Origin of the sequence: Streptococcus sp. OMI870, from assembly GCF_047460295.1 — a bacterium.
Lineage (GTDB): Bacteria > Bacillota > Bacilli > Lactobacillales > Streptococcaceae > Streptococcus.
Map to the genome: position 1 here is coordinate 57,672 of NZ_JASHGM010000002.1, position 230,686 is coordinate 288,357.

The 230,686-nt window shown below is 43.1% G+C and carries 201 protein-coding genes, 6 pseudogenes and 2 riboswitches (1 of these 209 running past the window's edge); of the genes and pseudogenes, 44 read left to right on the forward strand and 163 right to left on the reverse strand.

Going from position 1 to position 230,686, the window contains the following annotated elements:
- The 11 genes from QM968_RS04385 to QM968_RS04435 form a co-directional block, all read right to left on the reverse strand.
- Positions 1-130: the start of an ABC transporter ATP-binding protein gene (locus QM968_RS04385; protein ID WP_414382537.1), read on the reverse strand. The gene continues 635 nt to the left of window position 1, outside the view; 130 of the gene's 765 nt are visible here — the first part of the coding sequence; the start codon lies at positions 128-130; its stop codon lies off the left edge, out of view.
- The gene (locus QM968_RS04390; RefSeq protein WP_342983528.1) at positions 130-1,077 is read right to left on the reverse strand and encodes a branched-chain amino acid ABC transporter permease; all 948 of its coding nucleotides are present in this window, start codon (positions 1,075-1,077) and stop codon (positions 130-132) included. Before QM968_RS04390 ends, QM968_RS04385 begins: the two co-directional genes overlap by 1 nt.
- Positions 1,078-1,080: 3 nt before the next feature.
- Complete coding sequence (locus QM968_RS04395; protein ID WP_009731472.1) at positions 1,081-1,950, reverse strand: branched-chain amino acid ABC transporter permease; 870 nt, start codon at positions 1,948-1,950, stop codon at positions 1,081-1,083.
- Positions 1,951-2,031: 81 nt separating this feature from the next.
- Complete coding sequence (locus tag QM968_RS04400) at positions 2,032-3,189, reverse strand: ABC transporter substrate-binding protein (protein ID WP_009731473.1); 1,158 nt, start codon at positions 3,187-3,189, stop codon at positions 2,032-2,034.
- A gap of 110 nt (positions 3,190-3,299) precedes the next feature.
- A complete protein-coding gene (locus QM968_RS04405) occupies positions 3,300-3,578 on the reverse strand; it encodes a DUF2129 domain-containing protein (RefSeq protein WP_414382540.1) in 279 nt (92 codons plus the stop codon).
- 275 nt (positions 3,579-3,853) lie between these two features.
- Positions 3,854-4,444, reverse strand: a complete 591-nt coding sequence (gene clpP / locus QM968_RS04410; protein WP_414325919.1) for an ATP-dependent Clp protease proteolytic subunit ClpP — start codon at positions 4,442-4,444, stop codon at positions 3,854-3,856.
- Between the two features lie 127 nt (positions 4,445-4,571).
- Entirely contained in the window at positions 4,572-5,201 is a 630-nt protein-coding gene (upp, locus tag QM968_RS04415) for a uracil phosphoribosyltransferase (protein ID WP_009731476.1), read from the reverse strand.
- Positions 5,202-5,422: 221 nt separating this feature from the next.
- Positions 5,423-8,083, reverse strand: a complete 2,661-nt coding sequence (gene mgtA / locus QM968_RS04420) for a magnesium-translocating P-type ATPase (protein WP_414382542.1) — start codon at positions 8,081-8,083, stop codon at positions 5,423-5,425.
- Positions 8,084-8,289: 206 nt separating this feature from the next.
- A riboswitch (M-box (ykoK) riboswitch) is annotated at positions 8,290-8,447 on the reverse strand.
- A 35-nt stretch (positions 8,448-8,482) separates the two neighbouring features.
- Positions 8,483-9,646: a MalY/PatB family protein gene (locus tag QM968_RS04425; protein ID WP_414382544.1), complete on the reverse strand. Its 1,164-nt coding sequence runs from the start codon at positions 9,644-9,646 to the stop codon at positions 8,483-8,485.
- Between the two features lies 1 nt (position 9,647).
- Positions 9,648-10,745 (reverse strand): cystathionine gamma-synthase, encoded by a 1,098-nt coding sequence (locus tag QM968_RS04430; protein ID WP_414382547.1) that lies wholly within the window; start codon positions 10,743-10,745, stop codon positions 9,648-9,650.
- Positions 10,746-10,884: 139 nt separating this feature from the next.
- Positions 10,885-12,513 (reverse strand): putative polysaccharide biosynthesis protein, encoded by a 1,629-nt coding sequence (locus QM968_RS04435; RefSeq protein WP_414382550.1) that lies wholly within the window; start codon positions 12,511-12,513, stop codon positions 10,885-10,887.
- A gap of 87 nt (positions 12,514-12,600) precedes the next feature.
- Between QM968_RS04435 and QM968_RS04440 the strand changes: the two genes are divergently transcribed.
- Positions 12,601-14,046, forward strand: coding sequence for a UDP-N-acetylmuramoyl-L-alanyl-D-glutamate--L-lysine ligase (locus QM968_RS04440; protein ID WP_414382553.1), 1,446 nt, complete (start codon positions 12,601-12,603; stop codon positions 14,044-14,046).
- Positions 14,047-14,082: 36 nt separating this feature from the next.
- Here the strand turns inward: QM968_RS04440 and QM968_RS04445 are convergent, their stop codons facing one another.
- The 4 genes from QM968_RS04445 to pflA form a co-directional block, all read right to left on the reverse strand.
- Entirely contained in the window at positions 14,083-14,733 is a 651-nt protein-coding gene (locus QM968_RS04445; RefSeq protein ID WP_414382555.1) for a DUF1803 domain-containing protein, read from the reverse strand.
- Positions 14,717-15,229: a YiiX/YebB-like N1pC/P60 family cysteine hydrolase gene (locus QM968_RS04450; protein ID WP_414382558.1), complete on the reverse strand. Its 513-nt coding sequence runs from the start codon at positions 15,227-15,229 to the stop codon at positions 14,717-14,719. The genes QM968_RS04445 and QM968_RS04450 overlap by 17 nt, the downstream gene beginning before the upstream one ends.
- Positions 15,230-15,292: 63 nt before the next feature.
- Positions 15,293-16,228, reverse strand: a complete 936-nt coding sequence (locus QM968_RS04455; RefSeq protein ID WP_048689738.1) for a manganese-dependent inorganic pyrophosphatase — start codon at positions 16,226-16,228, stop codon at positions 15,293-15,295.
- Between the two features lie 127 nt (positions 16,229-16,355).
- Positions 16,356-17,150, reverse strand: a complete 795-nt coding sequence (gene pflA, locus QM968_RS04460) for a pyruvate formate-lyase-activating protein (RefSeq protein WP_414382560.1) — start codon at positions 17,148-17,150, stop codon at positions 16,356-16,358.
- 212 nt (positions 17,151-17,362) lie between these two features.
- Here pflA and QM968_RS04465 point away from each other — a divergent pair.
- Positions 17,363-17,545 (forward strand): annotated as a pseudogene (locus tag QM968_RS04465) (UTRA domain-containing protein); the annotation flags it as partial.
- A 182-nt stretch (positions 17,546-17,727) separates the two neighbouring features.
- On the opposite strand, the gene QM968_RS04470 reads toward QM968_RS04465, so the two are convergent.
- The 6 genes from QM968_RS04470 to QM968_RS04495 all read right to left on the reverse strand — a co-directional run bounded on the left by QM968_RS04470 (position 17,728) and on the right by QM968_RS04495 (position 25,041).
- A complete protein-coding gene (locus tag QM968_RS04470) occupies positions 17,728-18,531 on the reverse strand; it encodes an ABC transporter ATP-binding protein (protein ID WP_414382563.1) in 804 nt (267 codons plus the stop codon).
- A gap of 12 nt (positions 18,532-18,543) precedes the next feature.
- Positions 18,544-19,434 carry an ABC transporter permease gene (locus QM968_RS04475; protein ID WP_414382565.1) on the reverse strand — a complete coding sequence of 297 codons (891 nt, stop codon included), beginning with the start codon at positions 19,432-19,434 and terminating at the stop codon, positions 18,544-18,546.
- 10 nt (positions 19,435-19,444) lie between these two features.
- A complete protein-coding gene (locus QM968_RS04480) occupies positions 19,445-20,422 on the reverse strand; it encodes an ABC transporter substrate-binding protein (RefSeq protein WP_414382568.1) in 978 nt (325 codons plus the stop codon).
- A gap of 406 nt (positions 20,423-20,828) precedes the next feature.
- Positions 20,829-22,178 carry a hemolysin family protein gene (locus QM968_RS04485; RefSeq protein WP_414382570.1) on the reverse strand — a complete coding sequence of 450 codons (1,350 nt, stop codon included), beginning with the start codon at positions 22,176-22,178 and terminating at the stop codon, positions 20,829-20,831.
- A 115-nt stretch (positions 22,179-22,293) separates the two neighbouring features.
- The gene (locus QM968_RS04490; protein WP_414325930.1) at positions 22,294-23,775 is read right to left on the reverse strand and encodes a M protein trans-acting positive regulator PRD domain-containing protein; all 1,482 of its coding nucleotides are present in this window, start codon (positions 23,773-23,775) and stop codon (positions 22,294-22,296) included.
- 138 nt (positions 23,776-23,913) lie between these two features.
- A complete protein-coding gene (locus QM968_RS04495) occupies positions 23,914-25,041 on the reverse strand; it encodes an AI-2E family transporter (RefSeq protein WP_414382573.1) in 1,128 nt (375 codons plus the stop codon).
- 74 nt (positions 25,042-25,115) lie between these two features.
- Between QM968_RS04495 and QM968_RS04500 the strand changes: the two genes are divergently transcribed.
- Positions 25,116-25,907, forward strand: a complete 792-nt coding sequence (locus tag QM968_RS04500; RefSeq protein ID WP_414382576.1) for an ABC transporter ATP-binding protein — start codon at positions 25,116-25,118, stop codon at positions 25,905-25,907.
- 340 nt (positions 25,908-26,247) lie between these two features.
- On the opposite strand, the gene QM968_RS04505 is transcribed toward QM968_RS04500, so the two are convergent.
- The 7 genes from QM968_RS04505 to QM968_RS04535 all read right to left on the reverse strand — a co-directional run bounded on the left by QM968_RS04505 (position 26,248) and on the right by QM968_RS04535 (position 32,309).
- The gene (locus tag QM968_RS04505; RefSeq protein ID WP_414382579.1) at positions 26,248-28,302 is read right to left on the reverse strand and encodes a cation:proton antiporter; all 2,055 of its coding nucleotides are present in this window, start codon (positions 28,300-28,302) and stop codon (positions 26,248-26,250) included.
- An 11-nt stretch (positions 28,303-28,313) separates the two neighbouring features.
- Positions 28,314-28,568 (reverse strand): hypothetical protein, encoded by a 255-nt coding sequence (locus tag QM968_RS04510; protein WP_003008329.1) that lies wholly within the window; start codon positions 28,566-28,568, stop codon positions 28,314-28,316.
- Positions 28,561-29,118, reverse strand: coding sequence for a class I SAM-dependent methyltransferase (locus QM968_RS04515; RefSeq protein WP_414382581.1), 558 nt, complete (start codon positions 29,116-29,118; stop codon positions 28,561-28,563). Before QM968_RS04515 ends, QM968_RS04510 begins: the two co-directional genes overlap by 8 nt.
- Complete coding sequence (locus tag QM968_RS04520) at positions 29,102-30,061, reverse strand: TIGR01212 family radical SAM protein (protein WP_414382584.1); 960 nt, start codon at positions 30,059-30,061, stop codon at positions 29,102-29,104. The genes QM968_RS04515 and QM968_RS04520 overlap by 17 nt, the downstream gene beginning before the upstream one ends.
- A 57-nt stretch (positions 30,062-30,118) precedes the next feature.
- Positions 30,119-30,769 (reverse strand): phosphatase PAP2 family protein, encoded by a 651-nt coding sequence (locus QM968_RS04525; RefSeq protein ID WP_414382586.1) that lies wholly within the window; start codon positions 30,767-30,769, stop codon positions 30,119-30,121.
- Positions 30,759-31,316, reverse strand: coding sequence for an ECF transporter S component (locus QM968_RS04530; protein ID WP_414382587.1), 558 nt, complete (start codon positions 31,314-31,316; stop codon positions 30,759-30,761). The genes QM968_RS04525 and QM968_RS04530 overlap by 11 nt, the downstream gene beginning before the upstream one ends.
- A gap of 219 nt (positions 31,317-31,535) precedes the next feature.
- Positions 31,536-31,685: riboswitch (FMN riboswitch) on the reverse strand.
- Between the two features lie 81 nt (positions 31,686-31,766).
- Positions 31,767-32,309: a tRNA (cytidine(34)-2'-O)-methyltransferase gene (locus tag QM968_RS04535; RefSeq protein ID WP_009731498.1), complete on the reverse strand. Its 543-nt coding sequence runs from the start codon at positions 32,307-32,309 to the stop codon at positions 31,767-31,769.
- A 332-nt stretch (positions 32,310-32,641) separates the two neighbouring features.
- Between QM968_RS04535 and trkA the strand changes: the two genes are divergently transcribed.
- Complete coding sequence (gene trkA, locus QM968_RS04540) at positions 32,642-34,006, forward strand: Trk system potassium transporter TrkA (RefSeq protein ID WP_414382590.1); 1,365 nt, start codon at positions 32,642-32,644, stop codon at positions 34,004-34,006.
- Complete coding sequence (locus tag QM968_RS04545; RefSeq protein ID WP_414382592.1) at positions 34,003-35,442, forward strand: TrkH family potassium uptake protein; 1,440 nt, start codon at positions 34,003-34,005, stop codon at positions 35,440-35,442. Before trkA ends, QM968_RS04545 begins: the two co-directional genes overlap by 4 nt.
- 74 nt (positions 35,443-35,516) lie before the next feature.
- On the opposite strand, the gene yidD is transcribed toward QM968_RS04545, so the two are convergent.
- The 14 genes from yidD to QM968_RS04615 all read right to left on the reverse strand — a co-directional run bounded on the left by yidD (position 35,517) and on the right by QM968_RS04615 (position 44,960).
- A complete protein-coding gene (yidD, locus tag QM968_RS04550; RefSeq protein WP_414382594.1) occupies positions 35,517-35,759 on the reverse strand; it encodes a membrane protein insertion efficiency factor YidD in 243 nt (80 codons plus the stop codon).
- Positions 35,756-36,487: a pseudouridine synthase gene (locus tag QM968_RS04555; protein WP_009731503.1), complete on the reverse strand. Its 732-nt coding sequence runs from the start codon at positions 36,485-36,487 to the stop codon at positions 35,756-35,758. Before QM968_RS04555 ends, yidD begins: the two co-directional genes overlap by 4 nt.
- A complete protein-coding gene (gene scpB / locus QM968_RS04560; RefSeq protein WP_414382597.1) occupies positions 36,477-37,046 on the reverse strand; it encodes an SMC-Scp complex subunit ScpB in 570 nt (189 codons plus the stop codon). The genes QM968_RS04555 and scpB overlap by 11 nt, the downstream gene beginning before the upstream one ends.
- Entirely contained in the window at positions 37,030-37,749 is a 720-nt protein-coding gene (locus QM968_RS04565) for a segregation/condensation protein A (RefSeq protein WP_414382600.1), read from the reverse strand. Before QM968_RS04565 ends, scpB begins: the two co-directional genes overlap by 17 nt.
- A complete protein-coding gene (xerD, locus tag QM968_RS04570; protein WP_414382603.1) occupies positions 37,749-38,480 on the reverse strand; it encodes a site-specific tyrosine recombinase XerD in 732 nt (243 codons plus the stop codon). Before xerD ends, QM968_RS04565 begins: the two co-directional genes overlap by 1 nt.
- Positions 38,477-38,938 (reverse strand): cyclic-di-AMP-binding protein CbpB, encoded by a 462-nt coding sequence (gene cbpB / locus QM968_RS04575; protein WP_414325944.1) that lies wholly within the window; start codon positions 38,936-38,938, stop codon positions 38,477-38,479. The genes xerD and cbpB overlap by 4 nt, the downstream gene beginning before the upstream one ends.
- A complete protein-coding gene (locus QM968_RS04580; protein ID WP_414382605.1) occupies positions 38,935-39,456 on the reverse strand; it encodes a metallophosphoesterase in 522 nt (173 codons plus the stop codon). The genes cbpB and QM968_RS04580 overlap by 4 nt, the downstream gene beginning before the upstream one ends.
- Entirely contained in the window at positions 39,432-40,409 is a 978-nt protein-coding gene (locus QM968_RS04585) for a nucleoside-triphosphate diphosphatase (protein WP_414382607.1), read from the reverse strand. Before QM968_RS04585 ends, QM968_RS04580 begins: the two co-directional genes overlap by 25 nt.
- Positions 40,406-41,200 carry a glutamate racemase gene (gene racE / locus QM968_RS04590; protein ID WP_414382610.1) on the reverse strand — a complete coding sequence of 265 codons (795 nt, stop codon included), beginning with the start codon at positions 41,198-41,200 and terminating at the stop codon, positions 40,406-40,408. Before racE ends, QM968_RS04585 begins: the two co-directional genes overlap by 4 nt.
- Positions 41,201-41,277: 77 nt before the next feature.
- Positions 41,278-41,523: a YneF family protein gene (locus QM968_RS04595; protein ID WP_003005109.1), complete on the reverse strand. Its 246-nt coding sequence runs from the start codon at positions 41,521-41,523 to the stop codon at positions 41,278-41,280.
- A gap of 55 nt (positions 41,524-41,578) precedes the next feature.
- Positions 41,579-42,829: a diaminopimelate decarboxylase gene (locus tag QM968_RS04600; protein ID WP_414382612.1), complete on the reverse strand. Its 1,251-nt coding sequence runs from the start codon at positions 42,827-42,829 to the stop codon at positions 41,579-41,581.
- Positions 42,830-42,924: 95 nt separating this feature from the next.
- Positions 42,925-43,611, reverse strand: coding sequence for a Bax inhibitor-1/YccA family protein (locus QM968_RS04605; protein WP_414382615.1), 687 nt, complete (start codon positions 43,609-43,611; stop codon positions 42,925-42,927).
- Between the two features lie 28 nt (positions 43,612-43,639).
- The gene (locus QM968_RS04610; RefSeq protein WP_414382617.1) at positions 43,640-44,131 is read right to left on the reverse strand and encodes an HDIG domain-containing metalloprotein; all 492 of its coding nucleotides are present in this window, start codon (positions 44,129-44,131) and stop codon (positions 43,640-43,642) included.
- A gap of 82 nt (positions 44,132-44,213) precedes the next feature.
- Positions 44,214-44,960, reverse strand: coding sequence for a TrmH family RNA methyltransferase (locus QM968_RS04615; RefSeq protein ID WP_414382619.1), 747 nt, complete (start codon positions 44,958-44,960; stop codon positions 44,214-44,216).
- Positions 44,961-45,033: 73 nt separating this feature from the next.
- Between QM968_RS04615 and QM968_RS04620 the strand changes: the two genes are divergently transcribed.
- Complete coding sequence (locus tag QM968_RS04620) at positions 45,034-45,312, forward strand: acylphosphatase (protein WP_041826422.1); 279 nt, start codon at positions 45,034-45,036, stop codon at positions 45,310-45,312.
- A 77-nt stretch (positions 45,313-45,389) separates the two neighbouring features.
- Positions 45,390-46,307, forward strand: coding sequence for a membrane protein insertase YidC (yidC, locus tag QM968_RS04625; protein WP_013904026.1), 918 nt, complete (start codon positions 45,390-45,392; stop codon positions 46,305-46,307).
- A 584-nt stretch (positions 46,308-46,891) separates the two neighbouring features.
- Here the strand turns inward: yidC and greA are convergent.
- From greA to QM968_RS04720, 19 genes are all read right to left on the reverse strand, one after another.
- Complete coding sequence (gene greA / locus QM968_RS04630; protein WP_009731515.1) at positions 46,892-47,374, reverse strand: transcription elongation factor GreA; 483 nt, start codon at positions 47,372-47,374, stop codon at positions 46,892-46,894.
- 63 nt (positions 47,375-47,437) lie between these two features.
- Entirely contained in the window at positions 47,438-48,955 is a 1,518-nt protein-coding gene (mltG, locus tag QM968_RS04635; protein ID WP_414382621.1) for an endolytic transglycosylase MltG, read from the reverse strand.
- Between the two features lie 71 nt (positions 48,956-49,026).
- The gene (locus QM968_RS04640) at positions 49,027-49,536 is read right to left on the reverse strand and encodes a GNAT family N-acetyltransferase (RefSeq protein ID WP_414382624.1); all 510 of its coding nucleotides are present in this window, start codon (positions 49,534-49,536) and stop codon (positions 49,027-49,029) included.
- A gap of 15 nt (positions 49,537-49,551) precedes the next feature.
- Positions 49,552-49,965, reverse strand: coding sequence for a GNAT family N-acetyltransferase (locus tag QM968_RS04645; RefSeq protein WP_414382627.1), 414 nt, complete (start codon positions 49,963-49,965; stop codon positions 49,552-49,554).
- Positions 49,966-50,042: 77 nt separating this feature from the next.
- Positions 50,043-51,377 carry a UDP-N-acetylmuramate--L-alanine ligase gene (gene murC / locus QM968_RS04650; protein WP_414382629.1) on the reverse strand — a complete coding sequence of 445 codons (1,335 nt, stop codon included), beginning with the start codon at positions 51,375-51,377 and terminating at the stop codon, positions 50,043-50,045.
- Positions 51,378-51,386: 9 nt separating this feature from the next.
- A complete protein-coding gene (locus QM968_RS04655) occupies positions 51,387-52,034 on the reverse strand; it encodes a hypothetical protein (protein WP_009731520.1) in 648 nt (215 codons plus the stop codon).
- 55 nt (positions 52,035-52,089) lie between these two features.
- A complete protein-coding gene (locus QM968_RS04660; protein ID WP_414382631.1) occupies positions 52,090-55,188 on the reverse strand; it encodes an SNF2-related protein in 3,099 nt (1,032 codons plus the stop codon).
- A gap of 343 nt (positions 55,189-55,531) precedes the next feature.
- Entirely contained in the window at positions 55,532-55,873 is a 342-nt protein-coding gene (locus tag QM968_RS04665) for a hypothetical protein (RefSeq protein WP_009731522.1), read from the reverse strand.
- A gap of 273 nt (positions 55,874-56,146) precedes the next feature.
- Entirely contained in the window at positions 56,147-57,457 is a 1,311-nt protein-coding gene (gene der, locus QM968_RS04670; RefSeq protein WP_003005632.1) for a ribosome biogenesis GTPase Der, read from the reverse strand.
- A gap of 57 nt (positions 57,458-57,514) precedes the next feature.
- A complete protein-coding gene (locus tag QM968_RS04675; RefSeq protein WP_414382634.1) occupies positions 57,515-58,228 on the reverse strand; it encodes a nitroreductase family protein in 714 nt (237 codons plus the stop codon).
- Complete coding sequence (gene dnaI / locus QM968_RS04680) at positions 58,225-59,124, reverse strand: primosomal protein DnaI (protein WP_414382637.1); 900 nt, start codon at positions 59,122-59,124, stop codon at positions 58,225-58,227. The genes QM968_RS04675 and dnaI overlap by 4 nt, the downstream gene beginning before the upstream one ends.
- Positions 59,125-60,303, reverse strand: a complete 1,179-nt coding sequence (locus QM968_RS04685; protein WP_414382640.1) for a DNA helicase — start codon at positions 60,301-60,303, stop codon at positions 59,125-59,127.
- The gene (gene nrdR, locus QM968_RS04690; RefSeq protein ID WP_003005476.1) at positions 60,304-60,777 is read right to left on the reverse strand and encodes a transcriptional regulator NrdR; all 474 of its coding nucleotides are present in this window, start codon (positions 60,775-60,777) and stop codon (positions 60,304-60,306) included.
- 166 nt (positions 60,778-60,943) lie between these two features.
- Positions 60,944-61,756: an endonuclease/exonuclease/phosphatase family protein gene (locus QM968_RS04695; protein ID WP_414325957.1), complete on the reverse strand. Its 813-nt coding sequence runs from the start codon at positions 61,754-61,756 to the stop codon at positions 60,944-60,946.
- Between the two features lie 84 nt (positions 61,757-61,840).
- Positions 61,841-64,036, reverse strand: coding sequence for a PTS transporter subunit IIBC (locus QM968_RS04700; protein ID WP_414382643.1), 2,196 nt, complete (start codon positions 64,034-64,036; stop codon positions 61,841-61,843).
- Between the two features lie 241 nt (positions 64,037-64,277).
- Positions 64,278-64,976 carry a response regulator transcription factor gene (locus QM968_RS04705; protein ID WP_414382646.1) on the reverse strand — a complete coding sequence of 233 codons (699 nt, stop codon included), beginning with the start codon at positions 64,974-64,976 and terminating at the stop codon, positions 64,278-64,280.
- A 9-nt stretch (positions 64,977-64,985) separates the two neighbouring features.
- Complete coding sequence (gene gndA / locus QM968_RS04710) at positions 64,986-66,410, reverse strand: NADP-dependent phosphogluconate dehydrogenase (protein ID WP_006151777.1); 1,425 nt, start codon at positions 66,408-66,410, stop codon at positions 64,986-64,988.
- Between the two features lie 169 nt (positions 66,411-66,579).
- Positions 66,580-68,058, reverse strand: a complete 1,479-nt coding sequence (locus tag QM968_RS04715) for an SPFH domain-containing protein (RefSeq protein ID WP_414382648.1) — start codon at positions 68,056-68,058, stop codon at positions 66,580-66,582.
- A 123-nt stretch (positions 68,059-68,181) separates the two neighbouring features.
- Positions 68,182-68,721: a YceD family protein gene (locus QM968_RS04720; protein WP_414382651.1), complete on the reverse strand. Its 540-nt coding sequence runs from the start codon at positions 68,719-68,721 to the stop codon at positions 68,182-68,184.
- Between the two features lie 110 nt (positions 68,722-68,831).
- Between QM968_RS04720 and QM968_RS04725 the strand changes: the two genes are divergently transcribed.
- The 4 genes from QM968_RS04725 (at position 68,832) to QM968_RS04740 (ending at position 71,706) form a co-directional block, all read left to right on the forward strand.
- Complete coding sequence (locus tag QM968_RS04725) at positions 68,832-69,203, forward strand: DUF2200 family protein (protein ID WP_414382970.1); 372 nt, start codon at positions 68,832-68,834, stop codon at positions 69,201-69,203.
- Positions 69,200-70,060, forward strand: coding sequence for a transcriptional regulator (locus QM968_RS04730; RefSeq protein WP_414382653.1), 861 nt, complete (start codon positions 69,200-69,202; stop codon positions 70,058-70,060). Before QM968_RS04725 ends, QM968_RS04730 begins: the two co-directional genes overlap by 4 nt.
- A gap of 252 nt (positions 70,061-70,312) precedes the next feature.
- Complete coding sequence (locus QM968_RS04735) at positions 70,313-70,489, forward strand: hypothetical protein (protein ID WP_414382656.1); 177 nt, start codon at positions 70,313-70,315, stop codon at positions 70,487-70,489.
- A complete protein-coding gene (locus QM968_RS04740; RefSeq protein ID WP_414382658.1) occupies positions 70,486-71,706 on the forward strand; it encodes a transporter in 1,221 nt (406 codons plus the stop codon). Before QM968_RS04735 ends, QM968_RS04740 begins: the two co-directional genes overlap by 4 nt.
- A 181-nt stretch (positions 71,707-71,887) precedes the next feature.
- Here QM968_RS04740 and htpX read toward each other — a convergent pair whose 3' ends face one another.
- Positions 71,888-72,784 (reverse strand): zinc metalloprotease HtpX, encoded by an 897-nt coding sequence (gene htpX / locus QM968_RS04745; protein ID WP_414382661.1) that lies wholly within the window; start codon positions 72,782-72,784, stop codon positions 71,888-71,890.
- Between the two features lies 1 nt (position 72,785).
- On the reverse strand, positions 72,786-73,346 hold the full coding sequence (locus tag QM968_RS04750; protein ID WP_009731537.1) for a LemA family protein: 561 nt from the start codon (positions 73,344-73,346) through the stop codon (positions 72,786-72,788).
- 70 nt (positions 73,347-73,416) lie between these two features.
- On the opposite strand from QM968_RS04750, the gene rsmG reads away from it, so the two are divergent.
- Positions 73,417-74,130, forward strand: a complete 714-nt coding sequence (rsmG, locus tag QM968_RS04755) for a 16S rRNA (guanine(527)-N(7))-methyltransferase RsmG (RefSeq protein ID WP_414382663.1) — start codon at positions 73,417-73,419, stop codon at positions 74,128-74,130.
- Between the two features lie 68 nt (positions 74,131-74,198).
- Here the strand turns inward: rsmG and QM968_RS04760 are convergent, their stop codons facing one another.
- The 6 genes and pseudogenes from QM968_RS04760 to QM968_RS04785 form a co-directional block, all read right to left on the reverse strand.
- The gene (locus tag QM968_RS04760) at positions 74,199-75,101 is read right to left on the reverse strand and encodes a carbohydrate kinase family protein (protein WP_414382666.1); all 903 of its coding nucleotides are present in this window, start codon (positions 75,099-75,101) and stop codon (positions 74,199-74,201) included.
- Positions 75,102-75,193: 92 nt separating this feature from the next.
- Positions 75,194-75,946 carry an SDR family oxidoreductase gene (locus QM968_RS04765; protein WP_414325967.1) on the reverse strand — a complete coding sequence of 251 codons (753 nt, stop codon included), beginning with the start codon at positions 75,944-75,946 and terminating at the stop codon, positions 75,194-75,196.
- A 4-nt stretch (positions 75,947-75,950) separates the two neighbouring features.
- Positions 75,951-76,781 (reverse strand): energy-coupling factor transporter transmembrane component T family protein, encoded by an 831-nt coding sequence (locus QM968_RS04770; RefSeq protein WP_414382669.1) that lies wholly within the window; start codon positions 76,779-76,781, stop codon positions 75,951-75,953.
- Positions 76,753-77,577, reverse strand: a pseudogene (locus QM968_RS04775) (energy-coupling factor ABC transporter ATP-binding protein); the annotation flags it as partial. The pseudogene QM968_RS04775 and the gene QM968_RS04770, both read right to left, overlap by 29 nt.
- Before the next feature lie 27 nt (positions 77,578-77,604).
- A pseudogene (locus tag QM968_RS04780) lies at positions 77,605-78,456 on the reverse strand (DUF3744 domain-containing protein); the annotation flags it as partial.
- Entirely contained in the window at positions 78,457-79,230 is a 774-nt protein-coding gene (locus QM968_RS04785; protein ID WP_414382672.1) for a nucleoside phosphorylase, read from the reverse strand. It lies immediately after the preceding pseudogene.
- Between the two features lie 651 nt (positions 79,231-79,881).
- Between QM968_RS04785 and QM968_RS04790 the strand changes: the two genes are divergently transcribed.
- Positions 79,882-81,162 carry a uracil-xanthine permease family protein gene (locus QM968_RS04790; RefSeq protein WP_009731544.1) on the forward strand — a complete coding sequence of 427 codons (1,281 nt, stop codon included), beginning with the start codon at positions 79,882-79,884 and terminating at the stop codon, positions 81,160-81,162.
- Positions 81,163-81,196: 34 nt separating this feature from the next.
- On the opposite strand, the gene QM968_RS04795 is transcribed toward QM968_RS04790, so the two are convergent.
- The 29 genes and pseudogenes from QM968_RS04795 to QM968_RS04935 form a co-directional block, all read right to left on the reverse strand.
- Positions 81,197-82,093: a DUF4299 family protein gene (locus QM968_RS04795; RefSeq protein ID WP_414382675.1), complete on the reverse strand. Its 897-nt coding sequence runs from the start codon at positions 82,091-82,093 to the stop codon at positions 81,197-81,199.
- A gap of 99 nt (positions 82,094-82,192) precedes the next feature.
- Entirely contained in the window at positions 82,193-83,176 is a 984-nt protein-coding gene (locus QM968_RS04800) for a rhodanese-related sulfurtransferase (RefSeq protein WP_414382678.1), read from the reverse strand.
- A 150-nt stretch (positions 83,177-83,326) separates the two neighbouring features.
- Positions 83,327-83,818 (reverse strand): annotated as a pseudogene (locus tag QM968_RS04805) (DUF6773 family protein).
- The gene (locus tag QM968_RS04810) at positions 83,819-84,298 is read right to left on the reverse strand and encodes a DUF6773 family protein (protein WP_414382681.1); all 480 of its coding nucleotides are present in this window, start codon (positions 84,296-84,298) and stop codon (positions 83,819-83,821) included.
- Positions 84,299-84,325: 27 nt separating this feature from the next.
- Positions 84,326-84,520 (reverse strand): helix-turn-helix transcriptional regulator, encoded by a 195-nt coding sequence (locus QM968_RS04815; RefSeq protein WP_126404724.1) that lies wholly within the window; start codon positions 84,518-84,520, stop codon positions 84,326-84,328.
- 138 nt (positions 84,521-84,658) lie between these two features.
- Complete coding sequence (locus QM968_RS04820; RefSeq protein WP_414325973.1) at positions 84,659-85,210, reverse strand: ECF-type riboflavin transporter substrate-binding protein; 552 nt, start codon at positions 85,208-85,210, stop codon at positions 84,659-84,661.
- Positions 85,211-85,223: 13 nt separating this feature from the next.
- On the reverse strand, positions 85,224-86,072 hold the full coding sequence (locus tag QM968_RS04825; protein ID WP_414382684.1) for an S-adenosyl-l-methionine hydroxide adenosyltransferase family protein: 849 nt from the start codon (positions 86,070-86,072) through the stop codon (positions 85,224-85,226).
- A gap of 17 nt (positions 86,073-86,089) precedes the next feature.
- Complete coding sequence (locus tag QM968_RS04830; RefSeq protein ID WP_195487497.1) at positions 86,090-86,662, reverse strand: MptD family putative ECF transporter S component; 573 nt, start codon at positions 86,660-86,662, stop codon at positions 86,090-86,092.
- A gap of 14 nt (positions 86,663-86,676) precedes the next feature.
- Complete coding sequence (locus QM968_RS04835; protein WP_009731552.1) at positions 86,677-87,369, reverse strand: methionine ABC transporter permease; 693 nt, start codon at positions 87,367-87,369, stop codon at positions 86,677-86,679.
- Positions 87,366-88,433: a methionine ABC transporter ATP-binding protein gene (locus tag QM968_RS04840; protein WP_195326720.1), complete on the reverse strand. Its 1,068-nt coding sequence runs from the start codon at positions 88,431-88,433 to the stop codon at positions 87,366-87,368. The genes QM968_RS04835 and QM968_RS04840 overlap by 4 nt, the downstream gene beginning before the upstream one ends.
- On the reverse strand, positions 88,426-89,799 hold the full coding sequence (locus QM968_RS04845; RefSeq protein WP_414382688.1) for a M20/M25/M40 family metallo-hydrolase: 1,374 nt from the start codon (positions 89,797-89,799) through the stop codon (positions 88,426-88,428). Before QM968_RS04845 ends, QM968_RS04840 begins: the two co-directional genes overlap by 8 nt.
- Positions 89,800-89,871: 72 nt before the next feature.
- Positions 89,872-90,735, reverse strand: coding sequence for a MetQ/NlpA family ABC transporter substrate-binding protein (locus QM968_RS04850; RefSeq protein ID WP_414382691.1), 864 nt, complete (start codon positions 90,733-90,735; stop codon positions 89,872-89,874).
- 24 nt (positions 90,736-90,759) lie between these two features.
- Entirely contained in the window at positions 90,760-91,587 is an 828-nt protein-coding gene (locus QM968_RS04855) for an amino acid ABC transporter substrate-binding protein (protein ID WP_414325978.1), read from the reverse strand.
- A gap of 120 nt (positions 91,588-91,707) precedes the next feature.
- A complete protein-coding gene (locus QM968_RS04860) occupies positions 91,708-92,853 on the reverse strand; it encodes an amidohydrolase (RefSeq protein WP_414382694.1) in 1,146 nt (381 codons plus the stop codon).
- Positions 92,854-92,999: 146 nt separating this feature from the next.
- A complete protein-coding gene (locus QM968_RS04865) occupies positions 93,000-94,088 on the reverse strand; it encodes a DUF4352 domain-containing protein (protein ID WP_414382697.1) in 1,089 nt (362 codons plus the stop codon).
- 162 nt (positions 94,089-94,250) lie between these two features.
- Positions 94,251-95,162 (reverse strand): DMT family transporter, encoded by a 912-nt coding sequence (locus QM968_RS04870; protein WP_414382699.1) that lies wholly within the window; start codon positions 95,160-95,162, stop codon positions 94,251-94,253.
- Between the two features lie 111 nt (positions 95,163-95,273).
- The gene (locus tag QM968_RS04875) at positions 95,274-98,972 is read right to left on the reverse strand and encodes a pullulanase (protein ID WP_414382702.1); all 3,699 of its coding nucleotides are present in this window, start codon (positions 98,970-98,972) and stop codon (positions 95,274-95,276) included.
- A gap of 172 nt (positions 98,973-99,144) precedes the next feature.
- Complete coding sequence (locus QM968_RS04880) at positions 99,145-100,185, reverse strand: 2,3-butanediol dehydrogenase (RefSeq protein WP_414382705.1); 1,041 nt, start codon at positions 100,183-100,185, stop codon at positions 99,145-99,147.
- Between the two features lie 108 nt (positions 100,186-100,293).
- Positions 100,294-100,674: a hypothetical protein gene (locus QM968_RS04885; RefSeq protein ID WP_009731562.1), complete on the reverse strand. Its 381-nt coding sequence runs from the start codon at positions 100,672-100,674 to the stop codon at positions 100,294-100,296.
- Positions 100,675-100,772: 98 nt separating this feature from the next.
- A complete protein-coding gene (gene gatB, locus QM968_RS04890; RefSeq protein WP_049474046.1) occupies positions 100,773-102,215 on the reverse strand; it encodes an Asp-tRNA(Asn)/Glu-tRNA(Gln) amidotransferase subunit GatB in 1,443 nt (480 codons plus the stop codon).
- A complete protein-coding gene (gene gatA / locus QM968_RS04895; protein WP_009731564.1) occupies positions 102,215-103,681 on the reverse strand; it encodes an Asp-tRNA(Asn)/Glu-tRNA(Gln) amidotransferase subunit GatA in 1,467 nt (488 codons plus the stop codon). Before gatA ends, gatB begins: the two co-directional genes overlap by 1 nt.
- Positions 103,681-103,983 carry an Asp-tRNA(Asn)/Glu-tRNA(Gln) amidotransferase subunit GatC gene (gene gatC / locus QM968_RS04900; protein ID WP_002884769.1) on the reverse strand — a complete coding sequence of 101 codons (303 nt, stop codon included), beginning with the start codon at positions 103,981-103,983 and terminating at the stop codon, positions 103,681-103,683. Before gatC ends, gatA begins: the two co-directional genes overlap by 1 nt.
- A 119-nt stretch (positions 103,984-104,102) precedes the next feature.
- The gene (locus QM968_RS04905) at positions 104,103-105,596 is read right to left on the reverse strand and encodes a glycosyltransferase (protein WP_414382707.1); all 1,494 of its coding nucleotides are present in this window, start codon (positions 105,594-105,596) and stop codon (positions 104,103-104,105) included.
- On the reverse strand, positions 105,593-106,876 hold the full coding sequence (locus QM968_RS04910) for an accessory Sec system glycosyltransferase GtfB (protein ID WP_414382709.1): 1,284 nt from the start codon (positions 106,874-106,876) through the stop codon (positions 105,593-105,595). Before QM968_RS04910 ends, QM968_RS04905 begins: the two co-directional genes overlap by 4 nt.
- Positions 106,877-106,902: 26 nt before the next feature.
- Entirely contained in the window at positions 106,903-107,790 is an 888-nt protein-coding gene (locus QM968_RS04915) for a glycosyltransferase family 2 protein (RefSeq protein WP_414382712.1), read from the reverse strand.
- Positions 107,777-109,000, reverse strand: a complete 1,224-nt coding sequence (locus QM968_RS04920) for a glycosyltransferase (RefSeq protein WP_414382715.1) — start codon at positions 108,998-109,000, stop codon at positions 107,777-107,779. The genes QM968_RS04915 and QM968_RS04920 overlap by 14 nt, the downstream gene beginning before the upstream one ends.
- 112 nt (positions 109,001-109,112) lie before the next feature.
- Positions 109,113-109,691 (reverse strand): cysteine hydrolase family protein, encoded by a 579-nt coding sequence (locus tag QM968_RS04925; RefSeq protein ID WP_009731569.1) that lies wholly within the window; start codon positions 109,689-109,691, stop codon positions 109,113-109,115.
- A complete protein-coding gene (gene codY, locus QM968_RS04930) occupies positions 109,691-110,479 on the reverse strand; it encodes a GTP-sensing pleiotropic transcriptional regulator CodY (protein ID WP_009731570.1) in 789 nt (262 codons plus the stop codon). Before codY ends, QM968_RS04925 begins: the two co-directional genes overlap by 1 nt.
- A 187-nt stretch (positions 110,480-110,666) precedes the next feature.
- Positions 110,667-111,881, reverse strand: a complete 1,215-nt coding sequence (locus QM968_RS04935) for a pyridoxal phosphate-dependent aminotransferase (RefSeq protein ID WP_009731571.1) — start codon at positions 111,879-111,881, stop codon at positions 110,667-110,669.
- A 209-nt stretch (positions 111,882-112,090) separates the two neighbouring features.
- Here QM968_RS04935 and QM968_RS04940 point away from each other — a divergent pair, with 209 nt between their 5' ends.
- Positions 112,091-112,543: a universal stress protein gene (locus QM968_RS04940; RefSeq protein ID WP_009731572.1), complete on the forward strand. Its 453-nt coding sequence runs from the start codon at positions 112,091-112,093 to the stop codon at positions 112,541-112,543.
- 187 nt (positions 112,544-112,730) lie between these two features.
- On the opposite strand, the gene QM968_RS04945 is transcribed toward QM968_RS04940, so the two are convergent.
- Positions 112,731-114,131: a Cof-type HAD-IIB family hydrolase gene (locus tag QM968_RS04945; protein WP_414325987.1), complete on the reverse strand. Its 1,401-nt coding sequence runs from the start codon at positions 114,129-114,131 to the stop codon at positions 112,731-112,733.
- Between the two features lie 62 nt (positions 114,132-114,193).
- Between QM968_RS04945 and QM968_RS04950 the strand changes: the two genes are divergently transcribed.
- Positions 114,194-115,156 (forward strand): asparaginase, encoded by a 963-nt coding sequence (locus QM968_RS04950; RefSeq protein WP_414325988.1) that lies wholly within the window; start codon positions 114,194-114,196, stop codon positions 115,154-115,156.
- 759 nt (positions 115,157-115,915) lie between these two features.
- Here QM968_RS04950 and recG read toward each other — a convergent pair.
- The 8 genes from recG to manA form a co-directional block, all read right to left on the reverse strand.
- Positions 115,916-117,931: an ATP-dependent DNA helicase RecG gene (gene recG, locus QM968_RS04955; protein ID WP_414382718.1), complete on the reverse strand. Its 2,016-nt coding sequence runs from the start codon at positions 117,929-117,931 to the stop codon at positions 115,916-115,918.
- Positions 117,932-117,991: 60 nt separating this feature from the next.
- Positions 117,992-119,104, reverse strand: coding sequence for an alanine racemase (gene alr / locus QM968_RS04960; RefSeq protein WP_414382720.1), 1,113 nt, complete (start codon positions 119,102-119,104; stop codon positions 117,992-117,994).
- The gene (gene acpS / locus QM968_RS04965; RefSeq protein WP_414325991.1) at positions 119,091-119,456 is read right to left on the reverse strand and encodes a holo-ACP synthase; all 366 of its coding nucleotides are present in this window, start codon (positions 119,454-119,456) and stop codon (positions 119,091-119,093) included. The genes alr and acpS overlap by 14 nt, the downstream gene beginning before the upstream one ends.
- Positions 119,457-119,542: 86 nt before the next feature.
- Positions 119,543-120,571, reverse strand: coding sequence for a 3-deoxy-7-phosphoheptulonate synthase (locus QM968_RS04970; RefSeq protein ID WP_414382723.1), 1,029 nt, complete (start codon positions 120,569-120,571; stop codon positions 119,543-119,545).
- A 52-nt stretch (positions 120,572-120,623) separates the two neighbouring features.
- The gene (gene secA, locus QM968_RS04975) at positions 120,624-123,143 is read right to left on the reverse strand and encodes a preprotein translocase subunit SecA (protein WP_414382725.1); all 2,520 of its coding nucleotides are present in this window, start codon (positions 123,141-123,143) and stop codon (positions 120,624-120,626) included.
- Between the two features lie 174 nt (positions 123,144-123,317).
- Complete coding sequence (locus QM968_RS04980; RefSeq protein WP_414382728.1) at positions 123,318-125,162, reverse strand: APC family permease; 1,845 nt, start codon at positions 125,160-125,162, stop codon at positions 123,318-123,320.
- A 371-nt stretch (positions 125,163-125,533) separates the two neighbouring features.
- The gene (locus QM968_RS04985) at positions 125,534-126,274 is read right to left on the reverse strand and encodes a MerR family transcriptional regulator (RefSeq protein WP_414325995.1); all 741 of its coding nucleotides are present in this window, start codon (positions 126,272-126,274) and stop codon (positions 125,534-125,536) included.
- A 235-nt stretch (positions 126,275-126,509) separates the two neighbouring features.
- Positions 126,510-127,454 (reverse strand): mannose-6-phosphate isomerase, class I, encoded by a 945-nt coding sequence (gene manA / locus QM968_RS04990; protein WP_414382730.1) that lies wholly within the window; start codon positions 127,452-127,454, stop codon positions 126,510-126,512.
- A gap of 115 nt (positions 127,455-127,569) precedes the next feature.
- Here manA and queG point away from each other — a divergent pair, with 115 nt between their 5' ends.
- The gene (gene queG / locus QM968_RS04995; RefSeq protein ID WP_414382732.1) at positions 127,570-128,697 is read left to right on the forward strand and encodes a tRNA epoxyqueuosine(34) reductase QueG; all 1,128 of its coding nucleotides are present in this window, start codon (positions 127,570-127,572) and stop codon (positions 128,695-128,697) included.
- Between the two features lie 33 nt (positions 128,698-128,730).
- Here the strand turns inward: queG and QM968_RS05000 are convergent, their stop codons facing one another.
- From QM968_RS05000 to QM968_RS05020, 5 genes are all read right to left on the reverse strand, one after another.
- Positions 128,731-129,357: a GNAT family N-acetyltransferase gene (locus QM968_RS05000; protein ID WP_414325998.1), complete on the reverse strand. Its 627-nt coding sequence runs from the start codon at positions 129,355-129,357 to the stop codon at positions 128,731-128,733.
- 83 nt (positions 129,358-129,440) lie between these two features.
- Positions 129,441-129,956, reverse strand: a complete 516-nt coding sequence (locus tag QM968_RS05005; RefSeq protein WP_414382735.1) for a phosphatase PAP2 family protein — start codon at positions 129,954-129,956, stop codon at positions 129,441-129,443.
- Between the two features lie 218 nt (positions 129,957-130,174).
- Positions 130,175-130,585, reverse strand: a complete 411-nt coding sequence (locus QM968_RS05010; RefSeq protein WP_414326000.1) for a peptide deformylase — start codon at positions 130,583-130,585, stop codon at positions 130,175-130,177.
- Between the two features lie 92 nt (positions 130,586-130,677).
- Entirely contained in the window at positions 130,678-131,577 is a 900-nt protein-coding gene (gene scrK / locus QM968_RS05015) for a fructokinase ScrK (protein WP_414326001.1), read from the reverse strand.
- 157 nt (positions 131,578-131,734) lie between these two features.
- A complete protein-coding gene (locus QM968_RS05020) occupies positions 131,735-133,747 on the reverse strand; it encodes a glucose PTS transporter subunit IIA (protein ID WP_414382738.1) in 2,013 nt (670 codons plus the stop codon).
- 376 nt (positions 133,748-134,123) lie between these two features.
- Here QM968_RS05020 and QM968_RS05025 point away from each other — a divergent pair, with 376 nt between their 5' ends.
- On the forward strand, positions 134,124-135,578 hold the full coding sequence (locus tag QM968_RS05025; protein WP_414382741.1) for a sucrose-6-phosphate hydrolase: 1,455 nt from the start codon (positions 134,124-134,126) through the stop codon (positions 135,576-135,578).
- A complete protein-coding gene (locus QM968_RS05030) occupies positions 135,559-136,524 on the forward strand; it encodes a LacI family DNA-binding transcriptional regulator (protein WP_414382744.1) in 966 nt (321 codons plus the stop codon). The genes QM968_RS05025 and QM968_RS05030 overlap by 20 nt, the downstream gene beginning before the upstream one ends.
- Before the next feature lie 218 nt (positions 136,525-136,742).
- Here the strand turns inward: QM968_RS05030 and nusB are convergent, their stop codons facing one another.
- The 7 genes from nusB to uvrA all read right to left on the reverse strand — a co-directional run bounded on the left by nusB (position 136,743) and on the right by uvrA (position 144,291).
- Entirely contained in the window at positions 136,743-137,174 is a 432-nt protein-coding gene (gene nusB, locus QM968_RS05035; RefSeq protein ID WP_009731589.1) for a transcription antitermination factor NusB, read from the reverse strand.
- Positions 137,167-137,556: an Asp23/Gls24 family envelope stress response protein gene (locus QM968_RS05040; RefSeq protein WP_003005404.1), complete on the reverse strand. Its 390-nt coding sequence runs from the start codon at positions 137,554-137,556 to the stop codon at positions 137,167-137,169. The genes nusB and QM968_RS05040 overlap by 8 nt, the downstream gene beginning before the upstream one ends.
- Before the next feature lie 36 nt (positions 137,557-137,592).
- On the reverse strand, positions 137,593-138,153 hold the full coding sequence (efp, locus tag QM968_RS05045; protein WP_003005479.1) for an elongation factor P: 561 nt from the start codon (positions 138,151-138,153) through the stop codon (positions 137,593-137,595).
- A 149-nt stretch (positions 138,154-138,302) separates the two neighbouring features.
- On the reverse strand, positions 138,303-139,406 hold the full coding sequence (locus tag QM968_RS05050; RefSeq protein WP_414382747.1) for an SPFH domain-containing protein: 1,104 nt from the start codon (positions 139,404-139,406) through the stop codon (positions 138,303-138,305).
- A gap of 8 nt (positions 139,407-139,414) precedes the next feature.
- Positions 139,415-140,344 (reverse strand): TIM44-like domain-containing protein, encoded by a 930-nt coding sequence (locus QM968_RS05055; protein WP_414382750.1) that lies wholly within the window; start codon positions 140,342-140,344, stop codon positions 139,415-139,417.
- A 57-nt stretch (positions 140,345-140,401) separates the two neighbouring features.
- The gene (locus tag QM968_RS05060) at positions 140,402-141,469 is read right to left on the reverse strand and encodes a M24 family metallopeptidase (protein ID WP_414382753.1); all 1,068 of its coding nucleotides are present in this window, start codon (positions 141,467-141,469) and stop codon (positions 140,402-140,404) included.
- Positions 141,466-144,291 (reverse strand): excinuclease ABC subunit UvrA, encoded by a 2,826-nt coding sequence (gene uvrA, locus QM968_RS05065; RefSeq protein WP_414382756.1) that lies wholly within the window; start codon positions 144,289-144,291, stop codon positions 141,466-141,468. The genes QM968_RS05060 and uvrA overlap by 4 nt, the downstream gene beginning before the upstream one ends.
- Positions 144,292-144,413: 122 nt before the next feature.
- Here uvrA and QM968_RS05070 point away from each other — a divergent pair, with 122 nt between their 5' ends.
- Positions 144,414-145,358 carry a magnesium transporter CorA family protein gene (locus QM968_RS05070; protein ID WP_414326005.1) on the forward strand — a complete coding sequence of 315 codons (945 nt, stop codon included), beginning with the start codon at positions 144,414-144,416 and terminating at the stop codon, positions 145,356-145,358.
- A 27-nt stretch (positions 145,359-145,385) separates the two neighbouring features.
- Positions 145,386-146,063, forward strand: coding sequence for a DUF1129 domain-containing protein (locus QM968_RS05075; protein ID WP_414326006.1), 678 nt, complete (start codon positions 145,386-145,388; stop codon positions 146,061-146,063).
- A gap of 32 nt (positions 146,064-146,095) precedes the next feature.
- On the opposite strand, the gene QM968_RS05080 is transcribed toward QM968_RS05075, so the two are convergent.
- From QM968_RS05080 to rpsF, 4 genes are all read right to left on the reverse strand, one after another.
- Positions 146,096-146,617: a GNAT family N-acetyltransferase gene (locus QM968_RS05080; RefSeq protein WP_414326007.1), complete on the reverse strand. Its 522-nt coding sequence runs from the start codon at positions 146,615-146,617 to the stop codon at positions 146,096-146,098.
- 108 nt (positions 146,618-146,725) lie between these two features.
- Positions 146,726-146,965: a 30S ribosomal protein S18 gene (rpsR, locus tag QM968_RS05085; RefSeq protein ID WP_000068664.1), complete on the reverse strand. Its 240-nt coding sequence runs from the start codon at positions 146,963-146,965 to the stop codon at positions 146,726-146,728.
- Between the two features lie 41 nt (positions 146,966-147,006).
- Positions 147,007-147,504 (reverse strand): single-stranded DNA-binding protein, encoded by a 498-nt coding sequence (locus QM968_RS05090; RefSeq protein ID WP_414326008.1) that lies wholly within the window; start codon positions 147,502-147,504, stop codon positions 147,007-147,009.
- A gap of 20 nt (positions 147,505-147,524) precedes the next feature.
- Complete coding sequence (gene rpsF, locus QM968_RS05095) at positions 147,525-147,815, reverse strand: 30S ribosomal protein S6 (protein WP_006595679.1); 291 nt, start codon at positions 147,813-147,815, stop codon at positions 147,525-147,527.
- A 303-nt stretch (positions 147,816-148,118) separates the two neighbouring features.
- Here rpsF and QM968_RS05100 point away from each other — a divergent pair, with 303 nt between their 5' ends.
- From QM968_RS05100 to QM968_RS05110, 3 genes are read left to right on the forward strand one after another with little or no spacing between them, the layout of a single operon-like run.
- Positions 148,119-149,171 (forward strand): GtrA family protein, encoded by a 1,053-nt coding sequence (locus tag QM968_RS05100; protein ID WP_414326009.1) that lies wholly within the window; start codon positions 148,119-148,121, stop codon positions 149,169-149,171.
- Positions 149,158-150,060: a phosphodiester glycosidase family protein gene (locus tag QM968_RS05105; RefSeq protein ID WP_414326010.1), complete on the forward strand. Its 903-nt coding sequence runs from the start codon at positions 149,158-149,160 to the stop codon at positions 150,058-150,060. Before QM968_RS05100 ends, QM968_RS05105 begins: the two co-directional genes overlap by 14 nt.
- Entirely contained in the window at positions 150,041-150,448 is a 408-nt protein-coding gene (locus QM968_RS05110) for a hypothetical protein (RefSeq protein WP_414326075.1), read from the forward strand. The genes QM968_RS05105 and QM968_RS05110 overlap by 20 nt, the downstream gene beginning before the upstream one ends.
- 66 nt (positions 150,449-150,514) lie before the next feature.
- Here the strand turns inward: QM968_RS05110 and QM968_RS05115 are convergent, their stop codons facing one another.
- Positions 150,515-152,593 carry a surface-anchored 5'-nucleotidase gene (locus QM968_RS05115; protein ID WP_414326011.1) on the reverse strand — a complete coding sequence of 693 codons (2,079 nt, stop codon included), beginning with the start codon at positions 152,591-152,593 and terminating at the stop codon, positions 150,515-150,517.
- A gap of 425 nt (positions 152,594-153,018) precedes the next feature.
- Between QM968_RS05115 and QM968_RS05120 the strand changes: the two genes are divergently transcribed.
- The gene (locus tag QM968_RS05120) at positions 153,019-153,357 is read left to right on the forward strand and encodes a CHY zinc finger protein (protein ID WP_414326077.1); all 339 of its coding nucleotides are present in this window, start codon (positions 153,019-153,021) and stop codon (positions 153,355-153,357) included.
- Between the two features lie 46 nt (positions 153,358-153,403).
- Here QM968_RS05120 and QM968_RS05125 read toward each other — a convergent pair whose 3' ends face one another.
- The 3 genes from QM968_RS05125 to hutI form a co-directional block, all read right to left on the reverse strand.
- A complete protein-coding gene (locus QM968_RS05125) occupies positions 153,404-153,943 on the reverse strand; it encodes a biotin transporter BioY (protein WP_009731602.1) in 540 nt (179 codons plus the stop codon).
- A gap of 391 nt (positions 153,944-154,334) precedes the next feature.
- Positions 154,335-156,719 (reverse strand): phosphoketolase, encoded by a 2,385-nt coding sequence (locus tag QM968_RS05130; RefSeq protein WP_414326012.1) that lies wholly within the window; start codon positions 156,717-156,719, stop codon positions 154,335-154,337.
- Positions 156,720-157,013: 294 nt separating this feature from the next.
- The gene (hutI, locus tag QM968_RS05135; protein WP_414326013.1) at positions 157,014-158,261 is read right to left on the reverse strand and encodes an imidazolonepropionase; all 1,248 of its coding nucleotides are present in this window, start codon (positions 158,259-158,261) and stop codon (positions 157,014-157,016) included.
- Positions 158,262-158,461: 200 nt separating this feature from the next.
- Here hutI and QM968_RS05140 point away from each other — a divergent pair, with 200 nt between their 5' ends.
- From QM968_RS05140 to hutG, 8 genes are all read left to right on the forward strand, one after another.
- On the forward strand, positions 158,462-160,492 hold the full coding sequence (locus QM968_RS05140) for a urocanate hydratase (protein WP_009731605.1): 2,031 nt from the start codon (positions 158,462-158,464) through the stop codon (positions 160,490-160,492).
- Between the two features lie 81 nt (positions 160,493-160,573).
- Positions 160,574-161,473, forward strand: a complete 900-nt coding sequence (gene ftcD / locus QM968_RS05145; protein ID WP_006595667.1) for a glutamate formimidoyltransferase — start codon at positions 160,574-160,576, stop codon at positions 161,471-161,473.
- Positions 161,474-161,485: 12 nt separating this feature from the next.
- Positions 161,486-162,115 carry a cyclodeaminase/cyclohydrolase family protein gene (locus QM968_RS05150; RefSeq protein WP_414326014.1) on the forward strand — a complete coding sequence of 210 codons (630 nt, stop codon included), beginning with the start codon at positions 161,486-161,488 and terminating at the stop codon, positions 162,113-162,115.
- Between the two features lie 52 nt (positions 162,116-162,167).
- Positions 162,168-163,841, forward strand: coding sequence for a formate--tetrahydrofolate ligase (locus tag QM968_RS05155; protein WP_414326015.1), 1,674 nt, complete (start codon positions 162,168-162,170; stop codon positions 163,839-163,841).
- Positions 163,842-163,856: 15 nt separating this feature from the next.
- Complete coding sequence (locus tag QM968_RS05160) at positions 163,857-164,435, forward strand: HutD family protein (RefSeq protein ID WP_414326016.1); 579 nt, start codon at positions 163,857-163,859, stop codon at positions 164,433-164,435.
- A gap of 21 nt (positions 164,436-164,456) precedes the next feature.
- Positions 164,457-165,785, forward strand: coding sequence for an APC family permease (locus tag QM968_RS05165; protein WP_414326017.1), 1,329 nt, complete (start codon positions 164,457-164,459; stop codon positions 165,783-165,785).
- A 232-nt stretch (positions 165,786-166,017) separates the two neighbouring features.
- Positions 166,018-167,559 carry a histidine ammonia-lyase gene (gene hutH, locus QM968_RS05170; protein WP_414326018.1) on the forward strand — a complete coding sequence of 514 codons (1,542 nt, stop codon included), beginning with the start codon at positions 166,018-166,020 and terminating at the stop codon, positions 167,557-167,559.
- Positions 167,560-167,643: 84 nt separating this feature from the next.
- Positions 167,644-168,636: a formimidoylglutamase gene (hutG, locus tag QM968_RS05175; RefSeq protein WP_414326019.1), complete on the forward strand. Its 993-nt coding sequence runs from the start codon at positions 167,644-167,646 to the stop codon at positions 168,634-168,636.
- A 143-nt stretch (positions 168,637-168,779) separates the two neighbouring features.
- On the opposite strand, the gene QM968_RS05180 is transcribed toward hutG, so the two are convergent.
- The 10 genes and pseudogenes from QM968_RS05180 to QM968_RS05225 all read right to left on the reverse strand — a co-directional run bounded on the left by QM968_RS05180 (position 168,780) and on the right by QM968_RS05225 (position 183,281).
- Positions 168,780-171,716 (reverse strand): AAA family ATPase, encoded by a 2,937-nt coding sequence (locus QM968_RS05180; RefSeq protein ID WP_414382759.1) that lies wholly within the window; start codon positions 171,714-171,716, stop codon positions 168,780-168,782.
- Positions 171,717-171,847: 131 nt separating this feature from the next.
- On the reverse strand, positions 171,848-172,723 hold the full coding sequence (gene metF / locus QM968_RS05185; RefSeq protein ID WP_009731614.1) for a methylenetetrahydrofolate reductase [NAD(P)H]: 876 nt from the start codon (positions 172,721-172,723) through the stop codon (positions 171,848-171,850).
- 71 nt (positions 172,724-172,794) lie between these two features.
- A complete protein-coding gene (metE, locus tag QM968_RS05190; RefSeq protein WP_414382762.1) occupies positions 172,795-175,044 on the reverse strand; it encodes a 5-methyltetrahydropteroyltriglutamate--homocysteine S-methyltransferase in 2,250 nt (749 codons plus the stop codon).
- A 311-nt stretch (positions 175,045-175,355) separates the two neighbouring features.
- Complete coding sequence (locus tag QM968_RS05195) at positions 175,356-176,963, reverse strand: alpha-glucosidase (protein WP_009731616.1); 1,608 nt, start codon at positions 176,961-176,963, stop codon at positions 175,356-175,358.
- A 69-nt stretch (positions 176,964-177,032) separates the two neighbouring features.
- Positions 177,033-179,264, reverse strand: a complete 2,232-nt coding sequence (locus QM968_RS05200; protein WP_009731617.1) for a glycoside hydrolase family 31 protein — start codon at positions 179,262-179,264, stop codon at positions 177,033-177,035.
- Positions 179,265-179,410: 146 nt separating this feature from the next.
- A pseudogene (locus QM968_RS05205) lies at positions 179,411-179,506 on the reverse strand (CPBP family intramembrane glutamate endopeptidase); the annotation flags it as partial.
- 345 nt (positions 179,507-179,851) lie between these two features.
- Positions 179,852-180,526: a potassium channel family protein gene (locus tag QM968_RS05210; protein ID WP_009731618.1), complete on the reverse strand. Its 675-nt coding sequence runs from the start codon at positions 180,524-180,526 to the stop codon at positions 179,852-179,854.
- Positions 180,527-180,535: 9 nt separating this feature from the next.
- Complete coding sequence (locus tag QM968_RS05215) at positions 180,536-181,918, reverse strand: TrkH family potassium uptake protein (protein ID WP_009731619.1); 1,383 nt, start codon at positions 181,916-181,918, stop codon at positions 180,536-180,538.
- A 32-nt stretch (positions 181,919-181,950) separates the two neighbouring features.
- On the reverse strand, positions 181,951-182,715 hold the full coding sequence (locus QM968_RS05220; protein ID WP_414382765.1) for a nucleoside phosphorylase: 765 nt from the start codon (positions 182,713-182,715) through the stop codon (positions 181,951-181,953).
- A complete protein-coding gene (locus QM968_RS05225) occupies positions 182,712-183,281 on the reverse strand; it encodes a sugar O-acetyltransferase (protein WP_414382768.1) in 570 nt (189 codons plus the stop codon). Before QM968_RS05225 ends, QM968_RS05220 begins: the two co-directional genes overlap by 4 nt.
- 177 nt (positions 183,282-183,458) lie before the next feature.
- On the opposite strand from QM968_RS05225, the gene QM968_RS05230 reads away from it, so the two are divergent.
- The 4 genes from QM968_RS05230 to QM968_RS05245 all read left to right on the forward strand — a co-directional run bounded on the left by QM968_RS05230 (position 183,459) and on the right by QM968_RS05245 (position 189,579).
- Positions 183,459-184,202 (forward strand): DeoR/GlpR family DNA-binding transcription regulator, encoded by a 744-nt coding sequence (locus QM968_RS05230; RefSeq protein ID WP_414382771.1) that lies wholly within the window; start codon positions 183,459-183,461, stop codon positions 184,200-184,202.
- A gap of 11 nt (positions 184,203-184,213) precedes the next feature.
- Positions 184,214-185,023, forward strand: a complete 810-nt coding sequence (locus tag QM968_RS05235) for a Cof-type HAD-IIB family hydrolase (protein WP_414382774.1) — start codon at positions 184,214-184,216, stop codon at positions 185,021-185,023.
- 271 nt (positions 185,024-185,294) lie between these two features.
- A complete protein-coding gene (locus tag QM968_RS05240) occupies positions 185,295-186,713 on the forward strand; it encodes a VWA domain-containing protein (protein WP_414382777.1) in 1,419 nt (472 codons plus the stop codon).
- A 151-nt stretch (positions 186,714-186,864) separates the two neighbouring features.
- Complete coding sequence (locus tag QM968_RS05245; protein WP_414382780.1) at positions 186,865-189,579, forward strand: DEAD/DEAH box helicase family protein; 2,715 nt, start codon at positions 186,865-186,867, stop codon at positions 189,577-189,579.
- 56 nt (positions 189,580-189,635) lie between these two features.
- Here QM968_RS05245 and QM968_RS05250 read toward each other — a convergent pair whose 3' ends face one another.
- The 4 genes from QM968_RS05250 to QM968_RS05265 form a co-directional block, all read right to left on the reverse strand.
- Positions 189,636-190,673: a zinc-binding dehydrogenase gene (locus tag QM968_RS05250; RefSeq protein WP_414382782.1), complete on the reverse strand. Its 1,038-nt coding sequence runs from the start codon at positions 190,671-190,673 to the stop codon at positions 189,636-189,638.
- A gap of 89 nt (positions 190,674-190,762) precedes the next feature.
- On the reverse strand, positions 190,763-191,857 hold the full coding sequence (gene hemH / locus QM968_RS05255) for a ferrochelatase (RefSeq protein WP_414382785.1): 1,095 nt from the start codon (positions 191,855-191,857) through the stop codon (positions 190,763-190,765).
- Between the two features lie 321 nt (positions 191,858-192,178).
- Positions 192,179-194,704 carry an ATP-binding cassette domain-containing protein gene (locus QM968_RS05260; protein ID WP_414382788.1) on the reverse strand — a complete coding sequence of 842 codons (2,526 nt, stop codon included), beginning with the start codon at positions 194,702-194,704 and terminating at the stop codon, positions 192,179-192,181.
- Between the two features lie 111 nt (positions 194,705-194,815).
- Positions 194,816-195,730 carry a cation diffusion facilitator family transporter gene (locus QM968_RS05265; RefSeq protein ID WP_414382790.1) on the reverse strand — a complete coding sequence of 305 codons (915 nt, stop codon included), beginning with the start codon at positions 195,728-195,730 and terminating at the stop codon, positions 194,816-194,818.
- 132 nt (positions 195,731-195,862) lie between these two features.
- Here QM968_RS05265 and QM968_RS05270 point away from each other — a divergent pair, with 132 nt between their 5' ends.
- Both QM968_RS05270 and QM968_RS05275 read left to right on the forward strand, forming a co-directional pair.
- Positions 195,863-196,402: a TetR/AcrR family transcriptional regulator gene (locus QM968_RS05270; protein ID WP_232198426.1), complete on the forward strand. Its 540-nt coding sequence runs from the start codon at positions 195,863-195,865 to the stop codon at positions 196,400-196,402.
- Positions 196,403-196,440: 38 nt separating this feature from the next.
- Positions 196,441-196,773: a hypothetical protein gene (locus tag QM968_RS05275; RefSeq protein WP_009731631.1), complete on the forward strand. Its 333-nt coding sequence runs from the start codon at positions 196,441-196,443 to the stop codon at positions 196,771-196,773.
- Positions 196,774-196,836: 63 nt separating this feature from the next.
- Here QM968_RS05275 and QM968_RS05280 read toward each other — a convergent pair whose 3' ends face one another.
- From QM968_RS05280 to QM968_RS05315, 8 genes and pseudogenes are all read right to left on the reverse strand, one after another.
- Positions 196,837-197,709: an SDR family NAD(P)-dependent oxidoreductase gene (locus tag QM968_RS05280; RefSeq protein WP_414326039.1), complete on the reverse strand. Its 873-nt coding sequence runs from the start codon at positions 197,707-197,709 to the stop codon at positions 196,837-196,839.
- 1 nt (position 197,710) lies between these two features.
- Positions 197,711-198,547: an alpha/beta fold hydrolase gene (locus QM968_RS05285; protein WP_414382792.1), complete on the reverse strand. Its 837-nt coding sequence runs from the start codon at positions 198,545-198,547 to the stop codon at positions 197,711-197,713.
- 13 nt (positions 198,548-198,560) lie between these two features.
- A complete protein-coding gene (locus QM968_RS05290) occupies positions 198,561-199,565 on the reverse strand; it encodes an NADP-dependent oxidoreductase (RefSeq protein WP_009731634.1) in 1,005 nt (334 codons plus the stop codon).
- 77 nt (positions 199,566-199,642) lie between these two features.
- The gene (locus QM968_RS05295; RefSeq protein WP_009731635.1) at positions 199,643-200,074 is read right to left on the reverse strand and encodes an Rrf2 family transcriptional regulator; all 432 of its coding nucleotides are present in this window, start codon (positions 200,072-200,074) and stop codon (positions 199,643-199,645) included.
- 95 nt (positions 200,075-200,169) lie between these two features.
- Positions 200,170-201,108 (reverse strand): AEC family transporter, encoded by a 939-nt coding sequence (locus QM968_RS05300; protein WP_414382796.1) that lies wholly within the window; start codon positions 201,106-201,108, stop codon positions 200,170-200,172.
- 129 nt (positions 201,109-201,237) lie between these two features.
- A pseudogene (gene pnuC, locus QM968_RS05305) lies at positions 201,238-201,651 on the reverse strand (nicotinamide riboside transporter PnuC); the annotation flags it as partial.
- A 79-nt stretch (positions 201,652-201,730) separates the two neighbouring features.
- Entirely contained in the window at positions 201,731-206,563 is a 4,833-nt protein-coding gene (locus tag QM968_RS05310; protein WP_414382799.1) for a Cna B-type domain-containing protein, read from the reverse strand.
- 304 nt (positions 206,564-206,867) lie between these two features.
- Positions 206,868-207,923 (reverse strand): acyltransferase family protein, encoded by a 1,056-nt coding sequence (locus QM968_RS05315; RefSeq protein WP_414382802.1) that lies wholly within the window; start codon positions 207,921-207,923, stop codon positions 206,868-206,870.
- A 118-nt stretch (positions 207,924-208,041) separates the two neighbouring features.
- Here QM968_RS05315 and pabB point away from each other — a divergent pair, with 118 nt between their 5' ends.
- The 5 genes from pabB (at position 208,042) to QM968_RS05340 (ending at position 212,571) form a co-directional block, all read left to right on the forward strand.
- A complete protein-coding gene (pabB, locus tag QM968_RS05320; protein WP_414382805.1) occupies positions 208,042-209,769 on the forward strand; it encodes an aminodeoxychorismate synthase component I in 1,728 nt (575 codons plus the stop codon).
- A complete protein-coding gene (locus QM968_RS05325) occupies positions 209,769-210,386 on the forward strand; it encodes an alpha/beta fold hydrolase (RefSeq protein WP_414382807.1) in 618 nt (205 codons plus the stop codon). The genes pabB and QM968_RS05325 overlap by 1 nt, the downstream gene beginning before the upstream one ends.
- 271 nt (positions 210,387-210,657) lie before the next feature.
- On the forward strand, positions 210,658-210,843 hold the full coding sequence (locus tag QM968_RS05330; protein ID WP_414382809.1) for a hypothetical protein: 186 nt from the start codon (positions 210,658-210,660) through the stop codon (positions 210,841-210,843).
- A gap of 12 nt (positions 210,844-210,855) precedes the next feature.
- Positions 210,856-211,764 (forward strand): ABC transporter ATP-binding protein, encoded by a 909-nt coding sequence (locus tag QM968_RS05335; protein WP_414382811.1) that lies wholly within the window; start codon positions 210,856-210,858, stop codon positions 211,762-211,764.
- Positions 211,765-211,818: 54 nt separating this feature from the next.
- Positions 211,819-212,571 carry an ABC transporter permease gene (locus tag QM968_RS05340; RefSeq protein WP_414382813.1) on the forward strand — a complete coding sequence of 251 codons (753 nt, stop codon included), beginning with the start codon at positions 211,819-211,821 and terminating at the stop codon, positions 212,569-212,571.
- A 20-nt stretch (positions 212,572-212,591) separates the two neighbouring features.
- Here the strand turns inward: QM968_RS05340 and QM968_RS05345 are convergent, their stop codons facing one another.
- Positions 212,592-213,479 (reverse strand): HAMP domain-containing sensor histidine kinase, encoded by an 888-nt coding sequence (locus QM968_RS05345; RefSeq protein WP_350018803.1) that lies wholly within the window; start codon positions 213,477-213,479, stop codon positions 212,592-212,594.
- The gene (locus QM968_RS05350; protein ID WP_350018802.1) at positions 213,479-214,168 is read right to left on the reverse strand and encodes a response regulator transcription factor; all 690 of its coding nucleotides are present in this window, start codon (positions 214,166-214,168) and stop codon (positions 213,479-213,481) included. The genes QM968_RS05345 and QM968_RS05350 overlap by 1 nt, the downstream gene beginning before the upstream one ends.
- Before the next feature lie 202 nt (positions 214,169-214,370).
- Here QM968_RS05350 and QM968_RS05355 point away from each other — a divergent pair, with 202 nt between their 5' ends.
- Positions 214,371-214,904 carry a hypothetical protein gene (locus QM968_RS05355; protein ID WP_350018801.1) on the forward strand — a complete coding sequence of 178 codons (534 nt, stop codon included), beginning with the start codon at positions 214,371-214,373 and terminating at the stop codon, positions 214,902-214,904.
- A 125-nt stretch (positions 214,905-215,029) separates the two neighbouring features.
- Here the strand turns inward: QM968_RS05355 and QM968_RS05360 are convergent, their stop codons facing one another.
- The 12 genes from QM968_RS05360 to msrB form a co-directional block, all read right to left on the reverse strand.
- Positions 215,030-216,469 carry a 6-phospho-beta-glucosidase gene (locus tag QM968_RS05360; RefSeq protein ID WP_009731648.1) on the reverse strand — a complete coding sequence of 480 codons (1,440 nt, stop codon included), beginning with the start codon at positions 216,467-216,469 and terminating at the stop codon, positions 215,030-215,032.
- Positions 216,470-216,977: 508 nt separating this feature from the next.
- Positions 216,978-217,325: a VOC family protein gene (locus QM968_RS05365; RefSeq protein WP_414382816.1), complete on the reverse strand. Its 348-nt coding sequence runs from the start codon at positions 217,323-217,325 to the stop codon at positions 216,978-216,980.
- Positions 217,326-217,383: 58 nt separating this feature from the next.
- The gene (spxB, locus tag QM968_RS05370) at positions 217,384-219,159 is read right to left on the reverse strand and encodes a pyruvate oxidase (protein ID WP_414382818.1); all 1,776 of its coding nucleotides are present in this window, start codon (positions 219,157-219,159) and stop codon (positions 217,384-217,386) included.
- A gap of 639 nt (positions 219,160-219,798) precedes the next feature.
- A complete protein-coding gene (locus tag QM968_RS05375) occupies positions 219,799-222,021 on the reverse strand; it encodes a heavy metal translocating P-type ATPase (RefSeq protein ID WP_414382820.1) in 2,223 nt (740 codons plus the stop codon).
- A gap of 10 nt (positions 222,022-222,031) precedes the next feature.
- Positions 222,032-222,403, reverse strand: a complete 372-nt coding sequence (locus tag QM968_RS05380; protein ID WP_009731652.1) for a cupredoxin domain-containing protein — start codon at positions 222,401-222,403, stop codon at positions 222,032-222,034.
- Positions 222,404-222,421: 18 nt separating this feature from the next.
- Positions 222,422-222,817: a CopY/TcrY family copper transport repressor gene (locus QM968_RS05385; RefSeq protein WP_045498041.1), complete on the reverse strand. Its 396-nt coding sequence runs from the start codon at positions 222,815-222,817 to the stop codon at positions 222,422-222,424.
- A gap of 142 nt (positions 222,818-222,959) precedes the next feature.
- A complete protein-coding gene (locus QM968_RS05390) occupies positions 222,960-223,592 on the reverse strand; it encodes an SGNH/GDSL hydrolase family protein (protein ID WP_414382823.1) in 633 nt (210 codons plus the stop codon).
- Entirely contained in the window at positions 223,593-224,441 is an 849-nt protein-coding gene (locus tag QM968_RS05395) for a Cof-type HAD-IIB family hydrolase (RefSeq protein ID WP_414382825.1), read from the reverse strand.
- 443 nt (positions 224,442-224,884) lie between these two features.
- Entirely contained in the window at positions 224,885-225,601 is a 717-nt protein-coding gene (locus QM968_RS05400) for a DUF554 domain-containing protein (protein WP_414382827.1), read from the reverse strand.
- A gap of 16 nt (positions 225,602-225,617) precedes the next feature.
- Complete coding sequence (locus tag QM968_RS05405; RefSeq protein WP_414382829.1) at positions 225,618-227,288, reverse strand: MutS-related protein; 1,671 nt, start codon at positions 227,286-227,288, stop codon at positions 225,618-225,620.
- Between the two features lie 3 nt (positions 227,289-227,291).
- Entirely contained in the window at positions 227,292-228,635 is a 1,344-nt protein-coding gene (locus QM968_RS05410; RefSeq protein ID WP_414382831.1) for a CapA family protein, read from the reverse strand.
- A gap of 684 nt (positions 228,636-229,319) precedes the next feature.
- A complete protein-coding gene (gene msrB / locus QM968_RS05415) occupies positions 229,320-230,255 on the reverse strand; it encodes a peptide-methionine (R)-S-oxide reductase MsrB (protein ID WP_414382833.1) in 936 nt (311 codons plus the stop codon).
- Between the last annotated feature and the right edge of the window lie 431 nt (positions 230,256-230,686).

The window sequence follows — 230,686 nt, forward strand, 5'->3', positions numbered from 1 at the left end:
TTGTTTTTCCGGCACCGTTGGGCCCGATCAAACCAACCAATTCCCCTTCATTGAGTTCCATGGTCACATCCCCAACGGCTGTCAAACCACCAAAGTTTTTTGTTAAATTTTTTACTTCAAGAAGTGCCATTAGTTAGCCTCCTTTTTTGAGAGTAGTTTTTTCAAGCTGAATTCCCATGTTCCAAGAAGACCACCTGGACGGAAGATCATCACGAGAATCAAAGCCAATGAGTAAATGATCATACGGACACTTGAGAAGTCTTGAAGCACCATGTTCAAGATCCCCAAGACGATAGCTGCCACAACTGTTCCTGACATTGATCCCAAACCACCAAACACGACAATGATCAAGACATTAATAGTATTGGTGAAAGAATAATCTTTAGGAACAACGGAGCCAATAAAGCCAGCTTGGAGAGATCCAGCAATCGCCGCTGTGATCGCACCAAATACAAAGGCGATGACTTTGACTTTGGTCGTATTGATCCCAACAGATTCTGCTGCGATTTCATCTTCACGAACAGAAAGGGTAGAGCGTCCAATTGGACTGCGTAAGAAGTTAATCGTAAAGATCGTTGTAATCACGACAAAGAGGTAAACCAATTGCCATGTTGTAAAGGCTGGCAAACCAAGGATACCAGCGGCACCATTTGTTAGAGTACCACCATTGACGATCAAGATCCGGATGATTTCAGAAACCCCAAGTGTCGCAATCGCGAGGTAGTCTCCTTTCAAACGAAGGGTTGGAACCCCAACGATCAAGGCAACGACACCAGCAATCAAGGCCCCTAAAACCATCGCGCCAAAGAAAGCACCGTAGGTTGGTGATTTGGAACCGAGAATGGCTGCAGAGTAGGCACCAATTGCCATAAATCCGGCATGTCCGAGTGAGAATTGACCTGAGAAACCAACGATGAGGTTCAAGCCAACTGCAAGGATAATGTTAATCCCGATTTGTTCCAAAATTTGGATATAGAAGAGGTTAAGCACACCCGTTGCAACCAAGACTTGGATCAAGGCAAAACCTGCGACCAAAAGACCAAGCCAGACTAAATTCACTTTTAAATTTTGTTTCATGGCTTACACCTTCTCTTTCACATTTTTACCGAGGATACCTGCTGGACGGATGAGCAAGATCACAATCAAGATGGCATACACAATGGCATCACGGAAGTCTGAAAGACCGATCGCTGTAGCGAAGGTTTCCAACAAACCGATGACAAATCCACCTAGGGCAGCACCTGGAATGATTCCGATTCCTCCAAGAACGGCTGCGACAAAGGCTTTGATCCCTGGTGTCATCCCCATCAAAGGCTCAATCGAGTTGTAATACAAACCGATCAAGACACCACCAGCACCTGCCAAGGCTGATCCCAAAGCAAAGGTAAAGCTGATGGTCCGGTTTACATTAATCCCCATCAATTGAGCAGCATCACTATCGACAGAAACAGCACGCATAGCTTTCCCCATCTTTGTCTTTTGGATAATAAATTGAAGAGCGACCATCAAGAAAATAGACACTCCTAAGATCATCAACTGAATGTTGGAGATTGAAATAGGACCAAAGTTGTAACGAACAGTTTCAATGACTTGCGGGAAGGAACGGGTATTGGCTCCTACAAAGAAGACCATCCCATATTCAAGCAAGAAGGAAACCCCGATGGCTGTGATCAAGGCTGCAATCCGAGTCGAATGACGAAGCGGACGATAAGCCAAGTATTCAATCACAACCCCTAAAATAGCTGTTCCAACCATAGCTAGAAGCAAAGCTACAAAGAAGTTCACTTTCAATGAGTTTAATAAGAAATATCCCATAAAGGCACCTACCATGTAGATATCCCCATGGGCAAAGTTGATCAATTTGATAATTCCATACACCATAGTATAACCAAGGGCCAAGAGTGCATAGACACTTCCCAAGATTAGACCGTTCACTAATTGCTGGAGCATTTGAACCATCCTTTCTAACAATAAAGAGCGAGGCCAGGAATTTTTATTCTCCCAGCCTCTTGTACAAACAACAAATGATAATTATGGTTTAACAGACTCAACAGATTTGACTTTACCATCTTTCAAGCCAATCATCAGAGCTGATTTAACCGGGTTGTGGTTCTTGTCGATTGACATTGTACCAGTCACACCTTCCAAGTCTTTCAACTTCGCAAGGTTGTCTTTCAATTCAACAGAGTTCTTAGCACCTTTAGATGCTTCTGCAACCATGTAAACTGAATCATACGCCAAAGCTGCAAACATTGAAGGTTCTTCGTTGTATTTTGCTTTATAAGCTTCTACGAATTTCTTGGCTTTATCAGTCATTTCACCTTCAGTAGAGAATCCAGCTACATAGTAGATGTCTGTAGCTGCAGCAGGTGTTGCTTGTTCAACGAATTTCGCATCGCTAAATCCATCACCACCAATGATTGGTTGTTTGATTCCCATACCACGTGCTTGGTTTACAATCTTACCAGTTTCAGTGTAGTACCCTGGAAGGACAATCGCATCGAAGTCTTTGTCTTTGATTTTTGTAAGAGCAGCTTGGAAATCTGTATCCTTAGATTGGAAAGTTTCTGTTGCTACGATTTCACCTTTATAAGATTTCTTGAAGGCTTCAGCAATTCCTTTAGCATAGTCAGATGAGTTATCGTAGTAAAGAACGACTTTCTTGGCTTTCAAGTTATCCATTGTATATTTTGAAATGATTTGTCCTTGGAAGCTATCGATGAAGGTTGCACGGAAAAGGTAATCTTGACCTTTTGTCAAATCATCTTGAGTTGCAGATGGTGTAACCAGTGGAACACCAGCTTTACCAGCATTGGCAACCGCTGCTGCAGTAGCACCTGAAGTGGCAGGTCCTACAAGAGCATTTACTTTTGATTGAGTAACAAGGTTTGTTGTAACGGTAGCTGCTTCAGCTGTTTCAGACTTGTTATCTTTGTCTGTGACAACGATCTTCTTACCGTCAGCTCCACCCTTAGCGTTGATTTCATCAACGGCTAATTGAGCACCTTTTTGTTCAGCACTACCGTAGGCTGCAACTTCACCAGTTTTTTCAAAGTTAAAACCGACTTTTAGTTCTTTGCCGATTTCGTTACCAGTTGTGTTTGAACCTGAAGTAGAAACTTCACCACAAGCAGCAAGAAGAGCGACACTTGCAATGGTTAAAAATGAAAGAGCAAATTTTTTCTTCATTTGTAATGATCTCCTTAAATAAATCTTAAAATAAATACATATTAAGAATATACCGAATTATCTGACAATTGTCAATAAAAAAAGCGCAATCCAGAAAATGATTGCGTTTTCTATCCTTTTAGGGCCACAGATGAGGTCTCTAATCGCTGCAAACTACCGACAAAATCTGTATCTAACTCTTTGAGATAGCAAGGCAAGACCTTTTTGACATAACGTTCTTTCTTTAAGTCTTCCATGATTTGATCAGCTTTGTCACTATCCACATACAATTGGACATAGCGACATTTCTTGGAATGATACAAGACATCTCCAACTGATTGTAATTTTTTTCCATCCCGATTGTAATACAATTTAACAATCAAGCCTGTTCTTTCTTGTTTCTCAAACATGGTTAATCCCTTTCTCGTTCTGTTACTAGTATATCAAATTTCAAGAAAAAGAACTACTCTTTTATGAGAGCAAAAAAGGCTGGGACAAAAGTCCTAGCCTCTCAATTATCTTTGGATTGTCGAGCAAGACGCAGTGGTTGAGTGGGCTCTACTACGCTGATTTCATCAGCTTTTACAGCCCTACTCAACTGTGCGGAGGTGGGACGACGAAATCGAATTCTAACGAATTACCGATTTCTGTCCCACTCTCTCCATGGTCTTCCCTTTAGAAAGGGTTAGCCCAGATTATTATTGGCCATGATTTCATCAATAAAGCCATATTCAAGAGTTTCTTGCGCACTCATCCAATTATCACGTTCTGCATCTGCATGCACTTTTTCGATCGGCTGACCTGAATTTTCCGCAAGGATTTTTTCCAAGTTATTCCGTGTTTTGAGCAAATGTTCTGCTGCGATCGCCATATCGGTTTGTTGGGTACCGCCACCAGTGCCCCCCATTGGTTGGTGGATCATGTACTCAGCATTTGGCAACATGAAACGTTTGCCTTTCGCACCACTTGACGCAATCACAGTCCCCATTGAAGCTGCCATCCCCATAACAATGGTTTGGACATCTGACTTGATAAAGTTCATGGTATCGACGATAGCCAGACCTGCTGAAACAGAACCTCCTGGGGTATTGATATACATATAGATATCTTTGGTGTTATCTTGAGCATCCAAGAAGAGCAATTGGGCAATAATCGAATTGGCCATTTGATCCTCAACTGGACCTGTCACCATGATAATCCGATCTTTCAACAGACGGGAATAAATATCGTAAGAACGTTCTCCACGGCTGGTTTGTTCAATAACTACTGGAATCATTTATTCTTCTCCTTTAGTATCCATTCATTCTCACAATTCGTGAGGTTCAAGGTATATCTGCTATTATAAACCAATGGTCAAAAAAGGTCAATTTTTTAGCACCTATCCCTTACTATGAATGGGCTTTTTATTTAGTACCGAACAAACGGTCACCCGCATCTCCAAGACCTGGAACAATGTAGCCATGATCATTCAAGTGGTCGTCGAGAGCTGCTGTAAAGATATCAACATCTGGATGCGCTTCTTGAAGAGCTTTCACCCCTTCTGGTGCCGCCACCAAGCAGACAAACTTGATATGGCTAGCGCCACGTTTTTTCAAGGAATCAATCGCTAGAATAGCGGATCCGCCCGTAGCAAGCATCGGGTCTACTACAAAGATGCGACGTTGATCAATATCTTCTGGCAATTTCACCAAGTATTCAACTGGTTTCAAGGTTTCTTCATCACGGTACATCCCGATATGTCCAACTTTTGCTGCTGGTACCAAACTCAAGAGCCCATCGACCATCCCAATTCCTGCACGAAGGATTGGAACAATGGCCAATTTCTTCCCTGCAATTTGTTTTTGAACGGTTTTGGTAATCGGTGTTTCAATTTCTACATCTTCAAGAGGTAATTCGCGCAAGACTTCGTAACCCATCAACATAGCAATCTCATCTACCAATTCACGAAAGGCCTTCGTAGAGGTATCTGTACGACGAAGAATAGATAATTTGTGTTGAATCAGTGGATGTGTAATAACTTCTAGTTTTCCCATTTTTGAGATCCTTCTTTCTAAGCTGCGATCCTTTAAAAAGGAGCTTGGATTGAGAAAGAGTCAAGCTCTCCCTCTTTCTGTTACTCCTTTTTTGATACGCGCAACACGTGGAAATCATCTTTTCCAACTTCATATTCGTCTTATTATACCAAATTTTACCAAAAAAAGAGAGCCCTTACACTTAATTTTTTAAGTTCGGACTCACTCTTTCTATAAATCAATTACAACCATTCTTTGTATTTCTTAATATAGATACGTTTGACAACCGTCACACTCAGCATATAGAGGACGATAATAGCAAACAATAGAACAAAGTACAATCCATTTAGCTGGCTCAACTTCAAGATAGAAGCCAAAGGACTATATGGAAGGGAGGTTACAAAGAAGGCTGCTGCTAGGGTCGTCACCACGACTGAGAAGGCTGGACGACTTTGGATAAATGGCAGTTTTGGTGAACGCAACATATGAATAACCATGGTTTGAGACCACATGGATTCGATAAACCATCCGGTTTGGAAAACCATGATAAAGGCTGCTGCATCTACTGCTCCATGGTTGTAGCCATGACCCAAAATCATTGGAACAATAAGGAAGTAGAGAAGCATGTAGGTGATGATATCAAATACAGATGAAATTGGACCAATCCAGGCCATAAAGCGCATGATAGAGTTTGCTTCCCAGATACGAGGTTTCTTGAGGAATTCCTTGTCGACATTGTCAAAAGGTAGGGCGATACAAGAAAGATCATAGATAAGATTGAGCACAATCAAATGAACGGGAGCCATTGGAAGGAAGGGCAAAAAGATGCTGGCAAAGAGAAGAGAAAAGATATTCCCGAAGTTAGAAGAGACCGTCATCTTGATGTACTTGGTCATATTGGCATAGACCTTGCGGCCTTCGACCAAGCCTTTTTCAAGAACCATCAAGTCCTTATCCAGAAGGATGACATCTGCCGTTTCTTTGGCAATATCAACAGCGGTATCCACGGAGATCCCAACGTCTGAGACCTTCATAGATGGAGCATCGTTAATACCATCTCCCATGTAACCAACCTTGTGGCCATTGTTCTTTAGGCACAAGATGATCCGGGCTTTTTGATCTGGTGATAGTTTGGCAAAGACCGTTGTTGTTTCCACAACTTGTGCTAACTCTTGGTCAGTCATCGTATCAATTTCGCTTCCCAAAAGAATCCGCTCTACATCTAGTCCTACTTTTTCACAGACAGCTTGGGTTACCTTTTCATTGTCCCCAGTTAAGATCTTGGTGGTTACCCCATATTCTGCAAGAGCTTTAATCGCTGGAGCTGCAGAAGGTTTTGGTGGATCAAGAAAGGCAAGGTAACCGGTTAGGATCATGTCTCCTTCATCTTCAACACTAAAGATTTCATTTTCGTCCAAGTCGGTTTTGTAGCTGACACCCAAAACACGAAGACCTTGTTCATTTAACTGAGCAACTTCAGCGAGGACCTCTTGACGGACTTCATCTGTCAAGCGTTTAATCTCTCCCTTGTACTCAACATAAGTCGATACAGAAAGCATTTCTTCCAAGGCACCCTTGGTCACCATGCTGACCACACCGTCTTCATCTTTGACAATGACACTCATGCGACGACGTTCAAAATCAAAGGGCAATTCATCAATCTTATGGAAGTTTTGATCCAGATCGCGGACGATTTCATGTTTCTTGGCTTCTTTATGGGTCCGATTGATAATCGCCCGGTCCATCAAATTTTTTAGCCCGGTTTGGAAATAGGAATTCAAGTAAGCCCGGCGAAGGACTGATAGATCCAAATCGCCATGGATATCAAGCGGATACTCCAAAACGATTTCATCTTGGGTCAAGGTTCCTGTCTTATCTGTACACAAAATATCGATGGCACCGAGGTCTTGAATGGCATTGAGTTTTTTGATAACGACTTTTTCCTTGGCCATGATGATAGAGCCCTTAGCAAGACTCGCTGTAATAATCATCGGTAGCATTTCAGGAGTCAAACCAACCCCAACGCTGAGGGCAAAGACACCCGCTTCTAACCAGTCACCATCTGTTAGGCCATTGATCACAAAGACAACGGGCACCATCACTAACATGAGCCGAATCAAGAGCCAAGAGATGGTATTCATTTCTCTCTCAAATGAGGTTGGTTCGTCATAGGTGTTGATGGTTTGCTCAATCGCGCCCATCATGGTTTCATCCCCCACGACCAAGACCAAGGCTGTCGCCCGCCCTGAGATGACATTGGTCCCCATAAAGGCCAAGCTTTCACTCTCCAAAAGACTATCTAGATTTTGACTGTCAGCTTTTCTGAGACAAACCTTTTCAACAGCATCACTTTCCCCTGTGAGACCAGATTGTTGGACAAAGAAGTCACGGGAATCAATCAAGACCACATCAGCTGGGATCATATCACCGGCACTCAGTTTGATCACATCTCCTACGACGATTTCATCAATAGGAATTTCTTGTTCTGATCCATCACGCAGAACGGTTGCTGTATTGACAATCATACGTGATAAGTTGCTAGCTGCTTTGTCGCTCCGCAATTCTTGAATGAAGCGGATCCCACCAGAGATCAAGACCAAGGTCACAATGATGATAGAGGTCGTTGGGTCCTGCTCACCTGGTTTTGCTAGCCAGACATTAGTGATGAAGGAAACCAGCGCAATGACCAACAAAATCACTGTAAAAGGATTGATGATCGATTCGTAGATCTTTTTGATCATGGAATCTTCTTGACCTTTTGTGATGACATTTTCGCCATAAGTATCTCGGTTTTCTTCTACTTGATCGTCAACCAAACCAAGGGCACTGGTTTTGTAGGTGGCAAAGGTGCTTTCAAGCGGTTCTTGAAGAGCAGCAATGAGTCTTTCTTTATTTGTTTGCATTGGTATCTCCTTTTTCAATCAGGAGCCAATCACTTTTGGAGTCCCTACGACACAAATCAGCGATTGGCTGGTTCGGTACGGTTCGGGATGATCGTCGATTTGTATCATAGCTCTCTCCTTTCTCTTTTCTAGGTAAGGCATAAAAAGAGTCCTACCCTTGATCGGTAGGACTCATGAAACTCGTCATTTATTTTTCAATCAAAACTCTTAAAAAACTGACCGTCCAAGCTTTAGCTCCGCAAGGCGATGAAATGAGCTTAGTCTTGACCTTTGCGATCAGGACTGTTGACCAACGAGTAGTGTCTCCACTGCTTTGCGGTAGTCATCCGTATCCTTGTGGTAGCCTCACCTACCGTATTTCGAGTTTATTGTACTCCTTCACTTACAGAAAGTCAACACTTATTTGTGAAAAGTTTCCACCAAGCGTTTGGTGATTTCTTCAATGAGGGTGAAGGGAGCTGCCACATTAAGGCGGGCATGCAAGGTTCCTTCTTTTCCGAAATCTGATCCACGGTTCAAAATCAATTTAGCTTGGTCATGGATTTTAGCATGTAGCTCATCATCCGTATAAGGATAGGCTGAAAAGTCCAACCAAAGAAGATAGGTTCCTTGGGGCTTCATGACACGGATTTGGGTCTTTTCATGCAATGCATCTACCACATAGTCAATGTGTTTTTCAAAGACTTGCTTGAGCTCCGTCAACCATGGCTTACCATGACGATAGGCAGCTTCCGTTGCAATATAACCTAAGCCTGAAATTTCATGTTGATTATTGGCCAATTGCCGTTGTTTAAAGGCTGTCCGAAGTTTTGGATTTTCAATGACCACATAGGAATTTTTTGTTCCTGCAATATTGAAGGTCTTGGTCGCACTAGTTAAGATCAAGCTAAAATCTTTAAAGCTTGGATCAACCGTGTTAAAGCTGGTATGACGGTGCCCAAACAAGGCTAAGTCTTGGTGAATTTCATCTGAAACGAGAAGGACTCCATGTTTTTGACAGAGATGGCCAATTTTTTCCAAGACCTCACGATCCCATACACGACCACCAGGATTGTGCGGATTACACAAGACATAGAGTTTGACATCCTGCTCCACAATATCTTTTTCCAACTGATCAAAATCAATTTGAAAGAGTCCGTTTTTTTCAATCAGCGAATTTTCAATCAATTTTCGTCGATTGCACTTGACACTTCGTGCAAATGGAGGATAGACCGGTGTATTGATTAAGACCGCATCCCCTTCCTTGGTGAAGGCTTGAATAGCTGTTGAAATAGCTGGAACAACACCTTCGATAAAGACGATCGCTTCCTTGTCAAAGGAATAACCGTGTTCTTCTTTTTCCCACTCAAGGATCGACTGATAGAGGCTGTCTGCAGCATAGGTGTAGCCGTAGACCATTTGGTCAGCATAGCCAATCACCGCTTCTCGTACTTCTGGAATGACGTTAAAATCCATGTCCGCGATCCAAGCCGGAATGATCTCTGGATCCGTCTCTGTCTCTTTCCATTTGTAGGTATGGTGGGTCAACCGATTCGGTAAGGTCGTAAAATCATATTTGCTCATCTTAAGCCTCCAATGCTTGCTTCAAATCGTCAATCAAATCATCCGTATCTTCGATTCCGATAGACAAACGAAGCAGGTCATCTGTCAAACCGTATGAATGACGAACTTCAGCTGGAATATCAGCGTGGGTCTGGGTTGTAGGATAGGTAATAAGACTCTCAACTCCCCCCAGACTTTCTGCAAAGGTAAAGACTTGAAGAGAATTTAAAAAGTTAGGAATTTTTGTCTCATCCTGAATTTTAAAGGAGACCATTCCCCCTTTTCCAGTGTAGAGGACTTCTTTAACTTGAGGTGCTGTTTTCAAGAATTCAACCACCTTGCGAGCATTCTCTGTCGAGCGCTCCATCCGGATCGAAAGTGTCTTGATCCCACGAATCAACAGATAACTGTCAAATGGGGAAAGAACAGCTCCCGTCGTATTTAAATTATAAAAGAGTTGGTCATACAGGTCTACGTCATTGGTCACCACCACACCTGCTAGGACATCGTTGTGTCCAGCTAAGTACTTGGTTGCTGAATGAAGAACAATATCTGCCCCCTCTTCAATCGGACGTTGGTAGATAGGGCTGTAGAAGGTATTGTCCACCACAACTTTGGCACCTTTTTCATGGGCTAATTTCGCTAAATGAGTAATATCAAATTCCAGCATCAATGGATTGGTTGGTGTTTCAATATAGAGGACATCCACCTGATCTTTTTCCAAGTGTTGGAGCAGTTCTTCCTCCGTGTTGGCATAAGTAAAAAAGAAACGACCTTCTTGTTCTTGTTGGTTAAACCAGCGGAAAGAACCCCCGTAAAGGTCACGAACTGCAAGCACTTTTGAACCAACAGGAAAAATACTGAAAGCAAGAACAATCGCTGACATACCAGAGCTTGTCGCTAAAGCATAATCTGCACTTTCAATAGCAGCTAAAGTCTTTTCAGCTGTTGCACGGGTAGGATTTTTCGTACGGGTATAGTCAAAACCTGTAGACTGTCCAAATTCTGGATGTTGGTAAGTGGTTGAGAAATGCAAAGGAGTCGTCAAAGATCCAGTTGCTTTATCCGACTTGATTCCTGCCTGTGCCAAAATAGTATTGATATTGCGTTTTTTACTCATATTGCCCTCCGATAACAATTCAATCTAACTGCTTACTATTTTATCACTATTATAGGAAGAGCGGTTTTCCCATTTTCAAGACCCAGCTATAGTTTCAAACTATAAGAAAAGGCTGGGCACCTTTTGCCCAACCTCTGATTTATTTGATTCGGAATTTCTGTCTGAGTCGTACTGCTTGCCCACCGATAAAGCGGTCAAAATACCGAAGCCATAGTCCTAAGGATCCATAAATGGCAACGCCTAATCCACCGATGACGAAGAGATAAATCATACTCGATACACGGCCATTTGGTGGGAAAATCAAGCCCATAATCAAGCCTGCAATCAAAACTCCAAGGAGCATCACCACTGTTAGGATAGCACCAAGCAAGGTCCGCTTGAAGACGATGGTCCGATTAAACTGAGTAATGCTTTGGATCTCCCGATACATGAGTACGATTGGTACCAATAAGGCGATGGTCGTTGACAAGAGCGGACCATAGGAACGAAAGACTAGGATAAATGGAATTTGTAAAACCAATTTCACTACCACTCCATAAAGGAAGTAGCGAATGGCCTTGCGATTTTGGAAAAGGGCTTGAATCATAGGGGACAAGACTGTGTAAAGACCCAAAATCACCGTCTGCAACATTGCTACAATGAAGAGGCCAAAAGCTAAGTTATCTGGTTGCCCGTAGAAAACGGTATAGAGGGGTCTTGCAACAGCTACGGCCCCAATAGTGGCTGGAAGCAAGAAAGCTAATAGCATGGTCAAGTTATCCTGTACGAGCTTACCAGCCGCTTTTAGGTCACCCTTGACATAATTCTCAGTCAAGAGAGGAATTCCAACTCCCCCAATCGAAGTCGCTACTGCGATCAAGATCATGGTGATTTTGTTTGGATTTGCTGAGAAGTAGCTGAATTGAACCAAGAGCTCAGAGCGAGTATAGTTTGTAAACCAAGACATGACATTGCTATAGGTCATCTGGTCGATAATCTGGAAGAGCTGAATGGCGGAACCAGTGATGATGAAAGGAATGGCTTCACGGATGGTATCTATCAGAAGGGCCCGAGTGTCGATCCCTTCACTTCCCTCTTGCTTTCTAAAAATAGAAGCGAGCAAACCTGTCTTTGCAAGGTAATATAAGAGAACCAGAAGGCTCGCTAGCATACCGATAAAGGCAGCAAAGGTCGACTGCGTAACAGCCTGCACATAATCTCCTGAGCCAATCTTCATAATGAAGAAGGTCGTAAGCAACATCCAGATGACCCGGATGACTTGCTCTGCGATCTGGCTAATGGCGTAAGGTTTCATGTTGTTAAAACCTTGGAAAAATCCGCGAATAACACTCATGGAAGGAAAGATCAAGACAGCCCAAGAAAGGCTCTGCATGATCGGAACGAGCTCTTTTCCACCACCTGAAAGGCTAGCAAAGACAGGAGATAAAAGATACATGAGAATGGCAAATCCAAGGCCTAGAATTCCCATGAATTTCAAGAATCCTCGAATTAAAGCAAAGCTATGATCGGCTTGGTCCCTGGTATTGTACTTTGCTACTTGCTTGGCAACAGCTACAGGTACCCCAGCTGTCGAAATCAAGAGAAACCAAGCGTAGATATTGTATCCCATTGTAAAAAGACCATTGGCTTGTGGCCCATGTTTTCCCATCCAAATATACCAAGGAATAATATAAGCGGCTCCTAGCAAACGGCTGATAAAATTACTGGCTGTCATCCAAGCAGTTCCGCGAAGCATCTGGGCTTGCTGGTCATTTTGTTCGTGACTCATAAACATCCTCTTTCGTTTCTTCTTCTCTTCATTATAAACTTTTCCTTTACACTTGTAAAATAAGGTCTTTCAGTTTAAAATAGGATTATGATGAAGATAGAAACTGTATTAAACATTTTAAAAGAGGATCACAACTTTCGTGAGATCTTACAAGACGGAGAATACCAATATTCTGCAAGTGGTGTTTCTTTTAATAAAATTAGCTACGATAGTCGAAAGGTCAATGCTGAGACCCTCTTTTTTGTCAAGGGGGCAAATTTCAAGAAGGAATTTTTGGAACAAGCGATCGAGCAAGGTCTCCAGTGGTATGTCGCTGAGCAAGACTTTGAGGTCAGCATCCCAGCCATTATCGTTACGGATATCAAACAGGCTATGAGCTTGATTGCCATGGAATTCTATGGCCACCCTGAGCGCCAGCTAAAACTCTTAGCTTTTACAGGGACCAAGGGCAAAACGACTTCTGCTTACTATGCCTACAAGATTCTTGAACAAGGCCACCGTCCAGCTATGCTATCCACTATGAACACAACCTTGGATGGCAAGACCTTCTTCAAATCAACCTTGACGACTCCAGAAAGCATTGATTTGTTTGAAATGATGGCCCAGGCAGTTGCCAATGATCGAACCCACCTGATTATGGAGGTCTCTAGTCAGGCCTATTTAGTCAAACGGGTTTACGGTCTGACCTTTGATGTTGGTGTCTTCCTCAACATCAGCCCTGACCATATTGGACCGATTGAACATCCGACCTTCGAAGACTATTTCTACCACAAACGTCTCTTGATGGAAAATAGCCGTGCTGTTGTCGTCAATAGCGATATGAATCATTTTGAGATTCTTGCGGAGCAGGTGGCTGAGCAAGACCACGACTTTTACGGTAGTCAATCAGGCAACCAAGTCCAGCACTCAAAAGCCTTTAGCTTTTCTGTCACTGGCAAGTTAGACGGCGACTACGAGACCCAACTGATTGGTCGCTTCAACCAAGAAAATGCTGTGGCTGCAGGTCTTGCCTGCCTTCGTCTAGGGGCGAGTCTCGAAGACATCCAAAAAGGAATTTCCAAGACGCGCGTTCCTGGCCGAATGGAAGTCTTGACTCAAAAGAATGGGGCCAAGGTCTTCATCGACTATGCCCATAATGGAGATAGCTTGAAAAAACTGCTCTCAGTTGTCGAAACCCATCAAACCGGAACCATTTCGCTGGTCCTTGGATCAACCGGTAATAAAGGAGAGAGCCGCCGCAAGGACTTTGGCTTGCTCTTAGAAGACCATCCTGAGATCCAAGTCTTCCTCACAGCGGATGACCCTAACTATGAAGATCCTTTGGCCATCGCAGAAGAGATTAGCAGTTTCATCACGCGCCCTGTCGAAAAAATCGCAGACCGCGAACAAGCCATTCAACAGGCTATGGCAACTACCAGCAAGCCTGATGATGCTGTCATTATCGCTGGAAAAGGAGCTGACTGCTACCAAATCGTCAATGGGGTAAAAGAAGAATATCCAGGTGACGCCGCCATCGCTGAACGTTACTTATAATCAAACAATAGAAAGGCTAGGAAATTTTCCTAGCCTTTATTTTTTTATAAAAATAAATCTTTCTTTATCAAATTCAACAGCTAACTCATACTTTCCATCTTCATTTTGAATAATGTAGCCCAATAAAACTAAACTATCGACAAAGATATCTCTGCGCTTTTGCTGGACTACTTCTTTTTTGAGGAACTTGAGCAAAAAGCTGGTCATATACTTGAGAGCATACTCGGGATTGACATCGCCCAAAATAGCATAGAGCTTTTCTTGCTCCTCTGTCAATGGATATTGCTGAGCCACCTTGTAGAAGTAATTGGAAAGAGTCTGTGCATTTCGCGCAAAGTCCGTCTCCTCTATCAAAATCGCTTCATTGGTCATATTGCGGAGTTCTGTTTGGAAGACTTTGGCTTTCAATTCCTGAAAAAGTTCACTATCCTCTCGGACAAAGACTTCTTGATCCAGGTCAACAAGATCAGCTGACTCTAAGAAAGGCAGGTTGAGGGTGTAGCGTTTATTTTCTCGAAGGATCAAGCCCGCTTTGATATACTCCTCCATCAGTTTATCCACTGGTTGATCTGGAAATTGGGCCTTGATTTGCCGCAAAATCACATCATCCTGCTGATCCAAATAGTTGATCAAGTCCTTGAAAAATGGCTGACGTGTCAAACGTGTGGGATTAATGATGGTAATCATCCAAATACCTTTCTTTAAACTGTAGTTGCGAAGACTGGGCTAACTGACTCGGGTTGGTCCCGGGCTGATCTAGAGGAACGGCTAGGCCGAGTTCTCTGTAGTAGGCTTTCCAAAAGGAACTAATTTCTTCTTCTCCCTCTCCAAACTTCATGGGAATGGTCTCAAAAATAGGAAGAATTTCTGCTACAAACTGGGAACAATAGAAACCATCTCCATCTGGATAAAAGGACGCATTGTAAGGAGAACCTAAAAGACTCTCTGCACGCTTTTTGACCTCTGTACAATCAATCTGCTCATAGTGATAAAGGTCATAGACTTTTCCAGCTTCAAAGAAGTCCTCAGGAGCCTGGGCAAGGACGCCACCTTCCACCGTAGCATGATAGACCTGTCCGTCCAAAAAGATAGCCACGTGACTGTAGTGACCTGTAGAAGCCTGGATAGCCTGCCCCATTTCTGTATCTTCTCTCACAAAAATCAAATCGCCATTTTCTAACATCTTTCTCTCCTAGAAAAAAAGGAGTCGAAACTCCTTTTTAACAATGGGCTTCCCCATCTATCATTATGCATTAAAGCTTTCAGTCAATTGTGGTACCACTTGTTTCTTACGTGAAACAGCACCTGGAAGGAAAGCGTGGTTGTTTTCAAGTTTGAAGTTGAAAGCTGCTTCTACCTTGTCCATATTAGCACCAAGAGCCAAAATTTCTGAGTTTGAGTTGACGATGTCTGTAATCATCAAGACAAAGTCAGAGTAGCCGTTAGCCGCATTTGCGGCTTGGATAGCTGCTTCGATTTCAGCTTGGCGTTCCAAGACTTCAGCAATATCAACTGTGTTCACTTGAGCCACACGAACATTGTTTCCATTGAGTTCAAAGGTCTTGGCATCTATATCAATCAATTCTTCAGCAGATTTGCTTGCCAAGTTTGTACCAGCCTTGAGCATGGCAAGACCGTATTCTTCCAAGTTCACACCAGCCAATTCAGCCAATTCAGGAGCAATGACTTTATCTGATGGATGAGTGGTTGGAGATTTCAAAAGAAGAGTATCTGAAATCAAACCTGATAGCATCAAACCTGCGATTTCTTTTGGAACAGCTACGCCATGCTCTTTGAACATGCGGTAAACGATAGATGATGCGGATCCAACTGGTTCCAAACGCATGTAAAGTGGGCTTGCAGTTTCAAAGTTAGCCACACGGTGGTGGTCCACCACACCGTAAACTTCTACTTCAGCGATATCTGAAACAGATTGTTGGAATTCATTGTGGTCTGTTAAGATGACTTGCTCTGCACCTTCTGCTTTAGCAGATGTGATAACACGTGGCGCTTCCACACCAAAATAATCCAATACAAAGGCTGTTTCTTCATTTGGAGTTCCAAGGGCCACTGCCTCTGTATCCAAACCGTAAGCTTCTTTTGCAAGGTAAGCAAAAGCTACAGATGAACCAATGGCATCTGAGTCAGGGTTTTGGTGACCAAAAACAAGAATTTTTGACATGTTTCTACCTCTTCATTTTCATTTCTATAGTCACTCTATTTTAGCACGTTTTTCCGTTTAAAGAAAGGGAATAGTTGTGCATTTCATTAGAAAAAGACAGCTGGAAGGACCAACTGTCTTAACTTCTTTATCCTTTAACTCGTTTCAAGTAATCTTGATAACTTTCGGTTTCCATCAAGTCCTTCGCATTTTGAACCCGTTCTTTTGTTGGAGGTTTCACTCCTTCTAAAGAATAAGGAATCCCTAATTCTCGCCACTTGAACTCACCCATGGTATGATAGGGCAGAATTTCAAACTTATCAACATTTTTAAGAGTTTTGACAAATTTTCCAAGTTCGATCAAATCATCATCTCGGTCTGTCAGACCTGGCACCAAGACATGGCGAATCCAAACGGGCTTGCCAATATCAGACAAATACTTGGCACAGGCCAAAATATTCTTATTGGTTTGACTAGTTACAAATCTGTGCCGTTCATCGTTAATTTCCTTGATATCAAGAAGCACCAAATCGGTCACTGCCATCAGTTTATCAAATTTTTCCAGGTAACGCGGGGTATTGCGGAAAGGTAGAGCACAAGTATCGAGAGTACAGTGGATGCCTAGTTCTTGAGCTTTGGTAAAGAGGGCAATCAAGAAGTCAATTTGAAGCAGAGCTTCTCCTCCACTGACTGTAATTCCTCCTTTATTTCCCCAGAAGCCTTTAAACCGCAAGGCTTCTTCTAGAACATCATCCACCGTCCGTTCACGGGACTTATTGGTTTCCATAGCCCAAGTATCTGGATTATGGCAATACTGGCACCGCATTTGACAGCCTTGAAGAAAGACAATAAAACGGATCCCTGGTCCATCCACTGCACCAAAGCTTTCCGTAGAGTGTACCATTCCTGTTACTTTTCCATAGTCAACTGTTTCATTTTCCATGCCTTGTCCTTCTCTCCTGAAAACGTTTTATGATTTTATTATATCACGATTCCTTGTGAATAAAAGGATTTTAATGATTTTTTAGAAAATAAACTGTTTTCCAATTTCATCCCATTGTATTAGTACAGGCCATTCCAGTAGCTGTTACTCTTACCTATTCTCTATGGTAAAAAAAGAAAACGAAGAGCCGTTTTCTTTTTTTAATATCTTAAGAAATCTTGATTTCACCAATCGATAATCGCGATAAAATCTTACTAGATCTTGGAAAAGACCAACACGTTGTAACGGTCCGCTCCCAGGTCTTCCTTGCAGATGGGTGGCAATTCCAGTTCACCGAAAGCCGTCATAAATTAGACAAGTTTCATTTTGTCGACTATGCAGAGCGGAGGAAATAAAAGAGGCTGGGACAAAAGTTCTAGCCTCTCAATTATCTTTGGATTGTCGAGCAAGACGCAGTGGTTGAGTGGGCTCTACTACGCTGATTTCATCAGCTTTTACAGCCCTACTCAACTGTACGGAGGTGGGACGACGAAATCGAATTCTAACGAATTACCGATTTCTGTCCCACTCTCTTTTTCTATCCCAAGACCAATTCATCACTAACCAAAGTTTCGCCACTGTTCTTTTGGAAGAGGTGCATCAAATCTTCAACCGTTAGGTTTTTCTTTTCTTCTCCTTTGACATCGACAACGATCTTACCTTGATAGAGCATGATCAAGCGGTTGCCATATTCGATAGCATGGTTCATATCATGTGTAATCATCAAGGTTGTTAAATCATGGCTTTCCACGATCTTTTGGGTCAATTCCATGACCATTTCACTGGTTTTAGGATCCAGCGCTGCGGTATGTTCATCCAGAAGCAAGAGTTTCGGTTTGACCAAGGCTGCCATGACCAGGGTCAAAGCTTGACGTTGTCCACCAGACAAATATTGGGTATCCACCTTGAGACGGTTCTCTAAACCAATGTTCAATTCCTTCAAGGCTTCACGGAATAAGTCACGGTCTTTCTCCCGAACCCCCCAGCCCAAACCACGAGATTGACCACGACGTTGGGCAATGGCCATATTTTCTTCAATGGTCAAACGAGAAGCCGTCCCCATCTTAGGATCTTGGAAGACACGCGCAATATCCTTGGCACGCTTACGAACACTCGTATTTTTGATAGAGTTGCCGTCTAGCAAGATATCCCCTTCATCTACGACTAGATTTCCCGCCAAGATGTTCATCAGTGTTGATTTCCCAGCACCATTCCCACCGATAACCGAAATGAAATCCCCCTCCTCTACTTGGAGGTCCAAGCCTTTGAGGACATGGTTTTCATTGACCGTTCCTGCTTCAAATGTCTTATGAATGCCTTCAATTGATAATAATGTTGCCATACTTTTCTCCTACTAATTTCCTAACTTCAATCCGCGAACGCGAAGACGTTTTTGCGCCTCAGGAGCGAACAAGACAATTGCGAGCAAGATCGCATTGAAGAGACGAACCATATTTTGATCGAGATTTGGAATCTCGTAAATATTTAAGATAATCAAACGGTACACAATAGCCCCGACCCCGATTGAAAGTAAACGCCAACCAATGGTTAATTCATGAATCAGGACTTCTGCTATAATGACAGCACTTAAACCAACTACGATCGTCCCTGTCCCAGAAGTGACATCTGAGAAACCATCATTTTGAGCAAACATAGCCCCACAAAGCGCGATCAAGCCGTTCGAAATCATGTAGCCCAACATCTTCATGTTATCCACATTGACCCCATTAGCCTCACTCATCGGAATATTATCACCAGTGGATCGCAAGACCAGGCCAAGTTGCGTCTTCATCAAGAGGGTCAACAAGAGACAAACGATGATCAAGCAGGAAATACTAATCAAGAAAACAGCTTCTTCATTAGACAGACCTAATTTCATGACACTCTTAAAAATCGTACTGGCATCGCCAATAGAAAGGTTAGGAACCCCTCCCATGATTTTGATATTAATAGAGTAGAGACCGGTCAAAGTGACAATCCCTGTCAAGAGGGCTGGAATTTTCATCTTTGTATGAAGAATCCCAGAGATCAAGCCTGCGATCATCCCTGCTAGAAAAGCCAATAAGGTCGCCAGCCAGGGATTTCTTCCCGCTTGAATCTGTGAAGCCACAACCGCTGCTCCAAGTGGAAAGGCTCCTTCTGCCGTCATATCGGCAATATCTAAAATTCGAAAAGTTAAGTAAACACCGATCGCCATGATCGACCACAATAAACCTTCTGATAAACTTGATAAAACGAAATTCATCCCAAACCTCCTATTTCTCTACCTTCAATGAACTGATATCAATTCCTAGCTCTTTGGCCATCTCTTTATTGGTGTGCAATTCTAATTTTTCAGGCGCTTCAACTGCGATCTTTTCAGGTTTCTTCCCCTTCATGATGCGAATGGCCATCCGTGCAGCTTGTTTACCCAATTCTTCATAATCCGTACCAAAGTTGTACAAGCCTCCAGTAGCCACCATCTCAGTAGAACCCCCAAAGACTGGAATCTTGTGGCTGAGGGAAACCTGTTTAATGGTTTCCATTGTTGAAGAGATGATGTTATCCGTTGGTACAAAGACAATATCTGCTTCTGACATGATACTGTCTGCTGCTGCTTTCACATTGTTACTATCAAGAATTGTTTTTTCAACCACTTGATAACCTTTGGCTTCTAGGATCTTCTTCGCATTGTCTTTTTGGACAACTGAATTGGGCTCGCTTTGTGTATAAAGAATTCCGACTGTTTTCGCTGTTGGAAGCACTTGTTTGATCAAGTCCACCTGTGTAGCGATCGCATCTTCTGACTGGTCACTTGTCCCAGTGATATTGCCCCCTGGTTCCTTCAAGTTCTTCACCAACTTGGCTGCTAATGGATCGGTCACAGCTGAGAAGACAACCGGCGTTGTGTTCGTAGTATTGGCCAAACTTTGAGCAGATGGTGTTGCAATCGCAAAGACGAGATCACTTTCTTCCGCCAATTGTTTGGAAATATTTTTCAGATTTCGCTGCTCCCCTTGAGCATTTTGAAAATCAATCTGAATATTTTTTCCATCCACATAACCTTCTTTCTTCAACTCCTCGATAAAGCCTTTTCGAGTTGCATCGAGGGATTTGTGAGTGATGTACTGGGAAATCCCAATCCGATACACATTCTCTTTTTTAGCATCCTTTAGATGGTGCAAGGTCACCAATGATGTTAACAGAAGTCCTACAACTAGGACAGGTGCTAGTAATTTTTTGACTACTTTCATTTCAAACTCCTTCACTGCAAAAATAAATAAAAAATCCGCTTAGATCATTCTCTAAACGGATGCTTGAAATTCTCCAACAAGATACAAAAACCTTGGTCCATTTAGATACTAGCTCTATGGACCATCATCAAAAATCTTAGCCACATAGATACAAACAAATTGCTTGGGTTGTTTGCATCCATGAGATCATGTCTACAAACACTATCTAAAGTAGCTAAAGTAAAATTTTTGAGTTGAATTGGTTAGTTGCTTCATGTTTATATTTCTGCTTTCTTTATTTATGGGTATTATCTTACCGTAATTTTTTTTGGCTGTCAAGGCTATTTCAGAAATTTTTAAAATTTTTTGAAAATTTTTACTTGTTTCCATGAAAAAAGAGGCTGGCACTCAGCCAAACCTCTATTTTCTAGTCTTCTTTTGATTTTGTTTCTTCGTCTTCCTCGACAAGGTCACTGACTTCGACTTTTACCTTCGTTACGCGACCACTCTTAACCTTATCATTGGTCAAGATCAAGTGTTTTTTCTGACTAACGACTTCGCAGCTGAGACGTTCTTTTAAGGATGGAATCCGCCCAACTTCAGTCAAATAATACCCTGCAATGGTATCCACATCATCACTTTCCAACTCAACACCAAAGTATTCATTAAAAGCATTTAGTGTCATGGCGCCTTGTACGACATAGGTATTGTCTCCAATTTCAAAGACATCAATTTCTGCTTTGTCAGTCTCATCGTCAATTTCCCCAACGATCTCTTCCAAGAGGTCTTCAAGGGTCACCAATCCAGCCATTCCACCGTATTCATCCAGCAGAATAGCCATTTGATTTTGGGTATTGCGCAATTCCTTCAAAAGATCATCCACAAAAATGGTCTCTGGAACAAACAAAGGTTCTTGTAAAATCTTTCTTAAGACAATATTATCAAAGCCATTGATAAATCCTTCGTTCAAGAGACGTTTGGTGTGAATAAGCCCAATGACATTGTCCTTGTCATCATCATAGACAGGAATCCGTGAAAAGTTTTGCTTAAGGATACTTTCAATGATTTCTTTGGTATCATCATTGATATCAACCATGAAGGCATCTGTTCGTGGGACCATGAGTTCACGCGCCATCAGTTCATCCAGCGAAAAGATCCCTTGGAGCATCTCAATCTCATCTGCATCCAGTGTAGCCTCACTATTGGTCAGCATATACTCGATTTCATCCCGCGTCATCTTTTCATCCGGATCATCGAATTCCATTGGCGTGATGCGGCTCAAGAGGTTGGTCGATGCTGAAAGCAACCAAACAAAGGGACTGACAATTTTTCCTAATAAAATGACAATCGGAGCTGTTCGAACTGCCAACTCATCTTTCAAGTTCATAGCGATTCGTTTTGGGTATAATTCCCCAAAGACGATTGAAATATAGGTCAAAAATGCAAGAGATAAAAAGCTTCCAGCTGCAAGTGCTGTTTTTGTATTGCCCATCCAACCAGCAATCACATGACCAAGACTATCTGCAAGACTCGCCCCAGATAAGATCGTGATCAAGGTGATCCCTACCTGAATCGTAGACAAGAAATGGTTGGGTTGTTCCAATACACTGAGAAGGCGAATGTATTTTTTATCTCCTTCTGCAGCCTTTTGTACCACTCGAGTACGATTCAACGATACCATTGACATTTCGGTCGCCGAGAAAAAGGCGTTCAATAATGTCAAAACAATCAATAAAATAAATTCCAGTAAAATTTCCTGACTACCAGGGTCTTCCATGGATACAATCCTCCAGTATATAATATTGTTTATTATACCACAAAATATGAGAGCCTGCATTCATCTATCTGATTTTCTTTTTTTCCTATCAAAAAATCAGGAACGAGTCCTGATTTTAGTGTTCTGCACTGGTAAAATCATAAAAGAAAGCGTTGAGTTTTTCTACTAACTCAAGGGACGAGAGGCTACTTGTACAGATAAATGGTTTTCTCTTTAATTCTGGCATCATAAAGTTGGCTACCACAACATCAGCATCCGAAGCTTCGATATCGTCCACTGTTAGATTGTACTTGATCATCTGTGTGAATTCAAAGTTATCCGTACAATAGAAATCAAGGAAGTCAATCATGGATTTAGCATGGTGGTCATCAAAACGACTGATAATCAAGACCTTAATCGATTTCCGACGGCGCAATAATTGCGGTAAGAGACGCTCCCAGTGTGTGTAAACTGTATAGATCATGTGCTTGATAATTTCTTCATTCAGATCTTGCTTCATCGTCTTCATATAGGTGATCAAATGATCTCTCAAATCATCATAGAAGGCAGGGAAGATGCTCATAAAATCTTCATTGGTATTGGTCTTCGTATCAAATAAGAGAAACTCCGAGAACAATTCCTTACGACCTAGATGCGAAGTATTATGCACGTGCATCAACATCTCATCTAGATTTTCAATCTCTAAATCATAAGTATAGCATAGATCTTTGAACATATCTTTGATGAGAGCTGTCGACTCTTTTGCATAAGGATCTGTTTCTGCTGCTTCGATCAAGCTTTCTGGACTAAAATAGAAATTCTCCTGAATAAAGATAATGAAGAACTGCTCCAGCACTCTTTCATTCAACTCTACACCTAGTTGCAAGCTAAAGTAGCGCAACATTTCTTCGACATTGGTCACCCCTTGATACTGTTCCTTGTAGGCATCAAAGTTCGTCGGCATGTCGATAAAATAGCCTTGCTTGATGCGGGAGAGATAAACCGTCAAGAGAACTTTATAAGACTTGATAACAGAGAAGGTCAAGGGATAGCCATAGAGCTTGAAGAAGAAGGTGATCAAATCGGTCACAGCATTTTCCTTGAATTCAGGGAAAGGCCACTCCATGTAGTAATAACGCTCCGCAAAATACTGGGCATAAAAGAAACGAACATCAATCTCATCTCCAACTAGATTGAGAGGTTTCAAATCGATCTTTACATTGTATTTTGTTTGCAGTTTTTGATTAATGGTCCGAATTAAGCGATAAAAAGATTGATAACTCAGATCAAACTTTCTACAAATATACTCATTGGATACATCCTTGTTGAAAAAGAGGTATTCAATCAAAGCGAAGGCTTGTGATTCTTTAAAAAAGTGATGGTAAATTACCTCGAGCCCAACCGAATCCTCATAACTAATTTTGATCCCATTGGTCGACGATTCAATTAAAAATTCATCAAACGTACTACGAAGATTAGACAAATCCTCTTTTAACGAGCGTTCAGTACAATCTAATTGCTTGGCCAGTTCTTTTAAGTGGAACCATCTTTTTTCCTTGATCAAGATTTCCAACAATTGCAATTGGCGTCTCTGTTTTTTGGATAAAAGGAGTCTCATCTTTCCCCACCTTTTTCATATTTTTCTTTCAAAATTACTATTATTCTAACACATTTCATAGCGCTTGTTGACTATTTATCGGCATTTTCCCAAAAAAATGTACAAAAAAGACTCCAAGGCCCATATAGGCGTTAGAGTCTACGTTTTATTGATGATCCCAAATTCTTCTTTTTTCTTTTGTTCCTTGGCAGCCCGGTGATTATCATATAGATTGGCCAAGAATTTCACGATTTCTTTTCCTATTGAATAGACTGGAATGGCGACGACCATACCGATAATCCCATAGATATTGCTAGAGAGCAACAAAAGAACCATAATGGTAATCGGATGAACCTTCATGACGCCTCCAACAATACGTGGATAAAGAATATTTCCATCGATCTGCTGGATAATCAACATGTAAATGACTGCTTTGATCATCATATCCATATCTGTGAAGGCATAGGTGATAATCATTGGAATCAAGCCGATGGTTGGTCCTACATAAGGAATCAAGTTGGCCAGCCCAGAAAAGATGGCAAAGACCAAAGCGTACTTCAATCCAATAAAACTATAGCCAATGTAGGCTAGTGTCCCAATGATCAAGGCATCGATTGAAATACCACTTATATAGCGAGAGACCGTTTCATTCAAACTAACCAAGAGGGTTGAGATGTTGAGTTTGTCATTACGTAAAATGGTTCGCTCTAGCATGGGCAATAACTTCTTCCCATCGATCAAGAAATAAACCAAGAAGACGGGGGTCATGATCAAAATAAAGACCGTATTGACAATGGTGTTAACCACACTTCCTAAACTGTTGGTCACACTATTCAAGAGATTTTGTAGGATATCCACATAAGAGAGATTCAACTGCTGAATCGTCGATTGGATATTCACATTCTGGAACAAAGGGTTGGTCGAGAGTTTTCGAACTAAACTTTGGACTTCCCAATACAGGCCTTGGGTCGAGTTGATCAGGCTGGTTAACTGATTGATTAAGATGGGGAGGAGATAAACAATCCCCAAGCCCACGATGCCAAATAAGAACACCAAGGTAATCAAAATCCCAAATAAACGCTTGATTTTAAGGTGTTTCTCCAACAATTCCACAACTGGATTGGTAATGTAGTATAAAAAACCTGCAATTAAAAATGGTAAGAGGATAGTATTCAGAACAGATACAAATGGAGAAATTAAGGTGCCCATCGATTTCCAAATATAGAAAATCACCGTCAATAATAAAATCTCACATGTCCAGAATAACAATTTACTATTTCGAAACATTCCTTACCTCCTGCTTTCTATTCTACCATATTTTATGATAGAATAGAGGGGATTTTAATCAAAAGGATAAAGTTATGAATAATTTGATTGAACTACAAGACGTCAATTTGATCCGAAATGGAAAAGCTCTTTTAAAAGAGCTCAACTGGCAAGTAAAAGAAAATGAATGCTGGGCCATTTTAGGCCTAAATGGGGCAGGAAAATCAACCCTCCTCAAACTGTTGATGTCAGAATACTGGGCTAGCTCCGGTCAGATAACCGTCCTTGGGACTCGTTTTGGAAAAGAGGGAATTCCTGAATTACGTAAGCGTATTGGAATCGTTAGCTCCTTTATTTCAGAAAGATTGCCAGAGCATCTCCTAACGGAGCAAATTGTCCTCACTGGTCAATACAAGAGTAGTATTTTATATGCTACTTATGGGGAGGAAGAACTGAACTGGGCACGAGAAATGTTGGCGTCGATTGGGGCTAGCTCTTTGATCGGCCGCAAATACCGTGACCTTTCCCAGGGCGAAAAACAAACGGTCCTCATTGCACGAAGCCTCATGGATCAGCCAGATCTGATCATCTTTGATGAAGCCTCGAGTGGACTGGACCTCTTTGCCAGAGAAAAACTACTCCGTCACATTCATCAGATCAAACAACTGGATCATGCTCCAACCATGATCTACGTCACCCACCATGCCGAAGAAATCACCAAAGATATGACTCATGTCCTCCTACTCAAAGATGGACAAGTTGTGGATCAAGGACCAAAAGATCAAATTCTAACACCAGATGTTCTCAGCCAGTTTTACCAGGCTCCAGTTTCTCTTATCGATCTAGGAGACGGACGGCTCTTTGTCAAACCAGAAATCGCACGCTGAACAGAAAGTGAATAAAGCAAAAAGTGCTAAGATTCTCATCTTGGTACTTCGAGAGTATAGACAAACAGTTCTTCTGTTCAAATCTAATAAATTCTATAAAAATAAAATAATTTAATCGTTAGAATTATTCAATCATCTACTGAAACTTTCCGCCGTGAGAAAAGTGCTAGAAACACGGTTGTTTCTAGCACTCGGAATTATTGAGACCTTAGGCTCAATAATTAGTCATGGAACTTCGTAGAAGTTCGCTGACGTCCGTACTCACCTAAGGAAAGTTTTTAAGATGACTTTGACTTCAATCTGAAAAGTGCTAAGATTCTCATCTTAGCACTTTTACTTTTTATCGATTCCGTGCATACTCGACCATATCATATGGGAGAGTATTGGCACTTTCTCTTAGGGAATAGCTTTCTAATTCATTGACATTTTGTCGCATACGGCGCGCTTGCTTGGCGGTAATCAGGTGTTGCGCTTCATATTCAAAAATAATCTTACGCTCCAAATAATAGCCTCGTAACATTTCATCGATATTATTTGGTTTCACGCGATTAATAACCCGCTCCACAAAGGCCCCACTGGTAATAATAGCTGTCTCTCTCAGACGAGATTCTTGTAGGAAAGAGATCAAACTACTCCGATAAACACCCTTGAGGTCTTCCAAACTTTCGATGATGATTTCTGTATTGGCCAGATAAAGGGCAGCAATCTGGTCATAATCAATGGCCTCTAACTTGCTGTCTTCTCGGGTCCACCAGTTTCGCAAGCCAGACCCAAAAGTTAAGATCTCATGAACTAATAAACGCAAGAGACGGAAAGACACCAAGAGGTAATAGGTTAGACGAGACGAAAGATTGCGATTGACACGTTGTTCCATATTGTGAAGATAGCGTTGGTAGACGCGGTAGCCACGCTCTCGAATCATCCCTTCTTCATAAGCCTGTTCCAAGCCATCACTTTCAATACTCAAAATCAAGAGCTTCAACTGCTCCCAGTCCTTTTGGATGAGCTTGTTTTCCTGACTTAAAATCAAATTTTCAATCCGACCATGGTAGTTATCAATCGCTGCATACAAGGGGCCCTTATGCTTACTATTCTTTAGCTCTGCTTCTAATTCCATGACAACATCATTCAAAATCGCGATCTGCATTAGGTAATCATTGGTTTCTTCCTTGTCTTCTGACAATTTTGGGAGCACCATCAATCCTGTAATAAAGCTAACAAGGGTAACTCCTGCCACTAAAAAGAGCAGGATAGGATATTCTTTTTCGATCTTAGTTGGGATCAAAAGAATCGTCGCAATTGAAACCGTTCCCTTCACACCGGAGAAGGCCAGCAGTAAGGCATCTTTTAGATAATTTCGAACCGACTTTTTGAGACGAAGGGTTCGAAACCAGTAAAAGAGATAAACCATGACAAAGCGAATCAAAAATAGCAAAGCTGTCAACACAAAGACCGAAAGAAGCAAGAGAAGATTATTATAAATCGAGCTGCTTAGGATCGGCTTAGCAATCATTTCCAATTCCATTCCCAAGATCACAAAGACTGATCCATTTAAGATAAAGTTGACCGTATTCCAAACAGTATGACTGACGGTATCTACCCGTGCTTCCAAAAGGGTAATATGCTTAAACCGACTGGCTTTGAGGATCCCAGAGACAACCACGGCGATAATCCCAGATACATGAAGTTCCTCCGCTAAGAAAAAAGTCAACAGAGGAAGACTGAGTTCTAATATCAATTCACTGGCAATATCACTGGCACGAACACTCAAAAGTAACTTTTGCAACCATCGATTCACAAAGGCCGTCAAGATTCCTACCGCAAATCCTCCAATAATGGAGATCCCTAAGGAAACGCCTGCCTCTCCAAGGGAGAAACTTCCGGTCGCAAGGGCTGCCAAGGCTACTCGAAAGGCAACTAGACCTGAGGCATCATTTAGTAAGCCTTCTCCTTTTAAGATATTCGAAACCCGCTTTGGAAAGGTAAAACGCTCAGACAGAGAAGCAAAGGCTACTAAATCTGTAGGTCCGAGGGCCGCACCCACTGCCATACAGGCTGCTAAAGGAAGACTTACCCACAAGGAATGGGCAGCCCAACCCAAACTAATGGTTGAGATAAAAATCACTGGGAAGATCAAATAGAGAATGATACGCCAGTGCTTTAAGACGGAAGTGATATCTGCTTCTTCTGCCTCCCGAAATAAAAGAGGACCAATGACCAAAGCCAGAAAGAGCTCAGTATCCAGATGAAAATTTTCTTCTGGGATAAAGAGGGCCCAACCAATCCCCAGTAATATTTGGAGCAAGGGCAGAGGAAGACTCGGCACAAGCTTGTTGGTAGCATTTGAAGCGATCAAAATCATCGAAAAGATCACTGCATAAAGGAGTAATTCCATAGCACTACTCCCTAACGTTCTTGGCAACAGGTCTCAAATTGCTGTTTCAACTCCGCAATCTTTTGGTCAGTCTTAGTTACATCCTTGTGCTCAATCTTCTTTTGACAGCGTTCCATCTCAAGCGAAACCAATTTCTTTTTTATTTTTAGCATCTTTTTGGTCATATGGGCTTCGTCAAAAAAACCTGTTTCTCGCTCGTGGATGGTTGATTCGACAAAATGATGTCTCATCCCTTCAATTTTGTTCTTTAAATATTCTTTATCCATGACGGTAGCTTTCTAATTTTTCGATCATCACCAAAAACGGTGGCTGATTCACTTGATTCAGTGTCCGGTAGATGGTCGCTGTATATTCTTTTTGTGGAAGCTGGCCGACAAAGTCCAGCACCGCATCGCGCTCGATGTCTCCCCCTTCATGACCATAATAGATCATCATAGCCATTCGCCCCCCTTTTTGTAGGCGATCACAGATTTTCTCCATCGCTTCAATAGTGGTAGCTGGAAGGGTGATGACTGATTTATCCGCAGATGGCAGATACCCCAGATTGAAAATAGCTGCTTTGAGAGTCTCTACATATTGGTCCACATGCTGGTGGCCATCCAAGATCAACTGGATATGTTGAAGCCCCAACTTCTCCAATTTTTCTTGAGTGTTTGCAAGTGCCTGCTCTTGAATATCAAAGGCATAGACCTGACCTGCTAATTTGGCTAAAAAAACCGTATCATGCCCATTTCCCATAGTCGCATCCACCACCACATCTTCTTTGGTGATCACTTCTGCTAAAAATTGATGGGCCATTTCAAGCGGTCGTAACATCAGCACTCTCCTTTTCTTCCAGCTTACATCCTTGGGTACTTCCACGGCGACGCATTTCGGTTTCAATAGCATTTAAAACTTCCCATTTGTTGAGGCTCCACATGGGACCAATTAGCATATCACGTGGCGCATCCCCTGTAATCCGATGAATCACAATCTGTCTCGGGATGATCTCTAGTTGGTCACAGATAACCTTGACATATTCCTCTTGGCTCATGAGTTGGAGGCGCCCTTCATGGTAGTCCCGTTGCATGCGTGTATTGGTCATCAAATGCAAGAGGTGCAACTTGATCCCATCAATCTCATTGTCAGTCACACAACGGCGAACATTTTCCACCATCATCTCATGCGTCTCCCCAGGAAGGCCATTGATCAAATGGGAGACGATCTCAGCCTTAGGCACTTGTTTGCGAATACGCTTGACTGTTTCAACATAGAGGTCATAACTATGAGCCCGATTGATTAATTCTGAAGTCGCTTCATAGGTGGTCTGAAGACCTAACTCAATCGTCACATGCATGCGCTCGGTCAACTCTGCTAAGTAGGCTAAGGTATCATCAGGCAAACAATCCGGACGCGTACCAATGTTGATTCCTACAACCCCTGGCTCATTGATAGCCTGCTCATACCGCTCTCGAATGACCTCGACCTTATCGTGCGTATTGGTGAAATTTTGAAAATAAACTAAATATTTCTTCACATCTGGCCATTTCCGATGCATAAAATCAATTTCTTTGTAAAATTGTTCCCGAATTGGAGCTTCTGGGGCCACAATAGCATCTCCGGAACCCGAGACCGTACAAAAAGTACAGCCACCATGGGCGACTGTTCCATCTCGATTGGGACAATCAAAGCCAGCATCAATAGGGACTTTAAAGGTCTTTTCTCCAAATAAATTTCGATAATAATCATTCAAGGTATTATAGGATTTCATACTCTTCATTATAGCAAAAAAAGAGTCGAACTCAAAACACGAGTCCAACTCCAATTCGTTAAGATTTTACTTTTGTTTTCCAGTAAATCGCCATTGAAAGCGCAAGCGATCATACAAAGGATATTCAAACTGCAAGACAGCAAAACCAAGGATCATACTACCAAGAACATCTGATGGGTAGTGAACACCTACATAAATCCGGGAGACCACAATGGTCACAATTCCCAGAACCAGCAAGCCTTGAAGACAATAGCGAGCTGTTTTGTTTTTTACATGCTGGCCAACAATGATGATTAAGCTTCCCAAAACAAGAGTCGATGCCAGTGAGTGGCCGCTCGGGAAAGAAAAGCCTTTCTCCTCTACTAGATGAAGAAGGGCTGGTCTCGGTCTCTGGTAGATATTCTTTAGAAGCAAAACCAAAAGGCCTGTCAAAACCAGATTGCTCCCAAGAAAGAGGGACTCACTGTACCATCTCTTATAAGCAAAAACAGCTAGAAGCAGACCGACCCAGATCACAATAACCTTTGTGTCCATGACATGGGTCACCTTGGTAAAGAAGGCTGTCAGTGTTGCAGGCAGGTCTCCCCGAATAGCAGATTGAATGCTGCTATCAAAGCCAGTTAATTGTTGCGGGTAGAAACGAATCACATACCCTAGAATGACAAAAATGAGAAGGGCGAAGCTTGCCTTCGCCCAATGTTGTTGTTTATTTTTCATATCTTTTCAAAATCGGTTGCAAAAGAGTGTAGATCAACCAAAATGCTATGGCCCAAATCACTCCTTCGATCAGGTTAAACGGTGCAACCATTGCAGCTAAATAGTGAACAAGCCCTAGTGTTTTCGAAATATCATAGTTCATAAAACGAGCATACAAAGGGATTGCATAGACATAGTTCACCAATACCATCGTGATACTCAAGCTGATCGTACCGACAATCGTTGCCAGGACAAATCGACCATTGGTCCGTTTTTTGTTCCAAATCCATGCAAAAGCAAGGACAAAAACTAGGACTGCAATGATATTGATAGGTAACCCGATCAAGGTTTCAAGTCCCTTATTATTAAGAGCTAATTTAAGAACAGATCGGATCAAGGTCACCCAAATGGCACTTTTGAAATCCAACAAGACCAAAGCCAATAAGATGGCGATGATACTTAAATCAATTTTGAAGAAATCTATCACGAAAGAAAATTGATAGAACATCAAAATAAAAGATAAAGCGGATAAAACAGCCACAAGGGTCAGTTTACGTGTATTTGTCATAACAGGTTCCTCCAATTTTTAAAAAATCAGAGAAGCTGGAAAGACGTCTACCCCATCATTCTATTCTAAACTATTTAAACAAAGCTTAAACTAGAAAACAATCTAGTCACTTTAGCTGCTCTCCATTGACAAATCCCTCAAGTAAGTCCCTAGACCCAAAGGTTCCTGTCTCATTGCGTCAGCTCTAAACAGATCAGAATAGCTTTTAGTCTATTCGTCTCTCGTCTTCTCCCATCCAGACTATACTGTCGGTTGTGGAGTCTCACCACATCAGCTTATGCTCGCGGACTTCTTTAAGTGTGAGGAAAAAACACTTTCCAAGTTAAAGTCACCGCCGGTCGGGAATTACACCCTGCCCTGAAGACCCTTTTATGATAACAAAAAAAACTTGCCAAGGCAAGTTTTTGTAATGTCATAGATTACACCATTCGGATTTTTTATTTTCTTTGGTTATTTGAGCTTATCTTGCTCATACTGGTGAGTTAACTCAAGTCCTTTGAATCCTTGCTGACGAAGTGCTTCGTAGATGATCATACAAACGGTATTAGAAACATTTAAACTTCGCACATGCTTGTCATTCATCGGAATGCGAATAACCTTTTCTTCGTGCTGACGCATAAAGTCTTCTGGCAAACCTTTATCTTCACGGCCAAATAAAAAATAGTGGGACTTTCCATCCTGATAGGAAACATCTGAATAGGTCTGATTGGCAAACTTGGACACCAAGTGCACCTGCCCATCACTTGCCGCCTCCATAAACTCTTCTAGGCTATCGTAAAATCGGACATCCAGCTTGTCCCAGTAATCGAGTCCAGCCCGCTTCATCTTGCGATCGTCAATCGGAAAAGCCATGGGGCGAATGATATGCAAGGGAGAATTGGTCGCCGCACAAGTTCGTGCAATATTTCCCGTATTTTGTGGAATCTGAGGTTGGAACAAGACAATGTGATTTTGAGCAGCTTCCTCTTGATAGTCCAGTTCTTCAATATTCATACTCGATCCCTTTCTGATAAAAAAATAGCCACACTGCCCGGAGTCAAGCTCAGCAAACAGCGTGGTTACAGCTTCATTAACTTAACTCACAACAGGTTTGAGGTAAATCAACGAAGGTACTTTCTTAGTATAACACTTTTGAAGCTCCTGTCAATAGTTTTTTTAGATTTTTTTAAGAAACTTTTTCAGAGCCTTCAATCCGTTTTCACTCTCCTCTTTTTAAAATCTTCCTACTTTTTCTCTGCCTTGTAAAATTCCCATAGAAAGTCCTTAAAAAAGATGAATTTTTCTTGAAAATAGAGTATGATAGAAACATACTCTGGAGGTAATCTATGAAAATTATTGTTGTTGGTGGAGGAAAAGTTGGAACAGCCCTTTGTCGTTCTCTCGTTGCTGAAAACCACGATGTTATTTTAATTGAGAAAGACGAATCCGTTCTAAACCATATCACCAAACGGTTTGACATCATTGGGATTCTAGGAAATGGAGCCAACTTTAAGATTTTGGAGCAAGCAGATGTTGAAAACTGCGATATCTTCATTTCCATGACCGAATACGATGAAGTTAATATGGTTTCTGCTGTTTTAGCCAAAAAAATGGGAGCCAAAGAAACCATTGTCCGGGTACGCAATCCTGAATATTCTAATTCCTACTTTAAGGAAAAAAATATCCTAGGCTTCTCTCTGGTTGTCAATCCAGAATTGCTGACTGCTCGTTACATTGCCAACATTATTGATTTCCCAAATGCGCTTTCTGTGGAGCATTTTGCAAATGGTCGTGTAGCCTTGATGGAATTTAAGATCAGACCAGATAGTAATCTCTGTGATATGAGCCTGTCTCAATTCCGCAAGAAATATGGAAATGTCATTGTCTGTGCTATCGAACGGGGGAATGAGCTCACGATTCCAAATGGAGACTTTGTTTTGCAGCCCCAAGACAAGATTTTCGTGACAGGAAATCGGATCGATATCGTTCTCTTCCACAACAATGTCCGACCTCAAGTCATTAAGAGCATGATGATGATTGGTGCCGGAAAAATTGCCTACTATTTGCTCAATATTCTCCAAGATGTCCGTCGCAAGATCGATCTTAAGGTCATCGAGGTCAATCGCAAACGAGCTGAATTCTTTAGCCAAGAATTCCCTGACCTCTATGTGGTTCATGGAGACGGAACTGCTAAGGATATCCTCTTAGAAGAAAGTGCCAACAACTACGATGCTGTAGCCACTTTGACAGGAGTTGATGAGGAAAATATCATCACCTCCATGTTCCTGGATTCTATCGGCGTCAAAAAGAACATCACCAAGGTTAACCGAACCAGCCTGTTAGAGATTATTGGGGATCAGGATATGACCAGTATCGTCACTCCTAAACGCATTGCTGTGGATACCATCATGCACTTTATTCGTGGACGCTACAATGCACAGTTCTCAAACTTAGAGGCTCTACACCATGTTGCAAATGGCCGGATCGAAACCTTACAATTCCAAATCAAGGAAGATAATAAACTAACCCAAGGGCCACTATCCGAATTGAAATTGAAAAAAGGGGTTCTAATCGCTGCGATTATTCGAAATGGCAAGGCTATTTTCCCTAATGGAGACGATCATTTAATGGTGGGAGACCGAATCATCGTAACCACCTTGATCCAAAATGTTACCAAGATTTACGATCTACTTGAGAGGTCAGCCAAATGAATAGAAGTATGATTCGTTACCTCTTGTCCAAACTCCTCTTAATCGAAGCTGCCCTTCTCCTTGTTCCTTTGACGGTAGCTACGATCTATCAGGAACCTGCTAAGGTCTTTATCTCTATTGGGGCAACCATGGCCATCTTACTTGGACTTGGACTTCTTGGGAGTTTTCAAAAACCCAAAGACTTTCATATCTATGCCAAGGAAGGAGTCCTAATTGTGGCCCTCTGTTGGATCTTATGGTCCTTCTTTGGTGCCCTTCCCTTTGTTTTTTCCGGACAAATCCCAAACATCATCGATGCCTTCTTTGAAATTAGCTCGGGCTTTACAACAACAGGGGCAACGATTTTAGATGATGTCAGTGTCCTTAGTCACTCCCTTCTCTTTTGGCGCAGTTTTACCCACTTAATCGGAGGTATGGGAGTATTGGTTTTTGCTCTGGCTATTATGGACAACAACAAGAACAGCCACCTGGAAGTCATGAAGGCAGAAGTTCCTGGTCCAGTTTTTGGAAAAGTGGTTTCCAAATTAAAAAGCACGGCTCAAATCCTGTATTTCTTGTACTTGGGTTTGTTCTTCCTCTTTGTCGTCCTTTATTTCCTTGCCGGTATGCCCCTTTATGATAGTTTTGTCATCGCCATGGGGACAGCTGGTACTGGGGGCTTTACCGTCTTTAATGATGGGATCGCTCACTACAACAGTAGTCTAATTACCTATTTGGTCAGTATCGGGGTCTTGGTCTTTGGGGTTAACTTTAATCTCTACTACTTCCTTATGATCCGAAAATTCAAGGCCTTCTTTAAAGATGAGGAATTGCGGACCTACATCACTATTGTAATCCTATCTAGCGTATTGATTGCCTACAATTGCCTTCACCTTTATGCTAATGTTGCGAAGAGCTTTGAGATTTCCTTCTTCCAAGTTTCTAATATCATCACCACAACCGGTTTTGGTTATGGGACAACGGAAAAATGGCCTCTTTTCTCACAGTTTATCCTCTTGATGCTGATGGTGGTCGGTGGTTCTGCTGGCTCGACTGCTGGTGGGCTAAAAGTCATTCGCTTCTTGACCTTATGGAGAATTGCTAAAAATCAAGTGCTTTCAACCTTGTCTCCCAATCGGGTTCTGACCCTACATGTCAATGATACCGTACTCGATAAGGACACCCAACATCGGATCCTTAAATACTTTACAATATATAGTTTTATCATGATCGGCTTACTCTTTGTAGTGAGTCTAGACAATAATAACTTTATGACGGTTGTCAGTGCGGTCTTTAGTTGTTTCAACAATATTGGACCTATGATTGGTACGGGTCAAACCTTCTCCATCTTTAGTCCGATTTCAAAACTCTTACTTTCCTTAGCCATGATTGCCGGACGACTTGAAATCTATCCAATGATTCTTCTCTTCCTCCCTAAAACATGGTCAAAACGCTGATAGATAGCTCTTGTACAAAGAAACACCCTTAGAAAAATAATTTCTAAGGGTGTTTCTGTATATTTACGATCGTCCTATTTTGATTCTTCATTTCGTCTCAGACTAAAGTGGTCTGGTAAGGGATCTGGTCCCGCTTGGCTTCCAGGATGGCATCGAAAGATCCTCGCAATCCCCATCAAGATACCTTTTGCTCCAAAGCGCTCAATCGCTTGGATCATATAATTGGAACAGGTCGGTTGAAAGCGACAAGAAGGCGGAAAAATCGGAGAGATCCATTTTTGATAGCCTCTAACCATAGCAATCAGGATTTTTTTCATGCTTTTTTCGATTTAGTCACAGCTAGATTGTGCAACTGGCTAATTTCTTTTTTGTTCAAGCGACGGTATTCACCTGGACGAAGGCCTGTAACATCCAGGTTCCCAAACCTAGTCCGAGATAGTTTGTCCACCAAAAGTCCTACAGCTTCAAACATTTTCTTGACCTGATGGTTGCGCCCTTCGTGAATGGTTAATTGAACCACTGAACGGTTTTTTTCAACATCTACTTTCAAGATCTCGTAAGTCGCTGGCTTGGTTTTCTTCCCATCAATGGTCACGCCCCGCGTCAAGGGACGCAAGTTTTCCTTGTTGGCAATGCCTTTGACACGCGCCACATAGACCTTATCAATTTCATTGCGGGGGTGGATCATCTCATCTGTAAAATCGCCATCATTGGTCAAAATCAAGACACCAGATGTATCCCAGTCTAAACGTCCTACTGGATAGATCCGTTCAGGGACTTGAGACAAGAGGTCAACAACCGTTGTCCGCCCCTTGTCATCAGATACACTAGAGATGACGCCGCGTGGCTTGTTTAAAAGATAGTAGACCTTTTCCTCATTATAGATTGGAGTGCCCTCAACCTCAACCTGATCACCGGTCTTAATAATAGTCGCTAATTCACGCACAACTTGGCCATTAACCGTTACCAAGCCTTGCTTGATCAATTCTTCAGCCTTTCGACGGCTAGCTACACCTGCATGGGCAATATATTTGTTAATTCTCATCTAGTTCCTCTGTTCTCTCTGAAAATAATTGACCTTCCTCTGGATCAATATCCACTTCCTCAACCTTCGGCAATTCATCCAAATGATTGATCCCCATATAATCCAAAAAATACTCCGTCGTGACATATAAATTGGGGCGCCCTAAGACTTCTTTTTTCCCATCCTCGCGAATCAGATCAAATGACAGTAGTTTGGCAATGGCACCACTGGAATTGACTCCCCGAATATCATCGACCTCTACACGGGTGATTGGCTGTTTATAAGCAATGATCGACAAGGTTTCAAGGGCTGCTCGGGACAAACTTTGGTTCATGGGAGTTCTAGAATAGTCTCGTAAAACTGATGCATAGTCTGCCTTTGTCACCAGTTTATAACGGGAAGCTGTCTCCATCAAACACAGACTCGTATCCGTGTCCTCTTGGTATTTTTGGGCCAATTTTTCTAAACTTTGCACCACACCTGTGGGAGGTAAAGAGAGAATCTCTGCGATTTGTCTGGCAGTAATCCCTTCTTCACCAGCTACAAACAAGAGTGCTTCAATTTCAGCTAATTTGCTCATGTTCAATCCTATTTAAGTAAATTTCTCCAAAAGCACTATCCTGGACCACCGTTACTTCTTGGATCTTGATCAATTCAAGGGTTGCAAGAAATAGAGTAATGACCTCTTGGAGATCCGCTGCTTCTATAAATAAGTCCTGTAAGAGAACTTGTGAGCGATCTTGGAATCGGTGACGCAGCTGGTCCATCAAATCCTCAATCTTGTATTCATCTTTTACAATAGTCGTATGGTTCTGACGGAATTCTTCTTTTTTCTTGGTCAATAGTTTTGAGAAAGCCAAGTAAAGATCCACTGTTGTACGATCGTGAAGCAATTCCGTATCGTCGTAGACCAATTCCATCTTGGGTTTTGAATAATAAAGGGCGCGCTCCTCATGCTGAGAGGCCATCAACTCCCCTAATTGTTTATAGGTTCTGTATTCTTCTAATTGAGAGAGGAGATCCTGTTCCAGATCCTCCGCGTCATCCATCTCCTCTGCTAGTTTAGGAAGGAGTCGTCGGCTCTTGATCAAAGTCAGTTGACTAGCCATCAGCATGTACTCACCTGCCACTTCTAGCTTCATAGCCTGGAGAGTCGCCAAATAGGCCAGATACTGTTCAATCACTTCAATTAAAGGAACCTCATAGATATCCATTTGGTACTTAGAAACCAAGTGGAGCAAGAGGTCCAAGGGCCCTTCAAAATCTTTAATTTTAATATCCATTATTTATATTTTTCTAATGTCACCATCGTTTTTAGACCCAATTCACGCGCGATACTAAAGAGATCCACACCGAGTTCTCGTTGTTTCAAAATATATTGTTCGCGAATCGATTGCGCCGAAAGATCTTGGTTGCCTTTTTCAATCAAGAAGGCTTCTAATTGCCGGAATCCCCACTGACGAGAGTAGGATTTCCCTTTATTATCAAAGAGATAGACACCATCTAGGAAGAGTTGCAACTCATCCAGTAAAGGTTCCGGAACTTTTAAGACCCGTTTTTGGCCATCCTTGCCCACTCGAATCACGTGAAAGTCTAGCTGAATGTCTTCAACCTTGACTTGAAGGATCTCACTTGGCAATAAGCCCATCTCCAGAATCAATAAGGCCATCAAACGTCCCTGTGGGTTGGTTGATGCGTCCCAAAAATGGTCCAAATCCAACAATTCACGATCATGGGTCTTGACCGGTTGAATTTTAGGCAAGACCAAACGATGGTATTCAGGAATAAATTGTTCTTGATACAAATAATATAAAAACTGGTTAACAGCGGATAATTTTCGTTTTTGAACCGCCGGCTTAAAATCTTTAATAGAAGCTTGATAAATTCTCAAATTCGTCGGCGTCACTTTTCCATGAATCGACTCAATAAACTGGTCCAAATCATAGAAATAGGCGGACTGAGAATTTTCACTTAATTCTTTTTGATCAATAAAACTTGCAATAAATTCTTTCATTTTGGAATCATCTCGTATTCATTTGAAAAATCATGCATGAGCGAATTGATGGCTTTCAGAATCGATTTCCGTGTAATAATCCCTTGGAAATAGCCTTCTTCATCCACCACCGATAGGAAGGAGTCGTCCACCAACTTATGAAGGACTTCCGTCAAATTGAAGTCCAAGCCAATAACACCGACTTCCTTCTTTGCGACATTTACGATATCCATTGAAGCATACGTCTCCTCAGGAATCTCGTGTTGCAATTGATAGGATAGAATATCTGTCAGTGAGATCGTCCCTACGAACTTGCGTTCAGCCGTTACCACTGGAATGCGACTATAACTGATCTGGCTCAGGAGCAAGATTGCATGGTCCACATTATGGGTATCGATCAAGACCGCTAAATTTTTGGCAGGAGTCAAGAACGTCTCTTCCTGCGCCAGCAAGAAACGTTCGAATTCCTTTGCTATCATCTGTTAAACTCCTTTGTCAATTCAGGGTACAATTCATGATCTCGTGTATAATACTCTACCCTAAAGTTCGAATCCGTAATCTCTATCTTGGCATACAAACACTCTCGAATCAGACCACGAGGTTGGCTAACAGATCCAGGATTCACAAAGAGGGTTCTTCCTTCCTTCCATGCATCCGGGATATGAAGGTGACCGTAAAGACAGATATCCGCTTCCTCCTCTTGGGCCCACAAATCCAATTTTTGAAAACTAAAATTGATCTGGAAGAGATGCCCATGGGTCTGGATGATCCGTGTTGGCCCTAGTTGAGTCACCAAGCGTTCCGGATAGCCGTCATAAAAATCCATATTTCCTTGGACAACGTGGATCCCTTCCCAGACAGGATCGTCACTTTTTAGCTCAGAATCCCCATTGTGAAAGATCCCATCGACCTGGCCTAGGTATTTTTCTTTAATAGCTTCTACGATGGAACGGTCTCCATGCGAGTCACTCATCACGATGATTGTTTGCTTTGCCATGATGGAAATACCTCCAATAACTTTTTAACAGCTAAAGCACGATGCGATTGTGTATTTTTTTCTTCTAGCGTTAATTCTGCAGCAGCACGACCCGTTTCCCCAACTAAGAAGAGAGGATCATAGCCAAAGCCGTGTTCTCCTTTGGGCTCAAAATTAATATAGCCAGGCCAATCAGCCTCAACGACTAAGCTTTCCTTATCCGGTCTTGCAACCACCAAGGTCGTATGGAACTGAGCTGAACGATCTTTCAAGTCAAAAACCATGGCCAATTCGTGCAACAATTTCGCATTGTTTTCCGCATCTGTCGCACCAACTCCCGCAAAGCGAGCGGACCAAACTCCTGGTAAGCCTCCCAAGATATCCACCTTCAGGCCGGAATCATCCGCTAAGACTGTTTTCCCAGTTAGCTCTGCAATCGTTTCAGCTTTTAGGCGGGCATTCTCTTCAAAGGTCATCCCTGTTTCTTCGACTTCTGGAAGCTCTGGGTATTGATTGAGATTTTCCACTTCAAAGCCCAGCTTTTCAAACATATTACGGAATTCTTTGGTTTTTCCCTCATTTCGAGTCGCAATGAGAATCGTATCTTTGACCTTGTCTTGCCCTAAAAAAGCTTCCAAATCCACCCCATCGCTTGGCAAATGCAAATAGAGCAATTTCCCCTTTTCAACCAAGAGCAAGGCTCCTTGACGTTGGGCAATTTCAAAAGATCTTCCCTTGACCTCGTTTAAGATTTCCGTCAAAAAGGTTAGGAAACGAAAGGCTGATCCATAGCGCATCACCGATAGATTGAGAGGAAATCCTTCAGGATCCTTGGCAAAGAGAAGTTCCAGCTGGTCTAACAGAGTGGAAGCTTCAGTCGGAACGTGACTAAATTGGTTGTAGTCTGCATCTTCTCCCCATTGGGCAATATACCAATCTTGGGAATCTTTGTATTCAAATAGTTTGTCACTCATAAATTCACGTGCTCCACATTCACTGAACGTTCTAGCCATTTTTCGGCAATTACTGCAAAACTATTAGCATTTGCAGTTGTATAAAAGCGATGGGTTTGCTCTAAGAGTTCACGACTCTTATTGAGCTCAAAATAGTTTAGTAAGACCGAAATATCTCGAACACACTCTGCCCCACTGTCAATCAATTTAACATCCGGTCCCATGACATTTTGAATAATGGGTTTCAACAGAGGATAATGGGTGCATCCCAAGACCAAGGTATCAATCTTCCCAACTAGTGGTTTTAAGGTCTCATAAACTACCTTTTTGGTCACACTGGATGCCAATTCGTTTGATTCCACCAAGGGAACAAACTTGGGACAAGCCAAACTCGTTACTTCCATGTCTGGTGCTAGACTTTGAATCTTCTCTTTATAAATTCCTGAAGAAACTGTCATTGGTGTCCCAATCACCCCGATATTTTGATGGGTCGTTGATTTAATAGCTGCAGAAGCCCCGGGCAAAATCACTCCCAGAACGGGAATATCCAGTTTAGCCTTGACTTCTTCCCAAACCACTGCAGTTGCGGTATTACAAGCTAAAACAATCATCTTGACATTTTTGGTCAGAAGGAAGTTCACCATCTGCCAAGTATACTCGCGAATTTGGTCTGCTGGTCTAGGACCATAAGGTGCACGCGCTGAATCTCCAATATAGACGACATCTTCGTGAGGAAGCTGACGGAGCAATTCGCGGACAACAGTCAAGCCCCCTACTCCAGAATCTAAAAAACCAATCGGTCGGTTATCCATATCTCTTCCTTCCAAAAGGAGGGACTAAGAAATTCCTCCAAGCCCCTCTCATTTATTATCGTGAGATTGCCCCACTCTTATTTTTTCTTGTTTTTCGCCATTGCTGATTTTTGTTGGTTCACAATTTGGCGATAGACCTGTTGAACTTTTGCTTCGCTTGGACGTTGGCCACTCGCACCTAAAAGTGTGCGGACTGCTTCAACATTCAAACGTGGGTTTGATGCAAATTCTTTTTCAAATTGACGACGAAGCAAGAACATTCCTGCAACCATCCCACCAAAGAAAGCCAAAATAATCAACAAAATTCCTAAAAAGAGATTCATACAATTTTCTCCGATCCATTATTTTTACATAACTATCATTATATCAGACAATCGCTTATTTTTCAATGTCAAAGCCGTAGAGTGTCGCAAGATAATCTTCTGGTTTTTCTGCTCGACGAATCAAACGGGCCTGCCCATCTTCTTGAAGCAAAACTTCTGCAGAACGCAATTTGGCATTGTACTGATACCCCATTGAAAATCCATGGGCTCCGGTATCATGGATCACGAGCAAATCTCCAATCTCCGTCACTGGTAATTCACGTTGTTTAGCAAATTTATCGTTATTTTCACAGAGACTTCCCACGACATCGACCACTTCAGTCGGTCCATCTGGACGATCCATATTGGTAATATGGTGATAAGCACCGTACATAGCCGGTCTAAGAAGGTTCACAGCTGAAGCATCGACACCCACATAGGTCCGGTATGTTTTCTTTTTATGCGTCACTCTGGTTACCAAAAGACCGTGTGAAGCTAGCATAAAGCGACCAAGTTCGGTATAGATTTTCACATGACCAAGTCCTGCCGGTTTGAGAATCTCATCAAAAACGCGGTGCACGCCTTCCCCAATAATGGCAATATCATTTGGTTCTTGCTCTGGCTTGTAATTGACCCCAACTCCACCAGAGAGGTTGATAAAGCCCAAATGGACACCTGTTTTCTCGACGACTTCCACTGCCAATTCAAAAAGTTGACGCGCTAGCTCTGGATAGTAATCGTTGGATACCGTATTAGAAGCTAACAAGGCGTGAATGCCAAACTCTTCCACACCCAGTTCTTTCAGCTCGATAAAGGCTTGGATCAATTGCTCCTTGGTCATTCCAAACTTGGCTTCTTCCGGATTGTCCATAATATCAGTTCCCAGTTCAAAGACTCCACCAGGATTATAGCGACATGAAATGACCTTGGGAATGCTGGTCACAGACTTCAAGAAAGCAATGTCTTCATAGGCGTCCAGATTGATGGTCGCCCCTAATTCACGAGCATAGATGAACTCTTCAGCTGGCGTGTTGTTAGAAGAAAACATGATCTCTTTTCCAGCAAAGCCAAGTTTATCTGCCATCAACAATTCGACGTAGCTGGCAGTGTCAACTCCACAGCCTTCTTCTTGCAAAATTTTTAGGATGGATGGGTTCGGAGTCGCCTTGATGGCAAAGTATTCTTTAAATCCTTCATTCCAAGCAAAAGCTCGATGGAGAGCACGAGCCGTTTCACGAATTCCTGCTTCATCATAGAGATGAAAAGGGGTTGGAAATTCTTGGGTCAGACTTTCCAATTGTTCACGGGTTACAAAGGGTGTTTTCATAAGTACTCATTTCTATTCTGTAGTCACTATAAGTATAGCACAAGTCGGAAGACAAAAAAAGCCGAGGCTATTGCCCCAGCTCAATCTCTCTTTGATTAGTCGTTTCTTCCGAAGATACGAAGAAGGCTGATAAAGAGGTTGATAAAGTCAAGATACAGTTCCAAAGCCATGGCCACTGCCCAGCCTGTCGAAGGTTGACCATTGGTTTGATCATAGACATAGCGGATTTTTTGGTTATCCCAAGCTGTCAAACCTGCAAAGAGGAAGACAGAGATAATACTCAAGATGTAATCCATGCCAGAACTTCTCAAGAACATGTTCACAACAGAAGCGATGATCACACCGATCAAGACTCCCATCAAAGCACGTCCCATACCTGAAAGGTCTTTTTTCACAACGCGTCCGATAGCTCCCATGACAATAAACATCAAGGCACTGACCAAGAAAGCCTTATAGACCGTCGCTTGCATGTAGCGCGCAATGATAAAGCTCAACGTAAAGCCGTTCAAAGCTGAGTAGATCAAGAAGATTGGAAGAGCAGACGGACTATTTTTAACAGCCTTCCCACTAGCAACAAAGACCAAGATCAATTCCACAGCCACTGCTGCGTAATAAACCATTGGTGCTGTTGTCAAGATTTGAACAAAAAAGTCTTGAAAGACCGTCATCATCAAGCCAGATACAAGGGCTGAAATCCCTACACCGATCCCTACTAGTGAATAGATTTTGTTATAAAAAGCATTCAATCCACTTTGTTCTTGGATTACTGAATCGTTATACATATAAACAAGTTCCTTTCAAATTTGTTTATTACGATTTTAACATTTTTCGATGAAAAAATCTTCTTTTTGCCATCTTTTTACGCCAAGGTTCTGAAGCTTCCTTAACAGCCCAGTATTTGTCCACCACGGTCACTACAAAGGATTCTTTGTATCGAGGCGGAGCAAGGGTAGCTCCCCACATGTGTTTAACGATGATGTCTTCTTCCTTGGCATTGAGGTCTGTAATCTTTCGCGCATTTCTCACAGCAATGCGTGGATGGATCCAAGCATGACTCTTGGTAAACTTGGTATCACGCCAATCATAGTAAAAGAGGTCATGCAAAAGGCCACCCCGAGCAGTGCTTTTGGCATCCCAACCAAATTTTTTAGCTAGTTTATAACTGGTATAGCTAACATGAATGGAATGTTCCAAGCGATTGGAATGAATATGATGGGGGATGTCAGCTAATTTTTGAACCTTAGGGTGCTGGATCAACTGTCCCACATAGGTCATGTATTCTTTGTCACGATGATATTGCATCAGATCACCACCTTTCCTTGATAGGCTCTCTCAATAAGATTTCCACCAATTTCTTTTTTCAATTTAAGTATACTGCTTTTTCTCAAAAATTCCTTAAATGAAACATCAAAATTCCAGCTGCTACTGCAACATTCAAACTCTCAGCTCGACCCGGCATGGTAATATGAACCAGCTGGTCGGCTCGTGTAGCCATTTCTGGACTGATGCCCTTGCCTTCATTGCCCATTACCAAAATCAATTGATCAATCTGAGGGAGCTGACGGTAATCCATGGAAGCTTCTGATAGCGTCGTTGCGAGGACCGCTAGATTGGATTGACTAGCTCGTTCCAATAGTTCTTCTCGGTCCATTTTCCAGATAGGAAGATGGAAATGACTTCCCTGCATGGATCGAAGAGTCTTGAGACTAAAGAGATCTGCGGATGCTTTCGAAATCATGACACCATCAAAGCCGGCTGCATCTGCTGTTCGAATCATGGTTCCCACATTACCTGGATCTTGGACATCCTCTAAATAGAGGTAACGACCATGTAACTGATCTGGAAGTTCTGGCTTCTCCAGAGCGATCTCTGCGACAATTCCTTGAGGGGTCTTCGAATCAGCCAAGAGACTCAAGATCTCCGAAGTCACGACAGTGACGTTTTGGATATTCTCTACCCGGTCTAAATAAGCTTCTAAAACAAAGACCTGACGAATGATCGCCTGATTTTCTAGTGCCTCTTCAAAGAGATGCCAACCTTCAATGAGATAGGAATCTGTCCGATATTTTTTTTGATGTAATTTTTTAGCATTTTTGATTACATTATTGGATTTAGACGTTATAATATTCATAGACCTATTATAACACAAAGAAAAAGAAGAAATCATGCCTCAGATAGATTTCTTCGAGTCAAGGAGGATGCACATGCAAAAGGTAAAAATGATTGCCCAAGGACGGGTTCAAGGAGTTGGTTTTCGCTGGGGAGTCTACAGTCTTGCTTTAGAGATCGGTGGGATCACTGGCCGTGTCTGGAACAATGACGACGGGACGGTTGGTATTCTAGCTCAGGCAGAGTCTAGCAGTCAAATGGCCAAATTCATCCAAGAAATACGCAAAGGTCCTACGCCGTTTGCGCATGTGACTTATTTGGATGTTACGCTCGCAAACTTTGAAAACTATAAGGACTTCAAAATTGCAAATTAAGACTAGAGAACTATTGTGTATTTTCAAAAAAAACAGTAGAATAGAAAGGTAACATTTTAAAAAAGAAGGAACGATTTGTGAAAAAAAATAAACTTGCATTATTGGCATCGATGGGACTAGCTTCGCTCGTCTTCTTATCAGGATGCGTGAGTGTCGATCGGAAAACTGGAAATCCAACTGGATTGATTTGGAATCTTCTTGGCCGTCCAATGGGCGAAGCCATCAAATTCTTTGCTAATAACCTTGGCTTGGGCTTTGGGATCGGGATTATTATCGTCACCTTGATCGTGCGTTTAATCATCTTGCCACTTGGTTTGTACCAATCATGGAAGGCAACCTACCAATCTGAAAAGATGAACTATTTAAAACCCATCCTTGGCCCAATCCAAGAGCGCATGAAAAACGCTAGCACACAAGAAGAAAAGCTATTGGCACAACAAGAATTAATGGCTGCTCAACGTGAAAATGGGGTTAGCATGTTTGGTGGAGTTGGATGTTTACCACTCTTGATCCAAATGCCATTCTTCTCTGCCCTTTTCTTTGCAGCTCAGCACACCAAAGGGGTAGCAGAAAGTAGTTTCCTTGGTATTGCTCTTGGAAAACCAAGCTTGCTCTTGACGGCTATCGTAGCGGTTCTCTACTATATCCAAAGTATGCTCTCTCTTCATGGGATTGAAGATGAGACCCAAAAGGAAAGTATGCGTAAAGCATCACTGATGAGCCCGATTATGATTGGTGTCTTCTCATTGATCTCTTCAGCCGGAGTGACTCTTTACTGGGTAGTCGGTGGGGTGATCCAAATTATCCAACAATTTGTCATCAACTACTTGATTCGTCCAAATCTTCGTAAGCGGGTCGCTGAGGAATACAAAAACAATCCTCCAAAAGCGACTAGTCACCGTGTGAAAAAAGACGTTACACCAACTGCAACGACACAAATTCAACACAAACCAAAAAACAACCGCAATGCAGGAAAACAACGCAATAGAAAGTAGTACGAACTACTAATTCTAGCGGAATTACTTAAGCACCTGAGCCCTCTAGTTCAGGTGCTTTTTTAATCCCTTTCAATCAATCAACGAAAAATTTACACCCTCACAAGGGGTTTAAGAGCACAAAAAACAAGCCCTCTTGGAGTGCTTGCTTTAAGACCGTTTTTACCTAAGTAATGTTAAAAAATAAAATGATATAAACTGTTAGGTTCATAGAGCAGATACCGAAACTTTCCGCCGTGAGAAAAGTGCCTGAAATAATTATGTTTCAGGCACTAGGGGAGTTTTGAAAGTAAAACAGTTCGGGGAACTTTTTTAGCGTGAGCCTAAAAATTAAAAAGCGAAAGGGTTCAAAACGAATTGAACACGGGCTGCGGATTGTATCAAAAAGATAAGTTATCCTAGAATCAAAAGATTCTGCGTCAAACTTCCTATTTTGACTTTATCCGCGAACGCCCTTTGTATCTTGATTAAGTCATGGAACTTCGTAGAAGTTCGCTGACGTCCGTACTCACTTAAGGAAAGTTTCTAAAAGGACTTTATCTTTAATCTGAAACAAGCCCTCTAGGAGAGCCTGCTCTTTATATTTACGCTGTTTTTTCTACGTTCAAAATTTTCACTTGGTAACTTCCAGCTGGTGTTTCAACAGTGACCACATCACCTGTTTTCTTACCAATCAAAGCATGACCGATTGGGCTTTCGTTCGAGATCTTTCCTGCAAAGGCATCTGCTCCTGCTGATCCTACGATGCTGTATACTTCTTCATCTGTTTCACCCACTTCTTGAACTGTAACGGTTTTTCCGATCGCTACTTCGTCTACAGCAACTGCATCGCTATCGACGATTTCAGCATAGCGGATTTTAGTTTCCAAGCTCGAGATTTGACCTTCAACAAAAGCTTGTTCATCTTTTGCTGCTTCGTACTCAGAGTTTTCTGAGAGGTCACCGTATGAACGAGCGATCTTGATTCGTTCTACCACTTCCGGTCGACGAACCAATTTCAATTCTTCTAATTCTTGTTCCAATTTTTCTTTTTCCGCTAGGGTCATTGGGTATGTTCTTTCTGCCATTATTCTTCTCTTTCTCTTTCTATTATTTGAATGAAAAAGCTGTGGACGCGCCACATGCTTTTCCTAGTTTGAACTTGCTTGTGTCAATTTACTATTGACGTGTTCTTCTACATTTTTATTGTGTTCTTCAAATGTCTTAGCGAAGAAGACTTCACCATTTTCGACATTTGCTACAAAGTACAAATAATCGGTTTTACTTGGATTTACTGCTGCTTCAATCGCTGAGACTCCAGGATTGTCCACTGGGCCAGGCATCAAGCCAGTATTCTTATAAATGTTGTATGGGGAATCTATTTCTGTATCGATCGTTGCGTCTTCTTTTAAGGTTGTCTTTTGCCCAAGTTTGCCTTCTGCATAAAGGATAGCAATGTTACTTTGCAACGGCATATCTTGGTTCAAACGATTATAGAAGACACTAGCGATATCTTTACGGTCCTGGTCTGTCGCCCCTTCTTTTTCAACCAAGGAAGCAAGGGTCAATACTTCATTCACATTGATGTTCTTGCTTTCAAGTGTTTCGTAGTATGGGCTTAAGTTTTGATCCATGGCCGCAAGCATCTGATCAATCATTTCATTTACTGTGGTATCTTTCCCATAGTTATAAGTCGCTGGGAAGAGGTAACCTTCCAAACGGTAACGAACACCAGAGTCCTTACTTGGCAGGTTAGCCAAGAGTTTTGGATATTTGGCCACCATCTTCTCAATAAAGGCATCATCTTGGACAGCCTTCAAGAAATCTTCTTTCTTAAATGGAGTCTCGCCTGCCTTCTTCGTAGAGACATCAGATGTGATCGCTGTTGCAATCTGATCAATGGTATAGCCTTCAGGAATCGTCACCTTACCAAGAACTGGAGCTTGAGGAGTTTTGGTTCCCTCTTCCTGCAGTTTTTGGATGATGGTTTCTAAATCCATGCTCTTTTGTAAATTAAAATAGCCTGACTGGAAATTGCTATAGTTCTTAAACTTGGTATAGTAGTTAAAGAACTGGCCATTTTTAACGAGTCCTTTTTTCTCAAGGATCGCTCCAATTTCACGATTACTTGAACCTGCGGGAATTTCAACCGTTACAAATTCTGTAGCATTTTTATCCATTGGCTTTACTGCTGAATGAATATAGGTCACGGCAAAGATCCCGGTAGCCACGATCACGATCAACAAGAGGCTGACCACTGTCCGCACGATACGTTTGGCGATTTTATTTTGTTTCTTTTGTTTCTGTTGACGTTTGTTGCGAGAAGAACGTGTTAAGTTTTCCTCCACCGGTTTCTGACTTGGTTCTTTAAGAGCCGGCTTTGTAGTCTCGCTCTTTTCTTCCACAGTAGGACGGACCGCTTCTTGCTCCACTAGATCTGCTTGGGAAGCTGAAGTCGATTCTTCTACTTTCAGAGGTGGTGTTGTTTCTTCCTCCTCTTTTCCTGAAGTAGGAGTTTCAACCTCTAGATCCGGTAGATCATACTCTTTTTCAATCTTTAAAAGTTGCTCATTGGCCTCTTCTAAATCTCTGAGGATCTGTTCTTTGAAGCTTAATAACTTCTCACTTTCTTGTGATTTATCAGTCAAATAATTGACCTCCCTCATCATAATCCTTAATATTATATCTTAAAAGATTTAGAAAAGCAATACAAATCGCCTTTCTTCTTTAAAACACCTATTTAATCAAGGTTTTTGTTTTCCCAAACCAGATTATACCAAACTTCACCCGCATATTGGGAAGCAGAGAGACCCTCATTGGTAAACCCTTGTTTTTCATAATAAGGAATCAAATAATCATGACAGGTTAGATTGATCCCCTCACGGCCATCCTCCATCGCAATCTCTTTCATCGCTTCAAGTAAGAAGGTTCCGACTCCTAGCCCTTGGGCTTCTTTGGCAATGGATAGACATGTAATAGAAATAAAGCCTCTCTCTATCTGACTGAGATCTTCGACCTCTGTAAAGGAGGCATCGATCAAATAACGCTCTGGTCTAACAGGTCCTTCTAGATACCCTAAAATCTGACCCTCGCACTCGGCTACTAGAAAAGTCGTTTGGATCTTTTCAATATGATCTTTTAAAATCTCACGCTCAATCGCTTCTTCTGCTGAAAAATTTTCGAGTTCAATGCGCTCAATCGCATCCAAATCGTCTATCCTTGCTTGTCTCACTTGAATCTTTTTTTTCATCATCTACTCCTTCTATCAATCCCAAACCATATGGACACCTCGATCAGACTCCCCTTCATCCCGGAATCCTTGCTGGGCAAAATAAGAAAGTAAGTCTTCTGAACAATCGATCCAAATGGCTTTCTTTTCTTTTTGAACAGCTAAGTCTTTTAAAGCAGCTATTAAAATGGAACCATATCCTTGACCTTGAAAGGCTGGTCTAACTGCTAATCGAAATACGATGAGGTCTCCTTTTAATTGCTGGTCTTCTGTCGCTAACAAGAAAGCTACAATATCCCCAGCCTGCTCTGCAAGCAAAGAAATAGCCACCTTCGAATTCAGCGCTTGCTCAAGAGTGGCTTTTGGCTCCTTCCACGCATTGTCATGAAGTTCTTCTTCAATCAAAAGCAAACGCTCTTGATCAGCTAAAGTAATGGGACGAATGATCATCCTACACTCCTCTCATCGATTTTCATAGGACAGATAAATTTGAGTCTGGAACCAAGCGATTCCAGACTCATCATCTCTTATTGTACATTATGTGTCAAACTTGATAATAACCGCTCAAATGAGTATTCATAGGTTTGAATATCTCCAGCTCCCATAAAGACATAGACTGCATTGTCATGGTCAAGAAGAGGAGAAACATTTTCAGCTGTAATAATAGCTGAACGTTTAACAATTTTTGCTTCCAAATCTTCAACCTTCACATCGCCATGGTCAACTTCACGCGCAGAACCATAGATTTGAGCCAAGTAAACGGCATCTGCTTGATTCAAAGCTTCCGCAAATTCATCCAATAGAGCGATCGTCCGTGTAAAGGTGTGGGGTTGGAAAATTGCCACAATCTCTTTACTTGGATATTTTTGACGGGCCGCATCCAAAGTTGCAATAATTTCCGTTGGATGATGGGCAAAGTCATCGATGATCACCGTACCATTGACCACTTTTTCAGTGAAGCGACGTTTGACTCCAGCAAACGTCTTCAAATGCTCGCGGACTAAATCTAAGTCAAATCCTGCAATATAAAGCAAGCCAATGACAGCTGTGGCATTCATGATATTGTGGCGACCAAAAGTTGGGATATGGAATTGTCCCAAGTCTTCTCCACGGAAATGAACGTTGAAGGTTGAACCAGTCGTTGAACGAAGCAAGTTACTTGCCACAAAATCGTTAGTCTCCTTATCAAAACCATAGTAATAAATTGGAGCTGATGAGGTGATGCGACGCAATTCCTTGTCTTCCCCATAGATGAAGAGACCCTTACTGATTTGTTTGGCATAGTCGTCAAAGGCATTGAAGACATCCTCTAAACTCGTGAAGTAGTCTGGATGGTCAAAGTCGATATTGGTGATGATGCTATATTCAGGATGGTAAGGCATAAAGTGACGCTCATACTCATCCGATTCAAAAACAAAGTATTTGGCAGCAGCAGAGCCACGACCTGTCCCGTCTCCAATCAAATAACTCGTGTCTGTAATATTTGATAAAACGTGAGAAAGCATCCCTGTCGTTGAGGTTTTCCCATGTGCTCCAGCAACCCCTATGCTGACAAAGTCACGCATAAACTCACCAAGGAATTCATGGTAGCGTTTATAGGTTAAGCCATGCTCATCTGCATAAGCAATTTCCACATTATTCTCTGGACGGAAAGCATTCCCCGCAATGAGGATCTTATCACCTTCCAAATTTTTCACATCAAATGGATAAATTTGAACTCCTGCTTGTTCCAAGCCACGTTGCGTAAAGTAATACTTCTCAACATCTGAACCTTGAACAGTGTGTCCCATTTGGTGAAGCATGAGAGCCAAAGCACTCATTCCTGCTCCCTTAATTCCAATAAAATGGTATGTGTTAGACATGTTATCTCCTTATTCTTGATCTAGATGGGTTAAATCCAATTCTTGTTTGATCGGCTGTGGTTTCAGCTTGTGTTGGTCTTTATTATAAATTTGACTGGTCTTCAAGAAATCATAATTATTTTTCTTTTCGGTAGGTTCTACTACTGTTTCTCCTACAGGTTCCAGCTCAGCCAGAATCAACTGATCCTGACGCAAGCGTTTGCTATATTTCAACAATTCGCCCGGGTTTTCCTTTTGGAAAGGTGCTGTTGGCTGACCAGGTTTCCGTTCTGAAATAAATGGTTTCTTCCGCTTGTTTGTGGTGATCGCTGGATCTGTTGTCAAATAAGGCGCCGTGCGTTTCTTTTTCAGATCTTCACGCGCGCGCTCTCTTGCTTCTTCTGCATAACGATTGGCAGGACTTTTTTTATCAATCGGCTCTTTAAAATCAGGTTTTCTTACTGGCCGTCTTTTGGGTAGGGACTCTTCTAGAGGTTGATGGTAAGGGTGCTTGGGCTTGGTATTTTCAGCAATGGGTTGCCATTCCAAATAATTTTTATCCACATATTCGCCTGTAATATTACTAATCAAGTCTGAATCATCGTACAGGTTCATATGGGGCATCTCCGTTAACATCAACTCATTATCCCCTACCTGAGGAAAATATTTTTCTGTCATGTTTTCTTCCTTTCGACACTCCATTAATTATAAACTATTCACAGAATTTTTCAAGTTATTCCGACTGAATTCCTAGAATCTCGCGAATTTCCTCTACGGATAGGCTAGATCTTGTTTCCGTTCCATCAAGAATCGTTGAAACCAGATGGCGTTTTGAAACTTGGAGCTCTTGAATTTTTTCTTCGATAGTCCCACGGGTAATCATGCGGTAGACTTCAACATTTTGTTCTTGTCCCATTCGATGGGCCCGGCCAATCGCTTGTTCTTCTACAGCAGGATTCCACCACAAATCGACTAAGATAACGGTATCGGCACCAGTGAGGTTCAATCCAACCCCACCAGCCTTCAGTGAAATGAGAAAAGCATGGCGCTCTCCTGCATTAAAGGCATTGGTCATTTCTTGACGATCTTTTGCGGGAGTAGAACCCGTGATTTTAAAGGAGGTCATGCCGAGCTGGTCAATCTCCTTCTCCAGAATATCTAACATGCCTCTGAATTGGGAGAAGATCAAGACCCGATGGTCTCCATCCTGGATTTGAACCAGAAGGTCACGAAGACTCTCCAACTTCCCACTGTCTCCTTGATAGTCTTCCATAAAGAGGGCTGGGGTATCACAGATTTGGCGAAGGCGCATGAGACCGGAGAGGATCTCCACCTTGCTTCGATTTAATTCTTCCTCGCTAGAGCTTCGAACCCGATCTTGAATTTGCTTTAATTGGGCTAAATAGATGGTTTTTTGGCTTTCGTCCAACTCATTGTGATAGATGGTTTCAATCAAGTCTGGTAATTCTTGAAGGACCTCTGTTTTTTTCCGTCTCATGACAAAGGGTTTTACAAAACGGGCAATGGTCTCAGGGCTTAATTTTTGAAATTCTTTTTTAGCAGGAAATAGACCAGGAAGCACAATTTGGAAAATGGACCAAAGTTCTCCAACATGGTTCTCAATGGGTGTGCCAGAAAGAGCAAATACATGTGGCACATCAAAACCACGTAAGTGTTGAGCAATCTTGGTTTGGGCATTTTTCATGACCTGAGCTTCATCCAAGATCAAGTATTCATATTGATTTTTTTGGTATTCCTCTACATCCTGACGGAAAGAGGCATAGCTTGTAATGACCACTTGGGGATTGGTTGCAATGAGTTCATCTCGATGTTGCTTGAGGCCGTAAACAACTGCCACTTCCATCTGAGGAGCGAACTTTGCAAATTCCTGTTTCCAGTTGTAGATGAGACTAGATGGCGCTAGAATCAAGATTTTGGTTTCAGTCTGGGCTACACTCGTTAGAAATGAAATAGTCTGCAGGGTTTTTCCAAGCCCCATATCGTCGGCTAAAATGCCCCCAAAACCATAATGATTCAGCATGGAGAACCATTTGACCCCTGTCTCTTGGTAATCCCTTAGGGTCGCTTGGATCGCTAGCTGAGGAAGCTGGTATGCTTCCGGATGGGTCAGATCATGAGCCAAATTCCTAAATTCTTCAGAAAAATGAACATTTTCTTGATCTGCTAACAAATCAGATAGCTGGTAAGCTGCAATTCGACGGGTCTGCAATTTGCCACCCTTCTTCATCTTAGCCCTTAGATCAGCCAAGGCCCGACTAATTTTCTTAGTTTCTTCATCAAAAACAAGGACTTTTCCGGTATGGCTGACAAAGTAGTCTTCTTGCTCTACTAGAGCTTTTAGGACCTGGTCGACCTCAGCTGGGTCTATACTTTCAAAATCAAAGCCAATCTCCAGTAAACTGCCATTGGTTTTGACATCAATTTTGGGACGTTCCACTTGATAAAGATCCAAGAGACTATCGGATAAGGTAACCTCTCCTAAAGTTTCAAAAGTCGGAATCTGTTGGTGAAAGAAAGGATAGATCTGCTCACTTGCTAACGGGCTTCTTTGAGAAGAAAAGTCATCTGTAAAGCCTGCTGCCAGCATAGTCGAAAAGACCTCTTGTTCCTTATCGAAATCACTGGAATAGGGAAGGTTTAGCAGTTCCTCGCGCGTAGTAACCGTACGATCCTGGTATTGAAAGACTACATCCAGTAAGACAGTCTGGTCCTGCGCTAAATCAAAATGGAATGCTGGAGTGAAATCGTGGATTAAAAAGCTCGTCGGAGCTGTTATTTTCCCCAGTTTTTTAAATTCTTTTAAACTATAGGAAAGCTTGGTCTGGTCTGTTGGATCAAAGTGCAGGCGTTTTTTGCGGTCCTGATCCATCGGCAGGTCTTGGATGGCCTTCCATAAGGTGCGCTGTTGGGGCGTCAGATGATAGAAGACACCATTTCGAAACAGATAAGTAGCAGAATCGACAACCTTTATTTGAGGCTCAGTAATGATCAATTCGTAAAAATCATCATGGTCTTCTACCTGAAAATGAAAGAGATCTTCCTCCCCATGGACGTCCTGGAAATAGACTTCAGAAAAATCATACAAGCTATATTGCAGGAGGAAAGAATCCAAATTCATCAGTAATTCTACAGCTTCTTCAAAGAGAGTCGGTGGGAAATAGAGATGGCGACCAGCATTGGGGAAGAAATCTTGCTCTTTTGAAGCACTATCTGTGATCAAGCCTTGTAGGAAATTGATCACATCCTGACTAGCACTATCAAATTCTAGGTAAGAAATGGGTTCATAATAACTTTTGCCAATGGCATAATGGCCTTCTTTTTGAAGGGTCTGCAAAAAGGCAAGGACATCTCTGATCACATAGGAGCGCTCATCTGGTAAGCGACGGATGCGAAGGGTCCAAAGAAATTGACCCGAATAATCGTCTTCATGTCCAACGGCTGATAAGACATAGCGAGTTTCTTTTTTCTCAATTTTTGGAAGCACCTGGTCTAAAAACAAACTTCCAAAGGAGACTTTCTCCTGGGTTTCTTCTGTCGCAGTAGCATCTTCCTCAAGACTCGTAAGAGCAGCCTTCCCACTGTCATCATTCTTCAAAAAAGCCTCTACAGCTGCCAAATGTGTACAGAATTTTTTCTTTTGAAAGAAAGCACAGCTACAAAAAACTGCATCGTCATCCAAACTGTAACGCAAGCTTTCTTCTTCCACCCGAAAATACAGGTATTTTTCTTTTACTTCCTGAAGGGAAACTTTCCCAGCTTCATAGAGAAGGCTCCCTTGTGAACGAACCTTCCCAGGAATTAATTTTGCCATCTTTACCACCTTAGATTAATCCCTTTATTATACCATATTTCAAAGTATAGTTAAAATTAATGCCATAAAACTTATTAAAATAGGCGTTTTCGAACCATCTACTATTCAATGATACCCCTTAAAGCTTTCTCAAAGTTCCTAAAAAGTTCACAAAAAAATACCCCATAGGGTATCTATCAATTTACGAGTTCAGCAGGCAAGATCTAGCAAGCCTCACCCGGTGCTTTTTTACTTCAAAAGTGGTAGGCTACCGCGCACCAATGGGTGCTCGATGTCCTACCACCTAGTTAGATTATACCATAACACGACTACTTTTTTATGCTCCACGTCTATACATTTTTTACTAGTCATCCACTTGATCTTGCGAATTGCCTTTTATTAAGGCATTCCCGATGGTTATGTACAATTTTCCCAAGCACAAAAATTTGACGAAAGACCAAAAAATCCCAAAGACAGCTAACCCTTTCACCAATAGAGAGTAATAACTTTCTTTGACAATCTCTCCATAAAATGTCATGGATGATGCCATGATCACCCATCCCCAAATGATGAGAACGAGGGAGGCCCCATAAAGGATGGCCAAGCCCCAAAAGACCAAAGCATTTTTTAAAAATTTCCTCATGATACGCACAAGTGCCAATAAGCATAACAAAGAAACAAACAGTAGTAATTCCGTATTCGACATTGCTTCCCTTCCTTTTTTATTCATTAAAGCATACTAGGCTTTTTCTTCTAATTAGTTAGTCTTTCAGATATTCATATAAAAAAGGACCCTTATTGTCTCTTGCAGTTGACAAAGAGTCCTCTTTAGTTCTTTTTCACAGTTAGCATGATCCATTCATCCCCTTTTCCAAAGGACGCATGGTAGCTTCTTGGCGTCTTGACTTTCTAACTGTAAAGTGAAGGATGGCAAGACCAGTAAATAGTCTACTACTCTTAGTTTTCTTAGGCACTCATCCTACTTCCGTTTTCGCGCAATCAAATGGATCGGGGTTCCTTCAAAGACAAAAGCTTTCCGAATCTGGTTTTCCAAGAAACGAAGATAAGAGAAGTGCATGAGTTCTTCTTCATTGACAAAGACAACAAAGGTTGGCGGCTTGGTTGCCACTTGGGTCGCATAGAATATCTTGAGACGTTTTCCTTTATCTGTTGGTGTCGGATTGATGGCAATGGCATCCATAATCACATCATTCAAGACAGCTGAAGGAATCCGCGTATTTTGACTCTCGCTAATCTGTTTGATCATCTCTGGCAACTTATGCAAGCGTTGTTTGGTAAGTGCTGACACAAAGACAATCGGAGCATAAGAAAGGTATTGGAATTGGTCACGAATATCATCTTCCCACTGCTTCATGGTATGGTTGTCTTTTTCAATGGTATCCCATTTGTTAACAACAATGATCATACCTTTACCAGCTTCATGGGCAAATCCAGCAATCCGCTTATCATACTCGCGAATTCCTTCTTCGGCATTAATGACCATCAAGACCACATCTGAACGGTCGATGGCCCGCATAGCACGCATGACAGAATATTTCTCAGTGTTTTCATAGATTTTACCAGACTTGCGCATACCAGCTGTATCAATCATGGTGAATTCTTGGCCATCTGCATCGGTAAAATGGGTATCGATGGCATCCCGTGTGGTTCCAGCTACTGGGCTAGCAATCACACGATCTTCTCCAAGAATGGCATTGATCAAGCTTGATTTCCCAACATTCGGGCGGCCAATCAAGCTAAATTTGATGATATCTGGATTTTCTTCTTCTGTTTCATTCGGGAGATTTTCGATGATAGCATCGAGCACATCCCCGGTTCCAATCCCGTGAACAGAGGATACCGGTAGTGGCTCACCCAGTCCTAAGGCATAAAAGTCATAGATATCATTGCGCATCTCTGGGTTATCCACCTTGTTGACAGCCAGAATAACTGGTTTATGTGTCTTATACAAGATACGAGTGACATATTCATCTGCATCGGTGATCCCTTCTTTTCCAGAAACAACAAAGACGATCACATCTGCTTCGTCCATGGCGATTTCTGCTTGATGCTTAATTTGCTCCATAAATGGGGCATCTACGTCATCAATTCCCCCTGTATCAATGATACTAAATTTCCGATTCAACCACTCAGCTGTTGCATAAATACGGTCACGAGTGACTCCTTCTACATCCTCAACGATGGAAATCCGCTCACCGGCAATCCGGTTAAAGAGTGTAGATTTTCCGACATTGGGACGGCCTACAATCGCAATAGTTGGTAGGGCCATGATTTCCTCTTTTCTAATGAAAGGCGAGACTTCAGTTCAAGAACGCCTCTCTTCATTTCATAATAGTTTGTGTTTTTCTAGTAGTTTTTTGGTCTCTTCTTGTTCAGGTTGACCAAATTGAGCTGCAAGGCGCTCGCTCCAGCTATCTGTTGCACGCGCTCCAGCATAATCTGCCTGAACCTTGTCATAGTCAGTCACAACCGATAGGTCTTGTTCTTGGTATTCTTCTTCAAAAGCAACCTGTTCCAATGGCAAACGTGGTTTCACCGCATGTTGCTGATTAGGTACTCCAAGAGCAATCCCAAAAACAGGATAGGTATAATCTGGCAGACGGAAAAGTTCTGAGACTTCTTCTGAACAGTAGCGCAACATGCCGATAATGACTCCACCATAGCCGAGACTTTCAGCTGCTAATAGCGTATTTTGAGCTGCTAGAGCCGCGTCCACTGAGGTGATCAGTAAGTTGTCCACCCCTTCAGGATGGAAATCCTGCTCATGAAGTTTGACAGCTTTTTCAGCACGGTTTAAATCCCCAACAAAGAGGAGAAATACGGCTGATTGGCGAATCGCTTCTTGAGGAAGCAAGTCGTAGAGAGCTTCTTTCTTTTCCTTGCTCTTCACCACAATCACAGAATAAGATTGAAAGTTTTTCCAACTTGATGCCATTTGACCAGCTGATAAGATTTCCTTGAGATCGGCTTCTTTAATCGGTTCTTCCTTAAAGCGGCGAACAGAAAAATGAGACTGCATTAAACGGATGGTATCATTCATCGACGATTCACTCCTTCCAAGTGGATTTCCTTAGCTAAAAATTTCACGCGCTCCATCACGCGTTTGGCCTGCCAGGTTTCATCACCATTGCGTGATGTTGCAAAATGGCGCTCCAATTCTTCAAAATTAAAATTAGAGGTGAAGAAGGTTGGAAGATTTTCCTGCATCCGATGTTGCAAGATCACCTGCAAGATTTCATCTCGAACCCAGGCTGACATCTGCTCCGCCCCAATGTCATCAAGAATCAAAATTTCGGCTTTTTTTACTTGATCTACGGTTTCCTTGACCAAGCCCGAACTAATGGCATTTTTGACATCGATGGCAAAACTTGGGAAATGAAGTAGGGTGGTAGAGGCCTGGCGTTTTTCTGATAAATCATGGGCCAAAGCCGCCATCATGTAGCTCTTTCCTACTCCAAAATCACCATAGAGGTAGATCCCTTTTTGATAGTCAGGGTAGTGGGCAACAAAATTGGCCAACTCCTCAAAGGCCACAAATCGTCCCTTATCATCGAGCTCTACCTTTGCTAGACTCGCTTCTTTCAAGGTTGAAGGGAGATTGATCAAGTTGAGACGTTGGTTGATCGCAGCCCGTTTTTGGGCTTCGATTAACTCTGGTGTCTCCTCATAGGCCACATCTGCATAGCCTTCATTCATGGTTAAAATCGGTTTATAGCCTTTGGCAATATAATCCGGATCAGCAAGCAAAAAACGGTTTCGCTCGCTAATGTATTGATTAAATTTTGAAATACTCCGTCGAATTTCTTGCTCAGACAAAGACTGGTCTTTGATAAAGGCAGCAACTTCTTGGTCTGCCAAGATCTGTGCGACCAAATCCTCATAGTTGAATTGGCGGGCACGATTCATGTGAGACAGGGTTTGACCTACACTTTCCATCTACTCACCTCCTTGATTTAATTTTTCTAATAGGCGTTGTTTCTCTTTTGCAAGATCCACTTTTTCTTTTTGACTAGTTTGATTTTGATAGTGCGGTTGGCTCCACTTAGGAACATTGCTTGTCTTACCTTTGGCAGGAGCAGTTGTTGTCCCCTTATTTCCTTGAGACTTAGCCTGTTCCTGACGTTCTCGGACTTTTAAAATCGCCATTTCTGCACTGTTGACCCCTTGGTAAGAAAAGTCATTTCCCACTTTCAAAGCATACTTTTCATTGAGATTAGCTGACTGGGTTTTATTAAAGGTCAGCAACAAGATGATATTGATCACTTCATCCAGTAAGCCTAGATCCGCTAACTTAGAAAGGGTCTTGCGTTCGCTCTGCGTAATGGTCGCCTTGCGGGCCTTCTTTATCTCCGCCAAGAATTGCAGGCTAGATTTTTGCTTGGCTTCCCTCAAGATGGTTTCTTCCTGACGGCTATAGGACAGGCGTGGTTGTTCCTGATTAGCTTGGGCTAGCTTTTGCTTCATTCTTTTTGGAGAAATGGTGCGGTCTACTGCCGTTTCTTTTGCTAAGAGATAGGTTTCATACCAGGTCCATTGTTGCTCCTCTGCAATGGCAAAAAGGGCCAGAGTCGCTTCCCCTTCATCCGCAAAACGAAGACCGTCTCGGCCCATCATGCGTTTAAACATGTCCATATCAAACTGCTGTTTTTTACTGGCAACAACTGTCACCTCACCAGCATCTAGTCCAAATACTTGAGAAAAGGACACTTGCCGTCTAGTTCCTAAAGAGCGTGCTGGCAGCAGCTCTTCCACTGCCTTCTCTCCAATCTTTCTTTCAAGCAAGCGTTTATAGACGGCATTTGAAAAAAATTGCTCTGCTTCAAGGGGGGCATGCATCTGGATAGTGAGACCATCTTCCTCCTCAAAGAGATCAATCAAGCCCATGGCAATCAAGCGATCAAAAGCCAATAACAATTGAGGGAATCCCATATCGATGTGGTTTAGAATCTGTGCAAGCAAATGTTGCTTTTCACCTTGATCATACGATGCCAGCAAATAGCGATACACCGTTACTGTTTCCATCTCCAAAATAGGCAGGTAATACTGCTCCAAAGCAGCCCCTGCCGGCGGAAGAATATTATTTTTTAAAAATACAAAAGGAGTATTGGGCTTCATCTATTTTTCCTTTTTCTTCTTGGTTCCTTTCGTAATTTGCTTCAAGAGCGTCTCTAACTCACCGACATCCTTGAAACTCCGGTAAACACTGGCAAAACGAACATAGGTAATCTCATCCAGATCTGCTAACTCATCCATGACCAAAGAACCAATATACTCACTGTTAATTTCATTATCACTTTGGCTACGAACCTTTTGTTCAATCCGGTTTACAATTTCTTCGATTTCATCACTCGATACAGGACGTTTTTGAGCCGAACGGATAATGCCATTAAAGATCTTATCACGAGAAAATTGCTCGCGCGTTCCATCCTTTTTGACAACCACTAGCGTTCGTTCTTCTACTCTTTCGTAGGTAGTAAAGCGATAATGGCATTCTTCGCATTCACGACGACGACGTATGGTGTTCCCGTCTTCAGCTTGTCGACTATCCACCACACTAGACTTACTTCCACCACATTTTGGACAACGCATTTGCTACCTCCTTGAACTGTTTTAACACTTCATTTTACCATAAAATCAATCGTAAAGAAAGCAGAAGAACAAGAGAAGCTCCGATGGCAACCTCTAATGTAAAAATTAAAAAAGAGTCGACGAACGATTCGAACAAAATCGTTTTCCTATCGACTCTCAATTCATTTTAAAGTGATAATTCTGCTTCTAAACCATAGTGATCACTGACATGTGGTTTGTTTTGACCGTCAAAAATGACGTGAAGACGCTCGATCTCCCATTCCGGACTTGCAAAGACATAATCGATCCGCAATGGTATTTGATTGTCCGTCCAGCCATCGATACCAGGACCTACCGTATAGGTGCCCTTGGTTTCTTTGGCTTCAATAAAGCTATCTTGTAGCTCTAGAGAACTTGATAAAATGGTTTCATAGCCTTCTTGACCAGCAGGATTATTGAAATCGCCAGCTAGAATAAAGGGGTTGCCTACTTGGCTAAAATACTGCTCAATCCGTGGCCACTCAAATTGGAAACCTTTGTCCCACCAAGAAAGATGGACACTAGCAACAGCGATCTCTTTTCCATCCACACTCGTGTGAGCAACAGCCACCCGACGGGTATGGTAGTCTGTTGGATCGTCCATATTAGAGACCAAAATCTCATCTGCCTTTAATGGTTGACGTGAAAGAACAGCTACCCCTTCATTAAGGTGATCATAGCCAATATGGTTGTAAGCCCAAGTCCAGTAATAGTGAAGACCTTGAGCAGCCAACTCCTCAACCAATACGCGAACAAAGTGATCCTTGTGAATAGCTACGGAAGATGGCAAGGCTTGATAATACTCGTCGGTTGCAATTTCCTCTGTAGCCATCTCTTGGTTGACTTCTTGAAAGCAAATCACATCGTATTGAGCTTCTAAAATTTGCTCTTTGAGAGTCTCAAACTTTTGCTGAGCATTCTCCTCCATCCAACTATGGGAATTTAATGTTAAAAATTTCATCCCCTGATTTCTCCTTTTACTTAAAACAAGAAACGGCAAGAGGTCGGGTGCACTGCCCCAACCTCATTTTCTTTGCCGTAGTCTTTATAATTCTACTGTTGCAACTGGAGCATTGGCTGCCAATTTGCCTGTATGTTCGACCTTAACTGATTTAATGGCATCTGCATTTGTGAAAACAACAACTGTAGATGTTTCACGACCTGCTTCACGAATCGCATCAAGATCTGCTTCTACTAAAAGGTCTCCTGCAGCCACTGTTTGGCCTTCAGATACTTTAACCTCAAATGGTTTTCCTTCTAGACTAACAGTATCTAGACCAATGTGAACCAAGACTTCCAAACCATTATCTGTCAACAAACCAAGGGCATGTTTAGTTGGGAAGACGCTCGTAATTTTACCAGCCACTGGTGAAACGATATGACCATTTTCAGGCTCAACTGCAAATCCATCTCCCATCATTTTTTGTGAGAAGACTGGGTCTTTCACATCTTCAATATTGATGACTTGACCATCCGCAACTGAGTGAACTTCATCCGTCACACCTTTGAAGGTTGCTTCCGCTTTTTGAACAGCTGTCATTTGACTAGGAAGTGTTTCAGGAATGACTTCACCTGAGTCAAGTACGTCTTGGATGTCTGATTTCAAGACGTCTGCTTTTGGACCGTAGATGGCTTGAACCCCTTGTCCTTTCATGACAAGACCCATTGCACCTTCAGCTTTCCATTGTTCTTCTGTTCCAACTTTTTCTGCGTCTTTCACAGTCACACGGAGACGAGTCATACATGCGTCAACATCTACGATATTGGCACGTCCACCAAGAAGGTTGATGATGTTGATGACTTGTGAGCTAGCTGAGCTAGTAGCCGTACCAGATGCTTCACCTTCTCCTGAAGCTGCATCATCATTTTGCTCGTAGTTACCATTGCGTCCTGGAGTCGCATAGTTGAATTTCTTAATCATGAAGTTGGCAATGAAGTACATGATACATCCAAAGAGGACAGTTACCCATACAAAGTTAAAGATATCTAATGCCAAACCAGCGTTGATGGCCATTGGGGTACGTGTCAAGAATTCGATTGAACCGAATGAGTGGACACGAAGGTTAACCAAGTCAGCCATTGCAAAGGCAGCTCCTTGAACAAAGGCATAGATTAGGTATAAAGGTGTTGCAATGAACATGAACATGTATTCAATTGGTTCTGTAACACCTGTCAAGAAGGTTGCAAGAGCAGTTGCAACAAGCATCCCTTTGTATTTTTCTTTTTTATCTGGGTCCACATTGCGGTAGATAGCCACCACAATCCCCATCAAGATACCAAATGATCCAATCATTTGACCAACTTTGAAACGAGCTGGTACGTATGCATGAAGCAAGTGTTGGTATTGGCTAGGATCTGCCTTCTTCAAGTTAACAAGGTCTGTTACCCAAGCTAACCAAAGTGGATCTTGTCCAAATACAGTTGTTCCTTTAGCAGCTCCCGTAAGAACTTGGTAGCTACCACCCAATTGAGTGTAGTTGATTGGAATGGTCAACATATGGTGAAGACCAAATGGCAAGAGAAGACGTTCCAAGGTACCAAACAAGAATGGTGCCAATACTGGAGCAGTGGATTGTGAGTTGGCAATCCAAACACCAAATCCGTTAATTCCTGATTGAACAGCTGGCCACAAAATTGAAAGTAGCAAAGCTGCTAGAGTAGAACGGATGATAACAATGAATGGTACAAAGCGTTTTCCGTTAAAGAAGGAAAGAGCTTCTGGAAGTTTACGGTAGTTGTAGTATTTATTGAAGGCAGTCGCTCCAACAAAACCAGAGATAATCCCTACAAAGACACCCATATTCAGAGCAGGAGCTTCAAGGACACTAATGAAATAATCCGCAACTTTAACAGAACCACCTAAAATTGTGTGAACGGTAGCTTCTTTATCAGCCAACATTGCAGATGTCACTCCAAAAACGGCACCTGTAATACGGTTAATTAAGATGAAAGAGAGACCAGCAGCAAAGGCACCCCCTGCACGTTCCTTGGCCCAGCTACCACCGATAGCGAGTGCAAACAGGATGTGAAGGTTTCCGATAACCCCCCAACCGATTTGTTCGAGAATCCCACCTGTAATAACAAGTGGAGATAAATTCGGGTTGATCATAGGGATTGATTTCCCGATTGAAATCATCAACCCAGCCGCTGGCATTACAGCGATAACGACCATCAAGGCCTTACCGAACTTCTGCCAGAATTCAAAGCTAAATAAACTTTTGAATGATCCTTTGTTCATCATTCAACCTCCTTATATTGTTTAAGGCTTTGTTTTTAAGAAAACGTTTGCGCTTAATTTGATTCTAGTATACCATATTTTTCAAAAATGTAAAGCCTTACATAACATTTTTCTTGAATTTTTTCTCTTTATATTAAATTTCAAACACAAAATCTTTCTCAATCTTTCTTTTTTCGATAATTTTTAACGCAAACGATTTCTTTGAAACATAAAAACATTCGAACCCTTTAAGGATTCGAATGTTTCATTCTAGTTCGTCTTGCATGGCATAGCCAATCCCACGAACGGTCTTAATATAGCTCTTTTGTCCTGGGAGATCTATTTTCCCACGAAGATAACGGATATAGACGTCGACAATATTGGTCTCCCCCTTACTCTCGTACTTCCAAACGCTCTCTAGCAATTGCTCACGAGTCACCACTCCCTTGTTTCCCATCAGAGTCGCTAGAAGATCGTATTCTCTTCGCGTCAGACTAATCATGTCTTTTCCTCGATAGACGGTGTGGTGTTCGACATCGATCCGCAAATTCCGATAAGAGGTTGGAATTTTCATCTGGCTACAGTGTTGGTCAATATAATCACGACCTCTAAATATAGCTGTGATTTTATCGACTAAATCACTGATCACAAAGGGTTTGACCATATAGGAAACGGCAAACCGCTCAATACTCTCTTCGTGTTCTGCAATCTTTTCCCGACTATCCAAAACAATCAAAACCGAAGCAGGGCGAATCTGACCGATTTCTTGAGCAAAGGCTTCACCAGACATGTCTGACAAATCATAATTGAACAAGATCAGATCATATTTGGTGGTAGCAATCAAGGTCAGACCCGTTTTCCCATCCTCGACCACATCAACTTGATAGCCTTCTTTTTGAAGTTCCAAATTAATGAAGCGAGCGATTTGCTTCTCATTTTCTACTAGTAGGACTCGTTTGACCATAAGCCAAGATTATTTTTCGTCGTACCAAGAATAGTGGAAGGTACCTTCTTTGTCCTTCCGTTGGTAAGTGTGGGCACCAAAGTAGTCACGTTGCGCTTGGATCAAGTTCGCTGGAAGATCCGCTGAACGGTAGCTATCAAAGTAAGTGATGGCTGCTGAGAAGGTTGGTACTGGTACACCTGCTTGAACAGCAAGAGCTACAATATCACGAACAGATTGTTGGTACTTAGCTGTTACATCCAAGAAGTACTCATCCAAAAGAAGGTTAGCAAGATCTGCATCGCGGTTGTAAGCATCTGTGATCTTTTGCAAGAAACGAGAACGGATGATACATCCATCACGCCAGATAGATGCGATGTCCGCAAATGGCAAGTTCCAGTTGTTTTCTTTAGAAGCGACACGCAATTGGGCAAAACCTTGTGCGTAAGAGATGATTTTTGAGAAATAAAGGGCTTGGCGGATCTTTTCAATCAATTCAGCCTTGTCTCCTTCAAATTTGAAAGCAGCTGGTTTTGGAAGCACCTTGCTAGCGTGTACACGTTCTTCTTTATAAGTAGAAATGTAACGTGCAAATACTGACTCAGTGATGAGTGACAATGGCACACCAAGGTCAAGAGCTGATTGGCTAGTCCATTTACCTGTTCCCTTGTTTCCTGCAGCATCCAAGATGTAATCTACGATTGGACCATCTTGACCTTCGTCGTCTTTGCGTCCAAGGATATCCGCAGTGATTTCGATCAAGTAGCTATCCAATTCGCCCTTGTTCCACTCAGTAAAAATTTCAGCCATGTCTTGAGCTGAAAGGCCAAGCAAGTGTTGCATCAAATCATAGCTTTCTGCGATCAATTGCATGTCCCCATACTCAATACCATTGTGGACCATTTTCACATAGTGACCAGCTCCATCAGGACCGATGTAAGTCACACATGGTTTTCCATCTTCTGGTGCTTTTGCAGAGATTTCTTCAAGAACATCTGCTACCAATTCATAAGCTTCTTTTTGTCCACCAGGCATGATAGAAGGACCTTCAAGGGCACCTTTTTCACCACCAGAAACACCTGTACCAATAAAGTTGATACCAGAGTTTGCCAATTCTTCGTTACGACGGATAGTATCTTTGTAGAACGTGTTTCCTCCGTCAATCAAGATATCACCTTTGTCCAAGTGTGGAAGAAGGGCTTGGATGGTTGCGTCTGTACCAGGTCCTGCTTGAACCATGAGCATGATACGACGTGGTTTTTCGATAGAGTTTACGAAGCTTTCGATATCATAGCTTGGCACAAAGTTCTTTTCAGGATGGCAAGCAACAACATCTTCTGTTTTTTCTTTACTACGGTTATAAATGGCAACTGTATAGCCACGAGATTCGATATTAAGGGCAAGGTTACGACCCATTACGGCCATACCAACAACACCAAAGTTTGCTTTAGTCATGTGACACTCCTCTTTATAGTTTGCCTTTATTCTATCATTTTTCGTCCTTAAAAGAAAGCAGAAAATAGCTTATCTCCTTCTCCAAAAGAAGGGAAAAGCAGACATATCATTTGATCTTAAAAACAAAAGTGCCCGAGATACAATTCTCAGGCACTCCCTGTTGATCGTATTAATCTTCTTTAGAAGCTAATTCAGAAGCCTCAATGACCGGTTGTTCTCCTTCTTTGAGTTTATTGACTGTCATATTGACCCCAAGAGCTCCTGCTAACAATTGACGAATATCGAATCCAGCTCCTTGAGAGACTTGGTCGATACTTTGCATGATATCGCCCACCATCTTAGAAGCATTACCTTCACCATACATAGTGATTTTATCCACCTTGGTCAATGGTTCAGCAACAGCACGCGCAATTTCAGGCAACTTGTCCACCACCATTTCGGTAATGGCTGCTTCTTGCATTTTCTTCATCGCTTCTGCCTTTTGGTCCAAACCTTTGGCTTCGGCTTCTAGTTTCAAGCGAATGGCTTCAGCTTCGGCACGACCTTTGGCTTCAATAGCTTCGGCCTCTTGCAATTGAGCAAATTTCTCTGCTTCTGCTTGGGCTTTCCGAGCTTCGGCTTCTTTTTGGGTTTCGAAGAGTTCAGCTTCGGCCTTGCGTTGGCGTTCAATCAATTCAGCTTCCGCTGCTTGTTGACGCGCATACTTTTCAGCTTCGGCTTGCTTACGGATGTTGGCATCCAATTCTTGCTCACGAACCTTAACTTCGCGTTCCTTAACTTCCGCTTCTTTCTCTTGTTTCATGATGTTGGCTTCGGCTGCCACGCGCTCTTGTTCACGACGTTGCACTTCCGCCTCAATCCCTTTCGCAGCATCTGCCTTGGCTTGAGCAATATCTGCTTCTTGTTTAAGGGCTGCTTGTTTGAGTTTCAACTCATTTTGTTTTTGCGCGATTTCAAGGTCGGCTGCGACGCGTTTGTCGTTGGCTAGCTTATCTTGTTCTGCTTCGACTTCTTTGCGTTCGCGTTCTGCTTTGGCTTTAGCAATCAAGGCATCCTTCTTGATGGTTTCAACATTTTCGATACCAAGGTTATCAATGACTCCCCCTTCATCAGAGAAGGATTGAACCGTAAAGGCGATGACTTCCAGACCCATTTTAGCCAAATCTGGCGCTACGTTGTCTTGCACCTTTGAAGCAAACTCTTGACGGTCGTTGACCATCTTACGAAGCTCCATCTGACCGATCACTTCCCGCAAGTTTCCTTCCAAGACATCTTGGACAGAATTGGAAATATCTGTCGTATTCCAGTTCAAAAAGTTTTCTGCAGCACGGGCAATCATCTCATCGGTTGTCCCGATTTTCAACTTAACAGCTGCATCGGCACGGACGTTAATGAAGTCCAGTGTTGGGACTGCTTCAGATGTACGAACATCTGTCGAGAATTGCTCAATATCAAGATAAGATCGCTGTTCGACAAAGGGAATCATAAAACCAGCTTTCCCGCGTAAATGACGTTGCTTCCGAAGACCTGTAATAACAACAACTTCGTTTGGTTTAGCGTTTACGTAGCCTTTTACAAGTAAAACTACAATAATGATAGCAACAATTAGACCTGTTATCAACCAGCCTGGAATAAATAATGTATCCATACTTTTCTCCTTTTTCAGAGGTCTCCCCTCTGTTGTTTATAAATCCTAGTATACCAAAAGAAGGCCTTTCCTCAAAGAAAAGACCTGTATTTATGTTTAGATTTTTAATATGTCATCCCTAGCCTATTCTTCCTCAAATAAACCTTGGAGACCAGCAAAGGGACTGTTTTCTTCTTTCTTAACCGCTTGAGCTTCTTGATACTCTTCTTCTGTCATGATTTTCCAATCATTGCCCTCGATAAAGCCTTGCCCGGCCTCTTCTTCTGGAGTGAGAACCTTGAGAGGAATATTGAGAAGGATATTGTCTGCCACACTCTCACTTAGGTCAATTTTGCCCCCTTCAATGTGAAGGATCAGATCTTCCTCAAGAGCTTCGATATCTGCATCAGACTGTACATCCTCAGCAAACACTTCTGTTACAGGATAGCTTTCTTGGAGTTCAACGGGTTCCATGCTTCGACTAGATGCCAAAACAATGGTGTAGGTCAATTGGTAATCTAAGACATAGAGACCTGTATCATAGGCCACTCGTCCTGTCGCTGTCACATTCTTTAAATCAAGAATTTCTGGATTACGCTTTTGCAATTCCTTTAACAACTCCAACTCTTGATCAAAGGCTAGTCCTTCAGGATTTTTACGGATTTCTTGTGTGTATAAGTTCATTCTTTTGTCCTCAAATCTTCTAGATACTATTAGTATATCATGAAGCTGTCTCTTCAACCAAGAAGTCTCCTCAAAAATTTGTTATAATCATGAAAAAAGATAAAGGAGATCTGATGGCACGAGTTTACGATTTACCATTTTCATCTGTATACACAGCTTTAGTCCAAAAAGTCTTACGAAAGGGTGGAAAAGAGATCAGCCTTGACCAAATCACCTCGAGATTAACCGGCTATTCTCTAGCTGAACTAAAAGAATGGAAAAAGAGTGACGGAAGCTACGGAGATTTCTTTCGCCAAGCTCCCGCCTATCACCCCAATCGAACACTGATTACTGGGAAAGTTTGTGGCGTGCAAATTGAAACAATTCAAGATCCTTTGATGCAGGAAATTCGTCGATTAGATCGTCTGGTCGATTGGTTAAGCAAGGGGAAGACTGTTGAGCAATTGGTTGAAAAATACCAACTAAAAGAGGAGACGGCATGAAAGATATCGGAGCAGTTTTTCGACAAATACGTGAAAGTCGCCACATCTCTTTAGAGGAAGCAACTGGAGGCGAATTTTCGCGCTCCATGCTGTCCCGATTTGAGAGAGGGGAAAATGACCTCACTACGCAACGTTTTTTTCAGGCCCTTCAACAGATCAAAACCGGCCTCAGTGAGTTTTCCCATCTAGCAGGGATCGACCAGCACTCTTTTATCCCCAAATTATTGAAAGAGCACTATGAAAACATGAGCTTGGAACATGATCAAGCCCTGTACCAACGCTATCAGATCGCCTATCAGAAAGATCACAAAAAAGAAGACTTATTAGCCAGCATTATTCTCAAGGCTCAAATGCTTGCCTTCTATCCTGAGGTGGAGTTGGCTGCTAGCCAAGAGGAACTAGATTTTCTCTATGACTACCTCTTCTCTGTCATAGTCTGGGGAAATTTTGAATTAAGCCTATTTTCACTGACCTCTCCTCTTTTCTCTAGTCAGCTCTATCGACAGTATACAGAGGAGTTGGTCCAAAGAGATGATTTCAAGCTTCTCCTAGACTCTTCTCGTCCTGCCCTCAATTCTATATTTCTCAATGGCTTTTTTCTGGCCATCAGTTCGAATGAATTTGAAGATGCATCTTATTTTGATCAGCTGATCAAGGACCACTTTTACTCCGAAAACGAAGCTTACCTTCGGACGGTTTATCTCTATGCCAAAGGGGAATTTCTTTATCGAAAGGGAGAAAAAGAAACTGGTCTTGAAAAGATGGAACAGGCCATTCAGGTCCTCTCTATTCTGGATTGTAAGGACAGTGCCAACTACTACAAACAGGGCCTGCAAGAACTGATTAAGGAAGCCTGAAAAGAGAGTGGGACAGAAATCTAGAATTCGATTTCGTCGTCCCACCTCCGCATAGTTGAGTAGGGCCGTAAAAGCTGATGAAATCAGCGTAGTAGAGCCCACTCAACCACTGCGTCTTGCTCGACAATCCAAAAATAATTGAGAGGCTAGGACTTTTGTCCTAGCCTCTTTTTGTTGAAAATATGCAACTTTTTGTTTTCCATATTTTTGAGGTCTACAATAGGGTCATCAAGAAAAGAAAGAGGTCCCAGCATGATAAGCAGACTAAAGAATCGTCTCCTTCATTATTTCCTTAAACAAACTAGTTTTTATGTTAAAGAGGAAAAATTAGAACTGACGGAAGAAGAGAAACTCTCTCTTCTCAAGCAGGCCTTGCAACATTTAAGAGAAGTTATTTTAACTGCTAAGCATAAGGGGGAAAGCTTATGAAACTCTTACTTCGCAATCACATCTTTGCCTTACTCAGCCTTTCACGTTTTTTGAATAGCCTTGGTGCTGCGATTTACAACCTTGTCTTTGTGGTCTTCGCGGCTAGTATGTCTCACCCTAGTCTGGCAGTTGGGATCGCCAATCTCATTGTTTTTATCCCAAGTCTTTTCACCATTTTCATTGGAATGAAGGCCGATCACACCGCTAAAAAAGCTGACTGGCTGATCCGAATAGGCTTTCTGCAAGCTATCCTTTTCGTCATCATTGCACTGATGACGAAGATTCCGGGTTACTTGGCCTTTTCAATCGTTTGCTTCCTTAATATTGTGTCAGATTGTTTAAGTGATTATCGTGGGGGACTGCAACTTCCCATTATGCAGAAGAACATCCCTAGCGAGGATCTGATGGAAGCCTATTCCTTCAATCAACTGCTTAGTATGGTTTGTTCCATTTCAGGTCAAGCGCTGGGAGTCTGGCTTTTAGCTATCAGTCACCATAACTTTGCACTTGTTGCTTCGATCAATGCCCTGACATTTCTCCTGTCTTCCACTTGTCTTTTCATCCGACGAAGTCAACTAACCCACGAAACGATTCAAGTGGATTCGAGTAAGAAAGTTTCTTTCCTTCAAGAATGTCGAGACATCTATCGCAGTGTCACCACTATCTTTGCAGATGAAGAAGTTCACAACTTTGGGAAACTTCTCCTATCCTTAATTTTCATCAATGCTTTGGGAGGATCCATCTCCGGCATCTATAATTTGCAACTGCTTCACTCCCCCTTCTTTCATTTGAGCTTTAGCCAATCGCTCTTGATCTTAGAAGCAGTAACTATTTTAAGCATGGTCTGGGCTAGCCTGACACCTCACGATTATTTTTCCAAACAAACCCTCCACCATACTCTACTGTGGATTGCAGGTGGTCTGACCATGCTTGGCCTCACAAATACTCTGGTCCACTGGGATATCCTTTCCCTTCTACTCATCACTTTCCTCGGTTATCTTGTTGCAAAAATCAACCCAAAAGTTTCCAGTCTTTTAATGAGCAAACTGCCAGCTGAGAAATTAGCCTCTACCTCTAGCTTTTTGGGTCTGATGGTCAGCTTTGCCATGCCTCTTGGAACAGCCCTTTTTTCTAGTCTAGCTATCTGGAACCTCTCTCTAGCTTGGGGAATCTTTGCCATCCTTGGTTTCACTACCGTCCTCTTGTCTAGCAAATAAAGAGAGTGGGACAGAAATCGGTCATTCGTTAGAATTCGATTTCGTCGTCCCACCTCCGCACAGTTGAGTAGGGCTGTAAAAGCTGATGAAATCAGCGTAGTAGAGCCCACTCAACCACTGCGTCTTGCTCGATAATCCAAAAATGATTAAGAGGCTAGGACTTTTGTCCCAGCCTCTTACTTTACATATTTCTTAGTCTTTCCACCCGCTCGGCAATGGGTGGGTGGGTATAAAAGAGCTTTTGAAAACCGGATTCCTTTTTGGGATCGTTGATAAAGAGAGCACTACTTGCACTATCAACTTCTCGTTGCATGGGTGCACTATGATCCAGTTTCAAAAGAGCATTGATCATCCCTTGAGGATTCCGTGTCAATTCGACACTGGAGGCATCCGCTAGGAACTCCCGTTGGCGAGAAATGGCTAATTGGACCAAAGTCGCCGCTAATGGAGCTAATACGATAGCAATTAAGGAAAGGATCAGAATAATAATTTCTAAACCACTGCCCCCTTCTCGATCATCATCCCGTCTACGGCCACCGCCCCACCACATCATCCGTCCTCCAATACTAGAAAGCATGGTGATGGCACTAGCAAGGGCAACCGCAATCGTGGAGATGCGGATATCGTAATTGCGAATATGGCTGACTTCGTGTCCAATGACTCCCTCCAATTCCTCACGATTCATCACAGCTAGAAGACCTGTCGTTGCTGCAACAGCAGCATTTTGAGGATTGGATCCTGTCGCAAATGCATTCATGGATGGATCATCTACAATATAGACCCGAGGCATAGGGATTTGAGCTACCATGGCCATATCTTGGACAATATGGTAGAATTGAGGGGCTTGCTCTTCCGTCACCTCACGCGCCCCGTTCATCCGCATCACTACCTCTGTCGATTGAAAAATCATACTAATCGCATAGATTCCACCAATAATCAAAGCTAGGATGACACCACCAAGAGAGGAGCCTAACCAGAGGTAGCCAACGGCTGCTCCGATGAGGGCCAAGAGTATGAAAAAAGCAATAAGGAGAATCCAAGTTCTCCTTTTATTGCTTGCAATTTGGTCAAACAGCATATTAGTCTCCTAATCCGCTAAAATCCACCTTTGGTACAGCTTTTTCTTCTTCAGGCACTTGAAGGAATTCAGCTTGTCTGAAGCCAAACATTCCAGCAATCACATTTGTTGGGAAAGTTTCCAATTTCACATTGTAGTTGCTTGTGACACTGTTATACAATTGACGAGCATAAGAAATTTTATTTTCTGTGTTGGTCAATTCTTCTTGCAATTGCATAAAGTTGGTGTTGGCTTTCAAGTCTGGGTAGTTTTCGGCAACCGCAAAAATGCCTGCTACTTGACGTGAAAGAGCATCACTGGCTGCCATTGCTTCTGCAGGTGAAGTAGCTTGAGCCACTTGTTGACGAAGTTGAGTTACTTTTGCTAGTGTATCTCCTTCGTACTTGGCATAGCCTTTAACAGTTTCGATCAAGTTTGGAATCAAGTCATTCCGACGTTTCAATTGCACGTCAATTTGACTCCAAGCTTCGCGAGTTTGCATCCGACTTTTCACTAAACCGTTGTAAACTCCTACTACCATCAACACAAGGACCACAAGGATCCCAAGAATAATCCAAATCATTTTATTGAATTCCTTTCATTTCTTTCTACCAGTATATCAAATTTCTCTTATTTTGTGGTAAAATTATCTTATGAAACCAGAAGAATTTTATACCCGTTTAGCCGACCTCGGCTTCCCATTAACTGATCGACAAAAAGAACAATACGAACGCTATTTTGAGTTATTGGTTGAGTGGAATGAGAAGATCAACCTCACTGCTATCACCGAAAAAGACGAGGTCTATCTCAAGCATTTCTATGATTCTATCGCGCCTATCTTACAGGGCTTGATTCAGAATCACCCCATCCGTCTCTTGGATATCGGAGCTGGTGCTGGCTTTCCCAGCCTTCCAATGAAAATCCTTTTCCCTGAGTTGGATGTGACCATCATTGATTCCCTCAATAAGCGGATCAACTTTCTCCACCTACTAGCTGAAGAGTTAGGCTTGAGCGGGGTTCATTTCTACCATGGACGAGCTGAAGACTTTGCGCAAGACAAGGAGTTTCGTGCCCAATTTGACGTGGTGACCGCTCGCGCTGTTGCCCGCATGCAGGTTCTTTCTGAGCTGACCATTCCTTATCTGAAAGTTGGGGGACGTCTCCTCGCTCTCAAGGCTAGCAATGCTCCAGAAGAGTTGGAGGAAGCTAAAAACGCCCTGAATCTGCTATTTAGCAAGGTTGAAGACAATCTACACTATGAATTGCCAAATGGGGATCCACGCTATATCACTGTTGTGGAAAAGAAAAAAGAAACGCCCAACAAATACCCAAGAAAGGCAGGCCTGCCCAATAAGCGTCCGTTATAAGATAAAGAAAAAACAAAAAGGATATAGAACGATAGTGAGCTATTCACTGTTTGTTCTATACCCTTTTTTTATTTTTGTTTTAGTTCTTCTTGTAATGTTTTAAATTGATCTTTTGTCAGATGAACGCCCTTGCTTGCAACAATGCGACTAGAGACTTTGTTGGCAAAGCTTAAAGCTTTCGCAATGTCTAAACCTTCTAAACGAGCTGCAATAAAAGCGCCTACGTGGCTATCCCCAGCCCCCACTGTATCGACGACTTTTGTCGGAATTCCTGCCGCCTTATACCAGTTGCCATCGTAAGCGATCGCTCCTTTTTCTCCCAAGGTGACAATGACCAATTGGCCCGTTCTCTGATACAATCCTTCGACTGCTTGGTGGATCTCTTTACACCCTGAAAATTCTAGTGCTTCGACCTCATTGACGTGGAGAATTGGATGCAGATCATAAATCGCTTCCAGTCGCTCCTTCGGAATCAGGCGTCCTCGTGGTCCTGGTGCAAAGATCACCTGGCCCTCTAATCTCGAAACGGACTGGACTAATTCTAGACCCGTTGACTCCTCAACTTCCAGACCACATAAGTATATGTAATCAAAGTTTTCCCTGGCGATTTCTTGTAGCCACTCTGCTTGGAAGCTATACTCCACACCATGGTCCGATAAAAAGGTTCTTTCACCATCAGACTCTACAAAGCAGTAACAGCAACCATTAGCCCCGTCTAATGAGATGGAAGAGGGAATCCCTAATTGCTTTAGTTCTCGCCTAATAAAATCGCCGTAAATCCCAGAACCTATGGGCGAGATAAACTGATAGGGTTGCGATAAAAAATGGAGGATGTTGACGACATTAAAGGCGCATCCCCCAACAGACCATTGTTGGTGATCAATGTGAGCATCGCCTTCTCGACTTGGCAAACGATCCAAATAGATCATCACATCACAAACGGTTGAACCAATAATTAACGCAGCTGCCATCTTCTTCTCCTTACTTTGCCTTCTATTATACCAAAAAGATTGGAGAAACAGAAAAGAGCAACCCATACAACTTATACGGGTTGCTTCTCTTTTTAATCACGGTAAACCGGTTGCGGTCCAAAACTTTGGGAAACTGGCATGATCTCAATGCGGTTGATATTGACATGCTTAGGTTGTTGGAGCAACCAAACGACAGTGTTAGCAATGTCTTCTGGCTGAATAGCATGAGCATCTTTATAAAGGGCTTCTACCCGTTTTTCGTCGCCTTTGAAGCGAACAGAAGAGAACTCCGTTCCTTCGCAGAGTCCAGGTTCGATGTTGCTGACACGGATCTTCTTCCCTGCTAAATCGGCCCGAAGATTGAGGGAGAATTGCTTAACAAAAGCTTTTGACGCCCCATAGATATTGGCACCTGGATAAGGTACTGTTCCTGCTGTAGATCCTAAATTGATAATATAACCATCATTTCGCTGGACCATCTGGGGTAAGATTTTCCTTGTCAGATAGGTCAAGCCAACAATATTGGTCTGGATCATAGTCAACCAGTCTGAAACTTCTGCTTCATAAGCAGGAGCAAGGCCTAGGGCTAAGCCAGCATTATTTACCAAGACATCAATTCTCTCCCAAGAAGCTGGCAAACTAGTAAGTGCATGATCCACCTGAGGGAGATCTGTTACATCCATTTGAAGGGGGTAAAACCCTTCTCCTAGCTCTTCTTGAAGGACCTGTAATTTTTCAATGCGTCTAGCCGATCCGATCACGCGGTATCCATCTGCTACTAAGCGACGACAGATCGCTTGACCAAAGCCAGCTGAAGCTCCTGTTACTAAAATCGTTTCTGACATGTGATTACCTCCATGGATTGTAAAAACGCCCTTGATTGAGAAAAATTAACAGAACGCTTAAGATGAGAACAGCCAAAGCAGTTAGAATCATTCCATAATCTTTCCCTTCCATGGCTTGGTATGAATACCAGGTCCGCTTTTTATTTTTACCGAAGCGACGTAATTCCATGGCCGTAGAAATACTGTCAATCCGCTCAAGTGAGCTAAAGATTAAGGGCGAAATGATTTGCAAATTGCCTTTGATTCGCTGAACGAGCTTGGCCTTTTTGGATAACTCCAATCCTCTGGCTTCCTGTGACAATCTGATCGTCTGGTATTCTTCCTGCACGTCTGGAATATAGCGCAGGGTCAAGCTCACTGAATAAGCAATCTTGTAGGACACCCCAATCTGATTGAGACTAGATGCAAATTGACTGGGATGGGTGGTCATCAGGAAAATGAGAGCCAGCGGAATGGTACAAACATACTTCAGAGCTAGATTAAAGAGATAAAAGAGCTCCTGAGAAGTAATGCTGTAGGATCCCCAGCCTTTGATGAGTATTGTTTTTGCTCCATAAATCTCTACCCCGTACTGAGGAGCAAAGAGATAGACCATGAGCACATTTAGAATAGCAAAAACAATAGCAAATCCAAGTACAAAAGAGATATCCCGAAAACGAATGCGGGCAGCAGAGAACAAGGCCAGAGCACCCAGACCAATTCCTAAAAGGAGCCTGGTATCATAACTCAGCATGGCTGCAAGAGAGACTAAAAGAAGAAAGAGCAACTTACTCGCCCCTGAAAGGCGGTGAAGAAAACTACTTCCCTCATGGTAGCCGACTAATCGATGATTCATGGCCTGCTCCTTTCTGTTTCATGTAAAATTGCGTGAGAGCCAAAGGATCAATACCTAAGCGATTGGCCAAGGCAAAAATAGACGTTTCTTTCAAATTGGCCTGGCCTAAAATGTCTGGACGAGTAAACAATTCTGCAGGAGACAGGTCAGCTATGATCCGACCATCTGTCACCACGATTGCCCGGTCCGAATAATCCAGCATGAGCTGCATATCATGGGTAATCATGATAATGGTATGGCCTTTTTGTTGCAAACTATCCAAAAATTCCATGATTTCAGTGTAATTGCGCTGGTCCTGACCTGCTGTCGGCTCATCCAAGACCAACATTTCTGGTCCTAAAACCAGTATAGAGGCGATGGTCACCCGCTTCTTCTGACCATAAGATAGAGCAGAAATCGGCCACTTACGAAATTCGTAGAGACCACAGGTCTTCAAGGCTTGATGGACACGACTTTCAATCTGATCCTCTGGAACATTTCTCAAGCGAAGACCTAGGGCCACCTCGTCAAAAATCATATTGGTCGAGATCATCTGGTTGGGGTTTTGCAGGACATAGCCCACGCGCTCTGCCCGCTCCTTGACACTATCACCCTTGATATCCTCTCTCTTTGAGAAATAGGTTCCTTCCGTCTGGATGAAGCCACAAATCGCCTTAGCAAGGGTTGATTTTCCAGCCCCATTTTTACCAACAATGGCCAACCGTTGGCCTTTTGGAATGGTTAGAGAAAGGTCTTTTAGAATGGGCTGGCCTTCTCGATAGGCAAAGTTCAAATGACCAAGTTCTAGGATTGTCTCTGTCTCTGCACCTTTTTCAAAATGAGGACTTGGGATATCCACTGATAAATCTTCAAGTGGTATTTTTTCCACCTTGTCCAAATGCGGTAGCTCGCTGATATCCTGCCCTAACTGACGAAGAGTCGTTAAATAGAGGGGTTCACGAATCCCATTTTCAGCCAGCAGTGTCGTCCTCAACAACTCATCTGGGCTCCCATTAAAGAGGACTTGCCCTTGATTGATCAAGATGACCCGATCAATCGGACGATAGAGCACATCCTCCAGACGGTGTTCGATAATAATGGTTGTCGTTCCCTGCTCTTCATGAATCTGATCAATCAGATCTATGATATCCTGACCCGATTTTGGATCTAGATTAGCCAGTGGCTCATCAAAGAGCAGGATCGGACTTTCGTCAATCAGGACACCCGCCAAGCTGACCCGTTGTTTTTGCCCACCGGATAAATCTTGAGGCCGATGGTCCAAGAACTTGCTCAAATCTAAGCGCTCCGCCCAGGTATGGACCCGGGATTTCATGCTTTCCAGCTCCACCATATCGTTTTCAAGGGCAAATGCTAAGTCTTCTGCAACACTGAGACCAATAAACTGACCATCTGTATCCTGCAAGACCGTACTGACCAAATGAGATTTCTCATAAATACTGAGATCAAAGGCTTCTTTCCCCTGAATAAGGAATTGCCCACTACTGGCTCCCTTATAGATATTAGGGATAATCCCATTTAAGCACTGGCCAATGGTTGACTTTCCAGAGCCAGATGGCCCGACAATCAGGACCTTTTCCCCCTTATAAATGGTTAAGTTGAGATTTTTCAAAGTTGGCTCAGACTGTGCCTTGTATTGGAAGGAAAAATCCTTCAGTTCAATCATTGCTTCTTTCATTTAGTTTGCCTTTTCCCATAAGAGCGCAAATTGGATGGCTAAATCCGCGATTCGATCCTTGCTATCTAAATCCTCATGACTAGATAAGGTTCGGATATCCCATTTTTCTTCCGAGAGGTGGTCTGCTGCGTAGAAGAAATGGCAGAGCTCAAAGCCCCGAAAAGCCGCTAAAGCTGCCACTGCCGAACATTCCATATCTACACAGATGGCTCCTGCTTCCTTTCGACGCTTCATCTTGTCGATGGTTTCCCGGTAGGGAGCATCGGTTGTCCACACTTTTCCTGACTGATAAGAAACCTTGTGACTGTCCAGAAAAGCTTGGAAGAGAGGAAGGCTTTCCTTATTTACTTCCACTTCATCACTAGCCGGAAGATAGTGATAGCTGGTCCCTTCGTCTCGAAGAGCTGCTGTTGGAATGATGATGGAGGTCGCCTCAATATCTTGGTCCAAAACCCCACAGGTCCCAAAGAGCACTAGTTTTTCCATCCCAAATTGAATCAAATCCTCTATAATCCCCACACAGGAAGCAGCCCCAACTGGTGCATTAAAGGCCCCAATCTCTTGGTCTCCTATCGTAATCCCATAGACAATGACTTCAAAGTTAGCCATAGAAGTTCTTGCGATGACCTCATGATCGTAATTCTCAAGGAGACGCGCAAAAGTTACTCTTGAAAAGCAAGAGATGACTACTTTGGGAAATCCTTCAATTGGTTCGTGTAAGTCTTGGGGATTGATAATCGCCTGTCGATTGGCATCAAATTCTTCTAACAGCATTTCGTGCACCTCTTTCATTCTACTTCTAGGCCCCTATTATACCATAAAACCGGCTTCTTTCCTTCTAACAAAGGAGCGAGAAGCCCCACTTGTTCGCCTTTTGTGCTAGGAAACAACACAGCTGTCCTCCCAAAAAAATAAAGAGGGAGCACACACCCACTTCGTCAATCGCTGACCTCTTTTCTGATGCAAAAATGAAAACCTTAATGACTCCCTCCTCGCTTTCTCATTTTCGGGCTCGGGAAAAGGGAGAGGGACAGAAATCGGTTACCATTTAAAATGACGGTTTCGTCGTCCCTCCCCCGCAAAGTTGAGTAGGGCCATCCAAGCGAGAATTAGAGCGGGGGATGGGCCACTCAACCACTGCGTCTACTGTTGACCTCTTTCCTGATGAAAATAGATAACTCCTGCCTCGCTTTTTTATTTCTAGGCTCGGGAAAAATTCGTTTACAAAACGAACCTCGCTTTCTTGTTTTCAGGCTCGGGAAAAATTCGTTTACAAAACGAATTTTTTCTGCTATACTTCTTAGAAGCAAAGGTTTTTAATGTCATCCCGTGAGGTGACAAAGACACAGAATATGAATAATCTGAGGGCCCTTGCTATGCAAAAAAATCATGGGCTCTTTTTTGGTGCCCAAAAGTGAGGTTATTATGAAAGAAGAATCAACTGTTGATTTGCTCCTGGATGTCGACCAAAGTCCGGCACCCCTTAAAGGAATCTTATTAAGTTTCCAACACGTTTTCGCCATGTTTGGGGCAACCATTTTGGTACCACTCATCTTGGGCATGCCCGTATCCGTTGCCCTATTCGCATCAGGTGTTGGGACACTGATCTATATGACTTGTACCGGCTTTAAAGTCCCTGTCTACCTCGGCTCTTCCTTCGCCTTCATCACAGCCATGGCTTTGGCGATGAAGGAAATGGGCGGAAAAGTCGATGCAGCCCAAACAGGGGTTATCCTGACTGGTCTGATTTACGTGCTAGTCGCTGCAGGGGTTAAAGTAGCAGGCACTCGCTGGATTGACAAATTGCTTCCTGCCGTTGTTATTGGACCTATGATCATCGTCATTGGTCTAGGGCTTGCAGGATCAGCCGTTAAGAACGCTGGTTTTGTCGAAGGGGGAGATTGGAAAAATGCACTTGTCGCTGTCGTGACCTTCCTGATCGCTGCCTTCATCAACACCAAAGGAAAAGGTTTCTTCAAAATCATTCCTTTCCTCTTTGCCATTATCGGTGGTTATGTCTTCGCAGTTTGCTTGGGCTTGGTGAACTTTGATCCGGTCCTCAAGGCGAACTGGTTTGAGATTCCTGGTTTTTATCTTCCTTTCAATACGGGTGGGGCCTTCAAACAATACAACTTGTATTTTGGGCCTGAAACCATTGCCATCTTGCCAATCGCTATCGTAACGATTTCAGAACACATCGGTGACCATACGGTACTTAGCCAAATCTGTGGCCGTCAATTCTTAAAACAACCGGGACTTCATCGTACCCTTCTTGGTGACGGGATTGCAACATCTGTATCTGCCTTCCTTGGTGGTCCAGCCAATACCACTTACGGTGAAAATACAGGCGTTATTGGGATGACTCGCATCGCTTCTGTTTCCGTTATCCGAAATGCAGCCTTGATCGCTATTTCCTTGAGCTTCCTTGGTAAATTTACTGCTCTCATTTCTACCATTCCAAACTCTGTTCTCGGTGGCATGTCTATCCTTCTCTACGGAGTGATTGCAAGTAATGGTTTGAAAGTCTTGATCAAAGAACGCGTTGACTTCAGCTTGATGCGTAACTTGATTATTGCAAGTGCTATGTTGGTTCTTGGACTTGGTGGAGCAATTCTGAAACTGGGTCCAGTGACCCTATCAGGAACAGCCCTCTCAGCTATGACAGGAATCATCCTTAACTTGATCTTGCCACATGAATCAAACTAAAAGAAAAAGTTCTCAACACTGAGAACTTTTTTTATTAGAGTTGGGCCAATTGCAACAAGCGTTCTTTGGACAATTTTTTGATTTCAATTTGATTGGCATCTAGAAACTGATATTCATTCGGCTCTAAGGCTTCTATGAGTGCCTTCAAAGGAACGGAAGCAAGTGGATGGTAATTTTCTTGCTTGTCAGGATCTCCATCGATCGCTACCAAAAGAACCCGCCAATCACTCACACCCGCCAAGCCCACAATTTCTACATATTCTGCAGGAACATGTGGTCGGCGTGGCAAGACGGTATCTGTCTCTTCTGTCAAGCTATAGCTAGCTAAGAAGTCTCTTGTCTCCTCCTGTTGGTAAAAACGGACTTGACTAAAATAAGCAGCACTGTATTGAATCTTCTTGATAAAGGCAGAGTAGGCTTCTAGTGGGTGAACATGGTTCAAGACTTCCTGAACGGTCTCGCGATCTAAATAGACTGGATGGGCGAAGCCTTGTACTTCAAACTCTTCTAGATCTTTTTCCTTCGTCAGATTCCCAAGTGTTTCCAGGATGATGACTTCGTAATCAAAATGGAAAATAGAATCTGGACTATAGCTCCCGCCTTCGCTAGATGTGATCTCTGTTCCCAATAACTCAGCTAGACGACTCATCCATCGAAGAGCCAACTGCCAATCTTCCTCAATGGCGAAAGGTGGAACTAGGATTTGATAAGCGTTTTCCGCATCAACATAGCGTAATTGCAAGGGAAGACCACTCTTACCAAATAGGATACAGTTCAGGCTTTCAAAATCATTCAAGGAACGATGCAAGCTACTGGGGTCATAGTTGTAACTGATCAAACCTTCCACTAATTTGAGGACTTCATTAGCTGCGAGTACTTTCTGATAGCCAAACAAGCTCTTTTTATTCTTGATTGAAAACACAATAGTCATTTGTTTGCTCCTTTGTGAAATCGCTTACTTAGAGTATAGCATAATTTTCAATCAATTTCCATATAAAAACAGCCTGAGCTTTCAGACTGTTTTTTTCTCTTAAGCAGGTGCTCCATCAAGTGTCTCACCGATAGCGGCCAAACGCTCAGCAACCTCTGCTTGTGACAAGTTGTGTTCTTCTACATAGCGATTGCGTGGATGAACACGGCACTCATGGGAGCAGCCACGGAGGTACTTGTCTTCGTTTTCTTCTGAAGTTAAGATGCGACGGTTACAGAAAGGATTTCCACAGTTGACATAGCGTTCACATGGTGTTCCATCAAACCAATCTTTTCCGACAACACTTGGATCAACATGGTTAACATCGACTGCGATCCGCTCGTCAAAGACGTACATTTTCCCATCCCACAATTCTCCTTGAACTTCTGGGTCTTTTCCGTAAGTGGCGATTCCTCCGTGTAATTGACCAACATCTTTGTAGCCTTCACGCACCATCCAGCCTGAGAATTTCTCACAACGGACTCCACCCGTACAGTATACGACCACACGCTTGTCCATGAATTTTTCCTTGTTATCACGGACCCATTGTGGCAACTCACGGAAGTTGCGGATATCTGGACGAATAGCCCCACGGAAGTGTCCAAGGTCGTACTCGTAGTCGTTACGAGTATCAAGGACAACTGTATCCTCGTCTAGAAGAGCTTCTTTAAATTCTTTTGGAGACAAGTAAGCACCTGTTGTTTCAAGAGGATTGATGTCGTTATCAAAGTTATCATCCTCTAATCCAAGGTGAACAATCTCTTTCTTATAGCGGACGAACATCTTCTTGAAGGCTTGCTCTTTTTCCTCATCCATCTTGAACCAGAGGTCTTCCATACCTGGAAGGCTGTGAACATAGTCCATATACTTTTGAGTGGTCTCGTAGTCGCCAGAAACAGTTCCGTTAATCCCTTCGTCAGCCACTAGGATACGCCCCTTGAGCCCGATTGATTTACAGAAAGCCAAGTGATCAGCCGCAAATTGTTCTGCATTTTCGATGGGAACATATTTATAGTAAAGTAAAACACGAATAGGTTTTGCCATAAGATTCTCTTTTCTAAGATTAAATTATCAGAATTTTTCATTCAACCATTCTAGTATACTCTGCCCAGAAAACGAATGCAATTTATTTGACTGAAAAATAAAATCCTGGGGTTCCAGACTTTTACACGACAAAAATAAGGTTCCAACTTCCTACTCTTCCTTTTCCAACTGATCCAGATAGGCATCATAGCGTTTTTTCTCTACTTTTGCAAGCAGCATCACAACAGCATTCACACCCCCTACAATTGGGAAATTCAGTAAAAAGGTAATAGGAAGTACGAGCAAGAATTTTGAATGAAAAGGATTATGGTGATAGACAGCTTGGTTTAATTGATAATTCTAAGCCCAGATGAATAAGGAAAGAATAGAGGTCACTACTACCATACCAGTTAGATTGAGGTAGCTATAGCTGATAAACCGTACACCCAATCGTTGACATCGAACCGAATAATACAATCCTGACACAATGAGTAGACTTACGACCATGATTGGACTCAGACCGACCTGAGAAGTAAATATAGACCCCACACTAAAAACGGTTAAGGCAAGAAACAGAAAACCAGCCGTCTCCGCACCAGCCTTATTGGCCAGTCCTTCCTCTCGTTCATCTATGATTTGTTTGTTCATCAAGTGTACTCTCATCTATTCCTCCTCTAATTCTGCCTCGATCTTCTTCTGTTTTTTCCAATTGATAAGTCCTAGTGGTTTCTCTAACAGATAAGTCAAAAGGGCAAAGACGAAAATGGCAAGGACAATTTTGAGCAGATACTTGGGACTGAACATAAAGCTCATCGTTTCCCGCTTCCCAATTACATCCGTTCCGACCACAAATAGGGCAAATAAAACTCCTGATCCGATGCGGCTCAACCAGCTCTCTTTTTCTAACATATCTCGAATATCGATCCCTGAGCTGATCCTTCTCACAAAGGCATAAACTCCCATGACAATCAAGAGAATAAGTTCGGGCATATAGGCTACTAGGGCTAAGTCCAGAATACTAGCTTTCACAAAGGCTGATAAGGCGATAAAGCAGGTCATTCCTAGAACAAGTTCCCCTGCAATTTTTCCATCAATCAGTATGGTCCGTTCATCTTTTACAATTGGTTCTTTCTTTTGTTTCATATGATTCCTCTTTCTATGTTAAAACTGTTATTCCCAGAACAGTTGATCCAGCGTCTTATCCAAGGTCTTACAAATGGCTAGGCAGAGGCTGAGGGTCGGATTGTACTTCCCTGCCTCGATCAGGCCAATGGTCTGGCGTGTCACCCCGATGGCATCTGCAAGATCCCCCTGGGTCATATCATGCTCGACCCGGGCTATTTTTAATTTGAGATTTTTCGCCACATGCTTTTCCTTTCTTGTTTTTATAGCTCTATTATACACTATATTTTCTATTTTGCAATATATATCTTACATTTTGTAAAAAATATTTTCGATAAACAAAAAAGCCTGGTTTCCCAGACTTTCTCTTCTTATTTATGATTAATCTTTAGACAAACTTCCGTCTTTTGTTTGGGTACGAGCATAGGCAATCAAGAGGAGTGAACCTGCAATAGCCACCACTAAAGCATTGACAGAACCCGCAACAACACCTTGAAGGAAGACCTTGTTGGCACTTTCTTTGTAGATCATGACATCTCCAACCGGTGCAATCAGTCCCCAGATGACAAGATTAGCTACGATTTGAACGACGTTAAAGACGAGCAATTCTTTCTTGGTCACTTCTCCTTTTAGGTCACCGATTTGCTTGCGGAAGAAACCGACAAAGAGGCCAAACAAACCACTAGAAATGATCCAAGTCCACCAAAGATTTCCAGACATGGCATCTTTGATAGCATGACCGATCAAGCCCATTAAGAAGCCGACAATCGGGCCAAAGACTACACTAAAAAGAGCTTGAAGCGCATACTGCAACTGAATGCTAGTATTTGGTGCTGGTGCTGGAATTGGGATCATCGCAATGACCACAAAGAGGGCCGCTCCAACCCCGATGGCTACAACATCCTTAATTGTAAAAGCTTGTTTTTGTTTCATATTTTATCTCCTATTAATTTTCCATTTTTCTAATTTCGATATGCCAAGAAGCCCCAACTCCTACATTATAGGCCTTGGCAAAGGATCCCTGGTTGATGGCAAGGCCAACACGATAGAGGGAATTGATATAGAGGATTGGCTGTCCAATCCGCACATCGGCGAAAGACTTGCCGTAGGTTACTTGGTTTTGGTAAACCAGCATGTCATTGTTATAGATGGTTACTTCAAAGCGTTCCCCAAATTCGGGTTCCAAATGATTGAATTCTTCCCTAGTAATAGACGTCCAAAGAGAACCAAAGCGCACATCCAAGATGTCAACGGCTCCTTTGACAAGATTATCCTCTATAACAGTTTCCACCTCAGGGATTTCTACAATGTGTTCGACACTGAGCTCTGGTCCCACTTCCTCAAAGCTGATATGGCCACTGGCTAACTTAGCTCCTGTATAGGCATAGACATCACGCCCGTGGAAGGTATAAGAAAACTCTGTATTGGCCCGACGGTTCTTCACCTCTGAAATCTCACGGATAGCAACAATCCCTACATGTTTTTTGATGAAAGAGAGGGTCCCATTATCGGGAGTCACAATGTATTGATTCTTCGCCGTTTTAGCTACCACACTCTTTCGTTTGGAACCGACCCCCGGATCGACCACCGAAACAAAGGTTGTCCCTTCCGGCCAGTAGTCTACCGTCTGAAAGAGGCGGTAACTTCCTTCAAAAATATTGTAAGGGGTAATGTCATGGGTCAAGTTGTGAATCTTGAGGGTTGGCGATTCCTCTAAAGCAACCCCAATCATAGCAGAGACAGCCCCATCCACCAGACCAAAGTCTGACTGAAGGACTAGTAAATTATTGTGCATATTTCTTCTCCATCATATCATTTTCTATCTAGCTTTTGATAGACCAAAGATCCAAGAAGATAACCTAGTAGAGCTCCAAGAAGAAGGGTCAGTAAAAACCAGCTCACCGTTCCTATATTCGACGGTACCATAACGCGTTCAATATAATCCATCGACTTCCCACGTGCTAGTAAAGAAGCACGGTAACTAGACGGTTGGATCCACATCATAAGAATGGGCCCTGTCGTCGTAAAGGAAAAGAGGAGGAAAGACAGCGCATTGCCCAATTTCGACTGGTAGTGACCACGGCCTGCGACCAATTCTGCCAAAAGCCCTCCAACAAGAGCAGGCAGAAAAGCTCCAGCTCCATGACGAGTAAAAAGGAAAAAAGCACCAATCACAAGAGCGACTACTAGGATGGCCCCTGTTCGTTGAATTTTTTCAACATAAACTCGATAGATCCCTCCACCCACTAGGGCAGAGAAGGCTGGAGCATAAAACATGTTCCCTCGATGGTCAACCAGACTTCCAAGTAGGACACCTAATCCAATGGCAAGAAAATACAAGGCTGCAAAGGCTGCAACCTGCTTAAATTGATGTTTCTGTATCATGGCATTCTCAACCTTTATCGATGGCTAATTTTCTTGGATAGGAAATCCCCCATAAATTGGACCAACACAATGAGGATTAAAATCAATAAAGTCGCTACAAAGATGACATCATTGTTAAACATATTTTTACCATAGTTGATGGCTAAGGTTCCTAGTCCTCCTGCACCAACGGCACCCGCCATGGCGGTTTCCCCGATCAAGGAAATGATGGTCACGGTTGTCACACGGATCAAATCTGGAAGACCCTCACGAAGGTAAACTCCGACGATATCCCAGAAAGTGGCCCCACTGGCTTGAGCCGCTTCAATCACACCGCCATCCAATTCAGATAAGACCACTTGGACTTGGCGGGCAAAGAAAGGAAAGACTGCTAGGGACAATGGAACAAGAGCGGCTGTAGGTCCGATGGTATTTTTCAAAAGCAAGTAAGTCAATGGATTAATAAAGGCTAACAAGATAATGAAGGGAATGGCACGGAACAATGAAGTAATCTTATCCAAAATTTGGAAAACGATTCGATTTTCGATGACCCCACCCGGACGAGTCAAGACTAATAAAAGTCCTGTTACCAATCCTAAAAATCCTCCGATGAGAAAGGAAATAACGGTCATATAAAGAGTCAAGTAAATAGCGGTTCCCCATCCATATTGGCCAGACCACCCTAATTTATAAACATTTGGTAAATACGTTTGAATTAATTGGATCATGCTTTTCTCCCATCTTTCACAATAGTCACGGAAACACCTGCATTTTCTAACTCAGATTTAGCTGTTTCCAGATTTTGAGTCTCACCTGATAAGATAACCACCAATTCTCCGACAGGAGTGTGATCAAGGATTTCGATATTCCCAAATAAAATGTTGGCAGAAATTTGGTACTGTTTGTAGATATCATTCATGATGGCTGTATCTGTTACAGAGCCTGCATACTTGAGATGCGCTAAGATCGAATCATCTGGCAAGTTTTTAACAATGGCTTGTTGATTGATTTTCACCATGGCTTCATCGATTCCTGTTGCGACTGTGATGAAGTCTTGGGTCAAAGCATTTTTAGGATTTGAGAAGATATCTAAAACAGAACCTTCTTCGATCAATTCACCATTTTGCATCACGGCTACGCGATTGGCAATGTCTTTGACAATTTGCATCTCATGGGTAATCAAAACAATCGTTAAGCCAAGCTTTTTGTTCAACTCTTGCAACAAAGCTAGAATTTGCTTGGTCGTCTTCGGATCCAAGGCTGAAGTTGATTCATCAGAGATCAAGATTTTTGGATCATTGGCAAGGGCACGTGCAATGGCCACCCGTTGCTTTTGTCCACCAGACAATTGGGCTGGGTAATTTTCTGCACGGTCTGCTAGACCTACTAGATCCAATAATTTCGCAACTTTTTCATCCTTTTGTTCTTTATTTAATTTAGAATGTTTGAGAGCGAAGGCTACATTTTCTGCGACGGTCATTTGAGCCATCAAGTTGAAGTGTTGAAAGATCATCCCGATATCCCGACGTTTCTCCCGAAGAGCAGCTGGTTTTAAGGTCACCTGATCTCGATAAATCACATCTCCATCAACAGTGATAGTCCCTGCGCTTGGTACTTGGAGGAGATTGATTACCCGAACCAAGGTTGATTTTCCAGCTCCTGAATACCCGACAATCCCATAGATATCCCCTTCATTGATGTGAATGGTCACATCTTTAACGGCTTGGATCTGACGTTTCTTTTGCTGGAAAGTCACATCAATGTGGTCCAGCTGAATCATTGCTTTACTCATAACTTGCTATTAACTCCTTTATCAATTCAATATGGGTGTAATAATCTGCGATTTTCACATTTTCGTCCCCCCCATGATCACGGCTGTTGGCATTACCAATTCCAAAGGCTGCCATGGGGACTTGCAAGGCCTCAAAGACTGTATGCATAGGCCCTGTTCCGGCTGTTGTCGGAAGAACAGAAACTCCTTCTCTATAGAAGTCTTTGGCCAGCCGAATCACATTTAAAATCGAAGGGGCACTCATATCACTACGGTAACTCATTTCCCCGAGGGTGTAGACCAATTCTACCTGATCGTAGCCATTTTTCTTCAGTTGCTGCTTGATCTTCTCCAAAACATCTTTGGGATCCAGGCCTGGAACCAAGCGTACTTCCATCTTGGCACGCGCTTCTGCTGGAAGAATCGTCTTAACGCCTTGGCCTTGGTAGCCAGAGCCAATCCCTTCAATATTCAGAGCTGGTTCAAAATAGAAACGACGCAAGAATTCCTTGCGATCTTCCTTCAAGATGGGAAGGGTCAAGCCATAGGTCCCTGCTACATCTTCTGGAACCTTGTTGGCATATTGTTCAATCAAGGCTAACTCGCGTTCATTGGGTTCTTGAATCTGATCATAAATCCCATCCACTAAGATCCGACCTTCTCTATCGCGTAAACTTGCGATTGCATTTATCAAATACCAGGAAGCCGAGTCTACCACGCCACCATAACTAGAATGGAGATCCACTTCTGCACTCTTCACCACCATATCAAAGGTCACAATCCCCTTGCTACCACCGGAGATTTCCAGTTGTCCTTGATTGTTTCGGGTTCCTTGTTCCCAGACTAGAAGATCTGCCCCTCGCAAGTGCTTCTTGTGTTTGGCCAAATATTTATCCAGGTCTGTCGAAGCAGACTCCTCTGCTCCTTCGATGATAAAAGTGATATTGACCGGTAAGTCTCCTCTTTCACGAATGTATTTTCGCAGGGCTGTGAGACGAGCCGTAATGTGACCTTTATCATCATCGACCCCTCGGCCATACATGGTTCCATAATGGACCGATAAGGTGAAGGGATCACTGCTCCATGGTTGGTCTCCATCCGCTGGGACCGTATCATAATGATTATAAAAAATGATGGTCTTGGCATTTGGATTTGCAGAGAAAAATTTAGCAATGACAAAGGGAGCTGTATAGCTATCATCTACTTCCACTTTAGCTCCTGCAGCTGTAAAAATTTCTCCTAAATAATTGGCCACTTCCTTGAGACCAACCTGTTGAGCAAAGATCGATTTTTTTGAAATTAAGGTCCGCAAGACTTCAAAATAGTGTTGCGCAACCTCATCATTTTCAAATTTACGGATTTGTTCCGCTTCTGTAGCAAAAGGCATGCATTCCTCCTAATACGAGATAAGAGGTAGAGAATTTCTTCCCCACCTCATTCATACACTAGAGACCGTTTCTTAGAAGACTGGTTGGTCCATCCCTTCTGAAGATTCTTCGATCGCTTTTTTCACATTGTCTTTGTGATAGGCATCGATGATTTCTTTGATTGCTTTTGCTTTGTCAGATTTTTCCCAATCTTTCTTAGCAGCAATCAAGTTGTACCATTGTTTTGAGTTGTTGTCTTTCTTTTCAACATAGATCGCTTTTTTGAAGTCAACCCCTGCTTCACGAACGAAGGTATTGTTGATGACAGCAGCATCTACTGAAGGAAGAGCAGAAGGCGTTTGAGAAGCATCCAATTCAGAAATCTTCAAATCTTTTGGATTTTCTTTGATGTTTGACACGTTAGCCAATTGGCCATCTTTGGTATCCAATTTAATCAAACCTGCTGATTGCAAGACATACAAGGCACGGCTTTCATTTGTTGGGTCATTTGGTACGGCAATGGTTCCACCTTTTGGAATTTCTTTGATAGAAGTGTATTTATTTTTACCGTTTTCTGTACCAGAGTAGAGACGGATTGGAGCAATGTAAGTATCTGCTACTGCAACAAGGGCATTGTCGTTTTTAGAGTTCCAGTTATCCAAGAAGTTGTAGTGTTGGAAAGCATTGATATCTACACTACCATCTTTTACAGCCACGTTTGGTTGTGAGTAGTCTGTAAATTGAGTGAATTCCAATTTGATCCCTGTTTTAGCGTCATCCAAGTTCTTTTGAACTTGATCCCAACGAGCTTTTTCAGTGTCGCTCAATGTCATGACACCCACTTTAACTGTTGTTTCACCATCTTTGCTAGATGAGTTTGAAGAACCACATGCTGCAAGAGCAAACGTTGCGACAGCTGCAAGAGCTGTTAAACCAAGAATTTTTTTCAATTTCATTTTGAAATCTCCTTTAAATAAATATTATTCTTTAATATCTTTTGCTTCTGGTAGATAAGTTCCACCAAAGTATTTTTTAGACAATTTTTCAAGGGTTCCATTGTCATAGAGTTCCTTGATACGTTTGTTAACGAATTTTTGAAGGTCTTTATCCTCTTTTGCAATGATTGGATAAACATAAGGCTGTTGGTCACTTGGAAGCTCGATCACTTTCAAGTTGTCATAGCCTTGATCTCGAATGATGGTATCTACAGAAATACGTTCGAAGATCTTGTAATCGGTACGACCATCCGCTAGATTGGCCATGATGGTTTGAATCGTTCCATCTGTGTATTGCAAGTCAGTTGGATTATCTGAATGTTTTTTATTGAAATCTTCTAATTGTTTAGCAGTAGATGTTCCTTGAACCACTTCTGTTTTCTTGCCACCAATGTCATCCAAAGATTTAATAGAAGAATCTTTTGGTACGACCAATACTAATGGATTACGAGCATATGGATTTGGATAAAGGTATTTTTCTTCCCGCTCTTTTGAGTAGCTGATGTTGTTGGCACCGATTTGGAAACGGTCACTATCTAAGCCAGCAAAGACTGAAGACCACTCTGTTTTGTTAAAGTTTACTTCATATTTGTCTGAATCTTTGAAGATTTCACGCAAAACTTCGATTTCATAACCGGTTAGCTTGCCGTCTTTTTCTTCGTAAGAGAAGGGTTTAGTTGTTCCAACAGTCCCAACTTCAATTGTTTTCTTGCCACTGGCAGATTTACCAGATGAACATGCTACTAAAGCACTGGTTGCAAGGACTGCAACTAATCCTAAAGCAGAATACTTAATCATTTTTTTTAGATTCATAGGATCTCCTTTTTGGTTTCAGGCACATAAAACGCCATCTTAAAAATATTCTTCCATTTTATCAGAATCGCCGCCTCTTGCCTATTATATATTTTTTATGGAGGTGATAGGTTTTATCTATCACGCTTCCTTATCCTTAAAATACCTCAATAAGGCTTGCGCATTTTCTACATAATAAGGAACCGATACCTGAAAAGCTGCATCATCAATCGTCATATGGTCATGATGGAGGTCTGGCGCGTCTGGCTCACCATTGGACCCGATAAAGGCAAATACTCCAGGGATCCACTCCTGATAAAAGGCAAAGTCTTCTCCAGCTGTAGATGGGGTTGCTGGAATCACCTCAGCCAGACCTTGAGAAGCATCCCAAACCAGCTGAGTCAATTCCTCATTGTTGAAGGTGACAGGAGGTGTTACTCCCCACTCAAAAGTTACATCGACTTCCAAGCTTTTTGCGGTATGGCGAATAATAGAAATGAAGCGTTCCTTTAACTCTCTTTGCAAACTCGGGTTAAAGGAACGAATGGTTCCTTCAAAATAGCCAGATTTAGGGAGAACATTCCATGTAGAACCCACATCTAGATGCGTAATAGACAGGACAGCTGTTTCAAAAGGAGAAACAGTCCGTGAAATCAATAATTGTAGATTCTGAACCATCGTCGTAACAGCTGTCACAGTATCAGCTCCCAAGTCTGGTCTCGCCGCATGGCTACTAACCCCTGTCACAGTTACCTTGAATTTTTCGACCCCTGCCATCATGGCTCCTGCATTTAAGGCGAGTTGGCCTGCCTTTAGCTGAGGCATATTATGAAAACCAATGATCCCTTGAACATCCTCCAACAGTCCTGTTGCTAAAACTTCAGTAGCTCCTTCTGAAATTTCTTCTGCTGGTTGAAAAATCAAGCGGACCGTTCCGTCTAGCTGGGCTTCTTTTTCCTTGAGAAGAGCTGCAGCTCCTAGAAGACTGGTTTGATGGAAATCATGGCCACAAGCATGCATAACTCCCGGATTCTGGCTTTGATAAGGTAGACCGGTTTGTTCTACTATTGGAAGAGCATCGATATCTGCTCGAAGCGCTACCACTGGATGACCAGTTCCAATTTCCGCAATCAAACCGGTTTTTAAACCACTCTCTAACACACGGATTCCCAAGCCTTCCAAACGGTCCTTTAGGAAGGCTGTTGTTTGGTATTCTTGACCAGATAATTCTGGGTGTTGGTGTAGATAATGGCGAATCTCTCTTAATTCTTCATAAGAAAAAGCCACAAACCTTCATCTCCTTTCATACTTGAAATTATTTTATCACTAAGAAGGGCTCCCGTCTAATTCCTGTTTCTTGGGTTTTGATATAGTTTCAAACTATAGAGCAAAAACACCCCTAGATTTCTGTCCTAGGAGTGTCTTCTTCATGATTAAGAAAGATTTCCCTCAAATTTTTCCATAAAGCTATCACTATTATAGGCTTTTTCCACTTCCCATTTGCCATCTTTCTTAACAAAGGTCAACTGGTAGTCGTTTTGATCCGGCGTCGTCAAGGGGCGATCCGCAAGAGAAGCCATCATTTCCTCTCTATAGGCTTTGTTTTGAGCCTGATTGGCCTCAATGATACTCGAATAATCTTTCCGATGTTCTTGATAGAAGGTCTGCATGTGGTTTAAAATCGTCTTTTCCATGCTGACAGTCTCAGGATTTAGACTAATGACCACCTTGTCCGGGAGATATTGTTTAACCTTATAGGTTAATTTAGCGCGCTTTGCATTTTCCTTTTCATAAGCATCGATAAACTGGGTCACTTCTTCTTCTGGGAATTGGTAATCGTGTAGTTTACGAGTAAAATCAGCCGCAAATTTCGCACGGAAATCACTGGCTTCCTTTTTCAAATCAGTTCCCAAAACAAAAGCATCATCCTTTTTGACCTTTCGTTGGCCACTAAAGTAAACTTGATTGATGTATTCATCAGCTAGAAGGGTGGAAGCTTCCACCTTGTCCTCATACTGAGAAGAATCCACCGCAAATTTTAGAGGCTTCGTTTTTTTATCAGAGCTATAGGTTTTTCGTTCATACTGCACTTCGTATTTTTTGCCTTTTTCGACTGGAAAGACGATATAGCCGGTTAATTTTTTATCCTGGGCCAACTGATCACTCTTGAGCAATTGGAAGGTTTCCGTTTGGTCATAAATTCCTGACTGCAATTTGACCTTGTTATTCTCCGCATCGTAGATGGTGATATCTGAATCTGACACGTTAATAGATTCTTTAGCAACATTCTTAAATTCTAATTGAAGGGCTAAATAAGTGCCGTCTTCTGAGTCATTGAGGACAGGCGGTTTGATGTATTGCCCTCCTTTTAGGCTCAGCTCTACTTGACCGTCAGATGCTGAGCTTTTCGCTGCTTTTTCCGTCTTTGATTGCTGCGAATTTGTCTTTTGAGCAGTGGTGCCACAAGCTACTAGACTCAAGGTTGCAGCAGCAAGAATGCTCCATTTATATATCTTTCTCATCAGGATCTCCTTTAAAAATTTTGTTCTATTTTAACATCTTTTTCCATCTATGTATACGCTATCTAGTGATATCTACCTCCACAAGGAACCCTGATCAGAAAAAGGCTGAGACTTCCGTCTCAACCTTCTGATTCCTATAATAAGGATCCTTTTCGGCCTTCTTTACAAGATTCCTTTTTCTTTTTGAATCAAGAGATCCTTGAGGGAGATCAAGAGAACAGCTAGAAGAATCATGGCCATTCCAATCACATCAACCATAAAAAAATGCTCCTTCATAATGACAAAGGCAAAGAATACTGCCGAAATAGGCTCAAAGGAAGCCAGCAAACTTCCTTTAACGGCTCCGACCAAAGAGGTGCCTTTCAAAAAAGCTGTATAGGCAAAAATCGTCCCAATAACCACCAAGCCAAAAAGGGCCATCCAGGTATCGAGTCTGTAGTTTCCAGAAGAAGAGAGAAGGCCACTAAAAGGGAGCATTAGGATTCCTGGAATAGTCATCCCAACTCCAATCACCAGCATACTTCCCCATTTTTGAATCAAGTTCAGAGGTAGAATGATATAAAGGGCATAGGCAAAGGCAGACACCACTCCCCAAGCTAAACCTTTGGGATTGATGGCCAGGTGGTTGAGCTGACCATGTGTTGCAATTAAGAATGTGCCTCCAATCGCTAAAAGCATCGAAACTACTTCCGCTAGTGTAGGGGCCACCCTATCCTTGACACAGGTATAGGCTAAAATTCCCACTGGACAGAGATACTGTAACACCGTAGCTGTCCCAGCATTGGATTCAGCAATCGCCTCTAAATAGGTCAGCTGAGTCAATAACAATCCTAAAAAGGCAAAAACAAGGAGGGGAAGGTAGGAAGATTTATCTTTGACAAAGGCCAAAAACTTCTCCTTGTCTGCAACGTAGGAAAGAATAATGAGGATAATACCAGAAAACAGCAAACGAAGATTTGTTAACCCAATAGCCGAAAATCCATGAACCATTAAATATTGCCCGCTAACTCCGGATAGTCCCCAAGCAATTCCCGCTATTAAAGTAATCAGAGTCCCTTTTAGAGTTGTAGACATACTGCCTCCACAAATATTTTTTACATCCTAATTGTAACATAAAAATCAGCCCAAATGGGCTGATTTACTGTAGGTTTTAAAAAGTATTTTTAAGGCCCAATATAGAAGATTTTAATCTTCTTTTCTCCCCTTCTTTTTCATTCCAAATCCGAGACTGCCTAAGAGAAGAAGCCCAGCCAGACTAGTAAGGTTGGAGCTGGTTTCTCCTGTTGCAGGAAGCAAGCGAGTAGGACTTGTTTCTTCTCCATGTTCAACTGACCCGGAGTCAGGATGAGGAGCTAAAGCTTGAACTTCTGTCTCCTCTTTCTTTTGAGCAAGGAGTTGTGGCGTCGGTTTAGCAGTTTGTGAAGGAAGGACTTTGTCTGGAGATGGAGTTGCCGGTGTATGGTATTCAGGTCGATCCGAAAGTGCTGGATTTTCAGCTTCTTCCTTAGTAGACAAACGCAAGACAGTTGCTGTCAAAGCATCCAGTCGAAGTCCTTTTTCTGTCCAAGAGATTCCTTTTGGATCAGTTAGATTGCTAATACCTGCGCGTTCCCCATCCACTAGAACATCCGCATTTCTAAAGCGTTCTAGGTCAGTTCCTAGAGCAAAGTCACGCGCCTTAGTATCTGCATTGACCAACACCAAGTATACTTCCCCATTGCTTGCAGTGATTTGGTAGCCAATCACCTGATCCTCTTCTTCCACACCATTCTCACCTGGAATCGTCAAGAGCTTGACGCGACTCTTCACTTCATCCATATTATCCATCCGGAAGGCATCTGTTGACTTACGAAGGGCAATTAACCCTTTGGTGAAGGCCCGAGAGCGTGTATTCTCTGGATAGAGGTCTTCATTGGTTGCTTTTTCCCAATCAAAGTGGTTGATGGCATCACTTGAGTCATAGGAATCATGGATAAAGTAAGGGTAGTCAAATGGTTTTCCATTTTCATCGACCAACAAATGAGATTTGTTCGGAACCTTGTCATCGGAAACAGGCGTGCGGTAAGCTGGATCCTTGAACTGCTTGGTCCGACCATATTCTTGACCAGAATGAAGGAAAGGTGTTCCTTGAGCTGTCAAGACAAGCAGATTTCCGAGACGCAAGCGACGATGAATCTCTGCATTATTTGCTGGAATGCTTGGATCCTTCTTGATAGACTGAGCGATAATATCAAAGAGGGTCAAGTTATCATGGGCTGCAATGTATTGGATAACATCACCTGGACTATCTGCCTCAAAGTTGGTTGGTTGTGCGATGAGATTCTTAAAGATAGTCGCAATTTTCCGTTTTCCATTGGTGATAAAGGCAGGTTGTCCCTCATTTGGATAGCCAGATTTTAGATTGTTTCGAACATCATCCGAGAATACTGCAACGGTATCTGTTTTCTTCATCCAGGATTGGTCAGCTGGTTGTACCGGGCTGTTTTCATCACCTGCATAGGTCACCCAGCCTTCTCCCAACATGATGAGATTTGGATTCAGAGCCCGGGCTGCCTTGTAAGCTTCTTCGATAGAGGCTGCATCGTGGTCTCCCATCATGTCAAATCGGAAACCATCCACCTTATATGTATCCACTAAATACTTGATCGAATCAACCAAGACCCGTTTGGACATGTAGTGGGTTGTTCCCAAGCGTCCACCACCAAAGCTTGTCCGGGGCGTACCGTCCGCATCCATGAAATGATAGTAATTCGGCTCGATATCCTCAAAGATGTCCACGTTAGCTGTGTGGTTATAGACAACGTCTAGTACCACTCCCATTCCACGTTTGTGGATTTCATTGACCAAATTCTTGAATTCTTCAATCCGTTTTTGAGGATTGCTTGGATCTGTTGAATACATCCCTGACAAGGCGAAGTAGTTCTGTGGATCATAGCCCCAGTTGTAGTTGCTATTGCTTGATGCATACTCTAACAAGCGCTCGCTATTTTTTAATTCATTGACATGGTAATAAGACAGAACTGGTAAAAGTTGAACGTGCGTTACACCAAGATCTTTGAGGTAATCCAATTTTTCAACAAAGGAAGCAAAGGTCCCAAACTGGCTCTTAAGCTCTGACGCCAAAGCCGGATCAGAAGTGAAGTCGCGGACATGGGCTTCATAGATGATGGCATCTTCCCGTTTCTTGAAGTTTGGAATGGACGCATAGGTTAAGTCACTCGGACCTAATTTACTTGGATCTACAAAGGCTGCTTTAGCTACCTTATGGACATCATCTGTCTTGGCCAATTCACTGTTCCAAGCTGCTAACGATTTGGCATAAGGATCAAGGACTGTGAAGGTTTTCCCTTGGCGTTCAATTTCATACTGGTAGAAATAGCCCGTATAATCTTGGATATCCAGTCCTGAATCAGCAGAAAGGGTCTGCTTCCAAGTACCTCTCTCCCCTTTTTCTAAAGCCACACGACCAACTAGTTTTTCAGAATCATTCTTATCGTAGACGACTACGGATACTTTATCTGCACTTGGTGACCAGAGGGTGAGATCCACTTTTTTCCCAGCTTCATGAAGATGAGCTCCGAGAGTTCCATCATAGCTATAAGCTTCATCCTTGAGGCGCCAGTTCATTTTGGTTGTGAAGCGGTCATTGTCGTATTGAACCGTATAGGATTGATCAACCTGAGAGAAATCCCCTGTATAGGTTACTTTCTTCCCTGCTTCATCTAAAAGAAGGTCTGAGATGGTGACAGGATTTCCCTGAGCATCTGTGATCTTGGTCCGCTTGAGCAACTCCTCTTTCTGTGCTCCTGCCAAAGTCGAGAAGCTGGCCTCAATTTTTTCTTTTCCGACATGTTGAGCACCCGTCATACGGATATCGTTGACATAGTATGGGTTAGTGTAAACAGTCGGATCATCGTCTCGTAAGAAAATTTGGCTGTGGTTCTTCAAATCAGCAAATTTATAATCTTCTTGTCGAATTTTCACATCGTCTCCAGACTTGCTTTCGTCCAATAGTAAGAAACCAAATTCTTTTGCAGCTTCCTTTAGGGGGATATCGATGTAACGACCATATTTCCCTATCGCTGTAAAATCTGTCCCATCCGGCCAAGCAGCACTGCTCGGATTCTCTACATCTCCCCAATACCAGAGAGATTTTTTGTCATAGTTGCCATCTGTCCGGTAATAATTCACTCTGACAGTCCCCTCTGCTTGAGGCTGATAAGAATAGACTTTAAATTTGTCGTCCAACCAAGCTTCATTCATTTTTGGCGAGAGCAATTCAATGGACTTGTCGCCTGTGATATTGTCCCCTTTAACATTGTTGATAAGGAAGCTAATCTTTTTCGCCTGCTCATTTTTGAGCTTGACATCTAGGTAATAGCCGTAGTCATCCGTCTTAGCGTCCTTAAAGGATTGGGCACCTGTCGGCCAGTTTTCCGATGGTTTTTCAACATCATCCCAGGTCCAGAGACCTTGCGTTTCCTTGTTTTCTTCTGGTAGCTTTTTCACGTGAATTCGGATAGTCTGATCAGCAATTGGCTCCTCTGCCTTCTCAGCCTTCTGAGTTGCCACTCCTTCAGTGAGTGCGCTTACATTTTCAGGCGTTGTGACACTTTCATCCGCCACTTTTGGGGTTTCACTTGTCTCAGTGTTCGCAGCTACTTTCCCATCAGATGAAGAAGTGCTTGCTTCATTAGAAGGGGCTGTCAGCACCTCTGAAGCTGATGCGGGGGTATTGACTACCTCATCCGCACTGACCGGACCAGCAAAGGCTGTTAATAGGGCTAGGCTTGTCGCAATCGCCACCGAACCAACACCATTTTTCAACCGACGAATCGCATAGACGACTTGTTTATCGCCTGTCACAGAAGAATTCTGTTTCATATCTATTCTATCTCCTTAAAATGATTAGTGTTCAACCAGTATAGCATGGAAAAATTATTTATGCAAGCGTTTTCGTAAAAAATCATACCTCCCTTTTATCTTTTTTGGAAGCAATGAAGATCATAAAAAAACCAGTCCACATGGACTGGTCTAATTCCGTTTAGATGGTGAATTATGGCTCAACCAAAATCTTGATTTGGGCTTTATCTTGTGTTAATTCAACAAATCCTTCTTCAACGATATTTTCCAATTTAATTTTCTTGGTCACTAATTTCTCAGCAGAGAAATAACCTTGTTCCATCAGTTCCAACACTTTAGGGAAGATATGACGGTAGGCAATAATTCCTTTAAGAGATTTTTCTTGGATAGCGAATTCATTTGGATTGATGCTCGCTTCACGTTCCCAGATAGATACGACCATACATTCCCCTGCCTTATGAACAGCTGCAAGGGCTTGACCTAAAACAACTGGAACCCCAGTAACTTCATAAGAAACATCTGCTCCACCACCTGTTAAACGATGGATGGCTTCGACGATTGTTTCTCCTTCTTCTGGGCGAACAACGATTGCTCCCAATTCTTCCGCTTTTGCTTGGCGTTCAGGAGATAATTCAACCGCATAGATTTTTGATGCTCCTGCTGCACGAAGGGCTTCAACAATCAAAAGACCGATTGGACCCAAGCCAAAGATAACGGCTGTATCCCCAGTTTTCAATGCAGATTGACGAACGGCATAAACAGCCACAGCTGCAGGTTCTGTAAGCGCAGCTTGTTCATAGCTCAAGCTATCTGGAATCACATGCACAAGATCACCATCAAGCACACAATACTTCGCAAAACCACCATCTGCTGCTAAACCAACAAAGTTCAAGTTTGGATCAAGGTTGTAGTCACCGATTAAGTTATGTTTTGCCAAAATTGGTTCAATCGTCACACGATCCCCAACTTTGACACGAGTCACATCGCTTCCAACCTCAACAATTTCTCCAGCAAACTCGTGACCGAGGGTAACGGGTGCTTTTTGACCAGAATAAACATGCTCTTCTGTTGGAATGAAGATTGGCCCATCCAAGTATTCATGCAAGTCTGTTCCACAGATTCCCGTGAATTTGACCGCAACCTTTACTTGATGAGGTTGTACTTTAGGGACTTCCACTTCCTCGATACGAACGTCCTTCTTGCCATGCCAGCGAGCAGCTTTCATTGTTTCCATATGATTCTCCTATTTTTCCATGAATTGCAATTCCCTTTCAGGAAACCCGACAACCATATTGTAAACCTTTTCACAAACTTTGTCAAGAAGAAACAGACAGTTAATATCTTAATTATCGGTCCGAGATGACTCTAATTTCCAACCGACAATCCAGCCCAGAACAAGAAGATAATTTTCAAAAGCTCCAATAGCATTTACTGGCAAATGATAGTTGAGATAAGCAAATAAATGATTGGTCCCAATCCCAAGCCCACCAATGATCAAGGCCAATAGTACCGTTCGAAGATAGAACCAATCATATTTGAGATTGACAGCAATGAGAATCACAAGAACTGCCACATTCCAAATCCCAATCTCTCGCTGCCAACCGACAGAAACACCATATCCTGAATGACTTCCCATATAGGATGGAAAGAAGAGCTGAAAAATAATGGCTCCAGACATGGCGATGATAACTAGGACAAATAAGGCTCTTAAAAATTTGTTCATTTAACTTCTCCTAATGCTAGTTGATATGTAATGGTCTTTCCTATTCTAACACAATTTTATGGATAGAAAAAACCAACCTCTCGGCTAGTTTTTCTCTATTACTCTTCTTTCAACTTCGCCAATTCTTGGGCAAGTAACTTGAGGGCTACTTGTGGGTTGGCTTGGCCTTTGGTTGCTTTCATGAGGAAGCCGGTAAAGGCCTTGTCCGCATTCCGCTTCCCTGACTTGAAGTCAGCTACGGCTGCTTCATTGTCTGCGAAGACTTGGTGGATGATAGGGATCAAGACTTCCGGATCTGAAATCTGTACCAATCCAGCTTTTTCGACGTATTCACGCGCACCGCCACCGTTTTTCGCTAAGTGAACGAAGACTTTCTTAGCAATCTTAGATGAGATGGTTCCATCTTCGATGATGGCAATCATTTCGACCAAGTTTTCTGGTGTCAATTGGATTTCTTCTAGTGTTTTTCCTTCAGCATTCAAGAATTGCGCCACTTCACCTTGGAGCCAGTTTGACACTTGTTTAGCGTCTCCGCCAAGGGCTACGGCTGCTTCAAAGAAGTCAGATGTGACTTTAGTAGCTGTCAATTGATTGGCATCATAGTCTGACAAGCCAAGCTCCGCCACGTAGCGAGCACGGCGGTCTTTTGGAAACTCAGGCAACTCTGTGCGCATTTCTTCGATCCACTCATCTGAGATTTCAAACAAGGGAAGGTCTGGTTCTGGGAAGTAACGGTAATCCGCTGCCCCTTCTTTTACCCGCATAAGAATCGTGCTCTTGTTGGCCTCATCATAACGGCGTGTTTCTTGACGAATAATCCCACCTGAACGCAAAATTTTTGCTTGACGCTCCACTTCGTATTCAAGACCTTTACGGACGTTTGAGAAAGAGTTCAAGTTTTTCAACTCCGTCTTGGTACCAAATTCCTCTTGACCGTAGGGGCGAAGGGAAATGTTGGCATCGACCCGCATCGATCCTTCTTCCATCTTGACGTCAGAAATACCTGTGTATTGGATGACTTCTTTGAGAGCTGTCAAATAAGCGTAGGCTTCTTCAGGAGAACGCATGTCTGCTTCAGATACGATTTCGATCAATGGCACCCCTTGACGGTTAAGGTCTACATAAGAGAAGCCGTCTGTTCCATGGGTGTTCTTACCAGCATCTTCTTCCAAGTGGGCCCGTTCAATCCCGATTTTCTTAGTTGAGCCGTCTTCTAGTTGCACTTCAATCCACCCATTGTAACCGATAGGCTCATCAAATTGCGAAATTTGGTAAGCTTTTGGATTATCAGGGTAGAAATAGTTCTTACGGTCAAAGTGCATGTGCTGGTGGATATCCATATTCAGGGCCAAAGCAGCCTTAATACCAGCGTCCACAACACCCTTGTTCAAGACAGGAAGCACCCCTGGGAAAGACCAGTCGATCACATTGGTATTGGCATTTTGCTCGTTCCCAAAGTGGGCAGAGGTTGGTGAGAAAATTTTTGAGTTTGTATTCAATTCAACGTGGACTTCAAGTCCGATGACTGTTTCAAAGTTCATTAATTGTCACCTCCGAAAATAAGGGGTTGTTGCTTGTGGTAATCCGTCGTTGCTTCAAAGGCAGCTGCAGCTTGGTAGATGGTCTCTTCCGAATATTTCGGACCAATCAACTGCAAACCAACTGGAAGACCTTGCGCAAAACCTGCAGGGATTGAAATTCCTGGAAGACCTGCCAAGTTAACTGGAATGGTCAAGAGGTCAGCCAAGTACATGGCAACCGGATCATGATTGAGCGAATCCAAATCAAAGGCCACACTTGGAGCTGTTGGACCAAGAATGAGGTCGTAATCTGCAAAGACTTTTTCGAAGTCTTGGATAATGAGGGTCCGGACTTGACCAGCTTTCTTGTAGTAAGCATCGTAGTAACCAGATGACAAACTAAAGGTTCCCAGCATGATCCGACGTTTGACCTCATCACCAAAGCCTTGGCTACGAGTGTTCACGTAGATATCATCCAAGTTTTTAGCATCTTCGGCACGGAAACCATAACGAATCCCATCAAAACGTTGCAAGTTTGAAGAGGCTTCTGAAGAAGCAATGATGTAGTAAACGGCAACCCCGTATTTAGAATGTGGCAGGCTAACTTCTTCGACAGTTGCTCCCAATTTTTCAAAGTGGTTAGCAGCGTTTAGGATGGTTTCTTTGACTTCTGGGTCGATCCCTTCCCCGAGGTATTCCTTCGGAAGGGCAATCTTCATACCTTTAATATCTTGACCGATTTTAGAAGTAAAGTCTGCTACACGAACAGGTGCAGAAGTCGAATCCTTGTCATCTGCACTGGCAATGACATTGAGCAAGAGCGCATTTTCCTTAACGGTTGGAGCAAACGGTCCAATTTGGTCGAGTGAGCTACCAAAGGCAATGAGACCGAAACGAGAAACTGTTCCATAAGTTGGTTTGAGACCGACGATTCCGTTGAAGGCCGCAGGCTGGCGAATAGAACCACCTGTATCTGAACCGAGGGACAAACGGACTTGCCCTGAAGCTACAGCAGCTGCTGAACCACTAGAAGATCCACCAGGAACCTTGCTGTGGTCCCATGCATTCTTGGTTGGTCCATAGTATGAAGTTTCACCAGATCCACCCATGGCAAACTCGTCCATGTTGGTCTTCCCGATGACAATCATATCTTTGGCTTTCGCATTGGCAACAGCTGTCGCATCAAAGATTGGCTCGTAGTTGTAGAGCATTTTTGATGCCGCAGTCGTCAAGATACCATCTGTTGAGATATTGTCTTTGACAGCGAGTGGAATTCCTGACAGCAGGTTGTCTGCATCGATTCCTTTTTCATCAATGGCCTTAGCTTGTGCAAGGGCAGCTTCTTCGGCCACCGTTACAAAGGCATTGACGGCTTCTTCACGCACCTTGATATCGTCAAGCGTCGCTTGTGTCAATTCCGTTGCTGAAATTTCCTTAGAGACAAGGAGGTCGTGCAACTCTTCAATGGTTTTATGGTTGAATGACATTAGGCATCTCCTCCATCTTCTAGGATAGCTGGCACCTTGATGTAGTAATTGTCTTTTTCAGGTACATTTTTAAACAAACGGTCGCGGTCAGTGCCTTTTTCAGCGACATCCGGACGCAATACGGTCTTACGATCCGCCATAGTCGTTGTTGGGGCAACACCTGTTGTGTCCACTTCTTCCAACAATTCCACCATGTCGACAATCTTCGACAAGGTTGTCGCAAACTCAGCTGTCTCTTCTGGAGAGAATTTCAATTTTGAAAGATTGGCAACGTGGGTTACCTCTTCTTGCGTAATTTTCATCTTGCTTCCTTTCGTGAAATGATGATTTTTCAATACCCTCTATTTTACCATAATTTAGCCTAATTTGCTTGCCTTAGAAAAAATCTGCAGGACTTTTTTGTCGCTACAGATTCTTCGTTTTACATTTCTTTTCTGTCCAATTGGCCCATCTCTATTAGCATCTGCTTCCAAACTTCTTGGACCTTCGTTTTGAGGTAGCAGGAAGCTAGGTCATAAGAAGCCTGATGAAATGGTGCTAGATCCCTATTAAAGAGTTGCACCAGCTTGTCTGCTAGTTCTTTGACCAACTCTTCTTCTGGCCTCTGCCCACTATAAGGTACCAGATAGCCATTTTCTCCCTCTTTCATAAAGGTCGGATTACCATAACGGGCATCAAATCCAAGCAAGGCTAAACCTGCTCCAGCCGCCTCCATCAAGGTCAAGCCAAAGGTTTCCCACTGAGAAGTGGCTAGGTAGACCTGGTAGTGAGGATAAATCTGCTTGAGATCTGCATGACCACGTAGGTGAATATAGTCTTGCGCTTCCAACTCCTGAATCAAGTGCCGTAAGTTGTCCGCTTCTCCACCCTTCCCATAAATATCGAACTGAAGGGCCGGTATGTGTTTATGAGCTTGAGCTACCACTCGAATGGCCAAATCGATGCGTTTCCTTGGATCCAAGCGGGAAGCTGTGATCACACTAAAGGGACGTCTATCTCCTGGTGATTCTGTCAATTCTTCCAAATGGCCTACTGGAATGCTATAGATTGGAATATTTTCGCACTCTTGCTTGGCAAGTGTCTGTTCCAAGACTTCTTTTTGTGCCTCCGTTGCAGTGATAAAGTAATCAAAGCGTTTGGCATACTTGAACACATAATAGTACTCATAGTTGAGCTGGCCATTTTCAAATTCGTGCTCTGAATGAAACACCATGGCTAGCTTGGAAAGATCATCTTTCTCCATCAAAGGGCGGGCAAAATCCATGCGAGAAGCCCGGTCAAGTAAAACCAAATCCTCTTCTTTTAGAGAAAGTTTTAACAAAAAACGTCTCATCACTTCCGTATGACTGGTCAGGATCTCAGGCCCTAGTTTATAGAGCCAGTTTCCGCTTAGCCTCAATTCTTCAAAGGCGATACGGCCATCTTGATGGTGATAGGTCCGTCTAACGACACTTCCATATTGAAAATACTCTGTAGCAATTTTACAAGCCCCATAATATTCTCGCTTGAGGATACTCCCATTAGAAAGATAGTCGACATAGCGGACACAGTCTTTATGATAGGGATCCAGATGAAAGGTCAGAGCGCTGTTATCTGCAAATTGATAGCGAATGGCTCTTTCTGTTTTTTCAGAAACATCCAAACGCGTCAACTGAAAATCCATCTGCAAGGCCCCAACTGTCTTTTGAGGGACTGTCGTTTCTTGATCTGTAAAAGCTAGATGGGCGAAGAGCAATTCCTCATCCCGGTGCCCTAAAGAAAGGTAATAAGCTAATTTCTCTGGAGTGGGCCAAGTGGTAAAGATGAACCTAGCTGCCACCCCCAAATCGCGGAGCATCCTAGCTCGAGAAGCCTGCGCCACATCGACGCCATTAGGCTCAAACCCCACTAATAGGTTAAAGGTATATACGGTCATCCTTTCCCTCCCTCTAACTGCTTAAAGATCTCCATCAGAGCTTCTTTTTGAGGAAGTTGCAAGATTCGTACTTGCTCTCTCAAGAGTTCTTTATAGGACTCTGGATGCTGGACTAATGCTCCTAATCGAGCTTTCATTTCTTCTACCGAAGATGTAATGGTAGTCAATTCTTTGTAGGCTTCATGGTGCACAGTGCTCTGCAACCCAAGCAAAATTTGCCCATTTTCAAGAGCACGTATACTACTGTTCATCACTTCTTCCCCTTGGTTGCAATCCAGATAGAGGGAGCAAGTCGCTAGTAATTCCTCGTAGTTTTCCATCGAAATTCCCGGATAGAGTCGCACATTGGGACAAGGATCCAAGTCTGTTAATTTTGGTCCCATAGCTGTCAAAGCAGCAATGTGAAAGGTCACTTGTGGAAAATCGTGAACGAGGTCTGCTAAGCCTTCAACCTCTTGAGAAGCTGTCATGACCAGTGCTTCTGGCTGAAACTTCTCCTGGTCCACGTCTACGAATCCTGAAAGACTGGTGTATCCTTCTTTTTTCTCATGTAAATGAGCAGCCTCCAGCACCAGGATCTGCTCAACCTGCTCTTTGATTCCTTCTAGGTCGGCACCTGTACTTGTACACAAGGCAAGTCGTTCCTTAGGCAACTCTTTCACAAAAGCTAGCAAGCTCTGATTCATTAAAAGGATGGCTTCCTTTTCTGGCAAGACTTGTTTCAAAACGGCTCTCTGCAACTCTTCTTTATTAGCGTACAACTGGTCTCGTCCCTTAGAAGTTTGATGCAAAAAGGTCCCTTGCAAGACAAAATGGAGCAGCACTTCTTCTTGTTGACGATTCAAATAAATCTCTAAATAAGGTTGAGCGCCTTCATTGAGAAGGCTTTGCTGACTTCTCCAGCCATAACGGTTGTAAAAATCAATGGATGCGATTTCTTCTTTCTGACCAAACCACTCTACTCGATCAACGGTTCGCGACAAAAGGTCCTCTCGCAACACGATATTGGCACGACGTTCCTCACCATCAAACAGATAGGTTGTGATCCCAAGTGTCCAACATTCCCATAATTCAGGAACTGAGAGATCATTAAAAAATAGTGGTTCCCCAATTTTTGACGCCGGGTCTGTTTGGGTAAAAAAGGTCGCAAGACTCTCCGTCTCTTGATCCAAATCCGTTTCCAAATTAGTGATGAACACACGGTAGGGCTGACCTAGTTTGTCCAATAATTTTCGCAAATGGTTCAGCTCTCGAGTCTGTTCAGCTGCAATAATGAACATGCTAATCCTTTCTCATCAATAGATGGTTAGTCCTTTTTTTCAATGAAGTTGAGGTTCATCACCACGCGCTCATAGGTTTCTGATCCTTGTAAGCCTGCTTCTTCTAATTTTTCAAGGGCCCGTTTCAAGCGCGTTTTGTAAATATAACGATGCCAGGTTAAATCGTAACCTAACATACCCAGAAGTGCCAACTTTTCTTGCTTAGCTTCCATCTCATCTAGTACACGCTTTTCCGTCCAGACTTGTGAGAGGGTATCTGAACGGCCCACACGATACCAATAAATACATTTCTCCGTATGAACCACTCGATCGGCTTTTAAAAAAATCTTGTACATAAGGAAGTTGTCCTCTACATTTTTTCCGACCGGAAAACGAAGCCCTTCAAATAAGTTACGCTTATAGAGCTTCATCATAGCACACGCCCAGGCCATATCTCTGGTCTCCTGAATGGCATCGTGCTCCAAAATCCCTCTCCCCTCATAAAGGGTTTCTGAATAATCAGCATCCGTTACCTTAATCAAGTATTTGCTACTACTCTCATCATAGAGGTTATAGTTGGCTACTGAGACATCCGCATCATACTTCTGAAGCTGACCATAAAGCACCTCTACATAGTCCTCCGTCACCCAGTCATCTGGATCAACAAAGGTGATGTAATCTCCAGTCGCTAACTCAATCCCTGTATTACGGGCAGCTGATAAGCCACCATTTTCTTGACGAATATAGCGAATGCGAGCATCTCGTTTAAAAAATTCCTTGCAGATTGCTTCTGAATTGTCTGGTGAGCCATCATTGACCAATATGATCTCTAAATTCGGGTAAGTCTGATGGATAACCGTCTCCAAACATTGCCTCAAATAAGCTTCTACATTATAAATAGGAATGATGATACTGACGACTTCATTTGCTTCCATGATTGTCCTCACTTTTCTTTAAATAATCGCGAATCGCTGCCACCATCTCCTGTACCTGGTCATCAGCAAACACTTGGTTCTCCCCATTTTCTACATGATTGGTTCCCTCAAAAGAAAAAATTGGGATGCCTTGTTGGCTGAGTATTTGCGTGATTTGATCGACCTCACCATAGGGATTGATATCCAAATAGAAATCTAATTTTTCTATAACCTTTCGACTAGTCAAGGGATCAAAGGAAGGGTATAGAAAGAGGTTGGGGTAGCGTTCCAATTGCACCAAGTTAAAGCCAAAATGACTATGAGCAAGAACATGAATCGTGACATCTGGTAGCTCTTTTAACAGAGTCTCTAACTCATGGATATCAGCTGTATGGGTATAAATGGCCGCATGATAAGGAAAAGTTCCCACTAGATCTTGATAGTTTTGCTTCAAAATCGGTTTTCGAAGCAAAATTTCCTCCCAAGAGAGGGCATAATAAAACCACCATAATTCACGAAAACGATTGAAGCGTTTGGAGGTCCATGGTTTATTATGAGAAGTGTAATGAATGACCGCAGGAATCCCTTGAAAGGCTTCATACCAATCCAAGTCCCCATAGAGGTACTGATCCTTATCAGATCCTACTTGTAGATTATAAGTCCAAGGCAATGGATACCAAGCATCTTTGAAATACAGATTTAAAATCCCTTGATCTCCATAGACCTGCTGATGGTGCTCCTTGGTGAGGTCAAAGAGGACCTCTGTCACCTGATGCTCTAGCCACCAAGCCTTATCAATCACCAAAAGTCCAGCATTAAAACCATCTGTCGTCGTCGGCTTATCGACCACTGCACCCAGTCCATAACCTTTTAGATCGACCTCAAATAAAGGCGATAAATCCTGTGTAAAGATCATATCACAATCCAGATAGAGGATTCGCTCTTCTTCCACAATCTCTGGAATAGCGTAACGGAAATAGGTTGCATAGTGAATATGGTTACTTGGAAGCGAAAAGGACTGGAATTGCTCGGGAGACATCCGACAATTGATCACTTCTGAATCCAACTGGCGCAAGCGCTGATTCATGATAGCAAACCACTCAGTTGGTAGATCTTCATTTAAGACATACATTTTCAACTGGTCCTGATGGGCACACAGTGACTTCATAGCGGTTTCCAACTTCTCCATATAAGATAGATTGGCTGAAAACACGACAGCTTTTTTACTCATAACTTCCCCTTTTTTCTTTCATTAGAATACCATTTTCAAGTGAGGAAAACAATTTCTAAGCCCCAAAAAAGAGGCCTAGACAAGTGTCTATGACCTCTTTTACATCGGTTTCTTATTTTTTGTCTAATACAGCTAGTGTATCGTCCACCAAACTTGCCCCTAAGACATGCTTGAAGTGATTCAAAGCAAACTGGTGATTTTCAGGAGTAAGCGACGCCACTGCAGGCTCCACCACTTCGATCTGATAACCCAGATTGTAGGCATCAACCGCTGTATGAAGGACACAGATATCGGTCAAGACACCCGTCAAAATAACGGTATCCACATGACGTTCACGAAGGCGGATATCTAGATCCGTCCCTGAAAAAGCAGAATAATGACGTTTGTCCATCCAAAAGACGCGTGGATCCGCTTTGTGCTCCTGATAAAAATCTGCTAAAGGGCCGTACAAATCACGTCCACTAGTCCCAATGATATTATGGGGTGGGAAGAGCTTGCTTTCAGGATGAAAAGAATCGTCTACATCATGCGCATCAATAGCAAAAAAGACATAGGCTCCTTGATCAAAGGCTAATTGGGTCACCTGGGCAATGCTCTCAGAAATGGCTTGGGCGGGAGCTCCTGCCGTTAGCTTACCTTCATCCGCTACAAAATCAACGGTGTAGTCAATCGAAATTAATGCTTTGCTCATTAGTAGTCTCTTTTCTTAATTTCTTCAAAAATATCTGGGATCAAAACTTTGAGATAAGTTCCCTTCATCCCGAGTGAACGACTTTCAATAATACCAGCTGATTCCAATTTCCGAAGCGCATTGACAATCACAGAGCGGGTAATACCGATTCGATCCGCAATCACAGAAGCAGTTAACTGTCCTTCATTCCCCTTCAATTCCCCAAGGATGGCAGAAACCGCCCGCAGTTCAGAGTAAGACAAGGTATTAACAGCCATATTGACCGCTGTCCGGCGACGAATGTTTTTCTCGTCTTCCTCTCGTTGGAAGTTCAACATTTGAATCCCAACTACGGTACTGGCAATCTCAACCAGGATCAAATCATCATCGTCAAACTCTTTATCATTGCGCCAGATAATCAAAGATCCCAAACGAATCCCAGATACGTGGATAGGAGCAATGGTCGTTAAGCCATCAGGAAATTCAGACTTGGTCTCTACCGGAAAGACGGTCAAATCATGCTCGATTGGAAGGTTGGCTTCCGTATCATAGACCAAACTCGCTGCCTTAGCGTAATCTTCCGGCAACTTTTTATTTTCAAAAAAGGCTTCTACCCGGTCATTGTTGGTCTTATAACGCATGAAATAACCAAGCAGCGTTCCCTTGCTATTAATGATACAGGCATTACAGTGAATGATATCTGCCAATTGCTGGGCAATATCATTGTAAGGCATCTCGACTTGTAACTGCTCATCCGTTCGTTTCAAGATAGATGTAATTTTACGTGTTTTATCTAATAAGTTTGCCATAATAAACCTCGCATATAGTCAGCTAAAGTATATCATATAAGCGGAGGAAATTCAATCAAATTATCTGAAAATTATTTATTTTTTCTACAATTATGCGCAATTCAGAAAAATGTCAAGGAGATAACATCAATTTTATAGAATAGATCAAAAAAGATTGAAGATCTTCCTCTTCAATCCTTCGGTTTGATTAGCGTCTATATTGTTTCAAGAAGCGGGTCATTTTTTCTTGAATTTGAGCCAATTCATCTACACGTGGTAGGTAAACGATCCGGAAGTGATCTGGGTCCTTCCAGTTAAATCCGCGTCCATGAACCAAGAGAATTTTTTCTTGTTTCAAGAACTCTAAAACAAATTGCTCATCATCATCGATCCGGTACATTTCCCGATCGATCTTAGGGAAGATATAGAGACCGGCTTTTGGTTTGACTGCTGAGAGACCAGGAATCTCATTGATGGCTTTGTAGATAAAGTTACGTTGCTCGTAGATTCGTCCACCTGGAAGCAAGAGTTCATCTACAGATTGGTAGCCTCCAAGGGAGGTTTGAACAACTTGTTGAGCCAAGACGTTTGAACAAAGACGCATATTGGACAACATATTCAAACCTTCAATATAGCCCTTCACATGATGCTTGGGTCCAGATAGAACCATCCAACCAACACGAAAACCTGCAATCCGGTGAGATTTTGACAAACCATTCATACTCACACAGAAGAGATCCGGTGCTAGACTCGCGATAGCCGTGTGTTTTTCACCATCCATCACCAAGCGGTCATAAATTTCATCCGCAAAGATGATCAAGTTGTTTTGACGAGCAATCTCAACAATCTCAAGTAGAATCTCATCTGGATAGAGGGCCCCAGTTGGGTTGTTGGGATTGATCACAACGATGGCTTTTGTATTTGAGGTAATTTTCGACTTGATATCCTCAATATCTGGATACCAATTTGCCTCTTCATCACAAAGGTAATGGACTGCATTCCCACCAGCTAGACTGACTGCTGCTGTCCAAAGAGGATAGTCTGGCATCGGAATCAAGACCTCATCGCCATTGTCGAGCAGCCCTTGCATGGACATCACGATCAGTTCACTCACTCCATTGCCGACGTATATATCTTCGATATCCACATTAGGAATTTTCTTTAACTGGCAGTACTGCATAATAGCCTTGCGGGCTGAAAAAATCCCTTTTGAATCCGAATACCCTTCACTATCACGCGCATTCATGATCAAATCATGGATCACTTCATCTGGTGCTGTAAAACCAAACTCAGCTGGGTTCCCTGTATTTAAACGGAGAATCTTTTCCCCATTTGCTCGCATGCGCATAGCTTCTTCCAAAACTGGACCACGAATATCATAAGCGACATGTTCGAGTTTGCTTGATTTATTATATTCTTTCATATTCTGCCTCGATTCACGAAATTATCTCTATTATACCACTAGTTCAAATAGAGTACAAACTGAGGACTTTAAAAATTCCTCAGAAATAAGATAGAAAAAGATAGACTTTACCTTTACATTCCAGCTAAAAAGAGATAAAATATAAGTGTATAGGGAATGGAAGCACCTTCTATTCTATCCATGTTTTCAAGCTATCAGGAGGTAGGATTATGTCTCAAAAATATGAAAACATTATGGTCGCTGTCGACGGCTCTCATGAAGCAGAATTGGCATTTGAAAAAGGGGTCAATGTTTCTCTTCGTAATGGCTCTAAATTGACCATTGTTCACGTCATCGATACCCGTGCCCTGCAAAGCGTCTCAACTTTTGATGCTGAAGTGTATGAAGAATTGCAAGAAGAAGCCAAGGAGTTGCTCAAAGGCTACAAGGAACGTGCCGAAAAAGTCGGCGTTCAAAATATTGCGACTGTTGTAGAAATGGGAAATCCAAAGGTCCTCTTGGCCAATGATATCCCAAGTAAAGAAGGGGTTGACCTCATAATGGTCGGGGCTACCGGACTCAATGCATTCGAACGTCTCATGGTCGGTTCCTCCTCAGAATACATCCTTCGCCATGCTAAAGTAGACTTACTAGTGGTGCGTGATAAAGATAAAACCATGTAAGAAACAAAAGAGGCTGGGACAAAAGTCCTAGCCTCTCAATTATTTTTGGATTGTCGAGCAAGACGCAGTGGTTGAGTGGCCTCTACTACGCTGATTTCATCAGCTTTTACAGCCCTACTCAACTGTGCGGAGGTGGGACGACGAAATCGAATTCTAACGAATGACCGATTTCTGTCCCACTCTCTTTTTAGTTTTCTTTTGTTACTTCTTTTGGTTTTGCGTGTTTTTCGTAAGCTTTCAGTTGGCGATCCAGCTCTTTTTTGATGGCAGGTTCCGGGGCGTATTTTTCTTCCCAATCATCTGGCTTCAGAATTTTGTGGGTTACTGGATCAAAGTGTGCCTTTCCATCTGGGAAAATCTTCCCCATATTGGCACGGTGAACAATCTCAAAAACCTCTTCCGGATCGACCCCCATTAAGACGAAGCTACCATAAGTCAGATAGAGCGTATCGATCAAGGCATCGACCTGTCCCACCATGGAGATCTCAGCCGGATGCTTGTTTCGAACCTTCTCCGCCGCCTTGTCCAAGGCTTCATGAAGAGCGGCTAAGGAGTGATCAAATTCTTCTTCGTTCGAGCTAGCTGCTCGGACAAATTCCACCAGCTCTTCCTGCTTGAACATGGTCCGGTAGAGGGCATCTTGAGACTGCCAAACAACCGGTTTTTCCTGGGTTTTCCCATCCATCACGCCATGGAAAGTTTTGACCTTATTGAAGTGATCATCCTTAGAAAGAAAGAGTTCTTTCTCTGAGAGAATACCAAAGTGTTGCAGGGCTTTTTGGATACCATCCTTACTATTACTGGTCGTGGTATGCTTGGCAATCGCTTTGACACTAGTCGTCCCATTCCCCATCGCAATCGACAAACCTACGCCTGAAAGCATCTCTAAGTCATTATCCGAATCTCCAAAAGCCATGACTTCATCAATGTTAAAGCCAAATTCCTGACCAACGATACGAATTCCTTCCAGTTTGGAAATTCCTGGGTTGAGGACGTCTGCTGCAAAGGGGCTGGAGCGTGTAAATTTCAGATGCGGAAACTCTTTTTCAATTTTTGCAGTCTCTTCTGAACTGGATAAAATCAATACCTGGTAGATGGGTTCCTGCGCTAGTGCATAGAGGGTTTCCTGATCTTGTGGAACCACTTTACTGACCACTTTATTAAAGCCTCGACTAACGGTACGGGCCATCTTGCGGGGTACAAAGCGACTGGACCAAGTCGAAATAGGACTCATCCCAAAACTCATAATACGAGAACCACATACACCATCTTTGGTTCCTAGAGCAATTTCCTTACGGTGCTCCTGAGCATAGTCAATCAGCTGGTGCAGACTCTTTTTGTCGATTGGACTGGTAAATAATACGCGGTCCTTGGTTACTATATACTGGCCATTATAGGTCACCGCAAAATCAAAGCCATAGCGCTCCATGAAAGGTTTAACAAAAGCTGGACCTCGACCCGTTGCAAGTCCAACATAAATTCCTTCCTCTTTTAAAGATTGGATAGCTTTTTCGGTCGATTTGAGGACTGCTCGACTGTCATTCACCAAGGTCCCATCGATATCAAAAAAGACTGCTTTTATTTCCATGTCTACTGTTTCTTTCTTTTTATGATAAAATAAATTATATCACATATTCCAAGGAGCTTCACATGTTTAAGAAAATTTTAGCACTACATACCGGAGGGACCATTTCCATGGCAGCAGATGACTCCGGAGCAGTGATCACCAATGAAGTTAATCCCATGACCCAAGTTACTTCTCCAATTGAAGGAATGGAAGTCACTTCTGAGGATATCTTCAATCTACCAAGTCCACAAATGACACCGCATCACATGTTAGCTCTATACCAAAGAATCAAAGAGGCAGCCAGCCACTTCGATGGGATCGTCATTACACACGGGACAGATACGCTAGAAGAAACAGCTTATTTTTTGGATACCATGGAGTTACCAGACATCTCCGTGGTGATTACTGGAGCCATGCGAAGCTCCAACGAACTAGGAAGCGACGGTGTCTATAATTTCTTAACAGCCCTCCGAGTGGCTGCCGATCCAAAAGCACGTGATAAGGGGGTCTTAGTCGTCATGAATGACGAAATTCATGCGGCCAAGTACGTTACCAAAACCCACACCACCAATGTCGGCACCTTCCAGACACCAACTCATGGCCCACTCGGTTTGGTCATGAAAAAGGAAATCCTCTTCTTTAAAACAGCTGAGCCACGAGTGCGCTTCGATCTCGATAAAATCGAAGGTTTCGTTCCCATTATCACTACTTATGCTGGGATGAAAACCGATCTGTTAGATCTACTGGATTGCTCAAAAATCGATGGTCTCATTATTGAAGCCTTTGGAGCAGGAAACATCCCTAAAGAAACAGCCATTAAACTCCAAGAATTTATAGACGCCGGACTTCCAATCGCTTTAGTATCCCGTTGCTTCAACGGAATTGCAGAACCCGTGTATGCATATGAAGGCGGTGGCGTTCAACTCCATCAAACAGGTATCTTTTTCATCAAAGAATTAAATGCCCCCAAAGCTCGCCTTAAGCTCCTCATCGCCCTCAATGCTGGCTTAAAAGGACAAGAACTCAAAGAATATATAGAAGGGTAGCATAAGATACAAAGCCCGTAAAATGCCAAGTGAAAATAGGAAATTGTCGCCGGGAGCGAAGCTCACAAGAAAATTTATCTTTTTCACACAGCATTTAGGGCGTGTTCAATTAACAAGATACAAAGGGCATAGCGGATACAGTCAAAATAGGGAGTAGGACAGAAGCGATACTTTGGCGGACTCTTCGTCGTCCTACCCCCACAAGGCTGATTAGGATTCTTCCAAGCTCATAAAGCAAGAGAAGAATCCAATCAGCTACTGCGTCTTGAAGTTAGTACTAATATAGTTGGCGTTTTATCACACAGTATTTAGCCCGTGTTCAATTACTAAGATACAAAGGGCGTGGCGGATACAGTCAAAATAGGGAATTCGACGCAGAATCATCAGATTCTAGGAGGATTCATCTTTTTGACACAATCCGCAGCCCGTGTTCAATTCGTGTAACGAGGCTGCGCAAAATTGTCAGCCTTTGATGTTTGATAGAAATAACAGTATGACGCTATGGTTGATTGGCATCTTTGTTCGCTTTTTAAGCTCCAAAAATGGCCTAATCAACTTTGCGGGGGTGGGAAAACGAACTCTTTTTAACTAATCGGAGTTCTTTCCCACTCCCTACACGACTCATTAACTCCTCAGGTGGATGGTATCGATCCACCTTCGTCCTGTCGCATTTCATCAAGATCCAAAACCTATAAAATGCAATCTTAAAAGTGAGTAGAGTGAAAACAACACATTTCCACTCTACTCACTTTTTATGATCTAATCTAAATGTTCTTGCTTCTCCAGATACAGTGAGAGCAAATGCCAGTCTGGGTGTTCTCGCCAATTTGGCGTCGTTACAATCTGGCTGGCGACTTTCCGCGCTTCTTCAAGAATTGGATAATCTTCTACTAAATCGGCTACTTGAAATTCTGGAATCCCCGATTGACGGGTACCAAAGATTTCACCTGAACCACGCATTTGCAAATCTTCCTCAGCAAGGACAAACCCGTTTGTCGTCTCTGTCATGATTTTCATGCGCTGTTTGCCACTATCCGTCTTAGGATTCGCAACCAGGATAGCATAGGATTGCTTATTTCCCCGACCGACCCGGCCTCGAAGCTGATGGAGTTGACTAAGGCCAAAACGATCCGCATCCATAATGACCATAACGGTTGCATTGGGCACATTGACCCCCACTTCAATAACGGTCGTTGACACCAAAACATCGATTTGGTGCTCTTTAAAGGCCTGCATGATGGTCTCTTTTTCTTCACTTTTCATCTTCCCGTGAAGAAGAGAAACACGTGCCCGCTGACCAAAGAAGGCCTCTAGCTCCGCTTGTAGAGCAAGAGCGTTTTTCAGATCTAGGGCTTCTGATTCCTCGATTAAGGGAGAGATAAAGTAGGCTTGAGAACCTTTCGCAAGCTCTTTCACCAACCAGTCGAGGACCACTTCTAACTGCTCATGCTTGACCCAACGTGTGATGATTTCCTTACGTCCAGCTGGCATTTGATCAATGATCGACACATCCATATCTCCGAAGGCTGTAATGGCCAAAGTCCGAGGAATAGGGGTAGCCGTCATCATTAAGACATCTGGATTTTGTCCTTTTTCTCGAAGGATCCGGCGCTGAGTAACCCCAAAACGGTGCTGCTCATCAATAATGACCAATCCTAGATCTTGGTAGTGAACCCCTTCTTGGATCAAGGCATGCGTTCCCACAATTAGTTGAGCTTGTCCTGAGGCGATCTCTTCTAAGACTTCTCGTTTCTCGGCTGCCTTTAATCCTCCTGTTAGAAGAGCAACCGGTAGATCAGGGAAGAGATTTTCCAAACTTTCTTTATGCTGCTCTGCTAGAATCTCTGTCGGAACCATCAAGGCAGCTTGCTTCCCAGCACTTAAGGCTGCATACATGGCAAGACCGGCCACGACTGTCTTCCCGCTTCCCACATCCCCTTGAAGCAGACGGTTCATATGGTAAGGAGAGGCCATATCTGTCAAGATTTCATTTAAGCTGTTTTCTTGGGCTTGTGTCAGCTCAAAAGGGAGCTGTTTTTTTCGTTCCGTCATTTTTTCTGGATCCCAGGCCAAGGAAATCCCTTGGCTAGCATCATGATTTTCTTCTTTTAGCACTTGGAGTTGTAGCTGGAAAAAGAGAAGTTCTTCAAACTTCACCCGTCGAAGGGCTTGTTTGTACTCCGCCAAATCCCTTGGAAAATGCATAGCTTGCACAGCTTGGGAACGAGATAAGAGTTGGTAACGATCCCGCAAGGCCTGGGGTAAATTTTCTTCTAAAAGCTGATCCAAGCCCTGATTAAATGCTATTTTGATCAACTTTACCAAGCTATTTTGGCTGATTCCTTGCATCACCCGATAAACCGGCTGCAAATCATCTTCCACCTGAGCCAGAAGTTTCATCCCTGTCAAACTGCCTTTGGCCTTATCCCATTTGCCAAAAATCGCAACCGTCTGCTGAACCTCGATTTTGTCTGCTAAATAGGGTTGGTTAAAAAAATTAACCGCAATGACTTGGTCTCCCTGTTTGATTGAAAAACGCAAGCGATTTCGTTTGTAGCCATAATATTGGACATTAGCTGGTGTTGCTACCACCCCAGAGATGACGGCTTTTTCCCCATCTTCTAATTCTAAAACATTGCGCGTTTTAAAATCTTCATAGCGAAAGGGGAAGTACAAAAGCAAATCCTCTAGGGTTTCAATCCCTAATTTTTTAAATTTTTCCGCCGATTTTGGGCCGACTCCAGGCAGTACGGATAAGGGTTGGTGTAAATTCATCGCTCCTCCTTTCATTTATAAAAAAGCAGGCCCTACCGGGAAAGTCCCACCTGCTTTTTCTTATTGCTGACCTGTGTATTCACGCGGAATCCGGTCACTTAAGAGACAGACTACTTCGTAATTAATCGTGCCACGGTAGTCCGCAACTTCTGTCGCGGTGATTTCCTTCTCACCATCTCGTCCAATCAGGGTAACTCTAGTCCCCAAAGGCATTTCTTCGGGAAGGCGAATCGTCACCTGGTCCATCGAAACCCGGCCAACAATGGGGCAAAACTCACCCTTGATCAGCACATGGAAATTTTGCATCTCTCTGATCCAACCATCCGCATAACCTATAGGAAGCGTTCCAATCCATTGGGTTTCTTCCGTTGTGTAGGTTGCCCCATATCCGATATCTTGACCAGCTTCTAACTGTTTGACATGGACTAATTCCGTCATCAAAGTCAAGGCTGGTTTTATTTCATAAGGCAAAGCTAGGACAGAACCGCTCGGATTCAAGCCATACATGACATCTCCCAGACGTACAGCTGTGAAAATCGTATCCACATGCCACAAAGAGGTGGCAGAATTACTAGCATGAACAATGGGAGGAAGGGTTTCAAGACTAGCTAGTACGTCTTTGAAAAAGCCGTACTGCTCTTGAAATTTCCGATCATCTGCTTCATCTGCTGTTGCAAAATGGGTAAAGATCCCTTCGATTTCAGCTCCAGCTGCCAAAAGAAGTCGTTCAGCCTCTTTGATATCTTCGATTCTTCGGAATCCAATGCGACCCATTCCAGAATCCACCTTGATATGGACCTTCAATCCTGAAAGATCTGCTTCCTCTCTAAGCAATTGCTCCAACCAAGCAAGACTAGCTACCGTTAAGCGGATATCATACTCTTTGGCCAAATAGACTGTTTCGCTTGGTACAACTCCCAAAATCAAAATGGGTTCTTGCAAACCTTCTTGACGGATTTCTAAAGCTTCATCCAGATTGGAGACACAAAAACCATCCACTTGCGCGGCTAACTTCTTCGTCACTGCAACCACCCCATGACCATAAGCATTGGCTTTCACCACTGCGTATTTCAAGGTTTGGCTTGGAATATGATCACTGACTTGGCGAACATTAAAGGCAATGGCATCCAAATCGACTCTTGCAACAGTTGGTCTATGTTTACTTGCTTTCATCTACTTCCTCCAAAATGACACTGGTTGACACCAAGTCTCCCTTGTGACTGATCGAAACCCATACCTTTCCAGAAAATGGAGACTTGGAAAAATAGGGAGCTCCTTGGGCATTATTTAAAATTTCTAACTCTTGAAAACTAACTGGTCCAATCCCCGTTCCCATTGCCTTTGAAAAGGCTTCTTTAGCAGACCATCGGCCCGTTAAATATTCCATTTTCCGTTTTCCAGACAACTCCTCAAAACGCTCTTGCTCACTCTTGGTTAAGACTTTTTCTGCAAATCGTGCATTCTTTTGATAGGCTTTTTCAATCGCAGTGATCGATTCAATATCGATCCCATGTCCTTTGATCATCTTGTTTCATCCTTATATATTGTTTCAGTATCTGTTGGCTGACAACAGATAAGGGGCAAAAGAATCACTCCTTCCGCCCCTGCCTTTTACTTATTCATCGTTGCAATTTCTTTGACCAAGGCCTGTGTTTTTTCCCAACCTAGGCAAGGGTCTGTGATCGATTGACCATAAACCACTGGTTCATTTTGACGACCATCTTCTAGGTAGGATTCAATCATGAAACCACGAACTAAGGCTGCTAAATCCTTGTTCCAAGCACGATTCATCATGGTTTCTTTCACGATCCGTACTTGCTCTTCGAATTGCTTTCCAGAATTGTCATGGTTCGTATCCACCAAGATAAATGGATGTTGCAAGCCCATTTCACTATAGCGCTTCGCTGCAGCTAGCAAATCTTCATAATGGTAATTTGGAATATTCTTACCAGTTGCATCCAAGCCTCCGCGAAGGATCGCATGGGCCAAAGGATTTCCTGATGTTTCCACTGCTTGGGCATTGAACAAGAAATTTTGTGGATGTTGCGCCGCATAAATTGCATTAAACATGACAGAAAGATTTCCTGATGTTGGATTCTTCATGCCTGTTGGAGCAGAGATCCCACTAGATACAAAGCGGTGCTCCTGATCTTCGACTGAGCGCGCTCCAATCGCGTGGTAGGAGATCAAATCTTCGACATAAGGAAGACTGCCTGGGTAAAGCAATTCGTCCGCAGTCGTTAAACCAGTTTCTGTAATCACACGATAGTGAAGATGCCGAACAGCTTTTAAACCATCGACAAAGCTTGGTGCGGCCTGTGTATCTGGTTGGTGCATCAAGCCTTTGTAACCATCCCCATTGGTCCGAGGTTTAGCCGTATAGACCCGCATGACGATAAAAATCTGATCTTTCACTTGCTCTTGCAAGTCTGCCAAGCGACGGGCATACTCCATCACCGCTTCTTCATTATCAGAAGAACAAGGCCCAATCACAAGAAGGATCCGTTGGTCTTCTCCTTTGATAATCGCCTCCAACTCCCGGTCACGCACTTCTTTACGCTCCAAGGCTGGACCTTCCAAACGGTAAAGCGATGTGATTTCTTTCTCATCAATCTTATTGCTCTTCCTAACGAATACCATACGGCCTCCTTTTGGTCTCTAGACCCTACCTTTCCTCCTTTAAGAGGAAACCTTAACCTTTACGTCCGTGACAGTTTTTAAACTTCTTACCGGAACCACAAGGGCACAAATCATTGCGTTTCACTTGTGACAAATCAATTTCTGCTGGAATATCTTGTTGTTGGGCTGCAATATTGCGAGTAGCAGTTGTTGAAATGCTGTGTTCTGTACGTGGACGTTCTTGTTCGTGAATTTGGGCTTTCATCATGAGACGAGTCACGTCAAATTCAATCGATCCAATCATGTCATTAAACATACGGAAACTTTCTGATTGGTATTCTACTACTGGGTTATTTTGCGCATACCCACGGAGCCCAACGGCATTTCGCAATTGATCCAAAGCATCGATGTGGTCTGTCCACTTGCTGTCCACCACTCGAAGGATCAATACTTTTTGGAACTCTTGCACAGACTCTTCGTCACGCAATTTCGCTACTTGACTGGAATAGATTTCTTCTGCTCGTCCATACAAGTAATCGATAACTTCCTTGTCAGATTTTCCTTCAATATCGCTTTCAGAAATCGTATCTTCTGGAACCAAATTGTATTTGGCAAAGTTCAGAATCGCTTCAACGCGTTCTTCCTTACTTGAGTGGCTAGCACCTTCGACAATCCGTTTGATGGTCCGTTTAATCATAGCCATGATTTCAGGAGCCAAGTCGCGGTTAGCTGTGATCACATCATAGCGCTCTGCATAGATGATCTCCCGTTGTTCCCGCATCACGTCGTCGTATTGAAGGACTTGTTTACGAGTATCGTAGTTATTTCCTTCAACCCGTTTTTGCGCTCCCTCTACTTGGCGGGTAAACATGTTTGAACGAATAACCGATTCTTCTTCACTCAACTTGAAGCGGTCGAGCACTGCTTTGATCCGTTCTGAGCCGAAACGACGCATCAACTCATCTTCAAGAGACAAGTAGAATTGAGATTCACCTGGATCCCCTTGACGCCCTGAACGTCCACGCAACTGGTTATCGATCCGACGACTTTCGTGACGCTCTGTTCCGATGACACAAAGTCCACCAAGTTCGCGAACCCCTTCACCGAGCTTGATATCGGTACCACGTCCAGCCATGTTGGTCGCGATGGTAACGGCACCACGTTGACCAGCGTTCATGATGATTTGCGCTTCTTTGTAGTGGTTTTTCGCATTCAACACTTCGTGAGGAACACCTGCTTGAACCAACAATTGAGAAAGGTAATCACTGGTTTCAACGGCAACAGTACCAACAAGGACTGGTTGCCCTTTTTCGTGACGAGATTTCACATCTTCCACAACAGCCTTGAATTTTGATTTCAAGCTTGGGTAGAGAAGGTCTGGATGGTCAATACGGGCAATCGGACGGTTGGTTGGAATAGGAATCACGCGGATGTTGTAAATTTCGCGGAATTCTTCTTCTTCAGTTTTCCCTGTCCCTGTCATCCCTGACAACTTCTTATACATACGGAAGAGGTTTTGGTAGGTAATCGATGCAGAGGTTTTGGTTTCTTCTTGAACTGGTACACCTTCTTTGGCCTCGATCGCTTGGTGGAGACCATCAGAATAGCGACGGCCTTCCATGGTACGACCTGTAAATTGGTCGACGATCAAGATTTCTTGATCTTCGCTGACCACATAGTCGATATCCAAAATCATGATGTAGTTGGCACGAAGGGCGTTGTCAATAAAGTGGGTCAAGGCTACGTTTTCAATATCATACAAGTTTTCAAGATTAAAGTAGCTTTCCGCCTTATCAATCCCTGAATCTGACAAACCAATGGTTTTAGATGGTACATCGATAATGTAATCATCCTCTGTCAAGCTCTTCACATAAGCATCTGCCATGTGATAGAGTTGGCTTGTATCAGAAGCTGTCTGCCCAGAAACGATCAGCGGTGTTCGAGCTTCGTCGATCAAGATCGAGTCTACCTCATCGACCAAGGCATAGTTCAATGGACGTTGAACCATGTTTTCAGCACGAACAACCATGTTATCACGAAGATAGTCAAACCCGATCTCTGAGTTAGTCGAGTAGGTAATATCACAGAGGTAAGCTTCTTTTTTCTCAGCTGGAGATTTTGCTGCCAGGTTGATCCCTACTGAAAGGCCAAGCCATGAGTAAAGTTCTCCCATCTCTGTCGCATCCCGCTCTGTCAGGTATTCATTGACGGTAACAACGTGTACCCCTTTACCAGACAAGGCATTCAAGTATACAGGCATGGTCGCTGTCAAAGTCTTCCCTTCCCCTGTACGCATCTCTGGAACGTCACCATGGTGAAGGACGATCCCCCCCATGACCTGAACCTTATATGGGAACAAACCAAGTACCCGTTTTGCCCCTTCACGAACAACTGCAAAAGCCTCGTACAAGAGATCATCCAAAGACTCACCATCTTGATAGCGTTGCTTAAACTCAACTGTTTTTGCCTTTAATTCGTCATCCGTCAAAGCTGCCATTTGGTCCTCATAAGAAAAGACCTTATCAGCCATTTTTTCAAGACGTTTGATTTCGCCTCGATCATTTTCAATAATTGTTTTTAATAAATTTGCCATTTTTTTCCTTACTTTGAAACTTCAAAAATCTAAAATGTTCTTTTTATTCTAGCATTTTTTTAACATTTTTTCAAGATCAAGGCTGTTTCTTACAAGACTTTTGAATGGATTTTTTCAACTTCAAAAAAACAAAAAAATGCCTGCTCGAGCAAACATCTTTTCTTTAGGCGATAGTTATTCAGATAAATGGTAAGAATAGCTTGCCACAACCACTTCTTCATGCCAACGAAGTGCGTACTTCAATTTCAAACTCATTTGGTTGTGGAGAATATTTTGCCAATGTTTTTTAGGGATGAATTGAGGGACTAAGACTGTGACAGTATTCCCTTTTTCCTTAGCTTCCTCAGCTACTTTAGAGACAAATTCAACTGTTGGTTGAATAATATCCCGATAGCTCGTCATGACATTTTCAAAGCGAATATGAGGGAAATAGTGCTTAAATTCTTCTGCCACCTCTGCATCTTTAACCTTGGTTTCTTCTGTTGAGACGTGCATAGCTATGACGTCATTTCCTAGGCTATTGGCATAACTCATAGCTCCCACACTTACCTGAGTGACATTTCCGACAAGGACGATCACGGTATTGCCCGCATAACTTGTCTTTTCGATCTTACCTCCCAAGCGCAATTGAGCCGCAACTTTATCATAGTGATTGCGGATACTCAAGAACATCCAAAGCAAAAGACCAATAATAGGGAAGAAGGGCCAGATTTCACGCAGACGGAACAGCAAGAGGATCAAGACAATACCATAACAGATAGCTGCCCCGAGGATATTGGCAAGCGAAAACTTGAGAAATCCTTTTTGATATTGGTGTTTCCAGTGGATAACCATCCCTGTTTGAGAAAGGGCAAATGGAATGAAGACCCCAATGGTATAAAGCGGAATCAAGCTTTCTGTTTGCCCATCAAAGATCAAGAGCAAGACGATGGCACCAATGGCCAAGGTCAAAATCCCATTGGAATAGCCCAGACGATCCCCTTTTTCCATATACATGTGTGGCATGTATTTGTTTTTAGCCATGTTAAAGGCCAACATTGGAAAGGCTGAGAACCCCGTATTCGCCGCAACTGCCAGGATCAATGCTGTTGATAATTGGAAAACGTAGAAGAAGGCTTGTCCGACCGGAGAATTTCCTAAGATAGCTTGGGCCATTTGAGCTAGAGTTGTTACCCCTTTTGCTGGTACGACACCCACCCAGTAATTGAGGAAGGTAATCCCTGCAAACATAATCCCCAAAATCAAAGCCATGATGGTCAAGGTAGAGGCTGCATTCTTTGCTTTTGGTTTCTTAAAGAAAGGAACCGAATTGGAGATGGCTTCAACCCCTGTTAGTGAAGCTGATCCACTCGTAAAGGCCCGCAATAAGAGAATGACACTAACCCCTGAAATGGTTTGACCCACATGAGCAGTCGCGTTATAGGCCAAATGCCCTGTCAAAATTTGGATCACACCATAGCCGATCAAGGCAATCGTACTAACAATGAACAGGTAGACTGGAATCATCAAGGAAGTAGCTGATTCACGCAGCCCCCGTAAGTTCATCAGCATCAAGAGCAAGACCAACAAAATGGAAATGTGCAGATTATAAGGATGAAGAGAGGGAATCGCTGACGTGATAGCATCTGCACCGGAAGAAACAGATACTGCTACCGTCAGCATGTAGTCGACCAAGAGACTGCCACCAGCGATCAACCCCGCTTTGGGTGACAAGTTCTCCGTAGTCACCATGTAGGCCCCTCCCCCTTGAGGATAGGCATGAATGACCTGGCGATAAGAAATCGTTAAACTGGCTAGGAGAACCAGAACCACAATCCCAATTGGAATGGACCACCAAATGGCTCCTGCTGATACCGTCATCAAGACCAGGATAACTTGCTCTGGACCATAGGCAATAGAAGAAAGTGCGTCACTAGAGAGCATGGCCAAGGCCTGCATTTTCCCCAGCAATCCTCCTTCACCTTCTGCACCAGATTTCAACGGACGGCCAATAAACCATTTTTTCAATGTTGAAAACATAAAAAACTCCTTGAAAAAAAGATCATGAGGCCGGGAATTCCCTGCCTCTTTTTCATAAAACAGGGGTTATTCTACTCCTTTTTTTTAAGACTGTCAACCGAAATTGTGAAAGTTTCATAAAATTTTCATTCTTTCCTTCCACCTCCCATAGATAGGACAGTTTCTTTTCAATTTTTTCCAAGCAAAAAACGAGGCTGGGACAAAAATCCTAGCCTCTCAATTATTTTTGGATTCTCGAGCAAGATGCAGTGGTTGAGTGGGCTCTACTACGCTGATTTCATCAGCCTTTACAGCCCTACTCAACTGTGCGGAGGTGGGACGACGAAATCGAATTCTAACGAATGACCGATTTCTGTCCCACTCTCACTTTTTTATTTTGCTTGATTTTCGACATAAAAGGCAATGACATCCGAAGTGTACTGGGCTGTACCAGCACCAAACTTGTCGATGTTTCCCTTGAATTCTGGATTATAGACATAGCCTTTGCCAATATGGCCAAAAACCTCTATAGAGCAATCAAATCCATACGTTCGAATCGCATCTAAAAGTTTGGCTGCTGCTTCTTGGTTTTCAAATTCGGTTACTGGCAGACCAGCTTGAAGGTTTTTCGCAAAGACTTGGAAGACTTGATTAAAGGCTCTTGTCGCCTCATCTTCTCGACCTTTTTGGCGTTCAAGCGCTTGGTTCATGACTTCTTGACCATACTTGTCTACCGCCTCTTGCTGGTATTTTTGAGTATCTTGGTAGCTAAATCCAGTAAATTTTTCCTCAATTGTCATTTGTCTTTCTCCTTTTTGTTCTTGAATGGTTTTTTGCAAAGTGGAAATCAGGGTATCCAAACGTTTTCTTTCTTGAGTCAAATAATCTAACTGTTTGGTCAAATGGGGCAATAAGTTAGACTTTTCTTCGGCTAAGAGTTCTGCTATTTGTTCCAAGGAAAACCCTAGATACTTGTAATAGAGAATTACCTGTAAGCGTTCTAAATCTTCTTGGCTGTAGGTCCGATAGCCATTTTCAGATTTCACAGGGACTAGAAGTCCTATCTTATCATAGTGGTGCAAGGTCTTGATAGAGACACCTGACAGCTCTGCAGCTTCTTTGATATGGTACATAATTTCCTCCTTGTACTCAATGAAAATCAAAGAGCAAACTAGGAAGCTAGCCGCAGGTTGTACTTGAGTACAGTAAGGCGACGCTGACGTGGTTTGAATTTGATTTTCGAAGAGTATTACAAGGATAGTATAATCCCTCCCCTTAGGTCAGAGTCAAGACTTAACACAAAAATAGTTTTATTTCAGAAAAAAGGCTTGAGTAGTTCCATTGCGTTTTACTCAAACCCTTTGTTTTTTATGGGTGACTCACGATCAATTCTAAACCTTGCCCTTCCAAAGTCCAAGATTCAACATCGCTTGGCAAGATAAAGTGACTTCCTTTTTGAATAGGATAATCCTTTCCATCTACCGTCAATTTCCCTTCTCCGGCTAAGACGCTCAATAAGCTGTAATCAGCAGTCTTTTCAAAATTAGCTTTTCCAGTAAGTTCCCACTTATAAACCGTAAAGAAATCACTGGCAACCAAGATGGTCATTCGAAGATCGTCGATCACAACTGTATCTGGATGGCTATTTGCGGGCTTACCAATGTTCAACACATCAATTGATTTTTCAAGATGAAGCTCACGCAAGTTTCCTTGGTCATCCTTGCGGTCAAAGTCATAAACACGGTAGGTTGTGTCACTGGACTGTTGGGTTTCAAGGATCAAGATTCCGGAACCAATCGCATGCATGGTTCCACTTGGTACATAAAAGAAATCCCCAGCCTTAACGGGTACTTTTGTCAGCAAGGCCTCCCAGTTTTTATCTTCGATTTGCTGGCGGAGTTCTTCTTTTGACTTGGCATTGTGTCCATAGATAATCTCTGATCCTTCGTCAGCCGCAATCACATACCAACACTCGGTTTTTCCAAGTTCTCCTTCATGTGCTAAACCATAAGCATCATCTGGGTGCACTTGCACGCTGAGCCAATCATTGGCATCCAAAATTTTCGTCAATAATGGAAAGACAGGCTCTTTACGATTGCCGAATAATTCTCGGTGCTCTTGATAGAGCTGATCCAATCCCATTCCTTCGTATGGACCATTGGCCACTTTAGAAACGCCATGCGAATGGGCCGAAATGGCCCAAAATTCACCAACATGGTCACTTGGAATGTCGTAACCAAACTCATCTCTCAGACGAGTTCCTCCCCATATTTTTTCCTGCATGACCGAATGTAAAAATAATGGTTGTCCCATAATACCCTCCTAGCATTTCATGTTTCTATTATACAAAAAAAAGAAAGCTTTTGAAAGCCCTTTCTGATTGTTTCCATTCTCGCCAGAATCTTCATTTTTGTGTATAATGGAACAGATGACACTAAAAGAAAACATTATCCAACTGGCCCACTCTATTGGGATTTCAAAAATTGGATTTACAACCGCTGATGACTTCGCTTATTTGGAAAAATCGCTCCACTTGGCCGTTGAGGAAGGACGGAATTCTGGATTCGAGCATAAGAATATCGAAGAGCGCATCCAACCTACATTAAGTCTCTCCTCCGCAAAGACGATCATCTCAATCGCTGTCGCCTACCCCCATAAGCTCAAGCAGCAACCTCAAAAAACAGCCTATAAAAGAGGAAAATTCACGCCCAACAGTTGGGGATTGGACTATCATTATGTCCTTCAAGACAAGCTCAAGCGCTTAGCCGCTGGGATTGAAGAAATGACGCAAGATTTTGAGTACAAAGGCATGGTCGATACCGGAGCACTGGTTGACACGGCGGTTGCCCAGCGAGCAGGGATTGGTTTTATCGGAAAAAACGGCTTGGTCATTTCCAAAGAATACGGTTCCTACATGTTCCTTGGTGAATTGATTACCAATCTTGAGATCGAACCAGATCAGCCTGTCGACTATGGTTGTGGGGACTGTCGAAGGTGTTTAGATGCTTGTCCAACCTCCTGTTTAATCGGAGACGGATCTATGAATGCCAAACGCTGCTTGTCCTTCCAAACTCAAGACAAGGGCATGATGGACTTAGAATTTCGCAAGAAAATTAAAACGGTCATCTATGGATGTGACATCTGTCAGATTAGCTGCCCTTATAACAAAGGTCTGGATAATCCCTTGGCAACAGAAATCGATCCTGAGCTGGCTCATCCAGAGTTGATTCCTTTTATCGAACTGTCTAACGGACAATTTAAGGAAAAATTCGGGCATGTTGCTGGAAGCTGGCGAGGCAAGAATATCCTCCAACGCAATGCCATTATCGCACTAGCAAATGCTAATGACCGCTCAGCCATCCCTAAGCTACTGAACATCATCGAGACCTCGCAAAATCAGATCCATATCGCAACTGCTATCTGGTCCTTAGGGCAATTGCTACGTGAAATCACACCAGAACTTATCGAACTCTTACTAAATATCAAAAAACCTTCTAAAGATATTATAGAGGAGCGAGCAGCCTTTTTTAAACATTTTGACATCCAAATAGACTAACCATGATAATGAAAAAACACTAAGGTTGTAACCTTAGTGTTTATTTAGTTCCTTCAAGAAATACCAGCTCCCCATTTCTACATGGTTAAAGCTAATCTCGTTAGAGTAGACTTCCTTGTAGCCATTTTTGGTATAAAAATAGACATTTCCCTTCGTATTGGTATAAAAGGCTAGTTTTTCTCCTTTAACCTCTTCCAAGAAAGGCTCAATTCCTTCTGTCATAAAGCGACTGCCATAGCCCTGCCGTTGGTGTTTAGGGGCAACTGCCAGAAGCATTAAATACCAATCAAAGTCTACATTTTGCTCCAATTCCTTATCCGTGTCCTCCATAAATTTAAAGTAGGCCAACATATTCTTCAAGGAAATAAACTTGAGCAAGCCCAAGCCACCATTCAAAAGATAGGCCCGAAAAGGAATCGGTCCTTTTTGTAACAAGGCCACTGCATAAATTTCATTGTTTTGTTCCGCCACAAGGCAGATATGGTGCTTGAGAAAAACCTTTACCAAGATGCGCATCATTGCCTCAACAAAGGCAGGATACTGCTTGGGATCACGCACCAAATCCTTGATGACTTTTAAAAATAGATACTCCTCAAAGGCTGTACTGGCTACTCGAACCACCTGATCCAGATCTGCTTTTTCTGCTTGTCTGTATTTCATCTTCTCTCCTCTTCTAAGTCCACTTTCCAGTATACACTATCACTTGCTGTTATTCAAAGGTCAATTTCGAACAATATGTTGATTCAAACAAGCAAAAAAAGTCCTCCCCAGGCCAGTCCCAATCCCCAAGCAACGAGAACGTCCTTGGGATAATGAACCCCTCCAAAAACTCGGACAAGGGCTAAGAGAAGAGATAAGAGCATCGAGCACATTCCAAACGGAAGCGACAACTGACAGACACACATAGAGATAATGGTCGCCGAAAAAACATGGCGGCTAGGAAAAGAATGTCCCGATGAATTTTTCTCTAATAAAGGTTGAATGTCCCATGTTTCGTAAGGTCTTGGAACATTGATCCAATGGCGGAAGAGACTAAACAAGATAAAGCCAGAAGCTGGAATCCATATAAAAGGCCAAATTCCACCAATCGTGGTTTGTTTTAAACATAGCCAACAAAAGACCAGACCATAGATGCCTGGCATGACGAGAGTTATGATTCGATTTGTCCGCCGAAGGACCTGCACACGACGCGGATTTCTCGCAAAAGGCAGGGTTAGCCAACGATAAAATTGCGGGTATTCTTGAAGGTTGCGCTTCATCTTGGAACTCCTGTCTTTCATCTGATTTTCGTACTACTAGTATACGCGATCCTAAGAAAACCTGTCAAGTACGGTTCCTTTTTTATTGTTTCTTTCTTCTTTTTTATACAACCGCTATTCCTTTTTTTGCTTTTATCAATTTTATGTCTCCAAGAATCGACTTTTCTATCACTTTTTCCTAGTAAAAAATGGAGCCAGATTGACTCCATCCATCACTTCTATATGATAACGCCTTCTAGATGATCCATTTCATGCTGACAGATCTGGGCTGGAAAACCTGACAAATGTAAGGTTTGAGCTTGCCAATTGACATCCCGATAAGCCACCGTGATCTCCTCATAACGGGTCGTCGGCCGACTTCCCACTAAAGACAAGCACCCTTCCTCTGTTTGATAGGCCTTTTTCTTATCCAGAAGAACAGGATTAAACATGACCAGATTTGCATTTCCCATTCGAATGATAATCGCACGTTTTTTCACCCCTATCATATTGGCTGCCAAACCCACACACTCAAAAAGATGGGCGTTCAAGGTATCCTGTAAATCCAAGGCCAAAGGACGATCTTCCGGTGTCGCTTCTTCTGATTTTTGTCCCAAAAATAAGACATCTTTTACAATGCTCTTTTTCATATTTTCCTCACTTCTTTATGGAAAAGGACAAAACCGAGACAGCTCGGTCTCGGTTTCGCAATTGTTTTTAACCTCTATGGGGCAAGCGCTTCTTACTTTTTAAGCTTTTCACTCACTTCTTTTGCAAGAACAAAGTTCCCCAAGGTAGCTGAACCATTGCCAGCAACTGCAGGTGTCACAATATAATCTCTTACATCTGGTACAGGGAGATAACCGTTTAGGAGAGCTGTAAATTTCGTCCGAACACGATCTAACATATGTTGTTGCGCCATTACTCCCCCACCAAAGACAATGACATCTGGACGGAAAGTAACGGTCGCATTCACAGCCGCCTGTGCGATATAGTAGGCTTGAATATCCCAAACATTACTGTTGAGTTCGATATTTTCTCCACGAATACCTGTCCGAGCCTCTAAACTCGGACCAGCCGCAAAACCTTCCAAACAGCCGTTGTGGAAAGGACAAACACCCTTGAATTCTTTTTCCACATCCATTGGGTGTTTCGCCACATAATAGTGACCCATTTCTGGGTGTCCAGCTCCCCCAATAAACTCGCCACGTTGGATAACGCCAGCTCCGATTCCTGTTCCGATTGTATAGTAAACCAAGTTTTCGATATGGCCACCTGCGTTATTGCGTGCTACCACTTCACCATAGGCTGAACTATTCACATCTGTTGTAAAATAGATGGGTACATTCAAAGCACGACGGAAGGCACCAACGATATCAACATTGGCCCAATTTGGTTTTGGAGTCGTCGTAATGAAGCCATAAGTTTTTGAATTTGGATCGATATCAATTGGTCCAAATGATCCAATCGCAAGACCAGCAAGATCCTCAAATTTTGAGAAAAATTCGATAGACTTATCAATGGTTTCAATTGGCTTGGTTGTTGGGAATTGTACTTTTTCAACAATATTGTAGTTTTCATCACCAACTGCACAAACAAACTTTGTACCGCCAGCTTCCAAACTTCCGAATAATTTTGTCATGTTGGCTCCTTTTTATAATGAAAAATTCCTGTACTTATTATAGCATATTTTATAGCAATGCTACTTCTCTTCTCTAAAGAAAAAGCAGGCATTTTTAAGAAATAAAATTCAAGGACTGGAGATAACCTGACCAGTCCTTGAGAACTTATTGATATTATTAAGCTTTGACTTCGATGATCGCATCACCCTTCGCAACAGATCCAGTTGCAACAGGTGTGACAGAAGCAAAGTCAGCTGTGTTAGTGACGATGACCATGGTTGTGTCTTCAAGACCAGCTGCGGCAATTTTCGCTGCATCAAATGTACCAAGGACATCACCAGCTTTCACTTTATCGCCTTGAGCTACTTTTTGGTCAAATCCTTCCCCGTTCATTGATACGGTATCAATTCCGACGTGGATCAAGATTTCAGCTCCATTGGCTGTCTTCAGACCGTAGGCGTGACCAGTTGCAAAAGCAATCGTAACTTCCGCATCCGCCGGAGCATAAACGACACCTTCAGAAGGTTTGATGGCAATCCCTTGTCCCATCGCTCCACTTGAAAAGACAGGATCATCTACTCTTGAAAGTTCCACAGCAGTCCCAACGATAGGAGAGATAATTGTTTCATCTTGAAGTGCTACTGGGATATTACCAGTTGTTTCTTCTTCAATAATAGCTTCTGCTTCTTCGTTCTCCTGTTCAGTTTTTTCATCTTCATACCCAAACATGTATGTCAAACCGAAACTTAGGGCAGTTGTAAATACAACCATAAACACATATTTAAGCAATTGACCATTAACGTATAAGAGCGCACCTGGAATAATTGTGATACCAAAACTTGTACCAGCTAGTCCCATGAAGTTTGCAAGCCAACCACCAACAGCACCAGCACCAAGACCAATTACAAATGGTTTTACATAGCGCAAGTTTACACCAAAAATAGCTGGTTCAGTAATACCTAATCCTGCAGATAGTGCAGCTGGGAAAGCAAGTGCTTTTAATTTTTTAGATTTTGTCTTCACACCAACAGCTAATGTTGCACCAGCTTGTGCAGTCATTGCAGCTGTAATGATGGCATTAAAAGCATCTTTACCAGTTTGAGATACAAGTTGAGCTTCAAGTAGGTTAAAGATATGGTGAACACCTGTTACAACAATCAATTGGTGAACTCCACCAAGAATCAAACCTGCTAAACCAAATGGTAAACCAAGAAGGAATTTAGTAGCTCCAAGAACATATTCTTCTACAATATGGAAAACTGGTCCAATAGCAAATAGGCCCAAAACTGACATTACAAGGAAAGTAAGGAATGGAACTAAGAGCAAATCAAGTACATCCGGAATTTTCTTATGCAACCATTTTTCAAATTTAGCACCAAATAGACCTACAAAAAAGGCAGGAAGAACAGAATTTTGATATCCTACAACAGGAATAAAGCCTAAGAAATAAATTGGATGGGCTTTAGTTGCTACTACACTTCCAGTGAATTTCAATTGACCTAAAACATTCATAGCATCGATTTGACCTAGAATATCTTTTGATGGATCAACTGCAAATTTTGTTGCTTGGCTCGCCACATCCCAAGCATTTGGAAGTGCCGAGTTTACCATCATCAGACCAAGCACCAGCCCAATTATTGGATTTCCACCGAATACACGGAATGCTGACCAACAAATTAGGGCAGGGAAAAATGCAAAAGCTGTATCAGTTAAGACTACAGTATAAGTATAGAAATTTGTCGCTTTAAATGCATCTGCTGTGGTTCCAAACAAAGACAATACCTGATCCTGCGCAATCGCACCGCGAATACCCATAAATAAACCAGTAGCTACAATTGCTGGCAAAATTGGGACAAATACGTCTCCGAAAGTACGAATCGCACGCTGGAACCAGTTCCCTTGTTTTGCAGCTTCTGCTTTCATTTCGTCTTTTGATGAAGTTGGCAAACCTAGAGCTACTACCTCATCATAAATCTTATTTACAGTACCAGTACCAAAGATGATTTGGTATTGACCTGAGTTAAAGAAAGCACCTTGTACTTTTTCAAGGTTTTCAACAACATCTTTGTTGATTTTTGATTCATCTTTTACCATCACGCGAAGACGAGTTGCACAGTGAGCTACACTGCTAACATTCTCAACTCCACCGATGGCATCGATGACCTTCTTTGCAATTTCTGTATTTGACATTTGCAAAAATCTCCTTATATTTTGTAATGTAAACGGTTCAACCGTTTCTACGTTTTTAATTGTACCACGTATTGAAAATATGTCAACCGTTTTGCAGGATTTTTTTGAAACTTTTTTAGACTTTTTGATACCTTTTGACGGTATGAAACTATTTTCATTTCAAGATAGGCCTAAACTACAGTCTTTAGCCCTTTAAAGCTACTCTTTGTTTTCATTTTCTTTCATTTTTTCACAAATTTTCAACTTCTCCTCTTTTCTCTAGGGAACCAAATAGATGTCAATCGTTTGACATTTTTTGCCGTTTTTTTCATTTAATGCTTGCATTTTTAATGGGAAATCGTTACTATGGAAGTAAGAAAAAATTCGGAGGACTAAAATGGAATGGACAACTGAACGTCGTTACCGACGTTATGAAGACTGGACAACAGAGGAAAAGCAAACGATCCAAGAAAACATGGCGAAATCTCCTTGGCATACACACTACCATGTAGAGCCAAAGGCTGGTCTCTTAAATGATCCTAACGGTTTTTCCTACTTTGATGGAAAATGGATCTTGTTTTACCAAAATTTCCCATTTGGTGCAGCCCATGGGTTAAAATCATGGGTACAAACAGAAAGTGAAGACTTGGTTCATTTCACAGAAACTGGTGTAACACTTCTTCCAGACACAGATCTGGATAGCCATGGAGCTTATTCCGGATCAGCCATGCAGTTTGGTGACAAACTATTCTTATTCTATACTGGAAATGTTCGGGATGCAGCATGGGTCCGCCATCCCTACCAAGTCGGTGCTTTTATGGACAAAGAAGGAAAGATCGAAAAAATTGACAAGATCTTGATTGATCAACCGGCTGATTCTACTGATCACTTCCGTGACCCACAGATTTTTAATTTTAAAGGTCAATACTACGCTATCGTTGGTGGCCAAGACATTGAGAAGAAAGGATTCATCCGTCTCTATAAGGCTGTTGATAACGACTATACCAACTGGGTTGAAGTCGGTGACTTGGATTTTGCAAATGACCGGACAGCTTACATGATGGAATGTCCCAATCTGGTCTTTGTAGAGGATCAACCAGTTCTCCTCTACTGTCCTCAAGGATTGGACAAATCGGTATGCGATTATGAAAACATTTACCCAAATATGTACAAGATTGGGGCAAGCTTTGATCCAGAAAAGGCTAAACTGGTCGATGTATCCGAATTGCACAATCTAGACTATGGTTTTGAAGCCTATGCAACTCAAGGATTCAATGCACCTGATGGACGCGCCTATGCTGTCAGCTGGCTTGGTCTTCCAGATGTTTCCTATCCAACGGATTCCTATGACTACCAAGGAGCACTCTCACTGGTCAAAGAAGTAACCATCAAAGACGGAAAGCTCTACCAATACCCAGTTGAAGCCATCAAGGACTTACGCGTTGAGCGTGAGGAATTTGCCAACAAGGTTCAAACCAAGAACTGCTATGAATTGGAATTGCAATTTGAAAAAGACAGCCAAAATGAGATCGTCCTCTTTGCAAATCCAGAAGGAAAGGGCTTATTTCTCACATTCGATCTAGCGAAAGGATTAGTCACAGTCGATCGTAGCCAGGCTGGTGAGCAATATGCCCAAGACTTTGGAACTAGCCGTAGCTGCACAATCGCTAACCAAGCTACAACTGCTAATATTTTCATTGACAATTCGATTTTTGAAATCTTTATCAATAAAGGAGAAAAAGTATTTTCTGGCCGGGTCTTCCCACATGCTGATCAAAATGGTATTTTGATCAAGTCTGGAAACCCTACCGGAACCTACTATGAACTTGATCATGGTCGCAAAGCTAACTGATGTCGCCAAACTCGCCGGTGTCAGCCCTACTACAGTCTCACGGGTCATCAATAAAAAAGGCTACCTATCTGAAAAAACGATCCAAAAAGTCCAAGAAGCCATGCGAGAGCTGGGCTATAAGCCCAACAATGTTGCTCGTAGTCTCCAAGGGAAATCAGCCAAGTTGGTTGGCTTGATTTTTCCTAATATCAGCAATGTTTTCTACGCAGAATTAATTGATAAATTAGAGTACCAACTCTTCAAACATGGCTACAAGACCATCATCTGCAATAGTGAACACGACTCTGAAAAAGAGCGGGAATACATTGAGATGTTGGAAGCTAACCAAGTGGATGGCATCATTTCAGGAAGCCACAATTTAGGGATTGAGGATTACAACCGAGTAACTGCTCCGATTATTGCCTTTGACCGCAACCTCTCCCCAGAGATTCCCGTTGTCTCATCAGACAACTACGCTGGCGGTATGCTAGCAGCAGAAACGTTAGTTAAAACTGGGGCTCAAAACATTATGATGATCACAGGGAATGACAACTCCAACTCCCCAACCGGTTTTCGTCATGCAGGCTTCGCATCGGTTCTGCCCGAGTCTTTGATCATCAACGTTTCCAGTGATTTCTCTCCCATTCGCAAAGAAATGGAGATCAAACAGATTTTAACCCAGCAAAAACCAGATGCTATTTTTGCTTCGGATGATTTGACAGCAATTTTGATCATGAAGGTCGCAAAAGAGCTTGACCTTCAGATTCCTCAAGATCTAAAAGTGATTGGTTATGATGGCACCCAGTTCATCGAGACCTATACTCCCGAACTAACCACCATCCAGCAACCTCTAAAGGATATTGCAGTTCTGATGGTGGACCTCTTACTCCAAAAGATTGAAGGAAAAAAAGTAGCCACTACCGGTTATTTCTTGCCCGTTAGTCTCCACTCTGGAAAAAGTGTTTAAAAGCAGAGGCTGGGAAAAAGTCCTAGCCTCTCAATTGTCTTTGGATTGTCGAGCAAGACGCAGTGGTTGAGTGGGCTCTACTACGCTGATTTCATCAGCTTTTACAGCCCTACTCAACTGTGCGGAGGTGGGACGACAAAATCGAATTCTAAACGAATTACCGATTTCTGTCCCACTCTCATTTTTCATTCAAAAAAAGAGCCATCGGCTCTTTTTGATTATTCTTCTGTTACAAATTGACTGAGAACACCATTGACAAATCGTGAAGAGGTTTCATCTGAAAAGGATTTGGCCAATTCCACCGCTTCATTGACTGCAACGATCTGTGGTGTATCAAACTCTGTTATTTCATAAATTCCAAGACGAAGGATGTTTTTCTCCACCAAGGTCAAGCGCTCTACCGTCCAACCAGTTTTCAAATGTTGACCGATTTGTTGGTCCAATTGATCTTTAGACTGATAAACACCCGTCACGAGGTTCATGAGAAAGGCAGGAAGATCGACTTCTTTGTCTTCGGCTAGGTCCTTGTCATGTAAATAAGCAAAGCGACAAGCTTCCACAATGTCTCCATCGTATTCCAAGGCCATCAAGGCTTGGAAGGCGCGCTCACGCAAATCTCGACGTGATTCTAATAAAATTTCATCAGTCATTGAGGAAGTCCTCGTTAAACAAGTCTTTCAAATCTGGTTTTGGAGATTTTTCCGTCGCGATACCGACAACGTGAATGTTGACAGCATCCAAGGTTACATCTGCCATATCATAAACCGCAGACTTGACCGCCTTTTGAATCGCTACAGCGACAGATGGCACAGCAACTCCGTACTCCAAATAGAGATAGATGTCTACTGAAACTTGACCATCTTCTTCCGTATGAAGGTAGACGCCACGTCCAAGTGAGCGTTTTGATAAGCTATCTGAAACACTCTTATTTTCGAGCGAATAGACACCCTCTACTTTTGCTGTCGCAATCGCAATAATTTTTTCTAATACACGTGGTGCAATAACGATGTCACCAAATTGTTCAGTTGCCATAGAAGTTCCTTTCTATTTGACACCCTGAGATGTCTCTTATGCACGAGAAACGTATGTTCCTTCAGTAGTGTTAATGACCAATTTTTGTCCAGCTTCGATGAAGTCAGGAACGTTTACGACCAAACCTGTTTCCATTGTAGCAGGTTTACCAGAACCAGTCACTGTAGCACCTTTGATAGATGGTTGAGTTTCTGCAACAGTCAATTCAACAGTTGTAGGAACTGTTACACCGATTACTTCGCTTCCGTAGAATTGAATTTTTACTTCTGAGTTTTCAAGGATGTAAAGCAATTCTTGTTCGACGTTCACCACTGGAATTTCATATTGATCATATGTTTCAGTGTTCATGAAGTAAGCTGTATCATCCATTTTGTACAAGTATTGAGCTGGAACTGTTTCGATAATCGCTTGTTCAAATTTTTCTTCTGGACGATAGCTTGTATCAAATGTTGAACCAGTACGGACATCACGTAATTTCATACGCATGATAGTGTTTCCTTTACCTGGTTTGTGGTGGCTAGCTTCCAAAACGCGGATCAATTTTCCATCAGCTGTTTCAAAAGTCATACCAGCTTTCAATTTACTTGCTTCGATCATGTTTTATTACCTCTTTTTTAAAAATAGATTACTCTTTATTGTAACACACTATTTGATTTTTCTCAAACAGCAATCTTTTCTTTTTAGTCAGGAAAGAAGGCAAAGACTAGGTGTTGGAGCCACTCGATCTCTAAGCCTCATTTCTCCAATTAGTCAACGGGGACAATATTGCCATCCGCATCTTTGGTCACATGGACATATTTGCCATCAACTTCAATATAGAAGGTATGTGGTTTATCTGGAGCTGGAGAGGCTTGTTTTTGCAGATCATTCCCCAGAGCTTGGCCCAGGTTCATCCCCATGATCATGTTCATACCATTGCCACCTTCATTTTTAGCAGCTGCCACCAAGGCCTCATTGCGGGCGCGACGCTCTTCAATTTCAATGGTATTGTACTTCATCGCTACCAATTCACTATCCAGTTTATTGACCTTGGCCATACTATCTGCATCATAGCTCAGATCTTCGATAAGGACATTGGTTAATTCAATACCATATAATTCTGACCAAGTTTTGTTCACTTCGCGCTTTGCGACTTCATTGAAGACATCTTGGTCCGCATTGATATTGTATATGTCCGCCTTATTTTCAGCCGTATATTTTGAAATAGCCACTGCAATCTTTGGTGCTAAGTTTTGGCGCAAGGTTCCCTGAGCCACATCTTCTAAAGTAAAAGGTTTGTCCGCCGTAATTTGGCGACTAACTGCACTGACGTAAAAGAGTACAGGATCTGCTACTTTAACGTCATAGAGACCATAAAAGCGAATGCTAAGAAGCTGTTGGTAACGGTCGCTAAAGTACTCGACTGGATTTTGGGTGCCAAATTTATTTCCTGTAAAAGGTTGCATCCGCACAAAAATAATTTCCTGTTGGGTGACCACTTGGCCACCAAATGAGAAGCGATTCTTGAACTGGTCCCAAGTCCCTTTCACTCCGCCCTTTTCAAACAACCAAGCATTCTCACCGGCTTGCCATTCGTGGCTTCCTGCTTCTAGAAGGTCTCCCAAAAAAGTTCCATTGTTGACTAATAGAGCGACATAGCCTTGAGGGACAATGACGACAGAGCCATCTGTCAAAAGGCCAGTATTTTGGTTGCTCTGACGAGAGCGTCCGTCCGGATCTTTGGTCAAGAGCTGTCCCTTGATAGCCAAAGCCGTTGCTGGAATAGCTTCTGGCAAAGTAATGGCTTCCTTAAATTTACTATCTTGAAAACTTGAAATACCCGCTGAAAGGGCTGCATTAATAAATCCCATACATTCTCCTATCTGTAGAATTCAATTTCATCCACAACTTCATAAACATCCAAGACCCAATCTTTTGGATTGTGTTTCAAGGACGCTTGGCAATATTCACACTTGTCGATCGAATCGATGGTCAGTGGTGCACCACAGTTCGGACAGTGATCACTGACGACTTCTGAATTCTTAATGATCTCTGTCTGAGCCCCGTGTTCCCGGAGAAAGACCATGCGGTAAACGGTAAAGAGATCTTTGGTTGGATCCCCTTCGATCACACGACCCGATTCATCGTTTCGAATGTAATCTCTCATGGTCGAAGATAGAATGACTTCGATGCGGTCATTGCCACCTGGATTTTCGATAAAGTCTTTGATCTTCGAATTTTCCACACGCACGCGCTCTAAAACATTGGTCGTTTTTGCTCGAATATGCTCTTGCAACTGCGTCAAGTGTTGCTCATAAAGACTGGTACTTTCTAAGTTTCGAACAGAATTCCAATCTTTTTCTGTCCAGGCAGACTGTAATTGAAGGTAAACCAGCTTGACTTGCGACAAAAAGCGGTCTTCATCAAACATTGGGTCCAATTTTCGGATGCGGCGAATCGCTTCATAGTTGTTTTCAATTGGTCGACCCGCCCGTTCTTCGGTTGTCCATTTTGGACCATTATTTGAATAGGACGAATCATCACTCTCATTAGCCTCTTTGGCCAGATTATAGACAAAACCAACTAAGCCAATGATAGCGACAACTGCAATACCACCAGAGTCTGTTCCAGAACTAGAACTGTAGCTACTGGATCCACCAGACCAACTACTTCCACCGCCACCACCACCAGAATGAATAGTGCTACTACCACCACTATGTGTATTCCCAACACCCGCATGGGCTTGAGGGACAAATACAAATAGAAGGGCTACTAGAAGGATTCCCAATACTAAAATATGTTTTTTCATAGGCCTCTTTTCTTATTGTTATTTTTTAAATAGGAGCTAAGAAAAACTCAATCGATTCTATAGAACAATCAATTCTTTTGGAGCAAGGGTCAAGACCTCACAGCCTGTTTCCGTGATCAAGAGGTCATCTTCGATGCGCACACCAGATAGCCCTTCAATGTAGATTCCCGGCTCATCTGTCAAGACCATCCCCGCCTTGATCACCTCTTTAGACGTTTGGCTGAAGTAGGGTTCTTCATGGATATCCAGCCCAATCCCATGACCGATTCCATGAGTGAAGTATTGGCCATAGCCGGCTGCTTCAATCACATCCCGAGGGATTTTATCAAAATCACGGAAGCCAAGACCATCTTTAGCAGCAGCAATCAAAGCTTGATTGGCTTTTAAAACTGTTTCGTAGATTTCTCTTTCCTTGTCGCTGACATGGCCAGCGTAGATCGTCCGAGTCATATCACTGACATAGTGGTCATACAAACAGCCAAAATCAAGGGTCAAGGCATCTCCTGCTGAAATCACCCGATCACTTGGAGTCGCGTGAGGCATGGCAGAGCGTTCGCCAGCTGCTGAAATAATATCAAAAGATACACCAGAAGCCCCCAACTCCCGCATTCTAAAATCTAGGAAAGTCGCTGCTTCCAACTCTGTCGTTTTCCCTACCTTGATATAGTCTAAAATATCATGGAAGGCTTGGTCCGAAATACTACAAGCTTTTTTAATGGCCGCAATCTCTGTTTCATCCTTAATCAAGCGCAATTCCATGACGAAGTTCGCTAGAGGTTGAAGGTTGACGCCACTGAAAACAGCCGTCATCCGGGCATGGTAGGCCACCGTCACTTCGTCCTCAAAACCAAGATCTTTGATCCCAAGGTCCTTGACGATCTCTGCAGCGGCAGTCAACTCATCGCGGGTTTCCACAATCTCTACAAAGGGAAAACAAGTCGCATGGGCATGGATAGTGTAGCGTGAATCGGTGAAGAGTACCACACGTTCTTCTGTCACCAAGGCAGTCCCATTTGATCCCCAAAAATTGGTCAAATAAAAAACATTTTTTAAATTGTTAATCAGTACCGCTTTGAGGTTTTGAGCTTTCATTTTGTTTCTTAAGTTACTGATCCGTTGGTTCATTGTAGTTTTCCTTTCAAATACTGTCCTGTGTAGCTAGCAGGGGTTGTTGCGACCTCCTCTGGTGTTCCAGTTGCAATAATGGTTCCACCACCGACACCGCCTTCCGGTCCTAAATCAATGATATGGTCTGCCGTCTTAATGACATCCAAATTGTGCTCGATCACAAGGACCGTATTGCCATCATCCACAAACCGTTCTAAGACCTTGATCAAGCGGGAAATGTCTTCGGTATGGAGACCTGTCGTTGGTTCATCCAAGATATAGAAGGATTTCCCTGTAGAGCGCTTGTGCAATTCGGAAGCCAACTTCATCCGTTGTGCCTCCCCACCTGAAAGAGTGGTCGCTGGTTGACCCAGCGTTACATAGCCCAAGCCCACATCTTGGATGGTCTTGAGTTTGCGTTCAATTTTTGGAATGTGCTTGAAGAATTCGACTGCCTTTTTGACCGTCATATCCAGCACTTCTGCGATATTTTTTTCCTTGTAGTGGACTTCGAGAGTCTCACTATTGTAACGACGTCCATGGCAGACTTCACAAGGAACAAAGACATCCGGTAAGAAGTGCATTTCAATCTTGATGATCCCATCTCCTGAGCAGGCTTCACAACGCCCACCCTTGACATTGAAACTAAAGCGGCCTTTTTTATAGCCCCGAATTTTGGCTTCATTGGTCTGAGCAAAGAGATCGCGAATGTCATCGAAGACGCCTGTATAGGTCGCTGGATTGGAACGAGGAGTCCGGCCAATCGGACTTTGATCAATGTCGATCAAGCGATCGATATGCTCAATCCCCTGAATGGTCTTGTATTTCCCTGGTTTTTCCGAATTGCGGTTGAGCTTTTGAGCGATGGCTTTTTTCAAGATGCCATTGATCAAGGTCGATTTCCCAGAACCGGAAACTCCAGTGACTGCGATAAATTTGCCCAGAGGAAAACGCGCTGTAATATCTTGTAAGTTGTTCTCACTGGCCCCTGTAATTTCAATAGAACGACCATTTCCTGAACGGCGCTCTGTTGGAACCGGAATCTTGCGCTTGCCGGACAAATATTGGCCGGTAATGGATTTACTATTACGAGCCACCTGCTTTGGAGTTCCCGCAGCAACGATCTCTCCACCAAAGACACCGGCACCTGGGCCGACGTCGATCAGGTAGTCTGCTTCTCTCATGGTATCTTCGTCGTGTTCGACGACGATCAAGGTATTGCCTAAATCACGCATCTTTTTGAGACTGGCAATCAGGCGGTCATTGTCCCGCTGGTGGAGCCCGATTGACGGCTCATCCAAGATATAAAGGACTCCAGAGAGGTTTGAACCGATCTGGGTTGCCAAGCGAATGCGCTGGCTTTCTCCACCTGACAAGGTCCCAGCTGATCGAGACAAGGTCAAGTAGTTGAGGCCTACATTGTTTAAGAAGGTCAAGCGATCCTTAATCTCTTTTAGAATCGGTCTTGCAATCGTAGCTTCATTGTCCGTTAAAACCAACTGATCAACGGCTTTCAAATGATCCGCAATCGATAGATCCGACACCTCCCCGATATGCATCCCTTTCTCCCCACCAACACGAACAGAAAGAGCCTGGTCATTGAGACGGTAGCCATGGCAGGTCGCACAGGTCAATTCGTTCATATAGGAGCGCATTTGGTTGCGGGTGAAATCACTATTGGTCTCACGGAAACGACGGTGAATATTGGTTACGACTCCTTCAAAGGGAATGTCGATATCTCGAACCCCACCAAACTCATTTTCATAGTGGAAGTGGAATTCCTTGCCCTTTGAACCATAGAGGACCAGGTCCTTTTCTTCTGGAGAAAGTTCTGAGAAAGGCTGATCCATATTAATACCAAACTGGATCATGGCCTGTTCCAACATCTGAGGATAGTAGTTGGAAGAGATCGGATTCCAAGGAGCAAGGGCTCCTTCGCGAAGGCTTAAGCGATCATCTGGCACCACTAAATCCAAATCAACTTCTAGCTTGATCCCTAGTCCATCACAATCTGGACAAGAGCCAAAAGGCGCATTGAAAGAAAAGAGACGGGGCTCTAATTCAGGAACGGTAAAGCCACAGACTGGACAAGCATAGTGCTCCGAAAAGAGCAGTTCCTTTCCATCCATGGTATCAATCACTACATAACCGTCCGCTATCCGAAGAGCTGCCTCAATCGAATCAAAGAGACGCGAGCGGATGCCCTCTTTGATCACGATCCGGTCCACCACCACTTCAATCGTGTGCTGTTTGCTTTTAGACAGTTCTGGGACCTCTGTCACATCATAGATCTCACCGTCAACCCGCACCCGAACATAGCCGTCTTTTTGCACCTTTTCAATAATATTCTTATGCTGGCCTTTTTTCTTGCGGATAATAGGGGCTAAAATTTGCAGGCGCTGGCGCTCTGGTAATTCCAAAACTTGATCAACGATCTGCTCAACTGAAGAAGCGGTAATCGCCCCATGGCCATTGATACAATAAGGCGTACCTACACGCGCATAGAGCAAGCGCAGGTAGTCATTGATCTCAGTTGCCGTCCCCACAGTGGAACGCGGATTTTTACTAGTGGTTTTTTGGTCGATAGAAATAGCGGGGCTTAAGCCATCAATCGAATCTACATCGGGTTTTTCCATATTCCCCAAAAACTGCCGAGCATAGGCTGACAAGCTCTCCACGTAACGACGTTGGCCTTCTGCATAGAGGGTGTCAAAGGCCAGACTAGACTTTCCAGATCCTGACAAGCCCGTCACCACGACCAACTTATCGCGTGGAATTTCCACATCTATATTTTTTAAATTATGGGCGCGTGCCCCATGAATGACAATTTTATCTTGCATGTTTTTACTCTAATTCACCTTTTTGTTATCCTCCATTATAACAAATTTTTTAGTATTCTTTTATCCAAAAACGTGCTTTTTCTGTTATAATGTTAAGGTGTAAAAAAACAAGGGGAGGCACCATGAAACAGGTCTTTTTATCAACAACGACTGAATTTAAAGAAATAGAGACACTGGAACCCGGTAGCTGGATCAACCTTGTCAACCCTTCTCAAAGTGAATCAATGGAAATCGCCTCTGCATTTAATATTGATATTGCCGACTTACGGGCACCACTCGATGCGGAAGAAATGTCCCGTATGACCATCGAAGATGAGTATACCTTGATCATCGTAGACGTTCCCATCAAGGAAGAGCGGAACAACCAGACCTACTATGTCACCATCCCTTTGGGAATCATTCTAACTGAAGAGGCCATTATCACCACATGTTTGGAAGAATTGCCTTTGCTAGATACCTTTATCAATCGTCGCTTACGGAATTTCTATACCTTCATGCGGTCTCGCTTTATCTTTCAGATCCTTTATCGAAATGCCGAGCTCTACTTGACCGCGCTTCGTACCCTGGATCGCAAGAGTGAACAGATTGAAAGTCAACTCCATAAATCAACTCGTAACGAAGAGCTGATTGAACTGATGGAGTTAGAAAAAACCATCGTCTACTTCAAGGCCTCTCTGAAAACCAATGAGCGCGTGATCAAGAAATTGACCAGTGCCACTAGTAACATCAAGAAATACCTGGAAGACGAGGATCTATTGGAAGATACCTTGATCGAGACTCAACAGGCCATTGAGATGGCGGATATTTATGGAAACATCCTCCACTCCATGACCGATACCTTCGCATCGATCATCTCCAACAACCAGAATAATATCATGAAGACCTTGGCTATGGTGACCATCGTCATGTCCATCCCAACCATGATTTTCTCGGCCTATGGGATGAACTTCAAGGACAATGAGCTTCCGCTCAACGGCGAAGCCCATGCCTTTTGGCTCATTATCTTCATCGCCTTTGCCCTGACTGGATCCCTCGTCATCTACCTCATCCATAAAAAATGGTTCTAACAACACTTGTATATCAAAGGAGTATTTATGTCTCACATCGATCTTAGCCAACTTAGCAAGAAAAACCAAGAATTTATCCGGATCGCCAAACACCAATTGCTTGAAAACGGAAAGACAGAGGAAGAAGCAGAAAGCCTCCTCCAAGAAATTCTTCCAGCTATCCATGAGAACCAAGGAAAAGGAATTCCGGCACGGACTCTTTTTGGAGCTCCAACTGTCTGGGCTAACTCTTTCAGCGAGAAAGAACGCTATGAAAAAGAGCATCCAAAATTAAACGATGCTCCTTCTCTCATGATTTTGGATTCCTTCCTCTTTATTTTTGGTGTCTTTGCTGCCATTTCAGCCTTCATGAACTTGGTCGCACCGCGTCGTACTGGCTATGGTTTGATCACCTTGATTCTTGGAAGTTTGACAGGGGCTCTGCTCTTATACCTCATGTACTACTTCTTCTATCAGTATATGGATGGCACAAAAGATCGCAGTGAGCGTCCCTCTCTTTGGAAATCTATGCCGATTCTTGTTGGCGTCATGTTCCTTTGGGTCATCGTCTTGTCCTTCACCTCATTACTCCCACAAGTCCTCAACCCAACCATTCCAGATATCCTTGCGATCCTTTTAGGAGCTTTAGCACTCGCCCTTCGCTTCTACCTCAAGAAACGTTTTAATATTAAAAGTTCGAGCACAGCACCCGCAACTCGTCGCTAAGAAAACGGATGAAGTTTTCATCCGTTTTTGTTTTACTGTATTTCCCTGTTCAACCTTTTTGAAAAATAGAGGACTAAGTCATCATTGTTTTCACAAGAACTGTAAGGGGCCAAGGGCTGATCCCTAAACCAAATTCCAGATCCATCTGGGATATAGCCTCGTTTAACATACAGTCTTTGAGCTGGGCCATAACCCGAGTGTAAACCAACCCCTAAAGTAACAAACTCTGATAGTAGCCGGACTCTTTTTTCCGCCTCTTCTAAGAGTTGATTCCCAATTCCTCGATTTCTAAATGGCTCAAAAACATTAAAATCAGATAGTTCAGGATAGACTCCCACGAAAGGACCGTGCTTGGCAGCAGGCAATATAGTGATATAACCTGCCACAAGTCCATCCGACTCAACTACTAATACGTCCCTTTCTCCATTCTCCTGATCCTGAAAATAGCTGGTCAAGATATCCTTTCTACCCGGCCACCCTTGGTGGATAAAGGCTTGAGAGATGTGCTCAATATCTGCCTTTATCATCCTCCTGATGATTACACCTTCCTTCATAGTTCCCTCCTTGATATATTTCTTCCCACATTATAACACGATTAGAGCTAGGGAAAGGTCAAAGAGGTCCACCCGAACCTGAAAAAAAGACCCACCAGGGTCTTTTCTTTAATCTTCGTTTACGAAAGGCATCAAAGCCATTACGCGAGCGCGTTTGATAGCTGTTGTTACTTTACGTTGGTTCTTCGCTGAAGTTCCAGTTACACGACGAGGAAGGATTTTCCCACGTTCTGAAACGAAACGGCTAAGAAGCTCAGTATCTTTGTAATCGACATATTCGATTTTGTTTGCTGCGATGTAATCAACTTTTTTACGGCGTTTGAATCCGCCACGACGTTGTTGAGCCATGTTTAATTCTCCTTTATAGTTTTAATTCGTTAAACCCATTCTTAGAATGGAAGATCGTCGTCTGAGATATCCATTGGATTAGCTCCAAATGGGTTTTCCTCACGACCAAAGTTAGGTACTGCATTACTTGGTTCAGATCCACCAAAGCTTGGGGTTGCATTTCCAGCAAAACCACCATTGCCTGATGAATAACCTCCACCTGCATGCCCTTCGCGTGCTGCACGGCTTTCCAATAATTGGAAGCTATCTGCTACGACTTCAGTGACATAAACACGTTGACCTTGCTGGTTTTCGTAATTACGTGTTTGAATGCGACCGGTAATCCCAATCAAAGCACCTTTCTTAGCCCAATTTGCTAAGTTTTCTGCTTGCTGACGCCAGATCACACAGTTGATGAAATCGGCTTCGCGCTCTCCATTCTGACTCTTGAAGTTGCGGTTGACAGCTAGGCTGAAAGTAGCAACTGCTTGATTGCTTGGAGTATAGCGAAGTTCAGCATCACGGGTCATACGACCGACAAGTACAACATTGTTAATCATAAGTCACCTCTGATGATTTCTTACGCGTCAACTTTTACGATCATGTGACGAAGAATGTCACCGTTGATTTTTGAAAGACGGTCGAACTCGTTAAGAGCTGCGTCGTCGTTCGCTTCAACGTTTACGATGTGGTAAAGTCCTTCACGGAAATCTTGGATTTCGTATGCAAGACGACGTTTTTCCCAATCTTTTGATTCAACAACAGTTGCACCGTTGTCAGTCAAGATAGAATCGAAACGTGCTACCAAAGCGTTTTTAGCTTCTTCTTCAATGTTTGGACGAATAATATAAAGAATTTCGTATTTAGCCATTGATAATGTTCCTCCTTTTGGACTAATGACCCCAAGTCTTTGCAAGGGGTAAGTGAGGTTTACTCACAAGAAACTATTATACCAGACTTTTCGAACAAAGGCAAGGATTATCTTTAGGATTTGAAACATCATTTTTTTGCGTGTCCTATGAGATGAAAGGAAAGCTTCCCCTGAAAAATGACAATTATAGAAGGAAAGATACTCCTTTCCTATCCCTTTTCCTTAAAGAAAACTGATATCAGTTAGCTTTAAGCTTGAGTCTTTATACTAGCTACAACAAATCTCAAGAAACGAGGAACGATTATGAATTATCTTATCATCCCCGCCTATCAACCGGATCTGAATCTTGTCAAATTGGTTCGCTTGGTCCATGCTAAAAGTGATCTTGAAATCATCGTGGTCGACGATGGTAGTGACGCCGACAAGAAAGTGATTTTTGACAAATTGGACGGTCTTGCGACAGTCCTGACCCACGAGCACAACCAAGGAAAAGGGCAATCTCTCAAGACTGCTTATGCATACATCCTAGAAAGAGGTACCTATGGAAGCATTGTTACAGCTGATGCAGACGGTCAGCACAAAATTTGGGATATTTTCAGAGTTGTTAAGCAATCTCAAGAGCATCCTGGAGCACTTATTTTAGGAGCACGCGCCTTTTCTGGCCAAGTTCCTTTGCGTTCTGCTTTCGGGAATAAATTGACCCGTTTCCTCTTCAAACAACAAACCGGAGTGGCGGTCAGCGATACCCAAACAGGCTTACGGGCCTTCACTACAAATATGTTACCTTTCATGCTTGAGGTTGAAGGACAGCGTTATGAATATGAGATGAATGTTCTGCTGGCAGCTAGTAAGGCCTATCCCATCCTAGAAGTTCCGATTGAAACAGTCTACATCAATGACAATGAAGGGTCCCACTTCCGTCCTGTTCGCGACGGCCTCATGATCTACAAGGACATGTTCAAGTTTGCCCTCTCTTCCCTCAGTAGCTTTATCGTGGATTACCTGGTCTACGCCTTCTTTCTTTTCGTGATGATGGCCGTACCGATTAGTCTTCGCATTCTCCTAGCGAACGGGATCGCTCGTGTGGCCAGCTCTATCTTTAACTACTCGACCAACAAACGTCTCGTCTTTAAGAACAAAGACAGCGTAGCCCGAACTGGAAGTGGCTACTTTGGTCTAGCCCTCGGCCTCTTTATTCTAGATACGCTCTTGATTCGACTCTTCTATACTGCTTTGGGGCTCAATCTCCTGATCAGTAAAATTGTCGTTGGCTTCCTACTCTTTCTGGTCTCATGGGTGATCCAGAAAAAAGTGATCTTCAAAGAAAGGACTGCTACCCACCATGAAATTCTTTAAAAAATCTTATACCTATGCTGCTTGTTTTGGTATCCTGCTAACAAGCTCCTTCAGCTATTCTATGCTTAAGACCTTCGTCTTATCAGATGCCATCCAAACCGTTAGTGCGACCACATCGGATACCACGGCGGCCAAAAAAGCTGCAGCAACTGCTACCACTACAGATACCAGTTACTCCGATGACAATATCCAGGTAAACTTGACAGAAAAAACAGTTGAAAACACCCAGGTTTACATTGCAGATATTAGGGTTAGCTCCTCAGACTATCTCAAGACGGCTCTAGCCCAAAATACCTATGGAACAAACGTGACGGCTAAGACCTCTGTCACTGCAGCTGAGAATAATGCCATTCTAGCCGTCAATGGAGACTACTACGGAGCCAATAGCACCGGCTATGTCATCCGAAACGGAGTGGTTTATCGCGATACGGTTCGTGAAGACTTTAGCAATGGCGACTTAGCCATTTACAAGGATGGTTCCTTCAAAATTATTTACGAAGACGAAATCTCTGCCGATCAATTAGTCGAAGATGGCGTCGTCAATCTCCTTGCCTTCGGACCTTCCTTGGTTGAAAATGGGGAAATAACTGTCGATACCAATTCAGAGGTGGGGCAATCCATGGCCTCTAATCCACGAACTGCCATTGGGATCATCGATGAAAACCACTACATTATCGTCGTGTCAGATGGACGGACTTCAGAAAGCCAAGGGCTGTCTCTCTACCAATTAGCGGAAGTGATGAAGTCTTATGGCGTTAAAACAGCCTACAACCTGGATGGTGGTGGATCTTCTACCCTTTACTTCAATGGCCAGGTTATTAACAAACCAACTACAAATGGTACTATCTCAGAAAGGGCGGTGAGTGACATTGTCTACATCGGTTACTAATCCTATTAAACAACGGTTGAAAAAGTCCATCCTCTGGTACACTCTGATTTCAGCTTTCTTCTTTGTCGGAAGTCGCATCTACGAACACTTTAGTTTTGGCGAAACCTCCTCCTTCATGCACTACCTCTTCTTGATCCCTTTGATCGGTGGCGCCCTGCTAGTGGCTCTACAATTAGTAGTCAAGGGGCTTTCTCGAATCACTCTCAATCTTTGGAACTCAGCGGTTGCTACGGCAACTGCAGGGGCCCTCTACCGAGGCATTGTTAACCTCTCTGGTCGTTCAACAACTCTCGACCAACCCTACTATTATGTTGCAGGGATCTTCCTAGCCCTCGCCCTCATCAGTATCTTCTTTGTTCGCAGTGTCTGGGTGGAGACAACAGCCTAAGACATGAAAAACGTCCGTTTCTTAAAAGAACGGACGTTTTTTAGGGTCAGTTAACGTATGAACGACTTAACCTTCACGTTTTTTGCTAGCTACAAAGCCTGCCAAAGCTAGTGAGGTCATACCAAAGAGGCTAAGGACTGTTGAAGCCAATTCATCTTGACCTGTTTTTGGAAGACCAGTTGCTGGCGTAGCAGCTACTTCTGCTTGACCACCCGTATGATAGGTAACAGCGACTGGTTTAACACTTGCAACTTCTTTCGTTTCAGGTGCAGCTGGTTGAGCTGAACTCACTGGGTTTTCAGGTTGAGGTGTTGGGGTAGCAGGAGTCACTGGAGCTACAGGAGTTGCTGGATCCACTGGTGCTGGCTGAGGTTCCGGTTGTGGAGTTGGTTCAGGTGCAGGAGTTTCTTCTTCCACTTTTTCTACAAAGGTCTTGTTGCCTAAAATAGAAGCAGATAACTTCTTCCCTGCCTTATTCAAATCTTCGATGTATTGGATAAAGACTTCTGTATCCGGATTAATAGCCCCAATCAATTTTGTATCACGGAAGACTGAGAAGCCATCTCCACCACCATACAAGAAGTCGTTGATAATCGCTTTGTAGGTCTTGGTACGATCAATTTCTGTGCCATCTGCCTTGTAGACTTTCACGACCTTATAAGGATTTTCTTCCGTTGCATCCGCTGGTTTGGTATAGGTGTACTTGATCCCTGCCATTTGCAAGAAGTAAAGTTCTTTCTCATCATACTGTTGGTCCAAAGCTTTATAAATTTGGTCTCCGGTAATTTCGACTACTTGAAGGATATTTCCAAATGGTTGCACGGCTTGAGCTGCACCCCAGGTTACAGTTCCATCTGGTTTCACCACGAGGTCTGCACGAATCCCCCCATTATTAGTGAAGGCAAAATCAACATCTGGATAGCCTGATTTTTTAGCAATATCCAATTGGGCAGCTGTGACCAGATCCCCAACAGCACTTTCTTTTTGCGCATTCAATTCACGGGTAATATTTTCTGCTTTTTCTGCTGAACCAATTTTCGCTTCTGTTACCTTTTTAACAGTCTCGTTGGCTTCATTGATGATCGCTTGGACCTTGGCATCTTTAGCTTTACCTTTAGAAGGATCGACAGCGATAATTTTAGCAGTTGGAGCTTTGACAAAGTCAGCTGTATCTGTATCTAAGACTCCACGGACATCAGAGTAGGCCTTTCCTTGAGAAGTTCCTTGCACAATCAAGGTATTGCCGACCATCCCATTTGTATATTGGTGGTTGTGACCAGCAAAGACAAGGTCCACAGAGTTTTCAGGATAGATCTGGTTTAATTTTTTGATCATGTCTGCAGCTGGTCCTTCTGCTACCCCATTTTTACTTGTTGCAGCAACGTGGGCCAAGACAGCGATGGCATGAACCCCTTGGTCATTCAACTCACGCGCATATTTGGCAATGGATTCTGCTTCATCCAAAACGCGGTATTGTTCATGATTTTTACGCAAGACTAGATTTGGGAATTCTGTCGTAACAACCCCGATAAATCCAACTTTTACGGTCTTGTCATTGACTGGGATTTCTTTGATGGTATAAGGTTTCCAGTCAAATGGAATTTTGTTAGTATCTTTGTCGACCAAGTTGGCAATCACGACTTCCTGCTTGGATGCTTCGTGTGGGTACTCATCCACAATTTTGTTGAATTGACCTGGTATTGGGGCTTCCCCCTTCATGATCCGGTTGAATTCACCAAGTCCTTCGTCAAACTCATGGTTTCCAAGTGTTCCGTATTCAAAGTTCATTTCATTGAAGACTTTTACAGATGGTTCATCTTGAAGGAGGGCAGAGTTGGCTGGACTAGCGCCGACCATATCTCCAGCTTGCACACGAATACTAGCATTTGGACTTCCAGCATTCTCCGTTTCAAATTCTTTTTGCGAATCGTTCAAATAGGTTGCCAAAAGTGGGGCTGTTCCTGCATTCTTCACAGTCTCCCCTTCTAAACGGGCTGTCCCCGTTTGTTCCAAGGCACCGTGGAAGTCATTGACTCCCATGAACTGTACGGGCAATTCGTCTGCAAAGACACTATTGATCGCAAAAACACTGAGACCGGCAGCGACTGCTAGGATACTGCTTTTCAAGATAACTTTTTTCTTCATTAAATACTCCATTTTCTAATGTCGGACACTTCTCCAAAGAGGAGAAAACAGAAAAATTGATTTGCTGCAATCAGCTCTTCCATTTTACTATTTTTTCGGTTTTTCTTCAATATTTCTTTGAAAACTCTTCCATCTTTCTCTAGAAAACGCTTGATTCCCGAACTTATATCCAGCTGTCTTTTCTTTAGTTCCTAGATCTATAAATTGTAAAATAAAAATCAGTCCCTAAAGATTCATCAAATAAGAACTGAAAACTATTGTTACGTAGAAGCGTAAGATTGACACAATGAATCATGTGAATCGACTATACTTTTCTCCTGTAAATACAAATCATTTGTGCTATAATGTGATTAATGGAAAATAGTAAAAGTACAATCACTAGAAAAACTTTCAGAAATCAGGAACCTGATGTCCTGGGCAAGACAATTGCTTCTACTCCTTGTCCACCAGTAGCACAAATTCATGGCCTCCTGGTAGATAAGGAAAGTAGGTGCCAACACTATCATTCTCCACTAGATATTGTTGCTCTAAAATGCTATGACTGTCAAAAGTATTATGCCTGTTATCAATGTCATGATCATATAGAGGATCATAGATTTAGAGCTTATCCTTGCCACATAAAGCAGGATAAGGTAGTTATCTGTGGTGTTTGTCTACATGAGATGACTATTGAAAACTATCAAAAGTCTATCTCTTGCTCTCATTGTCACAGTCGGTTTAATCCAGCTTGTTCAAAGCACTATGACATTTATTTTGCAAAATAAAAAGATTGAAGACATTGTTCGTGTGAACAGAGCCTTCAATCTTTTTTTATTGGAAGTAGCTATGATTTTTTAAAGATTTTAAAATGGGTTTCATCACCAAAGCGACAACAAGGCCTTTCAAAAGATCAGGAATGATAAAAGGCACTAAACCAACAGCTATAGCACCAGACCAAGGCATATTGCCAAGGAAGTGAAGACTGATGATACCTCCGACAAAGACAAGAGCATCACCTAAAACAAAAGCTAAGAAATTTTTCCAAATAGGAGCTGTAGCATGAGTCAGTTTAGAGGTGACAAACGCAAAAAGTGGATAAGCGAGCAAATAGCCTACAGAAGGTTTAACGAAGGATTGAAGGCCACCTCCTCCACCTGCAAAAACTGGTAAACCAATAGCTCCCAAGAGAAGATAGAGGAGTCCAGCTAATGCAGCTTCTCTTGGTTTAAAAATAGCGGCCACCAGCCCCACAGCAAAGGTCTGTAATGTGATGGGAACGGCACCAATGGGGATAACTATTTGAGCCAATGTGGCAATAATAGCAGCTCCGAAAGCTGGAAGAACAATTGAAAAAGTATGATGTTGTTTCATTTTTTAGTTAACCTCGTTTTTAAATATGGTTAACCTATTATACCAAACAACCCCTTAATGGTCAACCAAGATATAAAAACAGGTTGACTGTAGAAACTGGAATTCGTTTGTAATTTTCTTTCTCAAGCAATCCCACTTTCCAGCATTCTTTTTTATTTTAGGAAATCATTCACCTAGCTACTGATGGGCTAATCAAATATTTTTAAAAAAATATCAAATTCTTTTACCGCTAGCATCATCAATGCAATCCACAAGGTGATTCCACCCTCTATGTGGATAGAAGACTTCCACAAACTGATGGAACAGCGCTTAACTGTTTCAAAAAAACAATTGGAAATGTAAAAGACGGTCTAAATAAGACAAAAAAGCCGGATTGCTCCGGCTCTTTCTATTATTTATTTACGTTTTCCCATTTCCAGTTTTGAACTTCTGGAATGTCGTCTCCATTTTCACGGATATAGGCGTTGTGGAAGGCTACTGTTTCATCCATTTGAGCTGCAAATTCGCTTGCTGCTTCTCCAAGAGCTGCATTAGCTGCATCTTGTGCCAAGTGGAAGCGGTCCAACTCAGACATCACACGCATATCGAATGGTGTTGTGATATCTCCGTTTTCACGGTAACCATGCACACGCAAGTTGTGGTTGTGACGGTTGAAGAAGATGTCACGGATCATGCCTTCATAACCGTGGAAGGCAAAGATCACTGGTTTATCAGCGGTGAAGACCTTGTCGAACTCTTCATCTGAAAGTCCACGCGCGTCGACGGATGGGTGACGCAATTTCAAGATGTCTACAACGTTAACAAAGCGGATCTTCAATTCTGGGAAGGCTTTGTGAAGAATCGTTACGGCTGCAAGTGCCTCTAAGTTTGGCTCTGTACCTGCTGCTGCAATAACAAGATCTGGCTCTTCATCTGCTGAAACAGTTGATGCCCAATCGATCACCTTGTATCCTTCACGAACCAATTCTTCTGCTTCGTCAGCTGAGTAGAATTGAGGACGTGGGTGTTTAGAAGAAACGATCAAGTTGATCACATCTTCTGCCTTGAAGGCTTGGTCCATCACTGCAAGCAACGTATTAGTATCTGCTGGCAAGTACTCACGGATGTATTCTGGAGTTTTTTCTGCCAAGTGAGTCAAAATACCTGGATCTTGGTGAGTGTAGCCATTGTGATCTTGTTGGAAAACAGTTGAAGTCGCAATCAAGTTCAAGGCTGGGTAGTTTTTACGCCATGTCGTGTGAGTCTTAGATTTACGCAACCATTTGAAGTGTTGAGTAATCATAGAGTCTACGACACGAAGGAATGATTCGTAAGATGCGAAGAATCCATGACGACCTGTCAAGACATATCCTTCAAGCATTCCTTCCGCTTGGTGTTCTGACAATTGAGAGTCAATCACACGTCCAGCAGGGCTCAAAGCTTCATCGTAGTCTGGTTTCATACGTCCTAACCATTGACGGCTTGTACGAGTGAAGACTTCTTGAAGACGGTTTGATTTGGTTTCATCTGGTCCAAAGATACGGAAGTTATCTGGGTTCGCATCCACAAGATCTGCTGCATACTTACCAAATTCGATCATATCTTGCGCCATGATAGCACCTGGTGTTTCGATCTTGAAGGCATGTTTCTTCCAATCAGCAGTGTCCATTGGTTTGATGACACCTGCGTTTGTGATTGGGTTCATAGCCATCCGACGGTCACCTTTTGGTGCAATTTCAGCAATCTCAGGAAGTAATTTACCAGTTTCGTCGAACAACTCAGCTGGACGGTATGATTCCAACCAAGAAAGCAGAGCATCCACATGCTCCATGTGGTGAGCATCTACTGGGATTGGCACTTGGTGCGCACGGAATCCACCTTCGATTGGTGTTCCTTCCCAAGCTTTTGGTCCAGTCCAACCTTTAGGAATACGAGCAATTAAGACAGGGTATACTGGTTGAGTTGCTTCTTCTGCAGAACCTTTACGAGCTTCTGCTTGGGCTTTCTTGATTTCTTCAATCGCTTCGTCCAATTTTTCTGCAAACAAAGCATGAGCAGCTTCGTGATCATCAGAAATAGCCGTTACGTCTGCAAAAATTGGTTTCCAACCAAGACCTTCAAAGAAGAGGGCCAATTCTTCGTCTGTTTTGCGTTCGAAGATTGTTGGATTGTGGATCTTCCCACCGTTGAGGTAGAAGATTGGAAGAACAGCACCATCATTGACTGGGTTCAAGAAGGTATTGGCCAACCAACCAGCCATCAATGGACCAGTTTCCCCTTCACCATCACCGATTACGGTTGCAGCAATCACATCTGGATTATCCAAAACAGCTCCAGCTGCGTGAGAAAGAGCGTATCCAAGTTCTCCACCTTCGTGGATAGATCCTGGTGTTTCAGGCGCCGCGTGAGAAGCGATTCCTCCTGGGAATGAGAAGATTTTACATAGGTGTTTGAAGCCTTCTTCATTTTGTGGGATGTTTGGATTCAATTCAGTATAAGAACCATCCAAGTATGAGTTGGATACCATTACTTGTCCACCATGACCTGGACCTTCGATGTAGAACATATCCAAGTCATATTTGTTGATGGTACGGTTCAAGTGAGCATAGATAAAGTTTTGCCCTGGTACAGTTCCCCAGTGTCCGATTGGGTGAGCTTTTAAGTCATGTTCAACAACTTCACGCTTCAACAATGGATTATCTTTTAAGTACATTTGAGCAGCTGAAATGTAGTTGGCTGCACGCCACCAAGCGTCTACTTTATCCAAGTAAGCTTTGCTGTTATAATCGACAGTCATCTTGTCTCCTCACAATTTCTAGACAGGTTATTTTAAAAAAACCTGTTCATTTTATTAATAGTTTAAACACTCTGTTTTCATGTTCAAACAGATGATATTGAAAAAAATATTCAATATAACTTCTATTTTATCAAGAATTTCTCTTTTTGTACATCAGAAAGTAAGAAAAATATTCTTTGAAGGTCAAATTTTTATTCTCCAATAAAGCGCTTCCATTCACTGTGGTAATCTGATAGAAAAAAGACTTTGCTGATTCTTGCAAACCAGCAAAGTCCCCAATCAAATAGAAACCGTTTAAATGACTTTTTGACCTTTCTTGTAAACATCTGTCACCAGATTTGTCGCAAAGAAATAGAAGAGATAATCTAGATTCGGTGCATCATAAATCGTGATATCTGCTTGTTTTCCAATATCCAAAGATCCAATGGTTTTGGCACGATCTACAGAATAAGCTGCATTGATGGTCACCGCATTGAGGATTTCCACTGGAGTTAGGCGCATCATGAAGCAGCCAAGGTGCATGGCAAACTGAAGATTGGCCGTCGGACAGGAGCCTGGGTTGCTATCAGTCGTTAGGGTAATAGCCATACCAGCATCCAACATCTTACGAGCCGGTGCATAGGTATCTTCCATCAGACTAAAGGTTGTTGCCGGCAAAAGATTTCCAATAACTTTTGCTTTTGCTAGTTTTTGAATGCCCTCATCGGTAATGACCATCAAGTGTTCTGCGCTAGTTGCTTTCAACTCAGCCGCCACATCTACTCCACCGATGGACTCGATTTCATCTGCATGAATCCGTAGCTTGAACCCCATTTCCTTTGCTTTCGAAAGAAGATAGCGTGATTCATCCGCTGTAAAGACACCCTTTTCACAGAAGATGTCACAGAATTCAGCCAGATTGTCTTCTTTTACCTTTGGAAGCATTTGTTCAATAATCAGATCTAAATACTCTTGAGAACGGCCCTTGTACTCTGTCGGGATCGCATGAGCTGCCATAAAGGTTGAAACCAGATCAATTTCATGGTCTCGGTCCAAGGCTGCTACTACATCTAATTGGCGTTTTTCAGTTTCCCAATCCAAACCGTAACCACTCTTGGCTTCAACAGTTGTCACCCCATGACGCAACATATAATCCAACAGTCGTTTAGACTTGTCATAGAGATTATCAAAAGATGCTTCACGTGTTGCCCGAACCGTGCTAAGAATTCCACCGCCTTGGGCGAGGATGTCTAAGTAAGAAACACCCGCTAACTTTTTAGCAAACTCATGCTCACGACTTCCTCCATAAACTAAGTGAGTGTGGCAATCAATCAGACCAGGTGTTGCGACCTTTCCTTCACAGGATTTCACTTCCGTATGGTCATCGATCAGTTCTGGATCTGGTTGACCTGTTCCAACTGCGAGGATCTTTCCATCTTTAATGGCGATATAAGCATCGGAAAGAATTTGGGCATCTGCCATCTCCTTCCCATAAAGAGGATGGCCGAGGTCCTTTGGACAAAACAACTGGTTAAAGTGGGTTAATAGAATATCAGCAGACATACGAAACATTCCTTTCTATTTCCGTTATAATTTCATTTTACAATTCTAAAGAAAAAGCGTCAAAAAAAAGTCAAAAAGTTGACCCCTCACTTTTTTTTGCTTTATTAAAAATTCTATTTTTTTTTGACTCTTTATTGACGTTTCTTCGATACAATAAAGAAAATATAAATTCATAGTTCAGCTATAAGGAGGATTCCACTATGTCATTTATAGACGAAAAAGAAATTGCAGCAGCTATGTCTGTCAAACTTGACTATGATGTCCTACCTGAAAAGGCAACTTTTCAAGAAGGTATTCGTCGTGCACCAGATAGAGGCTTCCGCTTAACGCAAGCTCAAACAGAGATTGCCCTTAAAAATGCTCTGCGTTACATTCCTAAAAAATTCCATCAAGAGTTGATCCCAGAATTCCTGGAAGAACTAAAAACTCGTGGTCGCATCTACGGCTACCGCTTTCGTCCAAAAGAACGCATCTACGGAAAACCAATTGACGAGTACAAAGGAAACTGCACCGCTGCTAAGGCTATGCAGGTCATGATTGACAACAACTTGAGCTTTGAGATTGCTCTTTATCCATATGAATTGGTCACTTACGGAGAAACAGGTTCTGTCTGTGCTAACTGGATGCAATACAACTTGATCAAGAAATACTTGGAAGTCATGACGGAAGACCAAACCTTGGTCGTTGAATCTGGTCACCCACTCGGTCTCTTCAAATCTAAACCAGAAGCTCCTCGCGTAATCATTACCAACGGTCTATTGATTGGTGAGTATGACAACATGCACGATTGGGAAATTGCTGAAGAGATGGGCGTTACCAACTACGGTCAAATGACTGCTGGTGGCTGGATGTACATCGGCCCTCAAGGAATCGTCCACGGTACCTTCAACACCCTTCTCAATGCTGGTCGTCTGAAACTCGGCGTTGCTGACGATGGTGACTTGACCGGTAAACTCTTTATTTCATCTGGTCTCGGTGGGATGAGTGGCGCTCAAGGGAAAGCAGCTGAAATTGCAAAAGCTGTTGCCATCGTTGCAGAAGTAGACCGCTCTCGGATCGAAACTCGTCACTCCCAAGGTTGGATTAGCCAAGTAACCGACAGTGCCGAAGAAGCTGTGAAATTGGCTCAAGCAGCCCTGGAAGCTGGTGAATCTACTTCTATTGCCTACCATGGTAATATCGTAGACTTGCTTGAATATGTCAATGAACACCAAGTCCATGTTCATCTCTTGTCTGACCAAACCTCTTGCCACAACGTTTACGATGGTGGTTATTGTCCAGCTGGTATTAGCTTTGAAGAACGGACACGCTTGTTGGCAGAAGACAAGGAAACCTTCCACCGTCTCGTCGATGAAACTTTGGCTCGCCACTTCGCAGTGATTAAAGATTTGACCGCTAAAGGTACCTACTTCTTCGACTATGGTAATGCCTTCATGAAATCTGTTTATGACTCAGGCATCAAGGAAATTTCTAAGAATGGTCTCGATGACAAAGACGGATTCATTTGGCCATCTTATGTAGAAGATATCATGGGACCTATGCTCTTTGACTATGGTTATGGTCCATTCCGTTGGGTCTGCCTCAGCGGTAAACACGAAGACTTGATTGCAACTGACCATGCAGCTATGGAAGCGATTGATCCAACTCGTCGCTACCAAGACCGCGATAACTACAACTGGATTCGCGATGCTGAAAAGAACCAATTGGTGGTTGGTACAGAAGCTCGTATCCTCTATCAAGATTGTATGGGCCGTGTCAACATTGCTTTGAAATTCAATGAACTCATTCGCCAAGGTAAGATTGGACCTGTCATGATTGGACGTGACCACCATGACGTATCTGGTACAGATGCTCCATTCCGTGAAACATCAAACATCAAAGATGGATCAAACGTTACTTGTGATATGGCCGTTCAATGTTACGCTGGTAACGCTGCTCGCGGTATGAGTCTTGTTGCTCTCCACAATGGTGGTGGTACTGGTATCGGTAAAGCTATCAACGGAGGATTCGGTCTCGTTCTAGACGGTAGTCACCGAATCGACGAAATTATCAAATCTGCTATTTCATGGGATACCATGGGAGGGGTTGCCCGTCGGAACTGGGCACGGAACGATCATGCTATTGAAACAGCGATCGAATACAACCGTCTCCATGCAGGAACAGACCACATCACTATTCCTTATCTTGCAGACGAAGATTTGGTCAAAGATGCGGTTCAAAAATTGTTTTAATTCAAAAAAATAAAAATTGAGAAAGGGGAGGAGAATACATTGCCCTCCTTCCCCACTTCTCCTATAAAAAGAGGTAATCATATGGCAAAAATTGTTGAGTGTATTCCAAACTTCTCTGAAGGACGCAATCAAGCTGTAATCGACGGATTAGTCGCTACTGCAAAAAGCATTCCAGGTGTTACATTATTAGACTATTCGTCTGATGCTAGCCACAACCGCAGCGTCTTTACACTCGTTGGGGATGAAGAAACCATTCAAGAAGCGGCTTTCCAATTGGTAAAATACGCATCTGAAAACATCGATATGACCAAACACGAAGGCGAACACCCTCGGATGGGAGCAACAGACGTTTGTCCATTCGTTCCAGTCAAAGATATCACAACAGATGAATGTGTCGAAATCGCTAATAAAGTGGCAGAACGAATCAATCGTGAATTGGGTATTCCAATCTTCCTCTATGAAGATGCCGCAACCCGTCCAGAACGCACCAACCTCGCTAAAGTTCGTAAAGGCCAATTCGAAGGAATGCCAGAAAAATTGTTGGAAGAAGACTGGAAACCAGACTACGGTGAACGCAAGATTCACCCAACTGCAGGGGTTACTGCTGTCGGTGTCCGTATGCCACTCGTTGCCTTCAATGTCAACCTTGACACAGATGATCTAGAAATTGCCAATAACATTTCTAAAATCATTCGCGGATCCAGCGGTGGATACAAATACTGTAAAGCGATTGGTGTTATGCTAGAAGATCGCAACATTGCCCAAGTTTCTATCAACATGGTCAACTTGGAAAAATTCCCATTGTATCGCGTCGTTGAAACCGTTCGTTTCGAAGCACAACGCTATGGTGTTCGAATCATCGGAACAGAACTCATCGGACTTGCTCCAGCTAAGGCTTTGATCGACTCTGCTGAGTACTACTTGCAATTAGAAGACTTTGACTACAGCAAACAAGTCTTGGAAAATCACTTGTTGGGTTAGAAAGGGAGTTCTATGAAACTAGTTGACTTAAGTATTACTGAGTTTGCCAAGGTTCTTGGTTCAGATGCCCCAGCTCCAGGTGGTGGTTCTGCTGCTGCCCTATCCGCTGCGAATGGGATTTCCCTTACAAAAATGGTCTGTGAACTGACCATTGGTAAGAAAAAATACGCTGAATTTGAAGACCACATCAAAGGGGTTCACGAAAAAAGTGCCCACCTCCAAGATCAATTACTAGAAGCTATTGACAAGGATACAGAAGCTTTCAACGTCGTATCAGCTGTCTTTGATCTTCCAAAAGAAACCGAAGAAGAGAAAGCCGCTCGTCGCGAAGCCATGCAAAAAGCCTTGAAACATGCGACAGTATCTCCTTTCTCTATGATGGAACTCATCGTTGAAGCTCTTGAAACCACCAAAGAAGCTGTTGGTAAGTCCAACACCAATGCGGCGAGCGACTTAGGAGTGGCTGCTCTCAACCTTAAAGCTGGCCTTCAAGGGGCTTGGCTCAATGTCCTGATCAACATTTCAGGAATCAAGGACCAAGACTTTGTCCAAGAATACCACGGCAAGGGTCTCGAACTCCTCCAAACAGGTTCTGAGCTTGCAGATAGCATTTACCAAACTATTTTAGAAAGTCTATCTTAAGCCTACCAATCAACGTTATAACTTTAATACCTACAAAGAAAGAAGGGATTCTATGGTTTTATCGGATATTGAAATCGCCAATTCTGTCCAAATGAAACCCATCACCGAAATCGCTGCCGAATTAGGATTAACTGAAGAGGATATTTCTCTCTACGGAAAATATAAAGCAAAAATTGATGGCAACCAATTGGAACAATTGAAAGATAAGGAAGATGGAAAACTGATTCTTGTGACAGCCATCTCTCCGACACCTGCTGGAGAAGGAAAGACAACAACCTCTGTTGGGTTAGTGGACGCCCTCTCTGCTATCGGTGAGAAAGCCGTCATTGCCCTCCGCGAACCATCTCTTGGCCCTGTCTTTGGGATCAAGGGTGGTGCTGCTGGTGGAGGTTACGCTCAAGTTGTTCCAATGGAAGACATCAACCTTCACTTTACAGGGGACTTCCATGCCATTGGGATTGCCAACAACCTGCTCGCAGCCTTAATTGACAATCATATTCACCACGGCAATGAGTTAGGCATTGATTCTCGTCGCATCACTTGGAAACGAGTAGTCGACATGAACGACCGTCAACTCCGCCATATTGTCGACGGCCTTCAAGGAAAAACAAACGGAGTTCCTCGTGAAGATGGTTTCGACATCACAGTGGCTTCTGAAATCATGGCTATTCTCTGTCTCTCAGAAAACATCCTTGACCTTAAAGAACGCCTTGATCGTATCATTATCGGTTACAACTACCAAGGGCAACCCGTGACAGCTAAAGACCTCAAAGCTGGTGGTGCTATGGCAGCTGTTCTCAAAGATGCCATTCATCCCAACTTGGTACAAACTTTAGAACATACTCCTGCTATCATCCACGGTGGTCCATTTGCCAATATCGCTCATGGCTGTAACAGTGTGCTGGCTACTAAACTAGCTCTCAAATATGCAGACTATGTTGTGACAGAAGCTGGTTTTGGAGCAGACTTAGGTGCTGAAAAATTCATTGACATCAAGTGCCGCATAGCAGGACTTAAACCTTCTGCCGTAGTCCTCGTCGCAACCATCCGTGCTCTCAAGATGCATGGTGGAGTTGCCAAAGCGGACTTGGCTACTGAAAATGTCCAAGCCGTTATCGATGGTCTGCCAAACCTCGACAAACACTTGGCCAACATCCAAGAAGTCTACGGTCTACCTGTAGTGGTTGCCATTAACAAATTCCCACTGGATACAGAAGCGGAACTTGAAGCCGTATACGAATCATGTAAGAAACGCAATGTAGATGTGGTCATTTCAGATGTCTGGGCAAATGGTGGAGCTGGTGGACGCGAACTGGCTGAAAAAGTCATTCAACTAGCTCAAGAAGAAAATCACTTCTCTTATGTCTATGACGAAGAAGACAGCATTGAAACAAAATTGACCAAGATTGTCACAAAAGTTTATGGTGGTAAAGACATTAGCTTAACACCGGCGGCCAAACGCGAACTAAAAGAATTAGAAGCACTTGGTTTCTCAAACTACCCAATCTGTATGGCCAAAACACAATATTCCTTCTCCGATGATGCCAAGAAGATCGGAGCACCGACAGATTTCACTGTCAAAATCAGTAACCTTAAGGTAGCAGCCGGAGCTGGCTTTATCGTCGCTCTCACCGGAACGATCATGACTATGCCTGGCCTGCCAAAAGTTCCAGCCAGTGAAAAGATTGATATCGATGCCCAAGGCAATATCACTGGTCTCTTTTAAGAAAGAGGACGTCCTATGGTGACTATCCTTCATCTTACCCCTTCAGATTATCAGATATCTACTTGGTCCGGTGGCCAAACCACCCAACTCTTCCTCTCTCCAAAAGAGGGAAGTTATCAGGATCGAACCTTTGATTTCCGACTCTCTACTGCAACAGTAGAGGTTGAAACAAGTGATTTTAGCGATCTCACTGGCTTCCACCGAATCTTAATGCCCTTGAATGACTCCATTCGACTCACCCATCAACACAAAGAAGTGGTCTTGAATCCATTTCAAAGCTACTTCTTTGACGGAGGAGATCCTGTATCTAGCCAAGGGACCTGCCAAGATTTTAATCTGATCTACAAACCTTCCTATCAGGGGAATATGAGTGCTATATCCCCATATGAAAGTGCCACGAGTCAGAGTCGCTATCAATTTATATACGCTCTCTGTCCTCTCACACTCCAATGGGAAACAGGACAATCTCAAACCCTCCAAACTCACGAGCTCCTGGTTATCGAACAAGCATCTCCTCTTCAAGAGATGACAATCACGTTTTCACCCCTTCAGTCTGGGGAGCAACCGATTGCTATCTGGACTGTACTTAAATAATGTTCAAAAAGGAGAGACATTATGAACGGAGCACATAAACAGTCGATTGAGGAACAGGAAAAAGCCAAATTCAGCTTTAGCGGTGCCACTCTATACGGTATCAATGCCGTGATCGGGTCTGGTATCTTCCTCTTGCCACAAAAAATTTATGCCGGTTTAGGACCAGCTTCCCTAGCCGTCATGTTCGGAGTAGCTATTCTTGTTATGCTACTATCAGCCTGTCTGGCTGAAACGGCTGGCTACTTCGATAAAAACGGTGGAGCCATGCAATACTCCAAAGCAGCTTTCGGAGACTTTGTCGGCTTTAACGTCGGAATTCTCGGTTGGGCCGTTACCGTTATCGCTTGGGCGGCTATGCTAGCTGGTTTTGCTAAAATCTTCATCATTACCTTCCCAGCCTTCGAAGGCTACAACCTACAGATTAGTATTGCCTTACTAATCCTATTAAGTATCATGAACATCGCTGGTTTGAAAACATCGAAAATGTTCACACTGACAGCTACTGTTGCGAAATTAATCCCTATCGTTCTCTTCTCACTCTTTGCTATCTTCTTCATTTCAGGAGGCGTGAGCAAGGGCAACTTCACACCTTTCCTTCAATTGGAAAGCGGATCAACTCTCTTTAGTGCTATTTCGAGTACCGCTGTTTACATCTTCTACGGATTTATCGGATTTGAAACCATGTCCATCGTTGCAGGGGAAATGCGGAATCCTGAAAAGAACGTTCCCCGTGCCATTTTAGGATCTATCAGTATCGTCTCAGTTCTCTACATGTTGATCATCGCTGGAACAATCGCTATGCTCGGTGGTCGCATTATGCAAACTGGTGCACCGGTACAAGACGCATTTGTTGAAATGATTGGCCCTATCGGAGCTCCTCTCGTTTCATACGGTGCCCTCATTTCAATCGCCGGTCTAAACATTGGTGAATCTATTATGGTTCCTCGTTTCGGGGCAGCCCTAGCAGATGAAAAACTCTTGCCAGAAGGTCTTGGAAAAACAAACTCTAAGAATGCTCCAGTCATTGCCATTATTATTTCTGGTATCTTCGCTTTCTTACTCTTGCTTACAGGTTCCTTTGAATCATTAGCAACCTTCAGCGTAGTCTTCCGTTTCTTCCAATACATTCCAACTGCTTTGGCAGCACTCAAACTCAGAAAAATGTATCCAGACAAAAAGGTTACCTTCCGAGTGCCATTTGGTCCTGTTATTCCAATTTTAGCTGTTGTGATTAGTATCTTGATGATTGCAGGTGACAATCTAATGAACTTTGCATGGGGAGCTATCGGTCTAGTGATCGCCAGTGGACTCTATTTCGTTTTCCACGGAGATAAACTAGGTAAATCATAAAGCATTCTTCACTCATTTTCTTAATACACTAGATGGGAACTCTGGCGGGAGTAGGCTTAGGTTCTACTCCCCAGCCCATCTATGCTTTCACGAATATCAAACATGAGCTCTTTTCTCTAAGCCTCCTTTAGATCCCTATAAGCTGGATAGACAATGGGCCCATGTTTGGTATTCAAATTGAAGTACACAAACCTACTTCTACAGAACAACTACTCATAATCGGAGGTTTTATATGACTCAATTGATTCATTTAGATGGTAATAGCTTAACACTCGAAGAAGTCATCGCCGTAGCTCGCCATGGTGCCCAATGTGAGCTTGACGAACAAGCAAAAGAAGCTGTCGTCGCTTCTCGTAAGATTGTCGATGATATCGTCCGTGAAAAACGAGTGGTCTATGGTGTTACCACTGGCTTTGGTTCCCTCTGTAATGTCAGCATCTCTCCAGAAGATACTGTTCAACTTCAAGAAAACTTGATCCGAACTCATTCATCTGGTTTCGGTGATCCACTTCCAGAAGATGCCGTTCGTGCCATCATGCTGATCCGTATCAACTCGCTCTTGAAGGGCTATTCTGGCATTCGTCTGTCAACTGTTGAAAAACTGTTGGAATTGCTCAATAAAGGGGTGACTCCTTATATTCCAGAAAAAGGATCTCTCGGAGCTTCTGGAGACCTCGCTCCTCTATCTCACATGGTTTTACCAATGTTGGGACTTGGACAGGCCTACTACAAGGGTCAACTCTTAAGCGGTCAAGAAGCTCTCGACCAATCTGGTATTGAAAAGATCCAATTGGCTGCAAAAGAAGGGCTTGCCTTGATCAATGGTACAACCGTTCTAACTGGTATCGGAGCTCTTGCAACCTACGACGGTATCCAACTGCTCAAACTTTCTGATATTGCCGGTGCTCTTTCAATGGAAGTCCACAATGGTATTACCAGTCCATTTGAAGAAGACCTTCATACCATCCGTCCTCAAAGTGGACAATTGGCAACTGCTCGCAACATCCGTAACCTCCTTGAAGGAAGCAAAAACACAACCGTTGCAACCCAACAACGGGTACAAGACCCTTACACACTCCGTTGTATCCCTCAAATCCACGGAGCCAGCAAGGATTCTATTGCTTATGTAAAAGAAAAAGTTGAAATCGAAATCAACTCTGTGACAGATAACCCAATTATTACTAAAGAAGGCCACGTCATCTCCGGTGGGAATTTCCACGGTGAACCAATGGCGCAACCATTTGACTTCTTAGGGATTGCCCTTTCTGAAATCGGAAATGTATCTGAACGTCGGGTGGAACGCTTGGTCAACAGCCAGCTTAGTAAATTACCATCCTTCTTGGTTAAACACCCTGGACTCAACTCAGGCTTCATGATTACGCAGTATGCGTGTGCATCCCTTGCATCTGAAAACAAAATCTTGTCTCACCCAGCTAGCGTCGATTCTATTCCTTCTTGTGAAAACCAAGAAGACTTCGTCAGCATGGGAACAACAGCAGCTCGTAAAGCGGCTGAAATTCTTAAGAATTCACGTCGCATCGTTGCTACTGAAATTATGGCAGCCTGCCAAGCTTTGGATCTCAAACCAGAAAATCATGAACTTGGTAAAGGTACAAAACCTGCCTATGACCTGATCCGCAACAAGGTTTCCTTCATTGAATTTGACAAAGACATCGAAATCTTTGAAGAACTCAATAAGGCATCTGCTGTTGTCGAAAGTGAAGAATTCTTAGCAACTATTGAAAAAGCAGTTGACTTAAACATTCAATACTGATACAGTAAAGATATAGCAAAAACAGAGGCTGGCGATTTTCTCAGCCTCTGAATGCTTTCAAAAAATATAAGGGAGGCAACGACCTTGCTTACAAACTACTATCCAATGACCTATAGCTATTACCAAGGTAGTATCGAGGATAATCCCTACACTGCCAAATGGGGCATGGTCACAAAATTTCTAGATCTAAATGATGAGTCCCTCACTCCATTTGAGGGTACGACCTTTGGGATTATCGGCTTTAAAAGTGATAAAGGCGTCTATATCAACAATGGACGTGTAGGAGCTGTCGAGGGCCCAACAGCTATTCGTTCTCAAATTGCCAAGCTTCCATGGCACTGGGGGACTAATGTTACAGTTTATGATGTTGGGAATATTGACGGTCCCAATCATTCGCTGGGAGAACTCCAAGAAAGTCTCTCACAAGCAATACAGCGCATGTACCAATTAGGTATCCAACCCATTGTTCTAGGAGGCGGTCATGGAACTGCTTATGGACACTACCTGGGGATCGAATCGAGCCTAAAAAAGGATGAACAACTAGCTGTGATCAATCTAGACGCCCATTTTGACTTGCGCCCATATGACCAAACTGGTCCCAACTCTGGAACAGGTTTTCGTCAAATGGCCGATCACGCAAAAGATAAAGGGCATGACTTCCCTTACCTCATCCTTGGAATCCAAGAGCACAATAACAATCTCTTTCTCTTTAATTACGTGGCTAAAACACCAAGCATTGATTTCTTAACGGGTCAAGATCTCTTCCAGATGAGCCACCCAGCCATTCTAGAACATATCGATCGATTCTTAGAACATCAAACAGCCGTCTACCTCTCCATCGATATGGACTGCTTTGCGGTCGGTTCTGCTCCTGGTGTCAGTGCCATTCAATCATTGGGGGTCGATCCTAAACTGGCCCTTATGCTGATCCAACATATTGCAGCCAGTGGGAAACTGATTGGCTTTGATATCGTGGAAGTTTCGCCTCCACATGATATTGATAACCACACTTCAAACCTTGCTGCGACCTTCATCTTTTACCTGACCCAAATCTTAGCGCAACAAACATTGAACTAGAAACATTTCTACACACATAAAAGGCATAGAATAACCTATCTTTACGGTCTTTCTATGCCTTTTTCTTTCTTCATGACCTGCCACTAGAAAGATCCCTAAGTAAGAGAAGGGCATTCCTGTCTCAGTATTTTTGAGAAAATGCCCTAGATCTCTCTTAATTTCTTAAGAAACTGCTGGTCCCTGTATGGATTCAAGTGTTGCTCCGCTACCTTCTTGTAGTAGTTCTTTTCTTCTTTTAAGAAGGTGCTCAGGACAGGATCCAGTTGCTTCCCTTTTTCCTTCTGATCTGTCAAGAGAGCTAGGAGATAATGAACCATCCCCTTATCCCTTGCATTGACAGATTGGTTCATGGTCAGTTCTTTACGAGCTAGGTAATCCGCCACTTTCTCATCTTCTCCCTGATGACAGGCGATTAAGGATTGATAAAATTCTAGCAATTCTTCCTTCCAAGGGAAACGAACACTGGATAAAATTTTCTGAGCTCGGTCAAAACAGAGGCGTGCTTGGACGAGATCCCCCTTCCAGTAATAGGCGATTCCCAGATCAATATCAAATACGACACGGACAGAATCAACCGCTTGATCTCCCACCAAACGCAAGACCTCTTCTAAGTGGGTGACGGCTACTTGGAAATGACCCCTAATTTGCTCTATTTCAGCCAAGTAAGCCAAGGAAGCCACAATTTGAATAGCATATTTAGCCTGCATGCTATTGGTCAAACTAAAGCAATCAATCGAGCGATAAAGATGACGTGTAGCCTGTTCTTCATCACCGACCATTAGATGGTACAAGCCTTTCAAGCGCAACTGAATCGCAATGGCTTCATGGTTATTGGCTTGGATAGCATCTTCTAAAGCCAGATCCGTATAATAGGCCATTTCAGAAATATTTTCTGTTTGAATACAATAATAAATGATTTGGCGATAGCCCTCCAAGAGAAAGTCCAGTCGCTTGAGCTCCCTTGCATAGGAGATGACCTTTTGAATATCATGGATGCCCTTTTGGTACTCACCGATTCGGATAAAATAGCGGCCTTCTAGATACAAATAGCGCAGTTGCAAATATTTGTATTCTCTATCTCTTTGGTGTCTAGAGAAAAGCTCCTCTAGTTCATGATGTAGGCGGGTCAACTCCGCCAAAATATCTAAATGGCTATTTTTACCGTCCGATACAAGCCCCTCATCTCCCTTGGAGTATATTGGAAACAGTTCATGCTCCAGCTGGAGGATTTCTTCCAAGTAGGTCAACTCAAAAGACAAGGAACGCAAGTGATTTTGGGACTGCTTGTATTGGTAAGCAATTTCCTTATAGAAGAGAAGATCTGTCGAATCTTCTAGAGTTTCTTCTAGTTTTTGAGCAATTTGTTGGTGAAAAAGACGCCGTCTGGCAGGTGAGAGGAGCTGGTAAAAGTACATGACTACTAACTGCTTGCGAAAATGAACCAAAAGATCCTCACCATCTTCCACTATTGAGATAATGGCTCTTTCAGATAAAGGCTCTAATAGTTCTGTCAAGGCAGAAAGATCGGTAGCCGTCAAATCAGCCAAGATGGACATAGAAATGGGCTTATGAAAACAAGACAAGTAGTGAAGAAGCGCTTCTTCCTCACTGCTCATATCACCCAATTCTTGAAATAGATAGGCCTGAATGATATCAGGCAAGGGCTCTAAACTTTCCTTCTCTTTCCATTCTTCTATATAGCTAGACAACAAGAAGGGACTGCCTTCGCTCCACTCCATCATCTGCTCGATAAGAGCTGGTTCTATCTGCCCCAATTGATCTTGCAAGAGTGACCGACTTTCCTCCGGATTAAAATTGGTCAATTCTAGCTGGGACAACCGTCTCTCAACTTTCAAGCCTCCTAAAAACTTGACCAAGCTATCTGACAATGGCCCCTCAGCTGTAAAAATTACTTGCCATTTTTCATGTCCTCTACTTCCCTCTAATTGCTTCACTTTTTCCAATGAAACCGCATCAATCCATTGAGCATTTTCAAAAAGAAGCAGAAGAGGTTTTTCTTGGCTGAGCCTTTGCAGTTGCTCCCGTACAGATACGAGATCACTCTCCCCTCCTAAAAAAGAGCTTGCTGGATCTCCACTTAATTTCTCTAGAGCTTGTATGAGACCACTCCAGCTACTTCCTGCTTCCTGACAACTCCCCGCTCTGCCTTCGACCTTGACAAAACTAAAATTCCGATTGGTCATCAAGACCAACTGACGCAATAAACGTTTTTTGCCTGTTCCAGATTGCCCCATTACAAGAAAGGGCCCCACAGCTTTTCCTGTCTCTACCAGTGAGAGGTATTCTTCTAGTTGGGACAGTTCTTGCTTGCGACCAAAAAAGGGAAGTTCTCGAATATTCACCCGATTGCTCTGTTTATGGGTACGTTTGGCTTCCAAAACAGAATGATAGAGTTCTTCTACCGCTCGACTAGGGCGAACACTAAGTTCACGATCCAATAAATCGACCAACTTGTAATAGGTCTCAAAAAATTTTCCCAGCTGATGGTGAATCCTATAATACTCCATCAAGAGCTGATAGTTTTTTTCTTCAAATTCATCCAGCTCTACTAAATGGTGAAGTAAAGACTCTATACTAGGCTCGCCAAAACCATCTTGGGCAATCTTCTGATAACAGCTTTCGATATAGAGTTGCTTATACGTGCTCTTTTTTCGAGAAGCCCATTGATCAAAATCTTCATCATCCTTTACATAGAAACCTTCTAGAAACTCTCCCTGGTAAAGCTCTAAATTTCCTATTGGATCCCTTTCAAAGAGCTGAACATCCAAAGAAAGTCTCAAATCAGGATTAAGAGCCAAACTACTCCTAGTCGGAGAGACGATAACATCTCCTTCAAAGATTTTATTGGCTTGATAAACTGTATTCCGTAAATTTTTTCGAGCTACTTGGTTTTCTTTATCTCCCCAAAGAATACCGGCTATTTCATCACGATTGACCTCCCCCATTACAGCTAAGTAATAGAATAAAGCCTCCATCTTCGAGAAGGAAAAACGAATATCTTTCTGATTAAAAATAACCTTAGGGGGTCCAAATAACTTCAACGTGAGTTCTCTCTTCATTGCAAGCGCCTCCAAAATCTTCATATTAATACTATAAAAAAAAAGTTGCCTTTTAGCAAGCGATTGGCCCTAGAAAAAAGAGACTGAGAAAAATTTTTCTCAATCTCTACAATTCCTACTTAGACTGTTGATTAAATCACTTCCAACTTTGGTTGGTGTTCAAATAAGGCTTTTGTTGCATGGTGGACATGATAGGCTACATCTTCATTGTTCATGGTGTAGAGATGGACACCGGCAACATCTTGTGTGACCAAATCAACGATTTGATCCACCGCATAGGCCAAACCAGCCGCACGAAGGGATTCTGGATCATGTTCATACTTATCCAGGATAGCTTTGAACTTCCGTGGGATATGAACATTTTCACAAGTCTTCAACAAGCGAAGGGCCTGATTTCTGTTAAGAATTGGCATCACCCCTGCATGAATGGGAACATCAATTCCCGCCAAGGTACACTTATCTTGGAAATCATAGAAGCGCTCATTGTCAAAGAAAAGTTGCGTCACCAAGCTCGAGCATCCAGCATCTACCTTCTTTTTAAGGTTTTGAATGTCTGAAATTTGACTAGGTGAATCCGGGTGACCTTCTGGGTAACAAGCACCGATCACATCAAAGTGAGGAGCTTCTGTTTTAATGAATTCAATCAAGTCCGTTGCATAACGAAAGTCTTTTAAAGGCTCAATACCAGGAATAATATCACCACGAAGGGCCAAGATCCGATGAACCCCCACTTGATCTAATTCATGAAGGGTATCTGCCACTTTTTCCTTGCTTAAATAAATAGCAGGTAAGTGGGCAATGGTCGGAATAGACAATTCATTCTGAATATGATTGGCTAAAGCAACCGTCGTCTCTTTGATATTGTATTTGTTATTGCTAGCGGTCACACTGATAAAGTGAGGAGCTAATTCCTGCATATTTTCCAAGGCACGTAAGAGCTTGGCATTGCCTACTTCAGGATTTGGAGGGAAAACCTCAAAGGAGAGCGACGGTGTTTGCTTAGTCATCAAATATATTCCTTTCTTGATTGAGCAATTCTTTTTTTGCTATCGAGCAAGCTTAGGAATTTCTACTTGCTTTATAGCGCTTTACGAGCAGCTTTTGCCGCTTCTACAAGACGGATCAAGCTTTCTCTCGTTTCTTTAATACCACGTGTTTTCAAACCACAGTCAGGGTTGATCCAAACTTTTCTGCTTGGTACTTTGGCAAGGATCGCTTCGATGGTGTGATCGATTTCGCCTTCATTTGGTACACGAGGTGAGTGGATATCGTAAACCCCAGGTCCAACTTCTGTTTGGAAGTTTTTCGCTTTCAATTCATCCAAAATTTCAAGGTTTGAACGGCTTGCCTCAAATGAGATCACGTCCGCATCCATGTTGTCGATAGCTGGGATGATATCTGTAAATTCTGAGTAACACATGTGCGTGTGGATTTGTGTGTCTGGCGCTACTGTTGAGTGTACCAAGCGGAAGGCTGGAATAGCCCAGTCAAGGTAGTCTTCATACCAGTCACTACGACGGAGTGGCAATTTTTCACGAAGAGCAGCCTCGTCGATTTGGATGATCTTCACGCCAGCAGCTTCAAGGTCAAGAACTTCATCCTTGATGGCAAGAGCGATTTGAAGAGTAGAATCCTTGATAGAGATGTCTTCACGTGGGAATGACCAGTTAAGGATGGTAACAGGTCCAGTCAACATCCCTTTAACAGGTTTGTTCGTACGGCTTTGTGCGTAGCTAGACCATTTCACAGTGATTGGGTTAAGACGAGTCACATCACCCCAGATGATTGGTGGTTTCACCCCACGCATACCGTATGATTGTACCCAACCGTTTTTAGAGAAGAGGTAACCTGACAAGTTTTGACCGAAGTACTCAACCATGTCGTTCCGCTCGAATTCACCGTGTACAAGCACGTCAAATCCAACTTCTTCTTGCCATTTAATCCATTCGTCGATGGTTTCAGCAAGGAATGCATCGTATTCTTCTTGAGTCAATTCACCCTTACGGAAGGCCAAACGTTTAGCGCGAACTTCCTTCGTTTGAGGGAAGGATCCGATGGTTGTTGTTGGAAGAGCTGGAAGTTTGAAGGCATCTTCTTGGATCGCTTCACGTTCAGCAAAGGCTGGTAAACGAGTGTAGTCTGCGTCAGTCAATCCAGCGATACGCGCACGAAGTTCCGCGTTTGCTCCTACACGTTCTGTCGCAAAGAGTTCTTTGTTGGCTGCAAGAGCTGCTTCACCTTGGCCATTGCGGATAGCATCCAAGTCACGAAGTTCTTCCAATTTTTCAACTGCAAAGGCAAAGTGGTTTAAGATAGCTGGCTCAAAGTCTTCGTTAGCAGTTGTAAATGGCACATGAAGTAGTGAGCAAGAAGTTGTCAAAACAAGGTTTTCAGCTGGCACTTGTTTCAAGATTTCCAAGCTTGCTTCGTAGTTGTTGCGCCAGATATTCTTACCGTTGACAATCCCTGCATAAAGCGTCTTGTCAGCTGGGAAGCCACCTTTAACGAGTTCAAGAGTCTTCTTACCTTCAACGAAGTCCAAACCAATCGCATCTACTGGCAAGTTCACAAGGTCAGCGTAGATGTCACGAACATCACCGAAGTAAGTTTGAATCAAGACCTCAAGACCTTTCTTGTCAGCCAAGAGCTTGTTGTAAAGGTTCAAGAAGAGCGCTTTTTCTTCAGCTGTCAAATCTTTAACAAGAGCTGCTTCATCCAATTGAATACGAGTCGCACCAAGTTCAGCCAATTTAGCAAAAACATCTTGGTAAGCAGCCACTAAGCTATCGACGAAGTCTTCTGCTTTCACGCCTTCTTCAAAGTCTGATAATTGAAGGAAAGTGAAGGGTCCAACCACAACTGGGCGAGTGTCAAGACCCAATTCTTTGGCTTCTTGGTACTCATCAAAAATCTTGTGACCAGCCAATTTAACTTCTGTTGTTTTTTCAAATTTTGGAACGATATAGTGGTAGTTGGTGTTAAACCATTTCTTCATTGGAAGAGCACGCACATCCCCTTTTTCACCTTGGTAGCCACGCGCCAAAGCGAAGTAGCGTTCAAGATCTGTCAATTCTAAGTTTTGCACAGACTCAGGAACCACGTTGAAAAGAAAGGCTGCATCTAGGAAGTTGTCATAATGTGAAAAATCATTTGATGGGATTTCAGTGATCCCTTTTTCTTTGACAATATTCCAGTGTTTGGCACGCAATTCTTTTGCAGCATCCAACAAATCTGCAGCTGTGATTTCATTTCTAAAGTATTTTTCAGTTGTAAATTTTAATTCACGGAATTCACCCAAACGAGGGAAACCGATAATTGTAGTTGACATGTTGTGTCCTCCAAAAATTCTAATTGAGACTATCATATCAGAAGATAGCAGTCTTGTATAATTGCTTTTACACGAATCTTGATATAGCCAAAAACTATAACATCGATTTAATAGGCCTTTAGAGCAAAGATTAAATGCAAAAACTAGGACTTCTTATAAAAATTTCCTATACCCCTAATCTAAGCTGGTATCACTAAACCATCTTTAAGTCAATGCTCTACAATGACATTTGCAAAGAAATAAAGCAGGCCTTCTCTAAGGAGAAAGACCTGCTTCTACAAGGAAGTGATTTCCTATTTTTCTTACGTTCATTAGGCTAATTTGACACAGAAAGCATCCCAAGGGGCCAACTTGCCTGATTCGAGGACTTGTTCCACCTTGGTATTGGCAATGAGAACCTCTTCAACCCCATTGACGAGTGGCAACTCTTGCTCTTGACTTGAGAGATTGACAACCACCAGATAGGCTTGCTCTCCTTCTACTCGCTTGTAGGCAAAAACCTTTTCGGCTGCGTCCACCAATTCATAATCAGCTGTCACAAGCCAAGGATGCTCTTTTCGCAAGGCGATGAGAGCTTGGTAGGTATAGAAAATGGAGTCTGGATCTGCAAGAGCAGCTTCTACATTAATCTCCTTATAGTTTGGGTTGACCGCAAGCCATGGACGACCTGTTGTAAAGCCGGCTTCTGCTTCATCATTCCACTGCATCGGTGTCCGTGCATTGTCCCGACCAATATGGCGGATCTGATCCATAATCACTTCGAGTAGCACACCTTTTTCTAAGGCTTCATGGGAATAGTTGATTGACTCGATATCTTCTACGTCCTCAAGGGTCTTAAATGGATAATTGGTCATCCCGATTTCTTCGCCTTGATAGATATACGGAGTTCCCTTCATCAAGTGAAGCAGAATTGCTAAAGCCTTGGCAGATTTGACACGGCAGTCGCCATCATCCCCCCAAGTTGACACAATCCGTGGGAGATCGTGATTGTTCCAAAAGAGGGAATTCCAGCCTTCGTCTGTCCCCAATTCTGTCTGCCACTTGGTAAAAATTTCCTTCAATTTAGGCACATCCAATTCTTTAGCGTAATGCCATTTTGGTTGACCCGGTTGGTATTGAAGACCAATGTGTTCAAATTGGAAGACCATGGACAATTCTTGATTTTTTGGATTGGAATATTGCTTAGCAATCTCAGGTGTCGCCCCCCAAGTTTCTCCCACGGTGAGCAGATCCTTATCGCCAAAGGTGGCTTGATTCATTTCCTTCAAGTAAGGATGAAGCATGGGACCATTGCTGATGATTTCCTGATCTGGGATCTTACCGATCATATCGATGACATCCATACGGAAGCCACCAATCCCCTTGTCAATCCAGAAATTCATCATGTCATAGATCTGATGACGAAGCTCCTCGTTTTCCCAGTTGAGGTCTGGTTGCTTCTTACTGAAGTTATGCAGGTAGTATTGGCCTGATGCTTCATCCAATTCCCAAGCAGAGCCACTAAAAGCAGAAATAATACCATTGGGCTCATCGCGCCAAATATAGAAATCCCGCTTTGGACTATCTGGATTTTCACGTGCTTCGATAAACCAAGCATGCTCATCAGAGGTATGGTTGACCACCAAGTCCATGATGATTTTGATCTTGCGTTTATGGCCTTCTGCGATCAATTCTTCCATATCTTCCATAGTCCCAAAGATGGAGGCAATATCCTCGTAATCCGAGATGTCATAGCCGTTATCATCCATGGGACTCTTGTAGACTGGTGAGAGCCAGATCGCTGTAATCCCTAATTTTTCCAAGTAGTCTAGCTTGCTCGTGATCCCCTTGAGATCCCCGATGCCATCGCCATTACTATCCTTGAAACTCTTTGGATAAACTTGGTAAATTACGGCATTATGCCACCATTTTTGTTCCATTTTTTTCTTCTCCTTTATGATTGTGAAATCACTTTCATCATACAAAAATAGGGATGAAATTGCAAGAATTTACAAGTCTTCATTCTCTTCACTGGAATAAATCACTTCAAAGAGACGTTGACGCAAACCTTCCTCTAAAGGCGTAATGACCTTCATCAACTGTTTCCAATTCTTGGCTGTTGAACAAGCCGCAAATAATTCATTCTTTCTATCGTAGGCCAGGTTGGCAGATTTCAAGAGCTCAAACATCCGATCTTCTTTTGCAGTAGGACGCGATTGCAGCTCACCCATCGCAATCTCCTGACTGTGATTGTCCACTAAGATAGGGGCTGTCTCAAAGGTATGGAGGAAGAACCGGTGCTGTCTCTTTTCAGGAAGCAGCGTTCGATCACCTGTTAAATCCAACCTAATCTTTCTTTCATCCCAATTGACAGTTAGGCGGGTTTCAACCCTGTTATCTCCTTCTCCTTCAAGGAGCACGAAGGAACGATTGTCACCTGGGAAAAGATGCCAGTCCAGCATTTCTGGGAGCTCTACCCCTGTCTGCGGTTGTGCATCCATAGGGATGACGGCTCCTGCACGCGCAAAGACCGGAATATCCTGGCTAGCTCTAAAGACTGTAAGCTTGCCTTTTCCTTCGTACTTCCAATCATGGAAGAAATCATACCAAACTCCGTCTGGGAACCAAACACTCACAGAAGCACTATGATAGACAGGATCCAGAGCCTCTGAAATTGGGGCCACCATGAGTTCACTACCAAAGAAATATTGATTTTTAGCCTCATAAGCATCTTCTTCGTTTGGATAGTGGTAATAGAGGGGCTGAACCAAAGGCAGTCCTTGTTCATGCGTCGCCACATTCATGGTGTAAAGATAAGGTAGTAAGCTGTGACGCAGGCGTAAATATCGCTTCATCCAGCGACAGGTCTCAGACGAGTAAAACCACGGTTCCTTGCTGTTAAAAGCATTACAAGAACTATGGAGACGATTGATCGGGCTAAAGACCCCAAATTGCAACCAGCGAAGAGCCAAGTCTTCATCATAGTAACCCCGCATATGGCCACCAATATCGTGACTCCACCACGTATAACCGATATTTGAAGCTGTGCTGGTAAAATAGGGTTGAAAGGCTAGGGATTCCCAAGTCACAATGGTATCCCCTGAAAAACCGATCGGATACCGGTGGCTGCCAGGACCTCCATAACGCGATAAGATAAGACCAGCTTGACCTGTACGACAATTGTCTAGATAATGATAATGATTTAACAACCAAAGGGGATCCATCTTGCCATGACTTCCCTGTTGCCAATCAATCCACCAAAAGTCGACTCCTTGATCTTCCAAGGGATGATGGACATCTTCGAAATAAGCTTCGCGAAAGGCTGGACTGTAAAAGTCAAAGCTAGCCGCTTCTTCTTTTTCCGCATCTAATCCCAAGCGTTTTGCGACCATGGGGTAAGCATCCTCGAAGGCACGAATGCCATCTGCTGGATGGACATTTAAGGTCACCTTTAAACCACGCTCATGAAGACCATGTAAGAAGGCAGCTGGATCAGGAATCAAGTCCCGGTTCCAACTATAGCCCGTCCAACCACTTCCAAAGCGAGCAGGAATCGCTGTCTTGTGCCAGTCCATATCGATCACACTGACAGCCAAAGGCACCCCTTCAGCCTTGAAACGATCCATTAAATCTGTGTACTCCTGACTGGTATAAGGCCAATACCGACTCCACCAGTTTCCCAGAGCATAACGTGGCAAGAGAGGGGGTTGTCCCGTCAGATGGTAAAAATCTTTCAAGGCCCCTAGGTAATCGCGCCCATAACCGAAGAAATACAGATCCACTTCTGGACATGGCCGTGCTCTAAATCCGCTTTCGACATCATACAAGTAGGAGCTGGAATCGTCTAAAAGAGCATAACCGGCCTTGCTCAAGATCCCATCTTCCAACTCCATAGCTCCATCGACCTCGTCAAGCGTCCGACTGGTCCCTTTCAAGGTCTCAGGCTGATCACCATAGTGCCACCGGCTACCATAGACTGCATACTGACCCTTGAGCTCGATAAAAAGCCGATCCGGTGTAAAAGGTCCCTTTTCAAAATGAAGGTGGAGATGCTCCGTATGCAGATCGAGGACCTCTTCTGTCTCTACGACCTCACAGGCAACAGGTCCAAAATCACGATTTTGCACAACTTGCGTCTGACCATCTTCAAAAACACCACCCTCTGAATATTCCAAGCGCACCAAAGATTCCGTTAATACGGAGATTCGGTAGTTCTCTCCCTGTATCACTGATCCTGCCATTTGTCTTTCCTCCTCTTTTTATGGAGCATCTGACTGCCCGCTTTTTATCTGCTTCACCTCACCGTGTAAGCGTTTACGATTTTACTATAGCACTCAAAAAAAGGCCTGTCAACACCTGACAGAACCTTTCCTAAAATATTATAAGATCAACTTCCCCAATGGATCAAGAGATACATGAGACTCGATCCAAACATATCTGCCAAGACATGCATGAGGAAAAATGGCAAGAGATTCTTGACGACCTTGAGGACGGACGTTAGGTGAAATTATCCAGTGGATGATTTCAGCAATTCAGGAAGTTCCATGACTAAATTAAGATACAGAGGGCATCTGCGGAGTAAAAATTAAAAATCATATTTCTGCAGAATCATTTCACCTATTTTAGTTAAAAAATAGGTTATCAACATTCTGAGGCTGGGACAAAAGTCCTAGCCTCTTAATTGTTTTTGTACTGTTGAGCAAGACGCAGTGGTTGAGTGGGCTCTACTACGCTGATTTCATCAGCTTTTACAGCCCTACTCAACTATGCGGAGGTGGGACGACGAAATCGAATTCTAACGAATTCCCGATTTCTGTCCCACTCTCTCTCAGTTTGTTTCCTCTAAGAGGTCTTGGATTCTATCCAGATACTGGTTGTCTGTCACCGCCATCACGCGCACCCCTTCTGGCCAGATAAAGTCGGGACCAATCTGACTTCGCAAAGGCTGGTCTTCCGCATCTCGATAGCCAATAATATTGAGTTGAAATTGGTCTCTGATTTCCAAGTCTCGGATGCTTTTTCCTACCCAGCTAGCTGGAACCGTAAACTCGACCACCACCACTGCTTCATCCAACTGGAAAACTTCAATCCCATGTTGGAAGAGGATCATCTTAGCTAGAGACATGCCCGCTTCTACCTCTGGTAGGATGACCAAATCAGCCCCAATCCTCTCAAGGACTTCCTTGGTCACTTCATTTTTAACCTTGGCAATGACGTGCTCGACTCCAAGGGCCTTACAGTGCATGACCGCCAGCACACTGGACTCCAGGTTTTCACCCGTCGCGATCACGACTGTGTCACAGGTACCGATATCAGCCGCATCCAAGAGGTCCATTTCTGTAATGTCTCCAACAATTCCAGTCGTAATCATGGATTCATATTGGTTGATCACATCTGCGTGATCGTCAATTGCAATAATATCCACATCCTGATCCTGTAAGGTTTTCAGGACACTCTGTCCAAAAATTCCCAATCCTAAAATTCCAATGGTTCGATTCGCCATGAGTTTCTCCTATCCGATAATGATGTCTGCCTTGGCATACTGCAAGGTATCTGCTTTCTTGGCTTGGTAATTGTTCAAACTGACCATAAGGGTCAAAGGACCAATCCGTCCGATAAACATGAGGACCATAATAATGGCTAGTCCCGCCCCATTTAAGGTCGAGGTCACATTGGCTGTCACGCCTACTGTCGCTAGAGCGGATACCACCTCAAAGACCAAATAAATAAAGCGTTGGCCATCCGGCGTCACCAAACAGATTCCTAATAGACCCACTAAGAAGGTCAACTGGAAAATCACCGCCGTCCCAAAGGAACGTTGAACAATGTCTGGTGAAATGGTACGTTTTCCTAAATTGGTATGTGGTAGCCCCAATAGTTCCTTCCGAGCCAGGAGCAAGAGGACCAGGAAGGTGGTGATCTTCATGCCCCCTGCTGTCCCACCCGGTGCTCCACCTAAAAACATCTGCAAGAGATAGACGAAGAGCGTCACTGGCCGGACTGCTGTATAATCTAAGGATGCAAAACCAGCTGTCCGCATACTGACAGTTTGGAAGAAGCTGACCAAGATCTTCTCTCCTAATGGAAGGGACCCAATCGTTGCTGGATTATTAAACTCGGTCAAGAGACTGGTTACTGTCCCAAAGAGAAGGATCGCAGCTGTTAACCAGAGAACCACCTTGGTATGGAAGCGAAGAGTCCGCCGTCCTGATTGATTACGGGCCTTGGTAGCCAGGTCAAACCAGACCATGAAGCCCAAGCCCCCAGTAATAATAAGGGCAGATAAGGTCATATTGACCAACCAATCGGTCTGGAAGCTCATCATACTATCGCCCCCAAAATTATCAAAGCCCGCATTACAAAAGGCCGAGACCGCAACAAAGATAGAGTTAAAGATTCCATGGCCCCAACCAAATCGAGGAATGAAGCGAATCATGAGGAGCAAGGCCCCCAGTCCTTCGATGGTAAAGGTGGTAATGAAAATAGAACGGACAAAACGGGCCAAGCTCTGGTTATTGCTAAAGCTAAAGCTGTCCCGGATGGTCTGTCGGTCCTTGTAGCTAAGCTTTTGGCGACCTTCCATAAAGAAGAGACCGATAAAGGTCAAGATCCCCAGGCCACCAATCTGAATCAAGAGCATACAAATCAATTGCCCCCAACCATTATAGGTCGAAGCTACTGATTGGGTAAAGAGCCCTGTCACACAGACCATGGAGACTGCTGTAAAAAGGTGGTCGACATAACCTGCTTTTGAGATTGCTTGCTGGACAAAAGGCAGACTCAATAAGAGGGAGCCCACCAGGATAACCAAGGCAAAGCTGAGAAAGATTCGCCTTGCCGGAGACAGGCTTTTAATTTTGGCCTGCCATTGTTTAAAAAATAATTTGACTAACATAGCTTCATTGTATCATAAAAAGGTGAAAAGACCTACAAGTGATGAACCATCTCTAGGCACAATTCTAGGGCCTTCTCAAAAGCTTCAGCACCCCAGTCACGCTGGTCATAATTTTCCAGGTCTGCAAGAGAATCTGCGGTAAATAGGAGCAAGCCCCAAACCGCCCCACGAAGCTGGGCGACAGCTGCAAGGGAGGCACACTCCATCTCCACCACACTACACCCTTCTTCGATGCGATAGGCCACCTTATCAGGCGTTTCTCTATAAAAACCGTCCGTCGACCAGGTCATGACCTCTTGATAGGGAATTTCTTTTCCTTTCAAGACAGTTTCAATTGCGGTCAGTGCACGACTATCCACTTCTATATAACGGGAAGGCGCTACATAATGGTAACTCGCCCCCTCATCTCGCAAGGCCTTGGTCGGGATCAAGAAGGCATTTTCTTCCATGTCCACCAAGACGCCACAGCTACCTGCTGATATAATCTTCTTCACCCCATAGCCAATCAACCAATCCATAAATTGGGCGGCAGGGGCAGATCCAACTGGCGCCTGGGCCAAGCAGATTTCCTCTCCTTGGTGTTCCATGACATAAACTGGATAGGTCTTGGTAGCTGAGACAAAGCTAGCTACTTGTTTGGCGCCGACAGCTTTGGCAAAGCGATCAATCTCATCCTCCAGGAAAGCATAGATGCATTTTTCAGGCAGGTGTAGATCAAGTCCCTCATGAGTCGGCATAATGACTGCCTGCGGGTTGTCATCAAACTCTAAAATAGGAATTTCATGTTTTTGGATCATTCTTTCTCCTTTTTAACGGGTATTTCTTTAATGACACGGGCTGGATTTCCTGCAAGGACCACATTGTCGCCAAAGGACTTGGTCACGACTGCCCCAGCGCCAGCGACCACATTGTCACCCAGCGTCACACCAGGAAGAATGGTGACACCTCCTCCTGCCCAGAAGTTATCTCCTATCGTAATTGGTGCTCCGTACTCGAGACCAGAATTGCGCTCGTCTGGATCCAGTGGGTGCAAGGGCGTCAAAAATTGGCAATTGGGACCAATCATGGCATTCTTTCCGATCGTAATGGGACATACATCCAACATGGTCAAATTGTAATTGGCATAGAAATTTTCTCCCAGATGAATATTGACCCCATAATCTACAAGAACCTGTCGATTAAGATAGAGGTTTTCACCGGTTGAACCAAACCACTCTTTGATGATAGCTGCCCCTTTTTTAGGATCCACCTCTTGGTTAAAAGCTTCTTGTTTCTCCCGAGAGGCTTTTGCCAAAGCCCGCAATTCAGGGTCCGCAGGTCTATAATAGTCACCCGCAATCATTTTTTCATATTCACTGGTCATAAGGAAACCTCCACGTTATTTTGACATATTATAGCAGAATTCCCCCTTTAAAACAAACGTCAGAATAAGGCTTTGCAAGAAAAAAGATCATAAATGCTTAAAAACAATTAAAAACACTTGTATTAACTTAATAAATGATGTAGAATATTGGCAAGAACAGAAACAAGGAGCGAGCTCATGTATCAGGAACAACGACTCGAAAAAATATTAGAACTCTTAGAAGAGCGAAAACAGCTATCGGCTAAAGAAATGGTCGACTACTTCAAGGTCTCAAAAGATACCATCCGTCGTGACTTTGCCCTTCTTAGCCAACGCCAGCTAGTCCGTAGGACCCATGGTGGACTTCTCCCCTTAAACAAAGAACCCGGTCCTTCTTATCTAGACCGCAGTCAAAAGGCTAACAAGGAAAAGACTGCCATGGCTCAAAAAGCCCTGCAATTGATCCAAGATGGACAAGTGATCTTTCTCGATGCCTCTACCTCAATCACCTTGCTGGCAGGCCTGCTTGATGGAGATCTTACAGTCTATTCGCACTCCCTTGACAATGCTATCCAACTCAGTAGCCATTCCCAAGTTGACTTCCATCTCTTGGGCGGAAAATTTTACCCTAAAAACCGCTTTTACTACGCTGCGGACCAGGCACAAGTACTGGACAATCTTCGCTTTGATGTTGCCTTTTTTGGAGCTGGTAGCTTAGCCAATGGCGAAGTCACCTTTGAGGATGCTGAAGACGTTGCAGTCAAATCCCTCGTCTTTGAACGGGCTCGCACCAAGATCCTTATAGCAGAAAGTTCTAAATGGACGAAAAACGGAAACTACTATCTTGCTCGTCTCAAACAATTTGACTATTGGATCACTGACCAAAAACCAAGCCCTGAAATCCTTAAACAAGTCGGCAACGAAACCACTATTCTCTACTAGGAGGTAAGTTTATGTCTCACATTCGTCTCATCATTAGTGATATCGATGGCACCATCTTAAATGACCACCATCAGATTGATCCACAGTTGGCAGCACTGATCCCCGATTTAAAGCGTGAAGAGATTCCTTTCGTGCTGGCTTCTGCTCGCTCTCCAAAAGGAATGGCACCCATTGCCAAAGAGCTCGGCATAGAAGACTGCCCCATGGCTTGTTACAATGGGGCCTTGATCCAAAAAGGAGAGCAGGTTCTTTTTGAGCATCCTTTGAACAAGAATGAAGCTCGTCAGTTTATCAACTGGGTCAACCAACACTTCCCTCAAGTTTCGATCAACCTCTATAGTGGAAAAGACTGGATGACCGATCATCTCGACCAATGGAGCCAAGAGGAAGCCCGGATTACAGGAGAAAAACCTCTTATTCTTCCCCTATTGGATCCTTTGCTGGATACGACAAAGCCCCTCCACAAATTGCTCTTAATTGGGGAAGCAGAAGAGATCCAAACTCTCTATCGTGCTATTTCTACCGACGACTTTCCTTCTACCGCCTTTTATCTCTCCAAAGCCAACTACCTAGAAGTCACTGCTAAGCACGTCTCTAAAGAGGATGCTCTGGTTGAGCTAGCCAACCACTACCACTTGTGCTTAGAAGAAGTCCTCACCATGGGAGACAACTTCAACGACCTCCCTATGCTCAAAAAAGCAGGCATCGGGGTCGCTATGGGCAACGCTCCACAAGAAGTGAAAGACGGAGCGACTGTCGTGACAAAGACCAACAATGAAAATGGTGCTGGACAAGCGGTTGAAATCTATGTGTTGATTTAGAGACATAAATAAAGTGACTAGCTAGTATTTTTTACGGCAAAAAAATAGAGTAGAAATACTGATAGAATAGGGTTTCTTGCCAATTGCTAGGAATCCTATTTTTTATTATATATTTTGTATATTAAACCTATTTTATGCATATTTTTCTTGTTTGGTTATTTATCAATAATTAGGAATATAAAAGTCAGTGAAACCCTTGATTATTATACCGTTGACAAGTTTTTCAAAAACCTGTATGATAGAAAAAAGTTTATTAAAAAGGGGACGTATTTTGAAAAAATATACTATTTCACGTAAACAAACTTTAACTTTAGCTTCCGTTGTTTTAGGAACGATCTTCACAGGAACGACTATTGCTTCTGCTGATGAGGTTGCACCTAGCACAACCCAAGCCGCTCCTGCAACTTCTACAGAAACAAAATCACCTATCACTGCTGCAACAGAAGAAATCAATGCCAAAGCCAATACACCAGTTGTTCCTGCTGATAAAGCAAAAACCGGCGATGTCATCGCTGTGGACGTCAAGAAAACTGGCCCATCTGCTAAAACAGACGGCGCAGACACAATCACTACTTCAACAGCAACTATCAAAACCACTAGCTTAGCAGATCAAGACACACCTGTTGGCACTTCAAAACCAGTGTCATCTACCAAGACAGCTACATCAACTAAGGAAACAGCTGACTACACTGAGACAACTACAGAAACAGTTAATAAAACAACTGTAGTCGAAGTGACAAAAGAAGCAGATGTCGTCAACAAAAAAGAAGTCCAAGGAACATCAGATATCGTCTTTGTCATTGATAAATCAAGTTCGATGGATTCTCACATCAAGGATACGATGAAGAATATCGAGACCTTTGTTCGTAATCTTTCTGCTAAAAATATTCAAGCTCGTTTAGGGTTGGTTGAATATGAAGACTCAAAACAACAAAAATACCACGATTTTAATGGATCAAAATTCACAAGTGATCCAGAAAGCTTCATTTCTGCTCTGAAAACTATCAAAATCTGGGGTGGTTTTGAAGATGCAACTGTTCCATTGCACCACATCGCTACTTCAAAAGACTACGACTGGGGATCTGGTGCAAACAACCATCGCTTTGCTTTCCTCATCACAGACGAAGACATTGATCTTACACCATATACACCAACCAAAGAAGCGACACTGAAGGCTCTTCAAGATGCTGGTATCTCTTTGACAGTGGTTGGTGAAACACGTGATAAAAAAGACTTTGATCCATTGGTCAATGGAACAAATGGTCTTTACCTAGATATCCGCAAAAATTTTGGTGACTTGTTGAACGTTCAATTTGCCAATAAAGTGGTTGAAACTGTCCAAAAAGGTCGTGTCTTCAAAGTCCAAACAGACAAGTATGAGTTGATTTCAAAAACCCACCGTGTGGCGAAAGCAAAACCACAAACGCCTAGCATCCAAACACCTGCGAAACCGACTCCGACTCCTCAAAAACCAGCTGTTGTCACTCCTGCAAAACCAACTGTCTTCACACCAGCTAAAAACGAGCCTGTGAAAACCGCAGTCTATATTGCTCCAGCAGCTCTTCCTCAGAAAGAAGCAAGTCTTCCAAATACAGGAAGCAAAAACTCAATTGCTTTGACGACTCTTGGTCTTGGTCTTTTTAGCATGAGTGCTGCCTTTGGACTCTCTCGTAAAACAAAGAAAGACTAACATGAAAAGCCTAATCAGTTGATTGGGCTTTTTAGCTCACTCAAAATTTCCCCTTCGCTATTTTCATTAGAAAGCGGAAATCTTCAACTTCAACCAAGGGATTCTTGTCCTCCGCTATGATATAATGGGGACAGTACAAGGGAGGAAACCTATGTTACAAGAACTAGCCTTTACAGGCCAATGGAGACACTATCAAAAACGCGTCCTCGATAAGAGTGAGGCTTTTATGGTGGATGGCCACCTGCATTTGGTGGCGGCTCCTGGCTCTGGAAAAACAACCCTGGGAATCGAATGTATCCGACGCTTTGGGCAACCAACCCTGATCTTGGCACCTACGGTCACCATTCGTCAACAATGGGTCGACCGGATTATCCAAGCATTCTTAAAAGATGAAAGCCAAGCGGAGCAACTGATCTCTCAGGACCTCAAACATCCTAAGCTGATTACAGTTGCTACCTATCAGGCCCTCCACAGTGCCATGAATCAAGTCGTCGGCCAATCACAAATCGAGGATAGCGATGACCAGGTAGAGATTGAAACTTTTGATTTCAAAGGCTTTGATATCTTTTCTACTTTCAAAGACATCTCACTTGGAACCCTCTGTTTAGATGAGTGTCACCACCTGCGCAATGAATGGTGGAAGAGTTTGGAAGCCTTTCGTCAAGCCTTCCCTGACTTAAAAATGATCTCCCTCACCGCTACCCCGCCTTATGAAGGGGATCCTGCCCTTTGGGATCGCTATATCCGCATGTGTGGGGAGATTGATGAGGAAATTACAGTTCCCGAATTGGTCAAGGAAGAGACCCTTTGTCCCCACCAAGACTATGTCTACTTTGCCTTTCCAACCAAAGAAGAGCAAGAGCAATTAGATGCTTTTAGCCAACAAAAGAATGCTCTTTTGCAGCAATTGACTTCCGATCCCCTCTTTTGCCAATACCTCCAAAACTGCCAAGCCTTATCGGGTCAGATCAGCGATGATGAATTGCTCAATGAGCCCAAGTATCTCTCTGCTACCCTGATCTTTCTTCGAAGCAAGGGAATCGCCTTTCCCAAACGTTTCCAGGATCTTTTAGGAGCTAAAAAACTACCTTCTTTCACTCTGGACTGGCTTGAAATTCTCCTGCAAGGACTGCTCTTTCAGGTTCCCCACTGGTACAATCTACCAGAAGAATACGAAAAGCAACTCCTCCATGAATTAAAAGCAGCTAGCTTAATCGATCGAAAACAAGTCAAACTGGTCCGCAACAAAAAACAAGATCTCCTGCTGAACCAATCCCTCGGAAAACTCAATGCGGTTCGAGAGATTTTCAAGGCGGAATACCAGGCTCTTGGAAGCCAACTGCGCCAACTGGTTTTAACAGACTATATTCGCCAAGACTTTGAAGTTCATCTAGGTGACAAGGACGCCCAATTCACTCAGTTGGGAGTTCTCTCTTATTTTGAATCCATTCGCAGGGAAAGCATAGAGCTAACGACTCCTCCTGCCATCGCTGTCTTAACAGGTAGTATCGTCATCATCCCAACAGTTGCTAAGCCAAGATTAGAAGAGCTTCTAGGAGCGGATCGACTGACTTACCAAAATGTCGGCCAATTATCTCCTGATGATTTTCTCAAGGTTCGCTTGGTAGGTTCGCAACATGACTTGGTGACAGCTGTGACCCAGCTCTTTCAAGAGGGACTCATCCAAGTCGTGATTGGAACCAAGTCTCTTCTAGGAGAAGGCTGGGATGCTCCTTGTGTCAACTCCTTGATATTAGCGAGCTTTGTCGGCAGTTTTATGCTCAGCAACCAAATGCGAGGCCGTGCCATTCGAGTGTGGCCCCAAGATCCAGACAAGACCAGTAACATCTGGCATCTGGTCTCCATCAATCTTTCCCTGAAGAAATGGTATGAAAAGTCCGATCTTGAAAAAGAAGAGATTGAAGCCATCACTGATCAGCTGAAACAATATAGTCCTGATCTGGAGCTCTTAGAAAGACGGATGAAACAATTTTTAGGCCTCCACTACAAGGAACCCTTTATCGAATCCGGTATCGAGCGTCTGGCCTTTGACAATATCCGCTATACTAAAAAACAGTTACAGAAACTCAATGAAGAGACCTTAGAGCGCTCTACCCATCGTCAAGAACTACGGGATGGCTGGCAAAAAGCTCTTCCGATACTTGAGAATATGGAGATAGCAAACGAGGTACAAGTGGATAAACACTTCCTGCCTCTGGCCCTATTTTTTGATGCCAGAAAGCTAGCTCGCTGGCTGACGGCTGCTACTTTGACCGATTCTTTCGCCAACCTTTTTTACTATTCACATAGAGGAGGAGGGAATAAAGCGTCTCTAATTCTTCTATTCGTCCTAGCTGTTCTCGCTCTCCTTGCTTGGCTCCGCTACTATCTCTATAAGAGTCCTTATAAACGGTTAGAAGTCTTCGGCCAGGCTATTCACCAAGCCCTGCTCCTTTCTGGGCAGATTCAGACCCAGGAGACCCGCATCCAAGTAGTCCGAGATAGGAAGGATGCCATCAACACGCTGGTCTATATGAAGGGCGGAACCATGCGAGAGAAAGAACTCTTCTCGCAAACCATGATCGAATTTTTCGCACCGATTGAAAATCAGCGCTATATCTTGAAAACACAAGAAAAAGTATCCGATCAGACAGAATACTTTGCCGTGCCAAGCCTCTTTGACAAACGTAAAGAAGAGGCCCAAGCCTTTGTCGAGCAAATCCGAAAGAGTATAGGTAAGTATGACCTCGTCTATACCCGAAGTGCCGAAGGTCGTGCCATTCTCCTAGATGCTCGCATCAAGGCCCTAGCCAACAAACAAGAGCGCACCTTCACCAAGAAGCAAGTGATGTCGGATTTGAAATAAAAACTGATTTCACTACAAAAAAATTCTAGTAGACAACCTCTACTAGAATTTTTTCATTACTCAATGACAATCATAGCCTTAATGGTCTTGCGTTCATCCATGTCTTTGTATGCTTGATTAATATCGTCCAAGCTATAGCTATGGGTAAAGACACGGCCTGGATTGATGTCGCCATCAAGGACGGCCTTGAGCAAGAACTGCTTGTCATAGGTGGTGACAGAGGCTGCTCCACCTGCCACTGAAATGTTTTGGGCAAAGGTCGAACCTAGAGCACGGTTATTGTAATGAGGCACACCGACAAAACCTAAACGTCCACCATTGTGAAGAACCCCAAGGGCCTGATCAACAGCTGCTGCGGTACCGACACATTCAAGAGCCGCATCTGCTCCTCCTCCAAGGATTTCACGGACCTTGGCAATCCCGTCTTCCCCGCGCTCCGCAACAACGGCTGTCGCACCATATTCTAAAGCCATTTGTTGACGGTCCTCATGCCGACTCATGAGGACAATTTGCGATGCTCCCCTCATCTTGGCTGCAATCACAGCGCATTGCCCCACGGCTCCGTCCCCAATGACAACCACTTTGTCGCCCCGTTTTACATGAGCCACACGCGCCGCATGATAGCCCGTCGGCATGACATCTGCCAGCGTCAAGAAGGATTTAAGCATGGCTTCTGTATAATCAGATGGTTGCCCTGGAATTTTGACAAGAGCCCAGTTGGCGTATTCAAAGCGCATGTACTCTGCTTGCACCCCGTCAGACCAGTTGCTGCCGATATGGCGGTCACAGGTCCCATCATAGCCAGCACGACAAGCATCACACTCCCCACAACCATGAGTGAAAGGGGCGATGACAAAGTCTCCCGGTTTCACCGTTGTAATAGCTTCTCCGATTTCTTCGACAATCCCAATGGCTTCGTGGCCACTATTTTGATGCCCCGCTTCAATATCTGGATTGCGGTAGCTCCATAGATCAGAGCCACAGACACAGGTGCGAACGATGCGGAGAATGACATCATCTGGTGCTTCTATGTGTGGACGCTCCACTTCTACAAGGCCCACTTGCCCAGCTTTTGTATAGACTGTTTTCTTCATAGGAACAACCTACTTTCTATTGCTTACTTTCCTATAGTATACACTTTTTATCGAGCTCTAGCCCACTTCCTGGTTTAAAACTCCGTCATTTAATCATATTTTTTCCCATACTTCTTTTCTAGCATTTTCTTAATCAGATAGGGCATTTTGACATTTTCGCGGCCTTTCTTATCAATCAATTTTCTGACAAAATCGGGCATTTGAATATCTTTTTCTACTTCCAAAATCTGACCTGTACTTGAAGGAGCTTCCAACTCATCAAAAGTCTCTAGCTGAGGTTGATAGTCACTATAGTCACCATCTATATGAGACTGAATGGTTGACAGAAGGGCTTTAATCAGTCGTGAATCGCTATTTGGCATAGGAGGTCGGTGATAAGCCACTCCGAGCTCCTGGCATAGCTCCTTACACTCCACATCATTATCAAAAAGAACTTCAATATGCTCACTAATAAAGGCAATCGGAACAAAAATATAGTGGTCAGGGTGTTCCTTCTCATCATGAAGGTATTCTAAGACATCAGGCTTAATCCAAGGAATACCTATATCACTCTCACTCTGCCAAGTATTGGTGTACTGATCCTCTTCAAGCCCTAAAATCTCTGCAATCATGCGACTATTGTCATAAATCTGATCGATATAAGGATCACCAAAATCAAGTGCCAAAACTGGGACACTATGAGCTGAAAAAATCACCTTATAACTGTCGTCTCCAATCTGATCTAAAATCTTTTGGATTTCATCAGCCCAATAGTGGAGTAGGTCAGGTTCGCGGTACCAATCCTTGATAATTTGGAACCTAATCTGCTCACTTTCTAAAAATTTCTCATATCCCATGACAGAATAGTAGGAATAATGAGGCTCTAAAATCAAGCACAAACATTCTTCAATTCCGTCATTCTCCATCTCTTTGATTACATCAGTGATAAAAGGGCGGGAAAATTTGTTGGCAAAGTAAACCGACGCTTGATTTCCAAGAGCAGTAGCAACCATGTCCACTTCTTCTCTAGTTATCCTTTGGAGTGGGGTTCCACCGATTCGGACGTAATTGTCATATAAAGTCTGAATTTCATGTGGTTCAGGACGAACCCCACGGCGTATATTTGTGAAAAATTCCGCTACTCCTTCATAGGTAATCTCTTCTGGTGAACCAAAAGTCATCATCAACACAGCTCTTTTACTCATAACTGCTCCTTACTATATACTTTCCACTATTTTACCATGAAAAGGATTTCTTTAGGAAGCTCTTTTATAAATCATTTGGAAGAAGCAACTAATTTTCTAGGTAAATACACAAGCTATTAAAAGAAATCATTCAAAGAAAGTGGAACAAATATCTTTTTTATGTCCAATCCGATACTGTATTATTCTTTGAAAACAACATCTATTTGAAATGACCATCTTTCATGTAAGGAGAGAAGGTTTGAATCTCTTTCTAAGAATTTCTACACAATAGAAAAAGTGGATAAAGAAACATTCTTCTATCCACTTTATCGTTTACAGCTTTTATTCGCTACGTAAAGATTCCACTGGGTCTTTCTTTGCGGCGATGCGTGAAGGGATGAGACCAGCTAACATGGTAAGGACAATGGAGATACCGATCAGGATGAGCGCTGCTTCCCATGGTAACTGCGCTACGTTTTCCACGTTAGTCATTTTCGCAACGACGGCATTGATTGGAAGTGTTGCAAGGAGTGTAATTCCGATACCGAGCACTCCGGAAATAAATCCTTCGATGGCTGTTTCGGCCGTGAAGATACGACGGATGTCTTTCTTCGAAGCCCCCATTGCACGTAAGATTCCGATTTCTTTTGTACGTTCGAGAACCGAGATGTAGGTGATAATCGCAATCATAATCGATGATACGATGAGCGAGATGGCTACGAAACCAACGAGTACGGTTGTAATCACGCCCACCATTGTCGTAATCGAAGACATGATGGTTTGAATATCGTCGGAGTAGGCGAGCACTTTGTCGTCTTCGCCAGCGTCTTTTTTCGCCGTGTTATAAGCGTTGATGAAGTCCTTCAACTCTTGTTTTTGTTGGAAGGAAGAGGTGTAGAACTCGATGGCAGCCGGTTTGGATTTGTCGATGACACCCAATTTCGCGAGGTTTTCCTCGTAAGTGGCAGCCGAGTTTTCGTTGTATTGTTGGATGTATTGCGCTTGTTGTTCAGGCGTCAATTTGACCAACTGGATTTTTTCTTCTTCGGTTAAATCAGCCGAATTGAATGGTTTTGGATCTTTGGCAAATTCTTTTCCAGTAAATACATTGATAGTTGGGTTGGCTTCTTGTTCCTTCACGATGTCACTGTTTTGAATTTGTTCAGAAGTGTCATCGATAAGGGCGCTTGTATAAGCTACCCCACCAGAAGGAGAGTTCACCCCAGAACTGGTGCCTTCTTTTTGACGAAGAACGCCGACAATTTTAAGCTCGAGGCCATTCTCGATTTGCGTCTTCATATAGGCTTCGTCGTTAATTTTATTTATCCATTGGTTGTTTTCTTTGACGAAGCGGTTCGTGTTGACAACAGCTTTGAAAGTTTTTCCAATGAAATCCCTATACTGATAGGTTTGGGATTTGAGTTCATCCAGTTTCTTCGCATCGTTTAATTCGCTAGGGTCTTTGATGCGTAAGCTATAAAGGAGGAGGTCACTGATTTGGTTATCTTCATCCACGATCAGGACGATTTCAGATTTATCCTTCGGAAGGCGACCTTCTAGCACATCATATTGCGCCTTAAGCATCTCCTGGTCGCTTGACAGTTGGCTCCAGTAGTCGATGTTTTGCAAATAGCCTTTGATTGTTTGGTTGGCCGTATCGACTTCGTCCGCGAGGTTAGACGGAAGAATGCTCTTTGGACCGTTAGAGGTGTCACTGGCGTAAATATAGGGTTGTAAATTGTACTGGTAACGAATATCTTTTGTAAGGTGTGCGGCTTCTGAAGCGTGTTTATCCAAGTAGGTTTTGAAGGACGCGAGGTCATTTTTCCCTATTTGTTTTTTCAATAGATTCGTTAAAAGCGTATTGACACCGAGTTCGTTTTTATCCCTATAAGGCTTTTCACTCAAGTCTGGAGAGGTTGCCATCAGATTACTCTGGTTCTGCTCGCTAATCGTCAATGGCAAAGAGACAAGAGTGTCTTCTTGCACCTTTTTCACATAATCGCTCACACCATTTGAGAGGGCCAAGATCAGGGCAATCCCGATAATCCCGATGGAACCAGCAAAGGCAGTCAGAAATGTCCGACCTTTCTTCGTCAATAGGTTATTAAACGAAAGGGACAAAGCCGTCAGAAAGCTCATCTTTGTCTTTGTAAACTGAATGTCCCCTTGTTTGGGTTCTTCGGTTGGTTCGTATGGATTCGAGTCGCTTAAGATATTTCCATCTAATACTTGTACGATACGTGTAGAGTAGGTTTTCGCCAGTTCTGGATTATGCGTCACCATGATCACTAGACGTTCTTTGGCGATGTCTTTTAATAACTCCATGATTTGAAGAGAAGTCTCAGAATCGAGCGCTCCTGTTGGCTCATCAGCTAAAACGACTTTAGGATTATTGACAAGAGCACGCGCAATCGCGATTCGCTGCATTTGTCCGCCAGACATTTGGCTTGGTTTCTTATATAAATGATCTTTTAGGCCAACGCGTTCAAGTGCTTCGATGGCACGTTTCTTGCGTTTCGTTTTGGAAACACCAGAGAGTGTCATCGCAATTTCGACGTTTGAGAGTGCCGTTTGGTGACCAATCAGATTATAGGATTGGAAGACGAATCCGATAGTGTGGTTTCTGTAGCTATCCCAATCGCGGTCTTTAAATTGCTTGGTTGATTTTCCTTGGATGAGTAGATCACCCGATGTGTATTGGTCGAGTCCACCGATGATATTTAAGAGGGTGGTTTTCCCTGAACCCGATTGTCCGAGAATCGAGACGAACTCATTTTCACGGAAACGAATCGAGATATCCTTTAAAGCGTAAAACTCTTGATTCCCCGTATAATAAACTTTTGAAATACATTGTAGTTGTAACATATACTCGATCCTTTCATAAATATGAGTAGTCTATCACAATTTGAATTGGGAGTCAATATATTAAATCGATGATTTCTAAAATATCCTCAACAAAGGAATGATCGATGTCCATTAATGATGGTGATGGTGGTGGTGATCATGTCCATGACTTTGACTGGCTTCCAGCTCTTCGATATTTCGCTTGTGGGAGCGGTGAGTTGCTAGGTCTTCATCCACTTCGATGGTGACATTTTGAAAGCCCCTCTCTTTGAGCGATGCACGGATCGCTTCTTTGCAGACTTCCATCTGCTCCATCCGCTTGAGACAAACATGAACAATAGCATTTTTCTCTAGTCCATCCATGGTCCAAAGATTAAGCTGATTGATACTTGAGACATTGTCCAACTGCTCTAAATCACTCTTAACTTGATTGATATCTACCCCTTCTGGCACAGCATCCAGGAAAATCTTGAGCGTGCTCAAAAAACGGGGAATAGCTTTGGACAGAATAAAGAAGGAAATAGCAAGAGACAAGAGGGGATCTAGGATATACCAGTCAGTAAATCGGAGGACAATGGCCATCAAGATGACAGCCAACCAACCTAAGGTATCTTCCAAAAAATGCAGGCTGAGAATGGATTCATTCTTAGTTTGCCCCTTGCGAATAACCAGACTCGCCAGCACATTGACACTGATAGCAATCATTCCCAACCAAAGAAGCCCTTCGTCATTGACGGGCTGAGGGTGGAAAAGCTTGCTTACATTTTCTAAAATCACCATACCAGACCCGGTCATCAGAATGACTGCCGTTACTAAAGCCCCTAATAAGCTAAAACGCTTGTAGCCTAGGGTATAGCGGCTATCTTCTTGACGATTGGAGATCGTTTCTAGAAAGGCCGAGAGGCCAATGGCTAGAGCATCCCCCAAGTCATGGACAGAATCAGCGAGAACAGCACTGGAACCAAAGATTCCCCCTGCAATAAACTCAACAATGGCAAAACTTAGATTCAAGAAAAAAGCCAGCCAAACAGCACGTTTTGAACTCATTTTTTTACCTTCCTTTGGTATAATAGTAATAGTATTATCTTCTCACTAGTATTATCTCTAACTCTAAAAAGAAAGGATAGGGGCAAACTGTTTAGGATGTACGTTACTGAACAATTTGTTCAAAGTGTCCATATGACAACACAGGATCGTCGTATTACCAAAACTAGAAAAGCTATCTATCATGCTTTTTTACACTTACTCAACCAAAAAGACTACGACATTATTACCGTTCAGGAAATTATTGACCGTGCTGATGTGGGGCGTTCAACTTTTTACAGCCATTACGAGAGTAAGGAACTCTTGCTGGATGAACTCTGCCAAAAACTCTTTCACCACCTCTTTGAGCGAGATGATCAGCTCTCTCCCCAAGACTACCTAGCCCATATCTTTCAGCATTTCAAGAAAAACCAAGACCATGTGACCAGTCTCTTGCTTTCCAAAAATGATTATTTTATCCGGCAACTGAAAAAAGAACTGGAGCACGACGTCTACCCCATGGTAGCTGAGAAACTGATTCAATCTCACCCCAACATCCCCCACTCCTATCTCAAACACCTGGTCGTAACCAACTTCATTGAAACCCTCAGCTGGTGGTTGAAAAAAGGCAAGACTTATACCGAACAAGAAGTCATCCAGTTTTATTTGGAGATTTTAAACGTCGCTTCTAACTAAGGTGCGACTTTACATCATGTATCATAGAAAGGAAAACTATGCTCCTCCCCATTCTTCTCGGCTTTTTCACAGCCTTATTTGCCCTTGTTTTTGCTCTTCTTCATTTATTGGTCAGCCTTTCCGAATTAAAAAATGGCAAAAAGACCCTTGGAATTTACCTACTTTTTCTAGGAAGTAGCCTTGCGACCTTCTCTCTCATCCTCTACTTCCTTTTGCCAATTCTTGCTTTATTCATTTGGCTGATCGGAGTTAGCTTGATTTGCTACGGAGCCTATTGGAATGGCAAGCACAAAGAAAACTTCCATCTAGCCCACCATGTCATTCGGATCGGAATTGCTCTGATTCTTACCATTTTATTAGCCCTTATCTAAGAAAAACTCAAGTTTTATCAATGAAAACTTGAGTTTTTTGATAGTTACGAAATCAATAAGGAATTAAAAATCCTGCTTTTCTTTAAACAGTTTAATCTTTTCTTGGCAGTAATCCATCAATTTCTGTGCTTTTTCAAATGAGTAGCCTTTTTCAGATACAGACTTGACTTTCTTTTCATCAAAATAGTAGCCTGTCAAGCCCCTGACTTCCTCTGATAAGGTGAGATAATAGCCTGTTTCGATTCCCTGATCTAGATCTTTCGAGAGAGATTTCATCAGGCGTCCGAAGAGAGACTTTTTCGTCTTTGCATCACTAGAATGATTCCCTAAGTTAGTCGAATTTAAGCCGGGATGGTAGGCATTAATAGTGATATTTGAACCTTTTAAAAAGAAATCTCTTGCTAGATAGCGTGTCATCCAAATGGTATAGAGTTTGGAATTATTATAGGCCAATCCTGGATGATAGTTGTTCTCAAATCCAAAGTCCAAATCCTTGACTTTGGCAAAATGATGCATATAGGAAGAGGTATTAATGACACGGCCATCAGTCGCTTTTTCTAACAAGGGGCTTAGCTCAGTTGTTAATATATAGGGAACGAGAACGGATAACATAAATGTCAACTCGACATTTTCAGCACTCGCTTTTCGGTCTTTTCCTGCATACAGTCCCGCATTGTTAAATAAGACATCGATACGTTGAAAGTCTCGCTTAATTTCCTCTACAAATCGATAAACATCCTCTAATTTTGAAAAATCGGCCAAGTAACCAGACACTCTGCCTCTCAAGGAAACTGCCCGAACCTCTTGAAGCGCCAATTCCAGCTTTTGAGGATTTCGACCATGAAGAATGACCTGATGGCCTTCACTAGCCAGTTTCTTTGCCAAATGTTTACCGATACCGTCAGTAGCACCTGTAATTAGAACGGTTTTGACCATCTTAGTCCTCCAAGAAAGCAATGAGTTCTTTTGAAAACTCCTCTGCATATTGGAAGATCGAACCGTGACCAGCATGTGGATAGATGATGAGTTTACTATCTTTTATTTTCTCATGCATATCATAAGAATTTTCCGTTGGAACCTGCATATCCTTGTCTCCGTTGACGATTAAGGTTGGTTGGGTGATTAATCTTAGGTCGTCTTGAGAATCTTTCCCCCAACGTTTAATAGCTTTGAGTTGAGTCAAGAAACCAGGCACACTCATGTCTTTGTCCGCAAATTCCTTGGTTCGCATTCCCATTCGTCCGAGAACTTTCAAGGCTTCGATTTTTCCTTGTTCATCATGTTTATAGAAGATATAGCGTTTAGGATCGATGCGCTCGAGTCCAGCTTTAAACATATAGTTAAAGGTTTTCCCTGTAACCTTATCGACCTCTTTTCCTCCTCGAGGTCCTGTTCCTGCCAAGATGAGACGGTTGACCAAATCAGGCTTGATTCGGACCATTTCTTGAGCAATCATGCCTCCCATAGAAAGACCAAGGAGATTGATTTTATCGTAACCAAGGGCTTTTACAAAGGCAATTGTCTGCTCAGCCATTCCAGGAATGGTTGGCGCCACTTTGCCTTGACTGGCTCCCACACCAGGAAGGTCGACCACAATCACATGGTGTTTTTCAGCAATCAATTCCAAGAGTTTTGGATCCCAGTTGTCGAGGGTTGCTGCCAAATGGACTAGCATCAGAAGAGGTAGTTTTGATTTGCCTTTGCTGAGTTCGCGATAGGCAATTTGATTTCCTTGGACAGTGATGTATTGATTTTTAGTTGTAAGATATGACATTGTCTTTTCCTTTTTATTTCTTAAAGCTGAGGACTGTTTTTCCACGTGAGCGCCCATTAGCTACCTTGTCTAAGGCGCTATTCACCTCTTCAAATGGATAGACTGTATCGATAGAGGGCTTGATTTCGAGTTTGCTAAAGAGGTCAGCTACCTCTTGTAATTGAGCACCATTGCTTTCTACAAAGATAAAATGGTAGTGAACGCCGTATTTGTCAGCCATCTTATCAAATTTGCGACCGGCTAATCCAAGAATCATCTGTTTCCATTTTGGCAGGTTCATGCGTTTGGCAAAGTCACCATTTGGCATAGCACGGAGGGAAACAAGCTGACCACCTTTTTTCATGATAGACATTTGTTTTTCAGTCTCAGCGCCACCAAGGGTATCGAGGACATAATCAACCTGGCTAACAGTTTTTGCATAATCCTCTGTTTTGTAATCGATAAAGCGGTCTGCTCCTAGCTTCAAAACTCGCTCAGCACTATCTCCAGCCCCATTGGTAATGACTGTCAAGCCCTTGGCCTTGGCAATTGGAATGGCCATTCCACCGACACCTCCAGTACCACCAGAGATAAAGATAGTTTTCCCAGCTTGAGCTCCCATGAGTTCTAAGGCTTGCATAATGGTTAAGGCAGTCAAAGGCACAGCAGCGGCTTCCTCGTCAGACAAATAGTCTGGAACCTTGGCTAGAGCCTGATTATCGACGGCTACGTACTCTGCAAAGGCACCAATATGATCAAGTGGTAAACGTCCAAAAACTCGGTCTCCAACTTTGAGATTTTTGACTTGTCTACCGGTCTCTTCAATGATACCGACCACTTCATTTCCAGCAGTTTGTGGGAGTTTGTAAGGGACGATCATCTTGACTTCTCCTCGGGAAATCATATTATCCAGAGGATTAACACCAGCAGCGGTAACTTTGACCAAAACTTCTTTGTCTGTGATACTTGGTGTAGCGATTTCTGTGATGTTCAGTGTGATATTCTTTTTGTTGTATGATGTATGTTGTGCGGCTTTCATTGTCTTCTCTTTTCTATTTTTTGTTGTATCTGATTAAGATACAAGTTTAGTCTTTTTAAAACTGATCTGCATGCAAATCAGTTTCGTTTTTGTTTGGCTTCTTTATAAAGATTGTTAATGACTTCTTCTAAGGTTTGCTGGGCTAATTCCTTCTCAAGTTGAGCTTCAGCGCTAGTAAATAGTGGCGAAACGGCAGCCTGGATATGTTTTCCAACGGGACAATCGGGATTGCTATTTTGGTGAACAGGAAATAAGCTGATGTGGCTGACTTCTTGTGTCGCAAAATAAATGTTAAGTAAGTTCACTTCCTTTGGGGACTTACTGAGTTGATAGCCTGTTTTTCCTTGATGAGACTGGATTAGTCCAGCATTTTTCAATAAGGCAATCACCTTACGAATATAACTAGCGTTAGTCCCAACGCTCTCAGCCAGAGCTTGTGAACTTAGGTTTTCCTTACTCTCACTAATCATGGTTAGGATGTGCAAGGCTACTGAAAATTTCGTATCCATATAAACTCCTTTAGATAACTTGTATCTAATGCAAGAACAAGTATAACACAAATAAAAAGAAAAGCAAGACTTTTGCTTCACTTTTTTTAAAACGATCAAGCCATCAACACCATGAGTATCGGAATGACCACCATGGTAGCAAGGGTCGTCTCTGTCACCATGACCGCTGCGTAATCACTATCAGCTCCGTAGAGTCTGGCAACGACCGGGGCATTGGTCATCACTGGCATAGCGGACTGGATGATAAAGACTTGCTTCATCAAGCTTGGAAGAGGGGCCCAGTAAACAATGGTCGCCATTAGGAGTGGAGCAACCACGAAGCGTCCTAGTAGAATGAGGAGCTGATCTTTTCCAAGCACCAACTGCTTCACGCCTACATGAGATACCGACAAACCGATGAAAATCATGGATAAGGGGGTTGTTAAATTGCCCAGATACTGCAAATCACTGGCTAGAAATGCAGGGAGCTTTATCTGCAGCATCACCATGACTAGTCCCAAGATGAAGCCCATCAGAGGAGGTGAAAAGACTTTTTTCATACTCGTTTTGAGATCAAACTGAGCTTCTCCCTCACCATCTCGCTGGATCAGGTAGGTCCCCAAGGTCCAGAAAAAGGTCGTATTACACATGTAATAGATCAAAACATAAGGAATACTAGCATCCCCGAAGAGGGCTTGGTTAATGGGGAGCCCCACAAAAATCGTATTGGAGTTAAAGAACATGGAAATAAAGAGGCCACGGCGGTCCTGTCTCACTGCAAAGATCCTGGCTACTGCTGTCGCTATTCCAAGCAAAACGACCATAGAAAGGGCAGGAAACCGCAATGCTGGCAACATTTTTAGGAGGTCAGCCGCTGTAAAACGCTGTGTAATGGTATAAAGCATATAACAGGGCAGAGCGATTTGAGTAACTAATTTTGCGATCAAGCCACGTGACTTGTCATCAAACCAGCCTTTTTCACCTATGACAAAGCCCACTAATATCATCCCCAGAATGACCAGGATCCCCGATATGCTCTTAAGAAAGATATCCATGTTCTCTCCTTTTCTTTTTATAAATTTGAACTAGAAAACCCATTATTTTCAAGTCCCAAAAACTACTCTAGTATATCACAAAAAGAGGTGGCGCAAAATGCCCAACCTCTTGTATTTTATTGATTGTTACTAGTAGCCTTTCTTGGCCGCCTTCGTCCATTGGTACCAACCAACCAGACTATTGATCAAGTAAATAAAGTATTTCCCTTGAATTTGAAGGCTTTTTCCCCACCAAAGATAGATGGAGAATACATTGGTAGCCGCCCAGAAAATCCACTGTTCGCGGTAGACAGCCGTCATCAAGAGTTGGCCGACACCATTGGTCGCATCTGTAACGGAATCCCGGAAAGGCCGATTGGCTCCAACTGATTGGTAAATATAGCCAAATACCAGCCACCAAATGGCACTGATCGACAAGTACTTGGTCCAGCCTACCGCATCCAGCTTACGAGCAACAAACTCTTGCTCTTCCTTTTTGAACTGGGCTTGGTAGATCCAAACAAAGAAACCAATAGGTTGCATGACGGTAAAGTATAGGGTTGTCCCCCCATCATCCGATCATTTAAGGCCAGAAGAACAAAAACAAACACCATTTCTGGTGTTTGCTTCATTTTAGACTAGCTTATTTTTTCTTTTTCTTCAAAATATAAGCAGCGATACTTGCCAAGACAAAGGCTAAGACAAGACTAATGATAGAGATCGTCGTACCCGTATTTGGTAAGAATCCTAAGATTTTGCCTGGTTTCTTCGGCTCTGGTTGGCTTGGTTTTTTAGGTTCGGGTTGACCCGGTTTCTTTGGTTCAGATGAACTTGGCGGAGTCGGTTGTTTCGGATTTTCTTTTGGAACATGCTTGTTTGTAATCACCACATTTCCTTTTTCATCCTCAACCTTACTTGCTTCATAGCCTTTTGGAAGATCTACTTCTTCCACACGATAGCTGATCGCTTGGCCAGCTTTCTTTTCAGCTAATTTGCTAAAGGTATGAGTCCATTTATTGTCCGCTGACAATTCAACCGGCTCTCCTACTTTTTCATCATTTGCATACAATTGAACCTGAATGGATTTTGGACGGAGGCCATCTTGGTCATTGGCATCATCCCATTTCTTAGTGACTTTCATCTCTGTAAGAGCTGGTTCATGCGTGTTTGTCAAGACAACATTCGCCTTGTCCTTATCATTTACCGTCACCTTGTAACCATCTGGGACAGTAACTTCTTTAACGGTATAAGTAATGGCTTTTCCAGTTGCCTTGGCATCAAGGTTTTCAAATGCACCTTTCCAATCATTCGCTGCAGAAAGTTCTAATACTTGGTCAGTAGGAACGCCATCTTTGTACAATTGAACTTGAATGCTAGCTGGGCGTAGACCATCTTGGTTATCAGCATCTTCCCACTTCTTGCTCACTTCTACCTTGGTCTTTTCTGGAGCGTGCGTATTGGTCACGACTACTTGGCCTGGATTCGTTGCTTCGACTGCTTGGGTGTAGCCTTCTGGGACATCGATTTCTTTGACGGTATAGTTGATAACTTGGCCAGCTTTCTTCTCGTCTAGGTTTGAGAAGGTATGGGTCCATTTGTTATCTGCTGACAATTCAACAGCTTGACCAACTTTTTCATCCCCAGCATACAATTGAACCTTAATCGTTTTTGGACGGAGGCCATCTTGGTTATTGGCATCTTCCCAGTTTTTGGTAACGGTGAGGCTTGTCTTACCAGGTTTGTAGCTATTGGTGATCGTTGTTCCATCAATCTTAGTGGTGTAATTATCCACCTTGTCTTCTGTCACTGTGTAGACAACTTTTTGGCCATCTTTGTAGACTGGTAGGTCTGTGAAAGTATGCGTCCATTCATTTCCTTGACCAGCAAGATCGATTGATTGCACTTCTTTTCCATTGGCTAAGAGGTGAACTTTGATAGTTGTAGGACGAAGACCATCTTGATTATCGGCATCATCCCAGACTTTCTTGACGGTAACTGTCGTTGTCTCAGGAGTGCGTTTATTGGTGATGGTTGCTTTTCCATCAGTAAAGCTGGCTTCTTCTGTATCGGCCGTATAATGAGTCGGAACTTTCACTTCTTTGATAGTGTAGGTGATGAGCTTGCCATCACTGTCTTTATCTGGAAGGTTCGTAAAGTGAGCTTTCCAGTCTGTTGCAGCTGAGACCGTGACTGGTTTTCCTTGCGCTTTTCCATTCTTGTAGAGTTGGAATTCCACACTTTCTGGGCGAAGCCCTTCTTGGTTGTCTTGGTCATCCCAAACTTTTGAAGCTTCAAGATCAATATACTTGATATCTGCTTCATTCGCGATTTCTAAAGGAAGAGCTTTTGAGCCAACAGCTTTTCCATCCACCGTGACGTGGTAGATTTGCTTGTCTGCATCATAGGTCACAACCACTGCATGTTCTGTTTCATCCAACTTGTAATTTTCAGGTGCTTTGGTTTCTTTGAGCGTATAGTTTCCTTCTGTTAAGGTGTTAAAGGAAAGTTCTCCATTCTTATCAGAAGTTGCCGTCGCAACAACAGCTCCATTTGCATCTGTTAAGGTAAATTCAGCACCTTCAAGGACTTTCTTCGGATTGTCCTTATCCACTTTCTTGACTTGGAAAGCAGCTGAGAAGATTTGTGCGGATACGGTATTCGATTCACGGTTTCCTTCGTGGCCTTTGGCCTTGTAACCAAATTGGTTATGGGCTTGGACTACACCTGAACGACCACCGTTGTCTTCATTATCTTTGGTGCGTTTTTGCATCAAGTCTTTGACGTCTTTGGTCAACTCCGTTGGATTAACAACTGGGACACCAAAGTTTGCTTCGCTACGTGCTGGGATCGTCGTTCCTTTATCCGCCACAAACTTGATACCCGTCACTTGACTGTAATCTGCTACAGCTGTCGTCCAGATATCCTTATCTGCTGCCTGCTCCATAGTGTCACTTGTGACGCTAGAGTCTGTCGTGTAGTAGACTGTCCAGCCTTCAGGGGCAGATACAGGTCCACGGAGGCTAACCGTATATTCAGTCAAACGATTTGAACCATCTAGGGTATTGACATCGTGTACTTTTGGTAGGGCATCGTAAACAACTCCGTCTTCGACTGGCTTATCTGTATTGTTTTTAATGGTGATCTTGTAGTTAAAGGTTTCACCAGGTTTGAAGGTACGAGTAACAGTAGATGCATCGGATAGATCATCATTTTTAGCGATGTATTTGCGGGCATAAATCCCTTCTGCTGCGACAATCGTATAATTTGATTGAGCATAAGGAATCTTATCGGTTGTTGATCCATTACCGTTTAAGTCATAGACGTCTTCGGTAACTCGATCAGGGTTGGCATTTTCAAGATCGTGGATTCCGTCTCCTGCGACATAAAGCTTATTGGTAAAAGTTCCACCATCATCTTTCCCTTTTAGTTTTGCATAGATGAATGGCAGACGAACTTGACCATTTTTTTCAAGAGAAGCTTTAATAAACTTTTTCTGGTCAAAATGCATCACAATAGCCGTGCGACCAGAGTTGCGATAGTTTTCAACGACATCGTAGCTCTTGAAAGAGTTCATACCGTTCTCGCTAGAAGCAAGGGAACGATTTAAATTTTTAAAATCGACATCCAAAGTATTGGGATCATAAAGATCGATCACCCGAAGATCACCATAATTCTTATCAGGATCAAGAATAACTTTCGTTGCTCCCAGACTGAAACGAATAGTGTTGCCATCTGTGTATTGAACGTCGTTGTATTCCGTCGTTTTGGCAATTTCAAAGCTTTCCTTCATAGGAATCAGCTTAAAGCTCCAATCTGCCGACTGATCTTTGGCAACGTTTGACTGTGTTTTATAAGTCACACGACCTGTATTCTTGTAGACATTTTGGGTTGCATCATTTTCATCGTAACGCGTCTTTTCAGGATCCTTGAAGCTTGTATAGCTATGGAGGCGAATTCCCTGACCAGATTGAAGGACAAAATCATCCTTCATTTCCATCCGCCAGCCCACAACCGTTCCATACTTGGTCAAATCAATCAGACCATTTCCATCTTTATCTGCTTCTGACTGGATTTCTTTGGTGCTACCATCTTCCATGGTCAGGATAATTCGTTTGACAATGGTATGGATTTGCTTCCCAATACCATAGCCTCCTTCCATCAGACGAGTATAATCGATCTTAGTAAACTTCAAGCGAGGGTCCACAGCCTCATCGTAAAAAACAAAATTCTTCTGAGGTGCAGGGGTATTGTTTTCGAAATTTAAAAGCCATTTATAATTAGCAGCCTTGTATTCGGTTGAGTCATAAACATCCCCATCTGCCCGTTTAGCAAAGCTTCCAGCACCTTCAAGGTCACGTGAAGTCAAACGGAAAATAAGGGAATCTTCCGCTGTAATATCTGGTTCTCCCTCTCCACGGTTGTCAGGAATTCCTACGATGCTACCAGTATTGGTCAAATCCTTACTAAGAACGTCCTTGAGGGTTTGGTCTTTTTCTAAGACCAAATCAGGGAATTTCAAGTAGAGGTAACTTGTATCCTTGATTTTGGTCATAAATTCTTGGTGATAAGCTGCTGGATTGTTGTTTGCATCCGCCTTGAAAGTCTTCGTAACGGTACCATCTCCATTGTCTACCCAGCCTTCAGACTTGGTTGTATCAAGAACAGCTGTGCGAGTCTTCCCACTCTTATCTGTATAGGTTGGTAACTTATCAGTGATCGTTGCTGATTCTAACTGACGGTATTGACCACCGTATTGACCACGCATTCCGTCCAATTGGAAGGCAAATGGGACAGAAGTTGGTGTTTCAATATAGTTCTTACCATCCGCACCTTTGACAATACCTGGCATTGCTTCCGCATAGTCCTTAGACATGGCTTCGTTCAAGTTTTGGTTGATGTACTTAGTGAAACGATAATCGTTGTACTTAGGCTTCCAAATGATATCATTGAGCGCTGTTTCTTGCCCATTTATGTTCAGGGTCCCCGTAATATCTAATGAATAATTTGTTGGTGCATAACCAATATTAAATTTTCCAATAAATGGCAGAGTTAGGACTTCTGACTTTTGGTAATTGTTAAAGTGAAGGGTGACTTGATAATCATCTCCAACTTTTGTAACCGTTGGTTTATCATGCTCTGAAGCACTATTGAAGTCAGGAATACTAACTTCTCGTAGGTACTTCCCAGGGACATTCAAGGTAACCGTTACCTCATTAATATCCGTTGTCAAATTCTTAGGGGTAATCTGGATATAGCCAGACATGGTGTCACCTGTATAATAGGACATGCCACTTGGATGGTCTTGTTTGTCCCCATATAAGAGAGTGACATCCAGAGCCCCACTATCTCCGACCGCTAGCTCGTTCGCAAAAGCTGTAATAGCTCCTTGTCCAATCTGGCCTAGCATCATGAGAATCGTTAAAATGGCAAAACCTTTTTTCAAAAAGTTTTTCCATAATAAACTAAGCTTTTTCATGTTTTATCTCCTTTACTTTTGTTAGCCTTCCAAAAAGGCGCTCCCTTTAATTTTATCAATTATTTTTTAGAATATCTATTTCTTTTCAAATTAAATAATAAATATTTAATAATATAGACATTGTTTGCACTAATGTCTATATTATAAGTCACTATCTGGTAATGATTGCCCCTTCCTTCTATCCAAGGGCAATCAAATAAAACATCTATAAATGAGGTAGGGCAGGCCTAACAATCCTTATTCCCCCTTAATTTGTCCATACAAAAAAACCTCAAACACAACTGTTTGAGGTTTGTACACCCTACTATTGGTTGGTTATTTCATCTAACTCTTCACCATTTGAAGGAATCTTTTGTATTTTCCTTCTATCTCGTACCCACAGCATGGCCACTCCAAAGAGATGGCTTCCAAACAAGGCCGTCACAAAAATCAGCTTGCCTCTGTCTGGATAAGAAAGAGGGAGAGTCCGAAATCCGTAGCGAGACAACTCAATAAAGATAGGATGAGAAAAGTAAAGGGCCATACTCATCTGTTTTAAATACTGTAGATCATAGGTTTTTAGAAAAGACGATCGCAGGCAAGCATTGACCAAATAAACGGTCACAAAGGGAAGGAGAAAGAAAAAGTTCTTATCGATTCCTTCATTTCGAAAAATGATCATGCCTTCTAAACAGAAGAGTCCAAAGGCAAGAGCTACTTTTTGCCAACGGTAAACCCGAAAGCTCGGTGAATCAAAATGATCATAGAGAGAGTAACCCATAAAGATAAAAATAGGCGTATAGAAGAGACCATTTCGCGCTGTGAAAAATAGGTTGCTATAGAGTTGGTAGCCTTTTAGAAGACTGGTGGTGTCCAGGTAAGACGAATAAGTTTCAATCAAGCCCCAGCAGTATAGAAGAAGGGTGATCACCCCCGTCCAAACCATACCTAGCCGTTTGACTAATTGATTGACCAAAAACAAGCCCAGCAAAAAGGCTGGGATATACCAAAGTTGGTAGCACATCCCCAGGTAGACTAGAGCAATCAAGACTCCTGCTGGAAAGAGATAGACAGGGAGTTGGAGACTAGAAAAAAAGATCCAGGCATATGGAAGATAGACACAACTCCAAAATAAATAGGTTTTAACGATTTTGACCAGATAGGCTTTCATTTTCCTTGCATCCTTTAGGGATTGCTTAAGAAAAAAGCTGGCACAGATGATAAAAAATGGCACCGCTAGCCGTCCAAGGATGCTCTTGAGACCAAAATGCACCGGCTCATAAGAAGTTAAGCGACCACTATGCACCAAAATCACTGCAATCGCAAAAAGGTATTGAAAGAGACTAATACTAGAAGTATTGTAGAGGGAATTCTTTTGCATGTTCCTGCTCCTTGCAAAATGCAGATTCTAAGGTTATTTTAGCATGAAAGAGAGGCCGGAGCAAGGAATCTTGCATCCTGATCTACCTTTTTTCCTCTATTTTTGATATACTCAAAGCATGCATAAACAAACGATTATTGATTTTAAAGAACTTGGATTGAGACACCTTTTCACCAAGCCCATAAAAGAATTAAAAACCAGAGACATCGACCAAGTAGAGGCACTTCTTAAAGAAGTGGAAACTTACCAGGAGTCTGGATTTTATGCAGTAGGCTATGTCAGCTATGAGGCTGCTCCTGCTTTTGAGAAAAAATTAGCTGTCCATCCTGCACCCCTCATGGGAGAGTATCTCCTCTACTTCACCATCCACCAAGAGGTCGAAACCCTTCCTTTTCCAGAGGACTATGAAGCTGTGGATCTTCCAGCCAATTGGAAGGAAGAGGTCGAGGCGCCTGCTTATCAAGAAGCGATCAAGACCATCCATCACCACATCCGCCAGGGAGACACCTACCAAGTCAACTACACCGTCCAGCTTTCTCAAGAGCTAGAGACTGATCCTTTAGCCATCTACAACCGACTGGTGGTAGAGCAGAAGGCCCATTACAATGCCTTCATCCAACACGATGATGTCGCCATCCTCTCCATTAGCCCTGAGCTCTTTTTTGAACAAGAAGATCGTCTATTGACCACGCGCCCCATGAAGGGAACGACGCGCCGTGGGCTTACCAACCAAGCGGATCTCAAAGAGGCAGCCTGGTTAGAAGCAGATCCCAAAAATCGGGCGGAAAACATGATGATTGTGGATCTCCTGCGCAATGACATGAATCGGATTTCGGAAATTGGAAGTGAGCAGGTGACCCGCCTCTGCCAAGTCGAGCAATACTCCACCGTTTGGCAGATGACGTCGACCATTGAAAGCCGCTTGCGACCCGAAGTCGATCTGGTCCAAGCCTTCCAAGCCCTCTTCCCTTGTGGATCGATCACAGGCGCACCGAAGATTTCTACTATGGAAATCATCCAACAGACAGAGATTGCTCCTCGTGGAGTCTACTGTGGCACGATTGGGATCCTTCTTCCAAGAGGGAAACGGATTTTTAATGTGGCCATCCGGACCCTTCAAATGCAAGGCACCAAAGCTATCTATGGCGTTGGTGGTGGCATCACTTGGGATAGTAAATGGGAAGGCGAATACCAGGAAACCAAGCAAAAATCGGCTGTCCTCTACCGACAAGAGCCTCGATTTGAGCTCCTGACGACCGGTCTCATCCATCAAGGAAAGCTGACTTTCCTAGAGCAACACCTGACCCGTTTGAGAGAGGCCAGCCGCTACTTTGCCTATCCTTTTAATGAGCCAAAACTCCTGAACAACCTTCAAGAAGAGCTCTCTCATTTGGATCCTAGCCTTGACTACCGTTGTCGCATTACCTTGCAGAAAAACGGAAGCTTCCAGCTGACGATCACCGAGCTAACAGACTTGCCAGCTAGCTATCTGCAGGCCCAATTGAGAAAACAAACAGCTCCATTAGACCGACCTTTTACCTATTTTAAAACGAGCCAGAGAGACCACCTCATCCAGTCAGATCGGGAGCAGATTTACTTTTTAGAAGATGAGACCTTGCTAGAGACAACCATTGGCAATCTCATCCTAGAGATCAAGGGCAAGCTCTATACCCCACCAGCTCATCTCCCTATCCTCGATGGAATCTACCGCCGCCATCTTCTTGAGAACCAGCAGATTGAAGAAAAACTCTTGACGCTGAAGGATTTAAGAGAAGCCGATCGTATCTATGCCTGCAATGCTCTCCGTGGTCTTTACGAGCTCGATTTTCAAGGAAAGGACTCCTAATGAAACTTATTTTTTTACATGGACTAGGGCAGGATGTGCTCTCTTGGCAAGGGGTCCAATATGCCCTTTCTCCCTTGCACTCCAAAACTTTTGATATTTTCTCTCATCCAAGTGAAAGTTATCAGGAGATCAAAGAAAGGCTGATAGAACGCCTCCAGCAGGAGAGCGAGCCCTTTATTCTGGTAGGCCTCTCACTAGGGGGTGTTCTCACCCTTGATCTCTCTAGACAAGATTTCCCGCAACTCAAGGGCTTGGTCCTTGCAGGGACACAATACAAACTCAACACCAATCCCCTCTACAGACTCCAGATCCTCCTCTTTCGTCTGCTTCCCAAGCATGTCTTTGAAAGGCAAGACGCCAATAAACAACAGATGCTTCAAATCTTGACTGAATTAAAAGGACTCAATTTAACCGATACCGTTAAAGCTTGTCCTCTTCCTAGCTTGGTGATTTGTGGTAGCAAAGATTGGGCCAATCAATCTTCTTCTAAGAAGTTGGCCAAGCTCCTGCCTAAAGGTCGTTATCAAGAAATCGCAGACGGAGGCCATCTACTCAATACTGAGAAACCCTTTGAACTCGCGCAAGCCATCAAGGAGTTTGTCGGTGAATTTAAATAGGAACAGAGGCTGGGCATAAAGTGTCCAGTCTCTTATATATGATAGTTATAACTGCAAGACGCAGTAGCTGATTGGCATCTTTGTTCGCCTTTTAAGCTCCAAAGATGACCTAATCAGCCTTGCGGGGGTGGGACAACAAACGATTTTTAGTCAAAATTCGTTCTGTCCCACTCCCGTTTTTTTAGAAATATTTTAGAATTACTTGATAGTTATTTGAAAAGCAAGCTGTATACTAAGAGTGTAAAGAAAATAACCAAGAAGGAGTTCACTTATGAAAAAGAAACTAATGATTGTCGCCATCGCCTCTATCATTTCTCTTAGAGTCTGGAGCCTCGTACATAACGATTTTAACTTTGAGGTCACATTCAACGATAGTCAAACAAATTTTATAGAGCATAGCTACGAGCATGAAGCCTACGGAATCGTTTTCGATTTGCTAGAAAATAAGCTGTACTAAGGAGAAGAAGCCATGGAAAAAGTATTAGAAATTAAACACTTGAGCAAAAAATTCGGTCAACAATACGCCCTTAATGATGTGAATGTGACTATTCGCAAAGGTGATGTCTACGGCCTCATCGGTAAGAACGGGGCAGGGAAAACCACCCTCATCAAGGTCATCACCCAGCTGATTCAAGAAACTGACGGAAGCGTCTCTCTCTTTGCTTCCACGAATCGCTCCCAGTGGACGCAAGCCCTGAAACGGGTCGGATCTGTCATTGAAAGCCCTGTGGCTCACAAGCATATGACCGCCTACCAAAACTTAGTCTACTATTGCAAGGCTCGCCATATCCCAAATCCCGACCAGGTTATCAAAGAAACCTTGAACTATGTTGGCCTGAATAATACAGGCAAGAAGAAATTCCGTGATTTTTCACTCGGGATGAAACAACGGTTGGGAATTGCCATCGCGCTCATTGCCAAGCCCGACTTCCTCATTTTGGACGAACCCATCAATGGTCTCGATCCTGTCGGAATCAAGGAATTCCGTCAGATGATCAAGCGCCTCAACGATGAACTCGGCATGACCATCCTCATTTCCAGTCACATCCTGTCCGAACTTTATCTGGTTGCCAATCGCTTTGGTATTGTCGACCAAGGTCGCCTGATCAAAGAAATTAGCAAGGCTGAATTCGAAGAACAAGGAGAAGATTATATCATCCTCAAGACCAGCCAGCTAGCCCTTGCGAGTCAACTGATCCAGGATCAACTCCATCACCGTATCAAGGTCATCGATAAGGACGGAGAAATCCATATCTTCGGACAGACTCACGATATTAAAGTCATTGTCAAAGCCCTCGTGCAAGCGGATATTGACGTGGATGAAATCTACTATGCCCGCCAAGATCTGGAAAAATTCTTTACGGACTTGGTAGACTAGTCAACCCACCGTCTTGTTTTACTTATCCCACATATTTCATTTAGGAGATTTATCATGTTGCATACCATTCAAGCAGATTTTTACAGACTATTTCGCTCCAAAGGTTTTTGGATTACAGAAGTCATTCTCGTTCTCAACATCCTGTCTGGAGTCATCTTTGGAGCTACTGGCCACGTCGGTGTCAATACGGAATCCAAATTACCCCAAGCGACCGAAGTTTGGACGGGCTTTAAAGCCCTGACCAACTACTCTTCCAGCATCAGTGTGACTATCCTCTTTACCATTATTGTCATCACCTTGGTTCTGGGAACAGACTTAACACAAAACTTATACAAGAATAGTCTGGCCTATGGCGTTTCGCGCACCAGCTACTACTTTGCTAAAAGCGCTGTTGTCCTAACCATTGCCCTCTTCCAATTTCTTGTTTCTTATGGTCTCGTCTTCTTGCTCGCGACCCTCTACAATGGAATGGGTACCATGCCAGAGCACTTCCTTGCTCATTTTGGTCTAACCGTGCTGATTCAGTTCCTTTCCACCTTGGCTTGGGTCAGCATCATTTCCTTCCTTCTTTATGCTAGCCAATCCATCACCTTGGCCTTCGTTGGCTACTTCATTGGAAATATTTTCTTAAGCCTTCCTGCACTCTTCTTTAAAGACATCGACATTCTCCACTATCTAAACTTGGAATTCCAATATTCCATGGTCCAAAGTACGATAGCAACAAACAACACCCTCTCGATCGCCCTTGGCTTCATCCTTGTTTTCGGCTTCCTAGGACTAGCTACCTTTAAACACAAAGATTTATAACAAAAAGGCTTGAGCGGTGCTCAATCCTTTTTTCTTAGTGTAATGGTCAAGATAAACCAGTCTGCCTCCGTTGCCAGTTGCAAGTCGCCCCCTAAGATCTCTACAAAATTTTGAATAATGTAGAGACCCAAGCCAGAAGACTCTTCTGTATCCGATAGATTTTCTGAGTAGAAGCGGCTAGCCAATTGGTCTAAGTGTTGGATCGGTTGTTGCACAATATTGCGCAGCTCGACCCGAATCGTGTCCGTGTCCGACATCAGGGTCAAACGTGCCTGCTCCTTTCCATGCTTGAGGACATTGCTGAGCATGTTTTGTAAGAGTCGCTCCCAAAGCTCAGGATCGGTAGCATAATGGAGATGTTCTTCTAACTCTACCTCTAAGGCAATCCCCGCCTCAGACAAACTATCATAATACTGGAATAACTGCTGGGTTAGCACTTGGCTGAGATTAACGTCTGAAAGCCGAGGCTGGATGGCTCCCTCCATCAAGCGTCTGTACTCCAAGAGAGATTCCAAGCGTTTTGAGACGACTTGAAGATTGGAAGCAATTTTCTTCAGTTTTTCCTCTTCTTGCGTCCCTCCTTTGATAATTTGTTGGGTATAGCCCGAAGCAATGGTCAAAGGTGTCCGAATATCGTGAGCAATATTACTGATGGCCATATCCAAGGTTTTCTTCTCTTGAAAGGCAATCCGATTGGTCCGCTCGATCTGGTCAAAAAGATCACTGACCTGCTTGGTCAAGGCGACCAATTCTTTTTTTGAGACATGAGAGGTCAACCGGACCCCACTCCCATTTTGGAGTTTCTTTTGAATTTGCTCTTGCAAATCTTTGAGAGCAGAGAGTAGGCGAAGGTAACCCAGTCCAATGAGAAGGACAAGGACGACTAGAACTAGAACCAATCCCCACATTACTGGTCTCCTTTCAAGCGAACTCCCAAGCCCCAGACGGTTTCAATATAGTCCTCATTAGGATCGAGCTGAGCAATTTTCTTTCGGAGGTTGCTCAACTGGGCATTGAGCGTATTGTCTCCAGGCAGATAAACTTCTTCCCAGACCTCTTCATACAACTCTTCTTTGGTAAAAATCTTCTTTGGATGCGCCAGTAAGGTCTCAAAAATTTGAAATTCTTTTTTGCCTAAGCGAAGCGTCTGTTCCCCAGACTCCAATTCAAAGGTTTCTGGGTTCAGGACCAGATTTTTAAAAGTCAGCTTTTTCGATGATGGAGGTTCCTGTGCCGAAGTGTTGTTATTTCTCAGCTGCACCGTTACCCGAGCTGCCACTTCGTCCAGATTAAAGGGCTTGACGATATAATCATTGGCACCTGCAAGGAGATACTGGCTAATGAGGTGTTTGTCTCCAAGAGCGGTCATCATGATGACCGGCACTTGACTCCGCAAACGGATCTCCTCTAGGACCTGATCGCCATTTTTCCCAGGAAGCATGATATCGAGAAGGATCAAATCAATGGCTTCTTGCTGGAAGAGCCGCAGTCCTTCTGTACCTGAAAAAGCCTGAAGGACCTCATAGTCTTCACTTAAGAGACTGTATAAAATTTCTTGGATATCATTATTATCCTCGATTAATAAAACCCGTGCCACTTGCCTCACTCCTTTTTCCTTTGAACTTCAAATCATTTCTATTCCTCTAGCCTATCAAATAAAAACCCCTTCGTCAATGAAAATCTGATAAAATCCTATCGTACCCTGCAAATCTGCATGTTAGGTCATCACAAGATGAACTTGACTATCCTTTCTTTCAAAAGGTATAATGGGACCAATGACAGAATAGGGAGAATCATCTATGAAAAAAAATGCCAAAACTAAAATCAGCCTTGTATCCATCCTCATCATCCTGGGCGTTGCTGCAAGAATGATGCGAGTCATCCACCGCCAGCAAATCAGGGAGCAAAACAGACAAACCATTCAAACGACTAAAAAGGTTGCAGAGTTTCAGAAAACACTAGACGAGGAAGAAACGAAGAAACGGAACGAAACCTTCAACAAGATTTTTAATGAATCCCTAGTTCAGAAAAATTTTGAAAATTGGCAAAAGGTCGACGAACTTCATGGTTTGGGACAAAGAACTGGGCAATTTTATATCTATAACTTTGAAAAAAAAGAAGAGATTCTCTTAGAGAATACAGATCAAGCATTTGTTCTACCTATTCGAGACAAGAGTGATAACGTCACATTTCAGGCTATTTTTGCCCATAAGGACGGCCAGTGGCACATCATGAAGCCAGACGGAAGTTCGCAGTTGCAACTAGGAGAAGCCAACATTTCCGCTGAATCTAAGTTTGTCATCGAGAACAATGTCTTAGATTACGACCAGTAAATCCATAAGGACTTGGCTAAACAATATACAAAAAGCTTAGGACCCCAGCTTGTGAGTGGGATTCTAAGCTTTTTAGTTACTGTCAGAGAGGCATCCAGAAGATGGTTTAGCTCTAGAGGAGACTTTTATTTAACAGAAGCTCCATTGGTCGCAATGACTTCTTTGTACCAATAGAAGGATTTCTTGCGCGAACGGGCTAAGGTTCCCTTGCCTTCGTTGTCCCTATCCACATAGATGAAGCCGTAGCGCTTCTTCATTTCTCCAGTCCCGGCAGAGACCAGGTCAATACAGCCCCAAGTCGTATAGCCCCAGAGGACAACACCATCTTCGTTAATGGCATCTCGCATGGCCTTGACATGGGCAGCCAGGTAGTTAATCCGGTAATCATCAGCTACATAGCCATTTTCATCTGGAGTATCTACTGCACCAAGACCATTTTCCACGATAAACATCGGCTTTTGATAACGATCCCAGATGGTATTGAGGGTAATGCGGAGACCAAGAGGATCAATTTGCCAACCCCATTCCGAGCTTTCTAGGTAGGGGTTCTTCAGAGAGGCAAAGATATTGCCCGCTGTTTTCTCCCTTTCAGCTGGATCCCCTGAAGCGACGCGACTAGCATAGTAGGAGAAGGAAATAAAGTCCACCGTATGCTCTTTCAATAATTGAAGGTCCTGCTCAGTCATCTCAACCGTGATTCCCTGACGCTCCCACTCTTTCTTAGCATAGTTTGGGTATTCCCCACGCGCCTGCACATCGATGAAGAAATAGTTCTTGCGGTCTTCTTCTAGACCAGCCCAGACATCTCGCGGAGCACAGGTATGAGGATAGTTTGGTCCTGCTGCCAACATACAGCCGACCTTGTTGTTCGGATCAATCTCATGGGCTAGCTTGGTGGCAATGGCTGAAGCCACCAACTCATGGTGAGCTGCCTGGTATTTGACTTGCTCTTCATTCTCCCCTTCTTCAAAGCAAAGGCCCGCTCCCATAAAAGGCGCGTGAAGGATCATATTGATTTCATTAAAGGTCAGCCAGTAGTTGACCAAGCCCTTATAGCGAGTGAAGAGGGTTCGGCAGAGACGTTCATAACATTCCAACATCTTGCGACTACGCCAGCCACCGTACTCAGTAATCAAATGCATGGGGCAGTCAAAGTGAGTAATGGTCACCAAGGGTTCAATGCCATACTCGTGGCACTCCTTAAAGAGATCTTCATAAAATTGGAGACCCGCTTCGTTTGGCTCCAGTTCATCCCCTTTTGGGAAGATCCGAGACCAGGCAATGGACAAGCGATAGGTTTTAAAGCCCATTTCCCCAAAGAGGGCAATGTCTTCCTTGTAGCGATGGTACATATCAATGCCTTCTTTAGCCGGGTAAAAATAGCCCTCTTCAAAGTCGAACATCTTTTTCTGACCCGTAATAATCGCATGACGATCAGGCCCAATCGGTACCACATCCACATTAGCCAAGCCACGGCCATCTTCATTATAAGCTCCCTCACACTGGTTAGCAGCCGTCGCTCCACCCCAAAGGAAACCATCTGGAAATTGAAGTTTGTCGGTCATCTCTCTACCTCACTTGATTTGATAGTTCTATTATACCCTTCTCCTTCCAAAAAATCCTACAAGATCCTATGAAAAACTGATACTATTCTAAGGTAACTATCGCTTTCATGCAACACAAAAAATCCGGAGGACTCCGATCTTTTAAAATGCATACAAATTATTTTTTGCCAAATATAATATTGGACTTTCTTAAATCTAATAAATTCTGTTAAATATAGAAAAATTATATTCGTTAGAATTATTCAATCATCTACTGAAACTTTCCGCCGTGAGAAAAGTGCTAGAAACAATCGTGTTTCTAGCACTCGGGAGTTTTGAAACTTTAGGTTCAAAACTAAGTCATGGAACTTCGTAGAAGTTCGCTGACGTCCGTACTCACCTAAGGAAAGTTTCAAAGAAGATTTTGTCTTTAATAAAAAAGACCAGATGGCTCCGATCTTTTCTATAGTTCATTTTCTCAAATTCTATTTTAAGAATAGCTAAGGTTGAAGTTAAATGACCACGCCTCCTATTTCATACGATAAAAATCAATCACTAGACCAGCAGGGCCTTCAACTAGCAAGCTTTCGGTTCCCCAATCGGTTACAACTGGGCCGTTTAAAACCTGGATACCAAGTTCTTTCAACCGTTTGTAGTTCTGGTCTACATCCTCAACCTCGACATGAAGAATGATTCCTGACTGAAAATTTTCCAAAGGTATCAAATGATTCTCTGATAACATGAGACAGTGACTGCCAATCGTGAACTGAGCAAAACTATCATCAGCATAATCTGCCTTTTTATCCAAGATATGCTCCAAGTCAGCACAGACTTGAGGAACATTTGAAACGATGATATCTATTTGATTTAAATTCATTTACTATCTCCATAAAAAGACCGGATTACTCCGATCTTTTTAATTTCCATGAGAGAAATTATTTAATTGCGCGTGATTGCAATCCTTCTTCTTCCAAGAAGAGACGGAATGGTACAAGCTCTTCAGCTTCGTATTTTTCCTTGAAGGCTTTGATCGCTTCTTCTGAGTGTTGTTTTGGATCCAACTCAAGTACTTCTACTGGAAGTGGACGGTGTTGAGTGATGCGAGCATCGATAACAACAGTTTTACCTTCTTTGTTCAATTTAACAGCTTCTGCAACCACTGCATCGATGTCTTCGATACGGTCAACTGTAAATCCAACAGCTCCTTGAGCTTCAGCGATTTTCGCATAGTCAGCATTAGGGAAGTCACAACCAAACAAGTGTTTGTTTGTGTCTTCGTATTTGTCCTTGATGAAGGCATATTTACCATTTGAGAAGACAACGTTGATAACTGGAAGGTCGTATTGAACGTTTGTGATAACGTCTGGGTAAACCATGTTGAAGGCTCCGTCACCCATGATGTTCCATACTTGGCGATCTGGGTTGTCCTTCTTGGCAGCGATACCACCAGGAAGGGCAATACCCATTGTCGCAAAGAGTGGAGATGTACGCCACATGTTCTTAGGTGTCATGTGAAGATGACGAGTAGATGTTTGAGTAGTGTCACCTACGTCGATTGAGTAGATAGCGTCTTGATCAGCATGTTTGTTGATTGCATTGTAGACTTGGTACAATTGCAATTCACCCTCAGTTTTACCTTCGAGTTTATTCATGTAATCACGCCAGTTTTGGTTGTTCTTCACGTTTGCACGCCACCATGGAGTAGACTCAACTGGGTTTACCTTATCAAGGATAGCTTTAGCTGCTTGACCGGCATCACCAAGGATTGAAGCGTCAAGAGCGTGACGTTTACCAAGTTTGTAAGGGTCGATATCCACTTGGATGAATTTTTCAGTGTTTTTGAATGCTTCGTATACTTCAGCAAATGGGAAGTTTGAACCAAGGAAAAGAACTGTATCTGCTTCAAAGACCACTTCGTTGGCTGGTTTCCAACCAACACGGTAAGCAGAACCTGTCAATCCTTCGTAGTTCCATTCAAAGGCTTCAAAGTTTTTACCAGTTGTAATGATTGGTGCTTTGATTTTACGTGACAATTCAGTGATCACTTCACCAGCTTTAACACCACCGTAACCAGCATAGATAACTGGACGTTCAGCATTGTTCAAGATTTCAACAGCTTTGTCGATTTCAACTTCGTTCAAAGCAGGAGCGATGAATGAACGCTCGTATGAACCTGAACCGTAGTATGAGTTTTCGTCGATTTCTTGGAAACCGAAGTTTACTGGGATTTCAACAACAGCTGGGCCTTTTTTAGAAACGGCAGCACGGCAAGCTTCGTCAATAACTTTTGGCAATTGCTCAGCGTAAGCTACACGTTTGTTGTAAACAGCGATACCGTTGTACATTGGGTTTTGGTTCAATTCTTGGAAGGCATCCATGTTCAATTCGTTAACTGGACGTGATCCAAGGATAGCAAGGAATGGAGTGTTATCCATAGCTGCATCGTAAACACCGTTGATCAAGTGAGTTGCACCAGGTCCACCTGAACCAACTGCAACACCGATAGATCCGCCAAATTTAGCTTGCATAACCGCTGCAAGAGCACCTGTTTCTTCGTGGCGAACTTGCAAGAAACGGATATCTTTGTCTTCAGCCAAAGCGTCCATCAATGAGCTAAGTGTTCCTGATGGGATTCCGTAGATAGTGTCTACGCCCCATGTTTTCAATACGTTGAGCATTGCTGCAGATGCAGTAATTTTCCCTTGAGTCATTCTAACTCTCCTTTAAATCTATTTTGATCCTTTAAAAATGTAGCATAGCGCTTCTACTCCATCTTTGCGATCAGGTTTCGTTTTGAATTTGAAAATGAGTTTTTTCTGACATTTCTCATGAAAACGATTTACAAAACGATTACAGTATTAATTTATCACAAAGAGATTCACATGTATAAGAATCTGCTCAGAGATGCTCAATCCCTATTCCATAACAGATGCTCTTTTTGAGAAATTTTCACAAACTATCCTACAATAGGGTATTTTACTATAATTTAATACCCCCCTCTTTTCCCTTAGAGCTGTAAGGAAAGATAAAAAAGTGCTACAGCATGCTGTAGCACTCCGAACGTATAAAAATGATTTTTTATATAAAATAATATAAAATAAGAAAACTCTGTAAAAATAAAAGTACTTCCCTATTGTTTTCATTATTTAAATATATCCTGAGAATTTCCGCCGTGAGAAAAGCGCTAGAAACAACTGTGTTTCTAGCGCTCGGGAGTTTTGGAACCTTAGGTCCAAAACTAAGTCATGGAACTTCGTAGAAGTTCGCTGACGTCCGTACTCACCTAAGGAAAATCTCAGGAAAGATTTTATCTTCACTCTACGTGATATGTGTATCACTTTTTGTTCCCATTAATCAATTTTCGCAACATTGAGAAGCAGCGAGCTAGTCAAAACAGACAAAGAACTAAGGGCCATAGCAAGACCTGCTAGTTCTGGATTGAGGGTCAATCCCAGTCCTACAAAGACTCCAGCAGCAATTGGAATCCCAAGGATATTGTAGATAGAGGCCCAGAAGAGATTGAGTAAGATCCTGCGGAAGGTCTTTTGACTCATGTCAAAGGCGCGCACAACGCCAAGCAAATCATTTTGTGTGAGCACGATGCCACCGGACTCGATCGCAATATCCGTTCCAGATCCCATAGCGATCCCCACATCTGCGATCGAGAGAGCTGGAGCATCATTGATCCCATCTCCAACAAAGGCAACCTTGCTAGTTTCTTGCAGTTTTTGGATGGCGCTAGCTTTTTCTTGAGGAAGGACATCAGCAATGACGGTGTCAATTCCCACTTGCTTAGCAATAGCTTGGGCCACCCGTTCATTATCCCCCGTTAACATGACCGTTTTCAAGCCCCGTTCTTTGAGCTTTTTGATCGCTTCTTTTGAGCTGGCCTTCGGAGCATCTTGAATGGCAATCAAGCCAATCACTTGCCCATCCACAGACAAACTGATCACTGTTTTGGCCTGCTCTTGCAACTCTACCATCCGTTTTTCAAGCTCCGGATCCATCGCTGTCCCGTCATGAAGTTTGCCATTTCCCAAGGTCACCAACTGCTGGTCGATCTGACCTTGGACCCCTTTTCCTTCAATCGCTTGGAAGTTTTCCACAGGGGATAACACCAAACCTTTTTCTTCTGCTTGGGATAACACCGCTTGGGCTAGTGGATGTTCTGAAAAAGTTTCAAGACTAGCAGCCAGTGTCAAGACACGCGCTTCATCTCCTACAACATCGGTTACAAGTGGTTGGCCAATGGTAATAGTCCCTGTCTTATCAAACACAACGGTTTGAATCTTTTGCACTTCTTGAAGAACTGTTCCATTTTTAATCAGAACCCCCATCTTGGCACTACGGCCGGTTCCGACCATCAGGGCTGTTGGGGTTGCTAAACCAAGGGCACAAGGACAGGCAATAATGAGGACAGAGACTGCATAGAGCATGGCCTCTTGAAGCGACGCGCCCAGAAGCACGGACCAAACCCAGAAAGTCGCAATGGCCAAAATCGTCACCACTGGAACAAAGATACCTGAAATCTTATCCGTCAAATCTTGAATGGGAGCACGACTGGATTGGGCCATTTTGACAAAGTCCACAATTTGAGATAAGAGGGTCTCACTACCGACTTTTTCAGCCTTAAAGAGAATGGTCCCATTGCTGTTGATAGTGGAGCCGATAACTGCATCACCAACTGATTTTTCCACAGGCAAGCTTTCACCTGTCACCATCGACTCATCAATGGTCGTACTTCCTTCTACAATCGTCCCATCAACCGCAATCTTTTCCCCAGGACGGACCCGAATCAAGTCATCAATTTGGATATCTTCTGCCGCCACCTCGACATAGTTCCCATCACGGAGAACTTGAGCCGTTTTTGCCTGCAAATCCAACAACTTTTCCACAGCCTCGGAGGCATTGTTACGCATCCGTTCTTCAAAGATTTGCCCTAAGAGGATAAAGAAGATGATAAAACCCGCAGCCTCAAAGTATACTGGCTGACCAGTAAAAAGGGCAAATACACTATAGACATAGGCTACCAGGGTTCCAAGAGCTACCAAGGTATCCATATTGGAATGGTGCTTCTTAAATGAGGCCCAGGCACTCTTGATAAAAGGAACTCCTGCTACCAACATGATCGGCGTTGTCGCTAGAAAAGTCCCCCAGCGACTGACTGGATGGGATACAAATCCTGCCATCATCCCGATCATCAAGATCAATAAGGGAAGAGTAAAGATACTAGTAATCCAAAAGCGACCCAGTAAACCTAAGACACGACGGCGTTTTTCCACAACCGTGTAGGAACCCTTTTGCATCTTCATTCCACATGAAAACTCGAAGTCCCCTGTTTCTGTCGGGGTAAAGGATATCACCTTATCCACACCGACTTCCAAAGGCTCTAAAATCCCCTGATCTTCAAATAAAATTTCCTTGTAACAGCCGGAAGGATTGACCCGATGGAAGGTGATTTCAGCAGGGATCCCTTTTTGAAGTTGAAATTCCTTTGGACTATAGCCTTTTTCTGCTGTAATACGGATCTTTTGCACTCCGTTTTCCACAACTGCTTTTTGTTTTTCTACCATACCTACTCCTTTATTCCACAATCATGTGACCATGCATCATGTTCATTCCACATGAATACCCATATTCGCCCGCTTTTTCTGGCGTAATTTCAATGACATGTTTTTCACCTAAAGGCAAATCTTCATGAACGCCAAAATCTGGAAAGATCACTTGAGCCAGACATGAAGATGGATCCTTGCGATTAAAGATGATCCGGGCTGGAACATTTTTTTTCAGGACAATGGTTTCAGGCGAATAGCCCCCCATGACTTCGACTTCAATTTCTTGATAACCTGATTTCTGACGAGCGTGGCCGCTTACCTTTTCATGCTCTGCAAAGAACCACCAAGCAATAAAAGCAACCAAAAGTAAACAAACAATACTAATTAACAATCCAAACATGGAATTTCCTTCTTTCTATTACATACAATTGCAAGGGACTGTTTCGACAGCCTCTGCTTTCTTTTCTTCCAGGACCTGCTGCAGCTGATTAAGATCTGCAAGCGTAAAGTCACTCGCCTGAATCAAGTTTTCAAGCACCTGGACAATCCTTTTGGAGCAAACCTTGTCTTTCACATCCTCAACCACCAAGTCTAAACTCTGGTCCTGCTTCAACAAAGCCGAGTAGACAAAGGCTTTGCCTGATTTTTCTCTGGTCAGACAGCCTTTCTCCACCAAGCGGGTCAAGAGAGTCTTGATGGTCGACTTCGACCAGTCAAAGCGCTCGGACAAGACGGCGATTAAATCCGTGCTGGTCTGCTTGCCTTCCATCCAGATAATCTTCATGATGCGCCATTCCGCATTAGAAATTTGCATGGCTTCTCCTTTCAAAATCTACATTTGTAAATCTTATAACCCTATTTTACCTCTAAGATTTACATTTGTCAACCAAAAGTTAAAAAAAAATCTTCCTTTGAAGATTTGTCTGGTTGGGCTTTTTCACTCCCTATTTTTATCTCTATACTATCTCCTGCAGAGCTTGTGCTAGGATGCGATACCCGGCGACACTTAGATGGAGGCCATCTGTCGTATAGGCTTCTGCTAACTGCCCCACTTCATCCAATAAAGACGAATACACATCGACATAGCTGACCTGGTGGTAGGCTTGTGCCAATTCTTGATAAGCCTGATTGAGGGCTTGAATTTTTTCATTGGTCCGCACATAGACCTTTTGTTTGTAGCGCTCTTCTTGACTCACCGGTAAAACCGAGATCAGGTTGATGTGGGTCAACGGAAAATCCCGCATAATTGCTTGTAAGACCGCTTCTACATTGTCTAAGGTTTCCTTTTGAGGAATTTCTTTTCCGGTGTCATTGGTCCCGATCAAGAGAAAGATCTGATCCACCGCTGTTCCAAAGACATGGGCGTCTAGATGCTTACGAAGGAGATCCGTCTTATAGCCTCGTACTCCTCGATTGACCATGTGTTTGGGACTTTGTAATAGTTCATGAATGGGGAAATACTCTACGATGGAGTCTCCGATAAAGATCAAACCAGGCTCCTTCAGAGGGGCTTGATTGAGCTCCCGATAAGTTGTTATGATTTTCTCCTGCTCCTTTAAGAGCCAGTCTTCTAACAGTTGTACCGCCATCTACTTCTTTCCTTTCACTTGTTCCCAGGGGGTCAATCCTAGATACTCTTCGATCACTTGGTAGACACCGCCTTCTTGATGGCTCGGTGCTGAGTGCGTCGCGACCGCCTTGACAGCTTCTTCTGCATTGGCCACCGCATAGGAGTGAGCAGCCATTTCAAGCATTTCAATGTCATTTCCACTATCCCCAAAGGCCATGACCTGACTAGCATCAAGCTGCCATTTCTCCATTAATTGAGCCAGTCCCCAGGCCTTGTGAATGCCTGCTTGTAAGAGATCCATGCTGCCGAAACCGCTCGAAACCGCCATCAGCTGATCTCCAAAAGCCTGCTGGACTTCCCGACGCACTTGATCAAGACGATCCAAGCCAACCACCAAGCTCATTTTAAGCACCTGGTCAAACAAATCGGCTGTCAATTCCGGAACAAACTTCATTCGCTTGTACAAGGCTTCAATCACTTCCGGCTGCATGATTTTTTCAACTTCTGTAAAGACCGTTCCTTCCTTGACAAAGCCACCATTGACAGCTGATACAACCAACTGATCTGAAATTTCCCGGCCCTTAAAATAAGCAAGGACCGCCTCCACCAATTCCCGATCCCAGAATTTTCCTAGAACCATCTGGTCATTCTCAAAAATCCGAGCTCCGTTGGCGACGACCAGGGTCACCCGCTTGACCAAGGGACCCAAGAGCTGGCGCATGCGATGGATTTCATTTCCCGTCGCAATGACAAAGCGAATCCCTTTTTGATCCAAGTGGTCCAACAGCCTTTCCAGACGCGGAAGGTCCACCTCTCCTCGTTCATCTAATAAGGTTCCATCCATATCTGTTGCAATTAGTTTGATCATAACCATTCACCCTTCACCTTGGAAATGAAGCCAATCTTTATTCATTTCTCTTATTTTATCACATTTAAAGGCAATCCCCACCTTTTTGGAGCACCTCCTTTTTTCTAACAGGACCACAAGGGCAATCAAAAAAGCTAACCTATCTTTACCGGTTAGCTTTAGAATGAGACAAACTATTTAAAAGTAAAATAAGTCAAGCGATTCTGCAAAAGAAATAAGAATGAGTTCAAATTTTAAAATCGATTTAAGAAAATACCGAAACTTTCCGTTGTGAGAAAAGTGCCTGAAACAATAACGTTACAGGCACTCGGAATTATTGAGACCTTAGGCTCAATAATTAGTCATGGAACTTCGTAGAAGTTCGCTGACGTCCGTACTCACCTAAGGAAAGTTTTTAATATGACTTTGTCTTAAATCTGAAGCTACTGCTTAGTTTCTATTTTTCACCCAACAAAAGCCCAAATAATGCCAATCAGCACTGCTGGAAGGAGATTGGCGACCTTGATTCGTTTGCCCCAGATGAGGTTGATCCCAACACAGAGAATGAGGCTGGAGCCGACCAGTGAGAGATTCGACAGCGCTTGTGGGGTCATGATCGGTGCGATCAAATGGGCCAACAGCGTAATCGCCCCCTGAAAGAACACGAGTGGAAGCACCGAAAAGATGGCACCCTTTCCTTTTGAAACGGTCAAAACCAAAACGATGACCATATCGAGAATAGCCTTGGCCAACAAGGTCGAGGTGTCGCCTGTCAAGCCATCCTGGACAGCTCCGACTACCGCCATAGCCCCGATACAAATGGTCAAGGCCGTGGTCATAAAGGCATCAACAAAGCTGGAATCGCCTTGGTTGCCCGTCTTTTCCTTCAGCCAGGTTCCCAGGCGCTTAAAACCCTCCTCAATCTTCAAGAGTTCCCCGATAACGGTCCCGATTACTAGACTCAGAATCAACATCATACTGCCGTGACTCTCCACATGACTTCCATGCACCACCAGCATCTTTTCCAAGGTCCCTGCGATGCCCAAGACAAAAACAGCAACTCCTGTCACTTTCAGAAGGGTCTCATGAAAATCTTCTGACAAACGTTGACCGATGAGCAATCCTAAAAGCCCACCAAATAAGACCCCTAAGGCATTATAGAAGGTCCCTAAACCGATCATTTACAATCTCCTTCGTTCATTTTTCATTCTTTTCAATTTCTTTCAAAGACCAGTGTCCCGTCTCTTCATACTGGTCAATCAAGTCCTTGGCTGTTTGCGTAATCTCCTCTGGATAATGCAAGCTTTCTAGAGTATTGACCGCATTCTTGGTTACGGCTGATCCTGGCTTGATCTGGTAGTCAAAGACGATCTTGCCATCCACATAGCGACTGTCAAAATGGTAATTATCATTGACTTCACCGGAGGCCGCGACCAGCTCAATATCATGGCTGGAAATCATGTAGAGGCAGTTTTGGGCAGCCAACCAGCGGACAATCCCAAGGCCTGATCCGATCCGCTCGATCGTATTGGTCCCCTTAAAGAGCTCGTCAATAAAGAAGTAGTGAAAACCAGGCTTTTTCAGATGCTGAATCATACGCAAAATAGCTTTGCTCTCCATGATAAAGTAGCTATCTCCAACTTCAATATCATCGCTTACATCCATAGCCGTTAGGACATGACCGTAAGGCAGGGCCAAGCTTTCTCCATAGGCAAAGCCCAGCCCTTGAGCCAGAATAGCATTGATAGCGACGGTCTTCAAATAGGTCGATTTCCCAGACGCATTGTCCCCACTGATGACCATATTTTTTTGAAAATGCACATCATTTGCAATCGGATTGGAGAGCAAGGGATGATAGAGCGTCTCACCTTCAATCCCACCCGTCTCTGTAAAAACTGGCTGACAGACCACTTCTAGATCCCGCTTATGGCGCAAGAGACTTATAGCGACTTCCATCTCCCCTAGCAGATCCAGAAGTTTCTGGGCCTCTTTTTGATAAGCCTTCACCTGATTGTAAATATAAACCTGAGCGATCTGCGGGAGTAAAAAGAGGTCATTGAGGTAGAGGAGAACAATTTCCATCTCAGAGGTCCCCGTTGGACTCTGCAAGACACTGGCAAGGATCCGCGTTTTCTTAAAGGCTTTGACTGCCTGCTTGAGTGCTTCTTGTTGTGGCAAGGCTAGATGGCTCAAGCGTTCTGCCGAAGCAAAGATGCGGACCAGATAGCTAACATTGTCCAGACGGTTTTTATTGGACCAATTGCGCAAACTTGAAAAGACGATATTAAAGATCACACTGATCACCAAGAGGGTAATCGCCCCAACCGGCTCAAAGGGGATGGCAAAGAGACAGAGGATGGGAAGACAGGCCAAGGCTATATAGAGGGGCAAACCTGCATAATGCTTGCCAGGATTTGCGACAATGCTACGCGCCATATTGTGGTTCTTCTTGCCCAGTTGGTTGAAAATGACCTGGACCTGGAGCCGCAAATCCGGTTGCTCTTCAAAGAAGGCTTCTAAGTCATGAAGTTGATCCTGAGGCCGGAATTCCAGCAGGCGCATTTTTTGATAGAGAGCTTCTGCCCCAAGGCTCGATTGGGTGTAATTGAGCTGATCAAAGACCGCATCCAAAGCCAAATCATGCCAGGTCTGATCATCCACTTGGCTATCGATCGTCCTTCCCTTAGCTGTATAAGCCAGACTGTCTATCAAACTTTCTTCCGTGTCTTTCTTACGAAAGAAAGGCGCTCCATCCCAAGCTTTTTTCAGCTTTTGCTTGAGGCGGATAGCCGTGAGAAATTTGGTTGCCCAAATTACCACCATCAATCCTAGAATCCCAAGCGGAATCCAGTTTACATTTCCTTCCATACTCTATTCCTTTCCACTCTGAGGCCAGTCCAAGTGAACATGTTCCTTCATTTCTCGGTAGGCCGTGTCCACTCTCTCCTTGGTCTCCTCATCCAGCTTGTCGCGGTATTTGCCACCCTGGATAAAATCTTCCAAAATATAGGTCTGGTACTTGTACAACTCATAGCCTTCAGGGGAATAGGCCCCCTTCGGAGTTCGACTAACCCAGGTTGGATGAGCAGTAGCCGTCTTAATCTTTGTCTTGCGGCCAACCTTTTCGATGGTCACATCCATCAAGACTCCTCGCTCTGTCCACTGGGCAGTCTCCACGTCCCCCATGGTTTCCAGACGCTGATTAGAAAGGAAATTCCCCATCGAGTAGATGATGAGCTTGTTTTGACCATCTTTATTGACCACTTCAGCAGGCTCTACAACATGAGGATGTCCGCCAAAGACCAGATCAGCTCCCCATGAAATCATCTTATGGTAGAGCTCTTTTTGCTCTTCTGTCGGCTCCAACTGGTATTCGATTCCCATCTGGGGCATGACAATAGTGATATCAGCCTCTTGCTCTGCCTTTTGGATCTCCGCCTTCATCCGCTCTTCATCCAAATCAGACAAGATATCTGCTTGCTCCTCTGGAGTGAGCGTCGTTTCCATCCCATTAAAGCCGTAAGCATAGGCTAGAATAGCAATCTTGATGCCATTTACTTCCTTGATCACCAAGGGAGCTTGCCCTCTCTTTTCATGCGTGTAGACACCGACAGGTGTGATGCCTGCATCTTCAAAGGCCTTGGCTGTCGAATAGACCCCATCAAGGCCTGAATCCAAGATATGGTTGTGTCCCAAATCCATGACATCATAACCAGCATCCTTGATGGCTGGTACGACTTCGCTCGGCGCATTAAAGAGAGGATAACCTGACAAATAGTAATCCGGGTTAATAGTTCCCTCAAAATCACCCAAGGCCAGATCCGCTTTTTGTAGCCAGGGTTTGACATACTCATAATTTTCATGAAAATCATAGGTCCCGTCTTCTTTTTGCGCGCTCATATAGACCAGATCGTGGTAGAGCTGGTCTCCATTGGCCATGATCCGCGCTGTATGAGGAATCTGGTCAGCCGGTGTATTTGTCTTGTACACAACCTCTGGCCGTTCGGTTGCGGTGATCGGAAAACCTTGAAACTTTTGCACCCACAAGATGGCATTGGCCACGATAAAAACGACAGACAAGAGCACATAGACAAACTGTTCATTGGTCAGCTGAATTCTTGAAAAGAGACGATCAAAAACCCAATCAAAGGCCGCCGATAGCTCTTTTCCCATCGTCTTGATGGTCCCTTTCACATTCTCCCACTTCTCTAACATTCCTACCTCTTCTTCCTACCTAGTTTCTCCAATGATCCACTATATCCACCAACAGATTAAGCTTTCATTGAAATACTTTCTCTTCATTGTATCACAATTTTTAAGAGGAGAAAAAAAGTTCTGTAAAACAGAACTTTTAAATGATTGGATAGTAAAAGAATGGTTTCTTCAAAGCAGAAAACATCATCACGATTTTCAACTGATGCAAGCATCTACTGAAACTTTCCGCTGTGAGAAAAGTGAGAGTGGGACAGAAATCGGTCATTCGTTAGAATTCGATTTCGTCGTCTCACCTCCGCACAGTTGAGTAGGGCTGTAAAAGCTGATGAAATCAGCGTAGTAGAGCCCACTCAACCACTGCGTCGTGCTCGATAATCCAAAGACAATTGAGAGGCTAGGACTTTTGTCCCAGGCACTCGGGAGTTTTGAAAGTAAAACAGTTCGGGGAACTGTTTTAGCCTGAGCCTAAAAATTGAAAAGCGAAGGGGTTCAAAACGAATTGAACACGGGCTGCGGATTGTGTCAAAAAGATAAGTTTTCCTAGAATCAAAAGATTCTGCGTCAAACTTCCTATTTTGACTGTATCCGCGGACGCCCTTTGTATCATAATTTAGTCATGGAACTTTTATAAAGTTCGCTGACGTCCGTACTCACCTAAGGAAAGTTTCTAAGATGCTTTTTCTATTATCTTAATGCTTTTAACAAATAACCATAACCCTCTTGCTCCATTTCCTCTTTTGGAATAAAGCGCAGAGAGGCCGAATTGATACAGTATCGAAGGCCACCTAGATCTTTTGGTCCATCGGTGAAGACATGGCCGAGATGGGCATTGCCCGAGCGGGACCGAACTTCAATCCGCTCCATCCTGTGGCTATAGTCCTGGTAATAGTGGACGACATCTTTGGCAATGGGACGGGAGAAACTTGGCCAGCCACAGCCAGACGCAAACTTATCCTTTGCAAAAAAGAGAGGTTCCCCAGTCGTAATATCCACATAGATGCCCTCTTCAAAAGTCTGGTCATAGGCATTGTGGAAAGGACGCTCCGTCGCACTTTCTTGGGTGACTTGGTACTGCTCTGCTGTCAGTTTCGCCTTTAAAGTTTCTTGATCTGGTTTCTGATAAGCTGCTGGATCAATCAAGGGTTGCTCAGCATCTGTCACATCGATATGGCAATAGCCCCCAGGATTCTTCTTGAGGTAGTCTTGATGGTAGTCCTCAGCCAGGATGTAGTGACGCATGGGCTCTAGCTCCACCGCGATCTTGCTGCCCAGTTGCTTTTCTTCTTCCGCAAACACTTGGGCGATCACCTCACGATCCGCCTCGTCCAGGTAATAGACGCCTGTTCGATATTGGCGACCTCGATCATTTCCCTGCTTGTTAATAGACAAGGGATCGATCACCCGAAAATAGTAGAGCAGAATCGCTCGTAGGGTGATTTTATCTGGATCGTAGATGACTTGTACGGTCTCTGCATGATCCGTTTCCTTGATTAATTGGTAATTGGTCGTTTCTACCTGGCCATTGGCATAGCCCACCGTCGTCTGTTCTACACCGGGGATCCGTGAAAAATACTCCTCTAAGCCCCAAAAACAGCCCCCTGCTAGATAAATCTCTGCCATCTTTTTTCCTCGCTTCCTGCATTCTCTATGTGGAACGCTTGACATCTATTAGCTCCATCATAATCCAAGAGCCTCAGATTTTCAAGGATTCTGCATCAAAAATCCCTTCTACTATACTAGTAAAAGGGACAGAGGCATTCCCACTTATTTTTCAAATAAGAAAAAGAGTGAGTAATAGAAATTCCAAAACGAAATGCTTAGCTGATGTAGAAAATCATGAAGGACTACCATGACCAACACCTCCTCTGAATTTTTTTCAGATATAATTTTAGTAACACATACAAAACCACCGTCTCACCCTAGAACTGTGACTGAAGCTTCACAGCCTCATCATGCCAGTGATCATAAACTCCTTCTCACCTCCATTGTACTCCTTTTTCTCTCTATATAAATGGAGAATTCCTAAAACTAGGAACAGAATGCACTCTCTG

Excerpts from the sequence above, each read along its gene's own strand:
- manA (WP_414382730.1), bottom strand. The coding sequence starts at position 127,454 with ATGGGACAACCATTATTTTTACATTCGGTCATGCAGGAAAAAATATGG.
- QM968_RS04645 (WP_414382627.1), bottom strand. The coding sequence starts at position 49,965 with ATGATCATTCGTCCCATTACTTTAGCTGATCAAGAGCGTTTGCTTTTG.
- QM968_RS04940 (WP_009731572.1), top strand. The coding sequence starts at position 112,091 with ATGTCTCAAAAATATGAAAACATTATGGTCGCTGTCGACGGCTCTCAT.
- QM968_RS05260 (WP_414382788.1), bottom strand. The coding sequence starts at position 194,704 with ATGTTACAACTACAATGTATTTCAAAAGTTTATTATACGGGGAATCAA.
- QM968_RS05250 (WP_414382782.1), bottom strand. The coding sequence starts at position 190,673 with ATGAAGAAAACAGTCTATACAAAAGCTGGGCAAGTGGGCCTTGTAGAA.
- QM968_RS04770 (WP_414382669.1), bottom strand. The coding sequence starts at position 76,781 with ATGAATCATCGATTAGTCGGCTACCATGAGGGAAGTAGTTTTCTTCAC.
- QM968_RS05335 (WP_414382811.1), top strand. The coding sequence starts at position 210,856 with ATGGAAAAAGTATTAGAAATTAAACACTTGAGCAAAAAATTCGGTCAA.
- QM968_RS05080 (WP_414326007.1), bottom strand. The coding sequence starts at position 146,617 with ATGAAGGAAGGTGTAATCATCAGGAGGATGATAAAGGCAGATATTGAG.
- QM968_RS04665 (WP_009731522.1), bottom strand. The coding sequence starts at position 55,873 with ATGTCGAATACGGAATTACTACTGTTTGTTTCTTTGTTATGCTTATTG.
- QM968_RS04750 (WP_009731537.1), bottom strand. The coding sequence starts at position 73,346 with ATGATTTGGATTATTCTTGGGATCCTTGTGGTCCTTGTGTTGATGGTA.
- QM968_RS05390 (WP_414382823.1), bottom strand. The coding sequence starts at position 223,592 with ATGGCGGTACAACTGTTAGAAGACTGGCTCTTAAAGGAGCAGGAGAAA.
- QM968_RS05235 (WP_414382774.1), top strand. The coding sequence starts at position 184,214 with ATGTCTCACATTCGTCTCATCATTAGTGATATCGATGGCACCATCTTA.
- QM968_RS05340 (WP_414382813.1), top strand. The coding sequence starts at position 211,819 with ATGTTGCATACCATTCAAGCAGATTTTTACAGACTATTTCGCTCCAAA.
- QM968_RS05355 (WP_350018801.1), top strand. The coding sequence starts at position 214,371 with ATGAAAAAAAATGCCAAAACTAAAATCAGCCTTGTATCCATCCTCATC.
- QM968_RS05165 (WP_414326017.1), top strand. The coding sequence starts at position 164,457 with ATGAACGGAGCACATAAACAGTCGATTGAGGAACAGGAAAAAGCCAAA.
- QM968_RS04565 (WP_414382600.1), bottom strand. The coding sequence starts at position 37,749 with ATGGATATTAAAATTAAAGATTTTGAAGGGCCCTTGGACCTCTTGCTC.
- QM968_RS05215 (WP_009731619.1), bottom strand. The coding sequence starts at position 181,918 with ATGTTAGTCAAATTATTTTTTAAACAATGGCAGGCCAAAATTAAAAGC.
- QM968_RS04950 (WP_414325988.1), top strand. The coding sequence starts at position 114,194 with ATGTTTAAGAAAATTTTAGCACTACATACCGGAGGGACCATTTCCATG.
- QM968_RS05140 (WP_009731605.1), top strand. The coding sequence starts at position 158,462 with ATGTCATTTATAGACGAAAAAGAAATTGCAGCAGCTATGTCTGTCAAA.
- QM968_RS04580 (WP_414382605.1), bottom strand. The coding sequence starts at position 39,456 with ATGGCAAAGCAAACAATCATCGTGATGAGTGACTCGCATGGAGACCGT.
- QM968_RS04875 (WP_414382702.1), bottom strand. The coding sequence starts at position 98,972 with ATGAAACAGAATTCTTCTGTGACAGGCGATAAACAAGTCGTCTATGCG.
- xerD (WP_414382603.1), bottom strand. The coding sequence starts at position 38,480 with ATGAAAGAATTTATTGCAAGTTTTATTGATCAAAAAGAATTAAGTGAA.
- QM968_RS04675 (WP_414382634.1), bottom strand. The coding sequence starts at position 58,228 with ATGAATGATACCATCCGTTTAATGCAGTCTCATTTTTCTGTTCGCCGC.
- metF (WP_009731614.1), bottom strand. The coding sequence starts at position 172,723 with ATGACTAAGCAAACACCGTCGCTCTCCTTTGAGGTTTTCCCTCCAAAT.
- QM968_RS04425 (WP_414382544.1), bottom strand. The coding sequence starts at position 9,646 with ATGAGCAAATATGATTTTACGACCTTACCGAATCGGTTGACCCACCAT.
- QM968_RS04615 (WP_414382619.1), bottom strand. The coding sequence starts at position 44,960 with ATGAATATTATAACGTCTAAATCCAATAATGTAATCAAAAATGCTAAA.
- QM968_RS05310 (WP_414382799.1), bottom strand. The coding sequence starts at position 206,563 with ATGAAAAAGCTTAGTTTATTATGGAAAAACTTTTTGAAAAAAGGTTTT.
- QM968_RS05125 (WP_009731602.1), bottom strand. The coding sequence starts at position 153,943 with ATGAAACAACATCATACTTTTTCAATTGTTCTTCCAGCTTTCGGAGCT.
- QM968_RS05130 (WP_414326012.1), bottom strand. The coding sequence starts at position 156,719 with ATGACTGTCGATTATAACAGCAAAGCTTACTTGGATAAAGTAGACGCT.
- yidD (WP_414382594.1), bottom strand. The coding sequence starts at position 35,759 with ATGAAAAAAATCCTGATTGCTATGGTTAGAGGCTATCAAAAATGGATC.
- QM968_RS05150 (WP_414326014.1), top strand. The coding sequence starts at position 161,486 with ATGAAACTAGTTGACTTAAGTATTACTGAGTTTGCCAAGGTTCTTGGT.
- QM968_RS04640 (WP_414382624.1), bottom strand. The coding sequence starts at position 49,536 with ATGAAAAAAAAGATTCAAGTGAGACAAGCAAGGATAGACGATTTGGAT.
- QM968_RS05025 (WP_414382741.1), top strand. The coding sequence starts at position 134,124 with ATGGAATGGACAACTGAACGTCGTTACCGACGTTATGAAGACTGGACA.
- metE (WP_414382762.1), bottom strand. The coding sequence starts at position 175,044 with ATGTCAACTACAATTATCGGTTTCCCTCGTTTGGGTGAATTCCGTGAA.
- hemH (WP_414382785.1), bottom strand. The coding sequence starts at position 191,857 with ATGAGTAAAAGAGCTGTGTTGATGATGACTTTTGGTTCACCAGAAGAG.
- QM968_RS05365 (WP_414382816.1), bottom strand. The coding sequence starts at position 217,325 with ATGAATTTAAATCAAATAGATATCATCGTTTCAAATGTTCCTCAAGTC.
- QM968_RS04535 (WP_009731498.1), bottom strand. The coding sequence starts at position 32,309 with ATGAATATTGAAGAACTGGACTATCAAGAGGAAGCTGCTCAAAATCAC.
- QM968_RS04600 (WP_414382612.1), bottom strand. The coding sequence starts at position 42,829 with ATGAAAACACCCTTTGTAACCCGTGAACAATTGGAAAGTCTGACCCAA.
- QM968_RS04660 (WP_414382631.1), bottom strand. The coding sequence starts at position 55,188 with ATGGCAAAATTAATTCCTGGGAAGGTTCGTTCACAAGGGAGCCTTCTC.
- QM968_RS05195 (WP_009731616.1), bottom strand. The coding sequence starts at position 176,963 with ATGGAACAAAAATGGTGGCATAATGCCGTAATTTACCAAGTTTATCCA.
- QM968_RS05005 (WP_414382735.1), bottom strand. The coding sequence starts at position 129,956 with ATGAAGCGCAACCTTCAAGAATACCCGCAATTTTATCGTTGGCTAACC.
- pabB (WP_414382805.1), top strand. The coding sequence starts at position 208,042 with ATGCATAAACAAACGATTATTGATTTTAAAGAACTTGGATTGAGACAC.
- QM968_RS05315 (WP_414382802.1), bottom strand. The coding sequence starts at position 207,923 with ATGCAAAAGAATTCCCTCTACAATACTTCTAGTATTAGTCTCTTTCAA.
- QM968_RS04835 (WP_009731552.1), bottom strand. The coding sequence starts at position 87,369 with ATGATCCAATTAATTCAAACGTATTTACCAAATGTTTATAAATTAGGG.
- QM968_RS04820 (WP_414325973.1), bottom strand. The coding sequence starts at position 85,210 with ATGAAACAAAAACAAGCTTTTACAATTAAGGATGTTGTAGCCATCGGG.
- mltG (WP_414382621.1), bottom strand. The coding sequence starts at position 48,955 with ATGATGAGGGAGGTCAATTATTTGACTGATAAATCACAAGAAAGTGAG.
- QM968_RS04870 (WP_414382699.1), bottom strand. The coding sequence starts at position 95,162 with ATGTCTACAACTCTAAAAGGGACTCTGATTACTTTAATAGCGGGAATT.
- QM968_RS05115 (WP_414326011.1), bottom strand. The coding sequence starts at position 152,593 with ATGAAGAAAAAAGTTATCTTGAAAAGCAGTATCCTAGCAGTCGCTGCC.
- QM968_RS04405 (WP_414382540.1), bottom strand. The coding sequence starts at position 3,578 with ATGTTTGAGAAACAAGAAAGAACAGGCTTGATTGTTAAATTGTATTAC.
- gatA (WP_009731564.1), bottom strand. The coding sequence starts at position 103,681 with ATGTCATTCAACCATAAAACCATTGAAGAGTTGCACGACCTCCTTGTC.
- QM968_RS05155 (WP_414326015.1), top strand. The coding sequence starts at position 162,168 with ATGGTTTTATCGGATATTGAAATCGCCAATTCTGTCCAAATGAAACCC.
- QM968_RS04700 (WP_414382643.1), bottom strand. The coding sequence starts at position 64,036 with ATGATGAACAAAGGATCATTCAAAAGTTTATTTAGCTTTGAATTCTGG.
- QM968_RS05395 (WP_414382825.1), bottom strand. The coding sequence starts at position 224,441 with ATGATCAAACTAATTGCAACAGATATGGATGGAACCTTATTAGATGAA.
- QM968_RS04910 (WP_414382709.1), bottom strand. The coding sequence starts at position 106,876 with ATGTTCATTATTGCAGCTGAACAGACTCGAGAGCTGAACCATTTGCGA.
- scrK (WP_414326001.1), bottom strand. The coding sequence starts at position 131,577 with ATGACAAAATTATTCGGAAGTTTGGAAGCTGGCGGTACAAAGTTTGTT.
- QM968_RS05330 (WP_414382809.1), top strand. The coding sequence starts at position 210,658 with ATGAAAAAGAAACTAATGATTGTCGCCATCGCCTCTATCATTTCTCTT.
- QM968_RS05200 (WP_009731617.1), bottom strand. The coding sequence starts at position 179,264 with ATGGCAGGATCAGTGATACAGGGAGAGAACTACCGAATCTCCGTATTA.
- QM968_RS04735 (WP_414382656.1), top strand. The coding sequence starts at position 70,313 with ATGATAAGCAGACTAAAGAATCGTCTCCTTCATTATTTCCTTAAACAA.
- QM968_RS04685 (WP_414382640.1), bottom strand. The coding sequence starts at position 60,303 with ATGAAGCCCAATACTCCTTTTGTATTTTTAAAAAATAATATTCTTCCG.
- QM968_RS04765 (WP_414325967.1), bottom strand. The coding sequence starts at position 75,946 with ATGTCAGAAACGATTTTAGTAACAGGAGCTTCAGCTGGCTTTGGTCAA.
- ftcD (WP_006595667.1), top strand. The coding sequence starts at position 160,574 with ATGGCAAAAATTGTTGAGTGTATTCCAAACTTCTCTGAAGGACGCAAT.
- QM968_RS05230 (WP_414382771.1), top strand. The coding sequence starts at position 183,459 with ATGTATCAGGAACAACGACTCGAAAAAATATTAGAACTCTTAGAAGAG.
- QM968_RS04585 (WP_414382607.1), bottom strand. The coding sequence starts at position 40,409 with ATGAGTGACAAACTATTTGAATACAAAGATTCCCAAGATTGGTATATT.
- QM968_RS04450 (WP_414382558.1), bottom strand. The coding sequence starts at position 15,229 with ATGTTAGAAAATGGCGATTTGATTTTTGTGAGAGAAGATACAGAAATG.
- QM968_RS05280 (WP_414326039.1), bottom strand. The coding sequence starts at position 197,709 with ATGGTCAAAACCGTTCTAATTACAGGTGCTACTGACGGTATCGGTAAA.
- QM968_RS04510 (WP_003008329.1), bottom strand. The coding sequence starts at position 28,568 with ATGGATAAAGAATATTTAAAGAACAAAATTGAAGGGATGAGACATCAT.
- QM968_RS04880 (WP_414382705.1), bottom strand. The coding sequence starts at position 100,185 with ATGGAAACAATGAAAGCTGCTCGCTGGCATGGCAAGAAGGACGTTCGT.
- QM968_RS05060 (WP_414382753.1), bottom strand. The coding sequence starts at position 141,469 with ATGAACCAACGGATCAGTAACTTAAGAAACAAAATGAAAGCTCAAAAC.
- QM968_RS05220 (WP_414382765.1), bottom strand. The coding sequence starts at position 182,715 with ATGATCCAAAAACATGAAATTCCTATTTTAGAGTTTGATGACAACCCG.
- QM968_RS05050 (WP_414382747.1), bottom strand. The coding sequence starts at position 139,406 with ATGGGATTTATTAATGCAGCCCTTTCAGCGGGTATTTCAAGTTTTCAA.
- QM968_RS05270 (WP_232198426.1), top strand. The coding sequence starts at position 195,863 with ATGACAACACAGGATCGTCGTATTACCAAAACTAGAAAAGCTATCTAT.
- rpsR (WP_000068664.1), bottom strand. The coding sequence starts at position 146,965 with ATGGCTCAACAACGTCGTGGCGGATTCAAACGCCGTAAAAAAGTTGAT.
- QM968_RS05055 (WP_414382750.1), bottom strand. The coding sequence starts at position 140,344 with ATGAAAAAACATATTTTAGTATTGGGAATCCTTCTAGTAGCCCTTCTA.
- QM968_RS04520 (WP_414382584.1), bottom strand. The coding sequence starts at position 30,061 with ATGAAGAGTATGAAATCCTATAATACCTTGAATGATTATTATCGAAAT.
- QM968_RS04505 (WP_414382579.1), bottom strand. The coding sequence starts at position 28,302 with ATGGAATTACTCCTTTATGCAGTGATCTTTTCGATGATTTTGATCGCT.
- QM968_RS05030 (WP_414382744.1), top strand. The coding sequence starts at position 135,559 with ATGGTCGCAAAGCTAACTGATGTCGCCAAACTCGCCGGTGTCAGCCCT.
- uvrA (WP_414382756.1), bottom strand. The coding sequence starts at position 144,291 with ATGCAAGATAAAATTGTCATTCATGGGGCACGCGCCCATAATTTAAAA.
- upp (WP_009731476.1), bottom strand. The coding sequence starts at position 5,201 with ATGGGAAAACTAGAAGTTATTACACATCCACTGATTCAACACAAATTA.
- QM968_RS05385 (WP_045498041.1), bottom strand. The coding sequence starts at position 222,817 with ATGCAAATTTCTAATGCGGAATGGCGCATCATGAAGATTATCTGGATG.
- QM968_RS05295 (WP_009731635.1), bottom strand. The coding sequence starts at position 200,074 with ATGGATACGAAATTTTCAGTAGCCTTGCACATCCTAACCATGATTAGT.
- QM968_RS04885 (WP_009731562.1), bottom strand. The coding sequence starts at position 100,674 with ATGAACAAATTTTTAAGAGCCTTATTTGTCCTAGTTATCATCGCCATG.
- QM968_RS04430 (WP_414382547.1), bottom strand. The coding sequence starts at position 10,745 with ATGAGTAAAAAACGCAATATCAATACTATTTTGGCACAGGCAGGAATC.
- QM968_RS04715 (WP_414382648.1), bottom strand. The coding sequence starts at position 68,058 with ATGGATACATTATTTATTCCAGGCTGGTTGATAACAGGTCTAATTGTT.
- QM968_RS04970 (WP_414382723.1), bottom strand. The coding sequence starts at position 120,571 with ATGGTATTCGTTAGGAAGAGCAATAAGATTGATGAGAAAGAAATCACA.
- QM968_RS05020 (WP_414382738.1), bottom strand. The coding sequence starts at position 133,747 with ATGTCAAATACAGAAATTGCAAAGAAGGTCATCGATGCCATCGGTGGA.
- QM968_RS04980 (WP_414382728.1), bottom strand. The coding sequence starts at position 125,162 with ATGTTTTCAACATTGAAAAAATGGTTTATTGGCCGTCCGTTGAAATCT.
- dnaI (WP_414382637.1), bottom strand. The coding sequence starts at position 59,124 with ATGGAAAGTGTAGGTCAAACCCTGTCTCACATGAATCGTGCCCGCCAA.
- QM968_RS04555 (WP_009731503.1), bottom strand. The coding sequence starts at position 36,487 with ATGAGAATTAACAAATATATTGCCCATGCAGGTGTAGCTAGCCGTCGA.
- secA (WP_414382725.1), bottom strand. The coding sequence starts at position 123,143 with ATGGCAAATTTATTAAAAACAATTATTGAAAATGATCGAGGCGAAATC.
- codY (WP_009731570.1), bottom strand. The coding sequence starts at position 110,479 with ATGGCAAACTTATTAGATAAAACACGTAAAATTACATCTATCTTGAAA.
- rpsF (WP_006595679.1), bottom strand. The coding sequence starts at position 147,815 with ATGGCTAAATACGAAATTCTTTATATTATTCGTCCAAACATTGAAGAA.
- QM968_RS05325 (WP_414382807.1), top strand. The coding sequence starts at position 209,769 with ATGAAACTTATTTTTTTACATGGACTAGGGCAGGATGTGCTCTCTTGG.
- QM968_RS04515 (WP_414382581.1), bottom strand. The coding sequence starts at position 29,118 with ATGTTACGACCGCTTGAAATGGCCCATCAATTTTTAGCAGAAGTGATC.
- QM968_RS04605 (WP_414382615.1), bottom strand. The coding sequence starts at position 43,611 with ATGTATAACGATTCAGTAATCCAAGAACAAAGTGGATTGAATGCTTTT.
- QM968_RS04935 (WP_009731571.1), bottom strand. The coding sequence starts at position 111,881 with ATGAAAGAATATAATAAATCAAGCAAACTCGAACATGTCGCTTATGAT.
- QM968_RS04915 (WP_414382712.1), bottom strand. The coding sequence starts at position 107,790 with ATGGAAGCAAATGAAGTCGTCAGTATCATCATTCCTATTTATAATGTA.
- gatB (WP_049474046.1), bottom strand. The coding sequence starts at position 102,215 with ATGAACTTTGAAACAGTCATCGGACTTGAAGTCCACGTTGAATTGAAT.
- QM968_RS04845 (WP_414382688.1), bottom strand. The coding sequence starts at position 89,799 with ATGCCTTTTGCTACAGAAGCGGAACAAATCCGTAAATTTGAAAATGAT.
- QM968_RS04490 (WP_414325930.1), bottom strand. The coding sequence starts at position 23,775 with ATGAGACTCCTTTTATCCAAAAAACAGAGACGCCAATTGCAATTGTTG.
- der (WP_003005632.1), bottom strand. The coding sequence starts at position 57,457 with ATGGCCCTACCAACTATTGCGATTGTAGGCCGTCCCAATGTCGGAAAA.
- hutH (WP_414326018.1), top strand. The coding sequence starts at position 166,018 with ATGACTCAATTGATTCATTTAGATGGTAATAGCTTAACACTCGAAGAA.
- efp (WP_003005479.1), bottom strand. The coding sequence starts at position 138,153 with ATGATCGAAGCAAGTAAATTGAAAGCTGGTATGACTTTTGAAACAGCT.
- QM968_RS04655 (WP_009731520.1), bottom strand. The coding sequence starts at position 52,034 with ATGACAGAAAAATATTTTCCTCAGGTAGGGGATAATGAGTTGATGTTA.
- QM968_RS05210 (WP_009731618.1), bottom strand. The coding sequence starts at position 180,526 with ATGGCGAATCGAACCATTGGAATTTTAGGATTGGGAATTTTTGGACAG.
- QM968_RS05400 (WP_414382827.1), bottom strand. The coding sequence starts at position 225,601 with ATGATCGGTTTAGGGACCTTCTATAATGCCTTAGGGGTCTTATTTGGT.
- QM968_RS04720 (WP_414382651.1), bottom strand. The coding sequence starts at position 68,721 with ATGAACTTATACACACAAGAAATCCGTAAAAATCCTGAAGGACTAGCC.
- QM968_RS05000 (WP_414325998.1), bottom strand. The coding sequence starts at position 129,357 with ATGAAATACAGACAAGCAGAAAAAGCAGATCTGGATCAGGTGGTTCGA.
- QM968_RS04705 (WP_414382646.1), bottom strand. The coding sequence starts at position 64,976 with ATGGTCAAACGAGTCCTACTAGTAGAAAATGAGAAGCAAATCGCTCGC.
- QM968_RS04395 (WP_009731472.1), bottom strand. The coding sequence starts at position 1,950 with ATGCTCCAGCAATTAGTGAACGGTCTAATCTTGGGAAGTGTCTATGCA.
- QM968_RS05225 (WP_414382768.1), bottom strand. The coding sequence starts at position 183,281 with ATGACCAGTGAATATGAAAAAATGATTGCGGGTGACTATTATAGACCT.
- QM968_RS05075 (WP_414326006.1), top strand. The coding sequence starts at position 145,386 with ATGTCTCACATCGATCTTAGCCAACTTAGCAAGAAAAACCAAGAATTT.
- QM968_RS04920 (WP_414382715.1), bottom strand. The coding sequence starts at position 109,000 with ATGAGTAAAAAAGCTGTCGTGTTTTCAGCCAATCTATCTTATATGGAG.
- QM968_RS05010 (WP_414326000.1), bottom strand. The coding sequence starts at position 130,585 with ATGAAAAAGAGCATTGTAAAAGATGTCTTATTTTTGGGACAAAAATCA.
- QM968_RS04485 (WP_414382570.1), bottom strand. The coding sequence starts at position 22,178 with ATGGAAGACCCTGGTAGTCAGGAAATTTTACTGGAATTTATTTTATTG.
- QM968_RS04830 (WP_195487497.1), bottom strand. The coding sequence starts at position 86,662 with ATGATACAGAAACATCAATTTAAGCAGGTTGCAGCCTTTGCAGCCTTG.
- clpP (WP_414325919.1), bottom strand. The coding sequence starts at position 4,444 with ATGATTCCAGTAGTTATTGAACAAACCAGCCGTGGAGAACGTTCTTAC.
- QM968_RS04475 (WP_414382565.1), bottom strand. The coding sequence starts at position 19,434 with ATGAATTTCGTTTTATCAAGTTTATCAGAAGGTTTATTGTGGTCGATC.
- QM968_RS05245 (WP_414382780.1), top strand. The coding sequence starts at position 186,865 with ATGTTACAAGAACTAGCCTTTACAGGCCAATGGAGACACTATCAAAAA.
- QM968_RS04945 (WP_414325987.1), bottom strand. The coding sequence starts at position 114,131 with ATGGAAATAAAAGCAGTCTTTTTTGATATCGATGGGACCTTGGTGAAT.
- QM968_RS04760 (WP_414382666.1), bottom strand. The coding sequence starts at position 75,101 with ATGGCAGCTGCGTTAATTATTGGTTCAACCGTTTGTGATGTGATGATC.
- QM968_RS04800 (WP_414382678.1), bottom strand. The coding sequence starts at position 83,176 with ATGGCAAAACCTATTCGTGTTTTACTTTACTATAAATATGTTCCCATC.
- QM968_RS04545 (WP_414382592.1), top strand. The coding sequence starts at position 34,003 with ATGAATAGAAGTATGATTCGTTACCTCTTGTCCAAACTCCTCTTAATC.
- QM968_RS04525 (WP_414382586.1), bottom strand. The coding sequence starts at position 30,769 with ATGAAAAATAAACAACAACATTGGGCGAAGGCAAGCTTCGCCCTTCTC.
- murC (WP_414382629.1), bottom strand. The coding sequence starts at position 51,377 with ATGTCTAACACATACCATTTTATTGGAATTAAGGGAGCAGGAATGAGT.
- trkA (WP_414382590.1), top strand. The coding sequence starts at position 32,642 with ATGAAAATTATTGTTGTTGGTGGAGGAAAAGTTGGAACAGCCCTTTGT.
- cbpB (WP_414325944.1), bottom strand. The coding sequence starts at position 38,938 with ATGATAGCAAAGGAATTCGAACGTTTCTTGCTGGCGCAGGAAGAGACG.
- QM968_RS04530 (WP_414382587.1), bottom strand. The coding sequence starts at position 31,316 with ATGACAAATACACGTAAACTGACCCTTGTGGCTGTTTTATCCGCTTTA.
- QM968_RS05360 (WP_009731648.1), bottom strand. The coding sequence starts at position 216,469 with ATGACCGACAAACTTCAATTTCCAGATGGTTTCCTTTGGGGTGGAGCG.
- QM968_RS04500 (WP_414382576.1), top strand. The coding sequence starts at position 25,116 with ATGAATAATTTGATTGAACTACAAGACGTCAATTTGATCCGAAATGGA.
- queG (WP_414382732.1), top strand. The coding sequence starts at position 127,570 with ATGACACTAAAAGAAAACATTATCCAACTGGCCCACTCTATTGGGATT.
- msrB (WP_414382833.1), bottom strand. The coding sequence starts at position 230,255 with ATGGCAGAGATTTATCTAGCAGGGGGCTGTTTTTGGGGCTTAGAGGAG.
- QM968_RS05265 (WP_414382790.1), bottom strand. The coding sequence starts at position 195,730 with ATGAGTTCAAAACGTGCTGTTTGGCTGGCTTTTTTCTTGAATCTAAGT.
- QM968_RS04740 (WP_414382658.1), top strand. The coding sequence starts at position 70,486 with ATGAAACTCTTACTTCGCAATCACATCTTTGCCTTACTCAGCCTTTCA.
- alr (WP_414382720.1), bottom strand. The coding sequence starts at position 119,104 with ATGAAAGCAAGTAAACATAGACCAACTGTTGCAAGAGTCGATTTGGAT.
- scpB (WP_414382597.1), bottom strand. The coding sequence starts at position 37,046 with ATGAGCAAATTAGCTGAAATTGAAGCACTCTTGTTTGTAGCTGGTGAA.
- QM968_RS04440 (WP_414382553.1), top strand. The coding sequence starts at position 12,601 with ATGATGAAGATAGAAACTGTATTAAACATTTTAAAAGAGGATCACAAC.
- spxB (WP_414382818.1), bottom strand. The coding sequence starts at position 219,159 with ATGACTCAAGGGAAAATTACTGCATCTGCAGCAATGCTCAACGTATTG.
- greA (WP_009731515.1), bottom strand. The coding sequence starts at position 47,374 with ATGGCAGAAAGAACATACCCAATGACCCTAGCGGAAAAAGAAAAATTG.
- gatC (WP_002884769.1), bottom strand. The coding sequence starts at position 103,983 with ATGAAAATTACGCAAGAAGAGGTAACCCACGTTGCCAATCTTTCAAAA.
- QM968_RS04390 (WP_342983528.1), bottom strand. The coding sequence starts at position 1,077 with ATGAAACAAAATTTAAAAGTGAATTTAGTCTGGCTTGGTCTTTTGGTC.
- QM968_RS04985 (WP_414325995.1), bottom strand. The coding sequence starts at position 126,274 with ATGTACCATATCAAAGAAGCTGCAGAGCTGTCAGGTGTCTCTATCAAG.
- QM968_RS04785 (WP_414382672.1), bottom strand. The coding sequence starts at position 79,230 with ATGCTGTTAGAAGAATTTGATGCCAATCGACAGGCGATTATCAATCCC.
- QM968_RS04905 (WP_414382707.1), bottom strand. The coding sequence starts at position 105,596 with ATGACCGTATATACCTTTAACCTATTAGTGGGGTTTGAGCCTAATGGC.
- QM968_RS04840 (WP_195326720.1), bottom strand. The coding sequence starts at position 88,433 with ATGAGTAAAGCAATGATTCAGCTGGACCACATTGATGTGACTTTCCAG.
- QM968_RS05070 (WP_414326005.1), top strand. The coding sequence starts at position 144,414 with ATGAAACAGGTCTTTTTATCAACAACGACTGAATTTAAAGAAATAGAG.
- QM968_RS05380 (WP_009731652.1), bottom strand. The coding sequence starts at position 222,403 with ATGTTTGGATTGTTAATTAGTATTGTTTGTTTACTTTTGGTTGCTTTT.
- mgtA (WP_414382542.1), bottom strand. The coding sequence starts at position 8,083 with ATGCAAACAAATAAAGAAAGACTCATTGCTGCTCTTCAAGAACCGCTT.
- QM968_RS05105 (WP_414326010.1), top strand. The coding sequence starts at position 149,158 with ATGAAATTCTTTAAAAAATCTTATACCTATGCTGCTTGTTTTGGTATC.
- QM968_RS05090 (WP_414326008.1), bottom strand. The coding sequence starts at position 147,504 with ATGATTAACAATGTTGTACTTGTCGGTCGTATGACCCGTGATGCTGAA.
- QM968_RS05275 (WP_009731631.1), top strand. The coding sequence starts at position 196,441 with ATGCTCCTCCCCATTCTTCTCGGCTTTTTCACAGCCTTATTTGCCCTT.
- nusB (WP_009731589.1), bottom strand. The coding sequence starts at position 137,174 with ATGACTGATGAAATTTTATTAGAATCACGTCGAGATTTGCGTGAGCGC.
- QM968_RS05410 (WP_414382831.1), bottom strand. The coding sequence starts at position 228,635 with ATGTTAGAGAAGTGGGAGAATGTGAAAGGGACCATCAAGACGATGGGA.
- QM968_RS05405 (WP_414382829.1), bottom strand. The coding sequence starts at position 227,288 with ATGGAAGGAAATGTAAACTGGATTCCGCTTGGGATTCTAGGATTGATG.
- QM968_RS05285 (WP_414382792.1), bottom strand. The coding sequence starts at position 198,547 with ATGTCATATCTTACAACTAAAAATCAATACATCACTGTCCAAGGAAAT.
- QM968_RS04455 (WP_048689738.1), bottom strand. The coding sequence starts at position 16,228 with ATGTCAAAAATTCTTGTTTTTGGTCACCAAAACCCTGACTCAGATGCC.
- gndA (WP_006151777.1), bottom strand. The coding sequence starts at position 66,410 with ATGACTAAAGCAAACTTTGGTGTTGTTGGTATGGCCGTAATGGGTCGT.
- QM968_RS05300 (WP_414382796.1), bottom strand. The coding sequence starts at position 201,108 with ATGGATATCTTTCTTAAGAGCATATCGGGGATCCTGGTCATTCTGGGG.
- QM968_RS04445 (WP_414382555.1), bottom strand. The coding sequence starts at position 14,733 with ATGATTACCATCATTAATCCCACACGTTTGACACGTCAGCCATTTTTC.
- QM968_RS05040 (WP_003005404.1), bottom strand. The coding sequence starts at position 137,556 with ATGGCAACTGAACAATTTGGTGACATCGTTATTGCACCACGTGTATTA.
- QM968_RS04855 (WP_414325978.1), bottom strand. The coding sequence starts at position 91,587 with ATGAATCTAAAAAAAATGATTAAGTATTCTGCTTTAGGATTAGTTGCA.
- QM968_RS05345 (WP_350018803.1), bottom strand. The coding sequence starts at position 213,479 with ATGTGGGGATTGGTTCTAGTTCTAGTCGTCCTTGTCCTTCTCATTGGA.
- QM968_RS04595 (WP_003005109.1), bottom strand. The coding sequence starts at position 41,523 with ATGAATCTCTTTTTAGGAATTTTGTTGATTATTTTGGCTTTCTTTGGT.
- hutI (WP_414326013.1), bottom strand. The coding sequence starts at position 158,261 with ATGTCTGCTGATATTCTATTAACCCACTTTAACCAGTTGTTTTGTCCA.
- QM968_RS04865 (WP_414382697.1), bottom strand. The coding sequence starts at position 94,088 with ATGAGAAAGATATATAAATGGAGCATTCTTGCTGCTGCAACCTTGAGT.
- recG (WP_414382718.1), bottom strand. The coding sequence starts at position 117,931 with ATGAATTTACACCAACCCTTATCCGTACTGCCTGGAGTCGGCCCAAAA.
- QM968_RS04810 (WP_414382681.1), bottom strand. The coding sequence starts at position 84,298 with ATGAAACAAAAGAAAGAACCAATTGTAAAAGATGAACGGACCATACTG.
- QM968_RS04695 (WP_414325957.1), bottom strand. The coding sequence starts at position 61,756 with ATGAAATTTTTAACATTAAATTCCCATAGTTGGATGGAGGAGAATGCT.
- QM968_RS04495 (WP_414382573.1), bottom strand. The coding sequence starts at position 25,041 with ATGTTTCGAAATAGTAAATTGTTATTCTGGACATGTGAGATTTTATTA.
- QM968_RS05290 (WP_009731634.1), bottom strand. The coding sequence starts at position 199,565 with ATGAAAGCCGCACAACATACATCATACAACAAAAAGAATATCACACTG.
- QM968_RS04470 (WP_414382563.1), bottom strand. The coding sequence starts at position 18,531 with ATGGCAACATTATTATCAATTGAAGGCATTCATAAGACATTTGAAGCA.
- QM968_RS04850 (WP_414382691.1), bottom strand. The coding sequence starts at position 90,735 with ATGAAATTGAAAAAAATTCTTGGTTTAACAGCTCTTGCAGCTGTCGCA.
- QM968_RS04795 (WP_414382675.1), bottom strand. The coding sequence starts at position 82,093 with ATGACTATTGTGTTTTCAATCAAGAATAAAAAGAGCTTGTTTGGCTAT.
- QM968_RS04480 (WP_414382568.1), bottom strand. The coding sequence starts at position 20,422 with ATGAAAGTAGTCAAAAAATTACTAGCACCTGTCCTAGTTGTAGGACTT.
- QM968_RS04435 (WP_414382550.1), bottom strand. The coding sequence starts at position 12,513 with ATGAGTCACGAACAAAATGACCAGCAAGCCCAGATGCTTCGCGGAACT.
- QM968_RS04730 (WP_414382653.1), top strand. The coding sequence starts at position 69,200 with ATGAAAGATATCGGAGCAGTTTTTCGACAAATACGTGAAAGTCGCCAC.
- QM968_RS05375 (WP_414382820.1), bottom strand. The coding sequence starts at position 222,021 with ATGGTAGAAAAACAAAAAGCAGTTGTGGAAAACGGAGTGCAAAAGATC.
- QM968_RS04620 (WP_041826422.1), top strand. The coding sequence starts at position 45,034 with ATGCAAAAGGTAAAAATGATTGCCCAAGGACGGGTTCAAGGAGTTGGT.
- QM968_RS04790 (WP_009731544.1), top strand. The coding sequence starts at position 79,882 with ATGAAAGAAGAATCAACTGTTGATTTGCTCCTGGATGTCGACCAAAGT.
- QM968_RS05100 (WP_414326009.1), top strand. The coding sequence starts at position 148,119 with ATGAATTATCTTATCATCCCCGCCTATCAACCGGATCTGAATCTTGTC.
- QM968_RS04925 (WP_009731569.1), bottom strand. The coding sequence starts at position 109,691 with ATGAGCAAAGCATTAATTTCGATTGACTACACCGTTGATTTTGTAGCG.
- QM968_RS05160 (WP_414326016.1), top strand. The coding sequence starts at position 163,857 with ATGGTGACTATCCTTCATCTTACCCCTTCAGATTATCAGATATCTACT.
- QM968_RS05180 (WP_414382759.1), bottom strand. The coding sequence starts at position 171,716 with ATGAAGAGAGAACTCACGTTGAAGTTATTTGGACCCCCTAAGGTTATT.
- htpX (WP_414382661.1), bottom strand. The coding sequence starts at position 72,784 with ATGCTGTTTGACCAAATTGCAAGCAATAAAAGGAGAACTTGGATTCTC.
- QM968_RS04610 (WP_414382617.1), bottom strand. The coding sequence starts at position 44,131 with ATGCAATATCATCGTGACAAAGAATACATGACCTATGTGGGACAGTTG.
- racE (WP_414382610.1), bottom strand. The coding sequence starts at position 41,200 with ATGGATAACCGACCGATTGGTTTTTTAGATTCTGGAGTAGGGGGCTTG.
- acpS (WP_414325991.1), bottom strand. The coding sequence starts at position 119,456 with ATGATCAAAGGACATGGGATCGATATTGAATCGATCACTGCGATTGAA.
- nrdR (WP_003005476.1), bottom strand. The coding sequence starts at position 60,777 with ATGCGTTGTCCAAAATGTGGTGGAAGTAAGTCTAGTGTGGTGGATAGT.
- QM968_RS04400 (WP_009731473.1), bottom strand. The coding sequence starts at position 3,189 with ATGAAGAAAAAATTTGCTCTTTCATTTTTAACCATTGCAAGTGTCGCT.
- pflA (WP_414382560.1), bottom strand. The coding sequence starts at position 17,150 with ATGGAAAATGAAACAGTTGACTATGGAAAAGTAACAGGAATGGTACAC.
- rsmG (WP_414382663.1), top strand. The coding sequence starts at position 73,417 with ATGAAACCAGAAGAATTTTATACCCGTTTAGCCGACCTCGGCTTCCCA.
- QM968_RS04825 (WP_414382684.1), bottom strand. The coding sequence starts at position 86,072 with ATGCACAATAATTTACTAGTCCTTCAGTCAGACTTTGGTCTGGTGGAT.